A 230,686-nucleotide genomic window follows, 5' to 3' on the forward strand; every position below is an offset into this window, starting at 1 on the left:
TGCGCCGAACGCGGGCTCCCGGAAATCCTGGGCGGCGGGCGACGCCACGTCCCGGGCGGTGCGGCTGGCGGACATTGCCCTGCGTGGGGAAATGGGCATTCCCGGAGTGCTCACTGCGCCCCAATGGGGGTTTTACGACGTGCTGTTCAGCAAGACCAACAAGGACCAGGCGCTCAAACCGGAAGAGCAGCGTCGATTCTCGCTACCCCAGGCTTTCGGCAGCTACGTCATGGAAAACGTGCTGTTCAAGATTTCGTTTCCGGCGGAATTCCATGCCCAGACGGCGGCCGAGGCCGCGGTGACCTTGCACCCGCAAGTGAAAGACCGGCTCGACGACATCGACCGGGTGGTGATCACCACCCACGAATCCGCCATCCGCATCATTTCCAAGGTGGGCAAGCTGGCTAACGCCGCTGACCGGGATCACTGCCTGCAATACATGACGGCGGTGCCCCTGATATTCGGCTCCCTGACCGCCGATCACTACGAGGACGATTTCCACCAGGCCCATCCGGAGATCGATGCCCTGCGCGACAGGATGGAGGTCGTCGAGGACGAGCGCTATACGCGGGAGTATCTGGAAGCCGACAAGCGGTCCATTGCCAACGCCGTGCAGGTGTTTTTCAGGGATGGTTCAAAGACGGAACAGGTGGCGGTGGAATACCCCATCGGCCATCGCCGCCGGCGCAAGGAGGGGATGGCGCTGCTGGAGGAGAAGTTCCGCCACAATCTGGCGACCCGTTTCCCGGTGGCGCGTTGCCGGGCGATTGAATCCCTATGCCTGGATCCGCCCAAACTGGAGCAAATGGCGGTACACGAATTCATGGATCTGTTCGTGATATGAAATGTTTTGCAAGATTTTAAAAAAGAGGTGCTTGTGGCACCTCTTTTTTTATGTCCAAAAAATTTACAGCGTAGGCGTCAGTTTTTGTACGGACGTCCTTTAAAAACGATAAAAATCAGTCGGTTGATAATCCTGGTTCCCTTCTTGCTACGTGCCGCCGTGAACAATCACTAAAAACCAGTGTTGTAACAGGAGCTGTGCAATGAAAATGGAACGCATACTCGGTTTGACGGCAGGTGTCGCATTAGGCGTCGCCGGCGTTGCCTCTTCGGCCAACGCTGCGCTGATGCTGTCCGTCAGTGGTGAGGGCGAAGCGGCCGCGCAGGCGGCGGAAAGCGCCTTCTTCAGCAAACTCAAATCCGGTTATCTGACCGAAGGGTTTGAAAGCTATACGGCAGGCACGGGATCGCAGGCCAATACGATCAGTACCTCGGTGGGTGATTTCACCCAGGACGTGGCGGGCACAGGCGGGTCCTGTGATGACGGTGACTTCAGCTGCAGCGGCGGCGTGGCCATCCTGGACGCCGGTAGCACGCCATTCTTCGGTCGGTCGGCGGTGCCCACCGGCCCCGACAATGACAACTGGCTCGACAGCATGGACTCCCAGGAGATGACCTTCTCGGTTCTCGATGGGTACAACGCCGTCGGCTTCTACATCACCGACCCGAACGACGAGGGCGGCTATCTGACGGTCAGCGGCATGACCTTCAGCTACGAGGCGCTGTTTGGCAGCAGCCTTGATGACGGTCAGGTCTTCTACGTCAGCCTCATCGACACCGATGGTCTGGGCGAGATTACGTTCTACTCCAACAACGAAAGCGATGGCTACGGTATCGACAACGTGACCGTTGGCGAAGTGCCTGAGCCGGGAACCCTGGCGTTGCTGGGTCTTGGTCTGGCGGGCGTTGGTGTCATGCGTCGCCGGAAGGCCTGAATCCGGAACGACTGATGAACGCTTTGAGCGAGAACCCCGGCCTGAGTCGGGGTTTTTGTTGTCGAAAAATTTTACATAGCTCAGTCATTTGTTTTGGAATGCACACGATTGCACAGCCAGGCGAATGCAGTAGACTTCGTAGTATCTGGAGTCCGATCCACCGGCGTCAGGGAAGATTCCGGTATGCGTATCGCAAAGGAGTCGACGTGGCACACGTCAGAATTTTCAGGCATTACATTCACATTCCGTTCGCAGTTCTGGGCCTGATCGATTTTCTGGTTCTGATTGGCGCGTTCTGTATTGCCGTTTTTTTCCGCTTTTTCGGCGACCTTCAGTTCTTTAACGAATCGCTGCCTTACATCTACCCGTCGGCCATTGTCTTCGCCGGCCTGAACCTGCTGCTGATGGTCGCCATGGGGGTGCACCAGTCCCGGCTCGAAGACGGCCTGTCGGGCATGATGCTGCGCACCATCCTGGCCCTGCTGCTGAGCATCCCGTTTTCGCTCACTGCCTATATGCTGAGCGAAAACTGGCTCTGGTATCTGGGGGGAGACGGCGTGATCAGCTCCGCCTCCGTCTTCGGCTTCTTCCTGCTGGGTATCGTGCGCACGCTCTACTTCACGATCGCCGGAGATGACACCTTCAAGCGCAAGGTATTGGTGCTGGGCGCCGGCTTCCGGGCCAAACAGCTGCTTGAGGATCTGCGAACCCCGTTCAACCGCAAGGGGTTCAACCTGGTCGGCTTCGTACCCATGGACGGCGAGAAAGTGGAGGTGCCGGCCAACTATCTGGTCAATGTGCCGGTGTCGCTGCATCGCTACATCCTGGGGAATCCGGTGCGGGAGATCGTGGTGTCGGTCGACGACCGCCGCAAGGGCTTGCCCATGGAAGACCTGCTCGAGTGCAAGATGGAAGGCGTTCATATCGTCGATGGCGCCGCCTTCTATGAGCGGGAATCCCGAAAGGTTGCCATGGAAATGATCACTCGGGGCTGGTTGGTGTTTTCCGATGGGTTCACCGTCTCGTCGGTATCCGGCCTGGGCAAGCGGGCACTGGATATCCTGGCGGCCGGCACCCTGCTGATCGCGTCGTCGCCGCTGATGCTGCTGACGGTCCTGGCGATCAAGCTGGAAGACGGCTGGAAGGCGCCGGTGCTGTACAGCCAGGAACGGGTCGGGCTCAACGGCCAGGTGTTCCGGGTTCACAAGTTTCGCTCCATGCGGACCGATGCCGAGAAGAACGGCGCGGTCTGGGCGCAAAAGAACGACACGCGGGTCACCAGGGTGGGCGCCTTTATCCGCAAGGTGCGCATCGATGAGCTGCCACAGATCTTTAACGTGCTGAACGGCACCATGGCCTTTGTGGGGCCAAGACCGGAGCGGCCGATGTTCGTCGAGCAGCTGGCCGAGAAGATTCCGTTCTATAACGAACGGCACCGGGTGAAGCCGGGCATAACCGGATGGGCGCAGCTTTGCTTCGCCTACGCGGATAACGAAGAAGACACTCGCGAAAAGCTTCGCTATGACCTTTATTACATAAAGAACCAGAGTCTTCTTCTGGATTTGCTGGTCATTATTCAGACCGTCGAAGTGATCCTCTTCAAGAAAGGATCACGGTAGACGCGACCAGGCCAAGGAACAGAACAACGCATGCAGTTTTCGGGGTCGGCCACGAAGGCCGGCTGCAATTTGCTTCCAGTAAATGTCGTGAGGACACGAGATGGCAAGGATGTATGTTGCTCTGGCGGTAGTTTTCTCCCTTCTCATTGCGGGTTGCGCCTCGCAGCCGGCGTCGTCGCCGCAAATGATCCAGCAGGCGCTGAACGTCAGTCACGAGGGCGTCGACCAGTACATTCTGGGGCCCAGTGATGTGGTTCAGGTCACGGTGTGGCGTAACGAGGACTTGAGCACCAGCGTGCCCATTCGCCCGGACGGCCGCATTTCCGTGCCCCTGGTCGGTGACATCATGGCCAGTGGCCGCACGCCCGAAGACCTGGCCGATTCCATCGAAGAGGAATTGTCCAGCTTTATCCGGGAGCCACAGGTGAGCGTAGTGGTGACCGGCATGAACAGCCACGAGTTCACCGACCGCGTGCGGATTACCGGGGCCGTGCAGCAGCCCATGTCGATGCCGTTCCGGGCGGGCATGACTGTGCTCGATGTGGTGCTCTCGGCCGGCGGCGCCAATCCTTTTGCCTCCCTCAACGACACCATGCTCTATCGGCCGCTGGGGAGTGAGGTGGTGGCGATTCCGGTCAAGCTCGACGACATCCTGACCGAGGGTGATATCGCGACAAACTACAAACTGCAGCCCGGCGACATCTTGACCGTGCCGGAACGCAGTTTCTGATCGCCGTCAGGGCGCTCTGTCGGCGCGCCCGTTATGGGGCGAAGCACTTGAGGCCGGGTCTTTATCGGAACGGCTTGGCACTTGAGATGAAACAGTCAGGTTAGTGATATGGCACTCCCACTTATCAAGTTACCCAGCGAAGTGCTGCGGGAAGTCCGGGCCCGGAAGTGGCTCGTCCTGCTGGCCTTCGCCATTGTCAGCTTCGGCGTACTGGCGGCCGGCTTCCTGTGGCCCTACCGTTACTCGTCGGAAGTTGTGATCTACGTGGACGACGAGAACATCATCCGGCCGCTCATGGAAGGCAGCGCGGTGACCACCGAAATCAACGAGCGGGCCTCCGCCGCGCAGGAGTTGTTGTGGAGCCGCGGGGTCATGGAGCGGGTGGCCGAGGACGTGGACACTTTCGGCCCCGAAGCCGCCGATCTGGATCCGGAGCAACTGGAATCGCGGGTCAACCGCCTGCGCGGCAACCTGCGCGTGCGGGCTCGCGGGGACAGCTATTTCAGCATTGGTTTCGTGTCGCAATCGCCGATTGAGGCCTATCGCGTGTCCCAGCGCCTGGGCCAGGCCTTTATCGAGGAGTCCGCCAGTCGCAAGCGGGCTGAGAGCCGCAGCGCCTACGAGTTCATCGACAGTCAGGTGAAAAGCTACGAGGGGCAGTTGGCCGGGTCGGAAGCCCGACTCAAGCAATTCCTGTCGGAAAACGTCGACGGCACCGAGGGCGAGGCCAACAACAAGATGGCCAACCTGCGCGGTAACCTGGAGCAGGCCGAACTGCAGAAACAGGAAATGGAAACCCGGGTGGCTTCTCTTGAGCAACAGCTATCGAGCGTCAACGCCACGCTGCGCCAGGAACAGACCCAGGACGAATACCAGCAGCGGATTTCGGCCCTGCAGCGGCAGCTCGATGCCCTGCGCCTGAGATACCACGATTCCTATCCCGATATCGTCATCCTGCAGGAGCAGATTGCCGAGCTCCGGCGCCAGCGCAACCGCGCGATGGCCAACGCCCAGAACGACACCCGCGCACCGCGTTCCGAGCAGACGGTCAACCCGCTTTACAAGGAACTGAGCACGTCGCTGGCCCAGGCGCGCACAGAGATCGAGACGATCAATACCCGCATTCGCTCGCTCAAGGGGCTGATCGACCAGCAGGCGAACCGCATGGAGCGGATCCAGGCCAATAAGGCGGAGTACTCCAAGCTCACCCGGGACATGGACGTCAATCGTCAGATCTACAACGACCTGTTGAAACGGCGCGAGAAGGCGCGGGTGTCGATGCACCTGGATATCGAAGGGCAGGGTCTGAACTACCGCATCAACGAGACCGCCCGTTTCCCGCTTAGACCCGAGGGGCCGCAGTTCGAACAGTTTGCCATGGCCGGTCTGTTCCTGGGGTTGCTGGCACCGCTGGGGGCGATTGCCGGGCTGGTGCAGATCGACCCAAGGGTTCGTGCCAAGTCCCAGCTTGAGGACGACATCAACCTGCCGGTGCTGATCGAGATTCCGAACGTGAGAACACCGTTTGAGATGCGTCGCGACCGGCGCGTCACCGTAACCGTTATTCTTGGCTGCATCCTGATCGTCGCGGCGTACATCGGAATAGCTGTTGCTTCTGTCATGGGAGTATTTTGATGGCTGGAACGCATCAGGACCGCGAATTCGAAGCGTCCTCCGAGAAATCGGGGGAGCGCAAGACGCGGCAGGACCCACAGCAGCCGGGTGCCGATGCTTCCGGCGGCAAGGAAGGCGAGGTCGAGCAGGCCAGCGGCGTACCGTTCAGCGAGTGGGACGATTCCCGTCTGCTGGTTCCCAGCTCCCTGGAACTGGGTGTGGGCGCGGTCGACCGTTACGTCATCAGCCGCCAGATCCGGCGGATGCAGGAGCCGCGCCGGCTCACCAACGACGACCTGGACGAGCGCCGGATCGTCTACCCGGAATCGCCCAACCGGGATCTGGTCAACCGCTTCCGTAACCTGCGGACCAAGCTGCTGGAAGTCTCCGGCGGCAATAACTTTACCCTGGTGGTGTCCGGGGCGACCGAATCCGCCGGCACGTCGTTCATGGCGCTGAACCTGGCCGCGGCGTTTGCCTTCGACCAGGCCAAGACGGCGCTGCTGATCGACTGCAACCTGCGCGACCCGTCGCTGCACACCATGCTGGACATGGTCCCGGAAAGCGGCCTGACCGATTTCCTCGACGAGTCCGACTACGACATCGCCCGCATCATCTACCCGACCGGCATCCCGCGCCTGCGCCTGATACCGGCTGGAAGCCATCGCGAATCGCCGGCGGAATTCTTCACCTCGTTCCGCATGAAGCAGTTCCTGCAGGCGGTACGGCGCCGCTACCCCGACCGTTTCATCATCCTCGATACGGCGCCGGTCAGCGATTCACCGGATGCGCGGATTCTGTCGGAACTCTGTGATTTCTCGCTGCTGGTCGTCCCCCACGGCAAAGTGACGCCGGGGGCCGTCGAACAGGCGGCCGGAGCCTTCAGTCCCCAGAAATTCGCCGGAGCTGTCATCAATGGCTAGATATTCCGAATCAGGGATGATTCGAGGGCTGTTTACCGTAACGACACTGGCCCTTTACGGGGTGTGCACCATGGCCTATGCCGAACCCGCCCGAATCACCGTCGGGGCCGACAGTCGGCTGAGCGACAACGTCGAGCGCTCCGAATCCAACGAGCAGACGGATCTGGAGAACCGGGTCACCCTGGGCATTCGCCACCGGTCCGATCCCGGCCGCTGCAATTCCGACTTGGCGGCTGATCTGGCCTACGGCGTCTACCTGGACGACACCTATGACCCGGAAACCTACGCCAACATCGACTGGCTGGGCAGTTGCCAATTGATGGAGCGCCTGTTCTGGGACGCCTCCAACGAAACCCGGGACGTCATCCAGGACGACCAGGCCTCCAACACGCCCGACAACCGCACCCGGCGCAACATCTTCCGCACCGGCCCCCGCTACGTCTGGGCGGTGACGACGGTAGACACCCTGAGCTTCTCGGTGGAGTACGAGAACATCGATTACAAGGAGCCCGAGGAGCGGGACAGCGACGGTTACATCACCACCGCTTTCTGGCGCCACCTGTTCTCACAGACATTGGCCGGCGGGCTCAACCTGTCCGCGGATCGCACCGAATACGACAACGGCGAGGACGTGGACCGCTACACCGCCACGCTGTTTTTCTCGAAGGAGTTCGCCGCCACCACGATTTCCGGCTCCTTCGGCGGCACCCGCCTGGAGCGTGAATTCGGCCCCCAGGAAAGCGAATTCGATGGCTGGGTCGGGGATCTGCGGATGGAGCGCCAGATCAACGCGTCCTCGTCGGTCTACATTGCCGCGAGCCGCGAGATTACCGATGAGGCCTCCGAGTTTGATTTCGAGTTCAATGACGTGACCTACACCATCGAGGACACCAACGCCCTGGAAGTGACCGACGTGCGCGCCGGCTACAACCGGGAGAACAGCGATGGGTCCAGCTTCGAGCTGACCGGTGTCGCCAACCGATCAGACAACCTGGATACCGACTCCCGCGAAGGGCGCGTGGCGCTGGTGGTTGACTACCGCCGGCCCGTGACCGGCCAGATCGACTTCACCGCGGGCGCTGACGCGGCGCTGCTGAGCTACAAGGACGATGACACCGAAGACCATATTTTCGGCATCGACCTGGGACTGTCGACGCGCCTGCTGTCGGACCTCGACCTCAGTGGCAAGATTGGCCACAACCGGCGCACCAGCGACGTTTCCTCCCGGGAATACACCGAGAACTGGGTGTCGGTCAGCGTGGAGTATCAGTTCCGATGAATACCACCACAGGGAACAGCCGGGCGCCGTTGAACGCGCTCACCATCGATGTCGAAGATTACTTCCAGGTCGCCGCCCTGGCCGAGGCCGTATCGCGGGACGACTGGGACCGCATGGAGTATCGCGTCGAAGCCAATACCGACCGTTTGCTGGCGCGCTTTGCCGAGCACGGCATCAAGGCCACCTTCTTCACCCTGGGCTGGGTGGCGGAGCGCTCGCCCCAGCTGGTGCGGCGCATCCAGCAGGCGGGGCATGAAGTGGCCAGCCACGGCTACAGCCACCAGCTGATCTACAACCAGACGCCGGAGGTGTTCCGCGAGGAGACGCGTCGTTCCAAGCGCATCCTGGAAGACATTACCGGGGAAGCCGTCACCGGCTATCGGGCGGCCAGCTATTCGATCACCGCGCAGTCCCGCTGGGCGCTGGATATCCTGTGCGAAGAAGGGTTTACCTGGGATTCCTCGATTTTCCCGGTGCATCATGACCGCTACGGCATGCCGGGTACGCCCCGCTGGCCCCACCGCCTGACCACCGACGACGGCCACACGCTGGCGGAATTTCCCCTGAGCACGCTGCAATTTCCCGGCTACACGCTGCCCATCGCCGGCGGTGGTTACTTCCGGCTGTTCCCGTACTGGTTCAGCCAGTGGGGGTTGGGGCAGATCAACCGCCAGGGCAAGCCGTTCGTGTTCTATCTGCATCCGTGGGAAGTGGACCCCGGGCAGCCGCGGCTGGACGTCAAATGGTTCTCCCGCTTCCGGCACTACAACAACCTGGACGTTTGCGAGGCGCGGCTGGAGAAACTCCTGCGCCGCTTCCGTTTCGGGCCGATGAGTGACGTGCTGCGGGAGCAGGGCGTGCTGGAGCCCGCAGCCGCGGCGGACCCGGTTACCGGGGAAAGCCACTCAACGCCTGACGCAACGGCTTCCGCATCGCGCCTCACCGGCGCGCCCCACTAGCCGCAGGAGCCCGGAACGCCGCCATGCTCACCCTGATTTTCTGGATCTCGCTGCTGCTCCTGCTCTACATCTACCTGGGCTACCCGCTGGTGGCCTACGTGCTGGGGCGGGCGGAGCGTCGCGTGCACCGTGACGACGATTACCAGCCCAGCGTCACCATCCTGATCGCGGCCTATAACGAGGCCGGGGACATCGAGGCGACGCTGCGCAACAAGCAGGCACTGGTGTACCCCGCCGACAAACTGGAAATCCTGGTGATTTCCGACGAGTCCGACGACGGAACCGACGCCATTGTCGGCGCCCTGGCGCAGGACAGCCCGTTCAACATCCGCCTGTTCCGGCAGAGTCCCCGCCAGGGCAAGACCGCCGGGCTCAACCGTCTGGTACCGGAAGCCCGGGGCGACATCATCGCCTTCTCCGATGCCAACTCCCAGTGGGATGCCATGGCGGTGGCGCGGCTGGTTCGCAATTTCGCCGATGAGCAGGTGGGCTACGTCACCGGCAAGATGGTCTACGTCAACGAAGCCGGGCACCTGGTGGGAGACGGTTGCAGCGCCTACATGAAGTACGAGAACGCGTTGCGCGTCCAGGAGACCCGCATCGGCTCCATCGTTGGCGTGGACGGTGGCATCGACGCCATGCGCAAGTCGCTGTATCAGCCGTTACGGGCGGATCAGTTACCGGATTTCGTCCAGCCGCTCAAAGTGGTCGAGCAGGGCTACCGCGTGGTGTACGAGCCCGAAGCACTGCTCAAGGAAGAAGCCCTGGAAGACAGTGCCAGCGAGTTCAGCATGCGCGTCCGCGTGACCCTTCGCGCACTGTGGGCGCTCAAGGACATGTCGCAGCTCCTGAACCCGCTGCGCTTCGGCGTGTTTGCCTGGCAGTTGCTGTCCCACAAGTTGCTGCGCTACCTGGCTTTCGTGCCGCAGATCCTGTTGACGATCACCGCGCTGCTGCTGGCGGATCGGGGCGGTATCTATGGCCTGTGCCTGCTGGGGCTGGTGGCCGTCTACCTGTGCGCCTGGCTGGGCCGCAAGCGCGAGCGGGATGGGCGGCATCTGCCGTTTTACCTGGCCGCACCTTATTACCTGATGTTGCTCAATCTGGCGTGTTACCGGGCCACGCGATCGTTTGTCCGGGGCGAAAAGAAAGTGATCTGGAACCCAAGGAAGGGATGATTGGTGGTCACCAGGGTGTTGCATCTGATCGACAGTGGCGGTCTCTACGGAGCCGAAAAAATGCTGCTGACACTGGTACGGGAACAAATCGCCGTCGGCCTGTCGCCGCTCATACTGAGCGCTGGCGAACCGGGAATGGCGGAAAAGCCGCTGGAAACGGAAGCGCGGCGGCTGGGTTTGCCGGTCGAGAGCTGGCGCATGAAGCCCGGCTTCAATCCGTCCGAGGCGCTCAGGATCCTGCGCTGGGCGCGGGAACGGGGCTATGAACTGCTGCATTCCCACGGCTACAAGTTCAACGTGCTGATGGGCATGTGGCCGCAGTCGGTCCGGCGCCTGCCGATGGTGGCGACCTTACATGGCTACGTAAAGGCGGCGCGCTTCAGCAAGTCCTGGCTGTACGAGTCGTTGGATCGGGTGATCCTGGGGCGACTGAACCGGGTCATCGTGGTGTCCGACGCCATGATGAAGGATATCCCGGAGGGACTGTCGCGCTCGTCCCGCACATCGGTGATTCCCAACGGCCTGGATATTGACGGCTTGCGCCAGGCGGCCGGGCAGCCGCTGCCGGCCGACTTCGCTGACTTTATCGCCGCCCACTCGCCGGTGCTTCTGGGGGTGGGGCGACTGTCCCGGGAAAAGGGCTTTGAGCGCCTGGTCGCGGCGTTCGCCTCGCTGCGGGCGGACCACCCGGAGGCCGGGCTGCTGATCATCGGCGAAGGCAAGGAACGTGCGGCGCTGGCGCGTCAGGCCCAGCAGGCCGGTGTCGCGGAGGCATTGATGATGCCCGGTTACAGCGATGCCGTGCCGGCGTTGATGCAGGCCGTCGATGCGATCTGTCTGCCGTCCTACACCGAAGGTTTGCCGATCACCCTGCTGGAGGCCATGGCGCTGGACGTGCCCGTGATTGCGTCGGACGTCGGTGAAATGGCCGCGGTTTTGGGAAACGGCGAAGGTGGCTACGTGGTGCGCCTCGACCAGGGCGAGGATCTCCGGGAGGCCATCGATCAGTGCCTGGCGGCGGAGGCGGACCGTCAGGCCCGAGTCGCCTGGGCCCGGGAGCGGGTTTCCAGCGACTATTCCGGGCAGGCCATGGGGCGCCTCTACCTGTCGGCCTACGAGCAGGTGGCGTCATGAAACTCTGCATCGTCATGGATCAGTACAACCACCCGCACGCCGGCACCGAGAGCCAGGTGTTCAAGCTGGTTGAAGGCCTGAGCCGGAAAGGCTGGGAACTTCGCTTTGCGGTTTTTCGAGGCACGGATTACACCCGCAGTGGCGAATTTCCGGTCCCGGTGGAAGAGCTCGGAGTCGGGCGCGTGGCGGACCCCGGGAGCTGGCGGCGGGTGTATCGGTTTGCGCGAACTCTCAAAGCCGAGGGTTTCGGGCTGGTGCATGTGTTTTTCAACGACGCCTCGGTCATCTGTCCGCCGATGATGCGACTGGCCGGTTTGCAAACCATCATTTCGCGCCGGGACATGGGCTTCTGGTATTCGTCACTGTATCTGCGGGCGCTTCGGCTGACAGGGCTCTGGGTGTCGGCGGCCGTGTGCAACAGCGAGGCGGTGGCCACACTGACCCGTGACGCCGAACGCCTGCCGGACAACAAGGTACACGTGATTTACAACGGGTATCCGGTGGACGCGATGGAACCGACGGTCCTGTCTCCACACCGGCCGCCCGTGGTGATCGGTATTGTCGCCAACCTCCGGCCCATCAAGCGAATCGACGACCTGATTCGCTCTGTGGCGGGACTGGTTGCCGAAGGCGGTGACGTTGTCCTGCGGATCGTCGGCGGTGGCGATCCGGCGCCGTATCAGGCTCTGGCCGGGCAGTTGGGGCTGGGGGACCGGGTCCAGTTTGCCGGCAGCCAACCGGATCCCGAACGCTGGATCGAGGCGTTCGACATCGCCGTGCTGTGTTCCGAGTCGGAAGGTTTCTCCAATGCGATCATCGAGTACATGCGTTGCGGCAAGCCCGTGGTGTGCACCCGGACCGGTGGCAACCCTGAAATCGTGTCCGACGGAGAGAACGGCTTCCTGGTCGAGGTGGGGGACGTCGAGGGGATGACGCGCCGGTTGCAGCATCTGATCGAGCGGCCCGAGCTGCGCCAGGCCATGGGCCGGGAAGGGCAGCTGCGGGTTATGAGACGTTATTCCGTGCAAACCATGCTGGATCGTCACGTGGCGCTGTATCGAACATTGATGAAGGAGGAGCGCGCCGCATGATGGAGCAGCTATCGAAGCATGTGTTCTATCCGCTCTGGGACGTGAAGGATCGCAGCCAGCGTCTGGCCGAGTGGAAGGCACTCGAACGGCAACAATGGTGGCCGCGGGAGGATATTGAGACCCTGCAATGGCAGCGGTTGCAGGGCATGATCCGCCACGCCGCACGGAACAGTCCCTTCTACCGGGATCTGTTGGCCGAACACGGCGTTCAGGCAGAGTCCATTGATTCGCCGGCGGAATTCCGTCGCATACCGGTCACGACCAAGCAAAGCATCCGCAACCACCTGGATGCCTTTATCAGTGACGCGTCGTCCAGGGCCTCCCTGGTAACCGCCAAGACCGGCGGATCCACCGGCGTTTCTCTGAATCTGTATTTCGACGAGCCCTGCCAGGAGCGTCGCAACGCCGCCCAGTTGCTTGCGGATCGCTGGGCGGGCTGGGATATGGGCATGAAGCGGGCGTCCGTCTGGGGCAACCCGCCGGTGCCCCAGGGTCTGAAGCAGACCCTGCGTCACCACCTGCTGGACCGCACCATCTACCTGGACACGATGGACCTGAACCCGGAGTCGATGGGCGCCTTTGTCGAGCGTTGGCGACGGGAGATACCCGGCGCGGTGTTCGGCCATGCGCACTCCATCTACATCTTCGCGCAGTATCTGCAGGACAACGGCATCCACGATCTGCGCCCGCACGGCATCGTGGCGACCTCGATGATGCTGTTGGACCACGAGCGGCGGGTGATCGAGTCGGCGTTCGACTGCCGGGTCACCAACCGATACGGCTGCGAGGAAGTCGGGCTGATCGCCTGTGAGTGCGAACAGCACAACGGCATGCACCTGAACCTGCCCCACGTCTACGTCGAATTCCTGGATGCCAACGATGAACCGGTGGCGCCCGGAGAGCCCGGCAAGATCGTCGTGACCGACCTGAACAACTTTGCGATGCCGCTGATTCGTTACCGGGTGGAGGACGTCGGCGTGTACTCCGAACGGCGCTGCGAGTGTGGCCGGGGGCTGCCCATACTCGAACGCCTCGAAGGCCGCGTGGCGGACTTCCTCAAACTGCCGACCGGTGGCCAGGTGTCTGGCATTTCCCTGGTGGAGCGCACGCTGACGAAAGTTCCGGGTATTGAACAGATGCAGCTCGTCCAGGAAACACTCGACAACCTGACGATTAACCGCGTCAAGGGGCCCGAGTTCGACGCCGGCACCGATCCGGCGTTGCTGGCCGCGCTGCGTGAAGTGTTTGACGAACGGGTGCGCTGCACCATTCAGGACGTGGCGGCCATTCCCCAGGAGCCGTCTGGCAAGTACCGGTTTTCCATCTGTCGGGTATGAGTATGTGCAGGGGATGAGTATGAACGAACAACCGCTGGTGTCCGTGGTGATCGCCACCTACAACATGGGGCATTACCTGCCGGAAGCGATCCAGTCCGTACTGGATCAGAGCTGGCAGGCGTTGGAAGTGGTGGTCGTGGACGACGGCTCCACGGACAACACGGCAGAGGCCATGCAGGCATTTGCGACTGATGAGCGGGTCCGCTACATCCCGACCGGGAATCAGGGCCAGCCGCGCGCGAAGAACCGGGGTCTGGAAGAGGCCCGGGGGGATTTCATCGCCTTCTGCGACGCCGACGACCTCTGGTCCCGGCGCAAGCTTGAGCTGCAGATGGCGTATTTCGATGATCCCGCCGTGGGCGTGGTGTACAGCGAGGTGTCCTACATCGATCAGGAGGGCGCGCACATCAACAAGGCGCAGCCCTACGAGCGTCACAGCGGCCGCGTGACCGAGCAGCTCATCATCAAGAACTTCGTACCGTTCGGCACGGCCGTCATCCGTCGGGCCTGTGTCGAGAAAAACGGCCGTTTCGACGAGTCGCTGCCGATGGGCATCGATTGGGATCTCTGGCTGCGTTATTCCGTCGACTGGGACTTCCAGTACGTCAACGACGTGACCTACATCTACCGGATCTGGCCCGGGCAGATGTCGAAAAACTATCGGGGGCGCTATGACAACGCCTTCCTGATCCTCGAGAAGTTTCTCAGCGCAAACCCCAACGTGATTCCGGAGCGTCTGGAATCGAGGGCGTGGGCCGACATGTACATCAGCCGCGGCATGTCCATTGCCGCCGCTGAAAAGTCCTTCCTGGAGCCCTTCCTGGACGTTGGTCGCGGGCTGCTTCGGGATTGTTTCTACTGGCAGGGGTGGCGGTCCCTGGCCAAGTTGATGTTGCGGCGGGTCTGAGAGAAGGGAAGGCGTAAGAGGCAGGTATGACCGTTAACCAACTGATCTATAAGGTGAGCCGACCGATTGGAGGGCTCCGCCTGGCCCGGTTCCTGGCGCGAAAGCATCCACGCATCCTGATGTATCACCGCATCTCGCCCCATGACGAACCGGGCAAGATCCACGTCGACCAGTTCCGGGACCAGATGCGGATGATCAAGCGGGATTTTCATCCCATGAACCTGACCCAACTGATCGAGGCACACCACAGCGGCACGGTGCCGGATCACGCCGTCGTCGTGACCTTCGATGATGGCTACGCGGATTTCGCGGAGTACGCCTTTCCGGTTCTGAAGGAAGAGGGCATACCGGTGACGCTGTTTATCACCACTGGCTTCGTCAACCACGATCTCTGGTTGTGGCCAGATCAAGTGCGCTACGCCATCGATAAAACGGCACGAAAAGGCCCGGTCACCCTTACGGGGATGGACACAAGCCTGGATATCTCAAGCGATCGGAACCAGGCGTGGAATGCCATCGCCGACCACTGCCTGACGATCCCGAACGATCAGAAAGAAACCTTGATCGCGAACCTGTTTGAGCAACTCGACGTCGCCCGCCCCGCCGGACCACCGCCGGAGTACGAGGGGCTGAACTGGCTGCAGGTCAAATCGATGGTGGAAGAGGGGCTGGACATCGGCAGTCATTCCTACAGCCACCCCATACTGACCAAGCTGCGGCAGGATGCCCTGACCACCGAGCTTGAACTGTCGAGACAGCTGATTCGCGAAAAGTTGGGCGTGGATGCCCAGGTCTTCTGTTATCCCAACGGACAGCCCATCGATTTCAATTCAGAGGTGAAGTCAGCGATCCAGGCGGCAGGATACCAGGTGGCGGTGGCGGCCTTTCCCAGCCGGCATCCGTTGGCGGATCCGTGGGCGATCAACCGGTATCCGGCGAATAAGTTGTGGGATTTGTTTGAGAAGAATCTTTATGGGATGACGTATTTGAATAATAGGAATATGGCCTAGACTCAAAAGAACTACATGGAGTCGGCTATTATTAGGGTTATTTAGAAATGGCGGTTAACTAATGACAGCTCATTTAGGGATTTGGCTCTCTTGGGAGCGACATACTCGCAGCCGTTCGTTGTCGGAATGTTTAGATGTTCCTCTTCATGAAATTGTAGTTCATGGAAATAGATTGAAGCGTTACGTTGTATCTCTGATTTGTACAGTTAAAGTTGTAAAGCAATCTTCGACTCCGGTTATTTTCTTCCAAAATCCTTCGCTTGTTCTATCGGTTCTCCTTGTTTTTATGCGTCCAGTTCACAAAAAAATACTAGTAATGGATGCTCATAACGCTGGCATCCTTCCGTTAGAAGGGAGAAGCAGGTTTCTTAATTTTGTAGCGAAATGGGTGGTTGCGAATGTTGATATAACCATAGTCACTAACGGGGATTTGGCCAATAAAGTGCTGGGCATGGGTGGGAACCCTTTCGTACTTACTGATCCAATACCTACATCAATGTTTAAAGGCCAAAGCAATAAAGAAGCATCAAAAGGAAGCAGGCGTGTAATTTTTGTTTGTACATGGGCTTATGATGAGCCTTATTTAGAAGTAATTCGTGCCGCGAAATTTCTAGAGGGTAAAGGTATCTCAGTTCATGCAACAGGAAAGGTTCCTTCTCAAGTTCGTGGCATGGATAAGCCGACTAACTTTATATTAGAAGGTTTTTTGAGCTCCGATGATTATATAGAATTAATGTGTGGTTCTGACTTGGTTTTAGATTTGACAAGTCGTAATAGTTGCTTAGTGTGCGGAGCTTATGAAGCAATAGCATCAGAAACGCCTGGTGTTCTTTCAAATAATTTAGCGTCAAGAACTACTTTCAGTAAGGGGTTCATGTTCACAGAAAATAATGGTGAGCAGATTGCCGAGACGATTCAAGAAGCTCTCTACTGTGCAGATGATCTTCGCTCCGAAATTATTGATTTTAAAGCGAATTATCTCGTTGAAATAAAGAGAAGAGTAGAGAGTTTGAAGCAAGAACTAAAACCATTGATCGATCATTTTTAAATAATGAGAGCCGATAACGAGCTTTATTTTTAGATAAAAATAGTTTTTGACGACAGGTGCATAAGTGTTAGCTTGAACGAATGCTTATGAAACGTCGAAGGGCGATAATATGTTTAAGTGGACTTTGATATTCGTGCTTATGCTGGGATCCGCGTCTGTAAATGCGGCTTTAATAAGCTATGAGATTTCTAATGAGCTTACAGATTTGGATACGGGAGAAGAAAGTACTGCTGCGATGGAAGCTGTTTTTGACGATAGCAAAAATGCATTGATGTTGTTGGATATATCGTTCGGCTCTAAGGTTTGGAGATTTGAATCAGAGATCGGCCAGCACGTGACTTTTTCCACTAATGATCTAGGCGGATTATATGAAATTTTTCTTTTCTTCGATCCCGTTACATTGGTAAACGGTTCGGAAACCGCGTTATTTTCCGTTAGTGAGTGGAAAGTTGCTTCCGGTAATCCCGGTATTGAGGTTCTGCGGAATTTGGGTACTAGTGGCCCAGCTGGACTAGGAATGCTGCAGTTAGGCGGCCACCAGTACGGCGTAACATCGTACTTTGATAATTTAATAATAACTGAGGTCGTTGAACCGACCTCGTTATCGCTAACTCTAGGCGGTCTACTGTGCTGCGTCCTGGTGGCGGTGCCGATGAGACGTAAACGCGTAACAGCCCAGGCATCTGGACAGGTTTACTGAATATCGATTCGCGCAGGAGGGTTTGGGGGAGACGGACAATCATCTGCACATACGCGAACACCATTACTATTTGCGTCGCCATTTCCGTCAACCACATAAACATAGGCGCTAGATAAATCAAAGTCCCCGGGATTTATGTTAACGACGACGTTTGAATCGCTCCAATCTGTTGGGATTTGAATTATTCTGTTTTTGGCGTCAGAAAACGATGATGCATCCGACAAGTAAACACGATGGAAAGAGTCATCTACATAAATGTTGTCATAGTAAATATATAGTGTTTGATTTGCGTTGGTGCCGTTGCTGATTTGATCAAAGTACAGTTGACTGTAGCGATCAGGATAAGAGCTAGTTCTCATTCGGAAATTGCTGTCATGTACTGAGTTTCCATTTCTGATAATGTCGAAACGCCCATTCTGTTCACCGACATCACTAGCCTGGTATACTATTTCTTCCTGTGTCCATTGATCTTCCAACTGCGCCAGATCGGATCCAACCCAAGTGGCACCACCTTCAGCTGTGTATTCCGGATAAATTCGGCCCGAACTGGTTCCTTCTTTACCTTGATATCCAATGTATATATTGTTTCCAGAATCTCCCCATAATCGATTGGTTTTTAAGTTGAACCCGATAGATCCCCACGTTGAAGAATCGTCGATAGAAAAGCTATAGCGACGGTTGAAATAAACATATAACTGATCGGAATCAAATTCTATTCTCGGTATAGCGACTGCGGAGGAACTCTGTCGAATAGTAAATCGCAATACGTTTCCCGAACCAAATGGCGTTGTCTCGCTGACCAGTTCTCCGTCTGTCGACAAGCTTTCAGATGTCATTGAAAAAGAAGAGTTTTGCTCTCGGGAGTTATCTTCAAAGTCAAAATAGTAGAGTGGACGAGGGTGTGGTTTGTTGCCAAAGCCTGAGCCTGAAATGACCAGCTGAGACTCCCCACCGTCAGTCTTCTGAGTGACAGAACTGATTTGAGGCGCAGCAAACCCTTCCGCTACGAGGCAAGGGACTAAAGCTGTGCTGCATGCTATTGTCTTTAATGAGCTTTTCAGAACTGGTTTCATCACGTCCGACCTTTATGAGCCTAATAGACCACATTCAAAGAACCCGTAATGTACAAGTTTAGCGACAATTTTCGAAATGACAATGTGGTCATCTTTTAATAAGAGATTGATTTATCGAAGCAATCTTTTAAAACTGTATGCTTTAAAGGCAAGGGCGGGCACCTACTGTTTATCAAAGCATGGGTGGTTTGTTGGGGCTAGTATATGGTTATGTGAGTTTGGAAAGTCCGTGAATGTATAGTCGTTGGATTTACACCACTCTTCAAGAAACTTAGTATTAAGTTCTATCATCAGTACAGGACGATCCTTTGTTATAATGTCAGATAGAGCATCTACAATTTTTGGTTCATGGCCTTCAGCATCAATTTTTATAAAATCGATAGTGTCGCTGAACTGGAAGGAATTAGGGTGAAGAGTGATAACTTTGTTTTTGCTTGTGTTGCTGAGATGTGCTTGGTAATAGTTGTCGTTAGGAACTGTTATACCGGTTAAGCTAAAGCAATCAGAAATTGCTGCATTCACCAAAGTCACGTTGTTTAGATCTGCAACATTCCCAGCCAGGAAAGAAAACGTAACGGGGTGTGGTTCGAAGGCAAAAACTCGACCATTTTTAGCAATTTCAGAGAACTTTCTAGTGTAGTGTCCTACATTGGCGCCAATGTCGATAACCCAACTATTTTTGGTGATAAAACGTGATAGGCGTGTAAACTCAACTTCTGGTGAAATGAATTTTCCAGCGGCGATCTGCCGCCTGTAGTACATTTGTTTTAGTAAAGGGTAAATGGACTCAGGAAGAAGCTTCGCAGCGCTTCGAATCATCTGCATCTCCGCTTTCATTGCAGGGTGGTGGCGGTCGGATTAGAAATTCTAGACTAGAATATAGAAAGTATACGCCTAGAACTCGCTGGTTTTTATAATATTGTTAGATCATATCTCTGGTTTTTATAATAAAATTTTTAGAAGGTGGCTCTAGCCAGCTTCGTAAAGAGGTAACCGTGGCTAAAAAATATAGAGTCTTACTCGTTGTTAGATGGCCTGTGGGCGGCATTAGAACATTCTTAAAGTATGTTTTTCGGTTTTTTCCTGGACAGGATGTTCTATTTAGTGTGATAGCAGTTGATAGCGAAGGTGGGCGGTTGCTGAAGGAAGAGCTATATAACTCAGTTGAAGATTTTTGGCTTGTGGATGAATCAAGCAGCGTTGCTATGTTGTCTTTATCTGTAGCAAAAAAAATGAAGAATAAGCATTATGACTTGGTTCACGCTCATGGGTTTACCTCAGCTATTGCAGCGATTACTCCTTGTTTAATTTTTAGAAAGAGATTGTTGCTAACCTCTCATGACGTATTAAATTCTAAGCAATTTTGTGGTTTTTTGGGGAATATAAAGAAGTGGCTTCTAGCGCTGGTACTGAATAGCTGTTCGAAAGTGCACTCTGTGTCGTTCGATGCAGAACGTAATTTAAAAGAGATGTTGCCATTTTTTGATTTGGATCACAGTATAGTTATTTTAAACGGGGTGGATTCTGAGCAGTTCGTAAAAGCGCAGGCGAGAGATTTGAAAGCTGAACTCGGGCTATCCAACGATAAAACTGTAATTGGTTTTTTTGGCCGGTTTATGGCCCAAAAAGGATTTCGTTATCTCGTTCAGTCAGTCGAAAAGCTGAAATCAGATGCTGATCCACTGTGTTGTCACGTAATTTGCTTTGGATCAGGTGCCTATATTCGAGAGGAAAAAAGTGATATTGAAAGGCGAGGGTTAGATGATTACTTTTCTTTCGTTCCTTTTATTCCTGACGTATCTGGTGCGATGAAAGGCTGCGATGTAATCGTGATGCCGTCATTATGGGAGGCTTGCCCGCTGCAACCGATGGAAGCGCTATGTAGCGGCGTCCCTTTCGTTGGAACCAGCTGTATCGGGCTCCGTGAGGTTTTGAAGGGAACGCCAGCGGTAGTTGCCGATGTAGGTAGTGCAGATTCGCTAGCGGAGAGCATTCGCGATTGTGTTGCTAAGGGAAGGGCGCCTTTTTCCGATTATCAAGCTACTGCAGCACGTCGGTTTGAAGTACGCTCCACGGTAGATGCTATCTATAACCTTTATCTCAGGGTTCTTGAATAATAATGGATACAAGTATACAGAGAGAAGCGATCAGCGCGGAAGCGGTGGATAAAACAACGCGCCTACCTTATCGGCTATTTTTGCTTTACTTGGTCAGTTTTTTCTTGCATTTACCTGCCCGAATACCGTTGCTGGGAATCATTCGATTTGATTTTTTGCTAGTCGGAGTGATTTCGTATTTGATTTTTGGCGCGAAGGTCACGCGAGGGTCTCGCTTGGATGATGCTTCTAAGTATCTTCTTGCGATCCTAATATACGCAATCGTCACTTTGCCGCTGGTGGAATGGCCTGGATCCGTTATTAATAACGGTTTGATTGCCTTTGTAAAAGGATCAATTTTTTATTTTTTTACGGTGAACTTAGTTGTCAATCAGAGGCGGCTGATGTGGGTGGTCGGTATTTTTGTTGGCTGTAATCTGATTCGAATTCTTGAGCCGCTCGCACTCAATGTCACAACTGGCTACTTGGGATCAGCGACATATTTAGGAGACGGGGATTTTGCCGGTCGTCTGGCCGGCGCACCGTCAGACACAGTCAACCCAAACGGCCTCGCTTTCATCATCGCGACGGTCTTACCGTTTCTGCATTACGTCGTCGCTCCAATCAGCCGAAAGATGTTCGCGTTATACGTTCTTCTTTTTCCGGTTCTCTTGTACACCATGGGGCTTACGTTATCCCGCTCAGGGGTGCTGGCCATTGCTATTATTGCCTTTGGCGTTTTTCTGAAAAGTAAGAGGAAGGCGTTGCTGGCGATGATAGGGATTGCCGGTTTAACGGTGATTTTTCTGAACCTGAATGACATCCAACGTGACCGCTACCTGTCGCTCGTCAGCCACGACACTCGCCAATCGGCCTCCGCTGAAGGGCGAATCGAGGGCTGGGTGAGCGACTTCAAAGTCGCCATGAACCGCCCGATCATCGGGCACGGCCTGGGCACGTCCCGGGAGGCCAACTGGAACGTGGCCGGTAAGGATCAGATTTCCCATATCCTCTGGGCGGAAATCTGGCAGGAGATTGGCCTGATTGGTCTTATCCTGTTCATTCTCTACCTGCAGGCCATGATCCGGAACTTCCTCAAGGCCGGGCGGCTGATACGGACGATTTCCAAGGACGATTTCCTGTTCCGGGCGAACGAGGCCATGCAGGTCTGGCTGTTGATGAACCTGCTGTTCAGCCTCGCCAGCTATGGCCTGAAGAGCTATGAGTGGTACTTCTTCGGCGGGTTGTCGGTGGTGTTGCTGAATATGGTGAACCGGAAACTGGAGGAGAAGTCTGAAAGCAAGTCTTTGGTTCCTGTGTCCGGGAACACGATTGCCGATAAATATCCGCTGGCAGGCCGGGTGAACGAGTACCACCCCCGTCGCTAACGCGTTGCGGCCGTCCTGCTGCGGGAATGACTCATCCGGTCAGGACGGCCATTCCACCTTGCGTAATCCGAGGGCGGTGAGGCAAAGCTTTGTTCCCTGAAACACGTCGTGCTTGAGTTCGCGGCGACTGGTTGGCGGTAGAGTCTGTGAAAACAGGCCGAACGCTTCTCGCAGTTTCCCTTTGCGAATCAGCAGGGTCTGGAATTCCCGCTTCATATGACGTACCAGATCCGCAAGGGTGTCCTGAAGTTCCGGGGTGGTTTCCAGATGCACCAGGCTCGCCCGGCTGCGGATGAAGTTGAACATCATCCGCTCCGGATCCCCGCTCATGTTCAGGTCGTGCAGTCTTCTCTCGAATCCGACGTCCGGCACGACGACCAGAGGACCTTTCAGCGCAACCCGGTAGATCAGATGGAAATCCTCGCAAGCTCTTAGAGACACGTCGAAACCCTGTTCGGCGTCCACCACGGAGCGGCGGAACAGGGGCGATGAGGCGATCGTGAAGTTTTCGTCGATCAGGATTCGGCGGCATTCGGTGGACGGGAGTGTGATGGCCTGCTGGCCCGAGTCGGCCAGTCGCGCGGTGATCGTTGGGCAGGTGGCGAAATGGTCCACCGACGTCTCGGTATCGGTGAAATTCCGGTAGTTGCTGATGACCGCAACAGCGTCGGGGTGGTCCTGGAACTGGCGGACCTGTTGCGCGATTTTCTCCGGAAGCATGATGTCGTCCGCGTCGAAGAAGGTAACGAACTCTCCCTGCGCGTGCTTCAGGCCATTATTGCGTGGCGCGGCACAGCTCCCGCTATTGGGCTGATGGATATAGCGAACGCGTGGCGCATGGGCCTGGACGAGCTCCGCCGTGCTGTCGGTGGATCCGTCATCGACGACGATGATCTCAATATTGGCGTAAGTCTGAGCCTCTATGCTCCGCAGGGTGTCATCGAGATACTGTTCCGCGTTGAAGGCGGGAATGATGACCGTAACCAGCGGTTGTTCCGTGGAGCGTGCCATTCCAGGAGTCCATCCAATCTAGCGTTTTAGTGTTGACCCTTCTTTCTCAGGCCCGAATCCGCAGCGGACCGGTCTACAAAAGGGCTTTAAGGCGCTGCTGTGGGATCAGTTGTCTCAGTATATCTTTCTCTTCCCTCGAAAAGCTGAGCTTGACGCCGATCAGCGTGGTGGCAAAGGCGACGGCTGCCGCGTAGCTGAAGATGGTGAGGTAGCTGGTCAGATCGCCGGCCTGGCCCACGAGATAATAGGCGACGGCCAGTGTCGGCAGCATGACGGCGATCGGGCGCGCCAGGCTCGCATAGTACTCGGATGCCGGCATCCCAAGGACGCGACAGGCGAGGGCGGGAAGGAAGACGATCCGCAAGACGAGCAGGGGAATCATGGTGCCAAAGGCCACGCCCATCAGGCCGTAGAATTGAACCAGGATCACGCTCAGGATCAGGTTGCAGCCCACCTCGATGAGATCCAGCTTGGCGATGACCCGATGCCGGTTCATGGCGTACATGGCGGAGTTCAGGGGATGGTTGGCAAAGCCGATCATGCGCCCGACCAACAAGACGACCATAACCCAGTAGGCGATCTGGTAATCCGGCCCCATCCAGCGGGCGATGAAGGCCTGGCCGAAGATCACCAGTCCGCCGCCGGCCACCATCGCCAGCACCAGGTTGATGCGGGTGACGAACAGCATCTTTCTGTTCATTTCCGCCTGCTCGCCTTTGGCGTGATACCCGGTAAACACCGGCACGAACATATTGGTGGCCTGGCTCAGGAACTGCGCCAGGTAATCCACCAGGCGCACGCCGATGGCATAGGGCGTGACACTGGCGGCGGAGAGGAAGCCGGCGATGACGAAGTTGTCGACATTATTGCGGAGCTGGTAGGCAATGGCGATGACGAAGGACCAGGCGCTGTACTGAAACAATTCCTTGCCCATGGTCCGGGTAATGAATCGACGCCGGAACCGGAGTTGCGGAAAGGCGCTTTTGCAGATCAGGTAATAGAGCAAATTGGACAGGCGCGCGGTGGCAAAGGTGATCACGGCCAGGGCCACGATGCCGTAGCCGTGGCTGATGAACCAGACGTTCAGGCCGGCGCCGATCAGGGTGGTCACGATCCGGGCCAGCGCCACCTGATGGAAGCGCAACCGCGCGCCCGCAACGCCGGCAAGAGCGTTGAACGGGAATTCCAGCGCAACCGACACGCCGATGATCATCACCAACAGCTGGATGATGTCCTTGTCCGCCTCCGTGTCGAAGAACCAGCGGCTGGCGAAGCCGATGGCGACACTGGCCACGGCAATGACGGCGGCGATCACCAGATAGATGGCCAGGGCGGTGTTGACGACCCGGTTGGCTTCGTCGTGGTCGTCCAGTTTCAGGAAGCGGCTGGCGTAGCGCGTTACGGCGGTGGCCATGCCCATGTCGAACAGGTGGTAGGCCGCCGCCAGACTGCCAACGACGGTCCAGACGCCGTACCAGTGATCCCCGAGCTCGTGGATCAGGAACGGCATCATGAAGAACGCGACGGCGATCGACACGAAGGTCTGCGATACCCGGGTAACGGAACCCTTTAGAAGCGTGGTGGCGGTGGACACGTCAGTAACGGTTCTGTGGCTTGATCTTCTTGAGCCAGCGAATGGCCGGGGCCGGCAGATAGCTCAATACGATGTAAAACAGGGCGTCGTTGTTGGGCTGCACGCGCCGGGCACTGCGAAAGGCTTCCCGGGCTTTCCGCAGCTGGTACTGGGAGAAGTAGGAATAGCCCATATCGTGGTAGTAGCGAGCAATCTTGCCATCCAGCACCGCAAGCGAGCGGGCGTCGTGCTGGTGAAAGCGTTTCATCTTGGTGATGGCCTTGATGATACTGGGGGCGCGATCTTCGATGCTGCGCAGTGAGATGCTGCCGGAGCGGACGCGATACTGATGATAGATGGCCGGCAGAAAGAGCAGGTCGAACTGGCTGGCCACCGCCTGCCACATGATGAAATCGTCGGCGTTGCGGACGTCTTCATCGAACAGGCCGACCTTGTCGAACACCTCACGCCGGATGGCAACGCCCGACGTGCCCACGTAGTTGGATCGGGCCAGCCCCTCAAGTGCGGTCCGGGCTTCGATCCGCCACACGCCGTCAGCGACTTCCGTCTTGGGCAGTTGGTGCAGGGTTTCGTAGGGCGCCAGGAAATCCGGGTTGATGACCTGGCCGGCTTCGTCGATACAGGCAAACCCGGTGAACGCCATGCCGGCCGTTGGCGCGGCTTCGAACGCCTCGACGGTATGCTGGAGCTTGTCCGGCAGCATCAGGTCGTCCGAGTCGAAGATAAAAATCACGTCGCCCCGGGCTTCGCGAATGGCGCGATTGCGGGGAATCGACGGCCGGCCGCTGTTGGTCTGGTGGATGTAGCGAATGCGTGGGTCTTCGAACGTCCCGATCACCTCTGCCGTCCTGTCGGTCGATCCGTCGTCGACAATCAGCAGTTCGAAATCCTGGTAGCTCTGGTCGAGTATGGAGCGGAGGGTTTCGGCGATGTAGTCCTGGGAGTTGAAGGCCGGAATAATGATGGATACTGGAGGCATTGGCTTCCCTGCAGTCGATAAAGCGCGCCTTTAATTGTTGGGATTGAGTATAGACCAATGCCCCCGGCGTAAGAACCGTCTGGGCGGGGATTTTTCGGGCGGCGTGGGCTTTTGAAGGTGCTCCCGGCGGCGCCGTTTTGTCGACGGCGCCGCCGGGAAGAGGTTGGCCTAGAACGTCATGCCTTCGACGGATGAGGTGTAGGAGTCGCCGCTGGTGACGCCGCCGCCAATGACCAGCACCTGACCGTTCACGGTGGCCGACGCGGCGCCGTGCTTGGGCGTCGGTACCTGGGTCAGCGGACGCCAGGTGTTGGATACCGGGTCATACTCCTCATTGTTTTCGAACACGCCGGAGGGCGATTCGGGGTTGGACTCGCCGGCCATCAGCTGCGCCTTGCCATTCAGCGTGCCGATCGCCATGGCCCGGCGGCCGGTGGGCATCGGGGTCTGCAGGCTCCAGCTTGCCGATGGGCCAGTGAGCATTTCCACGGACACCAGGGTGTTGTTGGGCACGCTGCCGTCGGCGTTGCGTTCCCGCCCGCCGAACACGTAGATCTTGCCGTCCAGCAGGGCCGACGCCGCGTTGTCGCGCCGTACGTTCATCGACGGGCCGGTCTGCCAGGTGCCGGAAGACGGGTTGTAGATGTCCACGCTGTTCAGGGACGAGCCCTGGGCGTTCATGCCGCCGATCACGTAGATGAGCCCGTTCATGGCCTGGGCCGTTGCGCCGCCGCGTGCCGTCGGCATGTCGGCCAGGGAGGTCCAGCTGTTGCTGCCCGGGTTGTAGACCGCCGCGTTGTTGACGGCGCCGGAGAACGGGGCCGTGGAGCCGCCGAAAACGTAGATCTGGCCGCCGGATGCCACCACCGCCGGGTTCTCAACCCCTTCGCCCGGCAGGGATGCGCCGGTACTCCAGCTGTCGCTGCCCGGGTTGTAGATGCGCAGCGTAGTGAGGTGGCCGCTGCCGTTCTTGCCGCCCACCACATAGACCTGGTCGTTGACGGAGGCCGCAGCGGCGTCCAGCACCGGAGCCGGCAACGGGGCGAGCGTGTCCCAGCAGCCCAGGCTTTCCGGTTGCAGGACCGTGACCTTACCGCCGCCGAACTCGCCCACGAACAGCACGCCTTCCGGCGAGCGGGTCATCGGCAGTGGATCGTTGAAGCCACTGACCAGCGGCGCGCCTTCCACCGCCTGCAGGCCGTTTTCGTTCAGCAGCACGCGGTAGATGTCGTCGCCGATGGAGTAGTTGGTGACCAGCAACTGGTTGTTCAGGAACTCGCCCACGCAGCCGCTGGCGCCGTCGTACTCAATGATGGCGTTGGAGGACTTGTGGTCACCCAGGTTGAACAGCGGTTCGGTGTAGTTGGGCAGCGGCGCAACGCCCTGGTACGAGCCGTCCTTGAACACGCACTCGTCGCGGTACGGGTTGGGGTGCCCGTAGTACATGCCTTCGACGATCCGCAACAGCAGGTCCGGTTGTTCACCCGGATTGTGGCCGCCGTTCAGGTAGCTGCCGGTGCTGCCGAACCCGAGGCAGGGCGGTTCCGGTGAGGGCGGGAAGGTGCCGGTTACGCCCAGGCCGTTGTCGGTGGCGTACATGCTGCCGTTGCTGTGGAACACGAAGTCGTAGCTGTTGCGCAGGCCGGTGGCGTAGGTTTCCACGTCACACGGTGGGGGCCCGAAAATGTTGCTGGTATTCGCGCAGGTGCCGTCGAACCCGGCGGCGAAGACATCCGCCACGACAATGGCCGCGCTCAGGGGCTGCTCCTGCATGTCCCCGAACTCCGAGTTGGAGTTGTTCGGGGCGCCGGCGCCGGTATTGCCGCCGACCGCGATGTACAGGCGGTTGTCATCCCCAAAGTGAATCGAGTTGATCGAATGGTTGGCCTTGGCCCGGGGCAGGCCGGTGATGATGTTGTCGACCTGGTTGAAGCCGCTGCCGGACAACCGCGTGATCATGCCCGAGTTGGGCTCGCCGTCGTCGATCGACGGGCTGGAGTGGGCCAGCCACAGATCGACATTGCCCGCGGTCGCGTTCGGCCCCACCGTGATGCCCAGGGTCAGGCGCGGACCCAGGGCGTCTTGCAGCGAGGTGATGGTTTCGGTATCGACCAGGTTGTAGTCCTCATCGAACGTCAGCGCCTGGATACTGCCGAAGAGCTGCGACACGTACAGCCGGTCGTCCGGTCCCCAGACCATGGAGGTCGGGTAGTCCAGGTCGTAGCTGTTGCGCAGGAACTCGATGCCGGAATCCGGCGACAGGGGTGTGCCGCCCACTTCCAGCGTGAAGTCGTCGAACCGGTAGACCATCGGTGAGGACGCATAGCGATGGGTACCGAAGATGCCGGTGAAGCTGCGGGTGCCGATCTGCGGGTCAATGCCGGCCGCATCGAAGCTGAAGAACTCATCCGGCGGGGTCAGGGTGACCGCCTGGACACTGGTGCCGCCATCAAGCTGATAGCGTAACTCCACCGTCTGCGAGTAGGGATTCACGATCATGGTGAAGGTGACATCGCGCCCGGGCAGGTTGCTCACGGTGATGTTCCTCTCGGCCACGGTCTGGCCACCCACCTCCATGAAGTAGTGGATGCGTGGTCCGGCGGGATGGGACAGGGCGACCAGCTTGATGTAGTTGTCCTGGTCGTTGCCAAACCAGAGCCCCGCCTGCTCGTAGTTACCGCTGCCGGCGGGGACGTCCAGGAGTTGCGCCGTAATGCGGGTGATCTGGTTGGGCGCTGCGAAACCAACGCCCAGGGCGTTCTCCTGGTTGTTATTGCCGGCGTACTGGATGCCGGAATTGGTGGTCAGCAAAAGCACGCCCTCGAGGATGTTCATCTCCAGCTTGCCGGGCACGTAGCCGTTGCCGGAATCGGGCTGGTCGATCCAGGTAAAGCCGGTGCCCAGTCCGTTGCTGTCCATCAGGTAGCCCTGGCTTTCGGTAAAGCTGAGCTGGTAGGGCAGTTCGACACGGACGTCGGTACAGGAGATGGGGGCACAGTTACCGCTGCTGGAGAGCGACAGAGTGACCGGGATGTCCAGGTCCGGGAATCCGGAGGCCGTGATCGTCACCGTGGCGGCGTAATTGCCCGCCGCCATACCCGAGGCATCCACGCTGACCTGGATGATCTGGGGTGTGGTGCCCGACGGGGGCGACGCCGACAGCCAGGGCATGTTGGTGCTGACGGTGAAATCGTGGGTCTCGCTCATGGAGTGGGAAATGTCCACCGATTGCGAGGCGATGGGCGAGTCCGGGGAGCCGCTAAAGGTCAGGCTGGCCGGCGCCGCGACCAGACCGTCCGGATCGTCGGTGATGGTCAGCGTGTAGGTCAGGCTCGCATCGGCATAGCCATCCGCATCCGCGGTGACAGTGCCGGTGTAGGTGCCGACGCTGAGGCCAACCGGGGAAGCGGTGACGGTGACCTGGGCCGGTGTGCTGCCGGAGTTGCCGCTGGCGCTCAGCCAGGCGGCGTTGGATGACAGCGCGAAGTTGGCGCCGGAGTCGTCGCTGGCGGACAGGCTGACGGTGTGCTCCAGCACATCGTCGTTATCGATGTGCCGGGATCCGGCCAGGGTCGTGGGTGAAAAACTCAGCGCCACCGCGTCATTGAGCACCTCGAAGAAAACCGTGGTCTCGTGGAGCGTGTTGGCGTCATCCCGGACGACGGCGGTAATGGTGTGGCTGCCGTCCGCCAGGGTGGTGGTGTCGAACGGATAAGCGGTGTCATTGGGCGCCGTGCCCGCAAAATCATAAGGCGGCAGGCCTTCGGTCTGGATCGGGCTGCCGGATTTGGTGGCGTCGTCCAGATAGAACTGCACGCGGTTGATGCTGCCGTTGTCCGGAACGAACACGAAAATGTCGCCGGCCACCTGTGAGCCCTGCAGTGCGGAGGCACCGCTGCGGCTCGAATTGGTGCTGACCAGCAGGTTGTAATCGCCGCTGGGGGCGGGAGTCACTTCCAGGCTGACGTTGATCTGGTCGCTGGCGACATTGTCGCCCGAGGCGGTAATCACGGCACTGTAGGAGCCGGCGGTCAGGCCGTCCGGCGAGACGGTGACCGTCAGGTTATCCGGCGTTGTGCCGGATGTGGGGCTGACGGACAGCCAGGTGGCGTTGTCGCTGATGCTGAAATCCGCCGTCGTGCCGGCGGCGGTATCGAGCCCCACCGAGGCGGTCAGCGTGTCGCTATCTCCCTCCGCGGCGGTGAAGCTCAGGGTGTTGGTCGAGAACTCGAACGCCGGAGCGGCGTTGTCCACCACAAAGGCGGCGGACACCAGTTCCGTGACGCCACCGCTGTAGGTGACCCGTGCGTAAACGGTGTGCTGGCCATCGTTGATCGTCTGGGTGTCGAAAGGTATGGCCGAGTCGTTCGGCGCCGTGCCGTTGAAGTCATAGGGACTGACGAACTCGGTCTTGCGGGGGGATGACGGAGGTGGGTTGTCCAGATAGAAGTCCACCTTCGTGATGCCGGATTCCGTGGTCGTAAAGATATAGGTCAGCCCTGACAGCTCCGCTCCCGAGAGGCTTGCCGGCGCAGAGCGGTTGGGAAAGGAGCTGACCAACAGGGATGGGACGGCCAGAGCCTGCCCGGCCAGCGTCAGCCCGCTGACAATGAGTAGAAGCGAAACCACGATGCGGCGTAATCCGCCGGTAAACGTCAGGAAAAAAGCTGCCGAGCGTAATGCCTGGGTTGTCAGTTTCATGGGACCATAACCTCCCGCTGGATCCGAACGCGATGTCCAGTGGCATTAGCAGCATCAGGAGTGCCATAGGCGATAACGCACTTCTAGAACAATGTGATAACCTCACTCGAAACCGGTGAATTCTTACAGGAATGTAAGGTTTTTCGACAACGATTGGTCAGCCCCATGCATGAGGAAATGCCGAGGCTATGAGTCTTTTCCAGACCCGGGCATGGCAGGACGCCTGGTGGGCGATATGGGGAGAAACTCCCGGCTTCTCGAAAGTGGCTCGTCCAGCCGAGGATGGCTCCGGTCTCTATATCGACCGCTATCGTTTCAAGGGTGTGTTGCCCGTGCGCTGCCTGCAGTTCGTGGGCACGAATTATCGCCGGCTGTCGACGCCACGAACGGAATACAACGGTTTCGGTCTTGATGACACGGCAGCCGGTGACGCGCCATTGCAGGTGCTTGACCGGACCGCCTGGAGCGAGGCGGTGTTCCGTGACGTGCCCGAGGCGTCGGTGGACTTTCAGTGTCTGCAACGCCTGGCCGATGAGCGCGGCTGGCTATGTCGGGAGGTGGCCAGGGATACCGCCTACCAGATCGACACCCGCGGCCCTTTCGATGCTTACCAGACAAACCTTGGCCGCAACACACGGCTGCGCTTTTTCAATCGGCGTAAGGTGCTTGAGGGCCTTGCCGAGGTCCGGCAGACCAACGCCTTCCCGGACGACATCAACCGCTTTTTCGAGCTGCTCAACGGCTTTCATCGCGACCGGTGGGGCCAGCCGTGTTTCAGTGACGCGAGTCTGGCGTTCCACCGGCGCTTTCTGGAAAACGTGCCTCTCGAAGGCGGCCAACCGCGGCTCAGCATTCTCTGGAGCGGCCCACAACCGGTCTCCGTACTGTATAACGTCGTTTACCGGGGCTGTCTCTACAATATCCAGTCCGGCTTCCTCGAACATTTTCACCGCAAGCTGGCGCTGGGCTCGTTACACTTGGGCTATGCCATCGAGGATGCTTTCCACGATGAGGCGGTGCACCAGTTCGATTTGCTGGCCGGATCGGGCAAGAACTGTAACTATAAAAGGCCTATCGCGACGGACAGCTGCGAGTTGGTGTCCGTCATGCTGGTACGCAGTGCCTGGGCCAAAGGGCTGTACCGGCTCAAGGAACGACTCTGACGGTGGTCGGGCGCAGGGCCCGCCACCGTTTTTCCGGGACAGTCTAGGGATTTCTGTATGGCGCGCACCGATATCGGTTCACGTTTGAGTGTCTGGTCACCGATCATTTTCCTGTTGGCGTTTACCGTTGGGACCTGGCCGGCGCTGGTCGGCATCGTCGAACGCTGGACAAAATGGAACGAGGCCTATTCCCACGGCTTCCTGGTCCTGGCGGTGTGCCTTGGACTGACGTACCGCAAACTCCGCCAGGTTCGTCCCCGCACCGGTTTCTACTGGCCCTGGATTTTGCCCCTGTTGTTGAGCGTTGCGGTCTATGCCGTTGGCAGCCTGCTCCTGATCGAGGCGTTCCAGCAGGTGGCCCTGCTGCCCATCCTGTTTTCGGGCCTGCTCGTTCAGTGGGGCTGGCGCCAGACGATTCCCTTCCTGATTCCCGTCGGCCTGATCGTCTTTACAATTCCATTCCTGGATTACCTCGCCTGGCCGCTGCAACTGGTTACGGTGGCGGTGAACCAGCTCTTCTTTTCGCAGCTGGGCATCGATTTCTCGGTGGAAGGCGTTTTCGTCTATTTCCCGGGCGTAGGAGCGTTCGAGATCGCGCATGGGTGTTCCGGGCTGCGCTATCTGCTGGTGGGACTGACGCTGACGTTCCTCTACGGTGAGCTTAACCTGCGCCACCTGCAGAGCCGCGTGATCCTGGTTGCGGCCGGTGTGGCGCTGGCGCTGGCGGCGAACTGGATTCGGGTGTTCGTCATCATCTACGTGGGCTACGCCTCAGACATGACGTCGCCGCTGGTGAATCATCACGATACCTTTGGCTGGTGGGTGTTTGCCGGCACGTTGGTCCCGGTGTTCCTGATCGCGCGCTGGCTGGAACACCGTGAGGCCCGCCGGGATGAACGCACTGATGACCCGGCAAGCCGCGGTGAGCTCGGGGCAGGGCGGCTGCGGGTGTTTTCCGGGCTGTTCGCCTCTTCGGTACCGCTACTGGCGCTGGCTGCGCTTTTCCTGCCGACCAGCTTTGCCGAGGGGCATCGCCCGGTCGATCCCACGCACCGGAATATCCAGCTTGTCGATGGGGATGGCTGGATGCCGCTGTTCTCCAGCAACCTGGCCGGCTGGCAGCCCATCATCGAACAGCCGGATCGTCGCTTCGAGGCAACGTACGTCGAGCGGGACGGCATCGAGGATTCCGACGCCGCACAGCGCCCCCGCTACTTCGTGGGGCTATACAGCTACGATTTCCAGCGCCCGGGAGCCGAGGTGGTGCAGTACGGCAACCGACTGTATGACGCCGAGCATTTCATCCCGGATCGGACGTTCAGTCTGGGGGCGGCGCCGGCCGACACCCTGGCAGGGCTTTCCATCGCTGAGCGGGGGCAGGGGCAGCCGGTGTATCTGGCTTATGGCTATTACGTGGAAGGCCGCTGGGAGAGTTCTGAGCTCAAGGCCAAACTGGCCCAGCTGCCGGGCATGTTCAACCGGCGCAGCGACGCGTCGTTGTTGGTGATTGGGGTGACCTGCCAGGCTTGCGACGGGACGGAGTTGCTGGAAACGGCCGCGCCCGGGATCCAGTCCCAGGCGCGAGCCTATCTCGATCGTGTCTACGGTTCCCGTCGCCCCGGTGGCTGAGGGGCGATGGGCTAAACACTATTCGACAGTCTGAGACACCTCATCTGACTCGGGGCTTGTCAGGCCGTCACTGTCCACTGTCTGTACGGTGAAGTACCAGGTGCCGCTGTCCAGCCCTTCGAAGGTGTAGGACGTGTCCGCGGATGAGACTTCCACTGACTGATCGAGGTTACCGGAAGACTGCCCGTAGTTGATCAGGTAGTGATCGATCTCGCTGAGGTCGATCGACGAGCCGTCCAGGCGGGTCGAGGGCGCGGTCCAGGACAGGGTCACTTCGCCGGTCACATCGGTGACCGGAGGTTCCGGTTCGGTGGTTTCGCCTTCATCGCCACCGGTGTCGCCGGAAGTCGACTCCAGGGTGTAGGGATCCAGACCGCTTTCGTACGCCTGCAGGTTGGTCACGCCGCTGTCGTTGGACACGGATGTGGCGTCGTCCCGGAAAGGAGCCAGCCCGTAGGCGATCTCCCAGGCGTCAGGGATGTCGTCCTCGTCGGAGTCCAGCGTGCTGGCGCTGCCCGGCTCGGCCGTGATGACAGTTCCGAGGACGTCCACCTCGCTGTTGTCCGCCTGATCCATGATGGTGAAATGGGCCTCGGCGCTGCCGGAACCTTCGAAGTACTCCATGGTGATTGGCACGGTTTCGCCGGCGGCCAGGCTTCGGCTGTAACTGAATTCCGTGGTCGGATGTTCCGACCAGTCGTCGATCACCAACTCGCCATCCAGGTAGAGACGGACCCCGTCATTGGTGTTGGTGATGAACTCATAGTCCCGCGAGCCGCTGCCGTGAGGCGCGGTGAACTGGCCCACCCAGCGCACGCTGAACTGGTCGGACGGGGCGCCGCTGATCGGGGCGCTGCTGCCCCAGTCGAAATCGACGACGCCGTCGGTCCGGTAGCTGACGAAGTTGTCAAAGTCGGTGCCATCGAAGTACTGGCCCACGAAACCGGCAACGGTAGCCCCGGTGCCGGTGTCCGGAACGTCTTCTTCGGGCACTTCGTCGCTGCTGTTGGGGTCTGTGCCGGCCTGGTATTCCTCGAGGTTGCTGTAACCGTCGCCATCGGCATCCCTGGCCGCATCAGTGCCATCTCGCGGATCCAGGTTGTAGGCGAACTCCTGGCCGTCGGGGATGCCGTCACCGTCGGTGTCGGCGTTGTTCTCGGACGTTCCGATCAGGAACTCGTCGGCGGCGGTCAGGAAGTCGCCGTCCGGGTCGGAAGCGGCGTCGTCGGAGTTGCTGGGGTCCAGGCCGTTGACGGTTTCCCAGTTGTCGTAGATGCCATCCAGGTCGCTGTCCATGGGCGGGAAGTCCGGGGCAAAGGCCAGCCCTTGCTCGGCGTCGAAATAGCCCACCCGGTAACCCAGGGAATAGGATTCCGCGGCGCTCTGGTCATCGTAATTGCTGGATTGTCCTTCGCTGTAGAGATATTCGCTGCCGATAATCTGCTGGGAAAGGCCCGGCCCTTCCCAGGCTACCGCGAAATGGTTGCCGCCGTTGCCCTGTTTGTGCCGGATCTCGAAGTAGTAGCGTTGCCCCCCCTCCAGCGTCTGGACGCCGGACGTCTGGGAGGCGTACTTGTCGAACACCTGCGGCTGGCTGTAGTTGGGAACCGATGCAATCTGCTGGATGTTGCCCGAAGACTCGTCGGAGCTCAGCCACAGTTGCGTCTCGTCATCACCCGCGAGGTGAAAGGTGTATTCCCCGCTGCTGGGCGCTTCGATGTAGCCTTTGACCAGGCTGCCGTAGTTGGTGCCCCTGGCCCCTTCATTAACGAGGCTGGTGATCTCTTCGACGCTGTTCGGGTTGTTGGGGTAGGCCTCGATGCTGGTCAGGTCGGCGACATCGGAGCCGCTGATGCCCGTCCAGATTCTCAGTTGAACATACCCCGGCTCACTGCTGGCGGGTATGGCTGCGGTTGGCGGTAAGTCCTGAACATCGTCAGAAGGCCATAACTGACAGCCGTGCATGAAAACGAGGGTGCCACCTATTAGGAAATGTTTTCCGTTGAGCATAAGTCACCTGAAATCAGCGCAGCGAGAATAGGTTACAAGAAGTATTGTTCCCCTCACCGACGCCTGCCACGTGAATTTAGGAATCTTTTGATCTTTGGGCTGTGACGTTATTCCGATAAACCATGAGCGAGGATTGTGCAGGCGTGGCTGATCCCGGGGCCGGAACAGGCTCCGGGATCAGCTTGATGCGTGTCATGTCAGCTCCGGCGACGGCCGGCCAGGAACAGCAGCCCCAGTCCCAGTGCCAGTAATCCCAAGGTTCCGGGCTCCGGTACCGTCATGATGCGCATGATGGAAAAGTCGCTCTGGTTGGTGCAGGCGCCGATACCGCACGTATCGGAGTAGAGCGCATCGAACGTGAGTGAGCCGATCAGGGTGTTGCCAAATATCGATCCCACCGAGACCAGCCCTGGCGAGCCGGTTTCGGCGCTGGACGCGGTGATGGCGGCGGAACTGCTGCTGCCGTCGATGGTTAGCGTCAGGAACTCATCGCCGGGGCTCATGTATTCATTTTTGAGAATCGCGACGCTGGAACTGCCATCAAGGAAGTAGGCCGTGATCCGGGCAATTTCCTCGACGTCGGAAAATTCCGGTCCATCGTACAGGAACGCCAGTGTGAAGCCGCCGAGCTCGAAGCCGCTGGCGGAGCTGGCGGTCAGGCTCTCACGCAGGCCAATCTCGTTGCCGGAGGCATCCCCGGCTACGCCAACGCCGGCTGCCGTAACGCCGTATTCGGTCTTGGTGCCCAACTCGCCACCCGTGGCGGTGAAGGTCAGGCCGCCGCCGTAACCGGAAGCGATATCAACGGCGTTGATCACCGTTGCGTTGAGCGTCGGCGCCAGCAGCATCCCTGTTGTCACTGCGAGAGCCAATCCTGCGGTTCTGATACCCATGGCGGAGCCTCCTCCTGCCGGTTCGGATACCAGAAAAACTGAGCCAGTAGCGTGCCATTCGCCTGGAATGATCAAAAAATCATCAAACTAGTACGTGTGTACAAAAACGGCATTGTAAAGAATGCTGACGGCCTCGAGCCCGCTGTTACAGCCGGGAGAGAATCTTCTCAGCGTCTTCGGAGCGCCCGGTGGTGCGGTAAACCTCCGCCAGATGCTGGGCTATCTCCGGGGTGTCCGGTGACAGGGCGTAGGCTTTTTCCAGCACGGGGAGGCTTTCCGTATGGTTCCCCTGTTGGAACAGGATCCAGCCGTAGGTATCGGCGACCGCGGCGGAGTCGGGCTCGAGACTGTATGCTTTCTCGGCAAGCGCCCGGGCGTCCTGTTTCCCGGATTCATGATACAGCCACGCCAGGTTGTTGAGCGCCACGACGTTCCGTGGTGAGCCCTGGAGAATCGACTGGTAGGCGTCGATGGCTTTCTTGCTCTCACCGACGGACTGGTACGCCATCGCCAGACGCAGCTCCAGGGAGGGGTTGTCGGGGTAGCGCCCGGTCGCGTTCTCCAGGGTGTCGATCGCGCGCTGGTTCTGGCCATGTTGCTGCAGCGCGCCCACGTACAGCAAAGTCAGGCGAGGGGAGTCGTCCTTGGCCAGCGCCAGCTCGTAAAGGTCGGCCGCTTTGCCGTAGTTTTCCTGCTCCTTTTCGTAGGTCGCTTCGACCAGGTAGGGCGTCGCGGAATCCGGGTGAGCCAGTCGCGCGTCTCGGATCAGCTCCCGGGCCTTGTCCGGGTTGCCCGCGTCGAAATACGCCCTGGCGGTTTGCAGGGTGACTTTCTCGTTGTCGGGGAAAAGCACCTGGGCCCGTTGCATGATGGCCAGGGCGGCCCTGGTGTCCTCTTCCTGCAGCTTGGTCCCGGCTACGCCGCCGTAGATGTCGGCCACCGCCTGGGTGTGCGGTGACAGCTCGGTCTCGCTGACCGGTTCGAGCAGGCGCGCGGCCAGCTCGTCAGCCCGGGTGATGTTCTGGGCGCGCAGCGCCAGCTCCAGCAGCGCCAGGCGTGGTGCCACGGCGTCCGGGTGTTCCTGGGCGACCGACTCCAGATATTGGCGCAGCGCGTCCGGCGAGCTGACCTGGGCCAGCCCCTGGATGGACTGGCGGTTGTCCGGAGTCCTGGCAATTGCGGCCTTAAACTGCCTGGCCGCTTCCTCCGGGTTGCCTTCGGTGGCCGCCAGGGCCCCCAGCGCGTTATTGGCCCGTGGGTCGGTATCGGACAGTTCCAGGGCCTGCTGGTAATACTGTCGGGCCTGGTCGTTATCGCCGCCGGCGGCGGCCAGACCACCGCTGATGATCCGCGCACTGACGTTGTCCGGCTGTTCCTTGACCCAGGCGGCGGCCGATTCCTCGGCGGCCGGGATATCACCGGCCTTGGCGTAGGCGTCGACAATCAGGGCCCGGGCCTGGTCGTTGTCTGGCGCTGTATCCATCACGGCCGACGCCTGTTCGATGGCATCCGCGGTCTGGCCCTGGCCGATCAGATAGCGGGCGTAGCGCAACCGCAGGTCGGTGTTCTCGGGATTCAGCTCAAGCGACTTCTCGATGTACTCGCGGCCGGCCACGGTGTCGCCGGCGGCCAGTGACGCGATACCCATCAGCGCCAGTACGCCCGGGTCGGCCTGTTCGTCGCTCAGGTTTTCAAGCAGTTCCCGGGCCTGTTCGGGGCGTTGCAGACGCAGTTGGGCGGCCGCCAGCAGTTTGCTCGCAGCGGCGGAATCCTGGGCCTGGGCGATGGGGGCGAGCAGCTCTTCGGCTTCTTCCACCCGGCCCTGCTGGAAACGGATCATGCCCAGCATGACCGAGCTCTGGACGTGGTGGGGCACCTGCTTGAGGATCTCGTTGAGGTAGCGTGCGGCTTCCGGCAGGTTGCCCTGGTGATAGGCCTCCTGGGCGGCGGCGAAGTTGCTCTTGACGGTACCCGGTGCCGATTTGGCGAGGATTTCTTCGTAGACGAAGGCTTCCGACGATTTACCCTGTTCCCGCAGGACTTCGATCAGCGAGGAGATGGTCGTGTACTTGCGGTAGGTCATGATGTCGTACTGGCCGATATCTTCCAGCGCTCGGATGTAGGCTTCTTCGGAGGTGTTCCACTGTTTCCGCGCCTTGGCCAGTTGGGCCTTCCACAGCCACAGCTCCGGGTAGTTGGGGTCGATCTCGGTGGCCTCGGCGATGCGCTGATCGGCCTGGGCGCTGTCATCCCGGGCCTGGGCCACCTTCGACAGCCCGATCAGGGCCGGGACCGAGGAGCCGTCGGCGTCGAGGGCCGACTGATAGGCCTGTTGGGCAGAATCCAGCTGCTTTTCGTCGAGGAAAATATCGCCCCGAAGCAGGTCCGCCTGGACGGCCTGGGTGCGGTCCGGATTGTGAAGGCCCTTGAGCGCTTCGAGTGCCGCTTCGCTCTGGCGGCGCATCAGGTGAGTGCGGGAAAGGATCAACTGGATGCGGTTGTGGACGCTGTCCGGGGTGTTCTCACCGTCGAGTCGTTTGTCGATCTCCTTGACCTGGCGGGCGGCCGTCACCGCGTCTCCGGCTTCCACGAGGTTGTCGACAATGATGAAGTAGGGTTCGACCTCACCGGGATTCAGCTCGATCGCGCTGCGGGCTTCCAGGGTGCTGGCCTTGAGTTCGCCCTGGCGCTGGAAGAAACGGGCCTGATCCAGGTGGCTCAGGTACTGGATCTCCTGTTGGCTCATTTCTTCTTCGCCGTCGCTGCAGCCGGTCAGGAACAACAGCATCGCCGAAGCCAGCAGGGTAATGCGGAACAACATCTTCAGGGTCATGGAAAAGTCCTTGTCATGCACTCGCCGGAAAGTCCTTGCCCGCCCGCATCACGCGCCTGAGACGGCGGGGGAGGTCTCGATCTTGTATTTGTCGGTCAGGTTGTAGAGCGTGGGCCGGGTGATCCCCAGCAGCCGCGCCGCCTGAGCCATATTGTAGTTGCTGGTCTGGAGGGCATGGTTGATGGCGCCGCGCTCGGCCTCCTCCCGGACCTGTCGCAGGTTCAGGACGTTGCCGTCGTGGGCCACCTGTTCCGAGCGCAGTTGCAGGTCTTTGGCGGTCACGCGCTTGCCTTCGGCCATGATGGTCGCCCGCTTGATCTTGTTGATCATCTCGCGGACGTTGCCGGGCCAGCCGTAGCACTGGATGGCCTGGATGGCATCGTCGGCAAAGCCCAGTTGGGGGCGTTCCAGTTGCCGGCTGAGGGTTTTCAGCAGCGACTGCGCGATCACGATGGCGTCACCGTCGCGCTCGCGCACGGCGGGCACTTCCAGGGTGATTTCGCTGATGCGGTAGTACAGGTCTTCGCGAAACTCGCCGCTGGCCACCAGCTGTTCCACGTCCCGGTGGGTGGCGCAGACGACGCGTACGTCGACTTCCACTGGATTGACGCTCCCGACGCGGTCGATGACGCGCTCCTGCAGGAACCGCAGCAGCTTGGCCTGAAGCGGCATGGGCATGTCCCCGATTTCGTCCAGGAACAGGGTGCCGCCGTTGGCCATCTCGATCTTGCCCTTCTTGCTCTGGGTGGCGCCGGTGAAGGCGCCTTTCTCGAAGCCGAAGAGTTCGCTTTCCAGCAGATTTTCCGGAATGGCGGCGCAGTTGATGGCCGCAAAGGTGCTGCCAGCGCGATGGCTGAGGTCATGGATGGCGCGGGCCAGCAGCTCCTTGCCGGTACCGGTCTCGCCCATGATCAGGGTGGTGACGTCCGCCGGTGCGACTTTCTCGACCATGCGGCACAGGGAGATCATCTGCGGGCTGGCGGCGACAATCCCCTTGATGGAGGTGCCGTTGCGGTTGAGAACCAGCTCGCGGTTTTCTTTTTCCAGCTCCGCCAGACGGAACGCGCGGTTGACGACAAAGGTGAGGATGTCGGGATCCAGCGGCTTCTGATAGAAGTCACTGGCCCCCATGCCGATGGCCCGCACGGCGTTTTCCCGGTCTTCCCGGCCGGTAACCACCACGACCTTGGTGTTGGGCGCCAGGCGAATGATGTCTTCCAGCAGGATAAAACCTTCTCTGGCACCCCCCGGGTCGGGCGGGAGCCCCAGATCCAGGGTGACCACTTGCGGCTCGAAGCGGCGTAGCGAAGTCAATGCGGATTCCCGGTCGCTGGCCACCATGACTTCGATGCTGTCGTTGAAGCACCAGCGCATTTGGCTTTGCAGACCCGGGTCATCCTCAACAATCAGTAGACGTTTATCCACGACCGAACCAAATCCTTTTATCTGATCTGTGACGTCTGGTGCTGCAGCCCGCCTGACCTGCGTCGGCGTGGCCTGGAAGGCGATAAGCCCTGAACACCACGATACGAGTTTTTCGATTATTGATTAGATGAGTCTAGCACTGATTCTGGCTGTATTTTGACGCGAAATAAACATTGGTGTGGTTTTGTCGGAAAAAATGCCGAAAATTTGACAATTGTTTAAAATGCGTTCGAAAACCGAAGCTCAGTCGATCAGTGAATGCGTTAGCCGCTCTCCGCCAGTTTCGGTTCGGTCGGTTCGGAATCCGACGCGCGGGTGTCCGGCCGCCCCAGCGGCAGACGCACGGTGAAACACGACCCCAACCCGGGCTCGCTGGTGACGTCGATGTTGCCGCCGATCTGGCGCACGTATTCCCGGGCCTGGTAGGCGCCGATGCCCATGCCCGCCAGGCCCTTGGTGCTTTCGAACGGCTTGAACAGCTTCATCTTGATGAACTCCTCGCTCATGCCTGAGCCGGTGTCCTGGATAAAGATGACCACGTGGTCGGAACTCTGCTTGACCGTCAGGGCCACCTCGCCGGCTGGCGGTGTGGCGTCCTGGGCATTCTGGATAATGTGCCCGAGCACGCTGTGTAGCTGCTCCGGGTCGCCCTCCACCCAGATGGGCTGGTCGCCGGGCTGATAGCTCGGGTGTGGTTCGCTGCGGGCGTGATAGTGGACCAGTTCCGACAGCAGGTTGTTCAGCTCGATTGACTGTACCGGTAAGTCCTCCCGCGCCGGCCTGCGGATATGGTCGACCAGACCTGACATTTTCGTCACGGCGTGTTGGGTGGTGCTGATCATGTCGTCCACGAAGGCCGGGTTGTGGCGGTGCTTCTCGGCGTTGCGCACCATCAGCGACAGTTGGGCGATCATGGTTTTCAGGTCGTGCACCAGGAAGGCGGACGTCTTGGATACCGCCTCGAACTGCATGGCCCGCGACAGCCGGTTCTGGGCATCCGCCTGGGCCAGCACGTTACAGGTCTGGCGCGCCACCACGCGGATCAGGTCGAAGTTCTCCCAGTTCAGTTCTACCCGGGCGTAAGGGGAGCCGATCAGGCAGATGCCGTAGAGCTCCTCACCCAGGTACAGCGGGATGATCAGCCAGCCATCGGGGAAGCGCAGAACGGCGTCGGGGATTTCCAGCAGTTCGTAGCGCACCGGGTCCTGGTGGTATTCGGACAGGTCGATGATCCACTCCTTCTCCCTGAAGAAGCCGATCATGTTGGCGTCACCGTCTATCAGTGTGTGCCGGGGTGGCGTCATGTTGACGCTGGAGTAGAGCACGTAGTTGCCGTCGTTGTCCCGAACCCAGAGAGCGCCGGCGTTGCTTTCCACCAGGTCGGCCATGATCCGCACCACCCGTTCCGGGAGCGGTGGATCTTCCGTCAGGTTGGCGAAAATCTGCGTCATCTTCAGCCATTCTTCGCGGTAGTCGTACTTGTAGTCGAAGAAGTTCTGGCTGATGAAAATCATCAGGCGGGCGCGGAAACGGCTGGAACTGAGCAGGGCGGCGAACAGCACCAGGAAGATCGACAGGAACAGCACCTGCAGCGCCTCGCCCCAGGCACCGCCCAGGGCCCGCACGTAATAGCCGCCGAATGCCACGAACAGCAGGTAGCTCCCGGCGAACGCCAGGGCACCCACGTGGAACACGGCGTTGCGTGAGAGCTGGAAATCCACCGGCTGCTTGCGGGTGTTGATCACGTTGACGGCGAACAGCGGCACCAGGAAGGCGTTGACCGCGCCGCGGGCGGACCAGAAGGAGTTGGAGATCTGGCCGAAGAGCAGGGCATCGGCGTACATGAAGAAGTCGTAGGCGAAGATTCCGCCGATACCGATGCACAGGTACTTCATGCTGGAGCGGCCGAAGGTCAGGGAGTTACGCCAGATTTGTTCGATCAGGCAGATCCCCAGGAGAGAAAGGGTGATCTGGCCGACGATCTTGGTCTTGCCGTCCAGCAGTTGCCAGCCCAGGGCGTATTCGAAGAGGCCGCTGATCAGCAGTACGGCGATCAACAGGCCAATACTGGTGCCCAGCACGCGGCGCAACCGACCGGCCAGTACGCCGGAACGGCTGCCGTCCCGGATCAGGGCGAAGAGCACCGCGACCCAGGCGCCGTCGCGCACCAGTTCGAGCAGGTAGCGGATGAAGAAGGGCGGCTGGTTCCAGATCAACTGACCGACGAGGGAGGCCGCCCAGATGGTCGATACCATCGCGGCCAGCATCAGCGCGCGGTCGGTGTTGCGTCGCAGGTATTTAGAGCTGACCAGGATTGCCAGGGCTGCGAAAGCGAGAGCGGCAGCCGAGTGGCTCACCAGGCTGAAGTCGATGGTCATGGCTGCACTCGTCCCGTGAGCTCCCAAAACACAGACTGGAATCGTTTATTTTCGAATCAGTATAGAGGCAAACCATCCGGGCTTGCATGTGGTCGGGCGGCCTTGCCTCAGACCGGGTGCTTGTTCTCCCGATAATAGCGGAAGATTTCCTTCAGCGGCCGTTTCGGCTTGAAGCCAAAGGTGTCCCGGAAAGCCCGTCCGTCGATGATCACCGGATACTTGAAGAAGCTCATCAGGTACGACGGAAAGCTTTTCAGGCCCAGCAGTCGGGCGATTGTCCGCGGCAGAGACGGTGGGATCGACGGAATCGGCACCCGCCGGCACCCGCTCAGGTCCAGGGCGTGCTGGTAGGCGATCCAGTCGTCCGGCGCTACGTTGAAGACGCCGCGGTGGCTCTTGCGATAGGCCAGGACGATGGCGTCGGCCATGTCGTCGATGTGGATGAACTGCATCATCGGCGAGAATCCGGCCAGCACCGGCGCGCGACGGCTCGCCAGCAGCGTACTGATCGAGTTGCGCACGCCCGGGCCGACGATGTTGCAGGGCCGCAGCAGCGTGATGTTCAGGTCCGGGTAGCGCCAGAGGTAGATGTTGGCCAGGTTTTCCAGTTCCACCGAGTCGATCAGGTCCATGCTCAGGCCGGCGCTCTTGAGCGGAGCCTGCTCGTCGATCAGCGCGGGGTTGTAGGCCGTCGCGCCGTAGACGTGGTAGGTGGACAGGATCACCACCCGATGAATGCCGTACTTGTGCGCCAGGTCGAGCAGTTTCTGGCTGCCCAGCACGTTGGCGTTGTAGCGTCGCATCCGGGTTTCCTGGCTGGACATGATCCGTCCCAGGTGGATGATGCCCTCGAAGTCGTAGCGCCGGAACAGGTCCTCGAACACCCGTTTGTTGAAGTCGATGCAGTAGCTGGGAACGTCATCCCCCAGGTAGACCTGCTCGCGGAAGTCCACGGCCACCAGGTGAAAGTCGTCGCGCAGCCGATTGATCACCTGCTGGGCGAGCGCGCCGGCGGCACCGGTGACCAGGATTGCGGGTTTGCTTGAATTGGCCATCAGAACAACCTTTTCCTCTCGCTCAGCCCCTGGTTGATCAGCTCGCTGATCTCCGCCTTGACGACCTCGACCCGCTCGGTGACTTTTTCCTCGGGGATGTCGGCATTGTCGAAATACATGGGCTTGCCGAACTTCAGGTAGACCTTGGCGGGCAACACAAACGGCACCGCCACGGGCACATACGGCAGCCCCAGCGCCTTGGCCAGGGGGCGGAAGTTGGCCAGAGCCGGGATGGTCTCCTCGCAGCCCACCACGCCGACCGGCACGACGGTGGCGTTGTACTGCATGGCCAGACGCATGAAGCCATTGCCGAAGCGCTTGAGCTGGTAACGATCGCGATAGAGCTTGCCGGAACCGCGGATGCCTTCCGGAAAGACGATCACCGCCTCGTCGTTGGCCAGCATCTTGGCGCAGTTGACCGGATCGCCAAGCACCGCGCCAAGCTGGTTCAGCATGTTGCCGACGTAGGGCACGGTGGGAAAGAAGCGCTCGATCATGGCCCGCGGAATGCGCGGACGATCCTGCCGCGAGGCAAGGGCGAAGGCGATCAGGATGCCGTCGATCGGCAACTGGCCGCTGTGGTTGGCAATCAGCAGCACGGGCCCTTCAGCGGGCACGTTCTCGACACCTTCCGCCTCGACCCGGAAGTACTTGCTGTAGACCTTCTGGGCGACGGAAAAGCCGATCTTGAGGGTGTCGTTATGGATGCCCCAGGGGTCGTAGCCGAGGGAGCCCAGTGGCTTGCGGATCCGGTTGATCTGGTCGTCGAGGGATTGGGAGACCAGCTTGTCCTTGATAAACGATCTCAGGCTCATCGGCGCTTCCAGGTTTGCCTCGCTGTTGTGGTTGTCTGTTTTGGATCAGCCGGTTATAGGGCCGTCCGTGACGGGGGCTGACCCGTACGGTGCAGGATGCGTGCCTTCTGTGTCATTCCCGCGTCAGCACCAGTTCTGTCGTGTGCGATTGCCCTTGCATTAAACGGACGCAGTCCGGATAGGCATTGGCGGTTTCGACGCACAGCATGGTTTTCCAGGCCGCATCGGGAAAATCCGACAGCCGTTGAGCTTTCTCGGGACCCGGATTCCAGACCACGGTCGACAGACTGCCCTGGGTTTCCAGACGCGCAGTGACGCCGGGCGCCTGCACCAGGATGGGGCTGCTGCCCTGATAGATGCGATCGGTTTCACCCTCGAAACGCACCGGGCCGGATTGGGTTTTCTCGCGCCAGTCATCCAGCGTATCGGTGTAAGTGACGCCGTCGAGGCCCGCCAGTGCCGTGCTGCCGACGGCGTCGGTGGGCAGGTAGGTGTGCAACGCTTCGGTGTAGGCAATGTCGGTCTGGCCCGTGTTATGCGTGGTTAACGTCACGACGCATTGCGCCTGCGAAAAGCGGAAACGGATCTCGCCGCGCAGAGGCCAGTCGCCGTGTTCAACGGAGGCCTCTTTACCCGAGACGTCGGCCGCGTCCAGTGTCAGGGCCAGCTCGACCGAGTCTTCGGATTCGATAATGTCCTGCAGCGTCCAGGGGATGGTGCGGGCAAAACCGTGGGCCTGTGAGGATGCAATCCGGTGGGCCACCGCGGGCGGGTTCCGCGCGGGGTCGCCGAACCAGGGCCAGCACACCGGGATGCCGCCGCGAATGGCCTTGCCCGGCGTGAAGCGGGTGTCGGGGCTGAGCCAGAGCCAGTTCGATTCGCCGGTCGGGGCAAAATGGGTCAGGTGGGCACCCTGAAGAAAGACCCGAGCGCTGAATGCCGGGTGCTTGATGTCGATGGCGTCGAGATCGCCGACCGTGATCGACGTGGCAAAAATAGGCTCGGCTTTGCTTGAAGTCATCCAGATACATCCTGTGTACGCATATGCTGTCATCGGGACTGTTTGAGTCTCGGATCGATTGTGATCATAGTGGTGGCGTCCGGCACCTGGCCAGCCCTGATGGGAATTTAGGGTTACGCCAGCCCCACAGCCGGTCGTCTATACCGTGTTGGTGAAAGGAGGAGCCTGCATGAGTGTCCTGTTTCTGCTGATCAGCGCCCTGGTGCTGATTTACTTCGGGTTGGGCGGCGCCGTCGCTGCCGTGATCATGGCCGTGGCCACGCTGTTCGGCATGTACGAGGATCACTGGCACATCCTGAGCATCCTGTTCGGTGGTGCCGGCCTGGCCCTGGCCATTGTGCTGGTCATGCCCGGCAACCTGCGGCGGGACAAACTGAGCCGGCCGCTGCTGGGCTGGGTGAAGGGGCGTCTGCCAGCGCTTTCGGACACCGAGGCCGAGGCCCTCAAGTCCGGAAGTGTCGATTGGGATGGCGAGCTTTTCTCAGGTCGCCCTGACTGGTCCCGGCTGCTCAATACCACCCACGCACACCTGACCGAGAAGGAGCAGGCCTTCGTCGACGGCCCGGTCGATACCCTGTGCGGCATGCTCGACGACTGGCAGATCACCAACGAACTCTATGACCTGCCCAGGGAAGCCTGGGATTTCATCCGGCAGGAAGGCTTCTTTGGTCTGGTGATTCCCGAGGAATTCGGTGGCAAGGGGTTTTCCGCCACGGCTCACTCGGAAGTCGTGATGAAGATTTCCACGCGCAGCGTCTCTGCGGCGGTGACGGTGATGGTGCCCAACTCCCTGGGGCCCGGCGAGTTGCTGATGCATTACGGCACCGACGAACAGAAACAGCATTACCTGCCGCGCCTGGCCAAGGGTGAGGAGATCCCGTGCTTCGCTCTGACGTCGCCTGTGGCGGGTTCCGACGCCGGCGCCATCCCGGACAAGGGTATCGTCTGCCGTGGGCAGTGGAATGGCGAGGAGGTTCTGGGCCTGAAAGTGACCTGGAACAAGCGCTACATCACGCTGGCCCCGGTGGCGACGCTGATTGGGCTGGCAATCAAGGTCTATGACCCGGAAGGTCTGATGGGCGGCGATGAGGACCTGGGGGTGACCTGCGTGATGATTCCCCACGACCTGGACGGCGTCCACCACGGGGCCCGGCATCTGCCCATGAACACCGTGTTCATGAACGGGCCCACCTGGGGCGAGGATGTGTTCATCCCGTTAAGTCAGGTCATCGGCGGCGAAGGCATGGTCGGCCAGGGCTGGACGATGCTGCTGGAGTGCCTCTCCATCGGCCGTTCCATCTCGCTCCCGGCGCTGGGTACGGGGGCCGGCAAGCTCGCCAGCCTGACCACCGGCGCCTATGCCGGCATTCGCGAACAGTTTGGCCGCTCGATCAGTCATTTCGAAGGCGTGCAGGAGGCCATGGAGCCCATCGCCGGCTACACCTACATGATGGATGCGGCGCGACTGCTGACCTCCGGCATGCTGGACCGGGGCGTGCGGCCCGCGGTGCCGTCGGCGGTCCTCAAATACCGCAACACCGACCTGATGCGCAAAGTCATCAACAACGCCATGGACGTGGTGGCTGGCCGGGGCGTCATCACCGGGCCGCGCAACTTCCTGGCGCGCGCCTATCAGGCCGTGCCCATCGGCATCACGGTAGAGGGGGCCAACATTCTCACGCGCAGCCTGATGATCTTCGGGCAGGGCGCGATCCGCTGCCATCCATACATCGTTCAGGAAATCGAAGCCGCCGGCATGGACGACGAGCGGGAAGCCGTGAACGCCTTCGATGACGTGTTCTATACCCACATGGCGCACACCACCCGCAACGGCCTGCGCACCTTCGTGTTGGGGCTCAGCCAGGGCTGGCTGGAGCCGGTGCCCGGCCGGGGCGGTTTACAGCGCTACTATCGCCAGCTGGCGCGTTTTGCCTCCGCCTTTGCGGTGCTGACCGACGTCACGCTGCTCACCATCGGTGGCGGGCTCAAGGCCCGGCAGCGGCTGTCCGGCCGCATGGCCGACTGTCTGGTAGCGCTGTATTACGCGTCCGCGATCATCAAGCAGTGGCACGAGGAAGGCTATCCGGAGGACAACCGCTCGGTTGTCGAATGGGGGCTGCAGCGCTGCCTGTTCGATTTCCAGACCAGCATGAAGGCACTGGTGGAGAATTTCCCGGTCAAGGCGTTGCGCTGGCCGCTCAAGGTACTGGTGTTCCCGACCGGTGCCCGCCTGAGTCCGCCGGACGACCGGTTGGGTGAGCGCGTGGCGCTGTCCATCGTGCGCGACGGTCCCATGCGTGAGCGTATCGTGCGCGGTGTCTACCGGCCGGAGAAACAGAACGATCCGGTTGGACGCGTGCTGCACGCCTATCGTCTGGCCAACGAAACCCGCGACACCCGGGATCGCCTGAACGACGCCATCCGCAAGACCGATCCCGATGAGCTGCAGGATATCGAGATGCTCATGGCTCACCAGCGGGACGAGCTGGTGGATTGGGCAATCGACAAGAACTACGTGCGCGAAGACGAACGTGAGGCCCTGCTTGAAGCGCTGGGTGCCCTGTACGACGTCATCCGGGTCGATGCCTTCGACGGCGACGCTATCCGCTCCCTGGCGGAGTGCGCTACCGGCAAGCTTCGGGAGATCGAGCGGCCCTGATCCGTAGGCAACATTGCTTATCGGTAGGTCGGATAAAAAGCGGGCGGATCGGCGGGTTTCGTCGTAAACTCCGCCGATCTACCGTGAGGAAACTGCCATGTCCGAACTGCCGTTCGACGCCGCTGAAGCCAGGGATTTGCTGGCCGGCCGTCCACCAGCCAACCTGGATCTGTGGCTGGATGACGTGGCCGGGCAGTTGGCTGAATTCGGCTGGACGTCCCAGTCATTGCTGCCGCACCTGTCGACCGAGACCCTGTCGGCCTTGCGCCAGGAAGTGGAAACCCTCAATCGGACCGAGGCTCTCGACCGGGCTGGGGTGGGGCGGGGCAAGGATCACGCCCACGACCGTTCGGTGCGGCGCGACCGCATCGCCTGGCTCAATGGCGAGACCGTCGCCCAGGGTGACCTGTGGCGCTTGCTGAATGCGCTCCAGCAGGGGCTCAACCAGCGTCTGTTCATTGGCTTGAAGCGATTCGAATGCCATTACGCCACCTACGGGGCGGGCGATTTCTATCGTCGTCACCTGGACAGCTTCCGTGGGCGTTCGTCGCGCATCGTCAGCCTGGTGCTGTACCTCAACGACGACTGGCGGCCGGAAGACGGCGGGCTGTTGCAGATTTACAACCGGGAAAACCCCAACGAGATCTGCGGCAGTGTCTTGCCTGAAGCCGGGCGCGTGGCGCTGTTCATGAGCGAGGATATTCCTCACGAAGTGCTGACCGCCCAGCGCACGCGGTACAGCATCGCCTGCTGGTTCCGGCGTGACCCGATCCAGGGCCTGGCACTGTAGATTGGTGTCCGGTAGATCAGGGATTACGCGGCTGGGCCCGATTGCCTGAAAAAGTCGTTGATGCGCCCGAAGGGGCCTGATAACATGCGCGCCGCATCTGAGGGGAACACCCCCGGATCGATATGGTGGCTCCGCTGGTGCCTCCGCAACGATAAACCGTGAACCCGGTCAGGCCCGGAAGGGAGCAGCCGCAGCGGTGGACTTGTGTGCCGGAGTGTCGCTGGTGGAGCCACCCCCAGTTTTCCTCCCCTGTTTCTCCTATTCCTGATGTATCCAGCGTGCTTGCGATGGTCGATTCGTTGTGCCTGATCGCGCGGTTTCATGCGTGTCATCAGCGGCTTTGGCGCGCCGGCGTTCCTTCTTATCAAGGGCTGTCCATGCTATCGTTAAGCCCGATTTAAACCGGACGTGACGCATTCGATGAGCTATCAGGTTCTGGCCCGGAAATGGCGGCCAAAAACGTTTCAGGACATGGTGGGCCAGGAGCACGTGCTCAAGGCACTGGTGCACGCACTGGACCACGAACGGCTGCACCATGCCTATCTTTTCACGGGTACGCGGGGTGTGGGCAAGACCACCATCGGTCGCCTGCTGGCGCGCTGCCTGAACTGCGAAACCGGAATCACCTCATCGCCCTGTGGCGAGTGCAACACCTGCCAGGAAATCCTCGGCGGGCGCTTCGTCGACCTGATCGAGATCGACGCCGCCTCCCGTACCAAAGTGGAGGACATGCGCGAGCTGCTGGACAACGTCCAGTACGCGCCGACACGCGGCCGCTTCAAGATCTACCTGATCGACGAAGTGCACATGCTCTCCAACTCCAGTTTCAACGCGCTGCTGAAGACGCTGGAAGAGCCGCCCGATCACGTCAAGTTCCTGTTCGCCACCACCGATCCGCAGAAACTGCCGGTGACGATCCTGTCGCGCTGCCTGCAGTTCAATCTCAAGCGGATGACGCCGGAGCACATCGTCAGCCATTTGCACCACGTGCTCGAACAGGAGCAGATCCCGTTCGAGGATCCGGCCCTGTGGCTGCTGGCCCGCGCTGCGGACGGCAGCATGCGGGACGCCCTGAGTCTGACGGACCAGGCCATCGCCTTTGGCAACCAGAAGCTGGCGGCGAGCGATGTCAGTGCCATGCTGGGCACCATCGACCAGCGCGACATCCAGAAGATCGTGGGCGCCCTGGTCAAGGGTGACGGCCCGGCCATGCTCACCGAGGTGAACCGGATCGCCGAATTCTCGCCGGACTATGCGGTGATCCTCAGCGATCTCCTGTCCCTGTTCCATCGGGTGACGCTGGAGCAGGTGGTGCCGGGCAGCGCCGACAACGCCATGGGCGACGCGGACCAGGTCAAATCCATCGCCCGTGAAGTCAGCGCCGAGGATGCCCAGCTTTTCTATCAGGCCGCGCTGATCGGCCGCAAAGACCTGACCATCACGCCGGACGCCCGTATGGGCTTTGAAATGGCGCTGTTGCGGATGCTCACCTTCCGCCCCGGTAGCGAGCGGCGCGATCCGCCGACCATCCGCTCGCAGGGCCAGGGTGCCTCGGACGAGCGCAGCGGCGCCCAGGAAGACTCCGAACCCGCGCCTGCGCCGGCGGCACCAGAACCGGTACCCCAGCCCTCTGTACCCGAATCCGCTGCACCCGAGCCGGCGAGTCCGCGCCAGGAGGCCCCGGCACCACCGGCTGACAACGCGGGGGCGTCACAGCCGGAACCGGCCCCGACACCGGAGCCGCAAGCGGCAGCGCCCGCGGCCGGCGAAGGGCACTCGGCCGGTGAAGCGCCCGCAGCCGGTGAAACGCCGGCGGCCGATGAAGATGAAAAGGAGCCTGAGCGGGGCGATCCGGCTCCAACTCAGGCACAGGCGGATGCGCCTGCGCCTCAGCCGACTCCCGAGCCTCAGCCGCAGAGCGGCCCCGAGGACGTTCCGCTGAGCGCCTATGATGATCCGTCGCTGACCTCAGGCGATTACGACGAGTCGATGTCCGTGGACGCGGCGCCACCGGCGTCCAATGAATCTGAGGCGCCTCCTGAGCCTAAGGCGACCCCGATGCCGGAGCCGGGTCCCGAGCCTGCGCCAGCTGCGGCCGAACCTGCCAGGCTAACTGCGACGGCGGCCATCGAAGCTGGTGATGCCGCCGCCGCGAACGAGGAAACGCGGGCGAGCGTCGACCCGGCCGAGTTTGAATGGCAGCGGGATTTCCGGGTGCTGGGACTGTCCGGCATGGCCGGCAACCTGGCCAGTCAGGCGGCGTTCCGGCGCGAGGGCGCCAGCGTCGTGTTGACCCTGGATTCCGGTCATGCGCGTCTGCTGACTGAGCGTCATCGGGAACGCATCGGTGAGGCGCTGAACGCGTTTTTCGGCGAGTCGCTCAAGCTGACGGTCGAGGAAGGGGAGTCCGGCCCGGAAACGCCGGCGGCTTTCGCCGAGCGCGCCCGGGTGGCCCGGCAGCAGGCCGCCGAGGCGTCCATTGCCGAGGACCCGATCGTACAGAATATTGTGCAGCGCTTTGACGGCACGATTGTCGAAGGCAGCATCGAACCCGTGAAATAGGCGTGTGTCTAAGGAGCTGTACCGCGGCTCCGGGTTGAAATCGGCGCCTTCATGCCGCATTCAATCCATCAGCACCGGAAACATTCGAAGACCGAGGTATCTGTCATGATGAAAGGTATGGGCGACCTGATGAAACAGGCCCAGCAGATGCAGGAAGAGTTCAAGCGCATGCAGGAAGAGGCCGCCAAGGCCGAGGTGACCGGCGAAGCCGGCGCGGGCCTGATCAAGGTGACCATGACCGGTCGCCACGACGTGCGCAAGGTGGACATCGACCCGTCCCTGCTGTCGGAAGACAAGGAAATCCTGGAAGACCTGCTGGCGGCCGCCGTCAACGACGCGGTGCGCCGTGTCGAGGAAAGCCAGAAGGAACGCATGTCCGGCATGGCGTCGGAAATGGGCATGCCGCCCGGATTCAAGATGCCGTTCTGAGGCGCACGGACTCCATCCTGAGGAACTGTAATGGCATTTAGTCCCCTGGTTGACGAGCTGGTCGAGTCCCTGCGCTGTTTGCCCGGCGTGGGCCAGAAGACGGCTCAGCGTATGGCCTTCCATCTGCTGGAACGTGGCCGCGACGGTGGCGAGCGGCTGGCGGGCGCGCTGCAGAACGCCATGAGCGGCGTGCGCCGCTGCGAATCCTGCCAGAATTTCGCCGATACCGAGCTTTGCAACCTGTGCGCCAATGAAAAGCGCCGCACCGGCACCCTCTGCGTGGTAGAGAGCCCATCCGACCTGCTAGCCATTGAGCAGGCCGGTTACTACGAAGGCAGCTACTTCGTGCTGATGGGCCACCTGTCGCCGATCGATGGCATCGGGCCGGAAGAGATCGGCATCGAGCGCCTGCTGCGCCGCATTCGCGACGAGGGCGTCAAGGAGCTGATCCTGGCCACCAATCCCACCGTCGAGGGTGAGGCCACCGCGCACTACATCGCCGACCGGCTGGACGGCCAGGACGTGCTTATCACCCGGCTCGCCCATGGTATCCCGGTCGGTGGCGAACTGGGTTACGTCGACGGCTTCACCCTGGGTCATGCCTTCCGCGGGCGCAAACCCCTGGCGGAATGACCCCGCGGTCCTTCATGTCTTTGCCTACCCAATCCGATAAGGATGTCCCATGACCCAAGCAAGCCATGTACGCTGGATCGAATCGCCGGCGGAGCTGGACCAATGGCTGGCGGCCTCGCCGGACCAGCCGCTGTCCCTGGATACCGAATTCGAACGGGTCAGCACCTTTTTTCCCATACCCGGGCTGATCCAGGTCGGGCTTAGCGACGATCTGCGCCTGGTCGAGCCGTCGGTTGCCGAGGCGGCGTCCGGTTTCCGCGCCTGCATTGGCGATGATCAGCGCCCGAAGTTGCTTTACGCCATGAGCGAGGACCTGGAGCTGTTCCGTCACTGGCTCGACCTGGAGCCGCAGGGCGTGCTCGATCTGCAGCTGGCCTGCGCGCTTGCGGGGCTCGGTTTTTCCGTGGGCTACGCCAAGCTGGTGGAGCAGCTGTTCGATGTGGCGATCGACAAGTCCGCCACACGCTCCGACTGGCTGGCGCGCCCGCTGAGCGAGGCTCAGTGCGCCTATGCGCTGGAGGACATCCGCTACCTGGCGCCGATGTACGAACAGCTGCGCGAACGCCTGGAAGCCCGCGATCTGTATCAGGCGTGGCGGGAGGAAAGTGCCCGTTTCGCCGCCGACCTGTCCGCCCAGACCGAGCCCACCGACTACTACCTGCGCATTCGCGGTGGCTGGCACCTGAAAGCCCAACAGCAGGCCGTCCTGCGCGAGCTGGCGAACTGGCGGGAAGCGGAGTGCCGTCGCCGCGACCGTCCGCGCAACCGGGTTTTGTCCGATAACCTGCTGATTCGCGTCGCGGAGCGCATGCCCACCAGCAAGGGTGGCCTGGCGGCCGTCGAGGAAATGCCCCCGGTGGTGGTTCGCCGTTACGGCGACACCCTGCTGAACCTGGTGGAGCAGGGCAGGTCCGCCGATGCAATTGCTGATAGAATTGAACCGCCCCTGACCCGGGACGAGCAGGGCCTGCTCAAGCAGGTCAAACGCCTGATGCGGGGGGTGGCGGAGGCGCGATCCGTGCCGATTGAGCTGCTGGCGCCGCGTCGCCGTATCGAGGCCTGCATCCGCCGCTGGCACCCGGACGACGAGGCCGCCCGCTTCTTCCTGGAGGGCTGGCGCGGCGAGTTGCTGGCGCCGGTCCTGGATGAAGTTTCGACCGTACTAGAATCAAGAGCACAGGAATCATGACACGAGAGTTTGTATCGGTGTTCGCCAGCACCCGCAAGCAGGACACTTACCTGTACGTCCGGCGCGGTCAGGTCTGGGATGACTTGCCCGAACCCCTGCGGGAGATTTTTGGCGTTCCCCGGCACGCCATGGACCTGATCATGACGCCGGAGCGCAAGCTGGCCCGCACCTCCGGCGCGGAAGTACTCAAGGCCATCGAAGACAAGGATTTCTTCCTGCAGATGCCGGAAGAGCAGGACGCGTACATCGTTGAGTTCAAGCAGCAACTGAAGAAAGCGTAATGATCGCCGCGATTCCTTTCTGGCAACGTAAGCGTTTCGACGAAATGTCGCGCAACGAGTGGGAATCGCTTTGCGACGGCTGCGGCAAGTGCTGTCTGACCAAGCTGGAAGACGCCGATACCGGTGATGTCTACTATACCGATCTGGCGTGCCAGTATATGGACGGCGATACCTGTCAGTGCACCGTCTACAGTGAACGTCAGGCGAAAGAACCGGACTGCATCGTGCTGACACCGGAGTCGGTATCGTCCTTTCACTGGCTGCCGCAAACCTGCGCCTACCGCCTGCTGGCGGAAGACAAGCCACTGCCGGACTGGCACCCGCTGGTTTCCGGCGACCCGGATTCGGTACACCGGGCGCAGGTGTCGGTGCGACAGCGTACGGTTTCCAACGCAGCCGTCGATGAGGACGACTGGGAAGAACACATCATTCATTGGGTACTTTAAGTGATTGAACAACCGATCGGAGTGGATGCACAGGCCCAGGCGGCCTACGTCATTTTCTGGGCCGTGTACGCGGTCGGATTCCTGATTTTTCTCTATCTCATGGGGCGAGGCCTGAAGCGCCTGCCGGTCTATGGCGTGCGCACGCTGATCCTGGCCTGCCTGGCGGTGCTGCTGCTGACGCCGGTGCAGTCCCCGGAAGTGGTCAACTGGTGGATCCCCGCCTGGCTCCATGGCGGCTACGAGTCGATCCTGGGCAATGCCGCCGAGGCGACCCGGGCGTTCTCCAACATGACGTTGGTGGCGGCCGGCGTGTTCGTGATCTGGATTCTCGACCTGGTCCGAGTGCGCATCTGGCGGCGCGAGGCCTGATCGTTGTCCGGCCAGCGTCGTTGTGGTCTTTTCTGACGCCATGGGGATAGGCTAACCTGCGTCGATCCGTTTTCAGACACGACAGATAGCCCAATTATGACGAGTGTTTTTCGATTTCGCGCCGCTGCAATCCTGCTGGCGATCTGCCTTTGCGTCGTCGCCGGCGTAAGCCGAGCCCAGCAGGCCTCGGCCGATACACCCCAGTTGCCGCCCGCGAAGGACGTCCGGATTGTCGTCGACATCTCCGGCAGCATGAAGGACAGCGACCCGAAAAACCTTCGGCAACCCGCGGTACGTCTGCTGGCCCGGCTGCTGCCGGATGACGCCCGCAGCGGCGTGTGGACCTTCGGCCAGTACGTCAACATGCTGGTGCCGTCAGCCGAGGTGTCGCCCGATTGGCGGGATACCGCCATCGAACGGTCCAGCCGCATCAATTCCGTGGCCCTGCGCACCAACATCGGCGAAGCGCTGGAAGTGGCCAGTGACGATTTCTATGGCGACCGCCGCTTCGATAACACCCACTTTATTCTGCTGACCGATGGCCGCGTCGACATTGCCGCGGACGGCCAGGCCAACGCCCGCGAGCGACAGAGAATCCTCGACGATGTGGTCGATCGCATCCGTTCCCGGGGTGCCACCATTCACACCATCGCGCTGTCGGAAAACGCCGATACGGCGTTGCTCGAGCGGCTGGCGGTGGAAACCGGCGGTACCTTCTCCGTCGCGCCCGATGCCGATGCCCTCAACCGGGTCTTTGCCGAGACACTGAACGCCGCCGCCCCGCAGCCGGAAGTCCCGATTCGCGACAACCGCTTCACCGTCAGCGACGACGTGCAGGAGTTCACCGCCCTGATCTTTCACGAAGAGGCGGATCAGCCACTGGCGCTGGTCGCGCCGGATGGTGAACGACTGACCCGGGCCTCCGGTGCCGCCAACCTGCGGTGGTACCGGGAGTCGCAGTACGACCTGATTACCCTGACTGAGCCCGCCGCCGGCGAGTGGCGGATCGACGGGGATCTGGGCGAGCAGTCGCGGGTAACGGTCGTCAGCGACCTGCGCATGGCCGTGTCGCCGCTGCCGAGCTTCTTCTACACAGGCCAGCCGGTGGCGGTGGAAGCGGCGTTCTATGAGAAAGAGCAGCCCATCACCAATCCCGATTTCCTGGGCGTTCTCGATGTGTCATTGACCCTGGCTACCCAGGACGGCCGCTCCGGCACCAAGCCCCTGTCTGGCGAGACGCCGCCGGCCGACGGGGTCTATTCCGACAGTATCGAGAAACTAAGCCAGCCCGGAACCTACGATCTGACGCTGGTGGCCGACGGCAAGACGTTCTCGCGCCAGTTCCATACCCGGATCGCTCTGCGTCCGCCGGTGAGCGTGACCGTCGAGGGCGAAGGCCAGGGCGCGAGCAGCCGATACGAACTCACTATTCGTCCAGAGCATCCGGGCCTGGAGCCGACCAGCGCGCTGGTCGGGGTACGGGTATCGCCGCCCGGCGCTGGCGGTGATGCCGGTTTCGATACGGTGCCTTACGACGCCGAGCGAGGAATCTGGCACAAGACCATCGAAGCGACGGCCGGGGACGGGGACTACAGCGTTGACGTCCGTTTCCGGGCCGAATCCGATAATGGCCAGGACCTGAACTACGCGCCCGGCTCGTTCCAGGCGGTGTTCCCGCGTCAGGGCGACGATGAAGTGGCCTATACATCGCTCAGCGCCGAGACGGTGACGACGCCGCCCGCGCAATCCCGAGGCGCCGGAGCTCCAGCGCCGTTGCCCATCGGTGCGGATTCGGAAGCGGCCGGGACGGGTGAGCCGGAAACAGCCGGGCAATCGGCTGACCAGGCGGCCGCGGACAGCGCTTCCGGCGATCAGGTCACGGCGCCAGATCAGGCTTCGGCGCCGGACGCCGGCGACACCGCGGAGTCCCCGCCGGCCATTGACCTGCCGATCGACACCTCCCAGGTCGAAACCCCGGCGCTGGAGCCCGTCGGCGAAGCCGATGAGGAGACGGATGGCCCGGAGGCGGAGCAGGACATGACGCAGGACGAAGGCGACGAGCCGTCCATCCTCGCTGCGGTGCCTCTGTGGGCCTGGGGCACCGGCGGAGGAGTGGCCGCGCTGGCGGCCATCACCGCTCTGGTGATGCGTTCCCGTCGTCGTGCCGGCGACGAGGAACCGGAAGGCGATTCAGCGGCGGGAGACGCCGTCGCGCCGGAGAACGAGGAGATCGACGAAGACGCCGCCGTCGCGACCGATGAGGGCGACGAGGAAGAAGGCGAATCGTCCGAACCGCCGCTGATGGAGACGCCCGAGCCGGAAGAACCACAACCGGCGGAGGAAACGGCGGCGCAAGAGGTAGCGGACTCCGAAGAACCGGATGACGGCGTGCCCACGCTCGATATCGCCGAGGAGCCCGTCGAGCCGGAGGAAGTTCCCGTCGTCGATGCCGTCGAGGACAGCGACGACGCGCCTTCCGCAGAGGCGGACGAGCCGATGGACGATATCGAGCAGTTCCTGGAGGAGGCGCGCCGGGACGAGGCTGACCTGGCGGCGGGCGAGGACGACATCCTGGCCGAGGATACGGGGGAAGAGGACAGCGACGATTACACGCTGGAGGATTTCGACCTGTCGGACATCGATGATGACCTGCCCGGGGATGATGAGTCCTCCGGGGAATCCGCGTCGCCGGACGAGTCGCCCGAAGACGACCAGGATGAAAAAGACGACAACAAGAAAAACTGACAACGCCAGCCGGGCCGGATACGACAGGGCCCGGTGGTCTGACCGGATTGAAACCAGAATAACCGGATCAATAACAGCGAGAAGGACAGACACCCATGAAATTTACCGGTACCGAGAGTTACGTCGCCACCGATGATCTGCAGATGGCGGTCAATTCAGCCATCACCCTGCAGCGCCCCCTGTTGATCAAGGGGGAGCCGGGCACGGGCAAGACCATGCTCGCCGAAGAGCTGGCCGCCGGCGTCGGCGCGCGACTGATCACCTGGCACATCAAGTCCACCACCAAGGCGCAGCAGGGCCTGTACGAATATGACGCCGTCTCCCGCCTGCGCGACTCCCAGTTGGGCGATGAAAAGGTCAAGGACATCGGCAACTACATCGTCAAGGGCAAGCTGTGGGAAGCCTTCGAGGCCGAAGACCAGGTGGTGTTGCTGATCGACGAGATCGACAAAGCGGACATCGAGTTTCCCAACGATCTGCTGCTCGAGCTGGATCGCATGGAATTCTTCGTCTACGAGACCCAGCAGCAGGTCAAGGCGAAGAAGCGGCCCATCGTGGTGATCACCAGTAACAACGAGAAGGAACTGCCGGACGCGTTCCTGCGCCGCTGCTTCTTCCACTACATCAGCTTCCCGGATCACGACACCATGAAGCAGATCGTGGACGTGCATTTCCCGGACGTGCAGCAGGAAGTGGTGCGGGATGCGTTGGAAGTCTTCTTCGATGTGCGCAAAGTGCCCGGTCTGAAGAAGAAGCCCTCCACCTCCGAACTGGTGGACTGGCTCAAGCTCCTGATGGCGGACGAGTTGTCGGCGAAGATGCTGCAGGAAAAGGACACCTCGTCGGCGCTGCCGCCGCTCTACGGCGCGCTGGTCAAGAACGAACAGGACGTCCACCTGCTGCAGAAACTGGCCTTTATGGCGCGTCGCCGGGGTTAATGGCTCGGCCTCTGGAAGGAGGACACTATGCTGATTGATTTTTTCATGGAGGTGCGCCGCGCCCGGGTGCCGGCCAGTCTGCGTGAATACCTGGACCTGATCGACGCACTGCAGCATCGCCTGGCGTTTGCCGATATGGAGGAGTTCTATTACCTGGCGCGCCTGTGCCTGGTGAAGGACGAGCGCCATTACGACAAGTTCGACCGGGCCTTCGCCACCTACTTCAACGGCATCGAGAATCTCGACGACCTGATGCAGCAGCTGATTCCCGAAGACTGGCTGCGCAAGGAGTTCGAGAAACAGCTCAGCGAGGAAGAAAAGGCGAAGATAGACAGCCTCGGCGGCCTGGAAGAGCTGATCAAGGCGTTCAAGGAGCGCATGGACAACCAGAAGGAGCGCCACCAGGGCGGCAACCGCCAGATCGGCACCGGCGGGACGTCACCCTTCGGTGCCTATGGCTACAACCCGGAAGGGTTCCGCATCGGCCAGGACAAGGGGCGTCACGGCCGCGCCGTCAAGGTGTGGGAAAAACGCGGCTTCCGTGACCTGGACGACAGCATCACCCTGGGCATCCGTAACATCAAGGTGGCGCTGAGACGGTTGCGTAAATTTGCTCGACAGGGCGCCGCCGACCAGCTGGATATGGACGACACCATTCGCTCCACGGCCCGTAACGCCGGCTATCTGGACCTGAAAATGGTGCCCGAGCGTCATAACGCCGTCAAAGTACTGATCTTCTTTGATGTGGGCGGCTCCATGGATCCGCACATCCGGGTGTGTGAGGAGCTGTTCTCGGCGGCGCGCCTGGAGTTCAAGCACATGGAGTACTTCTACTTCCACAACTTCATCTATGAGAGCGTGTGGAAGAACAACGTGCGCCGTCTCAACGAGACCACGCCGACCTGGGATGTGCTCCACAAGTACACTCCGGACTACAAGGTCATCTTTGTCGGCGACGCCAGCATGGCGCCCTATGAGATCTCCCATCCCGGCGGCTCGATCGAGCACTGGAACGAGGAGGCCGGCGCGGTCTGGTTCCAGCGGGTGCAGGAGCATTTTCACAAGGTCGTCTGGCTCAATCCGCTGCCGGAGAACTACTGGGGGTCCGGCGGTTCCATCGGCATGACACGGCAGTTGGTGGGGGATCACATGTATCCGCTGACCATCGACGGCCTGGAGAATGCCATGCGCTACCTCAGCAAGTAATTCCGCAGCAAAGTCGTGCTGCAGCAAGTAGTGCCGCGTGCCCGGGCATCGGCGGCGGGCCCTCGTGCCTATCCGTCGCGGGCGCAATAACAACGGGCATAAAAAAAGCCGATGCGGTTGAGGCGCATCGGCAAAGCTCGGCATATCGAACGGTTTACCCTTCAGCGAAGAATTACACCGCACCCAGGCCAAAGCACGGCCTTTGCCAGCCTTCTATAAAATCATAAAAAACAGGTGAGTAGATAAAACCCGCCTAAGCCGCCAGGGCCCATCCACACCTTCGGCGGACGCATGTGTAAATCACGTCGACATTAGCCGCCGCCGACGGCTGTTTCACTCCGGTTCCGGATGCCGTCTGGTATCAAATTTGGTGACCGGTGCGCCTGAACGGCCGTGGAAACGACGTGATCGGGCCCGGCCGGGCAGGCTGAGGGACAACTGTCGCTGATTTTTACATTGGCTGTTCGCGGCCGTTTCCCTTGCCGGTGAGTGGCTTTCGGGACGGGCAGGCCGGTTAGCGCCGGCTAATCCGGCGCGTTGCCAATCGTGATCGTGGGGAGCTGGGGTTTGGGGAGGGCGAGCTTCTCCGTTGGCGCCACGACGCGGGCTTCGCCGACGACAACCTCCTCGTCACGCTGGTTGGTGACCCGGCAGTCGATGCGCAGACGGTTGCGGCGTTCCTTGCTGGTGACCGTCAGTTTGACGGTCAACGTATCGTCGAGCCTCACCGGGCGTTTGAAATTCAGGTTCTGTTCCAGGTAGATGGTTCCGGGCCCGGGCAGAACGGTTGCCAGGGCCGCCGAAATCAGCGAACCGCTCCACATACCGTGGGCAATACGCTCCTTGAACAGACTGTTGGCGGCAAAGATCGGATCCAGGTGAACCGGATTCACGTCACCGGAAACGGCCGCGAACAGCACCAGTTCCTCCTCGGTCAGGGAACGGGTGTAAGTGGCGGAGTCGCCCTCCTGAATCTCGTCGTAAACGATGTTTTCCAGATACTCCATGAGTGTGTCCTTTCCGGCGGTTCCTTGCTGAGCCTTTGATGAGCTCCTGAGTCTCGCCAGCTTAGCAGGGTTTCGCCCGCATCGTGAGCCGTCGCCGCTCCGCCCGATCGGTCGGCCTGGCGGGGCATGGCTTGGACGGATCCCGGCTTTTATGCTTCTTTGAATACCGGACGGTCGTCGATTGTCCCACCCCGTCGGGCGATGGATTGGCAGAGCAAGCTGGACCGGGCGATACAGTGGTCCGGCATCGCCGGATCCGATTTCCCGCCCGACGGCCGGGTGGGCCAGATGGCACTGCAGGGATGCCCGGTGCAGGCCGCGTGTCTACCTCATTCCGGGGAAAACTGGTATTCTCTCGACACTTTTTGAGACCCTTTGCTGTCGCTGGATCGGATCGCTGTCACTGTCGGCACACCAGCGGGCGGACGCGGGCACAAAGAGCACAAACAGAAAACGATAAAGCGAGAAGAAATCAGGCGTTGCCGGGCCGTTTCCTACACCGGTAGCGACAACTGATCGAGTCAGTCACTACAAACATAATTGCAATAAACAGGAGATGGTGTGATGGATTTGGAGCAGTTCTATCAGGACAAGTATCCGCCCGGCGTCACCAACCAGATCGATCTGGACAAGTACGAAAGCATGCTCGATGTGTTCGACACCGCCGTCCGGAAGTTCGCCGACCGTCCGGCCTTCAGCGCTGTTGGCGTCACCCTGAGCTATCGGGATCTCGACACCCAGTCCCGCAATTTTGCCGCCTGGCTCCAAAACAAGACGAACCTCAAGCCGGGCGACCGGATTGCGGTCCAGATGCCCAACGTGACCCAGTACCCGGTCATCGTTTTCGGTGCCATGCGTGCCGGCCTGATCGTCGTCAACACCAACCCGCTGTACACCGAGCGGGAAATGGAACACCAGTTTAACGATTCCGGCGCCAAAGCCCTGGTCGTCCTGGCCAATATGGCGGACAAGGCCGAGAAGGTTCTGCCGCACACCGGCATTGAGCATGTGATCGTGACCGAGATCGCCGACATGCACAAACCGCTCAAGCGGATGCTGATGAACGCCGCGGTCAAGCACCTGAAGAAGATGGTGCCGGAATACAATCTGCCCAACGCCCACAGCCTGCCGCGCGTCCTGTCCGCCGGTGCCAAGTGCAAACTGACGCCGGTGCAGGTCAAGAAAGACGACATCGCCGTGCTGCAGTACACCGGCGGCACCACCGGCGTCGCCAAGGGTGCGATGCTGACCCAGGGCAACCTGGTCGCCAACCTGCTGCAGACGCGGCCGATGATGGAAGACAACGTGGAAGAGGGGCAGGAGATCGTCATCGCTCCGTTGCCGCTCTACCACATTTATTCGTTTACCCTGAACTGCGGCATCATGCTGGAGTCCGGCGCCCACAGCGTGCTGATTCCCAACCCGCGTGATATCCCCGGCTTCGTCAAGGAACTGAAGAACCACAAGTTCACCTCGTTCCTGGGGCTGAACACGCTGTTCGTCGCCCTGTGCAACAACGAGGAATTCAAGGCCCTGGATTTCAGCGCCCTGAAGATGACCGCCTCCGGCGGCATGGCCCTCACCAGCAGCACCGCCAAGCTCTGGAAGCAGGTCACCGGCTGTGAGATCACCGAAGGCTACGGCATGACCGAAACCTCACCGGTGGTCACCTTCAACCCGCCCAGCGCGATCCAGCTCGGCACCATCGGCCTGCCGATCTGCGGGACGCAGATCAAGACCGTCGATGAGGAAGGCAACGAAACTCCCATCGGCGAGCCCGGTGAACTGTGCGTCAAAGGTCCGCAGGTGATGAAGGGGTACTGGCAGCGTCCGGAAGAGACCAAGAAGTCTTTCACCGACGACGGTTTTTATCGCAGCGGCGATATCGCGCTGATCCAGGAAGACGGCTACATCCGCATCGTCGACCGCAAGAAGGACATGATCATCGTCTCCGGCTTCAACGTGTTCCCGAACGAAATCGAGGACGTGGTGTCCAGCCATCCGCAAGTGGTTGAGTGTGCCGCCGTTGGTGTGGCCGACGAGAAGAGCGGCGAGGCGGTGAAGGTGTTCTTGGTGAGCAACTCGCCGGAGCTGAAGGAGTCCGAGCTCAAGGAATTCTGCCGCGAGCGGCTGACCGCCTACAAGGTGCCCAAGTTCTTCGAGTTCCGCGATGAGCTGCCGAAAACCAACGTCGGAAAAATTCTGCGCCGCGAACTGCGTGACGAAGCGACAGCCAGCTAAGTCGCTATCCGCCGTCTCTAATAACCCTGTCCCGGTGATGGCCGGTGACAGGGTTTTTTGTTGAGGGGTAAGGTGTTCCCGAGCAGCCGGGTTCGAAAGAGTCTGGTAAGGTAAACCCGTTTTCATCGAATTCAGCAGCCCACCTTTTTAATGAGCAAGACGATTTCACCCGATAACGACACAACACTGCCCCGCGGCGCCGAGCTCGACGCCCGTTTCGCCGCCATGCCCCAACGCTACGTCGCCCGCATCCGCAAGACTCTGGCGCGGTGCAAGGGCAAGCCGGGAGCCAAGGAAATCGCGCGCATCGAGCGTTGGCTTGAGGAGGGCCCCGCCGAATTCGAGCGCCGGCAGAGCTTGCGTCCGTCAATCCGCTACCCGGAGGAACTGCCGGTTTCCGAACGGGTGGACGACATCCGCGCCGCGCTGGACGAGCACCAGGTGGTCATCATTGCCGGCGAAACCGGCTCCGGTAAAACCACCCAGATTCCCAAGATTTGCCTGGACGCCGGTCGTGGCACCCGGGGCTTGATCGGCCATACCCAACCTCGCCGCATCGCGGCGCGTAGCGTCTCGTTCCGCATTGCCGAAGAAATCGGGGAAAGTGTCGGTAACCGCATTGGCTACCAGGTGCGCTTCACGGACGTGACCAGCGAGAACTCCCTGGTCAAGGTCATGACGGATGGCATCCTGCTGTCCGAGATCCAGCACGACCGCTTTCTCGACGGCTACGACACCCTGATCATCGACGAGGCCCATGAGCGTAGCCTCAACATCGATTTCCTGCTGGGCTACCTGCGCAACCTGCTGCCCAAACGGCCGGACCTGAAGGTGATCATCACCTCCGCCACCATTGAGGTGGATCGCTTCAGCGCGTTCTTCAGCGATGCGCCCGTGATTGAAGTGTCCGGCCGCACCTACCCGGTGGAGGTGCGTTATCGTCCGCTGGTCAGCGGCGACGACGACAAGGACCAGGGCTGGTCGGACGGCGTTGTGGAAGCACTGGAAGAAATCGAGGCCCACGAGCGCGAACAGGGGCAGCGACCGGGTGACGTGCTGATCTTCCTGCCCGGGGAACGGGAAATTCGCGATATGAGCAAGGCCCTGCGCCATGCGGACTTGCGGCACACCGAAGTGCTGCCGCTGTATTCGCGGCTCAGCGCGGGGGAACAGAATCGTATTTTCCAGGGGCACGCCGGGCGACGGATTGTGCTGTCCACAAACGTGGCCGAGACGTCCCTGACGGTGCCGGGCATACGCTACGTCATCGACACCGGTGTGGCCCGTATCAGCCGCTACAGCGTGCGCTCCAAGATCCAGCGTCTGCCGGTGGAACCGGTGTCCCAGGCCAGCGCCAACCAGCGCAAGGGGCGCTGTGGCCGGGTGGCGCCGGGCATCTGCTTCCGGCTGTATGACGAAGCGGATTTCCTCAGCCGACCCGAGTACACCGATCCGGAGATCCTGCGCACCAACCTGGCGTCGGTCATCCTGCAGATGGCGGTGTCCGGACTGGGCGATATCCGCAGCTTCCCGTTCCTGGAGCCGCCGGATAATCGCCTGGTCAACGACGGCTACAAGCTGCTCGAAGAGCTGGGCGCGGTCGATGGCAAGCGCAAGCTGACCTCGCTGGGTCGCACCATGGCGCGACTACCGGTCGACCCCCGCCTGGCGCGGATGCTGGTGGCCGGCTCGGAACAGGGCAGTCTGGCGGAAGTGCTGGTGATCATTGCCGGCCTGAGTGTCCAGGACCCCCGCGAACGCCCGCAGGAAAAACAGCAGGCGGCGGACCAGGCGCACGCGCCGTTCAACGACAAGGAATCCGATTTTGTCACGCTGCTCAACCTCTGGAACTTCTACGAGGAACAGCGCCAGGAACTGTCCCAGAACCAGCTTCGCCGGCTGTGTCAGAAAACCTTCCTGTCCTACATGCGGATGCGCGAGTGGCGCGACATCCATCGCCAACTGACGTTGTTGTGCCGTGAGCAGAAGCTGACACTCAACCGCAAGACCGCCAGTTACGAGGCGTTGCACAAAGCGGTCCTGTCCGGTCTGCTGGGGCAGGTGGCCACCAAGTACGAGAAGCGCGAGTACCTGGCCACGCGCAATCGAAAGGTGACTCTGTTCCCGGGGTCGAAGGTCAGCAAGTCCGCTCCCAAGTGGGTTGTGGCTGCGGAAATTGTCGAGACCAGCCGCGTGTTTGCCCGCACCCTGGCTCGCATTGAGCCGGACTGGGTGGAACCGCTGGCCACGCATGTGGTCAAGCGCCATTACTTCGAGCCGCACTGGGAGCGCAAACGGGCCCAGGTAGTGGGCTTTGAGAAGGTGAGTCTCTACGGCCTGGACATTGTGCCGCGGCGGCGCATTGGCTACGACAAGGTGGACCCGGCCGAAGCCCGTCAGCTGTTCATCCGCCGCGCGCTGGTGGAAGGGGATTACAGTACCCGCGCGCCGTTCATCACCCGCAACCAGGCCATGCTGGAGACGGTCGAGGATCTGGAACGCCGCTCCCGCCGTCGCGATCTGCTGGTGGACGAGGAAACCCTGGTGGCCTTCTACGACGAACGCCTGCCGGATACGGTGGTCAGCGGCCAGCATTTCGAAACCTGGTGGAAGGGGCTGTCCGCCGGTGAGCTGAAAGCGCTGGAACTGACCGAAGCCGATATCCTGCAGCGGGCGCCGGATGCGGGGCTGACCGACGACTACCCCGACGAGATGGAGTGGGAGGGGGTGCGCTACCCGCTCAGCTACGAGTTCGAACCCACCCGCAACGACGACGGGGTGACCCTGCAGGTGCCGCTGATGGCGCTCAAGCAGGTCCCGTCTCATCGGGTCGACTGGTTGGTCCCGGGATTGCTGCGGGAGAAGTGCATCCATCTGGTCAAGGCGTTGCCCAAGGCCATCCGCCGTAACTTTGTGCCGGTGCCGGATTTTGTCGACGCGGCCCTGGCCAACATGGCGCCGTCCAACGAGCCGCTAACCGAGAAACTGGCGGATCAACTGCGCCGCATGACCGGTGTGCGCATCGATCCCGAAGCCTGGTCGGAAGCCGAGCTGCCGTCCCATCTGCGCATGAATATCCGCGTGGTGGACGAGAAGGGCAAGGCACTGGCGGAGGGGCGTGACGTGACCGGTATCCAGTCCCGGCTGGAACGTCAGGCCGAGGAGGCGCTGTCCTCGCTGCCTGAGACGGATGACCAGCCGGAGTCGGAGCCCTCCGAACTCTGGAGCTTCGGGAGCCTGCCGGTGTCTGTCGACACCGAGCGCAGCGGGATGCAGGTGCGGGTCTACCCGGCGCTGGAGGATCTGGGGCGCGAGGTCCGCCAGACCCGCTGCCTGGATCCGCTGACCGCCGAGCGTATGACCCGGCGTGGTGTGGCCCGGCTGATCATCAACCGCTTCGGCCGCACCCTGGAAGGCATCGAACGCAAACTGCCCGAGTTCAAACAGGCGGCGCTGTTGTTTGCACCGGTGGGCAAGGCGGAGATCCTGCGCGATGACCTGTTGCTGTCGAGCGCCATTGATCACTTCCTGACCTCGACGCTGCCGCGTGACGCCGAGGCCTTCGACGCCGTGTTCGAGGCCGGGCGAGGGGATTTCATTCCCTTCCTGGAGCAGCGTACCAAGCTGATGTACGGGATTCTCAAGCAGTACAACGGTCTGATGAAGCAGCTCAAGGGCAAGATTCCGCTGGCGCTGGCCAACAGTATGGCGGATGTGAAATTTCAGCTGGCGCAATTGGTGTTCCCGGGTTTTCTGGTGGAGACGCCGGGAGTGTGGCTGCAGGAGTATCCCCGCTATCTGGAAGCGGTGGATCGCCGGCTTGAGAAGATGGCCCGGGAAATGGGGCGCGAACGGACCTTCCTGCACGAGTTCGACGGCCTCTGGTCGCGCTACGCCAAACGTCTCGAAGCCCACGACAAGCAGGGTGTCAGCGACCCGGAGCTGGAGCTGTATCGCTGGATGCTGGAGGAGTACCGGGTATCGTTTTTTGCCCAGCAGTTGGGCACGGCCGTGACGGTTTCCATCCAGCGCCTGGAACGGCAGTGGGAGAAAGTCAGCACCTGATCGGAGTCAACATCGACGGCTGATGCCGGAGAACCGGGAAGGGTGCCGTTGCCCTGCGCTGTGTTAGTATTTGGTGCAGACAACGATGCCGTGCCCGGTTGCCACCGGGCCGTGAAAAAGAACGAAACGAATTGTGGGGTTACACGTGATCAAAGCCGTCATTAGCGGAACCGGACTCTATACGCCGCCAGCGACCATCGACAACGCCGAGCTGGTCGACGCCTTCAACGCCTATGTGGAGCTGTTCAACCGGGAGCACGCTGATGAGATCGAGCGTGGCGAGTGTGAGGCTCTGCAGCCGTCGTCGCCGGAGTTCATTGAGAAGGCGTCCGGTATCAAGCGGCGCCATGTCATCGACCGGGAAGGCATCCTGGACCCGAACCGCCTGTGCCCCTCGATTCCCGACCGCAGCAACGACGAGCCCAGCGTCCAGTGCGAAATGGGCCTGGCGGCCGCTCGCGAGGCGCTGCAGCAGGCCGGCCGCGAAGCCTCCGACGTGGACGCGGTGATCGTCGCCTGTTCAAACATGCAGCGGCCGTACCCGGCCATTTCCATCGAACTGCAGGCGGCCCTGGGCATCGACGGCTTTGCCTACGACGTCAACGTCGCCTGCAGCTCCGCCACCTTCGGTTTGCAGGCCGCTGCCAACGCCGTTGAAACCGGCAGTGCCAATGCGGTGCTGGTGGTCAGTCCGGAGATCTGTTCCGGGCACCTCAACTTCCGCGACCGGGACAGCCATTTCATCTTCGGCGATGCCTGCACCGCGATCCTGGTGGAACGGTCCGATCGTGTGGCCGAAGGGCAGGGCTTTGACGTCCTCGGCACCCGTCTCAAGACACAGTTTTCCAATAATATCCGCAACAACTTTGGTTTTCTGAACCGGGCGGACGAGTCCGGAGTGGGGCAGCCGGACAAGCTGTTTATCCAGCAGGGCCGCAAGGTGTTCAAGGAGGTTTCCCCGCTGGTGGCGGAAACCATCCAGGCGCATCTGGCCGACCAGCAACTGGCGCCGGAGAACCTGACGCGGATGTGGCTGCATCAGGCCAATCTCAACATGAATCAGTTGATTGCCAAACGGGTTCTGGGCCGGGACGCGACCATCGAGGAGGCGCCGGTGATCCTGGACGAATACGCCAACACGAGTTCCGCTGGCTCCATCATCGCCTTCCATCTGCACCACGATGGACTGTCCAGCGGCGACCTGGGCGTGATCTGTTCGTTTGGCGCCGGTTATTCGATCGGCAGCGTGATCGTTCGCAAACGCTGAGCTGGACGTCAGGTAAGAAACCCGCCGATGGCGGGTTTCTTACGTTTGGCGTGAGGTGCGCCATAAAGGTTGCCGGCGTCAGGCGGATGACGCGGCGTAGCTGCGAAGCTTATCGGGCAGTGGCGCTGAGCGTCGCGTCGAATGGTCGAACCAGACGATCTTGGCGTAGCCTTCCGAGTACCGCTCCCCGGATTCGCTGTCGACCAGTTCGTACCAGGTTTCCAGGCTGGTGTTACCTGCCTTGCCGGCGTAGGTTTTGACGGTCACCGCCGCCGGGTAGGTGAGTTCCCGGAGAAAGGTGGCGCTGGTCTTGATGATGACCGGGCCGGTGCCGTCCGGCAGGTCGCGCATGCCGATCGAGCCCAGCCAGGTGATACGGGCTTCTTCAAAAAAGCGGAAATAGACCGTATTGTTGGCGTGCCCGTAGGCATCCATATCGCCCCAGCGCAGGGAGAGGTCCAGGCTATGGACCAGGTTTCCAGGTTCTGACATCGAGTCTGTCCTCAGTCGGAGCTTGTGCGTTCAATCGTGAGAAATGCGGATGACCGCTCTCGTTCAGGCGGGTTATTTTCAGCGAAACTTTTTACATGTCAAAACATCAGGAAGCTAAATGAAGATCCCGAAGCTGTTCACCCGCTCACGGAAGGCGCGCCAGGCCGCTGTGCTCCTGGCCCTGTTGGGTGCCGGTCCGCTGGCGGCGCAGGAAGGTTCCGCCAGTGCCGACGAGAGGGATCCCTGGGAAGGCTGGAACCGTGGCGTTTACGCATTCAATGAGTTCGTCGATGACTGGTTCCTGCGTCCGGTGGCCGAAGGCTATCGCTTCATAACGCCGGATTTTGTCGATGCCGGCGTCACCAACTTCTTCACCAACCTGGGTGAGCTGAACAACTTCGTCAACAGCGTACTGCAGCTGAAGGGGGAGTCCGCAGTGGTGGCGCTGGGGCGTTTCACCTACAACACCACCTTCGGGCTGGGTGGCCTGATTGACGTGGGGACGGCCTTCGGTCTGCCCGAGCGTCCGGAAGATCTGGGACAGACCCTGGGCTACTGGGGCGTGAACAGCGGGCCGTATATGGTGCTGCCGTTCCTGGGGCCGTCGAGCGCCCGCGACTTTGGCGGCCTCGCCGGCGACCTGACGGTCATGCCCAGCACCTGGGACTACATCGAGTCACCGGAGAACTACTACCTGCGCGGTGTTCAGGTGGTCGATGTGCGCGCCGACCTGATTCCGGCGGAAGGCTTTATTTCCGGTGACAGCTACACCTTTATCCGGAACGCCTACCTGCAGCGGCGTGAATTCCTGATCAATGATGGCAAGGTCGAGTCCGATCCCTTCGCCAATGATGATGAAGATCTGATGCTCGATGATTTCTAGGCCGCACTGAAACGCTCTTGTCGGAGTCGGTCGCCGCTCCGTTGCAAGGGTGCCAGGCGCGAGGGCGGACCAGGTTTCCGTTGGCCCGGATGGTGGGTGCCCGTTGGTCCGGATGGTGGGTGACAGTGATCAGACCCTGGCGGTATTATACGGGCTTGCCGGCAATATCCTGTGACCTGACTGGACTTCCATGTACTACGACTTTTTCGGCTTTCGGGAACCGCCGTTTTCGATTGCGCCCGATCCGCGCTATCTCTATCTCAGCGAGCGGCACAAGGAAGCGCTGGCCCATCTGATGTATGGGGTTCAGGGGCAGGGTGGTTTTATCGTCATCACCGGTGAAGTCGGTACGGGCAAGACCACGGTCTGCCGCTGCTTTATCGAGAACGTGCCCGAGCACGTCGACATCGCGCTGATCCTCAATCCCCGGCTCTCTGCCCGTGAACTGCTGTCCAGCATCTGCGACGAGCTGGGTATTCCGCACGCGTCGGCCTGCAGCATCAAGCGCCTCAATGATCTGATCAACCATCACCTGCTGGAGGCCCATGCCAACGGTCGCCACCAGGTGTTGATTATCGACGAGGCCCAGAATCTCTCCGCCGACGTGTTGGAGCAACTGCGCCTGCTGACCAACCTGGAGACCGCCGAAAAGAAGCTGCTGCAGATCGTGCTGCTGGGCCAGCCGGAACTGCAGGAAATGCTCGATACCCGGGAGCTGCGCCAGCTCTCGCAGCGAATCACCGCCCGCTATCACCTCGATGGTATTGGCCGTGAGGAATTGCCCGCCTACCTGCGTTATCGCCTCAGCGTAGCCGGACAGCGCAGCGAGTTCTTTACCTTGCCGCGAATGAATCAGCTGTACCGGCTCAGCGGCGGTATTCCACGGGTGATCAACCTGATCTGCGACCGGGCGTTGCTGGGGGCCTATTCCGAGGGAACCCACCACGTGGGGCGTGACCACATCGCACAGGCGGCGCGTGAGGTGTTGGGCAAGCAGCGCGGTGGCAGAACCCGGCGGCGGGTAAAGCTGGGTTATGCGGCCTTTGCCGCCATGGTCCTGATGCTGGCGATCTTTCTCGGCTGGCACCTGGTCGACCCGCTGAGCCCCGGGGCGGAACCGGTCGCCAAAAGCGGCGAGGTTCAGCGCGAGGCCGAAAATGAGCCGGAAACGCCGCCGGCCCCGGAAATCAGCCAGACCGAGCCCGGTCCGGAACCTGATGAAGCAACCACGGATATCGAACCGACCGCGGAGTCAGGCGACCAGCCCTTTGCTGCGGCGAATGAGACGGCGGTTCAGGATGACACTGTGCCTGCCAACTGGCTGTCGCTGATGGAAAACGGGGGCGCCGATCAGACTACGGCCTATCGTGAACTTTTCTCCCGTTGGGGGTTTGACTACAAATCGGCGTCCTATCCCTATGCCTGCGATTTTGCCGAAACCGTCGGCCTGCGCTGCCTGCACCGCCAGGGTAACTGGCGCAGCATCCGTCAGTTGAATCGGCCGGTTGTGTTGCGGCTGTTCGACGACAAGGGGCGCGCCCGTTTCGCCACCCTGATATCGCTGGATGGCGGGCAGGCCAGCCTGGTCATAGGTGAGGAGACGCTGCGTATGTCGTCGGAACGGGTCGACCGTTACTGGCTGGGTGATTACTCCCTGGTCTGGCGGTTGCCGCCCTACGAATCGCCTCTGGTGCCGGCTCAGGAGGCGGTCAGCCCCGAAGCCTGGTTGAGCTCAAAGCTGATGGAACTGATCAGTACCCTGGAAAGCAATGTGTCGCGCCAGGATGAGTTGATGGCCGCCAGCCTGCACGACCAGATCGTCTGGTACCAGTCGCTCAAGGGGCTGATCCCGGACGGCATCGCCGGCGCCAAGACCCTGATCCAGATGAACTCCGACCTGTATCCGTCCATCCCGCGCCTGTCGCCGGCGCGACGACAGACCGCCGAGGTGAAGTGACGCTATGTCCTATATCCTCGACGCGTTGCGCAAATCGGAGAGCGACCGACAGCAGGGGCGGGTGCCCGACCTGGCCCAGTCGGTGCAGATGATCCACAAACCCAGACGCCGCCGCATTCCGGTGGGCGTGTGGGTGGCCCTGGCCCTGCTGGTCAACGCAGCCGTACTGGCGGCGGTTTTCTGGCCGGGCAGCGGGCGCCATGCCGACCAGCCGGCGGCATCGACACCGGTGACCCAGCCCACACCGGCCGAGGTAGCGTCTGAGTCGCCACCCACGCCGTCTCCGGAAAGGACGGCGTCCGATAAGCCGGCTGAACCCGCGCCCGCGCCGGAACCGGTGGCGGAGACCGTTGCGCCGGCCGATCCCCAGCCGGGACCGGCAACGAACTACGCCGAAGACGTCTACCCCGAAGCCGATGAGGCGGTTCCGGCAACCCGCCGGGCGACGCTTATCGTGCCGAACCGGGCGGCGGTTTCCGAATCCGAAGGGGACGCCTTTGAGCAGGCCCCGACCTTTGATTTTGCCGACGGTCCGCCCGTCGAACACCTGGTGGAGAAACCCTTGTCATTCCAGCGCAAGATTCCTGACCTGCGCTTCAGCAGTCATATCTATGCTTCCGATCCGGCCGCTCGTCGGGTCATGATCAACGACAATTACCTGCGCCCCGGGGATTCCTTTTCCGGCATCCGGGTGGAGGCGATCACCTCCGACGGCGTGGTGCTCAGTGCTTACGGTGAGACCTTCCGCGTCGGCGTGGTCCGTGATTGGGTCAGTCCGCGCTGATGGCTTTATCCGACGACGTTAAACAGCGCATCCAGCAAGGTTACCGCGATCTTCTCGAAGGCAAGTCCATCAAGGCCCGTTACGGCCAGCGGCTGATGATCGCCGAAATTGCCCGTTACCTGGGGAGCATTACCGAGAACGATGGCGAACGTACCTCGCCGGCTTCTTCCTGCGTGGTGGAAGCGGGTACCGGTACCGGCAAGACCCTGGCTTACCTGCTGGCGGCCATCCCCATGGCCAAGGCCCTCGACAAGAAACTGGTGATTTCCACGGCCACCGTGGCGTTGCAGGACCAGATCGTGCAAAAGGATCTGCCGGACCTGCGCAAGCACACCAGCATTGATTTCAGCTGGAGCCTGGCCAAGGGCCGCGGTCGCTACCTGTGCATGTCGCGGCTGGAAGGTCGCCTGCACGATGAAGGCGTCAAGGACAGCGACACCATGCCGCTGTTCCTGCTGGAGCGGGAACCGGCGGACGAGCCCGGCAGCCGGGAGTTCTTCGAGGACATGCTCGGGCGCTACGCCTCCCGTGAGTGGGATGGTGACCGGGACCACTGGCCGCAGCAGATCGACGACGACCTCTGGCGCCAGGTCACCACCGATCATCGCCAGTGCACCAACCGCCACTGCAGCTACTTCGATTCCTGCGCCTTCTTCGAGGCCCGTAAGGGGATCGACGACGCCGATGTGATTGTTGCCAACCACGACCTGGTACTGGCGGACCTGGCCCTCGGGGGAGGCGCCATTCTGCCCAAACCGGAGGATGCGGTGTTCATCTTCGATGAGGCCCATCACCTGCCGGACAAGGCGCTCAATCACTTCGCCGCGTCCGTCGGACTGAACAGCACCCGCAGCTGGCTGAAGCAGCTGTCCCAGGTCATCGTGAAAATGAAGCCGCACCTGGGCGCCAACACACTCGCCTCCAAGACGTTGGACCGGATCAGTGAAGCCTCGCGGGATTACGATAACGTGCTGACCCAGGTTTATGATCTGGCCGAGAAAACCATCGACTGGACCTTCGAGGACGAGCGCAACGTGGCCCAGTGGCGCTATCCCGATGGCGAGCTGCCCGAGGATATGGCCAAGGCTGCGGTTGAGGGAGGGGCGGCGTGTGCGCTGTTGACCCGCCAGTTGGGTGTGCTGGTCGACGAGATGCAAAAGGCGTTCGACGACAAACGCGAGCACGACGTGGATCGTCAGACCGCCGAGGCCTGGTTCCCGGTGGCCGGCTCCCTGCACAGCCGCGCGGAGGATCAGCACCGGCTGTGGTCGGCCTGGCAGGCCGAGCGCCAGGAGAAGGGGCCGCCGCCGGCGCGCTGGGCCATTCGCCAGCGGTTCGAGCATTCCGAGGACATCACCTTTTACTCCAGCCCGGTGCTGGCCGACCATCTGCTCTACGGGCGCCTCTGGTCCCGTGCCCACGGTGTGATCCTGACCAGCGCGACGCTCACCGCCCTGGGCAAGTTTGACCGTCTGCGTAGCCGTGCCGGCCTGCCGGAAGCGAGCCAGTACCTGGTGGTGCCCAGTGCGTTCCGTTACGCCGACATGGCCACCGTTGAAGTACCTTCGATGAGCGCGCTGCCCACCGACGCGGATGCCTTCACCGGCGCCCTGGTGGAGCGCCTGCCCGAGCTCTGGCGGGACGGCTCTGCCACCCTGGTGCTGTTCACCTCCCGCCGTCAGATGAATGCCGTGCGGGACAAATTGTCACCGGAGTGGCCGGAACTGATCACCACCCAGGACGACATGGCCAAGGGCGAAGTGCTGCGCCACCACCGCGAGCGGATCGATGCCGGCAAGCCCAGTGTGCTGTTTGGTGTGGCCAGCTTCGCCGAAGGGATCGATCTTCCCGGCGATTACCTGCAGCACGTGGTGATCACCCGTCTGCCGTTCTCGGTACCCGATGACCCCATCGATGCCAGCCTGGCGGAGTGGGTTACCGCCCGCGGCGGCAATCCGTTCATGGAAATCACGGTGCCTGACGCCTCGATTCGCCTGGTCCAGGCGGCCGGCCGGTTATTGCGGACCGAAGCGGACAAGGGGCGCATCACCATTCTCGATCGGCGCATCGTCACCCGGCGTTACGGCCAGCTTCTGCTCGATGCATTGCCTCCGTTCCGCCGTGTTATTTCGCCCTGAAGGTGTAATTGGCCGCGGGAGCGATAAAGCGGCACAAAAAAAGGCGTTCATCCGATGTGGAGAACGCCTTCCGAAAACAGGGTCAGATGCCCCGGGGTTAAAGCAACACGAAACATGGAATCCAAAGGCCTGAAGTTTCAGATTCCGTCGTGAGGTTGCCCTCACCGACAGGGCCATTCTATGGCGGGCATGGCGTAGAGGGATCGTCCAAAGGGCGTAGTGCTGCGGATTAATGGGCGAAAACTGTGACGATGCTCACAGGATCGCAGGTTATTGCAGCAGCGCCAGTTGGCGTGCCCGGGCCAGGGCTTCGGTGCGGCTTTTCACCTGCAGCTTGCTGTAGAGATTGCGGATGTGTGCTTTCACGGTGGCATTGGCCACCTGCATCCGCTGTGCTATGTCCTTGTTGGCCAGCCCTTCGTTGATCAATCCGAGCACTTCGATCTCCCGTGAACTGAGCGGCTCCACCAGCCCGGGTTGCGGCGCCGAGCGTATGGACGGCTCTGACGCGGGCGCATCGCTCGCGTCCAGCAACGCCTGAAGCCCTGACAGGAAATTTCCTGGCATCGTGTCGGGATCCAGGGCGCGGATCATGCGACGGATGCGGGCGCTTTCTTCCACGAATAGCCGGTACAGGCCCTGGCGCGCAGCGCGGCGCAGGGCTTCGGCCAGCATCGCGCTGGCCTCCGCCATCTTGTCTTCGGCCGCCAGGGCGTCGGCATAGATCGTCAGCACCTCAATCAGGTGCTTGTGGTGCTGCCCCTGCTCGGTGGACAGGCGCAGGGGCGCGAGCAGGGGCAGGGCCTCCGCCGGGCGGCCGAGCGCGATCAGTACCCGGGCGGCGGTCATGTTGTCCTGCTCGGCATTGAGCGGGTTGCGGTAACGCCCCGCATCACGACGTTCGAGCCAGCGCTGGGCAGCGTCCAGTTCGCTCAGGCCGAGTTGCGCGCGGGCGGTCATGGCTTCGAGGTTGGGTGGTTCGAAAAGGATGCGATCGCCGCGCTGGGCCAGCATGTTCCGGGCGTCATCGAGGGCGGTGAGGGCGCCGGCAAAGTCGCCCCGGGTAAACGCCAGCCGGGCGCGGGCATACTGGATGATGATGTGCTGACCCGGTTCGGTGCCGGTCTCCAGGTGCGACAACAGCGGTTTGAGGTAGCCCTCGGCATGTTCCAGCTCGCCGCGTTCGCGATGGATCTCGATCAGTGCGCAGTTCTGCCAGCAGGAGATCAGCGTCGGCTGGCGGGGATCGGTGTAGTGCTGGTCGATCCAGCGGCGGACCGCGCGACAGCTTTCCAGCGCCAGGTCGATGTGGCCGCGATGGAAACGGATCCAGGCCAGCAGGCCGCCGCTGGAGAGGACCGTCGAAGCCTTGCGCTCTAGCTGACCATACGACACCGCCGACGCCAGCGCGTCTTCGGCCGCCGGTAGATCGCCGCGGCCGAAACAGTCCAGCCCGATGCCGTAATAGGTGACGGATTTCAGGGGAATCTGGGTATGGTCGATGTCTCGCAGGACCTGGCGGGTCAGATCGGCGGCGCTGTCGTGGTCGGCGCGTGTACGGGCCAGGTGGCCGCGGATCAGCGCAATCTCGCTGTGCAGGCCCAGGGCGCCTTCGGCATCGGGGTGGGCGTCGGCGACGCGCCGGTCGAGCCGGTTTTCCAGTTGCTCCAGGCGCGGCTCGATGGCATCGAGCCGGTTGGCGAAGAAATGCCCCCAGATCTGCAGCATTGACAGCCGCGGGTTCGCCTCGACGGCCCCGCTGGGCAGCTTGTCCAGCCATTCCAGCACCGGCAGGTGGAAGCCTCCGTGGATCAGGTGGTTGCCGTGCTCCGCCAGGACCCGTTCCAGCCAGGGCCAGTCGCGGCGCTGTACCAGTTGGGCGATGGCTTCCTGGATGTCGTCGTTGTCGAGCAGCCAGTCGATCGCCCGTGCCTGGAGGGGCTCGATTCGCTCGGGGGCGGTCTGCTGCAGGCGGGTGAACAGCGCCTCACGAAACAGGTCGTGGTAGCGGAACCACTGGTCGCGGCTGTCCAGCGGCACCAGGAACAGGTTGCTGCGGCTCAGTCGTTCCAGCAGCGATTGACTGTCCGTTGCCTGGCGTACGTGGTTACAGAGCGAGGCGTTCAGGCGCAGGCAGCAGGCGGTGTCCAGCAGGAAGTCGCGTACTTCCGCCGGCTGCTGGTTGAGGATCTCGCCAATGATGTATTCGTTCAGCTCACGGCTGGACGACGGGGGGCGGCCGATGGTTTCCCTCGGGGCCTGCGACGCTGTGCCTGCGGCGATGGCGCTGAGCTGCATGGCGGCCACCCAGCCTTCGGCGTTCTGCCAGATCCGGCGGCTCTCGGCGGGGTCGAGTTCCAGGGCCATGAACTCGCTCAGGAAGCGTCGCGCTTCATCCTCCGAGAAGGCGAGTAACTGAGGCTCGATGGTGTCGGCCCACTGGCGCACGCGCCAGCGCGCTACGGGCAGTTCAGGCTCGGAACGGGACACGATGACCAGGTCCATGCCCGGCGGCAGGTAGTCGATGAAATAGGTGAGCTGACGATGGATGACCGGCGACTGAATCTGGTGGTAGTCGTCGAGAACCAGGCTGACGCCCTCACGGGTATGGGCAACGAGGTGATTGATGAGGCCGGAGATGGCCCCCTCGAAGTCGTGGGTATCGGCCTGGCTGAACAATGACTGGCAGTCATCAAGGTCAGCCAGTCCGGCATGGCTCAGGGCCCCGGCCATATACTGCCAGAAGCGCCTGGGCTCATCGTCGTTGGCATCCAGGGAGAGCCAGCCCACCGCGCCGGTTTGTTGGGTGCACCACTGGTTCGCCAGCGTCGTCTTGCCGTAGCCGGCGGGCCCGATAATCAGGTTGAGCCGTTTGCCCGCGCGGCTCTGCAAGGTGCGCAGCAGCCGTTCCCGGGGGACGGCGTTACGGTCGCTTGCAGGGCGCAGGAATTTCGTGGTCAGCAGCATCTGGGTCGCGGGTCCGGTCCGTTCGGAATGGCTCGGGGATGGCCTGTCGATCCCCGGACTGCCTATCCGATTGTCGGTGTTACCGCTGGGAAGTCAAGGCGTTGCAATGGAGCCTGGACCGGAACGCCGAGCGGGAGCGAGGCGCGCCCGGTTATCCGGATCAGAAGAAGGTGTACTTCAGGCCGATGGCCAACAGGATGGTGGCCAGGGTGGATTGCAGCACCCGGTTCGGCAGCTTGCGGGCCAGCCGTGTGCCGAGTTGGATCGCCGGAATCGAGCCGATCAGCAGGGCGCCAAGCAGTTGCCAGTCGATGTTGCCCAGGTGCCAGTGGCCCATGCCGGCGATGAATGTCAGCGGCACGGCATAGGCCAGGTCGGTGCCGACGATACGCACGCCCGTAAGGTGCGGGTACAGCAGCATCAGAATGGCGGTGCCGAAGGCACCGGCGCCCACCGACGACAGGGTGACGGCCGCACCCAGGAAAACACCGGCGATGACCGTCAGTCCGTTGCGGTGGCGCACCAGGAAAGAGGCGTCACTATCGTCGCCACGGTGTCGCAGGATCCAGGGGCGGAAGATCAGGACCACCGATGTGAGGATCAGCATGGTGCCCAGGGTGGAGACCAGCAGGTTGCGGTATTCGTCCGGGTCGGTGAAGAAGAACGACAGCAGCACGATCGCGCCCAGCGACGCCGGCACGCAGCCCAGCAGCAGGCGGCGCACGATGGGCCATTCGATGGTTTTCTGACGATGATGGGCGAACACGCCGGTGCCCTTGGTGATCGCGGCGTAGATCAGGTCAGTGCCGATGGCGACGTGCGGCGGAAAGCCGAACATCAGCAGCAGCGGCGTCATCAGCGAGCCACCACCGACGCCGGTCAGGCCGACGGCGAGGCCGACGCCAGCACCGGCGAGAATATAGAAGACGATATCCATAAATTATGATCTACACTGAAAACCGTGGACCTTCGCAGACCGGAAGCAACAACGAAGACAAGAGCGTCCAGAACCAATTGTTCCTACAGGGTTTCCAACTGTAGACCTTTGGATCTATTCTTAAAAAGAATTTCTACTTATATTTTTATTCGAATAAGAAAGACGATGGAGCGAAAGGGTCAATGAAATTACAGCAGCTGCGCTACATCTGGGAGGTGGCGCATCACGATTTGAATGTGTCCGCGACAGCGCAGAGCCTGTTCACCTCGCAACCCGGTATTTCCAAGCAGATCCGACTGCTGGAAGACGAGCTGGGCGTCGAAGTGTTCGCCCGCAGTGGCAAACACCTCACCCGGATTACCCCCGGCGGGGAAACCATTATCCGCGAGGCCGGCGAGATCCTGCGACGGGTGGAGGGCATCAAGAAGATCGCCCAGGAATTCAGCAATCAGCGCAAGGGCGACCTGAGCATCGCCACCACCCACACCCAGGCGCGTTATGCCTTGCCACCCATTATCAGCGGGTTTATCGAGGCGTATCCTGAAGTGTCTCTGCATATGCACCAGGGCACGCCCATGCAGATCTCGGAAATGGCGGCCAACGGTGCGGTGGATTTCGCCATCGCCACGGAGGCGCTGGAGCTGTTCAACGATCTGATCATGATGCCGTGCTACCGCTGGAACCGCAGTATCATCGTGCCCCGGGATCATCCGCTGACCCGCTGCCAGCCGCTGACGCTGGAAGCGGTTGCGGAGTACCCGCTGGTGACCTACGTGTTCGGCTTCACCGGCCGCTCGCGGCTGGACGAGGCCTTCCAGGGCAAGGGCCTGACACCCAAGGTGGTGTTCACGGCGGCGGATGCGGACGTTATCAAGACTTATGTGCGCCTGGGCTTGGGTGTGGGGATCATCGCCAGCATGGCCTACGACGAGCGCACCGACAGCGACCTGGTGGCGCTGGACGCCCGGGACCTGTTCGCGCCCAGCGTGACCAAGATCGGTTTCCGCAAGGGCACCTTCCTGCGGGGCTACATGTACGAGTTCATCCAGCGATTTGCGCCGCACCTGACCCCCGAACGGGTCGATGCCGCCACGCACCAGTCAAGTCGCGCCGATATCGAGGCGCTGTTCCAGGACATCGAGCTGCCGACACACTGACGGCAAACCCAAAAAAGAAACGGGACCCTCGGGTCCCGTTTGTGTTTATGCCTTCGGCGCCCGGATTATTTGGCGCTGGCGATCAGGTTGCCGGCGTGCAGGCCGCACTCCTTGTGGGTGGCTTCCTCCCACCACCAGCGGCCCTCGCGCTCGTGCTGGCCCGGCAGGACCGGGCGGGTGCAGGGTTGGCAACCAATGCTGATAAAGCCTTTCTCATGCAGTTCGTTGTAGGGCGCCTCCGTCATGCGGATGTAGTCCCACACGTCCTTGGACGACCAGTTGGCCAGCGGATTGAACTTGATCAGCTGTTTTTCCGGCGTGGAGAAGGCATCGTCCACCTGCACGACGGGCACATCGTTGCGGGTGCCGGGACTCTGGTCCTTGCGCTGGCCGGTAATCCAGGCGTCCACGGTGGCGAGCTTGCGCCGCAGCGGATTGACCTTGCGGATGCCGCAGCATTCCTTGTGGCCATCCTCGTAGAAGCTGAACAGGCCTTTCTTCGAAACCAGCTCCTGGACTTCGGCGGCGTCCGGGAACAGGATCTCGATATCGATGTTGTAGTGCTTGCGCACCTTCTCGATGAAGGCGTAGGTTTCGGCGTGCAAACGACCGGTATCGAGGGTGAAAACCTTGAGGTTATCGGTCAGTTTGTGGGCCAGCTCGATCAGGACGACATCCTCCGCGCCGCTGAAGGATACTGCGATGGAATCGTAGCTACCCAGCGCGTGCTTGAGGATGGAACGCGGTGATTGGTCGTTCAGTCTCTCATTCAGTTCTTTTATGGATTCCATCATGTTCATCGTTTCTGAAATGGTGAACAGAAAATACCACCCGGGACCCTCAATCAAAAGTAACCAGCTTTCATAAGGTTATATCTTCGGTGCAATCAGCATCACTTTTTCATATGATAGGGCGCGCCGGTACCGCGGCGGAAGGCTGTTGTTTATGCCCCGGGCGAAGCACCGGTGATTCGAAACCATGATTCATGGCCCCCGGGCCGCCAACGTTAGGAGTGTCTTGTGGAACTTGCCTGCCTTGATCTCGAAGGGGTGCTTATTCCCGAAATCTGGATCGCCTTTGCCGAGAAAACCGGAATTGAAGAACTGAAGGCGACCACACGGGACATTCCCGACTACGACGTGCTGATGCAGCAGCGCCTGCGCCTGCTGGACGAGCACGGCTACGGCCTGCCGGAGATCCAGGCGGTGATCGATACGCTGGAGCCGCTGGAGGGCGCGCGCGAGTTCATCGACTGGCTGCGAGAGCGATTCCAGGTGGTAATCCTGTCTGACACCTTCTATGAATTCGCCATGCCGCTGATGGCCAAACTGGGGCACCCGACACTGTTGTGCCACAAGCTGGAAGTTAACGAAGACGGCCGTATCACCGATTACCTGCTGCGCCAGAAAGATCCCAAGCGCCAGTCCGTGCGGGCCTTCCAGTTGCTGAACTACCGGGTTATCGCGGCCGGCGACTCCTACAATGACACCACCATGCTCAAGCAGGCGGAGGCGGGCATCCTGTTCCACGCTCCGCAGAACGTGATCGACGAGTTTCCGCAGTTCCCGGCGGTGCACAACTACGACGACCTGCGCACCAAGTTCCTGGAGCTGAGCGAACGCCACTGAACAGCGATCGCCACTGAGAAAACAGGCGTTATAACGAGTCCAGCGTCTTCATCAGGCGCTGGACCTTGGTCACCGACTCCGCGTATTCGGCGCCCGGGTCGGAATCGGCCACGATGCCGCCACCTCCCCAACAGCGAATGCGCCCCCCGGCATCGGTCATCAGTGTACGGATGGCGATATTCGACTCCAGCACGCCCCCCGCCGACAGGGCAAAAACGCTGCCGCAGTATGGACCCCGCTCATGGGGCTCGAGTTCATCGATGATCTCCATGGCGCGACGCTTGGGCGCCCCGGTGATCGAGCCGCCCGGAAACGCCGACAGCAGGGCGTCGATCCTCAGGACATCGTCCTTCAGCTCCCCGGTCACGGTGCTCACCAGTTGATGCACGTTGCGGTAGCTCTCCACGTCGAACAGCTGCGGCACGCGCACGGAATAGGGACGGCAGAAGTGGGACAGGTCGTTGCGGATCAGGTCGACGATCATCAGGTTTTCCGCCCGGTCCTTGAGGCTGTTGACCAGCTCCTCGCGCAGACGGGTATCTTCTGCGGGATCATCGCCCCGCGCCCGGGTGCCCTTGATCGGTTTGCTTTCCACCCGCGCGCCGTCGATGCGCAGATAGCGTTCCGGCGAGATACTCAGCACCTGCCAGGGACCGGCATCGACATAGCCGGCATGGGGGACCGGAATGGCCTCGCGCAGCGACTCGAAAGCGGCGAAGGGCGCGCCCTCGTATCGCCCTTCGAACTGCTGGGACAGGTTCACCTGGTAACAGTCGCCCGCCTGGATGTAGTCCAGGATGCGGCGGACGCTGGCCATGACCGCCGGGCGGGTCTGGACAGGCTGGAAAGTCGATGTCATCCGGAAGGCGTGGCTGCCGGGCGCCTGTGGGGGCGGGCCATTGACGATGGCGTTCAGGCGCTCGGTGGTTTCCGCCGAGCAGCAGGGCAGTCTTCTCAGCAGCGCCGGTTCGCCGTCCTGCGCCGGCAGTTCCAGGGCCCAGGTGAACAGGCCGACCCAGCCGGCATCACCCGTCGATGCACCGTGGCGCGTGGCCTGAAAGCCGGGCACGGTGTGGCGGCCGGCTTCGTAATGGAGGCAGCCGATCAGACCGCCGGAGAAAACCTCACCAGTGTCGTCGCGTGAAGGATCCAGGTTGGCCGTAAGGTCGCGCTCGGCTTGGCGCAAGGCCTGGCATACCGCTTCCCAGTCTTCCGTGGCCCGTGGCAGGAACCATTGACTTTCCGGCCAGGCGGACAGGAACGCGGAGCCATCGGGGCGGGGGAGGAAGCAGAAGCCGGGTTGGGTGGAAAGATGAGTCACCCAAAGTGCCGCGTGTTTGGCAGAAATGGAAAATGCTTTTGGGGAAGATGACACGCTGAACCTGTAAAGCTTGAGTTTGCGGGGCGTCGCGAAGCGCATGATACCGCAAACGTCGTTGCAGGGTGACACTCATAACAACAACTCAGGAGTTCATCATGGCAAGGTTTCACGATCGCTGTACCGGTTTTCGCGGGTTTTTTCTGATCACCTGGATGCTGGCTTCCGGCTGGGTGGCCGCCGCTGCCGAGCCGTCGACGTTTACCGACCAGGACGTCAAGGCCTTTGCCCAGGAGCAGTTCGCCGAGATGTACCACAGGGCCATGGGCGATGCCGGGGAGCGCCTCTCGGCCGGTGAGCCGGTCAAGGCTTTCGCGGTGGTGGCGGATCGCAAGAGCGCCTACCGCACCATCCGCATATCCGGAATCGAAAAAATGCCACCCAACGTAGCGGTGGAGGTGATGCGCCGCAGCCTGCGGGTGCTGGTCAAGAAAGGCAGCATTGGTGCCACCTGCCTGGTGTACGTGGCGGAGAACCCGAACGCCGAAGGGGAGGCTGACCATGTGTTGGTGGCCGAGATGGAGCATATCTTCGGACCCACGCTGGCCCAGGTCACACCTTACACGCTGGAGTCGGGCAAGGCGCGTTTCGGTGAGCCCCTGATCGTCGAATCAGCGCCATCGATTTTCAATATCGAACTCAAGGCCAGGGACGAGGTTTCCTTCGTCGAAGGCGACTAACGTTTACCTCCTCGTTGCGTTCGTCGGCCTGTCTGCGACCTTCCCATCGCCTTCCGCGGCAGCTTTTATCACACCGGAAGAGTTACTCGAAGATAGCCACTCGAAAGGGTGCCGTAGGTCGCAGATTCCATCTCATCTAAGTGTTCGACAATATGATTATCGATCGGTGTGAAGGTGGTCACGGAATGACCAGGAGCGGGCCTCTAATCTGGGACCGTGCGGAAACAAAAGACAACAATCCGCATTGGAACAACAACAATTTTCCGTTAAGGAGAAACATATGAAAGGCCTGAAGAAACTCGCACTGGCAACCGCCGTTGCCGCCGCGCCGTTCGCCGCCCAGGCGGAGCTGAAAGCCCTGGACGACGGCGCCATGGGCAACGTCACCGGTCAGGCCGGTGTGACCATCGAGCTGGAAACCAAGGTCGATGTGGGCGCCTTCACCTACACGGATGAAGGGACCTTCGCGGTCAACGGCGTACACATCGGTGGCGGTGCCATCACCACCGACGCCAACGGCAACGTCAATGGCGTCGACGGTCTCCTTGATGACCTGAAGATCGACATCGACGTGGAAGCCGACGGCGACGCCTTTATTCATGTGGGCAGCGTCAGCGGCGATCCGATCGACTTCGCCATCGGCATCGAGTCAGCGTCACTGAACGCGGCGGCCTCCGACGCGGACCAGAACAGCACGCTGCTGGCCTCCAACATTGGCATCACCGGTCTGCTGGCACAGCTCGACCTGCGCGTCGACACGGCCACCGACACGCTGATTACCGACGTGGCGTTCAACATCACCGACATGGATATGGATGTTGACTTCCTGGGTGTGGGCATCCGTGACCTGACGGTCACTGGCGCCAACACCTTCGGTGCGACCTACGCTGACTCTCCGGGCACATCGACCAGTCCGCTGGCCGGCACCTTCGCGGTGGCCCAGATGACTGTCGGCAAGGCCACCGGCGTGGCTGGAGCGGCCAGTGGCGAGGCGCTGGAAATCGGCATTCCCGAGTTTGTGGCCGATATCAGCATCGGCGAGACCCTGATCGGTGGCACCAACATCGGGACCATCGCGATGGACAACCTGGCGGTCACCCAGACCAACATGAAGGTTTACGGTCACTGATCCGACCTTCGGTCTGAAACCGAAAACGCCCCGCATCGCGGGGCGTTTTTCGTGGGGCTATCAAACGTTGATTCAATCCATAAGGGAAGGGGATACAGCCTGGATGCTGGCGGAATGGCGCGAATGCGGGAAGAAAGGCATAAATGCGGGCACAAAAGGTTATTGCGGATCGGGCACCGCGATCGAGAGATCGAACCCTCCGCCCGGTCGTGGCGTCAGCTGAACGGGGCCTTCGTCGATGGCGTAGGGCACCTGGATCTGGTCGATACCCGGCGGATTACCAATGGAGAAATTAACGTTCTCGCCGTCGAAACCGATGCTTAACTGGTCGTTCAGGAAGGTCTGGTTGAACGGCTCGTCGGGAATCTCCACCTGCCGACCGTAGATCACCGGCGGGATGACGGGTGTGAAATGGGCCACCGGCTGGGTACGTTCGGCTTCCTCGATCGGCAACAGCAGGAACTGTCGCAACGCTTCAGACTCGGCCTGACGCAGGTTGTCCGACTGCCGGTCGTACTGCCCACGGCGCAGGATATAGGCGTAGGCCTGTTCCTCGGACTCCTCGATGACCGGCTCGCCCGGTGAAATGGTCAGCGAGCGGATAATCCGCTGCCGTTCCGCTTCGGCTTTCTGGCGGGCCCGGGGCACCACGATGATGGCGGAGTCCTCGATGTAGGTATCGACCATCTCCTGCGACGTCATGGACTCGACACCGGCCCAGGCTGGAGCGGTCATGACGGCGGCCATTGCGGCTGCCAGGCGTTGTTGTGGGGTCATCGTGTGCTCCTGTGAGGGAGAAAGAGCGTGTCCTCTGGTAAAGTATTTGAAGTCGCGAACGGGTTTTCAAGCGCGTTGTGCTGAAAATGTGACCAGCTCGTATCGATCGGGCCCTTATTTGAGACGTAAAGATTTGAGACGCAAAGGATGATCATCGGCAGATTCAGGCAACGCTGGCGGCGCTGGATCGACCGCCGCATTCCCCGCTCTGACGATCAGCAGTTCACCCAGAAGAACATCTTTATCCTGCCTTCGGGTGCCGGGGTGGTGTTCGGTATCCTGCTGGTGGTGATGCTGCTGACCGGTATCAACTATCAAAACAGCCTGATCTACCTGCTGACGTTCATTCTCGGCGCGCTGTTTGTCGCCGCCATGCATCAGACCCACAGCAACCTGTCCGGACTGCATCTCGCCCTGGTTGAGGCGGGGGAAGGATTTCCCGGCGAGCCTATCGCGTTTCGCTTGCGCGCGACGGCAAAGCAGGCGGCGTTCGCCATTCGCCTGGCACCGGAACAGCACGACGCGCACACCATCCATGTGGATGCCGGCGCCATCAGCGAGGTCGAACTGGCGACCACCGGTCTGCGCCGCGGACCGGTGCAAATGGCCGATATCCGGGTGGATACCCGTTTCCCCTTCGGTCTGCTGACGGCCTGGTCCTGGATGCGGCCGCAGGGGCAGGGGGTGGTCTATCCCAAGCCGGTCATGCCCCCTTACGAGCCCGGCGGTGATGCCGGCGGTGAGACATCCCGCCGCGATAACCAGACGACAGACATGGTCGACGCCAACATCCGCCCCTGGCGACAGGGCGATCTGAGCCAGCGGGTCCTCTGGAAGCGCTACGCTCGCACGGGTGAAATGGTCATTGCCGAGTGGGAGGGGGAGCACCGGGACCCGCAATGGCTGGACTACGACCAGTTTCCGGGCGCCGACCGCGAGCTGCGACTCAGCTACCTGGCGGCACTGGTGGAGTCCCGTTCCCATGATCGCCAGCCCTTTGGGCTGGTGCTTCCGGGACAGACCATTGAGCCGGACAGCGGACCGCTGCACCGCCAACGTTGCCTGCGCACGTTGGGGCGATTCGGATTCGACACCGCGCCGGAGGGGGCGAGCGCCGCATGAACGAGACCGCCACAACGACACTGCCGGCGCGCGCGCTGATCTGGCTGCTGGGCGCCTTCGTGGTCCTGCTGGCACCCCAGTGGGACCGGCTGCCGATCTGGCTGACGGCCGCCTGCCTGGTGCTGGCCGGTTGGCGCTGGCTGGCCCAGCAGGGGCGTGTGGCGCTGCCGGGGAAACTCTGGGGGACGGTGGTCATGCTGGGGTTGATCGGCGTCTACGTGGCGACGGTGCAGGGGCGCTTTACGGTCGAAACCGCCGCCTCGTTCTTCGTGCTTGCCGTCGGGCTGAAGTGGCTGGAAACGCGCACCGCGCGGGACTATTACGTGCTGTTCTTCATCCTGTGCTACCTGGCGGCGGTCAATTTCCTGTTCCAGCAGGGCATTCTGTGGACCCTGCTCAATCTCGCCGGCATCCTCATCCTGCTGGTTGGTCTGCAGGTGCTGAACGCGCCGGAGGCTCCCAATGCACCGGTAGCCGGATGGAAGCGCCTGGGCGGTTTGCTGCTTAAAACCCTGCCAGTGGTCGTGATCCTGTTCATCTTCTTTCCCCGGATGTCGCCCCTTTGGAGCGTGCCGCTGGTTTCGAATCAGGCGCGCACCGGCATTTCCGACACCATGGAGCCGGGTTCCATATCGGACCTGGCCCAGAGCAGCGAGCGGGCTTTCCGGGTGACGTTTGCCGATGGCCTGCCGCCGCACCGGGAGCGTTACTGGCGCGGCCTGATCCTGGACCACTTCGTCGACGGGCGCTGGGAGCCCTGGCAGGTGCAGCCGCGTCGGCGGGCGGGGCGGGTCCTGTCCGATGGCGGTGTCGGACCGCTTCAGTCCGGTCAGTACGATGTGCTGATGGAGCCCACCTACCAGCGCTGGGCCTTTGCATTGGACGACTCCCGGGCGGTGTCGACCAACATCGAGCCCACGGCTGACGGCCTGTTCCGGTTCCGTCGTCCGGCGGACACCAGTATCCGCTATCGTCTGGCCCTGGATCCCGAAGATGGTGGCGAGCTGATCCAGGCCCTCTCGCGTCGCGACGAGCAGCGTTACCTGCACCTGCCGGCCGCCGGCAATCCGAGGGCCCGCGAGCTGGCTGCGCAATTGCGAGCCGACTACGCGGACGACAGCGCGCTGATCCAGGCGATTCTCCAGCGTTTCCGGAATCAGGCTTATTTCTACACCCTGCGACCGCCGGAAATGCCGGACGATAGCGTCGATAGCCTGCTGTTTGCTGCCAAGCGAGGATTCTGCGCCCATTACGCCAGCGCCACGGCCTTCCTGTTGCGGTCAGCCGGCATTCCGGCGCGGATCGTCGTGGGATACCAGGGCGGCAGTCCGGGTGCGGACGGTGACTATCTGATCGTCCGCCAGTACGACGCCCACGCCTGGGTCGAGGCCTGGACGCCGTCGCGGGGCTGGTTTCGGGTCGATCCCACGGCCGCCATATCTCCCCAGCGCATAGAATCCGGGCTGCGGGAGGCGGTCGCCGAGGAAGGTTCGTTCCTGGAAAACGAGTGGACCAGCCCGCAACGCTACGGTGATATTGCGCTGGTGCAGTGGGTGTCATTGCGCCTGGATTTGCTCAACTACGAGTGGCAGCGCTGGGTGGTGGGCTACCAGGGCCAGACCCAGATGAACCTGATGTCGCGTCTGCCCGGCAACCTGTCGTTGAAAGACCTGGGCTACCTGACGGCGGGCCTGGTGGGAACGATTGTGCTGGCGGCGGCACTGTGGAGTCTCTGGCGCCAGCGCCGGCCCGGAGTTTATCGGCCGGAAGCTCGCCTGATGGCGCAATGGCTGCGGCAACTGCGCCGACACGGCGTCGAGGCGGATCGGTCATCGACCCCCATGGCGCTGGCGCAGGCCGCGGCGGCCAGGCATCCGGATGGCGCCCGACAGCACCTGGCTTTTGCCCGCGCCCTCAACAATCACTATTATGGCCCGGCGCCGCTGACCAGGGCGGATCGGCGCCGGCTGCGGAACCTGCTTCGGCAGCTGCGTCGCAGGACTTGAACAGGCCATCCCGGAGGTAACGTGATCACGGATATCGACAGTCTGCCGTGGCTGAGTGACAGTTGGCACCGGTTGGTGCAGCGGTGGCAGGAAGGGCGCCTGCCTCACGCCATCCTGCTGGAGGGTCGCAACGGCATTGGCAAGGACGTTTTCGCCCAGGAGCTGGCTCGGCGCCTGGTCTGCGAAGGCAGTGGTGAAGCCGCCAAGCCCTGTGGCCACTGCAAACAGTGCGAGCTGGTGGCGGCGGGCTCGCATCCGGATATCCGCACCTACCGGCCCGAGGACTCCAAGGTGATCAAGGTGGATCAGGTGCGCGCGTTGGGCGATTTCGCCGTGGCGTCGCCCCAGGTGGCGCGCAACAAGGTGATCATTCTCGACAGCGCTGACCAGTTGAACATCAACTCCGCCAATGCGCTGCTCAAGACCCTGGAAGAGCCCAATCCCGATGTGACCCTGATCCTGCTACAGCAGGCTGGAAAACCGCTGCTACCGACCATTCGCTCGCGCTGCCAGTCGACGTTGCTCGGTGGCCCGTCGATGGATGACGCCGCCGAGTGGTTGGTGCGCTCAGTCGCCGGGGATGAGGCCGTGGAAGCCGACGAGCGAGCCATGGAGCGGGCGCTGCAACTTTCCGGCGGAGCACCGCTGCTGGCGCGCCGCTACCTGGATGAGGGCTATGTGGCCGCGGTGGACCAGTGCCTGGCCGATTTTCGCCAGTTTCTCAAGCTCAAATTGGCTCCCGAAGACGCGGCCAAGCCGTTTGTAAAACTGGGTCTGGAAAACAGCCTGGACCTGATGGCCGGGTGGGCGGCCGATCTGGCGCGGATCAGCGTGGGCGGCGCGGCGACGGATGCGGCGATGGCGGACGTACTGGGCTTCCTGGCGCAACAGAATCCACCCCACCGGGCGCACGATATCCTGGCGCAACTGACCGAGAGCCGTGCCGGGCTGAGTTACAACCTCAACCCGGAACTGGAGATCGAGCGGCTGTTGCTGCAGTGGCTCGCGCTGATGCCCCGGAAACGTCGACGCGCCGGCTGACGCCTTATTTATTTCCTGAAGGCTTCGTCACAGGCTGTCAGGCTGCTAACATTGCTGTAGATTCAAGGATTGGCATCCGTGGTCGGGAACCTGTCCGGCGCAGGGCGCTTTACGGCCGCGGGTGAAAAATAACGAAAGGGTGATTTATGGGTCCAGGTTTTGGCGCGCGCAGCGGCATTCTGACATTGACGATCAAGGACAAGGCTGTGCTGTATGCCGCCTACATGCCCTATATCAAGGACGGCGGGTTATTCATTCCCACCCAGAAACAATACCAGCTGGGCGATGAAGTCTTCCTGCTGCTCAACCTGATGGACGAACCCGAGAAAATTCCCGTCGCCGGCAAGGTGGTCTGGATTACGCCCAAGGGGGCGCAGGGCAACCGCGCCGCGGGCATCGGCGTGCAGTTCAATGGCGACGACGAGAGCGCCAAGAACAAGATCGAGGCCTATCTGGCGGGTGCGCTGGGCTCTGATCGTCCGACCCACACCATGTAACGGCCAGCCAACGCCTATGAACAAGCCTGCTACCGTCGTGCCCGCCCGCGAGGGCCAGGCGGCGAATACTCCCAAGGAAACCGCCTGGCCATTGCGCCACCTGACACTGGCGGGGCTGACCTGGCACGGCAACGTCGCATTGCCGGACAGCGGAATCCCCATCCTTGGCCTGCATGGCTGGCTGGACAACGCCGCAACCTTCACCCGGGTGGCGCCAGCGCTTGGCGACATCGGCCCCTTTTACGGTATCGATCTGCCCGGCCACGGCCACTCCCAGCATCGCAGCCCCGGAGAACATTACAGTCTGCTGGACTATGCGGCGGATGTGGTGGAACTGATCGATCATCATTTCGAGCGTCCGGTGGCGATTGTCGGCCATTCCCTGGGCGGTATCATCGGTACGCTCGTGGCGGCCAGTTTCCCTGAAAAAGTCGACAAGCTGGTGATGATCGACAGTCTGGGCCCCCTGTCCCAGGCGGCCGGGGATTCTCCCGGCCAGCTCCGCAAGGCTATTCGCAAGCGCCTGCGCGGCGCCGGTGCGGCCGCGACCTACCGGACCCTGGAGGACGCCGCCAAGGTGCGGGCCGGCGGGTTGAGCCCGCTCAGCGATGAAGCCGCCCACCTGCTGGTCCCGCGCAATCTGGAAGAGGTCGATGGCGGTTTCCGCTGGCGTACGGACGCGCGACTGCGCTTTCCGTCACCCGGTCGCCTGGACGAGGCCCAGGTACACGCGTTCCTGCAAGCCATCGAGGCGCCGACGCTTTTACTCCGGGCCGAGTCCGGACTGCTGGGCGGTCGTGAAAAGTGGCAGCAGCGGTCGCAGCTGATCCGGAATCTTCAGGACGTCACCGTTCCGGGCTCACACCACTGCCACCTGGATGGCGATGTGGCTCCGGTGACCGACGCAATCAGGGCGTTTCTCAAGTCATGAGTTGTCGCGGGCTGGTTTTCCGGATTGCCATTGCGCTGCTTGGCATGGTTGCGAGTGGTCTGGCCTTGGCCGAGCGTTTGCCGCCGTTCCCGATGGCGACGGTGGAGTCGGACGTGTCCATCGAGGCGCCCAACCACCACGTGCTGCTCAGCCCGGTGCGGGAAGTGAATGACGAAATCCGCGCGGAGCGTCAGTTGCGTCTGGATGTCGAGGGCAGCGGGCGATTGTTGCAGATCGATCCGGACTCATCACTGGACCGGGTGAGCGAGTTTTATCGCGAAGTGTTGGCCCGCGAGGAAGGGCGGACGCTGTTTACCTGCTCCGGGCGCGATTGCGGACGCAGTAACGTCTGGGCCAACCGGGTTTTTCGCCAGGCGACGCTCTACGGTCGCGACGAGGATCAGGGGTACGCGGCGTATTCCTATCGTGATGACGATGGGACCCTCAGGCTGGTGCTGCTCTACAGCATTACCCGCGGTAACAAGCGGGACTATGTATGGCTGGAGGAGCTGGCGGTGCAGGAGAGCGCTGACGCGGTCTCCCTGTCGCCGGAGGCCGGGCGTATCCTCGGCCCGCTCCAGGTGCCCTGGAGCGGCAACATCACCTATCGATTCGACTGGGATCCGGACACCCGCCAGAAACTGGTGGGCTGGGCCGAGGCCCCGGGCTCGACCGTGATGATCACGAGTCATGTGGTTCTGGGCGGCGATGAAACGGTGGGCGATGCGCTCGATCGCTCATCCCGGGTGGCCGATGCCATGCAGGCGCTGCTGGAAAAAATCGGCATTCCCCGCGAGCAGCAGTTCCTGATCAATGCCGGGCCGGCCCAGTCGGCCATCCAGACCGGCCGTGGCGGCGGCAACCGGATCGAGATCGTTGTTATCAAGGAAGCGTCCGCCACAGGAGGTTGAGACCATGACCGAGCGGGAAGACACAAGCCTGCGTCAGTCCGTCGAGAACGCCGACGCCGAGCCACGCCGCCGGACCTGCGCCCTGGTGCTGGGCAGCGGTGGCGCCCGGGGTTACGCCCACATCGGCGCGGTGGAGGTGCTGGAGGAGCGCGGTTACGACATCGTAGCCATTGCCGGCTGCTCGATGGGCTCGCTGATCGGCGGCGTGTACGCCGCCGGCAAGATGCAGGATTACAAGGACTGGGTGACGGGGCTGAAGCAGCTCGATGTGCTGCGGCTGCTGGACGTTTCCCTGTCGCCGGCCGGCGCGATTCGGGGCGAGAAGGTGTTTTCCGTCGTCCGGGACATCATCGGCGATACCCTGATCGAGGATCTGCCGATGGCCTACACGGCCGTGGCGACCGACCTTCTGGCCCACAAGGAGATCTGGTTCCAGGAGGGCTCGCTGCACCAGGCCATCCGGGCATCGATCGCCATTCCCGGCGTGGTGACGCCGGTGGTGTTCAATGGGCGCGTGCTGGTGGACGGCGGGTTGCTCAATCCGCTTCCCATCATCCCCACCATCGCGGCCCATGCGGACTATATCTTTGCCGTCAACCTCGCCGGCGAAGACCGCAGCAGCTACCGCCTGCCCAAGAGTGTCTACATGGACGACCCGGAAAGCGACCTGGAAGTCTGGCTGGACCGCATGCGGACCAAGGCTGGCCGCTGGTTCGACTGGGACCTGCTGCGCTCGCTGGGCCCGAAGGGTGCGACGGATCCCGAGCCAATAGCCGAGGCGAAGGAAGATCTGGAGGAGGAGGCCGAAGGCGTGCAGGCCGGCGAGGACGGTCATGGCACCATTGCCTGGGACAAGCTGGGCATCGGCAAGTTCGACATCATGAACATGACCATCGAAACCATGCAGAACGCCTTGATCCAGTACAAGATCGCCGGATATCCGCCGGACATGCTGGTGAACGTGCCCAAGGCGTCCTGCCGTACTTACGACTATCACAAGGCGCCGGAGATGATCCAGATCGGCCGCGAGCGTATGGAATCGGCGCTGGACCGTTTCGAAAACGACCAAAATACCTCTGGCATCATGGCGCCCTGACGCCCGGAGTGCCACAAAAGGCGGCAAACCTGCGTATAATACAGGCTTTCGAAATAGTCCAAGGAATTGTTTTCGGTGCCTGTCGAACCCGTCGATGAATTACTGACCGTCCGTGACCTGCTGCGTTACGTCACAAGCCAATTCGCCCAGTCCGATATCTACTACGGCCATGGTACGGATAACGCCTGGGATGAAGCCGTCCATCTGGTGTTGCGCAGTGTGGGCCTGCCCCTGGAGAACAACACAGTGTTCCTGGACGCACGCCTGACCCGCGACGAACGGCTGCTCATTCTGGATCGCATGCAGCAGCGCATTGAGGAGCGGGTGCCCGTGGCTTACCTGCTGGGCGAAGCCTGGTTCATGGGGCTACCGTTTCAGGTGGACGCGCGGGTGCTGGTGCCTCGTTCGCCGATTGGCGAGCTGATCCAGGCCGGCTTCCAGCCCTGGCTGGGGGACAAGCCGGTCCACCGGATCCTCGACCTGTGCGCCGGCAGTGGCTGCATTGGTATCGCGGCGGCGACCGTGTTCGAGGACGCCGAAGTCGACCTGGCGGACATTTCCGACGACGCTCTGGATGTGGCCCACGGCAATATCGCCATGCACGGGCTGGGGCATCGGGTGAGAGCCCTCAAGTCCGACGTTCTCGACCAGGTGGAAGGGCGTTATGACCTGATCCTAAGCAATCCGCCCTACGTGGACGCTGAAGACATGGCCGACATGCCGGACGAGTTCCACTACGAACCGCGCCTGGGACTGGAGGCTGGTGACGATGGGCTTGATATCGCTTACCGCATTCTGGAGAAGGCCCGCGATCATCTGACCGACAACGGCCTGCTGGTGGTCGAGGTTGGCAACAGCTGGGTCGCATTGCAGGAGGCGCGGCCGGATATCCCGTTCACCTGGATTGAGTTCGAGCATGGCGGCGACGGCGTTTTCGTGCTGAGCCGTGAGGATCTGCCATCCGCCTGATACTGGCCGGGGTGGGTCGACGCCTGGAAACTATCTAAAGTAATCACTGCAAGAAGCTGATTTATGTCTGGAAACAGTTTTGGAAAGCTCTTCACCGTCACCACCTTTGGTGAAAGTCACGGCCAGGCCCTGGGGGCGATTGTCGACGGTTGCCCGCCCGGGCTACCGCTGACCGAAGCGGACTTGCAGGCGGACCTGGATCTCCGGAAGCCGGGCACGTCCCGCCACACTACCCAGCGTCGCGAGCCGGACGAGGTGCGCATCCTGTCGGGTGTGTTTGAGGGCAGAACCACGGGTACGCCCATCGGTCTGCTGATCGAGAATACCGATCAGCGTTCCAAGGACTACTCCAAAATCAAGGATCAGTTCCGCCCGGCTCACGCCGACTACACCTACATGCACAAGTACGGTGTGCGCGACTACCGCGGTGGTGGTCGTTCCTCGGCGCGGGAAACCGCCATGCGTGTGGCGGCGGGGGCCATTGCCCGCAAGTACCTGCACGAGCGTCTGGGCATTACGGTGCGGGGTTACCTGTCCCAGCTGGGGCCGATCACCATCGAACACCTGGACTGGGATCAGGTGCACGCGAATCCGTTCTTCTGCCCGGATGCTTCCAGGGTGCCCGAGCTGGAAGAGTACATGGATGCCCTGCGCAAGGAAGGCAACTCCATTGGCGCACGCATCAACGTCGTGGCCGAGAACGTGCCGCCGGGGCTGGGCGAGCCGGTATTCGATCGGCTGGACGCGGACCTGGCCCATGCCTTGATGAGCATCAATGCCGTCAAAGGCGTTGAGATTGGCGCCGGATTCGGTGCGATCACCCAGAAGGGCACCGAGCACCGCGACGAAATGACGCCCGACGGCTTCCTGTCGAACCACGCCGGCGGTGTGCTGGGGGGGATTTCGTCCGGCCAGCCGCTGCTCGCCAGCATTGCCCTCAAGCCCACATCCAGCCTGCGCCTGCCCGGGCAAAGCATCGATGTGCACGGCAACCCGGTTGAAGTGGTCACCACCGGTCGTCACGATCCCTGCGTCGGTATTCGCGCCACGCCGATCGCCGAAGCGATGACGGCACTGGTGCTGATGGACCATTACCTGCGTCATCGGGCCCAGAACGGTGACGTCAGCATCGAGACACCGGATATCGAGAAGACGGGCCGCTAAGCGCCCGTCGATGCACAACACACCGGGCCCAGCGGGAGCGACTATCTACTGGCGTCTGTCCAACCTTTATTTCTGGTTTTTCGCGTTGCTGGGCGCGATGCTGCCGTATTGGTCGCTTTACCTCGAGGACCGGGGCTTTTCCTACCTCCAGATCGCTGCGCTGATGGCGACGATCCAGCTCACCAAGATCATCGCCCCCAATGTCTGGGGCTGGCTGGGTGACCGCAGCGGTAAACGGGTTCGCCTGGTCCGTCTCGGATCGGTAATGGGCCTGGTCTGCTTTGCCGGAGTCTTCCTGGAGCCCGATTTCTACGGTCTGATGCTGGTGATGCTGGCGTTCACCTTCTTCTGGAACGCCATCCTGCCGCTTTATGAGGTCATTACCCTTCAGGGCCTGGGACGCGACCGGGCCCGTTACGGGCGAGTGCGGCTTTGGGGTAGCGTCGGGTTTATCGCGTCCGTGGCGTTGATTGGCCTGGTACTCGAATACGTGTCCCTGCGCTGGTTGCCGGCGATCCTGATGCCGCTGTTTCTGGGGATTGCCGTGGCGTCGTTCTGTGTTCCATCGACCCAGGGCGAGGTGCGCCCCGAGCGCACGCGCGGCGGGATCAGCGCGATCGTTTTCCAGGCGACTGTCGTGGCCTTCTTTGCCATGAATTTCCTGCTGCAGGTGTCCCATGGCGCCTACTACACCTTCTTCAGCATCCACCTGGAAAGTCTGGGGTACGACAAGTTCAGCGTCGGCCTGCTGTGGTCGCTGGGTGTGGCGGCGGAGATCGGGCTGTTCCTGATCATGCACCGGCTGTTTCATTGCTTCAGTATGCGCGCCATTGCGTTGGCGGCCCTTGGCCTGACCCTGCTGCGTTGGGTGCTGATTGCGGAGTATTCGGACGTGGTGCCGGTGCTGATCGTCGCCCAGTTGCTGCACGCGGCATCCTACGGCGCCCTGCATGCGGTGTCGGTGAACTACATCCACAGCTATTTCGGTCATCAGCACCACGGCCAGGGGCAGGCATTGTACAGCGGTCTGACCTACGGCGCGGGCGGTGCGGCGGGGGCCTGGATGTCGGGCTTGCTGGTCGAATGGCACGGCACCGCAGCGGCTTTCCTGGGCAGCGCGGCGGCCATCGTGCTGGCCCTGGTGATCGCTGGTGTCTGGCTGCGGTCGCCGCCGGCCGTGTCGCAAGCGGCGTCTTAATTCATTTCTTCGGCGATCGACAGCAGTGCCTCGGCCGCCGGGCTCAGGCTGCGGCCGGCCAGCCCGATGGCACCCAGCATCCGGCTTACGTCATGCGCCACAGGCAATACATGCAGTGATGCGTCCAGCATGCTCCGCGGCAGTACGCTCCAGCCCAGCCCCACGCTCGTCATCATCTTGATGGTTTCCAGGTAATTGGTGGGCATGCGTGGGCGCAGGGTGAGGTTCTCGGCCATGAACAGGCGGCTGATCACCCGATAGGTGGCCGTGCCGGTGTCCGGCAGGAGTGCGCTGTAGCCGGATAGATCCGCCAGTGCGACCGGATCGCGGAACGCCAGCGGGTGTTCGTTGCCAACGACGAAGGCCATCGGGTCCAGCCATTGGGTCTTGATGTCGAAAGGCTGGTCCATGGCGTCGCTCAGGGTGACGAAGGCCAGCTCGCAGGAGCGCCGTTTGAGCTGGTCGAAGGCGCTCTCCGAGTCCATGAACTGCAGTTCCAGCGACACATCCGGATAGTCCCTGTTAAACCGACGCAGCCAGGCCGGCAGGTGGTGCAGGCCGATGTGGTGGCTGGCGATGACGGACAGTCGCCCACCGATACGGCCGGTGGCGGCCGACAGGTCCAGCCGGGCATTATGCAGTTCGTCGAGGATGCGCCGGGCGTAGGGCAGGAGTCGGCGACCGCCTTCGGTGAGCGCGAAACTGCGCTGACCGCGCTCGATCAGGGGCATGCCGGCCTGGTTTTCCAGCGAGGCAAGCCGTTTGCTCACGGCCGGTTGCGTCAGGTGGAGTGCTTCCGCCGCTTCCGAGAAAGACTGATGGTCGACGATCGCGACGAAGGCGGCGAGGGCCTGGGTGTCCATACGGCTGGATTCCTATCTGGAATTCAAACTATAAAAAACATGAATTGAGGTTATCACAGGCGTGGGTTTATCATAAATCATCAATAACGATCATCTGATGAGGCGCGGTGGCAACGCCGCGATTGAGGGAGGCCCCATGGCTGGAAAGACCTTGTACGACAAATTGTGGGACGACCATTTGGTCAAACAGCGTGATGACGGTTCGGCGCTGATCTACATCGACCGTCAGCTCCTGCACGAAGTGACGTCTCCGCAGGCGTTCGAAGGCCTGCGCATCGCCGGTCGCCGTCCCTGGCGCCTGGACGCGAACCTGGCCACGCCCGACCACAACGTTCCCACCACGGACCGGGCGCGCGGTATCGACGGCATCGTTGACCCGGTATCCCGCACTCAGGTGGAAACCCTCGACAAGAACTGCGACGAGTTCGGCATCCTGGAATTCAAGATCAAGGATCAGCGCCAGGGCATCGTGCACGTGATCGGGCCGGAGCAGGGCGCCACCTTGCCGGGCATGACCATTGTCTGCGGTGACTCCCACACCTCCACCCACGGCGCCTTCGGCACACTGGCCCACGGCATCGGGACCTCCGAGGTGGAGCACGTACTGGCCACCCAGTGCCTGGTGCAGAAGAAGATGAAGAACATGCTGGTTAGGGTCAACGGGCGGCTCGGGCCGGGTGTGACCGGCAAGGACGTGGTGCTGGCCATCATCGGCAGGATCGGCACCGCTGGCGGTACCGGTTACGCCATCGAGTTTGGCGGCGAAGCCATCCGCAACCTGTCCATGGAAGGCCGCATGACCATCTGCAACATGTCCATCGAAGCGGGCGCACGGGTTGGCATGGTCGCGGTTGACGACACGACCATCGAGTACGTCAAGGGCCGGCCCTATGCACCCAAGGGCGAAATGTGGGACTCAGCGGTTGCCGCCTGGCGCGACCTCCACAGTGACGCCGATGCCGAGTTCGACAAGGTGATCGAGCTGGAAGGCTCCGAGATCCAGCCGCAGGTCACCTGGGGGACGTCACCGGAAATGGTCGTGGGCGTGGGCGATCAGGTGCCCGATCCCGAGCAGGAAGCCGATCCCATCAAGCGCGAGGGCATCGTGCGGGCGCTCAAGTATATGGGGCTGGCGCCGAACACGGCGATCACCGACATCAAGCTCGATCGCGTGTTCATTGGTTCCTGCACCAACTCCCGCATCGAGGATCTGCGCGAAGCTGCGGCGGTGGTCAAGGGCCGCAAAGTGTCGTCGCAGTTGAAGCAGGCGATGGTGGTGCCGGGCTCTGGCCTGGTCAAAGTGCAGGCGGAACAGGAAGGCCTGGACAGGATTTTCATCGAAGCGGGGCTGGAATGGCGCGATCCTGGCTGCTCCATGTGTCTGGCGATGAACGCCGACAAGTTGGGCCAGGGCGAGCACTGCGCCTCTACGTCCAACCGTAATTTCGAAGGGCGTCAGGGGTTCGGCGGCCGGACGCATCTGGTCAGCCCGGCCATGGCGGCCGCGGCGGCCATTGCCGGACATTTCACCGACGTTCGCGAATTCGTTCACTGAGGAGTCAACACCATGCGTGCATTCACCCGACATCAAGGCGTCGTGGCCCCGATGGATCGCTCCAACGTGGACACGGACATGATCATTCCCAAGCAGTTTCTCAAGTCGATCAAGCGCACCGGCTTCGGGCCAAACCTATTCGACGAACTGCGCTACCTCGACGAGGGCAAGCCGGACCAGGACTGCTCCCAGCGTCCGATCAATCCGGACTTTGTGCTCAATCAGCCACGCTACAAAGAGGCCAGCGTGTTGCTGGCGCGTCGCAACTTTGGTTGCGGCTCCAGTCGTGAGCACGCACCCTGGGCTCTGGACGATTATGGGTTTCGCGTGATCATTGCGCCGAGTTTTGCGGATATTTTCTTTAATAACTGCTTTAAGAATGGCCTGCTTCCGATTGTTCTTGAAGAAGAAACTGTAGACCGTCTTTTCGCGGACGTAGAGGCACAGGAAGGTTACTCCCTGGACGTTGACCTGGATAGCCAGGAAGTGGTGACACCGTCCGGAGAACGTTTCCGTTTTGATGTGGATCCGTTCCGCAAGCACTGCCTGCTGAATGGCCTGGACGACATCGGCGTTACGCTGGAAGACAGTGACACCATCCGGGAATACGAATCGGCGCGTCGCCAGGGCTCGCCCTGGCTGTTCGATTCATTCGCCAATTCATAAACCAGTTTGGGAACCAAGGATATGAGTCAGTCTGTATTGCTGCTGCCGGGGGACGGCATCGGGCCGGAAATTGTTTCTGAAGCCGAGCGTGTGCTGCACGCGGTTAACGAGCGTTTCAAGCTCGATCTGCATTTCGATACAGCGGATGTGGGCGGTGCGGCGATCGATGCCACCGGTGTGCCTCTGCCCGACAGCACGCTCGACAAGGCGCAGAAGGCCGATGCCATCCTGCTGGGTGCTGTGGGCGGCCCCAAGTGGGAAGGTCTGGAAATCGCCATTCGGCCGGAAAAAGGGCTGCTGGGCCTGCGTTCCAACCTGGAGCTGTTCGCAAACCTGCGTCCGGCCATCCTGTATCCGCAACTGGCGTCAGCGTCTTCGCTCAAGCCGGAAGTCGTCTCCGGGCTGGATATCCTGATTGTGCGCGAGCTGACCGGCGGCATCTATTTCGGACAGCCGCGCGGTGTGCGCGAGCTGGATAACGGAGAGCGCCAGGGGTACAACACCTACGTCTACAGCGAATCCGAGATCCGCCGGATTGGTCGTGTTGCCTTTGAAGCGGCCCAGCAGCGCGGAGGCAAACTGTGCTCGGTCGACAAATGTAACGTGCTCGAAGTCACCGAGCTGTGGCGCGAGGTGATGACCGACATGGCGAAGGATTATCCGGACGTCGAGTTGTCGCATATGTACGTCGATAACGCTGCCATGCAACTGGTCAAGGCGCCCAAGCAGTTCGATGTGATTGTGACCGGCAACATGTTTGGTGATATTCTTTCCGACGAAGCGGCCATGCTGACAGGTTCCATCGGCATGCTGCCGTCCGCATCTCTGAATGCGGAAAAGCAGGGTATGTACGAGCCCTGCCACGGTTCCGCCCCGGACATCGCCGGCCAGGGTATTGCCAACCCGCTGGCGACCATCCTGTCAGGCGCCATGATGCTGCGCTACAGTCTGGGGGCGGAAGAGGCCGCGCAGGCTATCGAGAGTGCTGTCAGTAAAGTGCTCGATCAGGGTTTGCGCACGGCCGATATTATGTCCGAGGGGGCCACCCGCGTCAGCACCCGTGAGATGGGTGACGCGGTTCTGGCGGCGCTCTGAGCGGACGATCATCACAGACCTGACGACGGCTGGATGTTGCCGTCGCAGGATCATTCATCCGGTCCGTTCCCTGCGAAAGGGGACGCGGGCCGGCACAGAACGAGGTTCAAAAGTCGCACATGAAGCGAGTTGGACTTATTGGTTGGCGCGGCATGGTGGGATCCGTCCTCATGCAGCGCATGCAGGAAGAAAACGATTTCGCCGACATCAACCCGGTTTTCTTCTCCACATCCCAGGCTGGCCAGGCGGCACCCGACGTGGGCAAGGCCGACGTGCCCGCCCTCAAGGACGCGTTCGACCTGGAGGCCCTGCGGGAAATGGACGTCATCCTGACCTGCCAGGGCGGGGATTACACCAGCAAGGTCTACCAGCCCCTGCGTGACTCCGGCTGGGAAGGCTACTGGATCGACGCCGCCTCCACACTGCGCATGGCGGACCATTCCATCATCGTACTCGACCCGGTTAACCGCAACGTTATCGACGATGCGCTGGCCCGTGGCGTCAAGGATTACATTGGCGGCAACTGCACCGTCAGCCTGATGATGCTGGCCCTGGGCGGTTTGCTGGAAAACGACCTGATCGAATGGATTTCCCCCATGACGTATCAGGCGGCCTCCGGCGCCGGCGCCCAGAACATGCGGGAGCTGCTGGAACAGATGGGGCAGCTGCACGGCAACGTGTCCGACCTGCTGGCGGATCCGCGCTCGGCGATTCTGGAGATCGACCGCAAGGTTACGGAAACCATGCGCTCCGGTGAGTTTCCCACCGACAACTTTGGCGTCCCGCTTGCCGGCAGCCTGATTCCCTACTGCGACAAGCAGCTGGAGAGCGGCCAGAGCAAGGAAGAGTGGAAAGCCCAGAGCGAGACCAACAAGATCCTCGGTCGCAGCGACAGCCCGATTCCCATCGATGGCATCTGTGTGCGGATCGGCGCCATGCGCAGTCACAGCCAGGCGCTGACCATCAAGCTGCGCAAGGACATCCCGGTCAGTGAGATCGAGTCGCTGTTGGCCAAGTCCAATGACTGGGTCAAGGTGGTTCCGAACGATCGTGAAGTCAGCATGGAAGAGCTGACACCGGCCAAGGTGACCGGCACGCTGAGCGTACCCATCGGTCGTATCCGCAAGCTGGCGATGGGCCCGGAGTACATTTCCGCGTTCACCGTGGGCGATCAGCTGTTGTGGGGCGCTGCGGAGCCTCTGCGTCGTATGCTGCGTATCCTGCAGGAACGCTGACAGGTGGCATTTTCACGTCGTTGACCCGGCGTGGAAATGCAAACCACGTCCTGTTTTCAGGATTTGTGTTGGGGGCGAAGGCTGCATTAGGCTTTCGCCCCTGTTATTTTCGGGCGCTCGTTTATTGAAAGTGAATCAGCGATGCGGCCGAAATGTAACAAGGGAATTTGGTAGCGGAATGTAAAGCAGGGTGTGCCGCCAGTAACAAAATTCATCAGTCGGTACAGGGTGTTCCGAACATTTGTTTAACAACAATTACAAACATTATCTCTGATTGATTGATAAAGAGGGCTTTATCAACAATACTTTCGCAAACGTTAGAATCAGATCGATGCCCAATAAAAAAGCGAAAGACGGAAGTCATCCAACCTCGTCCGAGTCTGAATTTAGACGGCAGTAACGAATAACGGAGACTGGTAAGGAAAAAGCATGAAAGTACGCAAACTTGCGGTTGCGCTGGCTCTGGTGGGAGGGCTCGGCTCAGGCGTCGCTAACGCGCTCGGGCTTGGAGAAGTGGAACTTCAGTCCTATCTCAATGAACCCCTCGACGCTCAAATCGAGCTGAGCAACAGCAGCGATCTGAGTCCCAACGAAGTCTTCGTCGACCTCGCTCCACCCCAGGTTTTTGAAAGGGTGGGTATCGATCGTGACTTTTTCCTTACCAATCTCAGTTTCAACGTGGTGACGGCTCCCAACGGCCAGCTTGTGGTCAATGTCACAAGCCGGCAGGCCGTTCGCGAGCCCTACCTCAACTTCCTGATCGAAGTGACCTGGCCCAGCGGCAAGCTCCTGCGCGAGTATTCCATGCTGCTGGATCCCCAGGTGTATGCCGATCAGGTCGGTGAAACGCCGGCGCAGACCGTGCAGGCGCCGGCATCGCAACCGACCCGGAGCACGCAGGCACAGGCCAGCCCGCGCCAGGAGTCGGCCGCAACGGTCAGCCGCAGCAGTGGCTCGTCGTCGGCCCGGACGTTTGGCCCGACCGGCCCCTCCGACACCCTGTGGGGTATTGCCCAGCAGGTTCGTCCGGATGCCAGCTACTCGCCGCAACAAGTCATGCTGGCGCTGCAGGATCTGAATCCTGATGCCTTCATCGACGGCAATATCAACCGGCTGAAGCGTGGCCAGGTGCTGCGTATTCCCTCGGCGGATCAGATCGAGGTGCGCAGTAACAGCCAGGCTGTCCAGGAAGTCATTGCGCAGAATAACGCATTCAAGCAGCCGCAACAGAGCGTCGACGCGACCGGTCAGCAGCCGGGAGCCGTGGCCTCCACGCCAGCGGACAGCGGTGACGAACTGCGTCTTGTAGCGGATAACGATGCCGTCAGCCCTGAAGAAGGCGCGGCCTCCGGCGGTGCTGACGGCGTCGCCGGCGGTGCCGAAGGTAGCACCGAAGTGGTGATGGAGCAGCTCGACAAGGCGCAGCGCGAGAACGCGGATCTCAATTCCCGGGTTGAAGACCTCCAGTCCCAGCTTGAAACCATGCAGCGGCTGGTTGAACTGAAAAACGCCCAGTTGGCCGAGCTCCAGGCGCAAGCGGGTGACCAGCCGGCGAATGTGGGTGCAGGCCAGGACGGCGCCGCCCCGGCGGGCGATGCGGCTGCCGCAGCAGACGAGTCCGGTGAGATGCCGGAAGCAGACCCGCTTGCTGCCGGCGAAACAGCTCCGGCAGGTGAAGAGACTGCGGGCGACATGGCTGCCGAAGGCGAAACGGAGGCCATGCCGACGGCCACCGGTGACGACGCGGCGACGACCGCGGAGTCGTCCTCCGACACCATGGCGGCCGACGATGAGATGACGGGTGATGCCCAGTCGAGTGAGCCTGCGGCACCGGTCGCCTCTGAACCGTCTGCGGCTGAGCCACAGGACGAAGAGCTAGCCCAGCAGCCAGCTGCAGCCGAGCCGGTCACTGAAGATGAAGGCTTCGTGGCGAGCCTCATGGACCAGTTCATGAACAACCGTCAGTACCAGATGGTCGGCGGTGGCGTGGCCATCCTGGCGCTGCTGCTGGTTGCCATGGCAGCCCGCCGGCGCTCCAGAGAGGAGCCGTCGCTGGAAGATGAACTGGACGCCGGGCACGGCGACGATGACACCCTGGATCTTGGCGGTGCCGCTGACCATGCCGACGAGGAGCGGGATGCACTGGCCGAAGCCGATGCCTATATGGCGTACGGGCGCACTGACCAGGCGTCCGAGGTGCTGGAGTCCGCCATTTCGCGCGAACCGAGCCGCAGCGACCTGCGACTGAAGCTGCTCGCCGTTTACGCTGAATCCGAGAATCGGGACGCGTTCGAGAAGCAGTTTGCCGAACTGGAGGCCCTGGACGACGAGTCGGCGATGGCCGAGGCGCAGGCGCTTCGCGGCAAGCTGGAAGAGGCTGAGGCCACGCCCAGCATCGACGATCTGGAATCCCAGCTGCGGTCCGGAAGTGCCGCTGAAGACAAGGACGAGGAAGATATTTTCGCTGGCTTCGAGTCGGATGATTCGACAGAAGCCGGTGAAGCCCGGACGGAGGACGAGTTCAGCGAAAGCGCGGATGATTTCTCCTTTGACACCCTGGACCTGGAAGAGGAACCGGTTGAGGAGAGCAAAGCGGCGGAATCCACGCCTGAAGAAGCAGGCGATGACGCCGCATCGGATTTCGATCTGACCGATCTGGGTCTGGACGATGATGAAGTGGCAGAGCCGACGACCGGCGAATCCCGGCCGGAGAGCGCGTCCGAGGATGATCTCGACTTCAACTTCAGCCTGGATGACGATCTGACTGAAGACGAGAAGAGCGTCGCCGACGCTGAAGAATCCCTTTCGGAAGACGATTTCGGCTCGCTTGAGCTGGACGATTCCCTGCTGGAAGGTGATCTCGACGATAAAGCCGAGGCGTCGACTTCCGACCGGGCCACCAGCGACGATGAGGCGCCGGCACTGGAAGAGGAGCCGGAGCTGGCCTCGGATGAGGACGGCGAGCTGGATGAGTCGTTCCTGGATGACCTCGACGCCGAACTTGAAAAGGTGGCCGGTGAAGAAGAGCTTGGCGAGAAAGCCGGCCAGGACGATGGCGACTCGGAAGATACGCTCGATGAGCTTGAGCTGGATGTTTCCGACGAGGATCTCGCCTTGATGGAAGAAGTGGCGGAATCGCCGGAGGAAGGTTCTGACGACGAACTCGGCGACTTGGAGATTCCGGAATTGGATGAGTCACTGGAGACCCGCGAAGACGATGAGTCGATCCCGACAGCCGAGGAATCCGTCGAGGAAACCGACGCTGAGGAGATTCCAGAGCTGAGCGAGGCGGATGCGGGAAGCTCGGAGGCGTCCGACGAGAAGCGTTCATCCACCTCAATGGATTTTGATGAAGCGGCCCTGGACGACGAGGACGATTTCGATTTTCTTGCTGGAACCGATGAAGCGGCCACCAAGCTGGATCTGGCGCGCGCTTATATCGAGATGGGTGACGCCGACGGCGCCCGGGACATTCTGGAAGAGGTTTCCATTGAAGGGAGCGACGACCAGAAGACGGAAGCCAAGGATCTGCTCAAAAATCTGTCCTGATCCGTTATACTGGGCGCATTGCTAAACCAGCGCCTGATTGAGAGCGCCGGAAGTGGTTTCACTTCCGGCGTTTTCGTTTCCGGATCAGCATCAAGCGGAAGAGTCCACCTTGCATCCCTCGTTCACAACCTTTGATCAGGCAGCGCCGATCGGCGATGGTCGCGTTGCTCTGCTGTTTGAATACGACGGTGCCGCCTTTCACGGCTGGCAATACCAGAAAAGCGGCGTTCCATCGGTTCAGGGGCACCTCCAGGAGGCGGTGTCCAGGGTGGCCAATCATCCGGTCGACCTGATCTGTGCCGGACGCACCGACGCCGGCGTCCATGCCACCGCCCAGGTGGTGCATTTCGAAACGCCGTCGGTGCGCACCTTCCGTTCCTGGATCATGGGCATCAATACGGCGTTGCCGGGCGACATTGCGGTGCGCTGGGCCGGGAAGATGGCCGACGATTTTCACGCGCGCTTCAGCGCCGTCAGCCGACGCTATCGCTACGTCATTCACAATCACCCCGTTCGCCCCGGGCTGCTGCGCAAACACGTCAGCTGGACGTTTCGCCCGCTGGATGCGGAGCGCATGCACGAGGCTGCGCAGGCGCTGGTCGGCGAGCAAGACTTCAGTTCGTTTCGGGCGGCAGGGTGTCAATCGCGTACGCCGCACCGGAACCTGCATTTCATCCGGGTCAGCCGTCACGGCGACTATGTGGTGATCGACATCCAGGCCAACGCGTTCCTGCATCATATGGTCCGAAACATCGCCGGTGCGTTGATGGCGGTGGGCAACGGCAAGCAGCGACCGGAATGGATTCGTGAGATACTGGCGCGGAAGGACAGGCGACAGGCGGATATTACCGCGCCGGCTTATGGGCTGTATCTGGTGAACGTCGGTTATCCGGCGGACGCCGGTATCCCGTCCGAGGCGCCGGGGCCAGACTTCATGCAGCCCTGGTTCTCCGACGAACAGCAGGCCCTGGTTGAAGGACCCGAATTCCAGCGACATCAGAGCGAGGTGTCATGAGGACCCGCATTAAAATCTGTGGACTGACCCGGCCGGATCAGGCGGCTAGCGCCGTTGAAGCCGGTGCCGACGCGATTGGTGTGGTGTTCTATCCGCCCAGTCCGCGTTCGGTGGATATCGGGCAGGCGCGGGAGCTTTTGGCGGCGTTGCCGCCGTTTGTAGAGACCGTGGGGCTGTTTGTGAATCCGGAAGCGGACTGGGTGCGCCGGGTGTTGGACGAGACCGGTATCAGCCTGTTGCAGTTTCACGGCGATGAAACCCCGGCTTTCTGTCAGCAGTTCGGTCGTCGCTGGATCAAGGCGGTTCGGGTGCAGACTCGTGAAGATATCGAGTCCGCCTACGAACGTTTTTCCGAGGCATCGGGATTGCTCGTCGATGCGTATGATCCCAACAGGTATGGCGGGACAGGGCAGACCTTTGACTGGACGCTGATCCCTGAAAACCGCCCCAAACCCTTGATATTGGCCGGTGGTCTGAACTCTGCTAACGTAACGGCCGCGGTAGCGGCGGTACGGCCCTGGGCTGTGGACGTCAGTGGTGGGGTCGAGAGCGACAAGGGCATCAAGGACCCGGCCCGCGTGATTGAATTTATCAGAGAGGTGAATCGTGTCGGTAAAGCTGACTGAAGACATGCTCCGAGACCTCCCGGACACCCGGGGGCATTTTGGCGCGTACGGTGGCCGTTTCGTGTCCGAAACCCTGATGGACTCGCTGATGCAGCTGGAGACCGAGTACCTCAAGCTGCGCAACGATCCGGACTTCATCGCCAAGTTTGACAAGGACCTGGCGGACTATGTTGGCCGCCCAAGCCCGCTATATTTCGCCGAACGGCTCACCCGTGAGGCCGGTGGCGCCCAGATCTGGCTCAAGCGCGAGGACCTTAATCATACCGGCGCCCACAAGGTGAACAACACGATCGGGCAGGCGCTGCTGGCCAGTTTTCTGGGTAAGAAGCGGGTGATTGCCGAGACCGGCGCAGGCCAGCATGGCGTGGCCACGGCCACCGTCTGCGCCCGCCTGGGCCTGGAATGTCACGTTTTCATGGGTGAGGAGGACGTGCGTCGCCAGGCGTTGAACGTCTACCGCATGAAGTTGCTGGGCGCTGAAGTGCACGCCGTCTCCAGCGGCACCAAGACCCTCAAGGACGCCATGAACGAAGCCATGCGCGACTGGGTCACCAACGTCGATGATACCTTCTACATCATTGGGACGGTGGCCGGTCCGCACCCGTACCCGATGCTGGTACGCGACTTCCAGTCGGTTATCGGGCGCGAAACCCGCCGCCAGTCCATGGACCAGGCCGGTCGTTTGCCGGATGCGCTGGTCGCGTGTGTCGGCGGTGGTTCGAATGCCATTGGTCTGTTCCATCCCTTCCTGCTGGATGAGTCCGTTGCCATGTACGGCGTCGAGGCCGGCGGCCTGGGGCTGGATTCCGGTCAGCACGCCGCGCCTTTGACCAGTGGCCGTCCGGGTGTTCTGCATGGCAACCGCACTTACCTGATGGAAGACGAGAATGGGCAGATTGCCGGTACCCATTCGGTCAGCGCCGGGCTGGACTATCCGGGCGTGGGTCCGGAGCACAGCTGGCTCAAGGACGTGGGTCGTGCACAGTACGTCGCGGTCACCGATGACGAAGCCCTGGACGGGTTCCGCAAACTGACCCGGGTGGAAGGCATTATGCCGGCCCTGGAAAGCGCCCACGCCGTGGCCTACGGTGTGAAGCTGGCGGCTTCCATGGACAAGGATCAGATGATTGTCATTAACGTATCCGGTCGTGGCGACAAGGATATCCATACCATCGCCGAGCTGGACGGAATCGAGATTTAAGGGAGTCGGTAAGCCGCATGAGTCGTATTGAGACAGTCCTGCAGAAACTCAAGGGCCAGGGCCGCAAGGCGCTGATTCCGTACATTACCGCCGGGGATCCGCATCCCGACCACACCGTGGAGCTGATGCACGCCCTGGTTGCCGCCGGAGCCGATATTATCGAGCTGGGCGTTCCTTTCTCAGACCCCATGGCCGACGGCCCAGTCATCCAGCTGGCGTGCGAGCGAGCCCTGGTCCACGGCACCTCGCTGCGTCAGGTCATTGGCATGGTGAAGACCTTCCGCGAGCAGGACCCGGACACCCCGGTCGTGTTGATGGGTTATCTCAACCCGGTGGAAGCCATGGGCTACGATGCGTTCACCGAGGCCGCACGGGATGCCGGCGTGGATGGTGTGCTGACGGTCGACCTGCCGCCGGAAGAGGCGGATGATGTGGCACCGCTGTTCGCCAGGGCCGGGCTTGATCCGATCTTCCTGCTGGCGCCGACCACCACCGAAGATCGTATCCGCGCCATCAGTGAGCACAGTTCCGGCTATGTCTACTATGTTTCCTTTAAGGGCGTAACGGGCGCGTCACGTATCGACGTGGCCGACGTGGCCGAGAAGGTCAATCGTATCCATTCGCTGACGGCGGTGCCGGTTGGCGTTGGCTTCGGTATTCGCGACGCACAGACGGCCGCGGCTGTGGGGCGGGTATCCGATGGTGTAATTGTGGGAAGCGTCCTGGTGGATACAATTGCCAAAAATCAGGAAGACATCGACGCCCTCAAGGCGGCGTTGACGCAACTTCTGAAACCGATGCGTGAAGCGCTGGACGAGCTGGCCTCCTGAAGCTGCAAAAACCGGCCGCGCTCGCAGAACAGGACAGACTAACAGGAAGACATCATGAGTAACTGGCTGGACAAGATCATGCCGAGCATGATTCGCTCGGACTCCAAGCAGCGGACGAGCGTTCCCGAAGGCCTCTGGAAAAAATGCCCCAAGTGCGGCGCTTTCCTCTACAAGCCAGAACTCGACAAGAACCTGGATGTCTGCCCGAAGTGCGAACACCACCTGAGGGTGTCCGCACGTCGCCGGCTGGACATCTTCCTGGATCCCGATGGGCGCGACGAGATCGGCGCTGATCTGGAACCCTGGGATCGCCTGAAGTTCAAGGACAGCAAACGCTACAAGGACCGTCTGGCCCAGGCGCAGAAGGGCACCAGGGAGAACGATGCGCTTGTCGCCATGCGTGGTCGCACGCTGGGTCTGCCGGTGGTCGCCTGCGCCTTCGAATTCAACTTCATGGGCGGCTCCATGGGGCAGGTGGTGGGCGAAAAGTTCGTCCAGGCCGTGAATGTGTCCCTGGAGGAGCGTATTCCTCTGGTGTGTTTCTCCGCCAGTGGTGGCGCCCGTATGCAGGAAGCCATCCTGTCGCTGATGCAGATGGCGAAAACCGCCGCGGCCCTGGAGCGCCTGAAGCAGGAAGGTATTCCCTTTATTTCCGTGCTCACCGACCCGGTTTTCGGTGGCGTGTCCGCCAGTCTGGCCATGCTGGGCGACCTGAATGTGGCCGAGCCTTACGCCCTGATCGGCTTCGCCGGCCCGCGGGTAATCGAGCAGACCGTGCGTGAAAAGCTTCCGGAAGGCTTCCAGCGCAGTGAGTTCCTGCTTGAACACGGGGCCATCGACATGATCGTTGGGCGCCACGATATGCGTTACCGCCTGGCCAGCGTGCTGGCCAAGTTCACGGGCCAGGAGGCGCCGCAGCCTGATCCGGAGCGCGAGCCAGAGCCGGGTGAAGAGACTGAAATCCCCGATGCCCCGAGCGCCTGAATCCGGAGCCACTGTCAACGAGTGGCTCGCCTACCTCGAAGCACTGCATCCCAAGGACATCGATCTGGGGCTGGACCGGGTACTCCTGGTCCTGCGCCGGCTCTTTCCGCGTCACCCCGGTGCAAGGATCGTTACGATCGGCGGAACCAACGGCAAGGGCACGACGGTCGCAGCACTGGAGCGCCTTTTACTGTCCCGCGGGCGCTCTGTGGGTGCCTACACATCGCCGCATCTGCAGGTCTATAACGAACGCGTCCGGCTCAACGGTCTGGACATCGATGACGCCTCCCTGGTGGACGCCTTCGAGCGTGTGGAGGCGGCCCGCCGGGGCGTCTCGCTGACTTATTTCGAGTTCGGCACCCTGGCGGCGTTCGTTGCCTTCGGAAAGGCAGGCGTCGAGGACTGGCTGCTGGAAGTCGGTCTGGGCGGGCGCCTGGACGCCGTCAATGTGCTGGATGCCGACCTGGCCATCATCACCTCCGTCGACCTGGATCACACCGCCTGGCTGGGCGACGACCGCGAGCAGATCGGCTTCGAGAAAGCGGGCATCCTGCGATTTGGTCAGGATGCGATCTACGCCGAGTCTAATCCGCCGCGCTCTGTGCTGCAGCAGGCAGCGGCGCAGAAGGTCAGGTTTCGCCGCCTGGGCGAAGACTACCGGATTGATCGCAACACCGATGGCAGGGCCTGCGTGGTCACCGATGACTGGCGCGTGACGCTGCCGGAGGGTGGCTTGCCGGTAGGGAGTCTGGCGGCGGCGGTCCAGGGGTTCCGGATACTCGAGCCGGACGTTGCTGAAGAAGCGATTGCCCAGGCGCTGGAACAGGTAGCCGTGCCGGGCCGTTTTGAGACATTGCAATCGTCACCGAGGGTGATCGTGGATGTTGGTCACAACCCCCATGCCGCACGCTGGCTCCGGGAGCAGATCGCGAAACTGGGTGTCTCGGGTCAGGTGAGGGCGGTGTATGCCTGCCTGGAAGACAAGGATTCCGCTGGCGTGGTGTCCGCCGTCTCATCCGTTATCGGCACCTGGTATCTGGCCCCACTGACGGTTCCCCGAGGATTGGATCTGCCAGGGCTTGAGCGCCGCCTTGAGGCGGTTCTGGCCGGACACGACCGGGTTCGTGGTTGCCCGTCGGTCAGTGCCGCCATCGACGCCGCCATCGCTGACGCCGATCCGGCGGACGTTGTCGTCGTCTTCGGCTCTTTCTTTACCGTTGCCGAGGCGCGACAGCACCTGGGCTGAGCGGATCTGTCCTGAAGGTGTACCCATTCCTTAAAGTTACTTCATGCTCCCGGCAGCCCTTTGTGTTCGGTCGCCGCGGGCGTTAGTATCCGGTCAGACTCTTGGCGAATACAGAGGATCGCTTCCTGTGGATGGACTCAAACAGCGTATCGTTGGCGCACTGGTATTGATTTCCCTGGCTGTTATCTTTGTCCCGATGCTGTTCGACGAGCCGCATACAGAGCGAACCACCCGAACCATCGACCTGCCGGAAGAACCGGCCTTTCCTGCCGTTGAAATGAACGATGCCCAGGGCGATGCCGAGCCCTCCGGCACCGGTGGAGCCATCGCCAATGGCGGCTCCGATTCCGGTAACTCGCAAGGTTACACCATCGAAGAGTCGGCGCCGGTGGTTGAGTCGCCCCAATCCCCGTCGGAGGAACCCGCTTCCGGAACCGCCGAGAGCGTTGCAGCGGCACCGGAACCGGAACCTGCTCCCGAACCGGAGCCAGTGGAGCGCCAGGAGGAGGCGCCGGCTGCCGCGGCGGCCAGCCAGGCCGAGCCAGCCGAGCCGGAACCGGCCGACAAAGCCAATTATCAGCAGGTGCTGAAAGGCGCCTGGCTGGTCCAGTTGGGTAGCTTTGGCAATGAGAAAAATGCCTTGCGTCTGCGCGACAAGGTCCGGGAGCAGGGCTACGCGGCCTACACCCAGAGCGTTGAGCGCGGTGACCTGACGTTGACCCGGGTGTTTTCCGGCCCCTTCGTGAGCGAAGACGAAGCCCGTTCCGCCAAACAGCGCCTGGACAAGACGTTTGCCCTTAACAGTCTGGTGATGTCGGGCGATAAGTAGCGCTGGAACGCGCTTCGGACGCACATTCCGGCGACGGCTTCAAGGTTTGGTGTGACCCGGTTTCCTGTTAGAATCCGCGCTTCTGAAATTCGTTAGTGGGTCGACCATGGACGCGCTGATCTGGATAGACTGGGTCATCATCACAATCATCACGGTTTCGACCCTGATCAGCCTCAAGCGCGGTTTTGTCAGGGAGGCGCTGTCCCTGGTCACCTGGGTATGCGCCTTTATCATCGCGCGCACCTTTCACCCGCAGATGCAGTCGCTGCTGGAGAGCACCGTCGAGACCCCGCTGGTCCGGCTGATTGCCGCGTTTGCCATCCTGTTTTTTGGTACCCTGATCGTGGGTGCCGTGATCAATAACCTGATCGGACAACTTGTCCGCGCCACCGGTCTTTCCGCTACCGATCGTGTACTGGGAATGGGATTTGGCCTGTTGCGTGGCGTTCTGGTCGTAATTGTCGCCATTGCCTTCGTGCGTTATACGCCATTGTCCCAGGATACCTGGTGGAGAGAGTCGATCATGATTGACCGGCTGGCCCTGGTGGAACAGTGGTCCCGGCGCATGCTGGGCGATGAGTTTGAACGATGGCTCGGACCGGCCGGGGAACCCGCTTCCACGGTTCAGGCACAACCGGGCAACGAAGCCATGATTTCTGTACTGGAGAAGTAAACACCCATGTGTGGCATTGTCGGTATCGTAAGTACCTCTAACGTCAACCAGACGCTGTACGACGCGTTGACGGTTCTTCAGCACCGGGGGCAGGATGCGGCCGGCATCGTAACCTTCCAGGACGAGCGCTTTTATCTGCGCAAGGACAACGGCCTGGTGCGGGACGTGTTCCGCACCCGCCATATGCGCCGCCTGGTGGGCAACGTGGGTATTGGTCACGTGCGCTATCCCACGGCGGGCAGTTCCAGTTCGGCCGAGGCCCAGCCTTTCTATGTGAACAGCCCTTATGGCATTACCCTGGCTCATAACGGCAACCTGACCAACGCCGACGAGCTGAGCCAGGATCTGTTCCGCACCGACCTGCGCCACATCAATACCAATTCCGATTCCGAAGTCCTGCTCAACGTGTTCGCCCACGAGCTGCAGAAGCAGGGCAAGCTGGTGCCGACCAAGGACGAAATCTTTGCCGCGGTCAGCGCCGTCCACGAGCGTTGTCGTGGTGCTTACGCGGTGATTGCCATGATTACCGGCTACGGCATCGTCGGGTTCCGCGATCCCAAGGGGATCCGCCCAGCCTGTTTCGGCGTGCGCGAGACCGAAGCCGGCAAGGAATACATGATTGCCTCCGAAAGCGTGGCCCTGAACGCCGCCGGCTTCAAACTGGTTCGCGACATCGAGCCGGGCGAAGCGGTCTACATCGAGACCGACGGCACGCTCTACAACCAGCAGTGCGCCAAGGACCCGCATCTGATCCCGTGTATCTTCGAGCACGTCTATTTTGCCCGTCCGGATACCATTCTCGACAAGGTGTCGGTCTACAAGGCGCGCCTGCGCATGGGGGAAACCCTGGCGGACAAGGTTCTGCGCGAGCGTCCCGATCATGATATCGACGTGGTGATGCCGATCCCCGACACAAGCCGGACCTCGGCCATCCAGATGGCGCACCGCCTTGGGGTCAAGTTCCGCGAAGGCTTCATCAAGAATCGCTACATCGGCCGGACGTTCATCATGCCCGGCCAGAAGATGCGCAAGAAGTCCGTGCGCCAGAAGCTGAACCCCATTGATCTGGAGTTCAAGGACAAGAACGTGCTGTTGGTGGACGACTCCATTGTGCGCGGCACCACCTGTGAAGAAATCGTGCAGATGGCCCGCGACGCCGGAGCGCGCAAGGTGTACTTCGCGTCCGCAGCGCCCCCGGTGCGTTATCCGAACGTCTACGGCATCGATATGCCGGCGGCCAGCGAGCTGATCGCGCACGATCGTTCGATCGAGGAAATCCAGGACATGATCGGTGCCGACTGGCTGGTGTACCAGGACCTGGACGACCTGATCACCTGCGTCAATGACGTCAATCCCGAGATCGAAGCCTGGGAGTGCTCCGTTTTCGATGGCAAGTACGTCACCGGCGACATCGACGCGGCCTATCTCGCCAACCTGGAAAGCCAGCGCAGTGAAAGCTCCAGGGCGAAGAAAAGCACTGCGATGAGCACCGAAAACGGCATTATCGACCTGCACAACGACGAAGACTGAGCTTGAGGAAAGGCACCGATGACCAAGATCCGTGAGGAGCATAACCTGATCCCGGAAACCGACCTTGAGGGCGTGTCCGTCGACACGTTGGCGGTGAGGGCAGGGCAGATGCGGACCGCCCAGCTTGAGCACAGCGATGCCATTTTTCCCACCTCCAGCTTCGTCTATGGCAGCGCGGCCCAGGCCGCGGCGCGCTTTGGTGGCGAGGAGCCGGGCAACATCTACTCCCGCTTCACCAACCCCACGGTCCAGTCCTTCGAGGCGCGTATTGCGGCGATGGAAGGGGGCGAGCGGGCCGTGGGCACGGCATCCGGCATGGCCGCGATTCTCAGTACCTGCATGGCGCTGCTGCAGGCGGGAGATCATGTGGTGTGCTCGCGCGGCGTTTTCGGTACCACCAATGTGCTGTTCCAGAAGTACCTGGCCCGTTTCGGCGTCGACACCACGTTCGTCAGCCTGACGGATATGGAAGGCTGGCGTGCGGCAATCCGCCCCGAAACGAAAATGCTGTTCCTGGAAACGCCGTCCAACCCGTTGTGTGAAGTGGCGGACCTGCAGGAGCTGTCGGCGCTGGCCAAGAGCCACGACGCGTTGCTGGTGGTCGATAACTGCTTCTGCACGCCGATCCTGCAGCGGCCGTTCGAATACGGTGCCGATATTGTGATTCACTCGGCCACCAAGTACCTCGATGGCCAGGGGCGCTGTATCGGCGGTGTGGTCATCGGTTCCAACGCGCTGATGGAAGAAGTCTACGGCTTCATGCGCTCGGCCGGTCCCAGCCTGAGTCCATTCAACGCCTGGGTCTTCCTTAAAGGTCTGGAAACGTTACCGATTCGTATGCGCGCCCACTGTGCCAGTGCGTTAGAGTTGGCCCAGTGGCTGGAACAGCACCCGGCGGTGGAGCGCGTGTTCTACGCGGGCCTGGAGTCCCATCCCCAGCATGAACTGGCCCGCCGGCAGCAGAAAGGCTTCGGTGGCGTCCTGTCATTTCGGGTGAAGGGCGCTCGCGAGGAGGCCTGGCAGGTCATCGACTCGACGCAGGTGATGTCCATCACCGGTAACCTGGGGGATACCCGCACCACCGTGACTCATCCGGCCACCACCACTCACGGCCGCCTGTCCGCCGAAGACAAGGCTGAGGCGGGGATCACGGAAAACCTGATCCGGATATCGGTCGGGCTGGAAGATATTGACGACCTGAAGGCCGATCTGGCCCGCGGGTTGGACGCATTGACGCGCTAATAACAGAAGGAAGCCTGCTCTGAATGAGCCGTAGTCAGTCCATGTCAGAACGGAAAAAAGCGAGCGAAGAGACTCAGCTGACGGAAAAGCAGCAGCGCTTTCGCAAACTGCTGGCGCAGGGTGGTCGCGAAGGGGCGCTGATTGCCCTCGTGGCCCTGTGCATTTACCTGCTGATGGCGCTGGTCAGTTTCAGTCCGAAAGACCCTGGCTGGGCCAGTATCGGGCACGACGTCACGGTGGTGAATTACGCCGGGCGCACCGGTGCCTGGATCGCCAGTCTGCTGATCGATTTCTTCGGGCAGGTGGGCTTCCTGTTTCCGGCGATGGTGGCTTTCTATGCCTTCCTGCTGGTCAAGCATCGCAACGATCCGCTGGAGCTGCATTGGCCCCTGCTGGCGCTGCGCTTTGGCGGTTTTGTGCTTATTGTCCTGAGCGCCACGAGCCTGCTGTCGATGTACTCCATCATGGGGCTGGACGCCAGCGCCGGTGGCGTCATCGGCGTCGAGGTTTCGGAAACCATGGTGGGGGCCTTTAACCTGCCGGCGGCGACCCTCCTCCTGGTGGCGATCTTCCTGTTTGCCCTGACCGTGTTTACCGGGCTGTCCTGGTTCCAGTTAATGGACCAGTTGGGCGACTATACGCTGAAGTCGGTGGAGTGGGTCCGCACCCAGTTTGATACCTCCGGCGATGACGACGATGACTTGCCCGAACCCGAGCCGAAGCGCCGGGAACCGCCGCTGATTAACGACCGCGTCGCCGAGGAAGACGACAGGCCTTCCCTGTTCGAGCGTCTGCGTAACCTGTTCCGCCGCTCCGAACCCGACGATCCCTTCGAGGAAACCCAGCCTCAGCGAATCGAGCCCAGTGTGGATGGTTTGGCGGCCACGCCGGCCGACGATACGCCCGTCGACAGCGGCTTTTCCGCACGCGAAGAGACGCCGGCGCCACCGGTCGCCAAGGCCAAGCCTCCCGCTCAAAAAACGCCGGCCCAGCCGGAATCCCGCTCGGTGAAGATTTCGCCGTTCCAGCGAAAGGACGAAGGGTCAGCCAACAAGAAGGAATCCGGGCGTCAGCCGTCGCTGTTCGACAACATCGACAGTCCGCTGCCGCCGCTGACCCTGCTTGATCCGCCGGATACCAACAAGAAGAAGGGGTATTCCGAGGAGTCGCTGGAGCATATGTCGCGGCTGCTGGAAGAGAAGCTGTCCGATTTTGGCGTCAAGGTGGAAGTGGTCGAGGTCAATCCCGGGCCGGTCATCACCCGGTTCGAGATCAAGCCGGCGCCTGGCGTGAAAGTCAGCCGGATTTCCAACCTGGCCAAGGACCTGGCCCGCTCGCTGGCGGTGCTCAGTGTGCGGGTGGTGGAAGTCATTCCCGGCAAGTCCGTGGTGGGTATTGAGATTCCCAACGAAGAGCGGGAAATGGTGCGGCTGCGCGAGGTGCTGTCGTCCAAGGCCTATGAGGATCCGTCCTCGCCGCTGACTCTGGCGCTGGGCAACGACATCGGCGGTAATCCGATGACCGCCAACCTGGGCAAGATGCCGCATCTGCTGGTGGCCGGTACCACCGGCTCCGGTAAGTCCGTCGGGGTCAACGCCATGATTCTCAGCATGCTGCTGAAGGCGACGCCGGACGAGGTCCGCTTCATCATGGTGGACCCGAAGATGCTGGAACTGAGCATCTACGACGGCATTCCGCACCTGTTGGCGCCGGTCGTTACCGATATGAAAGAGGCAGCCAACGGCCTGCGCTGGTGCGTGGCGGAAATGGAGCGTCGCTACCGGCTGATGGCTGCCCTCGGGGTGCGCAACCTGGCCGGTTTCAACCGCAAGGTGAAAGACGCCATCGAAGCCGGCGAGCCGATCCCGGATCCGCTCTGGACGCCGGACGAGCACCTGGATAACGCCGAGGAAGCCCGCCCGGCCCTGGAGCCGTTGCCGTTCATCGTCGTGGTGATCGACGAGTTCGCCGACATGATGATGATCGTCGGCAAGAAGGTCGAAGAGCTCATCGCGCGGATTGCCCAGAAAGCACGGGCCGCCGGTATCCACCTGATCCTGGCAACCCAGCGCCCGTCGGTGGATGTCATCACCGGCCTGATCAAGGCCAACATCCCGACGCGGATCTCCTTCTCGGTCCAGTCCAAGATCGATTCGCGCACCGTCCTGGACCAGGGTGGGGCGGAGCAGCTGCTCGGCCACGGGGACATGCTCTACCTGCCGCCCGGCTCCGGCCTGCCGGTGCGGGTGCACGGCGCGTTCGTCGACGACGACGAAGTTCACCGCATCGTCAATGCCTGGAAGGAACGTGGCGAGCCGGTGTACGTGGACGATGTACTTAATGGCGCCGAAGGCGAGAGCCTGCCCGGTGTGCCGACCCTGTCGGAAGGGGGCGGTGACAGCGAAGGCGACTCATTGTATGACGAGGCCGTGGCTTTCGTCACCGAGGGCCGTCGTGTCTCCATCTCTTCGGTGCAACGCAAGTTCAAGATCGGCTACAACCGGGCGGCCAACCTGGTGGAGGCCATGGAAGCCTCCGGCGTGGTCAGTCCTGCCGGTCACAACGGCGCCCGAGAGGTTCTGGCGCCGCCACCCCCGCGAGACTAGACGTCGTATCGCATGAGGAGTTTTACTGCATGAAAAGCATTTGCGGCCGCATTCTGGCCATGGCCACTGTCCTGTTTGCCCTGGCATCTCCGACCTGGGCCGATTCCCAGGCGGCGCAAGCCCTGGCCGGCAAGCTGGCCAGCTACCGGACTTACCAGGCCGACTTCATCCAGGTGGTCGTCGATGGCACCGGTACCCAGGTTCAGGAGTCCCACGGCAATCTGAAAGCCAAGCGTCCGGGACTGTTCTTCTGGGAAGCGGAAACCCCGTTTGCCCAGACCATCGTGGCCGATGGGAAGCAGGTGGAGGTCTACGATCCGGACCTGGAGCAGGTGACCATCAAGGATATGGACCAGCAAATGACCTCGACGCCGGCGCTGCTGCTGAGTGGTGAAGTCGACAACCTGGAAGAGGCCTACCGCGTAACGCGGCCGGACGACACGCCCGGCGTGGACGATTACGTGCTTGAGCCACGCAACGCCGATTCCCTGTTCCTGTCCCTGCGCCTGCGCTTCCGGGACGATGTGCTCTCGGAAATGCGCCTGCAGGATTCCCTGGACCAGGTAAGCATCCTCCGTTTTGAGAACGTCCAGGTGAACGAGCCGGTGGCCGACGCCGCCTTTACGCTCGATTACCCGGATTCGGTCGACGTCATCAAGAGCGCCCAGTAATGCAGGGCGGGCTGTTTGCCGAGGAAAAGGGGTTCCAGCCCCTGGCCGCTCGCATGCGGCCTCACTCGCTGGCGGAATACGCCGGTCAGCAGCACCTGGTGGGGCCGGGCAAACCTTTGCGGCGCGCCGTGGAAGACGGGCAGCTCCATTCGATGATTCTCTGGGGCCCGCCCGGCGTGGGCAAGACCACTTTCGCCAAGCTCCTGGCGGACACCGCGGACATCGCCTTCGAGAGCCTCTCGGCGGTGCTCAGTGGCGTCAAGGACATCCGCGATGCGGTGGAGCGAGCCCGCAACCGCAAGCAGGTGGAAGGTCGCGATACGCTGTTGTTCGTGGACGAGGTGCACCGCTTCAACAAGAGTCAGCAGGATGCCTTCCTGCCGCACATCGAGGATGGCACCGTGATCTTCGTCGGCGCGACGACGGAGAACCCGTCCTTCGAGCTCAACAGCGCCCTGCTGTCGCGCACCCGGGTCTATGTGCTCAAGAACCTGGCAGCGGACGACCTGAAGGCGTTGTTGCGCCGGGCGCTGGACAGCGAGACCGGGCTGAACGGGCGCCTGGCGGTGCCGGAAGCCCTGCTGGACGTCATCGCCACCGCCGCCGACGGCGATGCCCGACGCGGACTGAACATTCTGGAGGTGGCGTCCGACCTGGCCCAGGACAACGGCGAGGGCGTCGCCGAGCTGACCGAGACGGATCTGGAACAGGTGATGCAGTCCAGCCTGCGTCGCTTCGACAAGGGTGGTGACGTCTTCTACGACCAGATCTCGGCCATGCACAAATCCGTGCGCGGCTCCGATCCCGACGGCGCGCTGTACTGGATGTGCCGGATGCTGGATGGCGGTGCCGATCCGCTCTACATCGCCCGCCGCCTGGTGCGGATTGCCATCGAGGACATCGGCAATGCCGATCCCCGGGCATTGCGGTTGAGTCTGGATGCCTGGGACACCCAGGAGCGGCTGGGATCGCCCGAGGGCGAGCTGGGGCTGGCCCAGGCGGCGACGTACCTGTCACTGGCGCCCAAGAGCAATGCCGTCGAGCTGGCCTATAACCAGTGTATGGCGGACATCCGCCAGCAACCGGACTACGAGGTGCCGGTTCACCTGCGCAATGCGCCCACCTCGCTGCTCAAATCCATGGGGCACGGTGCCGAATACCGCTACGCGCACGACGAGCCGGATGCGTTTGCCGCCGGGGAAGCGTATTTACCCGAAGCCCTGCATGGGGTACGTTATTACCAGCCGGCGCCCCGCGGCCTGGAAATCAAACTCCGGGAAAAACGGGAAAGGCTGGACGCTCGCAACGAGGCGAGCCCGCAGCAGCGCTATCCCGCCGGCAAACACCCGTCCTGATTGCCATTCCGGTCAACTGTGCGACCCATCGCGGTGGTACAGGAAATTCCTGAAGGTATACTATGCGCAACGTCAGCGCCGGCGTCGGCCAGCCGATGGCGGTGCGTTCTATTCACTCGAAGTTAACAGGACGATCATGCTCGATCCCAAACTCGTTCGCAGCCAGACTGAAGACATTGCCCGCCGGCTCGCCGTGCGCAACTACACCTTCGATATCGAGGCGTTCCAGTCGCTGGAATCCCGTCGCCGGTCCCTGCAGGTCCGCACCGAAGAGCTTCAGAGTGAGCAGAACAAGCGATCGAAAGCGATCGGCAAGGCCAAGGCAGCCGGTGAGGATATCCAGCCGCTGCTCGATGCGGTCGAGGACCTAAAGCAACAGCGTGGCGAAGCGGAAGACGAGCTGCGCGGACTCCAGGCGGAACTGAACGAGTTCCTGTCCGGCATTCCCAATGTCCCGGATGACACCGTACCCGCCGGCAAGGACGAGGACGACAACGTCGAACTGCGTCAGTGGGGCACGCTGCCGGCGTTCGATTTCGAACCGAAAGATCACGTCGACCTCGGCCAGGCGCTGGGCGGCCTTGATTTTGATGCGGCGGCCCGTCTTGCCCAGTCGCGCTTTGCGGTCATGCGTGGGGGCGTGGCCCGTCTTCACCGGGCGTTGGCGCAGTTCATGCTCAATACCCATACCGACGAGCACGGCTACACGGAGACCTATCTACCGTATCTGGTCAACGCCAACACGCTGTTCGGTACCGGCCAGTTGCCCAAGTTCGAGGAAGACCTGTTCAAGATGGAGGGGGAGCATCCGCTCTACCTGATTCCGACCGCCGAGGTGCCCGCCACCAACCTGGCCGGGGACAACATCCTCAAGGCGGATGAGCTGCCTCTGCGGATGGTGTGCCACACGCCGTGTTTCCGGAGCGAGGCGGGATCCTACGGCCGGGACGTGCGCGGCATGATTCGCCAGCACCAGTTTGACAAGGTGGAGCTGATCCACATTGTACGGCCGGAGGATTCCGAGCAGGCGCTGGAAATCCTGACCGGTCATGCCGAAACCATCCTGCAGAAGCTGGAGTTGCCATACCGGGTGGTCGAGCTCTGTGGCGGCGATATCGGCTTCTCCGCAGCCCGCACCTACGACCTGGAAGTCTGGCTGCCGGGGCAGGGCAAGTACCGGGAGATTTCGTCCTGCAGCAACACCCGGGATTTCCAGGCCCGCCGCATGCAGGCGCGTTGGCGCAACCCGGAAACCAACAAGCCGGAGCTGGTGCATACGCTGAACGGTTCGGGTCTGGCGGTGGGCCGCACCCTGATCGCGATCCTGGAGAACTATCAGCAGGCCGACGGCAGCGTACGCGTGCCCGAGGTTCTCAAGCCCTACATGGGCGGCCTGGACGTACTGAAGCCCTGACGACACCGCACCAGGCGGACCGGTCGGGGCTAATCGTGGAAGAAGGAGAGCAAGCAGTTGAGTCTTACGGTTTCGCTTCGCATCGATCTCGCCGTGGTGGCCTGCATTGGCAAGGGGCCGCGTTTGCTGGCCAAGGCGCGTCAATGTGCCGATCAGGGGGCGCGGGTGGTCTGGATCGATCACTCGGCGCTGCCGGACGAAGCCCCGGCAGGTAGCGAATGTCTCCCCGACTGGCCGGCGGATGCGGCCCTGACCGGTGACGACTACGGCCTGGTATTGATCGATACCGGGGCCGCGGACGAGGACCGCCAGTGGCTCGACCGGGTGGATCGGCTGGTGCCGGTCTGGATGCCGGGGCAGGAGCCGCGGGCGCAAGTCCAGTTTCCGGCGGCGATCCAACGTGGTCCTTTGCGGATCACGGTCGACACCGGTGGGCGCTGGCCCACAGTCGCCAACTGGTTGCGTCAGCGGCTGGACACCCTGTTGCCGGAGGGGCTGGCCAACGTCCTGCAAGGCATGACGGGCAAGGGCGAACTGTCGTCGCTCCTGGCCACGCCTCACCAACGCCGTCATTTCTGGTATCGCCTGCTGGAAGGACCGCTGGTCAACCGGGCTCATCAGATGCCGGAGGCGGAACTGCAAGCTGCACTGGATCAGAGCCTGGAGCGTGCGTCCGCCGAGAGCGGTCAGGGTGAGGTCTATCTGGTGGGAGCCGGACCGGGGGATCCCGATCTGCTCACCCTGAAAGCCCTGCGCATCATCGCCCAGGCGGACGTCGTGCTCTACGACCGGCTGGTGTCCCGGGAAATCCTCAACCGGGTGCGGGCGGACGCCGAGATGATCCACGTCGGCAAGGAACGTTCCAGGCACACCCTGCCACAGGATCAGATCAACCAGCGACTGGTGGAGTTGGCCCGCGATGGACGCACGGTGGTACGGCTCAAGGGCGGAGACCCGTTTATCTTTGGTCGCGGCGGCGAGGAAATTGAGACCCTGGCCGAGGCCGGCGTCTCCTTCCAGGTGGTGCCGGGTATAACCGCGGCTTCCGGATGCGCGGCTTACGCCGGTATTCCGCTCACCCACCGGGACCACGCGCAGTCGGTACGTTTCGTGACCGGTCACCTCAAGAACGACAGCTGCAACTTGCCATGGCGGGATTTCGTCCAGACCAATCAGACGCTGGTGTTCTACATGGGACTGGTGGGGCTGCCGATCATCACGCGTGAGCTCAAAGCGCACGGCATGGCGGGTACGACGCCGGTAGCCCTGGTGTCAAAAGGCACCACGCCCGAGCAGGCGGTGCTCACCGGCACGCTGGACACTATTTCTGAACGGGTGGAGGAGAGTACCGTCAGACCACCCACGCTGATCATCATTGGCGATGTGGTGCAGCTGCGTGATCGACTGAGCTGGATGGGCTAGCCGGATATCGGGCAAGCAGGACAAGTGAGGAGTGAGGCGGCCGGCCCCGTGAGGGACCGGCCGTTCTTCGTTTTACTGGGTGCGCTTGGGCAGCACGTCCTTGAGCTTGGCGTGCATGTCGCGCAGTGATTTTTCGGTGGTTTCCCAGTCGATGCAGGCGTCGGTAATGGAGACACCATACTTCAGGTCTTCCAGCTTTTCCGGAATCGACTGGCTGCCCCAGTTAAGGTGACTTTCCACCATCAGAGCCTGGATCGACTGGTTGCCTTCGATGATCTGGTGCGTCACATCCTGCATGACCAGCGGCTGGATGGCCGGATCCTTATTGGAGTTGGCGTGGCTGCAGTCGACCATTAGGGACTTGCGCAGGCCGGCTTTTTCCAGTTCCTGCTCACACAGGGCGACGTTGACCGAGTCGTAGTTGGGCTTGCCGCCACCACCGCGCAGCACCACGTGGCCATAGGCATTGCCCTTGGTGCGTACGATCGAGACCTTGCCTTGCTGGTCAATGCCCAGGAAGTTGTGCGGGTGGGAGACCGATTTCATGGCGTTGATCGCCACGTCCAGGCTGCCATCGGTGCCGTTCTTGAAGCCGATGGCCATGGAAAGGCCCGAGCTCATCTCACGGTGCGTCTGGGATTCGGTGGTGCGGGCGCCGATGGCGGACCAGGAAATGGTGTCCTGCAGGTACTGGGGTGAAATCGGATCCAGCGCCTCAGTCGCGGTCGGCAGACCCAGCTCGGCGATATCCAGCAGCAGACGGCGCCCGATATGCAGACCCTGCTCGATGTCGAAGGAGTCGTCCAGGTGCGGGTCGTTGATCAGACCTTTCCAGCCGATCGTGGTGCGGGGCTTCTCGAAATAGACCCGCATGACGATGTACAGGGTATCGCTCAACTCTTCGCTCAGGGTTTTGAGCTTTTCCGCGTACTCGCGGGCCGCCTTGACGTCATGGATCGAACAGGGGCCCACCACCACGAACAGGCGATGATCCTTGCGGTCCAGGATGTTGTTGATTGTAGCGCGACCGTTCGCCACGGTTTCCGCGGCGCGGTCGGACAGGGGCATTTCCTGTTTCAGCGCTTCGGGGGTAATCAACGGGTCGTTGCTGGCCACGTTGATGTTTTCAATCTGCTTGTCAGACATGTCGTTGTCGTCTCCCGATTCGGCAGCCGTTAACGCAACTCTGCGTTCACGAAGGAAATGTTCCGTGAGAGTGTGGCAGGAGGTGGACCGCCGTCCACCGCGAGGCCGCTTGCTCACGGGCCGCCGGCGATTATTATCGTTAGGTGGTTCCGCCGGACCTCCAGGCTCAGGGGAGGGCCTTGGTCGTAACCGGGCGGAGACACCTTGAAAAGGGCGTTTATGTTGCGATATTAGTCACTCCAATGCAATTGAAAACCGTGCTATTTCAGTGTATCGCGCCGTTAGGGATGACCTATACTGACGCGTTTGTCATGGCTTCCTCGCTCGTTATGCGACGGCTTTGGCACAGTCGTCCCCGGTGAGCGGTGGACTCCTTTGCCAAGCCATGCTGCAATACGCCCTCTTGCACACCGTTTCCTGCCCATGCCTGATTCAGGCAACGGAGGGTCGGCATTCTCGCCGGGCCGGGGCATTACAGGATATCTGATCTTCATGGTTCGACCCCCATCCCGCCAGGCCGGCGGCGCACAGCAGCCTAATCCGGATCTGATCCAGGCGATCCTCAAGGGTATCCGTGTGCCGGATCTGCCTTATCCGTTGACGCGGGAAGAGCCGGTGCCTGACTGGCTGCCGGTGCTGGCCGATTGCTGGCGGGAGCAACAGGACCGTCGCGTGATTGAAGTGCTGCAGGCGATCGATATGAGCTGGTCGGTGCGCCAGGTCAACGCCGCCTACCTGGCCGATCGCATGATGGATGTGTTCCTCGCCAAATCCGGTCTGCATCCCACACTGGTGCGCCGGGTGGCAAGGCTGCGTTTCCTGGTGGCCTGGCAGATCGCCGAGCAGGGGGCGGCCGCCATCGGACCAAACTGTCCGGTCCACGACTGGGTGGACAGCCTTCACACGCTGCGTGGCTGGAGCGACTCCGGCGGTCGGGCGGCGCGCCAGGTGCTGACCTGGCTCGACCAGTTGCAGTCCGCCGTCGACCAGAGCTTCCAGGCACAGTCGCTGGCGCCCTTTGAAGCCTTCACGGCCGACTGGCGCAAGGAACAATCCGGCAAGGACGGTCGCATCGATCGTCTGAGCCAGCGGCTACTGGAAACGGAGCAGGGGGCTTCCCGGCAGCGCGCCGCGGAACAGGTGGCCCGTGCCCTGGTTGGCCGTGCGATCGCCCGCCGGGCACTGCCCGCGGTGGTCACCGAATTCATTACCCACTACTGGCTTCCACTGCTGCGCCAGGTCGCCTGGCAGGACGGTGTCGGCAGCGAGAACGCCCGACATGCCGCCAAGTTGCTTGAATGGCTGGTCTGGGTCGCCGACCCCAACCTGTCCGATCGCGACCGTGACAAGCTGTATCACGTGGGCGAACAGCTTGGCGACAAGATCGGCGAAGTCTGGAATCGTGTACAGAACGAGCCGCTGCCTGCCGGCGCACTGCAAGGCGTCGAGGAATTGATGGTGGCTCGTTTGCGCGGTTCCCCGGTGGAGCTGGAAGCGGTTGGAAACTTTACTTTCGAGCCGCGCTGGCTGAATCCGCCCACCATCGAACGCGCCGAGACGGCCGAGGTGGAAGGCCGCTGGTTTGTCGAGGGCGAAGGCGAGGCCGAACAGCGCATGCATTGTTTCGCCTTTCTCGAGGATTCCCAGGAAATTCTCTGGACCAACGGCGAGGGTGTCAAACTCGGCCTGATGACGTGGCAGGCTTTCCAGGACGACCTGGCGGCGGGTCGCCTGCGTCCTTTGCCGGCCATCTACCCGTTTGCCGAGGTGGTTAGCGAGACGCTGGACAAGCTGGAGCAGGTGCTGCGCAGCCAGGTCGAAAAGCGTCGCGAGGCCCGGGCGAAGGCCGAAGCCCAGGCCGAGAAGGTGCGTCGCGAGCGCGCCGAGGCCGAGAAACGGCGCCAGGAAGAGGCGGAACGTGTCGCCCGGGAGCAGCAACAGGCCCGGGAACGTGAGGAAGCCGCAGCGCGGGAGAAGCAGGCGGCCGAGGAGGAAAAGCGCAACGCCGAGCGATTGGCGACCGTTCGGGAGCAGGTGGATTCCCTCAAACTGGGTAACTGGATTACCCTGGCGCCGGATCCGGACTCGCCCAGCGATGAACCGCGCAAGCTGAAACTGGCTGTCCGGCTCAACGCCACTGGCAAGCTGATCTTCGTCGACCGGTTGGGTCTGAACCGGACGGAAATGACCACCGATACCCTGGTCAAGTGTATTCTGAGCAACCAGGCACGCCTGATGAGCAGTGAGGCGGATTTCGAGGATACCTTGTCCCGGGTCGTGGGAAGAATCAGGGTGGGGCGATAATGGCGATCGGAGACTATGAATTCGGCCACTACGAATTCGGCGATGGTCCGGAAACCGACCACGAGCAGCGCCGCGAGTTTCGCCTCAGTGGCCGGGTCAGCGTTCACCTGGAGCTGGAATCGGCGGGGCCGACAGACGCCACGGACGCGCCACGGGCACTGTCCTGCTATACCGTGGATCTGTCCGCCCGGGGTATCCGTGTCGCGGCCTCGGAGCCGGTCCCGGAAGGGGCCATTCTTCCCGCGGTGGTGACGCTGAAGCGCGCCGCTGACGAAGCCGTCTATCGGTTAATGGTCGAGGTGGTTTGGTGTCGTCGCGAAGACGAGCGCGGCTGGACAGTCGGGCTGGAAGTGCTGGAGTCGGACGATACCGAAATTCTGGAGTGGCTGGAAACCATTGTCCGGGCGCTGGACGACGATTAGCGCGGTAGCGCCGCCGGAAAGAACGGATACCGGGGCCATCGGACGATGGACCCCGGCGCACAGCAGGGCGGTTATTCTTCCAGCGCGCCCATGCCGGTGATGTTGAAGCCGGCGTCCACGTAGACGATTTCCCCGGTGATGCCGCTGGCCATGTTCGAACACAGGAAAGCGGCGGTGTTGCCCACTTCCTCGGTCGTGACGTTACGCTTGAGCGGCGCGCGGTTGGCGTTTTCCTGCAGCATACGGCGGAAACTCTTGATGCCGGAAGCCGCCAGGGTCTTGATCGGACCGGCGGAAATGCCGTTCACGCGGACGCCGTCGGCACCCAGACTGGCCGCCATGTAGCGCACGTTCGCTTCCAGCGACGCCTTGGCCAGACCCATCACGTTGTAGTTCGGCAGAACGCGTTCGGCGCCCAGGTAGCTCAGTGTCAGCAGCGCGCCGTCGTCGCTGAGCATGCCGCGCGCAGCCTTGGCCAGGGCGACAAAGCTGTAGGAGCTGATGTCGTGGGCGATCTTGAAGCCTTCGCGGGTGGTGACGTCCACATAGTTACCGTGCAGCTCGTTTTGCGGCGCGAAGCCGACCGCGTGGATGATGATGTCCACCTTGTCCCAGTGCTTGCCCAGCTCGGTGAATACCGCTTCGATTTCCTGGTCGTTGGCCACATCACAGGGGAAGGTGAGCTCACTGCCCCATTCCTTGGCGAAACCCTCGACGCGGGACTGGAGCTTTTCATTCTGGTAAGTGAATGCCAGTTCTGCGCCTTGCTGGTGGAAGCTCTCGGCGATGCCGTGGGCGATTGAATGCTTGCTGGCCACGCCGACGATGAGGGCGCGCTTACCTTTAAGGATTCCCATGAATGATCTCCTGATTCGTTGATTGGGGCATTGTCTCCGATTGCCCCGCAGCGTTTAAGTCGCTATTCGTCTAAGGTCCGAGTTCAGCGGGCCCCGGTATGGATGTCGTCGGGCGCTTCGGCGTGATAGAAGAAGGCCGCTTCCAGCAAATTACGCGTGTACTCCGCCTGCGGCGTTTCCATGACTTGCCTGGCGTCGCCGTACTCCACCACTTCTCCGCCTTTGAGCACCAGGACCTGGTGGCTCAGGGCCCGTACCACGGCAAGGTCGTGGCTGATGAACAGGTAGCTGAGTCTGTAGCGCTGCTGCAATGAGCGTAGCAGCTCGATCACCTGCTTCTGCACCGTTCGGTCCAGCGCCGACGTGGGCTCGTCCAGGACGATGAGGGACGGTTGCAGCACCAGCGCCCGGGCGATCGCGATACGCTGGCGCTGGCCTCCCGAGAACTCGTGGGGGTAGCGGTGCCGCGATGCCGGATCCAGTCCGACATCCTGGAGGGCCTGGACGATCATGTCCTCGTGCTCGGCTTGCCGGTCCGGAGCGTGCACCATCAGGCCTTCGCCGACGATCTCGCTCACCGACATCCGCGGACTCAGGCTGCCGTAGGGGTCCTGGAACACGATCTGAATATCCTTGCGCAGCGGTTTGAACTGCTTCTGGTTCAGGTTGTTGATCGGCTTGCCCCGGTAGAGGATCTTGCCATCGCTCCGTACCAGCTTGATCAGGGCCATGCCCAGGGTGGTCTTGCCGCTGCCGCTTTCGCCAACGATACCCAGGGTTTCGCCTTCACGCAGTTCGATATGGACGTCGCGGACCGCGTGCAACCAGGCTTTGGGTTTACCGAAGAAGCCTCTGCGCAGCGGGAACCGTACCCCGACGCCATCCATGCTCAGCAATGTCCTCGACGTTGTCGAAGGGCTTGAGGGGGCCTTCCCGGGATCGGCGCTGAGAAGCTGTCGCGTGTAAGCGTCGCGGGGGGATTCGAAGATGGTTTCGGTCGGGCCGGCCTCCACCTGATGCCCATGCTGCATCACCACCACCTCGTCGGCATAACGCCGCACGATCGACAGGTCGTGGGTGATCAGCAGCACGGCCATGCCCAGGCGTTCCTGTAACGAGCGCAGCAGTTCCAGCACCTGGCGCTGAACCGTGACGTCGAGGGCTGTGGTGGGTTCGTCAGCGATCAACAGGTCCGGCGCATTGGCCAGGGCCATCGCGATCATCACCCGCTGCTTTTGCCCGCCGGAGAGCTGGTGCGGGTAGTACGCCAGACGTTCGCGCGGATCGGGAATGCCCACCAGTTCGAGCAGTTCCAGCGTCCGTGCGTGTGCCTGGTTGGGGCGCATGCCCTGATGGATCGCCAGGGTTTCGCCGATCTGCTTTTCCACCGTGTGCAGCGGGTTCAGCGACGTCATCGGTTCCTGGAAGATCATGCTCACGCGGCGACCGCGGATCTGGCGCATGCGTTTGTCGGGTGCGGCCAGCAGATTTTCACCGTCGAGCAGGATCTCGCCACTGGGGTAGGTGGCGTGACGTTCGTCCAGCAGCCGCAACACCGACAGCGCCGATACGGACTTTCCGGAGCCGCTCTCGCCCACCAGGGCGACGGTCCTGCCGGCCGGCACCCGGAACGACAGATCGTGCACCACCGCTTTGCCGTCAAAGGCGATGGACAGGTTGCGTACGTCGAGGAAGTCGGTCATATCAGTTCTTCCGCGGATCGAAGGCGTCGCGCACCGCTTCGCCGATGAACACGAGCAGGGTCAGCATGACGGACAGCGTGATGAAGGCCGACAGCCCCAGCCAGGGTGCCTGCAGGTTGTCCTTGCCCTGAGCGATCAGCTCGCCCAGCGAGGGCGAGCCGGGCGGCAGACCGAAGCCCAGGAAATCCAGCGATGTCAGGCCGGTGATGGCTCCGGTCAGGATGAAGGGCACAAACGTGATGGTGGCCACCATGGCATTGGGCAGCATGTGCCGGAACATGATCGTGCGGTTGCTCAGACCCAGGGCCCGGGCCGCACGGACGTATTCGAAGTTGCGGGCGCGCAGGAATTCGGCGCGCACCACGTCCACCAGCCCCATCCAGGAAAACAGCAGCATGATGCCCAGCAGCCACCAGAAGTTGGGCTGCACGATGCTGGAGAGAATGATCAGCAGATACAGCACCGGCAGGCCCGACCAGACCTCCACGAATCGCTGGCCCAGCAGGTCCACCTTGCCGCCGTAGAAACCCTGCACGGCTCCGACGATGACCCCGACGAGGCAACTGAACAGGGTGAGGGTGAGGGCGAACAGCACGGAAATGCGGAAGCCGTAGATCAGGCGCGCCACGACGTCGCGCCCCTGGTCGTCGGTGCCCAGCCAGTTCTCGGCCGAAGGCGGCGCCGGCGAGGGGACCTTCAGGTTGTAGTTGATGGTGTCGTAGCTGAAGCGGACCGGTGGCCACAGCATCCAGCCTTTCGAGTTGATCTCGTCGGCAATGAAGTCGTCGCGATAGTCCGCTTCGGTGGGTAGAAAGCCGCCAAAGGTTTCCTCGTTAATGGTCTGAACCACGGGGAAATAGACGTCACCGTCATACGTCACGACCAGAGGCTTGTCGTTGGCCACCAGTTCCGCGAAAAGGGTGATGGTGAACAACAACAGGAACAGCCAGAGCGACATATAGCCGCGCCGGTTGTTGCGGAAATTCTGCAGGCGACGGCGCTGGATGGGGGAGAGCTGAAATGCCACGGTTAGCCCTCCCGGCTTTCAAAGTCGATGCGCGGGTCAACCAGCACATAGGTCAGATCACTGATGAGTTTCAGGATCAGGCCCATCAGGGTCATGATGTAGAGCGTACCGAAGATCACCGGGTAGTCCCGGTTCAGGGCCGCCTCAAAGCCCAGCAGGCCGAGGCCGTCGAGCGAGAAAATCACCTCGATCAATAGCGAACCGGTGAAGAACAGTCCCAGCAGCAGCCCGGGCAGGCTGGCAATCACGATCAGCATGGCGTTGCGGAACACGTGGCCGTAGAGCACGCGACGTTCTTCCAGGCCCTTGGCGCGCGCGGTGACCACATACTGTTTGCCGATTTCGTCGAGGAAGGAATTCTTCGTCAGCAGCGTCAGGGTGGCGAAACCGCCGATGGCGTTGGCGGTGACTGGCAGTGCCAGGTGCCAGAAGTAGTCACCGATTTTCTGGTACCAGGTCATCTCGTCGAAGTTGGTCGAGGTGAGGCCGCGCAGCGGAAAGACGTCCCAGTAGCTGCCGCCGGCGAACAGGACGATCAGCAGGATGGCGAACAGGAACCCCGGAATGGCGTAACCGATGATGATGGTGGAGCTGGTCCAGACGTCGAAGCGGGTGCCGTCCATCACCGCCTTGCGGATGCCCAGGGGGATCGATATCAGGTAGATGATCAGGGTCGACCAGAGTCCCAGCGAGATCGACACCGGAAGTTTGTCGATGATCAGCTCGATCACGCTGCGATCGCGGAAGAAACTGTCCCCGAAGTTGAAGGTGGCGTAATCTCCGAGCATCTTGAAGAAGCGCTCTGCCGGCGGCTTGTCGAACCCGTACAGCGTCTCCATCTCGGCGATGAGCTCGGGCGGGATGCCCCTGGTGCCACGGGACTGGCCGTTGCTCCCGCTGTCACTGACTTCGCTGCCACCGCCGCCGCCGGCCCGGGCCAGGGCGCCGGAGTCCATGCCTTCCATCTGGGCGATGAACTGTTCGATGGGGCCGCCGGGGGCGGCTTGTACGATGACGAAGTTGAGCAACATGATGCCGATCAGCGTGGGAATGATCAGCAACAGCCGTCGCAGGATGTAGACACCCATCGGTCAGGGAGCTTCCTCGTGGTTGCGAAAGGTTGTCAGGGTTTGATCCACCAGCGCGACACATCGACGCCGGCCTTGGGTGTGTTGGCCGGGCGTGCCAGTTTGTTCCAGTAGGCCACGCGATCGACGTCCAGGTACCATTGGGGAATCACGTAAAAGCCCCACAACAGCACGCGGTCCAGCGCCCGGGTCCGGGTGACCAGCGATTGCCGGTCGGTGGCCTGGATCAGCTTGTTGACCAGGGCGTCAACCACCGGATCTTTCACGCCCATGTAGTTGCGCGAGCCGGCCTGATCGGCGTTGCCGGAATACCAGTAGTCGCGCTGTTCGTTGCCCGGTGAGTCAGACTGGCCCAGAGTCTGAACGATCATATCGAAATCGAAGTCACGGACGCGGCGGATGTACTGGCTGGTGTCCACCAGGCGCACTTCCACATCGATGCCCAACTTGGCCAGGTTTTGCTTGAACGGCAGTACCACCCGCTCGAAGGACTGGCTCCAGAGCAGAATCTGGAAGCGCAGGGGCTTGCCGGATGAGGTTTCGACCATCTTGCCATCACGGATCTCGAAGCCGGCTTCCTGCAGGAGCTTCATGGCCGTGCGCAGGTTGTCCCGGAGAGTGTGATCGCCGGCGGTGGAGGGCGGTTCGTAGGTTTCGGTGAAGACTTCCGGCGGTAACTGGTCCCGGTAGGGTTCCAGCAGCGCCAGTTCGTCACCGGTCGGGAGTCCGGTCGAGGCCAGCTCACTGTTCTCGAAATAGCTCTCGGTGCGGGAATACTGATCGTAGAACAGGTTGGTGTTGGCCCATTGGAAGTCGAAGCCATAAGCCAGCGCCTGACGAACCTTGCGGTTGTTGAACGGGAAGCGGCGGGTGTTCATGGCGAAACCCTGCATGCCCGCCGGACGGCCGTGGTGGATGGCTTCCTTGCTGATGCGTCCGGAAGCCAGCGCATCGCCCTCGTAAGCGGTGGCCCAGTTCTTGGCGGAGGATTCCACCCGGAAGTCGAAGTTACCAGCCTTGAAGGCCTCCAGGGCAACGGTGTCGTCGGAGTAATAGTCGTAATGGATGCGGTCGAAGTTGTTGTAGCCGACATTCACCGGCAGATCGTCGGCCCAGTAATCCTTATTGCGAACGTAGGTTACGGACCGTCCGGGCTCGTACTTGCCGATGGTGTAGGGGCCGCTGGAGACCGGGATGGTCAGGTCGGCGGACTCGAAATCATGTTTTTCCCAGTAGTGCCTGGGCAGGATCGGCATCTGCCCGAGAATCAGTGGCAGCTCGTGGTTGCTGGTGTCGCCGAAATCGAAGCGCACGCTCAGCTTGTCCAGCACCTCGACAGAGCTGACTTCCGCGTAGTAGTTGCGAAAGAAGGGGTGGCCGTGTTCGGTCAGCAGTTGGTAGCTATAGGCCACATCCTCGGCGGTAATCGGCTGGCCGTCCGAGAAACGGGCCTGCGGGCGGATGTGGAAGATGACGTAGGATCGATCCTCCGGTGTTTCCAGCGATTCGGCGATCAGGCCGTACATGGTGAACGGCTCGTCGGCCGAGGCCTTGAGAAGGGTGTCATAGGCGTAGGTTTGCAGCCCAGCGGCGCCAACGCCCTTAAGCACGAACGGGTTGAAGGAGTCGTAGCCGTTGGAGACCACCCCAAGGCGCAAGGTGCCGCCTTTCGGCGCATCGGGGTTAACGTAATCGAAGTGCTTGAAATCCGCCCCGTACTTGGGCTTTCCATGCATCGCCAGGCCATGGACGGGGTCGGCGGCGTAGGTGGCCGGAAGGAAGGCAAGGCTGAGAAACAGGGCGATGACGGTCTGGCTAAATCGGATCATGAATTCCGCTCTTCTTTTCAGTGGGCCTGACCGTCATCACATCAATGTGCTTGTCGATCAGGGACTTCGGCGAATATCGACGTAGAGTACCAGACTTTGACCTGGCTGCAGATAATTGTTGATGTCCAGGCTGTTCCAGCTCGCAATGTCTTTCACGTTAACGTTGAAACGGCTGGCGATGCGGGCGAGCGAGTCGCCTTTACGCACCCGGTAGCCCACCTTGCGCACCATGTCGGCGTTTTTCCGGCTGCCGGCCATGGCGTAAAGCTGCGATCCCGGCTTGTCGGACCAGATCACCAGTCGTTGCCCCGGCTTCAGCGGATCGCCCGGCGCCATGCTGTTCCACTTGGTGACCTGGCGTACGCTGACGCCATGCTCCCGCGCAATATCCCAGAAGGTGTCGCCCCTTTTGACCACGTAATTGATTCGAGTTCCGCTGGTGCGCTGGCCAATCGCCGACTGCTTGTCCTTCAGGCGCTCGGCGGCGCTGAGGGCGTAGGCGTCGTTGCCCTTGGTGGACGTGGGGATCAGCAGGCGCTGGTCGACCCGAATGAGGTTGGAACTCATGTGGTTGACCTGCTTGATGACGTCGGGGGTGGTGCCGAACTGGTGCGCAATCTTGATCAGGCTGTCACCGCTCTGCACCCGGTAGTTTTTCCAGGAAACGCGTTGGGACGGATCCAGTTGCGCCAGACCCTGACGGAACTGTTCGGCGTGATCCTTGGGCACCAGGAGGCGATGCGGCCCCTCCGGTGATGTGGCCCAGCGATTATAGGCGGGATTGAGCAGGTAGATTTCCTCGATATCGACGCCAGCCAGCGTCGCAGCCTGGGCCAGGTCGATCTGGGAGCCGGTGTCCACCACCTCGAAATAGGGCTCGTCGGCAATCGGCGGCAGGGTAATGCCGTAGGACTCCGGATCGTCGATGATCTTGGCGATCGCGATCAGCTTGGGCACGTAGGCGCGGGTTTCCCGGGGCAGGCTCAATGCCCAGTAATCGGTGGCGCGGCCCGCTGCCTTGTTGCGGCGGATCGCCCGGTTTACGGTGCCGGCGCCGCTGTTGTAGGAGGCCAGCGCGAGCAGATAGTCGCCGTCGAAGCGATTGGCGAGGGCGTCCAGGTATTCCAGGGCACCGTTGGTCGCTGACAGGACGTCGCGGCGCTGGTCGTGCCACCAGCTCTGGTTCAGGCCGTAAACCCGGCCGGTGGACGGGATAAACTGCCACAGGCCGGCAGCCCGGCCGTGGGAATACGCGAACGGATCAAAGGCGGATTCGACCACCGGCAGCAGGGCATACTCACCGGGCAGATTGCGTTCCTCCGCCTGTTCCAGGATGTAATAAAGATAGCGCTGGGCCCGTTTGGCAACCCGGTCAATGTACTGGGGGTGCCGGGCGTACCAGCTCAACTGCTGTTCGATGCGATCGTTGTCGAGCGTCAGGTCGAGTCCGAACTGGTCGCGCAGGCGGCTCCACAGGTCATGCTCGACGCTATCGGCGGCCACTTTCTTGCCGGTGGGCTCTTCCAGGCGCTCGCGGGCCTTGGCGGCCTGGGACTTGAGTGACGGCTCGATGGAGTCATCCAACTGGGTGGTGTCGCCGTCGGCTTGTCCCTCCACGGAGGCCTGCAGCTCGTCATCGCCGGCGGGGACCGAGACGTGTTCGGATTCGAGCAGCTCGCCTTCACTGAGATCCTGGTCGGCCTTGCCGGTAAAGGTCTGGCATCCGGTAATGAGCAAGGCGATCAGGAAAGGAGAGGTCAGTCTGGCGAAGGTCATAATGCGTCCAATAGTGTGGTGCCCGTCGGCATCGCAGGGTTGCGCGGCTGCCGGGAGCGGCAGCAAAACTTCGCAGGATTCTATGGGAACCGATTTCAGGGGGTCAAGAAAGCGCTTATTACGTCCGCGTCAGATCATGTAACGACGATCAGCCCCTGAACGTGTCCTTGGCCTTCCGCACCTGGGCAAATACGCGATCAGCGCCTTGCAGTTCCCCGTCGACGGGAATGTCCCGGGCACTGACGGCTGTCGCCACGGCATCGTCGTCCCAGCGCAGGAACGGGTTAAGGCTGGCCTCGTCTTTCAGTGTAGTCGGTAACGTGGGTTCACCGCGGTCTCGTTTCTGTTTGCAGGCGATTTCAAAGTGCTGGAGCCCTTCGTCGTCCGGCAGCAGGTCACGGGAAAAGCGCAGGTTTGCGAGCGTGTACTCGTGGGCGCAGTAGACCCGGGTCGAAGCGGGCAGGCGACGCAGCTTGTCCAGCGACTCGCGCATCTGTGCCGGATGCCCCTCGAAAAGGCGGCCGCAACCGCAGGCGAACAGCGTATCTCCGCAGAAGAGCGCCGGCGCATTGCCGATGTCGGTCTGTCTGGTGTGGTAGGCGATGTGGTCGAGTGTATGGCCGGGCACGGTGTACACATCAAAGGTCAGGCCCTGCCAGGAAACCTGGTCACCCTCGGTCAGTGTGACGCTGCAGCCCTGGAACGGGGAGTCGGCCGGGCCATAAATGGCCTGGGGCTGGAACGTTTCCTCAAGCTCGGCGACGCCCCCGACGTGATCCGGATGATGGTGGGTGATCAGGATGCTGTCGAGCGTCAGATCATTGGCCCGCAAGTAGTCGGCGACCGGCGCGGCCTGGCCGGGGTCGACGACCAGGGCTTTACCGCTGTTCCGGTCGGTCACGCACCAGATGTAGTTGTCGCTGAAAGCGGGGATGGGGACGATCGAAAGCATGGATGTGCCTCTGTTGGTCGTTTGCAGGGCCGCCCCGACGCAATCTAGCCGGGTGACCCGCGCGATGTTCTTTGTAACGAACCGGGTGGCCGTCGGGCTTATCCACCGGTAGAAGACACTGTTATCATAAAGGATCGACCCGGAGCGCCCAAATTGGGTTTTTCTCGCTGGATGGGGGAGAATGCCTGACAACGAGCCGACGTGGTCGCTAATGAGGTGTTGTCGGTCTTGAAAGGCGCGACCGGCATAACCCCACAGCCCTGACCGGAACACAGCCATGGCCCGAGATACAGCCGTCGATTACACAGCCCAGCGGGACGCTTTCGAAGCCTGGTTCCAGAGCCCGCTCGGGCGTGTGTTGCTGGCGGACCAGAGGCGTCACCTGGACAATGCCGTCGCAGCAATGGCCGGTGCGCACCAATTGCTGGTCGCTGTCAGTCATCGATTGCCCCTGGCCAGTTCGAGCGATTTCAGCAAACGTGTTCTGACCACGCCGTACTGGTGTCGGGAGCTGGGCGAAGGTGTGGTGGTTTGCGATGCAGACGAGCTGCCGTTTCCCAGTGATTCGATGGATCTGGTGATCCTGCACCACAGCCTGGATTTTTCCGATCAACCGCATCAGGTGGTACGCGAGGCCGCTCGTGTGCTGCGCAGTTCGGGAAGCCTTGTGGTGATCGGCTTTAATCCATTCAGCATCTGGGGTGCCCGCAAGCTGGTGTCACGGCGTCGCCAGGCACCCTGGAGCGGTCGATTCATCTCTGCGAATCGGCTGGAGGACTGGCTCAGCCTGTTGCAGTTTTCGGTTGAAAGTACCGACACGCACTTTTTCAGACCACCACTGGCCGGCGCTGGCGCGCTGCACAGGCTGGCGGGTCTCGATCGGCTGGGAGAACGTTTGCACCTTCCGGCGGGGGCCTATTACTGTATTCGCGCCGAGAAACGGATGCCGGCGGCCCGCGTCCGACGCCTCCGTTGGCGCCAGCCGAAACCCGTGGTTCTTCCGGTCGCCGGAGCAATGGGCTCCACGGGGCTTTCCCGGCGCGATCGTCAGGCATCGCGCAAGCATACCCCTTGCCAGGACACGCATTCTCGATATCAGGAACAGTAGTTATGACAAAACGCGTAGTGCTCTATACCGACGGAGCCTGTAAAGGAAACCCCGGGCCCGGTGGATGGGGCGCGGTACTGAGTTACGGGGATGCCGAGCGCGAGCTGCACGGTGGTGAGGCCAATACCACCAACAACCGCATGGAGCTGATGGCCGCGATCGAAGGGTTGCGGGCGCTCAAGCGGGCCTGTGCAGTCGACCTCTATACCGATTCCCAGTACGTTCGCAAAGGCATCACCGAATGGATGGCCAACTGGAAGAAGAACGGCTGGAAGACCGCGGCAAAAAAGCCGGTCAAGAATGCCGATCTATGGAAGGCACTTGATGGCGAGGTACAGCGCCACGACGTCAACTGGCACTGGGTGAAGGGGCACGCCGGGATTCCCGGCAACGAGCGGGCCGACGGCCTGGCTAATAAAGGCGTTGAAGAACTCGCGGCAGTCAATTGATTCAATAGGATTATCTGGAAACGAAATGCGTCAGATTGTACTGGATACGGAAACCACGGGTATCGACCCGGAACAGGGGCACCGGATCATCGAAATCGGGTGTGTCGAAATGGTTGAGCGCAAGCTGACCGGTCGCCACTATCACGTTTACATCAATCCGGAGCGGGAAGTGGAGGCCGAGGCGATGGCCATCCACGGGATTACCAACGAATACCTCGCCGACAAGCCGCTATTCCGGGATGTGGCGACCGAGTTCTTCGAATTCATCAAGGGCGCTGAGCTGGTCATCCACAATGCGGCGTTCGACGTTGGCTTCATCAATCACGAGTTCCGCCAACTGGGCACGGGCTGGAAGGTCGAGGATCACTGCGGCGTGGTGGACTCCCTGGCCGTTGCCCGGGAGCGGCACCCGGGCCAGAAGAATAACCTGGATGCACTCTGTAAGCGTTACGGCGTGGACAACAGCAACCGCGAACTGCACGGGGCCCTGCTGGATGCCGAGATCCTGGCTGACGTCTTTCTGCTCCTCACCGGCGGGCAAACCGCGTTTTCGCTGGATGCCGGTAATGGCGAGGACGGTGAGGAAGCGGCTGGCGGTATACGCCGACTGTCCGCGGAGCGGCGCAAGACCCGCGTGATTCGGGCCAGTGACGACGAAATGACGGCTCACAGCGGCCTGCTGGACGTGGTGGCCAAGGCCGGCGGTGAGGCCATCTGGAACCGGTTCGACGGCGAAGTCGAGTCCGTGGGCTAGGCCGAGGGCCGGAAAGAGTCAATGCCAACCGTGTAAAAGCCAGAAAAATAAGTACACAGAGCCTTTCTTGAGGTGCTTGAGATTTGTGTTATAAGTAAACGTTAGTTCGAATATTTTCAGCTCTGTACGGTCGATAAAGAGGCCAATAACGGGTTTGCCGCAGAGCTGGATTCAGGCGTATCGACAGGCCGGGGACCAAGCCAGACCCGCCGTTGCACGCACGCCGAACAAGAATAGCCACAGGTGGTGCCGGATTCCGGACAGAGTCGTCACCTGAATGATTCGGCAGGGGAAGCGGTGCTCTCCGCATTATCTATGGGAAGCGTTATTTTATGGTGCAATCGTCTCTGGCGACGAAGTCTCAGTCGTTTGATCTGGTCAAGGAAGAAATCGAGCAGACCATCAAACAGGCTGAGGGGAGCCTGGAACGCTTTCAGGAAAACAGGGAAAGTGGCGAAGACCTGCAGAACTGCGTCGATTTTCTGAATCAGCTGCGTGGCATTTTTGTTCTCGTTGAATTGCGTGGCGGGACGCTGCTCTGCCAGGAAGCGGTGGCGGTTGCCAATGATGTCCCGGTGGGTGCCAGCGACGACAAGAACAGTCTGCTGGCGGCCCTGAGCAGTGCTCTGTTTATCCTGAGGCGGTATGTTGAGTATTACCACCAGGAGAGGGCGGACCATCCTGAGCTGCTGCTGCCGATCACCAACGATCTCCGAATTGCCCGGGGCGAGAAACCCTACCCGGAATCCTGCTTCTTCGACATCGACGCGCGCAAACGACCTGATTTCTGCGCGAGTCTGACACTCGCTCCGCTGTCAGACAGTGACGACGATTTCGACATTCACGCCCGCCGTATGCGTCTGATGTTCCAGATCGGCTTGCTCGGTGTGATCAAGGAACGCAACCTGCGCATTAGCCAGAAGCTGCTTGCCCGTTCGGCGAAGGGCTTTGCCCGGCTCAGCGACGGCGCCCCCATGGGTCAGCTCTGGTGTCTGCTTGCTGTCGTGGTGGAGACCATGCAGGACCGTGCCATGGAATACGGGAAGTCTCGTAAGCGCCTGCTCATGCGGATCGAGAAGTACACCCGTGAAATCGTCTACATCGGCAAGGTGGCCATCAACAAGGATGCGCCGGATTCCCTGTTCAAGGACCTGGTCTACATCCTGTTCCGCAGTGGCTCGGTTAACCCCGAAGTCTCCCAGATCCTTGACAGCTACAAGGTTGCGCCCACCGATCTCCCCGAGCATATCCTGGAATCCCATCGCAAGCGCCTTTACGGTCCGGGTACCGATGTGCTGCGCTCCCTGTCCAACGCGCTGCGCGAAGAGCTCAATCAGCTCAAGGACAAGGTTGATATCATCGAGCGGGGTATCGAGCCGGATCTGAACGAACTGGCAGCCATAGCCGGATCCCTGGAGCAGCTGGCGAACACGCTGTCGGTTCTGGATCTCAGCAAACTGGCGGACCTGGCACGCAAGGAAGCGGCGCAATTGCGCAGCTGGCATGCCGACAACCGTCTGCCGGGTGACGACGAACTCTACAACCTGGCCAATGCGGTGCTCAGCATCGAGGACGCGGCGATGCAGATGGTCACCCGCGGCATCACCAGCGAGACCGATGCCCTGGCGATCGTCAAGGCCAGTCGCGAAGAGTCGACCTACCTGAGTGAGGCCTACATCGTGGTGGCCGATGAGGCGAGGGCAGCGCTCACGCTGGCCAAACGTGCGATCACGGCCTTTATCGAATCGGATTACGATAAGCTGCACCTGGCCAACCTGCCGGCAACGCTGCGCAGTATCTGGGGTGGTTTCATGATGCTGGAAGACCGTGACGGCGCCGCCGTGCTGGCCCGGATTGCCGACTCGATCCAGACCCGGCTGCTGGATGCCAAGGAAGCACCGGTGCCAACTGTGCTGGAAGCACTGGCCGACGCCCTGACATCTCTGGAATACTATATCGAAAGCATTGGCACCCGCGAGGAGCGCAACCAGGATTTGCTGAGGCTGGCGGAAACGTCCCTGGCTGACGTGGGTCTGTAATGACGAGTCTTCCTTCGGGCCGACACGATCGTCGGTCCGATTGCCTCGTCGCGGGGCGATAAAGGAAGAGAAGCGTCTATGCCCCAGGATTTTTCCCTGCTCACCCTGGCCGCCGTTGGCGGCCTTCTTGCCCTTATTGGTCTCGCCTTCTTCATTCGCCCCCGCTGGTTTTTCAGCTGGCTCAAGGGAACGTTTGCCATCTTCCTGATTGCGGCCGGCGCCTATATTGGCCTGCTGGCCCTGGATCTACGTCATTATCAGTCGCTGGAAAGTCTCGAGACCATTGCCACCATCGGCGTCTCCAAGACCGGGCCGCAAACCTGGCGGGTTCGGCTCGAGCGTAACGAGCGGCCGCCGATGGAAGTGGTCATACGCGGTGATCAATGGCAGGTGGATGCCCGTATTCTGCGGCTGGAAGGTCCACTGGCGTGGCTCGGCGTCAAGCCGGCTTATCGCCTGGACCGGCTGAGCGGTCGTTATGTCAGCCTGGAACAGGAACGCACGGGCGAGCGCACGGTCTATTCGCTTGGCGAGCCGTCGTGGTTCGACAGCTGGCTGCTGGATCAGGATGTCGGGTTGCCCTTCGTCAAGGCCGTTTATGGTAACGCGACGTTTATGCCGCTGCGTGATGGGGCGGTGTTCGATGTCCGCTTGTCCAGCACTGGCCTGGTTGCGCTTCCGGGCAATGACGCGGCGCGGACGGCGATGGACGAATGGTTTCCGAAAGCGGGGACTTGATTAAGGTTTGCTTGAGGCCGGGAGCTGGTTAGCAGGCACGGGCAGCAAATAAAACGGAGGAGAGGCATCGGGCCGTTCGCTGAGAGCGTACGGCCCGAATCGTCAGTCAGGGCGACGACTTACATCTTGAACAGTTCACCCAGCTTCGTGGCGAGCATCATATCGCCCTCAGCGCGCAGCTGACCGGACATGAAGGCCTGCATGCCGTCGGTTTCACCGGACACGATGCCCTGGAGGGTTTCTGCATTCATGATCAGGGTGACGGACGGATCGTCGTGATCGCCTTCCTGGAGCTGGCAGGTGCCGTCGTTGATGATCAGGTGATAGTTCTGGTCGTCTTCGATGTTGAACTGGAAAACCAGATCGAGGCCGGCAGCCGCGTCCGCGTTGAAGTTCTGTTCCAGCTTCTGGAAAACCTGAGCTACAGACATTGTTTTACCCTTTTCGTGTGCGTCTAAAAGCGAGGAGCCGGGGCTGCGGGGCAGGTTATCCGGCGAAACCAGTTCGACTTTAGGGACCGCTGCAGAGGCTGTCAAGCTCGATCGAACGCTTGTTTGAATTTTCGTTCACAGGGGCCTCGTTTGACCGGTGGCAGGTCGGTTACAATCGCTGACCGTTTGATGAAAATCTGCCAGTATGACTGGCATTTATCATACTATTTACCGTGTTTCTTACCGTATTTCGGCTGATGGAGAACCGATTTGGAATTTCTGACCGATTATGGGCTGTTCCTGGCCAAGACCGTGACCTTTGTGGTGGCGGTTCTGGCCATCGTGACAGTGATTGTATCCGCCGCTCATCGTAAACAGGATAGCGACGATCCGGACGGCGAGTTGCATCTCAAGCGTCTCAACGAGGGATACAAACGACTCAAGGAGAACCTGCAGCAGAAGCTGATGGGTGAGTCGGACCGCAAGGCCTGGCTCAAGGGGCGCAAGAAAGCAAAGAAGGCCGAAGCCAAGGCAAAGAAGAAAGCCGCGAAAGACGGCGAGACAGGGAACGAACCCGAGTCACCCCGGGTATTCGTGATCGATTTCAATGGCGATATCAAGGCCAGCGACAACGATTCCCTGCGTAAGGCCGTTACCGCCGTGCTGAGCGTGGCTGAGCCGGAGCGCGACGAAGTGGTGATTCGACTGGAAAGTGGCGGTGGCCTCGTCCACGCATACGGCCTGGCGGCAGCGCAGTTGGATCGTATCCGTGCGAAGAAGATCCCGCTCACGGCCTGCGTTGACAAAGTGGCGGCCAGCGGCGGCTATATGATGGCTTGCGTTGCCGACCGCATCATTGCCTCGCCGTTTGCCGTGCTTGGCTCGATCGGCGTCGTGGCCCAGCTACCCAACTTCCATCGTCTTCTGAAGAAGAACGATGTAGATTTTGAGGTTCTGACGGCCGGTGAGCACAAGCGCACGCTGACGGTATTCGGCGAAAACACCGACAAGGGCCGGCAGAAGTTCCTCGAAGACCTGGAAGATACGCATGTGCTGTTCAAGGACTACGTCAGTGAACGGCGTCCGTCCGTGGACATCCAGGCCGTTGCCAATGGCGATATCTGGTTTGGCCGGCGTGCGCTGGACGTTCACCTGATCGATGAGGTGAAAACCTCTGACGAATATCTCATTGAAGCCTGTGATCGCGCCGAAGTAGTCTCGGTAAGTTTCCGCCGCAAGCGTACGCTGCCGGAGAAACTCGGACTGGCGGCCAGTGCGGCAATCGAGCACAGTGTCTGGAAGCTCCTGAGCACGTTGCGTCATCGCAACATCCAGTAATGACACATTCACTCAGTCAACAATAAGGATCTGAGATGAGCACCTTTCAAGCCTGGCGAGTACACGAACAAGACGGCCAATACGTCGGCGATATCGAGAGCCTGGACACCGGTGAGCTCCCGGAAGGGGAGGTGCTGATCCGCGTGTCGCACTCCGCCCTGAACTACAAGGATGCCCTGTCTGCTTCGGGTAACAAGGGCGTTACCCGAGAGTTTCCGCACACGCCCGGCATCGATGCGGCCGGCGAGGTCGTGGAAAGCTCGCTGAGTAAACCGGCTGTTGGCGACAAGGTGATTGTCACCGGTTACGACCTGGGCATGAATACAGACGGCGGTTTTGGGGAGTATATCCGCGTGCCGGCCGCCTGGGTGGTGCCGATGCCGGCGAACTGGGACGAGCGCAAAGCCATGATATACGGCACGGCGGGGCTGACCGCCGGCCTCTGTGTCGATAAGCTTCTGCGCATGGGGGCGCAGCCCGACCAGGGCGTCGTCGCCGTAACCGGTGCCAGCGGCGCGGTGGGGTCGGTGGCGGTTGAGTTGCTGTCACGTCTGGGTTTCAGTGTCACCGCCATCAGCGGCAAAAGTGAACACGCTGAGCACCTGACCCGGTTGGGCGCCGCCGAAGTGGTGGGGCGTGATGCGCTCGCCGCAGAAAAGAAGCCGATGCTCAAGCCGCGCTTTGCCCATGCGGTGGATACCGTCGGCGGCGGGCCGCTGGCGGAGCTGCTCAAACAGGTCTTTCCCGGCGGCTCCGTAGCCTGTTGCGGCCTGGTGGCCGGTCCGCAATTGGAAACCACCGTGCTGCCTTTCATTTTGCGCGGGATTAACCTGTTGGGAGTGGACTCGGTGGAGATTCCGTTGGCCTCAAAACAGGCGATCTGGTCGCGTTTTGCCAGCGAGTGGACTTGTCCCGAAACAGAGGCGTCGGCGAAGGATCTTGGCAAGGCGGACCTGAAAGGGGCACTGGATGCGTTCCTGAACGGCGCCTCTTCCGGCAGCCTGGTGCTGGATCACGCTCTCTAGTGATCCCTGTTCAGAGCGGAACAAAAGACGAAAAAAAGACGGCCCGCGGGCCGTCTTTTTTGTGTGCTACCGGATTCAGGAAGCGCGCCGCCGGAACAGTGGCTGCTCTGTATCGACAGCGGCCTGATAGGCGTTGCTGAAGACATTGAGGCAGTATTCAGCGTGGGCGCTGTCCTTGTCTTCACGCAGCGCGTAGGCGTTGAAGCCGCAGCGCTTCATGTAGAACAGCTGGTCCAGCAGGACGTCACCCACCGCACGCAGTTCGCCTTCGTACCCATAGCGTTCGCGCAGCAGTCGGGCGATGCTGTAGCCGCGACCATCGGTAAACTTCGGAAAGTTCACAGCGATCACCGGCAGATCACCGATCATGTCTGCGTACACCTCCGGCTCCTCGTGGCTGTCGAACCAGATGCCGATGTCGTTGCGCCCGGCGAAGCGGTCCATGTTCTCTTTCCAGACGGCCGCCGGCAGCAGGGCAGGGCCATCCGGCAGGCTAAGGTCCTGGCCTTCCTCAGGCTTGGATACGAGCGTCCACTCATCGTTGTGGATGCCATCGTGGCGAATCAGCTCAGGCATAGACGCGCTCCTTGAAGGGATCAATACCAATCCGGCGATAGGTGTCGAGGAACGATTCTTCCTCGGTCCGGTTGTCGACGTAGACGTTGATGATCTTTTCGATCACTTCCGGCATTTCTTCACGGGCAAAGGACGGGCCCAGGATTTTGCCCAGGGACGCGTCGCGCTGGGACGAGCCGCCCAGGGAAATCTGATAGAACTCCTGGCCTTTCTTGTCGACACCCAGAACGCCAATGTTGCCCACGTGGTGGTGACCGCATGCGTTCATGCAACCGGAGATGTTCAGGTCGATGTCGCCCAGGTCGTAGACGTAGTCCATATCGTCAAAGCGACGCTGGATCGCCTCGGCCACCGGGATCGACTTGGCGTTGGCCAGCGCGCAGTAGTCGCCGCCGGGGCAGCAGATGATGTCGGTCAGAGTGCCCAGGTTGGCCGTCGCAAAGCCCATTGGGCGGATGGCCCGCCACAGCTCGAACAGTTGATCCTGGCGCACGTCGGCCAACACCACGTTCTGCTGGTGCGTCACCCGCGCTTCACCGAAGCTGTACTGGTCGGCCAGGTCGGCGATCTGTTCCAGCTGGCGATCACTGGCGTCGCCCGGCGGCACGCCGGTTTTCTTCATGGTCAGCGTGACAATGCTGTAGCCCGGCTTCTTGTGCGCGTCGACGTTGCGCTTGACCCAGGCGTCGAACGCCTTGTTTTCCTCGCGCGGGGCCTTCAGGGCATCCGGATTATCGTCCAGTGACGCGTAATCCGGCTCCGTAAAGAAGGCCTTGACCCGCTCAATGGCTTCCGGTGTCAGCTGTGACGGGGTGTCCTTGATGTGCTCCCATTCCGCTTCGACCTTTTCCGCAAAGGCTTCCGGCGTCATTGCCTTGACCAGGATCTTGATGCGGGCCTTGAACTTGTTGTCGCGGCGACCGTAGCGGTTGTAGACGCGCAGTACGGCTTCCAGATAGGTCAGCAGATCCATTTCCGGCAGGAATTCGCGGATGACCGGGCTGACAACCGGTGTGCGGCCCAGTCCGCCACCGACATAGACGCGGAAGCCCAGCTCGCCGGCGTCATTACGTGTGAACTCGAGGCCAATGTCGTGCACCTGTACGGCCGCGCGGTCATGGTCGTCGGACGCGTTGACGGCAATCTTGAACTTGCGCGGCAGGAAAGCGAATTCCGGGTGGTAGGTGGACCACTGGCGAATCAGCTCGCAATAGGGGCGCGGATCAACCATCTCGTCCGCCTGGACGCCAGCGAACTGGTCGGTCGTGGTGTTGCGGATACAGTTGCCACTGGTCTGGTTGGCGTGCATCTCAACCTCGGCCAGCTCGGCAAGGATGTCGGGCACATCTTCCAGGGCCGGCCAGTTCAGCTGCACATTCTGACGGGTCGTGAAGTGCGCGTAGCCCTTGTCATAATCACGGCTGATGCGGGCCAGGCGGCGCAGCTGGTCGGAGCGCAGCATGCCGTAGGGAACCGCAATCCGCAGCATCGGGGCGAGGCGCTGGACATACAGACCATTCTGGAGACGCAGTGGCAGGAATTCCTCTTCGCTGAGTTCTCCGGCCAGGGCGCGATCGGTTTGATTCCGGAACTGAGCAACGCGCTCTGTCAGGATCTGCCGATCATATTCGTCATAAACGTACATAAACCTGTTCCTGGGGACACTGATTCCAATTTGGCGGCTAAGATAGCAGCTTTGCCTTATGCACTAAATGATTATTTAACAATATGCTAATAGCGCAACGGACTTAAAACCCGGTGGAAGGAAGTCCCGTTCAAACATAGGCTTAACGTGAGTTCACCATGGTTGCGCAGGCTTCCGGAGGCGCCGGGTATGTCCGGCGTAAAGCAGCTATGGTAAAGGCGCCCGTTAACAAGCAGGCGCCGAACACATCACCCATGATAACAACAAAACGGATGCGGCGAGGAGTGCCATCATGAGCAAGAAATCGACGCGAACAGACAGCCAGGTCGACGCGGTTGCGGCGGTTGCCCTGATTCTATTGGCCGTGGCGTTTGCGGTGCTCTGGGTGAGCGGCCAGTAACCGGCTATCGGTCCGGGTGTCAGGCCTGGGTGCTGAGCACCCAGCGCACGATCAGCGCCACGCCGATCACAAAGATCAGGGTAAACAGGATGCCGCCGACAAGGTAGGGCAGCGGGCTGCCGCTGCCGAAATCCTCTTCGCGCCGACGGTTACTCTGCACACCGAAAGCGCCCGCGAGAATACTCTGCATCACCTTCAGAACGCCGGGTCGTCTGTTGGGGCGTTCCGATTGATTGTCCCGATTACCGTCCGATTGCGCCATGCGTCCCTCAACTGATCACTTTCGTGCGATGGGCGGGCCGTGAGATTGGGCGGGCGCGTCCGACGGTACTTATTCCGCCGGGTCGTAGGCCAGACTTGGCGCCAGCCAGCGCTCGGCCTCCGCCTTGCTTACACCCTTGCGATGAGCGTAGTCCTCAACCTGGTCACGGCCAATCTTGCCGACGGCAAAGTATTTCGACTCCGGATGCGCAAAGTACCAGCCGGAGACGGCCGCTGCCGGCAACATCGCGAAATGCTCGGTGAGGTGCATGTCGGCGTTGGCCGGTGCTTCCAGTAGTTCGAACAGGGTAGCCTTTTCCGTGTGATCCGGACAGGCCGGGTAGCCCGGCGCCGGGCGGATGCCACGATAGCGCTCGCGGATCAGGGCGTCGTTATCGAGGGATTCGTCTTGCGCATAGCCCCAGAACTCCTTGCGCACGCGCTCGTGCATGCGCTCGGCGAAGGCTTCGGCCAGACGGTCCGCCAATGCCTTGACCATGATGGCGTTGTAGTCGTCGTTGGCTGCCTTGTACTCGTCCGCCAGCTCTTCGGCACCGATGCCCGCTGTCACCGCGAAGCCGCCGACGTAATCGCAGCGCTCGCTGTCTTCCGGCAGCAGGTAGTCCGACAGCGCCAGCATGGGTTTGCCCGGCGCCTTCTCGTCCTGCTGGCGCAGGTGGTGCAGGGTAGTGAGCTCTTCGCTGCGGGATTCGTCGGCGTAGACGACGATGTCGTCACCGCGGCGGTTGGCCGGCCAGAAGCCGATCACCGCCTTGGCTGTGAGGCGCTTTTCATTGAGGATCCGCTTGAGGATGACCTGGGCATCGTCAAAGAGAGTGCGGGCGGCTTCCCCGCGCTTGGGATCGTCAAAGATTTGCGGATACTTGCCGGACATGTCCCAGGAAATAAAGAAGGGCGTCCAGTCGATGTAGTCGACCAGCTCGTCCAGGTCGTAGCTCTCGAAGGTGCGCAGGCCGGTAAAGCTCGGCTGCACTGGCGTGTAGCCCTCGAAGGAGATGCCGGTATCCCGTTGGCGTGCGGCGGACAGGTCGATCAGTTTGGTGCGCTCGCCGCGGTTCTTGCGACGCTCGCGAATGGTGTCGTATTCCTCGCGGGTCGCTTCGCTCAGGGTCGGTTTCTGGGTCTGACTGAGCAGTTGAGAGGCGACGTTCACGCAGCGTGAGGCGTCGGACACGTAGAGCGCGAGGTCGTTCTTGTACTGGGGCTCGATTTTAACCGCCGTGTGAGCCTTGGAGGTGGTTGCGCCGCCGATCATCAGCGGAATCTGGAAGTCCAGACGCTGCATCTCGCGGGCAACGTGCACCATTTCGTCAAGCGACGGGGTGATCAGCCCGCTCAGGCCGATGATGTCCACGTTTTCGGCCTTGGCCGTTTCCAGGATTTTCTCACAGGGCACCATTACGCCCAGGTCGATGACCTCGTAGTTGTTGCACTGCAGCACCACGCCGACGATGTTCTTGCCGATATCGTGGACGTCGCCCTTGACCGTGGCCATCAGGATCTTGCCCTTGGCCTGCTGGCCTTCGGATTTCTCGGCCTCGATATAGGGGATCAGGTGCGCCACCGCCTGCTTCATCACCCGGGCGCTCTTGACCACCTGGGGCAGGAACATCTTGCCGTCACCGAACAGATCGCCAACCACGTTCATGCCGTCCATCAGCGGGCCCTCGATAACCTCGATCGGGCGGTCGGCGTTCTGGCGGCAGGCCTCGGTGTCGTCGATGATGTAGTTGGTGATGCCCTTGACCAGCGCATGCTCCAGTCGCTTCTCGACCGGCCATTCGCGCCAGGCCAGATCTTCCTCGCGCGCCTTGCCTACCACGCCCTTGTAGCGCTCGGCCGCATCCAGCAGCCGGTCGGTGGCATCGTCCCGGCGGTTGAGTACCACGTCGGTGACCAGCTCGCGCAGTTCGTCGTCAATCTCATCGTAAACCACCAGCTGACCGGGGTTGACGATGCCCATGTTCATGCCCGCCTTGATGGCGTGGTACAGGAACACCGAGTGGATGGCTTCGCGCACCACGTCATTGCCGCGGAACGAGAAGGAGACGTTACTGACCCCGCCGGAAATGGACGCGTGGGGCAGGTTTGCGCGGATCCACTGGGTGGCTTCGATAAAGTCCACCGCGTAATTGTTATGCTCCTCGATGCCGGTGGCAATGGCAAAGATGTTCGGATCGAAGATGATGTCCGCCGGATTGAAGCCGATGCCGGTCAACACCTCGTAGGAGCGCTTGCAGATCTCGGTCTTGCGCTCGAAGGTGTCGGCCTGGCCGTCCTCGTCGAACGCCATGACCACCACGGCGGCGCCATAGCGCAGGCAGGAGCGCGCCTTGGCGATGAATTCCTCTTCGCCTTCCTTGAGGCTGATGGAGTTGACCACCGCCTTGCCCTGGATGCAGCGCAGCCCCGCCTCGATGACTTCCCACTTGGAGGAGTCGATCATGATGGGCACCTTGGCGATGTCCGGCTCCGACGCCACCAGTTTGAGGAAATCGACCATCACGTCGCGGGAATCCAGCATCCCCTCATCCATATTGATGTCGATGATCTGGGCGCCGTTTTCGACCTGGTCGCGGGCGACGCTGAGCGCTTCCTCGAACTGCTCCTCCTTGATCAGGCGCAGGAAGCGCTTGGAGCCGGTGACGTTGGTACGCTCGCCGACGTTGATGAACAGTGTGTTCTCGTCGCCGGTGAAGGGCTCGAGACCGGACAGGCGCAGCGCCGGCTTGATCTCCGGGATCCGGCGCGGCGGGTATTTGGCCACCGCATCGGCAATGGCTTCGATATGATCCGGCCGCGACCCGCAGCAGCCGCCGATGATGTTGAGGAAGCCGTCCCGGGCAAAGCCTTCGATGATCTCGGCCATTTCCTCGGGCGTCTGGTCGTACTCGCCGAACTCATTGGGCAGGCCCGCGTTCGGATGCGCGCTGACGTAGGCGTCGGCACGGTTGGACAGCTCTTCCACGTACGGACGCAGGGCATCGGCGCCGAGCGCGCAGTTCAGGCCAACCGAAAGCGGCTTGGCGTGGGCGATGGAGTTCCAGAAGGCCTCGGTGGTCTGGCCGGAGAGCGTGCGGCCTGAGGCGTCGGTGATGGTGCCGGAGATCATGATCGGCAGTTCGATACCGCTGTCTTCGAAATACTGCTGCGTGGCGTAGATCGCCGCCTTGGCGTTCAGGGTGTCGAAGATGGTTTCAATCAGGATCAGGTCGGAGCCGCCTTCCACCAGACCTTTGACGGCTTCGTAGTAATTCTCATGCAACGTCTGGAAATCGATGTTGCGGTAGCCCGGGTTGTTGACGTCGGGCGAGATGGACGCCGTGCGCGAAGTGGGGCCAACGGCGCCGGCGACAAAGCGCGGCTTGTGCGGCTCTTTGGCCGTGAATTCGTCGGCGATCTGCCGTGCCAGCTGCGCACCGGCGACGTTCAGTTCGTAGGCCAGATCCTCCAGCCCATAATCGCTCTGGGACAGGCGCGTGGAGTTGAACGTGTTGGTCTCGATGATGTCGGCGCCCGCTGCCAGGTAATCGGCGTGGATATTGCGCAGCAGCGCCGGCTGGGTCAGGTTCAGCAGATCGTTGTTGCCCTGGACATCCTGATCGTAGTCGGCGAAGCGTTCTGCGCGAAAAGCGGCTTCCTCGAGTTTCAGGTTCTGGATCATGGTGCCCATGCCACCGTCCAGAACGACGATTCGTTCCTGCAGGGCGTTGTGGAGTTGTTTCAGTCGGGTCTCACGATCACTCATCAGGGTATGTCCGGGTTGTGTTGACGTATTCAGGGCGCGAAAGGATAGCAAAATTGCGCTGGCGCGTCCCGGCATCGGTTGCAATTCAGTTAATTGGCAGCATATCCATACCCAATGACTATTGAGGCACGCAAATCTGAGTAAAACACTAGGTCTTTTATGTTTTTCCGGCGTGCCTTAAAATGAAATCAAATTCTCAAGCAGGTTAAAGAGATGGCATTGGTTACCGTTACCGATTCTGCGCGGGATTACCTGGCGCAATTGATCGAGAAACAGGATGTCGAAGGCATGGGCGTTCGTATCTTCGTGACCCAACCGGGCACGAAGCATGCTGAAACCTGCCTGGCGTACTGCCCGCCAAACGAGGTGGTGCCCACGGACGAGCAGGTCGACCTGGAAAAGTTCACCCTGTACCTGGATCACACTTCGGTGCCGTTCCTTGAGGAAGCCTTTGTGGATTATGCCACTGACCGCATGGGCGGGCAGCTGACCATCAAGGCTCCCAATGCCAAGGTGCCGAACGTCGACGAGAACGCGCCGCTGCCGGACCGGATCAACTACATCCTGGCTTCGGAGATCAACCCGGGCCTGGCGTCCCACGGCGGCGAAGTGTCACTGGTGGAGATCGAGGACGGCTCGATTGCCGTTTTGCGTTTCGGGGGTGGTTGCCAGGGTTGCAGCGCCGTCAGTCTGACGCTGAAGCAGGGCGTGGAAAGCACGCTGGTGGAGCGCGTTCCAGAGCTTACGGCGGTTCGCGACGTGACCGACCACAGCTACACCGAAAACGCCTACTACCAGTAACCCCGGTGGCGCGAGGGCGAGAATCGCCCTTGCGTCGCCAGCCTACCAGCGTCCGCTGGGAGTCACGTCCCGCTGTTCCCGGCGGGACGGCCAATGCAGTTCCTGATCGCATCGAGCATGATCGACTCCAGAGTGAGGGTCCGAACGCAGCGCCAGTGCCTGCGTCGTTGTCCTCGCAGGGGAGCTACAGGCGATTGCCTGGCTGAATGGAGAAACGGACTGGGGAGCCCATGATCAGCGACAATGCGCTATGGACCATTCCGCTGATGGCGGCCTTCGTCGGATGGGTGACCAACTGGCTGGCGATCCAGATGTCGTTCTACCCGGTGCAGTATATGGGCATCGGCCGCTGGTTCGGTTGGCAGGGTGTTATTCCCCGTAAGGCCGAGAAAATGGCCCATATCTGTGTCGACCGCACCCTGCAGCAGTTCGGCGATCTGTCGCTGGTCTATGACAAGCTCGATCCCCAGCGCATCGTGGAACAGGTGGTGTCGCAGGTCACCCCGCGGCTGGACGAGTACATCGACGAGATTATGTACGATGTGCAGCCGATTCTCTGGGACAACCTGCCCAACTTCGTGCGTAACCGCATCTACCAGTGGGCCCGCGAGCAACTGCCCGGGCGCATCGAGTCGCTGGTTGAGGATTTCGGCGACGACCTGAGTGAGATCGTCGATCTGAAGGCGCTGCTCAGTCGCGAGCTCAAGCGGCATCCCGACCTCATGAACCGGATCTTCCAGCAGGCCGGCGCCGTCGAACTTCGCTCCGTCATCAACAAAGGGGCGCTGGTTGGCGGGCTGCTGGGCGCGGCCATTCTGCCGGCCTGGCTGTCCTTTCCCTATCCCTGGCTGCTGCCACTCGCCGGTTTCGGCGTTGGCTTCCTGACCAACTGGATTGCCATCAACCTGATCTTCCGTCCCCTCAAGCCGTTACGTGTGTTTGGCTGGCAGGTTCAGGGGCTGTTCCTGCGCCGTCAGGACGAGATCAGCGAGGTGTGGAGCCAATTGGTGGCCGAAGAGCTGCTGACGGTGGAAAAAGTCGCGGACGCCATGATCCACGGCCGGGAAGGTGGCCGGACTCGCGCTATTATCCAGAAGCACCTGCGTCCGCTGCTCGATCAATCGCTGTTGATGAAGCTGGGGGCTCAGCTCAGCGTAGGGATGACCGGCTACACCGAGCTGAAGAAGGCCATGAATGACAAGGCGGTGCTGGCGACCGGACATGTGTTCTGCGATCCGGCATTCAACCGCGAGCGTGCGCCGATCGTGGCCGGTGTGCTGGCCCGACAGATGAAATCCCTGGCGCCGGCTGAATTCCAGGACATCCTTCGGCCGGCGTTCAAGGAGGAAGAACTGTACCTGATGTTGGTTGGTGGGTTGCTCGGTGCGGTGGCCGGTATCGTGCAGTTGGGCTTCCTGTACTACTGGCCGGGCTGACCCGACCGCGGCCGCGTGCGCCCCTGAAACCGTATACGCGAAGGAGAAACGACGATGCCGATCTGGCAGGAAATCCTATTGCAGGTGGTTGTCACCGGGTTAACGGTCCTGCTCGTACTGGCCGGCTTTTACCGCTGGGTGTTGCGCCCCTATCTGGATCGCAAGGTGGAGGAGCTGAAGGAGGTCGGTCAGGGGGTTGAAAACCGCGTTCGGGAAGGCGTTCGCGACGGTGTGCGGGAAGGCGTTATGGATCTGCCGGAGAGCACGCTCAAGGAATCGACCCGTTTTGGCTCCGGCCTGGTGGAAAACGGGCTCAGCAGTTTCCTTGGTTCCGTCGACGCGCAGGGGCGAGAGGGCAGCGGCCCCGCCCGCCCGGGCAAGTCGGCTTCAGGCGAATAACGACGCGAACCATTTCAAGATCCACTTCACGGCAGGCTGTTCGGCTTGCCTCATGGCTTTATCGCGACCAGCCGCCCGGGCACTGTTGTCCAGGCGCGCCCGATACAGCGACTCGGAAGCCGTTATCCATCGTCAAAGGCAGTTGGTCGGGCGCGGCAGGCCGGCAATCCGGCTGGCCACCTTGACGGCGCTGGTGCCCGGGAACAGCTGCATCAGGTAGATGCTGTTGCCTTTCTCTTCGCCGAAGTGCTGTTTGACGGCTTTGACGAAGAACCGGGCTGCTGGCGGCGCCATTTCATGCTCCGCATAAAAATCCCGCAGCATATTGATGATTTCCCAGTGGGAATCGGTCAGCGCAATGTCCGATTCGGCGGCGATTCTTTCCGCCACCGGCGGCGTCCAGAGAGAAGGGTCTTCCAGAAAACCTTCGTTGTTACGGGCGGGCATTACAAACGACATTACCAGCACACTACCTTTTCAAAGCTGAGGGTCAAAGGAACGAAATCGCTGAATTCGATGGCGGCGACGTTGGGCTTTACCGACGCCGTTTCCAGGCCGCGCGCAGCGAGATCCGGCGCGAGTGCCTTGATGTTCGCATCGGCGGGCGTTTGCAGCGCCTCGTCGAGCAGGCCTAGTACGCCGTTTTCGGTGAACAGCAGTGTATCACCCTGGCGCAGGGCGTCGATGCAGGCGGAGAAGCGCGGGTGGTCAGGATCCTTGTTGAGAATATGAAGCGTCGGCATCACAGGCGTACCACGTCGGAGAATTGATGCGCCAACTCGGTCATGCTGGCGACGGGCGTAATTTCAAGCCCGGAATCGAACGCGGTACCCAACCGGTCAAACGCCGCCTTCGGCACGTACAGCGCCTCGATACCGAACAGGCTGGCCGCGGCAAGGTTGCGCGATCCGGTCTTTTGCTCGATACCTTGCGGCGCCTGCTCTGCGCGCAGCCAGTGCACCCCCTGGCCCGAGAAGGCGAGGGAAACGGGTTGATCGAAAGCGGCGGCGGAGAGTGCCATATCGAGCGTTTCCCGGCCGCTCCAGTCCCCGTAGGGCGCGCGATCGATGATGAACAGGTAGCGGCGCTCCATCAGTGACTCCCGTTGAAATAGAGGGTTCTGTCGGCCTGGCTCGTGGCTTCGAGCCAGTCCCCCAGACCGGCGACCACAAACGGCGCCGCGACGTTCGCGGCGGGTTTTTCGTAGCGCCTGGCTTCGCCTTCGTCCAATAGCCCGCGCCGCAGGGCGGAAGCAATGCAGCAGGTGGCCGGTACGGCGTGGGTTTTCAGGAACGACTGCCACTGGGCGGGCCAGTCGGCTTCATCGCTGGGTGGGCAGGTCAGGGTAGAGGCCAGATGAACGCCGTCACCGTAAAGGAAAACCCGGTCGATCGTATGGCCCTGGGCAACGGCGGCGCGGGCAAACTGCAAGGCCGTTTGCGGGGCCTGGCTGGTGTAGGGCGCCCCCGTGATGACCAGGGCGAAGCGGGCGGCTTCGGGCGCGGGCATGGTGATATCCTCAAATAGCTGGCCAGGACGAAAAAACCCCGGCAGAACCGGGGTTTTGTCAGACGATCCGGCGGACGGATCAGTCGTCGTTGAAAGCACCGATGATGTGCAGCAGGCTGACGAACAGGTTGTAGATGTTCAGGTACAGCCCGGTGGTGGCGATGATGTAGTTGGTCTCGCCGCCGTTCACGATGCGGCTGGTGTCGTACAGGATAAACCCGGACATCAGCAGCACAATCGCCGCACTGATCGCGAGGCTGAAGGCGCCCACGTCAACGCCGAACATGCCGGCCACCATCGAGCCGATGGCCGCGACCACAACCACGACCAGACCCGCCATCAGCATACCGCCCATGAAGCTGAAGTCTTTCTTGGTGGTCAGGACATAGGCGGACAGGGTCATGAACACCACAGCGGTGCCGCCCAGCGCCTGCATAATGATGGCGCCGCCATTGGACAGAGCCAGGTAATGGTTCAGAACAGGGCCGAGGCCGAGGCCGAGCAGACCGGTGAACGCGAAGACCACGCCGATGCCCGCTGAGCTGTTTGCCGTGCGCGGCAGCACCAGCCAGACCAGAGCCAGAGCGCCCAGACTGCATACGAGGCTGGCGCCACGGCCCAGACCGATGGCCATGGAAACGCCGGCCATGACGGCGCTGAACAGCAGGGTCATTGCCAGCAGGGAGTAGGTGTTGCGTAATACCTTCTGGGCATCCGCATCAATCTGGGTAGCGCGCCCCGCTTGGCTGGGCGCGTAAGCACTCCCTTGGCCATTACGAACTTGGAAGCGTCTGTCGTCCATCATTATCTCCAGTCAGATGGTGGAACGGTTAGATAGAACCTACATTCATGATAAAGGCAAAACCGCACATTTCAATGTCTTAAATCGGCAATTGATCGTGTTTCTGTGGGCTTTTTGACCAGCGTTCGACGAAATGGTTCAGCGCTGATACCACTTTGCGATGAATCGATGACAAGGCGTTGACAGCTAAAACGATTCCGGTATCATGCTCCCCGCTGTCGCAAGGCAGTGTCGCCAAGGCGCAGCGGTGGGCTGGCAGAGTGGCTGAATGCAGCGGTCTTGAAAACCGCCGAGGGTTAATAGCCCTCCCGGGGTTCGAATCCCTGGCCCACCGCCACTTTTCTCCTTTCCTTATCTTTTATCTTCCCGGTTTATACCTTCTAACGTTTTCTGGCTTGACCATCCTCGGCCAAGTGATCAGCAGGTCCTGGTTGCCCGCGGGTTTCGCGTTAACGATATTGCGGGTTTCACGGCGTCAAACCGTGCACCCCATCAGTAGCACGAGTTCGGACAGCGCCACGCAAGCACCCAGCGCGTCGCCCGTGTATCCACCCAGCTGTGATTTCAGGTACAGGCCCCAGAGCATGGCCACGCCGAGTGTGGCTGTGAGGCCCGTCATCACGATGCCCGGCATCCAGGGCGTTGCCGTCAGCGCAATCAGCGCGGCGATGCCTGTGGCGACCGCCAGTCGCGTGCCGGGAAAGCCGCTGGCCACCGGTTTGGTTTTGCTTTGCTCCGACAGCGTCACATAGGGCAGCGCGCGCATCAGCAGCAGGGGAGTCAGCCTTGAGATCGCCGGGGCGACCAGCAGGGCCATGGGGATTGAGCGGGCATCCAGCAGCAGCGCGGCCTTCAGGCCCAGCGCCATAACCAGAGCGGCCGCGCCGTAGGTGCCGATGCGGCTGTCCTTCATGATGCGCAGGCGATCTTCAAGCGTATAGCCGCCGCCCAGGGCGTCCACCGTGTCCGCCAACCCATCCTCATGGAAAGCGCCGGTCAGCCAGAGGTGCAGGATCATCACCAGCAATACGCAAACCAGCGGGCTGAATAGCGCGCCCAGCGCCAGGTACACTCCGGCATAGATGGCCCCGAGCATGAGCCCCACCAGCGGGAAGTACATGCTGCTGTTGTTCATGCGCTGCTGCGAGTAATCAATGCGAATCGGCAGCGGAATGCGGGTCAGGAAGCTCACGGCCAGCCAGAAGGTCTGCCATTCCTGGTCGAGTCGGGACGGGGATGCGCTCACGGGGACCTCGGTTAACGGATGAATCCGGCATTCTAAAGGGAAAGTCGGGAATTGACAGGTCGGAGGGTCTGCCTCGTGGTAATCTGGGCGCCTGCCGACAGGGCGGTCGCAGCGGCCGTTCATCCACGCGAAAGTCCAGGAATCAACATGCCAGAGAGAGTTTTGGTTGTCGGAGGCATCCGCTCCGGCAAGACCGCCATGGCGGAAAATATCGCCGGGAAATCCGGCGCGCCCGTGATCTACGTGGCCACGGCGACCGCGGGCGATGGCGAGATGGCGCAACGGATCGAGCGTCACCGGGCGATCCGGCCCAGTCACTGGGGCTTGATCGAGGAGCCGGTCCGTCTCGGACGCGTGTTGCGCGAACAGTCCCAGCCGGAGCCGTCGTGCCTGTTGGTGGACTGCATGAGCCTGTGGCTCAGCAACCTGCTGTACCAGGGGGATGACGTGTTGGTGGCTGAGCGGGAAGCGTTCGTTGGTGCACTCGCCGAGCATCCCGGCGACATCGTGATCGTCAGCAACGAAGTGGGCCTGGGCACCATCGGGATGGATCCGCTGACCCGCCGTTTTTGCGACGAACTGGGGCTGCTGAACCAGGCTCTGGGGCAGGCCTGTGACCGGGTCGTCATGAGCGTGGCGGGGCTCCCTCTCACCCTGAAGGCGCCGGGTTAGCGTCCCTTAATGCCAGCCCCGCGCAATGCTGATGCTGCCGGCTAGCTCAGTCCTGGACCGCCGGCGTATGGCTCAGCAGGGCGCTGAATTCGCCGTGCTCGCTGCGGTCCACACGGATGCGGCTGCGGCAGGCGTAGGGCACAGCAAAGCCGGAGAACGATTGCTCCAGCGGTATTCCGAGCACCCGTGCCAGCAGCATGCGAATCACGCCGCCGTGGCAAACCAGCAGCACCCGTTTCCCTCGTTGATCGTCCAGCAACTGGCGCCAGCCTGCGCCCACCCGGTCGTAGAACGCCGGTAGCGCCTCGCCGCCACCCGGGGTGTTGGCCACCGGGTTCGCCCAGAAGCGCTTCAGATGATCGCCGAAGGCCGATTCGATCTGGGCCGCCGTCAGGCCTTCCCAATCACCGAAGTGAACTTCCTGAAGCTGCGGTTCAGTCACCAGTGGAATCCGGCGCTCACCGGCCACTTGCTTGGCGAATTCGCAGCAGCGCCGGAGTGGAGAGGTCACGACCACGTCCCAGGTTTCACCCTCTGGCACCGCGCCCTTCATCTGTTCCCAGCCCAGCTCGCTCAGCGGGTCATCCTTGCTGCCACGAAACATGGGGCCGCCCTGGGGCTCGCCGTGGCGGATCAGGTCGATAAACGTGGTGTCGTTCACTGGTCACTCCCGTCGCTGACGCCTGCGTCGGCGAAGCTGGCCATCTGGTTGTGCAGGGCGCAGGCCGAACGCAGCAGTGTGACCGCTGTCGCCGCACCGCTGCCTTCCCCGAGCCGCATACCCAGATCCAGCAAAGGATGGGCTTCCAGGGCGTCCAGTACCTTTTGATGACCCTGTTCGGCGGAGCGATGACCGTAGTGGAGCCAGGCGCGCAGGCCCGGCTGTTGGCGCAGGGCAACCAGAGCCGCCACCGATGCGATAAAACCGTCCACCAGTACCGGGATGCCGCGCGCGGCGGCGCCCAGGTAGCTGCCGGCGATGGCGGCAATCTCGAATCCGCCCAGGGACTGCAGCAGGGCCAGGGGATCCCGGTCCTGGCCGTGGCGCGCCAGGGCCAGCTCAACGACATCCGCCTTGTGGCGCACGCCGTCCGGTGCGAGCCCGGTGCCGGCACCGACCAGCACGCGCGCTGGCTGCTCAAGAATGGCGCAGGCGAGCGCGGCTGCGGTGGTGGTGTTGCCAATGCCCATATCACCGGCGATAAACAGCTGCGCACCGGATTGAGCGGCTCGTTCGGCGGCCTGGTCGCCAGCCTGCAGGGCGGCGGCGATCTGATGGTCGTCCATGGCGGGTTCGCGGGCAATATTCCCCGTCGCTGGCGCGATGGGAGCGTGGATGATGTTCGGTACATCGGCCCGCACCTCGCCCACGGTTCCCAGATTCACCACCTCCAGCGCCGCGCCAAGCTGCCGCGCCAGCACGCTGATGGCGGCACCGCCGGTGGCGAAGTTCGCGATCATCTGCGCCGTGACGGCCTGGGGAAAGGCGGAGATGCCCTCATCGCAGACGCCGTGGTCGCCGGCGAACACCGCGATGTGGACGCGATCGACGGCCGGGTCCAGGCGCCGTTGCTGGCCGCACAGGGCAATGGCGGCGCCCTCCAGGCGTCCCAGCGAACCCGGCGGTTTGGTCAGCGAGAGCTGATGTTCCTGTGCGCGACGGGTGAGCGTCTGATCGGGTGCGTGGGGCGCGGTAATCCAGGGGGCGGGTAGGGTCATGGTGATTCCTGCGAGATTCAAAGGCGACCGATGGTCTAACGGCCCCGAAGTGGTGTCAAGGCGGTCCCGGTCGAGTAGACTGTGCGCCCTGTCAGATTACTTGTCCTGGGTCATTAGCCCGGGAAATCGCTTCGCTGAGGTTTATCGGAATTGATCGCGTCCGCCGGTGTCATTGTCGTCGCCCTGCTGTTGGATCACTGGCTGGGAGAGCCCCGGCGAGGGCATCCCGTTGTCCTGTTCGGCGGGCTGGCGGCCCGCGTTGAGGCAAGCTGGAACCGTGAACCCCGATCCGTCGCGCGCGGTGCTATCGCCGCCTGCCTGCTGCTGGTGCCTGTTACCCTCCTGGCCTGGGCCGTCAGCGCCTCACTCTCGGGTAGCCTGCTGCTGGCCGTTGAAGCCGTCGCGCTCTGGCTTTGCCTGTCCCTGCGCGGCTTGGCGGAGCACGGGCGAGCCGTGCGGGCCCCGCTCGAACGCCAGGACATCGAAGGCGCGCGCAAGGCCGTCGGCCGAATCGTCAGTCGCGACACGAGGGCGCTGGATGAGACCGGTGTGGCCACCGCCGCCACTGAATCCATGCTGGAGAACGGCGCCGACGCGGTCTTCGCCAGCCTGTTCTGGTATCTGCTGGCCGGTCTGCCCGGTGTGCTGCTGCATCGTATGGTCAACACGCTTGACGCCATGTGGGGCTACCGCAACGAACGCTTCAACCGGTTTGGCCGGTTTGCCGCCCGTCTCGACGATGCCATGAATTACCTACCGGCACGACTGACGGCCCTGACCTATGCCCTGGTCGGGCGCACGGCGGACGGCTGGCGCTGCTGGCGGGAGCAGGGCAAGACCTGGGAAAGCCCCAATGCGGGACCGGTCATGGCGGCCGGCGCGGGTGCGCTGCACGTGAATCTGGGTGGGCCGGCGCCGTACAGCGAGGGGATGCGGGCGCGTCCCCGCCTGGGTGTCGGCCCGGTCGCCAGCGCGGCCACGATCGGCGCGGCGATTGGGCTTGTCTATCGTGGTGTCGTCCTGTGGGTCGGGGCGGTGTTGCTGATGGCGGCGGCGGGCTGACCCTATGGCCATGTCCGGAAAGCCCAGCCTGGAGCACGGTGGCCGGCTCAACGCCGCGGCTCGTCAATGGAACATTCCCCGGGAACAGTGGCTCGACCTGTCCACGGGGATCAACCCGGTCAGTTGGCCGGTGCCGGCTTTGCCGGAGACGGTCTGGCAGCGGCTTCCCGAGGACGACGACGGCCTGGAGGATGCGGTGCGTCTCTGGGCTGGCGCTCCCGATAACGCCGGGTGTCTTCCCATCCCCGGGTCCCAGGCCGCTATCCAGCGGTTGCCGAGGCTGCGGCCGTCCTGTCGCGTCGGTGTTCCGGTCCCGGGCTACGAGGAGCACGCCCGCTGCTGGGCCCAGGCCGGCCACACGGTTGTCCCGTTGGCTCAGGATGACGGGGGTGCCGATGACTGGCTCGACGAGCTGGACGTGGTTGTCTGGATCAATCCCAACAACCCCAGCGGCGAGCGAATCGAGCGGCAACGGCTCCTGCACTGGCACGAACGTCTGCAATCCCGCGGTGGATGGCTGGTGGTGGACGAGGCGTTCCTGCTCCCGGACGAACCGGGCGAAAGCCTGGCGCCGGTGGCCGATCGTCCGGGGCTGGTGATTCTCAAATCCCTGGGTAAGTTCTTTGGCCTGGCGGGGATCCGGGCCGGTGCCGCATTGGGCGACGCGGACATAGTGTCGGCGCTGGCAACCGATCTTGGGCCCTGGGCGCTCAGCACGCCGGCCCGCTTTATCATGGCCCGGGCACTTGCCGATGCGGCCTGGCAAACCCAGACCATTGAACGCCTGCGCGCGGACAGTCGCCGGCTGGCCGCCTTGTTGACGCAGAATGGCTTCCCTGTCGTACAGGGAACGGCGTTGTTCCAGTACGCGCCAGCGATTTCGGCCGACGCCTGGGCGGATGCGCTTGCACAGCGAGGCGTTTACGTACGCCGGTTCGCCGAGCCGGCCGCACTGCGTTTTGGCCTGCCTGCAACCGAATCCGACTGGCGCCGGCTGCAGCAGGCGCTGCAGGAAATCCAATCCGAAAGAGTCAGGAACACGGCACGATGACCACATTGATGGTGCAGGGCACCACGTCCGACGCCGGCAAGAGCACGGTTGTGGCGGCGCTTTGCCGCTGGCTGGCGCGGCAGGGCGTCTCGGTCGCCCCGTTCAAGCCCCAGAACATGGCCCTCAACAGCGCGGTGACCCGGGACGGCGGCGAAATCGGCCGCTCCACCGCATTGCAGGCCCTGGCCTGTGGCCTGGAGCCTCACAGCGACATGAACCCGGTCCTGCTCAAACCGCAGACCGACTGCGGAGCCCAGGTGATCCTGCGCGGCCAGGTTCATGGCAACATGGATGCTTTGGATTACCACGCTTACAAGGCCGAAGCGGCCAAGTCAGTGATGGCAGCCTGGCGTGACCTGTCCGCGCGCTACGATGTGATCATCGCCGAAGGCGCCGGCAGCCCGGCGGAAATCAACCTGCGCGCCAACGACATCGCCAATATGGGGTTTGCCGAAGCGGCGGATTGCCCGGTCCTCCTGGTGGGGGACATCGAGCGCGGCGGCGTATTCGCGCAGTTGGTGGGCACGCTGGAGTTGGTGTCTGAGAGCGAACGAGACCGCATAGCGGGATTCGTGATCAACCGGTTCCGGGGCGATCCGGGCCTGCTCACGTCCGGCCTGGAGTGGCTCGAAGAGCGGACCGGCAAGCCGGTGGTGGGCGTGCTGTCGCACCTGAGCGGTCTGCTGCTGGACGCCGAGGACAGCGTTAACCTGACCTCCGTCGCCGGCACGGGACAGCTCAGGGTGGTGATTCCACGTCTGCCGCGCATGAGCAACCACAACGATTTCGACCCGCTGCGCCTGCACCCGGGCGTCGACCTGAGCTTCGTCGGGGAGGGCGAAGCCATCCCGCCGGCGGACGTGATCATTCTGCCCGGCAGCAAAAGCACGCGCTCCGACCTGGCCTGGCTGAAAGCACGGGGCTGGCCCGAGGCGATCCGCCGGCATCTGCGCTACGGCGGGCATGTGTTCGGCATCTGCGGCGGCTTCCAGATGCTGGGCGAGTGGGTTGCCGATCCCGACGGCCTGGAGGGGGAGCCGGGCAACAGCGAAGGGCTGGGCCTGCTGCCGCTGAACACCCGGATGGTGGCCGGCAAACAGCTGCGCGAGGTGTCGGGCGAGCTGCGGCTGCCGGACGGGGACGATATGGCCCCGCTGAGCGGCTATGAAATGCACAACGGCGTGACCACCGGCGCCGCGCTGGAGCGCCCGATTCTCAACCTGGACGGTCGCCCCGACGGCGCCGTCAGCGACGATGGCCAGATCATGGGCACCTACGTGCACGGGCTGTTCGACCGGCCTGAGGCCTGCGATGCCCTGCTGGCCGCCTGGGGGCTGCGTGGTGAGGCCGCGGCGGTGGATTACCAGCAGCACCGGCTTGCCCAGCTCGATCGCCTCGCCGACCATCTCGACCAGCAACTGGACACTGACAGACTCCGGCACTGGCTGGGTCTGCCCAAGGAAACTGAATGACCGATTCCGCCAACGACTTCACCGACGCCGAGCGCCAGGGGCTGTATCGCGCCATTTTTGAGCGCCGCGATGTGCGCTCCCAGTTTCTACCCGATCCGATACCGCCCGGGGTGCTGGGGCGGCTCATTGAAGCGGCCCACCACGCGCCGTCAGTGGGCTTTATGCAGCCCTGGGATTTCCTGGTGATCGAAAGCGCCGAGGTACGTCGCCGGGTGCTGGAGAACTTCGAGCAGGAGAACCAGCGGGCCGCTGACAATTACGAGGGCGAACGCCAGGGCACCTACCGCAGCCTCAAACTGCAGGGCATCCTCGACAGCCCGCTCAACCTCTGCATCACCTGCGATCGCAGCCGCGGCGGCCCCAAGGTGCTGGGGCGCAACAGTATCGTCGAAACCGACCTGTTCAGCACCTGCCTGGCGGTGCAGAACCTGTGGCTGGCGGCCCGCGCCGAAGGCATCGGCGTCGGCTGGGTCAGCATCCTCGACCAGGAGCGGTTGGCCGAGGTGCTGGCGTTGCCGGAGAACGTCTATCCGCTGGCGTATCTGTGTGTGGGGTATGTGAGCGAGTTTCTCGAGCAGCCCGAGCTGCAGGCCAGGGGCTGGCGTTCGCGTCTGCCTCTGGAGCAGCTGGTGCATCACGACGGCTGGCAAAAAGCGTTGCCGGATGGCCACCCGTTGGCCGACTGGCTGACCCACAGAACACCCCGAAAATAGGGCGGCCGGGCGCTCCCACATTGCGCCCGCCGGGGCGTTGAATTACGATATCCACCTCGAAGACGGGTGCCCCTGCCACAGGGGATAATCGGGAAGTATGGTGCGGCCTCAGGCCCATTCCATCGCTGCCCCCGCATCGGTAATAAACGCGTAGTCTGCAACAAACCACTGGCCAACGCCGGGAAGGTGCAGATGATGGCGCTCGGAAAGGCGCCCCGTTTTAAGCCCGAAGACCGGCCTGTCATTCCTGCGATCCACCAGTGGTGCGGCGGGCACCAAGGAGTTGATATGTCTGCGTTTTCCTCTTCCTCCAGCGAATCGGTTTCCGGTTCCCGGGTTTCATCGGCCGTCCAGCAGGGCGCTGTTGCGGTCTTCGGCGCGTTGATCCTTTACGCCGTTGGCTTCCTGCCGATGAGCGCGGCCCACAACGCCGCGCACGATACCCGGCACACGTTCGTTTTCCCCTGCCACTGAGCGCTGTCCGATCGTAGGCTATCCGTTCATGGATAGTCTTCCGCAGCGCCCGGCGTTGGCACAACGACCGTTCTATTTCCTGCTGGAGGGAAATCCATGTTCCGCTCATTGATACTCAGCGCCTGCGCTATTGGCGTTGTCGCCGGTCTGGCCATGACCGCGTTTCAATCCTTTGGCGTCACACCGATCATTCTCGCGGCCGAACAGTACGAGGTCAGCGAACCGGCCGAGCCGGAAAGCGCCCATCCGCATGAGGCGGCCGGCCATACTCACGAGCACGGCCAAGCGGGCGGCCATCACCACCACGGCGGTGACGAGTGGGCCCCGGCCGACGGCTTCGAGCGCACATTCTACTCGGCGGTTTCCAACATCTGCGCCGGTATCGGTTTCGCCGCGCTGCTGCTGGTGGTCATGAATCAGCTGCGTGAACGCGGCCGCATGACGCCCAACGCCAGTCGCGGGCTCCTGCTGGGGGCGCTCGGCTTTGTCGCAGTGTTCATGGCGCCGTCGCTTGGGCTGCCGCCGGAAGTGCCGGGTGCCCGTGCCGCCGCCCTGGAATCGCGCCAGCTTTGGTGGGTTGCCACGGTACTGCTGACCGTCGCCGGGCTCGGTATCCTCTTCCTGGCCGGCGGCTGGCAGCGCATCCTGGGTGTGCCGCTGTTGCTGGTGACGCACTTTTTCGTGCCCACCCACGAGGGCCCGATGTTCTCGCATCCCGATCCGGACGCCGTCACAGCGTTGAACGAGCTCCACCATCAATTCATCTGGGCAACCGGCCTCTCCAATCTGGCGTTCTGGCTCCTGATTGGCGTGCTGTGCGCGGTTACCCTCAATTACCTGTCACGGACAGGTCGCATCCATCATGAACAAGTTCCTGCCTGAGTTTCCGTTCTCGGCCGTTGTCGGCCAGGACGATCTCAAGACAGCGTTGCTGCTGAACGCCATCAACCCACGGGTCGGTGGCGTTTTGATCAGCGGTCCCCGAGGCAGCGCCAAATCGACCCTGGCCCGGGCCCTGGCCGACATCCTGCCGCCATCGAGCGAAGGGGCTCGTCCGCCATTCGTGAACATGCCTCTGGGCACCAGCGAGGATCGCCTGATCGGCAGCCTCGACCTCAAACGCGTGCTGGCGGATCAGGACGTGGCTTTCGAACCGGGCTTGCTGGCCCGGGCGGACGGCGGCGTGCTGTACGTCGACGAAGTGAACCTGCTGCCGGATGCCCTGGTGGACCTGCTACTGGATGCGGCGGCACGCGGCATCAACGTGGTGGAGCGCGACGGCATCAGCCACAGCCATGCGGCCCGGTTCGCCCTGATCGGCACCATGAACCCGGACGAGGGCGAATTGCGCCCGCAACTGCTCGACCGATTCGGACTGTGCGTCGAGATGCAAGGCACCATCCCGGTGACCGACCGCATCGCCATCGTTCAGCAGCGCGAGGCGTTCGAGCGGGATCCGGACGCCTTCTGTGCCGAATTCCGGTCGCAGCAGGCCCAGCTCGGCGATCGCCTGGCCGCGGCCCAGGAGCGGTTGCCGTCCGTGTCGCTCGATCATGCCGCGTATGAGCACATCGCCCAGCGCTGCGAGGCGGCCGGCGTGGAAGGCCTGCGCGCGGATGTGACCTGGCATCGCGCCGCCGAGGCCCATGCCGCCTGGCGGGGTATGGATCGGGTGGAACGCGAGGATCTCGATGCGGTGGAACCCTGGGTCCTGGCGCACCGACGCACCACACCGCCGGACGAGCCGCCGACGCCACCGTCCGGCAATCGCTCGTCCGGCCCGGATACCGAAGGCGGACAGGGCAGTGCCGGTTCCGGCGAGAACCGGGGGCAGGGGCAGTGGGGCGCCATGCCGCCCCAGGCGCAGCAAACTGTTGCGACGGAGTGGGCCGCGCCAGAGATCCCGGGCGCACCGCGAGCGAAAGGGGCGACCTCAAGCCAGGCATCCCGCGACCACAGCGGCGAGCAGGCGGGGCAGCAACGCGCCCGTCGGGAAACAAGGCGCCCGGACTGGTTCGCCACCCTGGTTGCCAACCGAGGCCGCATGCCCTGGCACGATCTCAAGTTCCGCCGCGCCCGCACCGGTCAGCCGCGCCTGCACCTGGTGCTGCTCGACACATCGGCCTCCACGCTGGGCCGTGGCGCCCTGGGACGCGCCAAGGGCGTCGTCGAATCCCTGGCGCAGAAGGCCTACGCCGCGCGCGAGCAGGTGGCCGTGATGGGGTTCGGCAGTAACGGCGTAACCCCGATCCTGCCGCGTCGCCGCGCGCCCAAGCGGATGCTGGCGCAGCTGGATGCCACCGGTGGTGGTGGCGGTACGCCCATCCGCGAAGCCATTGCCCGGGCTGCCCGCCTGATCGGCCAATGGCAGCGCCGCGAGCCGGGTTTGCATATCCGCACCTACCTGATTACCGATGGGCGCACGCGCCAGCCGCTCGATGATCTCCCCACGCTGGGGGATTGCGTGGTGGTGGATACCGAACAGGCGGCCGTCAAACGCGGTCGCGGCGAACGCATTGCAGAACAACTGGGCGCGGTCTACCAGACGCTGCCCCTGATGGAGGCCTCATGACCGACAACACCCACGCCACACGCATGCAGAAAAAGAAGGACGTGGTGGACGGCCGCATCGCCAAGGCGACCGAAGAACGCGGCGTGCTGATCCTGCTCAAGGGCAATGGCAAGGGCAAAAGCAGCTCCGCCTTTGGCACGCTGGCCCGCTCCCTCGGCCACGGGCAGCAGGGCGCGGTCATCCAGTTCATCAAGGGCCGCCGCGAAACCGGTGAATACCTGTTTTTCCGCGACCACCCGAGGCTGGACTGGCACGTGATGGGCCATGGTTTCACCTGGGAAACCCAGGATCGCGAGCGCGACATTGAAGCCGCCCAGGCCGCCTGGAAAGTCGCCGAAGGTCTGCTGCAGGATCCGGCCTACCACATCATCGTCTTCGACGAGATGAGCTACATGCTGAAGTACGGCTATCTGGAGCCCGAGCCCATCGTCGAGGCCCTGCGCAACCGGCCGCGTCACCAGAGTGTGATCATCACCGGGCGCACCATGGCCCAGCCGCTACAGGACATCGCCGATACCATCAGCACCGTGCAGGACGAGCGCCATGCGTTCCGGCTCGGCGTGAAGGCCCAGGCCGGGATCGAATTCTGATGAGCCGACCGGAACCCCGCACCCAAGCTGCCTGCCCGGCGGTGTTTGTTGCCGCGCCGGCGTCCGGGCAGGGCAAGACCACCGTCACCTCGGCCCTGGCGCGGATGCTGCGCAACCAGGGCAAGGTGGTGCGCGTGTTCAAGACCGGCCCGGATTATCTGGATCCCCAGGTGCTGGCCCAGGCCTCCGGCCAGCCGGTGGAGCCGCTGGATCTGTGGATGGCCGGCGAGAACGACTGTCGCCAGCGCCTGTTCGAGGCGGCCTGTGAGGCGGACCTGATCCTGATCGAAGGGGCCATGGGCCTGTTCGATGGCGAACCGTCCAGCGCCGACCTGGCCGCCCGCTTCGGGGTGCCGATGGTCATTGTCATGGACGTGAAGGGCATGGCGCAGACCGCGGCGGCTCTGGTATCCGGTATCGCCGGTTTCCGCGACGACGTGACCATTGCCGGCCTGATCGCCAACGCCTGCGGTTCCCAGCGTCACCGGGAACTGATCGAGGCGGCGCTGCCCGAGGCCGTGCCGCTGCTGGCCGCTGTACCCCGCAACGCCGACATGGCGCTGCCGGAGCGCCACCTGGGGCTGGTCCAGGCCGACGAAATCCGCGACGACCTGGAAAACCGATTCGAGGCTGGCGCCCAGGCACTCATGGCCGAAGGCCTGGCAGACAAACTGCTGGCCCTGCCGCCGGTGACGTTCGAGGTTTGTCGGACCCCCGAGGCGGAACCGCCGCGCAGCCTGGAAGGGCAGGTCATCGGCGTGGCCCGGGATGCCGCCTTCAGTTTTATCTACGAGGCCAACCTCGACGTGCTGAAGCGTATGGGCGCAGACATCCGCTTTTTCTCACCGGTCCATGACTGCGAGCTGCCCGATTGCGACGCGCTCTGGCTGCCGGGCGGCTACCCGGAACTCTACGGCCCGCAGCTGTCGGCGAACGAACCCATGAAGGCGGCCATCCGGGCTTTCTTCGAGGCGGACAAGCCGATCCTCGCCGAGTGCGGCGGCCTGCTGTACTGCCTGGAAACGCTGACCGACTACGACGACGCCACCCACACCATGCTGGGCCTGCTGCCGGGTTCCGGCTGGATGCGCGGCCGCCGTGGCTGCCAGGGCATGCAAACCGCCGAGCTGCCGGAAGGCCCGGTGCGCGGCCACGCCCATCACCGCTCGGTATCCGAGGGTACGCCGGAGCCCATTGCCCACGGCCGGCGTCAGCGGCACCCGGCGCCGGGCGAGGCCATTTATCGCCAGCGCCGCCTGACCGCCACTTATCTGCATCTGTTTTTCCCGAACAATCCCGAGGCGATTGCCCGGCTGCTGGGTCCGGTCCGACCGGAGCCGAGCGAGGCGGCGCCCAACCTGGAGTCTGAATCATGCAACTGAACAAGATCCCCGCCACCGTCGTCACCGGTTTTCTCGGCAGCGGCAAGACCACGCTGCTGGCCAGCATCCTGCGCCAGGTCACCGGTAAGCGCATCGCCGTGATCGTCAACGAATTCGGTGAACAGGACATCGACTCCAACCTGCTGCGCAGCTGCGCCCTGGACTGCGAAGACGCCCAGCCCGTGGAAGGCGACGACAGCGGCATCTACGAGCTGGCCAACGGCTGCATTTGCTGCACCGTGGAGGAGGAATTCCTGCCGGTGATGAAGAAACTGGTCGAGCGCCGCGACGACATCGACCACATCCTGATCGAGACCAGTGGCCTGGCACTGCCCAAGCCGCTGGTGCAGGCCTTCAACTGGCCGGAAGTGCGTCAGCACTGCACGGTGGACGCGATCATCACGGTGGTCGATGGTCCTGCGGTCGCCGCCGGCCGTTACGCCAGCGACGAAGACAAAGTCGAGGCCCAGCGCCGCGCCGACGAGAATCTGGATCACGACCCCAGCCTGCGCGAGCTGCTGGACGACCAGCTGGGCGCTGCGGACCTGGTGCTGGTCAGCAAGACCGACCTGCTGGACGGCGCCGACCGGGAGCGCGTCGAAAGTCTGATCGCACAGCAAGTGCCGGAGGCGGTGAAGACCCTGTTCATCGACCAGGCCTCCCTGGCGCAGGACGCCGCCCAACTGGAAGCCCTGATGGGCATCGGTGCCGCCAGCGAGGCGTCCATCGACGAGATCGACAATCATCACGATCGCTACCATGCCGAAGGCGCCCACCACGATCACGCCCACGACCACTTCGACTCCTGCGTGATCACGCTCGGCGAGGTGAACCCCGAGGCCCTGGACACCGCGCTCCAGCAGATCCTGCGTGAGTATCCGATCTATCGCGCCAAGGGCTTCGCGGCCATCCCGGGTAAGCCGATGCGGCAGGTGGTGCAGGCGGTCGGCAAGCGCCTGGACAGCCATTTCGACCGGCTCTGGGCCCAGGATGAAACCCGTCAGACACAGCTGGTCATCATTGGCAAACACCTGGACCGGGATGCCCTGCAGCGCACCCTGGCCGGTGCCGAGAACGCCGCGACCGCCTGATGCACCTGTTCGCCGCCAAACCCGGAGGCTTTGTCGACGACGAGGGCATCGTCGATCTGGAGCAGAGCCCCGCGGACATCGTTATCCTCTCCGCCGCCGACAGCAGCCTGTCGGCGCTGGCGCAGGCGGTCGATCGCCTGGGCGACGGCTATCCGTCGGTGCGGTTGGCGAACTGGATGAACCTGGCCAAGCCGGCGGCCTACGACCTGTATGAAGACCGGGTGCTGGAACAGGCACGCGTGGTGGTGGTGTCGCTGCTCGGTGGCAGCGGCTACTGGCAGTATGGGTTTGAACGATTGCAGGCCTGGGCGGTGGCCCAGCCGGGGCGCCACCTGATCGTGGTGCCCGGTTGCGATGCGCCGGACGATGCCTTGCTGGAGGCATCCACCGTCGCTTTCGACGACGCCCACCGTATCTGGCGTTTTCTGCGTGAGGGCGGAGTCGATAACGCCGAGCAGTTACTGCGTTTCGTGGGCGCCCACTGTTTTGCTCTGGCGCTGGAATGGCGCGAACCGAGGGCCATTCCCCACGCGCTGCTCTACGCCCCGGGCGGCCAGGGCCAGGAAGCGACCCTCAGTGAATGGCGGGCACAGCATCGCGATCAGCGACCGGTCTGCCTGCTGGTGTTCTACCGGAGTCACCTGCAGGGCGCGAACACTCAGGTCATTGACGGCCTGATCCGGGCGCTGGCCGACGCGGGCCTGGACCCGTTGCCAGTTGCGGTGGCCTCGCTCAAGGAAGACACCTGTGTCGCCTTCGTCAATCACCTGATCGGGCAGACCGGCGCCGGCCTGGTGGTGAACACCACCGGCTTTTCCGTGAACCGCAGCCCGGACGACACCGACGCCCTGAGCAACCTTGACGCCGGCAGTTTGTTCGAGGGACGGCCCGTGGTGCTGCAGGCCATGCTCTCCAGCAGCACCGAGGAGGACTGGCTGGCGCAGAGCGGCGGCCTGCGCAGCCGCGACGTGGCGATGCAGGTGGTGCTGCCGGAAATGGACGGCCGCGTGATTACCCGGGCCATCGGCTTCAAGGCCGAGGCCCACTACAGCGATCGCTGCCAGATGTCGGTGGTACGTCATGTGCTGCACCCGGAACGCGCCCGGTTCGTGGCGGCGCTGGCGTATCGTTTCTGTCACCTGCGGCGGACGCCGAATGCCGACAAGCGCCTGGCGCTGGTGCTGGCCAATTACCCTAATCGCGACGGTCGCATCGGGAACGGCGTGGGGCTCGATACCCCCGCCTCGACGGTGCAGATCCTGCGCGCGCTGGCCTCCGCCGGTTATCCGGTCGACGGGATTCCCGACAACGGCGACGCGCTGATCGAGGCGCTCCAGGGCGCAGTCACCAACAACCGCGACGCCCTGGATCAGCGCCCCTGCTGGCAGAGCATTGGCATCGACGAGTACCTGGCCTGGTTCCGGACCTTGCCAGAGACCCTGCAAAGCTCGATCTGGCAACGCTGGGGCGCGCCCGAGTCCGATCCCAAATGCCGCCAGGGCCGACTGATGATTGCCGGCATCCGCCTGGGCGACACGTTTGTCGGTATTCAGCCGGAACGGGATTTTATCGACGACCTGACCCAGACCTATCACGACACCGACCTGGTGCCGCCGCACAGCTACCTGGCGTTCTATTGCTGGCTGCGCGAGCACTATCAGGTCGATGCGGTGATCCACGTCGGCAAGCACGGCAACCTGGAGTGGCTGCCGGGCAAGAGCACCGCGCTGTCCGCCGACTGCTGGCCGGATGTGGCGCTGGGGCCGATGCCGCATTTCTACCCGTTCATCGTCAATGATCCGGGCGAGGGCGCCCAGGCCAAACGCCGCTCCCAGGCGGTGATCATCGACCACCTGATGCCGCCGCTGGCGCGGGCTGAACTCTACGGCGCCATGGCTGAACTGGAAGGGCTGACCGACGAGTACTACCAGGCCCTGGGCATGGACCCGCGCCGGGAGGACCTGCTGCGCCGCGAGATCGTGGGGCACCTGCGGGCCACGGGCATCGACCGCGAGCTGGCGCAGGACATCGACACCCAGTGCGACGACGCCCTGCTCAACGAGCTGGACACCTACCTGTGCGACATCAAGGAAGCGCAGATCCGCCACGGCCTGCACGTTCTGGGCACGCTGCCCGGTCCCGACAAGCTGGCGGGTACGCTGCTGGCCATCCTGCGTCTGCCACGGGGCGAGACGCCCGCGTATCGCGGCTTCCTGCACAACCTGGTGGCGGATCTCGGGCTGTCGACGGGCGACAGTCCGTTCGATCCGCTGGCCGCCGACGCCTCGCCCTGGACGGGGCCGCGTCCTGACATCCTGGCGGATCTGGATGCGTCCCCGTGGCGCACCGGGGCCGATACCCGCGAACGCCTGGAATGGCTCGGGGAACGATTGATCGCCGATTACGTGCTGGAGCCCGGCCCGCTGGAGGCACTGGCCCGCGACCTGCCGGACACCGCCGAGCAATGCCGTTACGCTCGCGACACGGTCTGGCAGGCGATCCAGCGCAGTGCGGAACTGGAAATCCAGTCGCTGCTGGACGGCCTGTCCGGCGTTTTCGTGCCGCCGGGCCCGAGTGGCGCGCCCAGTCGCGGCCGGCTCGACACGCTGCCCACCGGGCGCAATTTCTTCACGGTCGACAATCGCTCGATCCCGTCACCGGCGGCCTGGCGGCTGGGTGAGAAGTCCGCCCAGGCGTTCGTCGAGCGCTACCTGCAGGACAACGGCGACTTTCCGCGCCGCCTGGGGCTGTCGATCTGGGGCACGGCCACCATGCGCACCGGCGGCGACGACATCGCCCAGGCCCTGGCGCTGATGGGCGTACGGCCGGTCTGGTCGCTGGGCTCCCAGCGGGTGATCGATGTGGAAGTGATCCCCACCATGCTGTTGCAGCGCCCCCGGGTGGACGTGACGCTGCGGGTGTCCGGTTTCTTCCGCGACGCCTTTCCCAACGTCATTCGCCTGTTCGACGCCGCCGTGCGCGCCGTGGCCGACTACGAGGAGCCGGGAGAGGACAACACTGTGCGCCGGGCCATACAGGACCGGCAAGTCGAACTCCAGGGCCAGGGCATGGCCCCGGACGAGGCGTTCCGCCAGGCCAGCTACCGCGTGTTCGGCAGCAGGCCGGGCGACTACGGCACCGGCCTCAACCGCCTGATCGACGGTCGTCAGTGGGACAGCGCCGACGATCTGGCCGAGGCCTACGTCAAGGCCGGCGCCTACGCCTACGGCCAGTCCGACGAAGCCGGCGTCGCCGCGCGGGACGCCTTCGAGCACCAGCTCGGTGGCTTGCAGGCGGTGATGCAGAACCAGGACAACCGCGAGCACGACATTCTCGACTCGAATACCTATTACGCTTTCCAGGGCGGCATGGCCAACGCCAGTCGCGCCCTGGGCGGCGAGGCGCCCGCGATCTACCACGCCGACCACGCCAACCCGGCGAACCCGCGCATCCGCACATTGAACGAAGAACTCAACCGGGTGATCCGTTCGCGGGTGCTCAATCCCAAGTGGATCAACGCCATGCGCGAACACGGCTACAAGGGTGCGTTCGAAATGGCGGCAACGGTGGATTACCTGTTCGCCTACGACGCCACCACCGATCTGGTGGCCGATTACCAGTATGCCCAGGTCACCGATGCGCTGGTGCTGGACCCGGACAACCAGCGCTTCCTGCGCGATCACAATGCATCGGCGCTGGAGGAAATGGCCGAACGGCTGCTGGAAGCCACGCAGCGTGGTTTGTGGCAAGAGCCGGGGGAGCACGCCGAGAGACTGCAGGATCTGCTGCTGGAAATCGACGAATCCAAGGAAGGTGCCACAGCACCGGAGGCCGCGGGTCATGGTGGCTGAGGCACGCATCAAGGGCTGGTGCCCGGGGGGCTGGCGGCCGATGGCGTCCGGCGATGGCCTGCTGGTGCGAGTGCGGCCCTTCCACGGCCGGCTGACCCGAGACCAGGCGTTGGCGCTGTGTGACGCGGCGGACACCTACGGCTCCGGCCAGATCCAGTTGACCAATCGCGCCAACCTGCAGCTGCGCGGCGTGTCCGAGTCGGACTGGCCGGCCTTGCTGGAGGCGCTGGCCGGGCATGAGCTGGTCGATCCGGATCAAGAGGCCGAGAGCCGCCGCAACCTGATCCTGGCGCCGGACTGGGAACCCGGCGACGACACGGATCGCGCCGGTGATGCGTTCATTGAACAGATGGCGAAGTTACCGGCGCTGCCCGATAAGGTAGGATTCGCGCTCGATGCGGGACCCGCCCCCATTCTGGCAGACACTTCGGCCGACTTTCGCCTGGAGCGTACGGCCGAAGGCGCACTGATGGTGCGGGCGGACGGTTACGCACGGGGCCTGCCAGTCCCGGACGTGACCGAAGCCGTCACACAGCTGATCGCGCTGGCCCAGTGGTTCGTGGACAGCGGTGGCGCGGCTGCGGGGCGCATGTGCCGTCATCGGGCGCCGTTGCCGGACTGGGCGCGCCCGACGGTCAGCCCGGCGCCGGCTCGAACGCCGCTGGCGCTGGGAGCGTATCCCGCTGGGCAGGTTTACGGACTGCCGTTTGGACGAACCCAGACCACTGAGCTGCGCGCAGCCCTGGCTCCGGCGTCGGTCACCGGCGTGCGGGTGACGCCCTGGCGCCGACTGCTGGTGGAAGGCGTCGAGCCGGGACTCATTCCGGGGCTGCTGAGCGATCACCGCGACCCGCGCCTGAGCGTGGACGCCTGCCCCGGCGCCCCGGCCTGCGAACAGGCCCACGTGGCCACTGAAGCGCTCGCGGAGCGCCTGAGCGGGCGTGTCCGGGGCAACCTGCACGTCTCCGGCTGCGACAAGGGCTGCGCCCGCCGCCAACCGGCGGAGGTCTGCCTGCGTGGGCGGGAAGGGCGCTTTGATGTGATTTTGAACGGTCGGGCCGACGGCGAACCCGCTGCGGTCGGCCTGAGCGAAGACGACGTTATTGAATATCTGGAGAACAGGAATGCCTCACGTCTATGAGACAGACGGCCCGGCCATCTACCGGGAGTCCTTTTCCATCATCCGGCGGGAGGCCGACCTGGAGCGGTTTTCGGAGGACGAAGAAACGGTGGCGGTGCGGATGATCCACGCCGCCGGCCTGGTGGAGCTCGCGCCCCACGTCCATTTCCGGGGCGACGCCGTCCAGCGTGCCCGGACCGCGCTGGAGCAGGGCGCGCCGATCCTGTGCGATGCTCGCATGGTGTCCGAGGGCATTACCCGCAAGCGTCTGCCGGCGGACAACGACGTTATCTGCACCCTGCACGATGAACGGGTGCCGGGGCTAGCCAGGGAGATGCAGAACACCCGGTCGGCGGCGGCGCTGGAACTATGGCGTTCGTACCTTGAAGGCGCTGTGGTGGCCATCGGTAATGCGCCGACCGCGCTGTTTCACCTGCTCAACATGCTGGAAGACCCGGACTGCCCGAGGCCGGCGGCGATCATCGGTTGCCCGGTGGGATTTGTGGGCGCTGCGGAGTCCAAGGAGGCCCTGTGGGAAAGCGACGTCGTACCCTGTTGCATCGTCCGTGGTCGCCTGGGCGGCAGCGCCGTCACCGTGGCTGCCATTAACGCCATCGCCAACCGAACGGAATGACCATGGGAACCATCTACGGCGTAGGATTGGGCCCGGGTGCCCAGGACCTGATGAGCGTGCGGTCGGATCGCCTGATCCGGCAGGCCTCCCATGTGGCGTATTTCCGCAAGAAGGGCCGCACCGGCCACGCGCGCAGCATCGTCGAGGGCATGCTGAGCGCCGACGCCGTCGAGCTGCCGATGGAATACCCGGTCACCACCGAGATTCCGTTCGACGACCCACGCTACAACGAGCTGTTGTCGAACTTCTACGAGGGCAGCGTCGCCCAGTTGATCGAAATTGCCCGGGCCGGACACGACGTGGTGGTCCTGTGCGAGGGCGACCCGTTTTTCTACGGCTCGTTCATGCACCTCTACACCCGTTTGCGGGACGTCGTACCGGTATCGGTGGTGCCCGGAATCACCGGCATGTCCGCCGCCTGGACCGCCACCGGGCAGCCGATCACCTGGGGCGATGACGTTTTGACCGTCGCCATGGGAACGCTGCCGGAGGACACCCTGGCCGAGCGCATCGCCCGGACCGACGCGCTGGTGGTGATGAAGATCGGTCGCAACCTGGCCAAGGTCCGGCGGGCGCTGGCCCAGGCGGGCCGCGAGGCGGACGCCTGGCTGATTGAGTACGCGGCCATGTCGAAGGAACGGGTGATCCCGTTCGCGGAGGCGGGCGACAGCGCGCCGTATTTCTCCATCCTGGTGATTCACGGCAACGGGAGACGGCCATGAGCGGTTCGCTGGTCATCGCCGGGCTGGGGCCAGGCGCCGAGGCGTTGGTGACGCCGGAAGTGTCGGCCGCGCTTGCCGAGGCCACGGATGTGGTCGGGTACGTGCCGTACGTGGAGCGTGTCGCGTCGCGCCCGGGGCTGGTGCGTCACGGTTCCGACAATCGTGAGGAAATCCGCCGCGCCGAACACGCCCTGCAGATGGCCACCGACGGTCACCGCGTGGTGGTGGTGTCGTCCGGCGACCCCGGCGTCTTTGCCATGGCCGCGGCCCTTTTCGAGGCGGTGGAGCAGGGCGATGCCGCCTGGCGCGACCTGGATATCCGGGTGCTGCCGGGGGTTTCCGCCATGCTGGCCGCCAGTGCCCGCGCCGGTGCGCCCCTGGGCCACGATTTTTGCTGCATCAACCTGTCGGACAACCTCAAGCCCTGGTCACTGATCGAAAAGCGGCTGCGCCTGGCCGCCGAAGCGGATTTCGCCATGGCGTTCTATAACCCGCGATCGAAATCGCGCCCGGAAGGCTTCGTGCGGACGCTGGAGATTCTGCGCCAGAGCTGCGAGCCGGAGCGACTGATCGTGTTCGCCCGGGCCGTCTCGACGCCGGACGAGCACATCCGGGTGACCACGCTCGCCGAGGCCACGCCGGAGATGGCGGACATGCGCACGTTGGTGATCGTGGGGTCCAGTCAGACCCGGCGGATCGAGCGCGACGGCGCGGCGCTGGTCTACACGCCGAGGTCGGTGTCGTGAGCCAGCCAGTCCAGCACGGCGTCGATACGGTGGGCTTCGCGGCGGGCCGGCAGCTCTGGGCGGTCGATCATCAGCACCGGGATACCGAGCTCGCGGGCAGCGACGATCTTGGAAGCCGCGCCGCTGCCACCGGCGTTCTTGCACACAACGCGCTCGATACGGTGATCACGCAGCAGCACCCGGTCATTTGCGACGGTGAACGGTCCGCGGTCCACGGTGACTGTGTGACGGGGCAGCGGCGGTTGCGCGTCCGGCTGGTCCACCAGTCGCAGCAGGTAATGGTGCTGGGGCTGACCGAGGAAAGCGTCGAGGTGCATACGGCCAATCGCCAGCATGACGCGTTGCGCCGGCCCGGCCAGGGCCTCGACGGCCGCCGGGATATCGGCCGCGTGCGCCCAGTTGTCACCGGGCTCCGGCGTCCAGGGCGGACGTGTGAGGGCGATCAGATGGACTCCACTGTCGCGAGCTGCCGCAACGGCGTTGAGGCTCATCTGCCGGGCGAAAGGATGGGTTGCGTCCACCAGGTGAGAAAAGCCACCCGCGCGCAGGTAGCGCGCCAGGCCGGCGGCACCGCCGATGCCGCCCACGCGGGTGGGGATCGGCTGTTCGCGGGGCGCGGCCACCCGGCCGGCGTAGCTGAATTCAGCAGGAATGGAACGCTCGGCAAGGGCACTCGCCAGGGCGCTGGCTTCGGTGGTGCCTCCCAGAATCAGGACTTTCATGATGGCTGACGTGAACGCTCCGTGGCTGACAGTCGTGGGCTGGGGCGAGAGTGGCACAAGCGGACTCTCAGCGGCAAGTCGCAACGCGCTGGAAGACGCCGACGTCGTGTTCGGCGCCAAGCGCCACCTGCGGCTACTGCCCGAATTGAAAGCGAGCGTGCGGGAGTGGCCGGTCCCGTTTGCCGACGGGATTCCGCAACTGCTGGCCGAGCGGGGCGGGCGAGTCGTCATGCTGGTGTCGGGCGATCCGTTCTGGTTTGGCGCCGGCACCACGCTGTCGAAGCACCTGGACCCGGCGGAATGGCGCGCCGAGCCGGCCCCGTCGACGTTCAGTCTGGCGGCGTCGCGTCTGGGCTGGGCGCTGGAAACCTGCCAGTGCCTGGGGCTGCACGCGAGGCCGCTGACGCGCATTCGCCCGTATCTGCAGCCCGGTCGTCGGCTGATCGTCCTGCTGCGTGATGGCGAGGCGGTGGCGGAACTGGCGAGACTTTTGGAACGGTACGGCTTCGCCGGGTCGACGCTGGCTGTCCTGGAAGCCCTGGGGGGTGATCAGGAACGCCATCGCACGCTGGCCGGTGCCGGGAGTCTACCCGACGACATCCGCCACCCGGTTGCGGTGGGCGTGGATGTGGCGGGCGAGGGGCCCGCATTGCCGCTGGTGCCGGGCCTGGCGGACGACTTCTTCGAGCACGATGGCCAGATCACCAAACAGGCGGTGCGCGCGGTGACCCTGTCGGCACTGGCGCCCCGGGCCGGTGAGCGGCTCTGGGACATCGGCACCGGCTCCGGCTCCATCGCCATCGAATGGCTGCTGGCGCATCCCGCCAACCAGGCGGTGGGCTTCGAGCGGTCGCCGGAACGGGCGGAGCGGGCCCGGCTTAACGCCCGGAACCTGGGCGTCGACTGGCTCGACGTTGCGCAAGGCGCCGCGCCCGAAGTACTGGTGGACCGTCCCGCGCCGGACGCCGTGTTTATTGGCGGTGGTCTGTCCCAAGAGCTGCTCGATACCCTGTGGCGGGTGTTGCCGACCGGTGTGCGTGTGGTCGCCAACGCGGTGACCCTGGAATCCGAAGCCCTGCTGGCTCAGTGGCAGCAAGAGCAGGGCGGCGAGCTGCTGCGGCTGGGATTGGCCGCCGCCGCGCCCATCGGCGGCCGACGGGGCTGGAAAGCCAGTTACCCCATCGTCCAGTGGCGCACCGTTCGATGAACGTGGCGGGCTTCGGTTTTCGTCGCGCTGCCCCGATGGAGTCACTGGCCGAGGCCCTGGCGCAAGTTCGTCAACGGCATGGCCCGGTTGACTGTCTGGCCGCGGCAGAGTCCATGTTGGCGGCGGTGCAGGGGCTGGCCGAGTCCGAAGGGCTGCGGGTGATCGCCGTGCCGGATGCGATGCTGGCGGATGCGACTACCCTGACCCAATCGCCCCGCAGCCTGGAAACACGTGGCACCGGCAGTGTCGCCGAAGCGGTCGCCCTGCTGGCCGCCGGGCAGAACGCCAAATTACTGGGTCCCCGGGTGATCTCGGAGGACCGGCAAGCCACCTGCGCGGTGGCCCAAGGAGACACTCCATGACCGTACATTTTATTGGCGCCGGCCCCGGCGCGCCGGATCTGCTAACCCTGCGCGGCCGCGACCTGATCGCCGCCTGCCCGGTGTGCCTCTACGCCGGGTCGCTGGTGCCCGAAGACATCCTGGCGCATTGCCCGGCGGACGCCCGGATCATCAATACCGCGCCCCTGTCGCTGGACGAGATCATCGACGAGATTCGCTGCGCCCACGACGCGGGGCAGGATGTGGCACGACTGCACTCCGGCGACCTGTCGGTCTGGTCCGCCCTGGGCGAACAGTTGCGTCGCCTGCGGGCACTCGACATTCCCTACGTCGTGACGCCGGGTGTGCCGTCCTTTGCCGCGGCGGCGGCCACGCTGGGCCAGGAGCTGACGCTGCCCGGCGTGGCCCAGTCCGTGGTGCTGACCCGTACACCAGGCCGAGCCAGCGCCATGCCGATGGGCGAGACCCTGGCCAACTTCGCCCGTACCGGCGCCACCCTGGCGATTCACCTGTCCATCCATAATCTGGAGCAGGTGGTGGCCGACCTCGCTCCGCATTACGGTGTCCAGTGTCCTGTGGCGATTGTCTGGCGCGCGAGCTGGCCGGACGAGCAGGTGGTGCGTTCCACGCTCTGCGAAGTGGCCGGGGCTTGGGATGCCGGTATGAACCGCACCGCGCTGATTCTGGTCGGACCGGCCCTGGCCGCGGACGATTTTGTGGAGAGCGCCCTGTATTCCGCCGGCTATGACCGTCGCTTCCGTCCGCAATCTTCGGACTCGCCGTTTGCCGGCACTGGTGCGGGCGGCGCCAACCCGCCAGAGGGCTCCGCATGATCCAGCTGTCCCTGATCGGCATCGGCACCGGCAACCCGGATCACGTCACACTGGCGGCGGTAAAAGCCCTGAATCGGGCCGACCTGATCCTCCTGCCGCGCAAAGGGGAAGCCAAGTCGGATCTGGTGGATCTGCGGCGCCTGCTGTGCGATCAGTTGCTGGAAGCTTCTTCAGAGACGCGCATCGTCGAGTTCGACCTGCCCAGGCGTGACGGCGAGCGCGATTACCTGAGCGCCGTCGACGACTGGCATGCGGCCATCGCGGCTGTCTGGGGCCGTCTCATCGAACAGCACCTGCCGGACGGCGGTCGGGTGGGGATGCTGATCTGGGGCGATCCGTCCCTTTACGACAGCAGCCTGCGCATCGCCGATCGCCTGCAATCAGGGCATGGAACGGTGGACGTGGAGGTGGTGCCGGGGATTACCAGTCTGCAGGTGCTGACCGCCGAACACCGCATCCCGCTCAACACCCTGGCGGAGCCGGTGCAGATTACGACTGGCCGACGTCTGCGGGAACGGGGCTGGCCGACGGATGCAGCGTCGGTAGCCGTGATGCTGGACAGCGGCGGGGCGTTCGAGTCCCTGCTTCCAGGAGAGGACCTGCACATCTGGTGGGGCGCCTACCTGGGGATGGACAAGCAGTGCCTGATCGACGGGCCCCTGGCCGACGTCAGCGACGCTATCCTGACCCGCCGTGCCGCGTTACGCGAGCAGCACGGCTGGATCATGGACATCTATCTGCTGGTGCGTCGTCCCGGCTGACCGGAGCCTATTCGGTGACCCGGAAGTAGCCGATACCCAGCACCTCGCCGCTGTCGGTCACCGTTTCCACGTGCCAGTCGCCCAGCATCTGGCGATTGATGCGTTTGCTGCTGGAGGCGCGCATGCTGTCCAGGAACGCATCGATCTCCACCCGCGCCATGCGCTCGTCGCCGCGGTACCAGTCGTGATACACCGTCCTGCCTTTCAGGCCCCGCCACTCGTTGAAGTAGTAGACCCGAATCAGGTCCTCCGAGCCCATCCGGACCGTCATGGGCATCACATCGGTGGGTTCGCGACCGTCAAGCGCCGATGTGAGCTGGGCCCGTGCCAAGTGATCGGAGGCGATCTCCACGTAGCTGTTGCCGTCGGCAGCCACTGACGCCGTATCCGTATCATCCACGGACTCCGAATCGGCCGCGGCCGTTGACTCGGGCGTGGCCTGCGGCTCCGGGGCAGCAGGTGCGTCATCGGATGGCGCCGTCGCGGCCGGATCGTCGATCACGTTCTTCGGCGGTAACGTCTCGCCAATGTCCGGCTGGGCTTCGGTACCGTCGTCGTTGGTGCTGACGCTATCGGAGCCGCTGGCCGCAGCAACATCCGGGGCTGAGCTTTGCTCGGGCGACCTGGCGCTTTCGCTTACAGGATCCACGTCGCGAACGTCAGGTGTTGCCTCCGCCGGGACCTCTGCGGGCATCTCGACCGGCTCCGGCTTAAAGTAGAACTTGGGGCCGTCGGACTCAGGCGGCGACGCTTCGGAGGCGCTCTGGCTATCCGGCTGCTCCCGTTCCTGCACCTGCCCGGCGGCCACCAGGCGCTCCTGGATGGGATCATCCCCGCCACTGCCGAGCCAGGACCAGAGGTAGAGCCCCAGTCCCACCAGGACCACGGCGGCAATCACCAGGAAGACCAGGATTCGGCCCCAATGGTAGACCACCACCTCCTGGGCGGGATTGCTCCGGTCGCGGGCTACCGCCCGAATGCGCAAGTTGTCGCTCTTTTCTTTCATGCCGCGTTTTTCGTCCGTTGGTTAGCTGCCGCTGGTCTTTAAGGGGTCTAATAGTAGAGCGCAGTTGGAGCCTTGGATAGAGCGCGGCCTGCGATAGTCGCCGCGAAATGCCCTTGAGCCCGCGCCATACGGGGCCCGGTCACTGGATTGCGATACTGAAAGGATTGGATGGGGCGGAAAGGAACAGGGCGCCACCGGTTAGAACCCGACGGATATCAGGGCGCCCCAGGAACCGAGGCGCCGCTACGTGGGCTCGGGCAGTGCCACGACGAACTCCAGAATGGCGTTAGCCACCGCCTCCGGTGCGGAAGCCTGGGGGAAGTGCCCGGTGTCCAGTGTGACTCGTCGTGCCCCGGGTACGCGTGCCTGCATCTCCCGCTGCACTTCGAGTATCACCGAACGGTCCTGCGCCGCCTCGATGTAGAGTCGCGGCAGACGGCCGAAGCGATCGGCGCTCCAGGTCGGCACCATGGCGCGGCCGGACTCCGGCTGGGGCGTCAGTCGCGCTGCCAGCGTTGAGGCGTCTTCAACCGGTAAATCCTGCAGAAAAATGTCCAGGGCTGCCGCTTCCGGGACCGCGCTGACGGTTCCCTCTTCGGACCAGTCGAGGTGAGGGCCGATGCCGGCGGCGTGGGGAAGGCGTTGCTGGACCGGCTTGACCAGATCAGCAAAACCGGTGCCGCTGGGCAGCATCATCCCGGTGATAAAGACCACGCCATACACCTGATCGACTAGGGCTTCCGCCACCTGGGTGGCGACGACACCGCCGCCGGAGTGACCGACCAGCACCACCTTGGCCGACCCAATCGCCGTGCTCACGACATCGACGAAGTTCTCCAGGGTGGCCGGACCCGGTGTCTGGCCATTGCCCGGCAAATCGACGGCGAGGGTGGGGTAGCCGGCGGCGTTCAGCAAGGGCTCGACCCGGCTCCAGCCCCAACTGCCGGCCCAGGCACCATGAATCAGCACCATCGTCGGTTTTGAGGGCATCTCAGGCATAGGTTCTCCGGTACATCTCGCGCATGTGATTGGCCACGGTGGTGGGCGGGTATTTGGGCGATTCGCCCTGGTCGAGGCAATTTTCCAGGCAACGCACTTCGTGCCCCAATCGACCGCTGTAGAAGAAAGGCACCGAGTAGCGCTCGCGGCCGGACGTATTGACGACGCGATGCAGTGTCGAGCGGTAACGGTCATTGGTCCAGCGCGCCACCATATCGCCCAGGTTGACGACGAAGGTTCCGGGGATCGGGTCCACCGGCAGCCAGCGCTCGTTGCGGATGTCCCAGACCTGCAGGCCGGGGTTGTCATCAAGCAGCAGGATCGTAATGCCGCCGAAGTCGGTGTGCGCGCCGCAGCCTTTTTCGCCCGGCTCCGGCTTCTCCGGTTGCTGCGGATAGTGCAACAGGCGCAGCGTGGCCAGCGGTTCCCGGCAGAAATCGTCGAAATAGGTCTCCGGCAGCTCCAGCGACAGGGCCAGCCCGCGCATGATGCGCTCGCTCAGTACGGTCAGGGCCTCGAAGTATTCGGTCATGGCCGCACGGAAGTCCGGCACATCCTCCGGCCACAGGTTCGGCCCGATGTTGAATTCGCCGTTCAGGGCGCGCGGGTCATCGGCAGGCACGTCCTCACCGATATAAAAGCCCTCCTTCAGGTCCGGCGGAGTGCCGGGTTCCAGAGTTTGCCCACGCAGTGGCTCGTAACCACGGTTTGCCGGCGATTGGGCCTTGTCCACCTGATTCTTGATATCGAGCGGCTGATCGAAGAAAGCCCGGGAGGCGGCGAAGACCCGCTCGATCAGCGCCGGGTTTATGCCGTGGTTGGACACATAGAAGAAGCCGGTCTCCAGGCAGGCCTCGCGTAGGGAAGTCGCTAGGTGGCTTGCCTGTTCCGGCGACAGATCAATGATCGGTACAGCACTGGCCGGGCCGCCTGTGTTTTCGGGACTAACGTTCATAACGCCTCCGGTAATTTCCTGAACAAATAGTCAGGAAAGCCATACATGAAGCGTGCCATTCCTGACCGAATGGACAACTTGGCGAACACTCGATTCTTGCAAACCGGCCGGTGAGGCGATCAGTGCACCTGGAACCCATAGGGTGCAATCGACTTTCAGAATGTCTCATTTCGGTGCGTTTTGGTCATCTACCAGTGCGGAAAAGGCGGTGGTGCGGTCCATTGGAACTGGCACCTCGATTGCATTCGAAAAATGCTGAATAGCTGGTCAGGTTATTTTTAAGCCTGCCTATGGCTTCGAAATACCAGGCCTCAAATAGCGACGTAAAGTTGGCCAAACGGGCAAGTGAGTAAAGACCGGTGCCCGTTGCAGAGGCCAGCGAACCAGCGTCGTAACCGTATTGGATGAGAGCTATGCCAGGATCACGCCATTCGGCGAATAAGCAGCAGGGGCATGCCGTCTACCGTTGGGGGATCGGCTATGCCTTGCTGGCTTTTGCGGCGCTGGGGTGGGGCTGCAACTTTCCGGTGCTTAAGCTCGGGCTGGCCCAGAGCCCTCCGTTGATTTACACCGTGCTGCGTATGTCCCTGGGCTTTTCGACGATGCTGCTGATCGCGTTCCTTTCCGGGAATCTGCGCATGCCGCATCGACGTGACTGGCCGGTGGTGCTGTCAGTGGGTGTGCTCCAGAACATGGGCTTTATCACGCTGGTGACCCTGGGGCTGCAGTACCTACCGGCCGGGCGGGCTGTGATCCTGGCGTACACCACGCCCATCTGGGTCGTGCCCGCCGCCGCGCTGTTCCTGGGTGAGCGCCTGTCGCTGCCAAAGGCGCTTGGCGTTGGTCTGGGGCTGGCGGGTCTGCTGACCATCGTCAATCCGCTGGCCATTGCCCTGATTGACGCCGAAACGCTGAAAGGCATCGGGCTGATTGTCGCCGGGACCATCGTCTGGACGGCGGGGCTGGTGCACGTCCGGCGCCATCACTGGCACGGCGATGTGGTGTCCCTGATTCCCTGGCAGATCGGCTTGTCGCTGCTGTCGCTCACGCCGCTGGCACTCGCCCTGGAAGACCTGTCCGACGTTCAATGGAGCGCCGCTTTCGGCTGGAATGTCCTGTTCAGCGGCGCCATCGCCTCGGGACTGTGCGTGGCTGCGCAGGTCGGCGCAATGCGTTCCCTGCCGGCGGTGACCCTGTCCCTCAATTCAGCGGCGGTGCCCGCGGTTGGCATCGTCGCCTCTTTCTTCCTGCTCGGCGAATCGCCGTCGTTCACCGATCTCACCGGTTTCCTGCTGATCGCATCCGGCATTGTCCTGGTTGGACTGGCGGATCGTCGGCAGGCCTTGCGAGGGCGTGCCCGTCTGGCCGCGCCCGAACGATCCATAACGACATCAACAAACAAAGCAACAACGCAATCAACGACCAAAGCAACCTAGACCCTGACTGGAGCCTGGACATGATGATGAAGAGTTCCCGAATGCTGGTGTTGGCCGCCGCCCTGAGCGGCAGTGGGATGGCCGCCGCGGCGGACAAAGTGGTGTTTCAGCTGGACTGGCTGCCGGGTGGTGACAAGGCGCCCGTGTACGTCGGTATCCAGGAAGGCTACTTCGCCGACGAAGACCTGGAGGTGAGCATTGCCAGTGGCCGCGGGTCCACCGACGCGGTGACCAAGATGGCGACCGGCCAATCGGACATCGGCAGCGCGGATATCGGCGCCCTGATGGCGGCAAAAGCCCAGGATGACGTGCCCGTCAGCGCGGTCTATCCGCTGTTCACGCAGGCACCGCACGCCTTTTTTGTGCTGGACGACAGCGGCATCCAGTCCATCACCGATATCAAAGGCAAGAAGGTCGCCACATCGCCGTTCACGTCTTCCAATGCCTTTCTGCCCATCGTGCTGGAAGAAAACGGCATGGCGCCCGATGCGGTGACGTTGACCAAGACGGATCCCGGCGCGCTGGGCCCCATGCTGATGACGGGCAACACCGACGCCATCATCGCCTGGGTCACCAATGTGGCGCTGTTCCAGAGCCAGGCCACCGACGCCGGCAAGGCCATCCGCGTGCTGCCCTGGTCGGAAGCTGGCCTGGAACTCTACAGCTCGGCCATCCTGGCCAGCGACCGTTTCCTCGAAGAGCGACCGGACGTGGCCAAGCGTTTCCTGAAGGCGTTCGCCAAATCCGTCGCCTTCACCCGGGATAACCCGGAGCAGGCGGGCGAGGACCTTCACGCCATGGTTGCCGAAGTCGACCCGGCGGTCGCGGCCGGCCAGATCCGCGACACCATGAAGCTGGTCTTCAACGACGCCACCGAGCAGGACGGCGTGGGCGTGTTCGCGCCGGAACGTATCGCGGCGACCTGGAGTTATGTGGCCGAGGCCAACGATCTGGCGGAATCCTCCCTGGACCCGGAAACCACCGTCAACCGCGGCTTTGCCCCGGAGCCGAAGTAACATGACCCAGCAACATGAACGCGCCTTCGTGAAGATGGATGGGGTCGGGCATCGCTACGACCCCAGCCCGGACGCACCCATGGCGGTACGTGACATCAACCTGGAAATCCACCGTCACGAATTCGTGGCGGTGGTGGGGCCCTCCGGCTGCGGCAAGTCGACGCTGCTGCGCATGGTATCGGGCCTGCTGATCCCCAGCGACGGGGAGGTCAGCGTGTTCGGCAAAACCGTGAACGGCCCCCGTGATGACGTCGGCATCGTGTTCCAGAAGCCGACGCTGCTGCCGTGGCTCACGGTGCGCAAGAACATCCTGTTCCCGCTCAAGCACAAGTACGGCAGTTACAGCCGCATCGACGAGAAGCGTGCCGAAGAACTGCTGGCGATCGCCGGGCTCGAGGCCTTCGCCGACAAGATGCCGGACGAGCTGTCCGGCGGCATGCAGCAGCGAGTGGGGATCGTGCGGGCGTTACTGCTCAATCCCGACATCCTGCTGATGGACGAGCCTTTCTCGGCCCTGGATGCCATGACTCGCGAACAGATCGGCTTCGACCTGCTCAAGATCTGGAGCGAGCAGCCCAAAACCGTGCTGTTCATCACGCACTCCATCTCCGAGGCGGTGCTGCTGGCGGACCGGGTGCTGGTCATGAGCAAACGCCCAGGCTCCGTGCTTGATCTGATCGACGTTGACCTGCCGCGCCCGCGCAGCGCGGACACCATCAGGGAACCCCGTTTCAGCGACCTGACCGACCGCATAAGGAAGCATATCTATGAACCCGAAGCAGCCGTCTGACATGAGGTTTCGCCAGCCGCTGATGCGGGTTGCTCCCGGTCTCTTCTTCGTCGGCCTGATCCTGGCCTGGGAACTGGTCTGCCGTCTGGCGCAACTGCCGGCGTTTGTCCTGCCGGCGCCGTCGGCGATCTTCCAGGCCTTTCTGGACGTGGACTTCAGCCGCTGGATGACCCACCTGTGGGCCACCTTGCGGGTGGCGCTGATGGGCTTCGCCATCTCAATCGCCATCAGCATTCCGATCGCCATCGCCATGATGCGCTCGGAGCTGTTGTCCCGGACGCTGTACCCACTGCTGGTGGTGATCCAGTCCACGCCGGTGGTGGCGGTGGCGCCGCTGATCATCGTGCTGATGGGCTCCGACGACCCGTCGCGGGTGCTGATCACCTGTCTGCTGACGTTCTTCCCGCTGGTGGTGTCCACCGCAACCGGGATCAACGAGACGCCGGCGGAACTGATCGAGCTGAGCCGGTCGCTGGATGCGCCGATCCGCCGGGAGACCTGGCAGATCCGCATTCCCTACGCCATCCCTCACATCTTTGCCGGTCTGAAAGTCGCCATCACCCTGGCGATTATCGGTGCCGTCGTGGCGGAGTTTGTCGCGGCGGAAGAGGGGCTGGGCTATTTCATCCAGTTCTCCACGTCCTTCTTCAAGATTCCCCAGGCGTTTGCCGGCCTGTTCTTCCTGGCGATTGTCAGTCTGCTGCTTTTCAAATCCGTGCAGTGGGTGCAGCAGGCCTTCTTTGGCTGGAGCCTTCCCAAAAAGAAGTAGTGTCTTGTTAAAACGTTTATAAACAGATTTCTATAGGATTTTATTAAAGTGAGTTATACAGAAACCGATCTGGAATTTCTTCGATCTGCCATCCGCTTGTCGGAGTCGATTGCCGAGCAGGGCATCCATCCCTTCACCGCGCTGCTGGTGGACGCCGACGGCCAGGTACTGATGGAGCAGGTGAACGCCTACCTGCCGGACCAGGACATGACCGGCCACGCCGAACGCGTGCTGATGACCCGGGCCAGCAAGGCGTATCGCCCGGATTTCCTGGCCCAATGCACCATGTACGTGTCCGCCGAACCCTGCGCCATGTGTGCCGGCGCCGCCTATTGGGCGGGACTGGGGCGCGTCGTGTATGGCGTGAGCGAGAAGCGACTGAAGGCGATCACCGGTAATCATCCGGAAAATCCCACCCTCGATCTGCCGTGCCGCCAGGTGTTCGAATCGGGACAGCGTCCGGTCGATGTGATTGGGCCGCTGCTTGAGGACGAGGCCGCCAGGGTGCACGAGAGCTTCTGGGCGAAGCACGGCTAGCGAGGGCAGGAGAGCTGGCGGATAACCGGGGCCGCCGGGACAGCGGCCCCGAAATCAGAACAGGCCGGACTGCTGGAACACCATGTAGCAGGCGGTCCCGGCAATAATCGACAGCAACGCGTTGCGGCGCCACAGGTGCAGGGCCACCACGACCAGGCTCGGCACCAGCGCATCCAGCCCCAGCATCGGCGCCGACCAGTGGCCCGAGCGCAGCAGGAAGATCACCACCAGAAGCGACATGACCGCGGCGGGAAGGTACCGGCCCAAATGCTGGATCAACGGGTGTTCGCTGTGCCGGGAGAAGAAGGCGAACGGAATCACCCGCGTGGCAAACGTGGCCGCCGTGCCCACGGCGATAAAGGCCAGCAGGTACGCCGTGCTGTCGGCGCTCAACACGCTATCCATGGCTGTGTCCTCCATTCCGGTGCGCATCGTTCGCGGCTGTCCGCCGCTGATTCAGGCGGTAATGCCCAAGTAGCGTCAGCGTAGCGACCACCACGGCGCCGATGAGTTGCTGGTCGGCCGGCAGCACGGCCAGGCAGAGCCCGGCAGACGCCGCGCCGATCCACACCGGCAGGCTCTCGCCCAGCCCCTTGTATTGCTCGATGGTGAGGACGATGAACAGTGCCACCAGAGCAAACTCGATGCCGGTGCTGTCGAATTCCACCGCGCGGCCGAGCAGGGCGCCGAGGGTGCTGCCCAGGATCCAGTAGCACTGGTTGTAGAAGGTGATGAGTGCGTCCTTGCGCTGCTCGTCCGAGCCGTTGTCGTGGCGCTTCCGGCTGGTGAGCAGGGAATAGGTTTCGTCGGTCAGCCCGAAGATCAGGTAGGCCTTGCGCCAGCCGGCGCCGCGAAAGCGCCCCAGCAGGGACAGGCCGTAAAACAGGTGACGGGCGTTGAGCACAAACAGGGCGACGAAGACCTCGAGTAATCCGGCGTGGGCGGCCAAAAGGCTTATCGCCAGGATCTGCCCGGCCCCGGCGTATATGGCCACCGACATGAGGGTCGCGCCCCACCAGGGGTAGTCGAGCTGGGTCACGAACAGAACGCCGAAGGCCATGCCCAGGGGCACATAGCCAAAAAGCACCGGCAGGGTAAGCTGGAAGACGGAACGATTGAACACGATCAAACACACTGTGATACAAAGGGGTGAGGCATCATAGACCATGCTCTTCGATCTGGTAAGGTACAGCACACCGCGAATCTGTACCGCATGCTGCGCGCCCCTCTGGCGTCAGTGGCGACAATGGGGAGCCCGATGACAGACGATACCGAACAGCAGCCGCAGTCCGATCCCCGCGAAGAACCGTTCGTGGTGGATACGAACCTGCTCACCGAAGATCAGCTCGAAGGTCTGGTGGAGGAGTATTGCACACGCTATCACGGCATCAATGACGTCGAATCACCGTTCAACGAGAAGCAGCAGGTGATGACCGCGGTCAAGAAAGGGGAGCTGGTGGTGTGGTTCAATCCGGTGGAAAATACCGCGGGACTGGGGCCGCGCCAGTGAGTGCCGTCACGTGCAGGTGGTTGGAAATAGTCGATTCGACGGCTATCCCCGGCCCCTTGAAGACGCTACAATTCTTACTGATTTCGATTTGGTTTTCGCTTTGTCGCCGGCGGACGGACAACGCCGGTGAGCTTGCACCTGCCAGGCAGGGCGATGGCTCGGGGTCGCGAATCTCGTGTTGCGAACATCATTGAACGTGCAGTGTTCGCTGCGCCGCTGTCTACGGGGCGGTGATATAAAGAATAGCCAAACAGACCAGCTAAAAAACGTGCGGGGTGGGTTTTGATCAGGGTCCTGGTTGTAGATGACCACGAACTGGTCCGGTCAGGCATCACGCGGATGCTCGCGGACAACACCGACATCGAGGTTATCGGACAGGCACCGTCGGGTGAGGACGCGGTGGACTTTGTCCGATCCGACGTGCCGGACATCGTCCTCATGGACATTCGCATGCCCGGCATCGGCGGCCTCGAAGCGACCCGTCGAATCCTGCGTATCGACGATTCCGTTCGCGTCATCGTCGTGACCGCCTGCGCCGACGATCCGTATCCCACCCGTGTCATGCAGGCCGGGGCGTCGGCCTACATCACCAAGAGCGCGGACATCAAGGAGATGGTGCGCGCCATTCGCATGGCTCACACCGGCCAGCGTTACATCAGCCCGGAAATCGCCCAGAAGATGGCCCTCAAGCAACTGGGCGGCGACGCGACCGATGACGATAAGCTGTCGATTTTCGACAAGCTGTCCGAGCGCGAACTCCAGATCGCCATGATGGTGGTCGACTGCCAGAAAGTGCAGGACATTTCCGACAAGCTCTGCCTGAGCCCGAAAACGGTCAACAGCTACCGTTACCGCATCTTCGAGAAACTGGATATTTCCAGCGACGTGGAGCTTGCCCTGATGGCGGTCCGACTCGGGTTACTCGATGCCGACAAAGTCTGAGCAGCCCGCTGGCTTCGACAGCAAGACCTTCCTCAAACGCCTTACTGAACGCCCTGGAGTCTACCGGATGCTGGACGCGTCCGGTGAGGTGCTTTACGTCGGCAAGGCGCGGAACCTCAAGAATCGCGTCAGCAGCTATTTCCGCAAGAGCGGCCTGTCCACCAAGACCGAGGCCCTGGTCGCGCGCATCGAACAGGTGGAAGTCACGGTAACCGGCAGCGAGACCGAAGCGCTTCTGCTGGAACAGAACCTGATCAAGTCCCTGCGCCCGCCTTACAACATCCTGCTGCGGGACGACAAATCCTACCCGTACATCTATCTGTCGTCCCACGAAAGATACCCGTCACTGACCTTTCGGCGGGGCCGTACCAAGCGCGGCAAAGGGACCTGGTTCGGCCCCTATCCGAGCTCCGGTGCGGTGCGGGAAAGCCTGAACGTCCTGCAGAAGATCTTCCGCATCCGTAACTGCAGCGACAGCTACTTCAACAACCGCTCGCGCCCCTGCCTGCAGTACCAGATCAATCGCTGCACCGCGCCCTGCGTGGGCTTCGTGACGCCGGAAGAGTACGCCGACGACATCCGCCACGCGGCGATGTTCCTGGAGGGCAAGAACCCGGCGATCATCGATGATCTGATGCGTTCCATGGAGGAAGCGAGTCAGTCGCTGGCGTTCGAGAAGGCAGCGGCGTACCGCGACCAGATCAACCACCTGCGGCACGTGCAGGAACAGCAGTCCATCGAGGCCAGCGGCGGGGACGCGGACGTGCTGGCGATCTCCCAGGACGCCGGGATCGTCTGCGTAGTGGTGATCGTCGTGCGCGGTGGCCGTGTGCTGGGCACCAAGGACTATTTCCCGCGCTTCTCGCTGGAGCAGTCCGAGAGCGAATTGCTGAGCGCCTTCCTCGGCCAGTTCTATTTCGGCGGCGATGCACAGCGGGAATTCCCCCGTGAAGTACTGGTGCCGGTGGAAATCGACGAACAGGACGTCCTGTCCCAGGCCCTGAGCGAAGCCGCCGGCCGCGAGGTGAAAATCCGCCGCAACGTGCGCGGGGAGCGTCGTCGCTGGCTGGATCTGGCGGCCACCAACGCTCAGCAGACGTTGATGACGCATCTGGCGAGCAAGGAAACCGTGTACCGCCGGCTGCTGGCTTTGCGTGACTTGCTGGAGCTCAAGGAAACGCCGACGCGCATGGAATGCTTTGATATCAGCCACAGTCACGGCGAGAATACCGTCGCATCCTGTGTCGTTTTTGACGAGAATGGTCCGCTGAAAAGCGATTACCGCCTCTATAACATCGAGGACGTGACGGCGGGGGACGATTACGGCGCCATGCGCCAGGTGCTGACGCGCCGCTACAGCAAGATGAAAGCCAGCGACGGCAAACGCCCTGACCTGGTGTTTATCGACGGCGGCAAGGGGCAGCTCAACGTGGCGCGGGATGTGTTCGACAGCCTGGGCATCGCGGATATCACCTTGATCGGTGTCGCCAAGGGCGTGACCCGGAAAGCGGGCATGGAGCAGCTGATCGACGCGCTGACCGACGCCGTGTTCCGCGTGCCCGCGGATTCGCCGGCCCTGCATCTGATCCAGCACATTCGCGACGAATCGCACCGGTTTGCCATCACCGGCCACCGGGCCAGGCGCGACAAGAAGCGTCGCCAGTCCACGCTTGAGGGCATTGAAGGGGTGGGCGCCAAGCGCCGCCGCGAGCTGATCCGCTATTTTGGCGGCATCCAGGAAATCAGGAAGGCCAGCATCACCGAAATCGCCAAGGTAAAAGGCGTCAGTCGCAACCTGGCCGAAACGATCTACGCAGCATTGCACAACGAGTAGGGCAGCATGAACTTACCCAACGTACTGACGATGTCCCGGATCGTCATGATTCCGGTTTTCGTCATTGTTTTTTACCTGCCGTTCGACTGGCGGTTCATGGTCAGCGCCGCGATTTTTGCCCTGGCGGGCGCGACCGACTGGCTCGATGGCTACCTCGCCCGCAAACTGAACCAGAGCACGCCGTTTGGCGCGTTTCTCGACCCCGTGGCCGACAAGCTGATGGTGGCGGTTGCGCTGACGCTGCTGGTGGAAGAGCACCACAGCATCAGCCTGACGCTGCCGGCGATGATCATTATCGGCCGGGAAATCGTCATCTCCGCCCTGCGGGAGTGGATGGCCGAGATGGGCAAGCGCGCCAGCGTGGCGGTGTCCTATATCGGCAAGATCAAGACGACCGCGCAGATGGTGTCGATCATCATGCTGCTGGCGTTCCCCCTGGGCACCATCGGTGCGCAGTTCGGCAAGCTGCTGCTCTACATCGCGGCGATCCTGACGCTCTGGTCCATGATCCTGTACCTCAAGGCCGCGTGGGAGCAGATGTTTCCGGAGGAAGGCTCGAAATGAGCCTTGTTTAAAGAATAATCAACCAGTTAGGCGCGAACATTAATTTAAAAAAGGGGTTGACTCCCCGCCGAGATCCATTAATATATGCGCCACTTCAACGGCGACGGGCACAGCGCCCCAGACGTTGAATCCCTGATAAGCCTCAGCGCTGCACAGGGTTATCAGAAACCTGATTTCAGGTTTCTCGAGAAGCGGGAATAGCTCAGTTGGTAGAGCACAACCTTGCCAAGGTTGGGGTCGCGAGTTCGAATCTCGTTTCCCGCTCCAATTTCCCTCCGGTGCCATCGGTTGGAAATCACAATCCAAGTCTCTCAATGCCTCCTGAGAGCAAAAGCCCGTTTCCAAGGCTTTCCCCGGCGCGGTGGCAGAGTGGTTATGCAGCGGACTGCAACTCCGTGTACGCCGGTTCGATTCCGACCCGCGCCTCCATTATTTCCCTTTTAAATCCAGAACTTTGCGGCGTTGATCGTCTGCGAGCGATCGGACGTCGACATCATGTCGACATCATGTCGACATCCTTTCACTGTTTTCGCTTGGCAGCTTCGATCGATTTCAGCGTCGACCTGCTCCGTTCCGGCGGCGTGATAAGCCGGTAGTGCCGGCGCATCGCCTCGGTCTGGTGGCCACCTTTGTTGTTCTCGCCCTGGGAAACGAATTCGTCGGTCAGTCCTTTCTTTCGGAGATCCCGCAGCTGGTACTGGCCACCGTAGCCGGCATCTTTGCAGGCCTGTGCCCACGACAGTTGCATGAAGCGGTGCTTCACTGGCTGGTGGCGGCTGCGCTTGTCGAAGTAGGAGGGGTACACCATCAGGTAAGGGGAGATGATGCCCTGCTGGCGCTTGAAGGTGCGGAACCAGTCCACCAGGTGGCGCAGGTCTTCGTTCATCTCCAGGATGATGGCCACGCCGGTTTTGTGTCTGGCGAAGTGGATCTCGCCCATCGGGCCCTGGTCATCGTGAATCTGTTCTTCCCGCAGGCCGAACACATCGATGGGCTGCTGGCTCATCATGTAGATCATGTCGCAGATCTTGGCCCGCCAGGTGCCGTCGTGGGTTTGTCGGTGCAGCTTGTGCTCGAGGAGCTGGGCGGATATCTCGGCGTAGGCATCGTCGGGGATGAGTACTTCCCGCTTTGGCTCTGTCGCCTTCTTCACATCGGGTATCGGGTTTCGGTCGATCAAACCGTCCTCGACTGCATGGCTGAACACCCGGGAAAGCGTATTTCTCAGGCCGTTGTAGTGCACCGGCTTGGTGTTCCAGGAAGACAGCAGGCGCCGGACCTTCCGCAGCAAGGCCGGGTCGGTGAGCGTGAAGTTGGAGTGGTCGCTCGCCTCCAGCTGCTGCGCATCGTTGGCGTAGTCGCGCCGGGTTGGCTCGGCGATCGGGCGGCCACGGTTGCGACCGCGCTCACTGAGGACATGGCACTCGGCCCATTCCACGCGGCCATCGATTACACGGTGGCCGAGTACTTCTGTTCGCCAGCGCTTCAGGTACTGCCGCAGGGTGGTGCGGCCTGCTGACTGGGCCGGGCGGGCCGCGGCCATTGTGCCGGCCATTCGTTGCACGTCGAACTCAGTCGAGGATTGCTCCCATACCTGCTGGAGCATGGCCCAGCGGCGGATAGCGGTTTGCCTGTCTTTGGTCTGAAGGCTGCCCTGTTTGCGGGTAACCGGATGGCGCACGTGGAAGACGCCATCGCGGGAATTAATGTAAAGGCCAGGGTAGCGGGCAAGCCACTCCTGGCCAAGTTTTCTGCGTGGTGGGGCCATGTTATTGCAACTGTTCTGCCAGATCCTGAATCAATCCTAGCTCCTGGGGGCTTTCCGGCATACCCCTGATTCGCCGTTCCATGGTCTCGAAGTAGGTATCCAGATCGATGCGCCAGCGCCGGCCATCGCGGAACGCGCCCGGGATTTCCGGGCAGCGCCGGCGGATGGTGGCCAGCGAGGGCGGCTCATTGTCGTCGCAATAAACCACCTCGATGAAGGTCTGAATGGAGACCGGTCTCACTGGGTAGTCACCTCCCGCCGGCCCTGCCGGCTTTTCCAGCGTTGAAAGTGAGCCTTGATCTGCCGGAACTTGGTGGCCGCCTGGACGTTGTGGTCCAGCTCGGCCCGGCTGCCGATCTTGCAGGCCGTCAGGATCAGGTCCCGGGCGTCTTCCTCCGAGTGGGTACCATCCGGAATGTAAACGCCGCCTTTGTGGCTCTGGGCTCTGTCCAGGTAGCGGCGGAACTCCGGATCCTGGCAGAGCATGGCTGCGGATCTGGCCACGTGTCCGCCTTTCAATTCATTACCGGACATAACGACCCTCCAAGTTATTGCCTTTCGGTGGTGTGATCTCGTAGCCAAGTGATTCGAGAAACCTGATAGAACGCTCTATCTGGGCTGACCGTTCGTTGACTTTTCGTATCCGCATTGGCTGTCCTTCATCTTTTAGGCGCTCGATTCGTCCGTTCGAGATATCCCAGCTCAAAAGCGCAATCACTCGTTTCTGGGGGATTCCGGTCAGCGCCTCCAGCTCAGCAGATGATCGGGGTTTGCCATCATTGAGAACTCGTCTGAGCCTCTCGGTTTTCGATAGCAACACTGGAGGCTCTCTTGGCTCGGGATCCAAAGCGCCTAAACTCCGGGCTCGCTCCAAATATTTCCTGTTCATCACTCGCCGTCCTTCAGCTGGTTGGCGCAATCCTCATGTATCAAGGCAATGGCGCCACCGGCCGTTCCGATATCGACCAGTTCACCTCTCATGATCGGTTGGTCGCAGAGAGGGCAGAGTGGAATCTCCTCTGGATCAATAGCTTTGCTGATATCTATCACTGGTCACCTCCATCTACCGGCTTGAATTCGACCACCCATACCCAAGGATTTACCTGCCATGAGTCCGGCCCGTTGATTGATTCCCAGAGCCTCATGAATTGGTCCCGGGCGAACTGCCTCGTCACCACGCCGTAGGCTCTCGGCGAGCCGATCGGATCGGTTACACCCTCGGCAGCGCTGTCTTCACCGCTGATATCCTGCAGACGCTCTACCCGAACATCGGTGATCTCGAGCGTGATTCTGCTGGCCCAACGAGGCATGTGGATGGATGGGTGCCAGCGGCCTTCGGCCCCGGATATCAGATCCTCCGACCACACAGCAAAGGTGTAGGGCTTTACTCGCTCGTCGTCGTAGTTGAACGCCCCGTCCTCGTCTTGAAAACTGGGCTCCGCCATAAGGTCGCGGATATCGTCGTCGGCGCGATAGGCTATGCCGGGAGCGCCCTGCAGGTTTACATCGCTCCAGGTCTCCCTCACCCACAGCCGGTCTCCTGGCCTGCCATACGGGCAAGAGACACCTACAAAAATGCTGATGTCCCGCAGATCGATGTGGTTGGAGGCGTAAGCGCCGAATTTCGAGTTGGGCTTGTGGCCATCCCAGCGAAACCAACCATTGGAGTCGATCACCGGCTGCGGTTTCATGATTCTGCGAGTCTGAGTCTTTCGGCCCTCCAGAATGGCGCGGACCATTTCGCCGTTGAGAAGAATCGGTCTTTGCGTGCTCACAGTGCCTCCTCGTCTTCATCCGCGTCATTGAAAAGACACTCGCCACAGAAGTATTCATCGCTGTCCGGATCCGCGGGGTTCTTGGGAGACATTGGACCTTCGCGGCATTCCGGACACGTTGGGCCATACTCTTTCAATTGTTCTTCACCGTCGGCCTGCTCTTTCAATGCCTTCTCCCGTCTCCGATCGATGAACTCCTGGCGCCAGTCCAGCGCCTTTTCGCAGGCCTGCTCGTAGCTCTCGGCATAGATCCACTTCATGCTGTAGTAGCCCCAGGACAGGCGGTGGGAATCAGCCGTGATGTCCTGCGGTACCGGCGTGGCGAACTTGACCAGGTAGCCAAATTTCCGGTTGTCCGTCAGGTGCTCGAAGATCAGGCCTTCGTCGTCCAGGTCGTAGGGCGGCTCGATGCCGATCTCTTCCCAGATCCGGTCTGGCTCGTCCTCCATGAATGCTTCCCGGGCAATGTCCGGCCAGGCATCCTGCGCCAGCATGGTGGGGATGTGGATGATGGCTTCTGCCCGGATGTTGTTTTCAAACATCATGTCGATCATTGCTTCTTTCACGCTGCGTTCTCCTGTTCCAAAACCCGATTTCTGTCTTCCAGGTATTCCCGGTTAACCTGCTGCCAGCGGTCGTACCGCTCCTGGCTGAAGCCGGGTCCGGCCATACGGGTGATGATTTTCTCGTTGTCGGTGACCTGCCGGATGATTTCCGCCGGCGCGTATTGGTAGTGCCAGAGCTCCAGCGGATCCTCGGGTTTCTTCCCGTGCCAGGTCTGGCAGATCCAGCCCATGTCATACACCTGGTCGGTGCGCTGGGCATTGAGAGCGTCGGCCCGGAGCTCGTGGTACAGGTCTTCTACCTGCTGGATGTTGTAGCTGGGCAGATCGAAAAGCCGGCTTTCCATCCAGCTCTTGCCGTCCGGCGCGCGGCACAGGGCACGAACTCCGACGAACCAGTTACGGGGGCGATTCACCAGCTGGTGGGCGAGGTATTCGCCCATGGTGATCCACCCGAACGGGGACCAGCGCTCAGCGGTGGTGTATTGTTTGCCATCCACCGGGCTGATCAGGCCCTCCCAGGTCCACACCCGGGAGTTGGCGAACAGGCGCTGGTCTCTGGCGATGGCGCTGTGCTGCTTTCTGCGGTTTCGCTTCTTACCCATCGCTTGGTACCTCCACCAGGTTCTTGATGGCGGCACGCGCTGCCCTGGCCATAGCCTGCCGGTGGCTTTTCTTCTCGATGCCTTCCTTGTTCATGATGGTCAACACCATAGCGACATCCACCAGCAGACAGGCCGGGCGGCTCTCTGCCTGGTTGATGAGTGTGGTGCTGGCGTCGTCAACGGAAGTGCCGAGCAGACGGGTTGCCAACGTGGTGGCTTCGTCCAGGGCTTTCTGTTCCTGGTCTTTAACGTTATCGCTGCTCATGCCGCACCTGCCTTCGCCGTCAGGGTTTGGTAATCCGGCTGGCTGATGGAGCGCATCCCCCCCATCATGGCCACGCCCCATTTCTGGCGGTTGGCCGGGATGAAGCTGAGGTCGTCCAGGTGATCGGTGAAAGCCACAGGCTGGGTAAACCGCTGAATGTTGGTGAGCTGCAGGGCACTGACCGGGATCCCTTCTAGGAAGATCGGGCAGCTGGCTGACAACCGCCGGTTCCATTGCAGAACTTCTGCGACCTGGGCGCTCGCGATGACCTGGCGAGCATCAGAACACTGGCCCGCGGTGTAGATCAGTACCGAGTTACCCGGCTGCACCATCAGGCGACAGCGAGTTTTCTCGAACAGCGGCCAGAAACCCCATTCCAGCAGGGCGCTGGAAGCGTCCGTGGCGGACAGGATCCGCCCGGTGGTGGTCTCTGAAGGGTGTTTGATCAGGATGAAATGGGAGCGCTTCACGATTCACCCCCGTTGCTCTTTTCAAGTTTCCGTCCGCAGAATGGGCAAAAGTTACACAGAATAGAGACCGAGTCCTTGGTGAAGTTCTTTGCGTGACCACCGCCCTTTTTCGGCTTGCGGTACTCAACCTCTACTCTCGGATTAACAGGAGCAAAATCTCCTCCAGATGGGAAAAAAGCCAGGTTCTGCCAGGAGACATCTATATCGGCTGAGCCCTCGGGAATAGCCTTCTCGATTTGCGGTTTAACCTTCTCAAGCATCTCTGAAAAACATTTGCACTTGCTCATGCCGCCGTCTCCTTCAGCTCAACTTCAATTGGCTTGTTCAGGGCAATCAGGTGGTCCAGGTAACGGATGAACTGTTCCAGTCTGGCCATGCGGGCCAGGTACTCATCGTTCATCTCTCTCTTGTTGAGCCAGTCATAGAACGTGAGCCTGATATCGATCTCGGCGAGACGATCCGGCAGCTCTACGCCGTCGCTCCATTCAGTGTTGGCTGGCATGATGCGGATGTCGGTGCTGTGCGTGTGGCCGTGGATGTTCAGGTGCGCCTGCACGATGCGCCGGCGGTTGAGCACCATGCACTGGAGCAGGACTTCCTCCGTGGCCAGGTGCAGGTTTTCGATCATTTCTTCTTCGGTTAGCGTCAGCATTTCCATTATTTCTCCTCGGCCTTTCCGGCCTGTCTTTATCGGTAGTTCCGTGTTCGCACTTCCAGCAGCTCCTGGCAGTCCACGCACGTGGGGCAACCGGGCAGCGCTTCACGGCGTTTGGCCGGGATTTCCGCGCCGCATTCTTCGCAGTACGGGTCGCTGCTGGTAGCCCTCGGCTGGTTTCGCTGGTTGGCCAGTGCCAGTTCCAGGGACTGCTCGATGTAGTCGCCGGCGATGTCGGCTTTATCCGCCATGGCGCATGGCCTCCGTGGCGTCTGGGTTCAGGTCTGTGGATGGGATCAGGCGCAGGGTTCCCGCCTTCACGCAGGCCTGGGCCTGCTCTGGCGAGTCGAATACCACCACCATGGCCACGCGGTGGTGGCAGCGGCCGTGGTCTTCATTGATGACGGTGAGCTCGCCAACGTCGTGTACACGGCCGGCGGGCTGCTGTTCAGATGGGTTGGTCATGGTTGCTTCCTCTTTTGGCGTCAGCCGGTACCGGATCAGTTCCAGTCCCCGGGCGGTGATCAGGGTTTTGGTGTAGGGCGTTTTGCCCCGGGTGGGGTGTTCGTAGGTGCCAGTCTTCACGACGAAGATTCCCTGGCCCCGGTACCGGCCGGCGGGCATGTTGTGCTGGTCCAGCATCTTCAGCCGGCGGAGCTCTCGGGCCAGTGTGTTCCTGCCGGTGTCCAGCAGAGCGGCGGCTTGGTCGAAGGTGTATTCCACGGTGGCTTCCTCCTTACACTTCTTTCTCGAAGATCCAGCACCGAACCGACGTGCTGGCAGATGAGTTCAAGCTCTCCCGGATGACCGAGCGCACGGTGCGGCTGCTCTCGACGAACTTCCGGCTGCGGCTGGTCTTCAGGTGGCGCTTGAGTTCCGATATCGGGGGGATGCGCAGCTTGGCTTCCGCGCACACCTGCTCGAAATGCTTCAGGTTCACGGCGATCATCTTTTCGTGTTCGCCGTAGTGGTTGAGGGTGGGGGTGCCGTTCAGGCCCTCGATGAAGTCGTAGGCCTCCCAGAATTCCTGCACCATCGGGTGGTCTGCGTTCACGGCGCTCTGGCGTTCCTTGGCCATGTCCATGATCATTTCCCGGGCCGGCTCCAGGTAGGATTCCGGCAGCAGCTTCAGGCCTTCACCACCCAGGCAGTCGATCAGGGCCATCATCTGGCCGTGGTTCTTGGCAATCCGGTGGATCCGGATCTCCGGCAATTCGGCCAGTGATTTCTCGTACTGGGGCGAGCGATCGCACACCAGCTTCATGATCTGGGATTCCGCTGTGGTGGCATGCAGCGCAAAGCCAGACACCTGGTCCATCGGTGTGCGTTCCAGCTTCTCGGCCAGGGCCTTGGTGGTCTCGCTGTGGCCGTCCCGGGTTACGTGCAGGTGCACAATCCGCTGCAGCACGGCATCGCTGGCGTTCACCTGGGCGTTCTGGCTGATCACGATGGCGCCACGGAAGGGCGGCTCGTAGGTGTCGTTGCCGCCGTTCTTCTGGCCACGGCTGCGCACGCTGCGGCCGTTGTAGGCGGTTTTCAGCTCGTCCCAGTCGAACTGCTTCTGTTTGGCGCCGGCTTCCTGGTCCCGGTCGGACTCAATCAGCACCACCGGCAGGTTGCTCACCTGGGCAAAGTTCCGGGCGCGGGCAGCCAGGGTGGCCTTGCTGGGGTCGAAGCCTTCGTAATCCTGCCGGCCTACCAGCTTCCAGAGGAACTCAATCAGGGTGGACTTACCGGAGCCGGCCTCGCCCACAATCTCAATGAACGGGAAGCTCTTGTGCTGCTTCCGGATCTGCTCGGCGAACAAACTGCCCAGCCAGTAGGCCAGGGCGATCACACCCTTCGGGCCAAAACACTCGGCCAGATCGCGGGCCCAGCCGCGCTGGTAATCGCTGCGGTCTTTGTTGATGGACAGCGCGACGGACTCGGAGAGCGTCTTCACGCTCATGCGGCCGATGTCGTAGTAGTCCTCGTTGTTGAGCTCGTGAATCTGGCCCGCGTGCACGGCCAGCTCCGGGAACACCCAGGTTTCGTGTTCTTTGCTGTAGCCGATGAAATCAATGGTCTCGACGGTTTTGATGCCGCTTATCTGCTGTTTCAGCAGGCGGTCCAGCTGCTGGCTGGATCCAGTCCAAACGGCACCGGGTGCAATGCCCAGCAGGCGCTTCTTGAACTCGCTGGCGCTGGCGAGTTGACCGCCGCTGAAGGTGTTCTTCACGGGCCGGCCGTCGTGGGGAAAGTCGACGCGGTAGTAGTACCAGCTTTCGTCTGTGACCTTGTTGGCCAGGTAATACAGGGCGGTGGGGTAGCAGTTGGCGATTTCCACCACGGCGTTGCATTGCTCGAGGGCCCGGTCGACCATCTGGCGGTCGGTCAGCGGCTCGTCGCTGTCCTCCAGGTCACGCATGGCCTTGTGGTATTCCTCCATGTTCAACTTGAACCAGAACAGCCGGTTGTTGAAGCCGAAAGGAAACTCATTGCGCCCGGTGTGGCTGTAAATCCGGTTGGCCTTCTCCTGGGCGCTGCGCGCGATAACCAGGTCACCCTGGTACAGGAATTCCTTGGTGGTGGGCTCGCCGTCTTCGTTGATCAGCTCACCGCGCTGCCAGGCGTCGTTCCAGTCGCGCTTGTGCTTGCCTTCCTGTGGGATGACAGCGGCGCCTACCTTCCAGCCCTGAGACCGGGCGATGTTGGCGAACTTGCGGATGTAGCGAACGCCGGCTTCATCGCCGTCCATCGCCCAGATCAGGCGGGGCAGTTCCTCGCCGGCTTCCTCACGGGCTTTTTGAAGCTCAGCCAGGAAGGTGTCCGGGTAGTTGTTGCAGCTGAAGGCGGCCACGGCTGCGATGCCGGCGTGGTAAAGGGCGATGGCGTCGAAGATACCTTCCACGAGCCACAGCTCTTTGCCCTGGGCCAGATTTAGACCGGGCGGTACCCAGGCCAGGCCCTTGGTCCTGCTGCCGTAGTTGAAATGGGCTTTCTTCTTGCCGAAGCGGTGCGGCTTGTCGATCAGCCGCTCCCAGTAGTCGCCACGGTCGTTGATCTTGAAGCGCACGGTGGCGGAACCGATGTTCCGGTCGCGGTCCCAGTATTGCTCCTGGGTGTACCAGCCTCGGACTTTGGCCAGATCGAAGCCACGGCCATGCACCATGTAGGCATCGGCCACTTCGGTACCGGTTTCTTTCTCGCCGGCCTTGCGATCCTTACGCCCGTAGCGCTCCGTCCAGCTGTCGAACAGGTCGGGGAACAGCTCCTTAACGTGGTGGGAATCACCGCACTTGCTTTCGCGCCCGCAGCGGATCATCCAGGGAGCGTCCAGCGATATGAACGCCTCCTTTTTGTCGCAACTGGGGCAGCGCAGCCGGCGCATGTAACGTGCGTCGGTCGATTCCTTGCCACCAAAGTCACTCTTCAAACGGAACAGGATGTCCGCCCGTAGTTGGTCTTGCATCTGGAGCGCTCTCGATCAGGCGGGAATTTGGATGGCGGCGGCCTGGTCCCGAAGCTTCAGCAGCTCCTGAACCGAAAAGATGCTGGTGCGGCCGGACTGGTCGTGGATCACAACCGTGTTACCGGTGGTCAGGCTTACATCCACATAGGCGTTGGGCTGTTTGGCGCCTTCCAGGTCGTGCCAGGCACGGATGGCCAGCAGGGATGCCCGGCGGCGCGAGCACTGGAACTCCTCCATCAGACTGTCCACGGTCAGTTCGATGCATTCCCGGGCATCGGTACTGCCTTTGCGAAGGGCCAGCAGTTGGGAATAGGCGGCGTCTGTCATGCATTGGGCTACTGCGTTCATCGGGTTGCGTCCTTCTTCTTGGGTGAGAACTTTTCGTAGGCCAGCTCCATTTCCTGCTGGCACTGCTCGCGGACTTCCGGAGCAAGAGGGATCTGCCGAACGTTGCCGTCCGGGTCGAGCGAGAGTCGGTCGGTATGGGTGAGGAACACCACGCCCTTGTAACCGCAGTGGTCTGCGTCCTGGCAGAACACGTAAAGCTGCCGCTGTGCCGAGATCATCTGCACGCTGGTGCGAACACGGCACACGCCGGCGCAGTGGGGGCACAGGATGCGGAGGAAGTTATTCCGGACTCCGGACTGCAGGCGCTGCTGATGTTCAGCATCTGGGGTGCCCGGGTTCTTGGCCTGCAGCACCGGGCCATAGGAGACCTCCACGGAGCCTCGGTAGCCGCATTCGATGTTCCGGCACTGTACAAAGGCGTCTTTGCCTCTCTGCTGGATGGCCCGGCTGGACTGGATCGAGCAGGCCTCGCCGCAAGCAGGGCAGCCGATCGTCAGGTAGTTGCGGGTGATCTGGTTGAGCTTCACTTTCTGGGGCCTCCTACGGCATGAAGCGCCCGGTTACGGCCGGTCAGCTTCAGGCTGGCTCCGCGCATGCGTTGTTTGATCAGCCACTCGGCGGCCTGATCCATGGTTTCCAGTCCTTGCTGCCTGCGGATGGTGTCCAGCAGGTCTGCCTGTTGGTCCGTCAGTTCCAGGGTGATTTCCGGCATCTTTTGAGGACCTCAAATGCTGCGAATGTGGGCCTCGGAATGTGGCGCACCACCGGCCATGCTGGGAGGTGTGGGCAACAACGCGGCCTCTGCCTGGGCGATCAGCATCTGGCGCAGCAGGCTGGCCCGGTCGGTACCGGTGTAATCCACCAGTGCGTTGATCACGGCGGCCTCGTAGTCGTCCAGGTTGAGGCTCACACGGTTTTTGCGGATGCGTTTTGGGTCCTGATACATCGGGCTACTCCTTCAGGGCGTCAGGCAGAGCGGTTGCGCTGGTACTCGTTAAGGCCTTGCAGAAAGAAGATGCGGGCCTGGGATGCCAGGGAACGGCCTTCCGCAAGGGCGGCCTGCTCCAGGGCGGAACGTTCTTCCGTGAGAAGTCGAAGCGCGATGGGCTTCGCAGTAAGAACACCGACGGGTGCGCGGTGGCTGGGGTTGGGTTTTTTTGCACCTTGCATGGTGTATCCTCTGTGTAACGCTGAATTACACAGAATGATAGACCCCAATACGCAAGTAAGTAAACAAAACGGGAATTAAAATTTCCTATTGGTATCCGATATGAATGACAAACTTTTAAATAGTGAACAGATGATTCACAGAATGAGAGATGCGATTGGGGCGCGCAACGACGGGGCTGTGGGTGAATTTGTCGGGGCTTCAAAACAGGCCGTTTATAACTGGAAAAATCGCGGATCTATTCCAATTGAGTACTGCGTCAAGTTTTGCGTGAAGACGGGTAAGAGCTTGGACTGGCTGATCTTTGGTTCGGAATATGGACTTTCGGTGGGAGAAGCAGCCGCTCGGTATGGTGTTGAGCTTGATGAGGATTACAGGGAGATCCCCGTCTATGACATCGAGGCCAGCGCTGGGGCCGGCTCGCTGTTCGACCAGGAGCTGGTGAGTACCTTTCTGAAATTCAGGAAGGACTGGCTGACCCGGGAGGGCTTACACGTTCACAATCTGGTGGCCATTCGTGTATCCGGAGACTCGATGGACGGCACGCTTGCCGACGGCGACACAGTGCTGATCGATCGTTCAAAGCGAAAGCCTGACGGTGTTTTCGCCATTCGAATTGGGGACACGCTGAGAATTAAGCGCCTGCAGATGATGACTGACGGCTCTATCCGTCTTTCCAGTGACAATCCGGTTTACCAGCCAGAGGTGATCCATCCGGAGAACCTGAACCAGGTAGAGATTGTGGGGCAGTGCTACTGGCGTGGTGGCCGGGTGTTCTAAAGATAGTGTTGGCATGGAGGTTGTAACTCATGGACTTGATTGTGATTCTGATGCTCCTGGCTTACGTGGTTTTCGGCTGGCGACTGATCTGCCGGTTCACGATTGCAAAAGGAGGGAAGCGCTGGGTAGGTCATGGACTTGGGGCGATATTCGCGCCTCTTGTGGGCATACTGGCAGCGATACCGGTGATACCAGGGAAGGATATTCCCACCACTACTACCCATGTCATCACTGGCGCGGTTATTCTGGCGTTCTTCATCCTTGCCGAGATCCGAACTCGTAAAACATGGCAAGCTTCTCCAAAGCCAAGGAATGCGCGTGAAGCTTCCAAGGCTGAGGCCACTAAACTCTCCAGCCCATCCAGGGCGCCAGATAGTAGTGAGACCCCAGCTGAGGGCCTGAAGTTTTCTCTGCGCGATACTGCTGAGATCATCCTGGCCGATGACGTTGTAGACCAGCGAGAGGCTGAGCTGCTGCTTCGTTTGCTGGACGGCCAAGACATCCTGAAGTTCGATCCCGCGTGCCGGGAATTACACCAGGTTTTGATTGCCAGCCTCGATGACGGGGTGTTGGATAGCGACGAGGCCGAGGAGATCAAAGCGCTTCTGAGCGAGATCTGCGACCGGCCAATCGAGCGGCCCGCCAAACCTGAGTCGAAGAAGAGGGCGGCATCGAAGAAGCCAGCGGCCACGACGACTGCCAAACCTAAGCGCTCAAAGTCAGATCCCCGTAAGTCAGCCTCTACCCAGCGCAAACCAGAGGTGGGCGATATTCTGGCATTCGCGTACACCGATTCGAAAGGCGACACCTCCGATCGAGAGGTGGAGTACCGGGCCATGACGAAAAAGAATGGTGTCGCCTATCTGAAGGGAATATGCCAGTCGCGGCGGGCGTTCCGGACCTTCCGGTCTGACCGGATGGATTTCGTTTGTTTTGCCGATACCGGTGAGACTGCTGAGAGTTTTCGTTAAATCAGGGCGTGCAAAGAAAGGAGTAGTAACCATGGCCATGACCAGCTGTAAAGAGTGCAAGGCGCAGGTGTCAAGGAAGGCGAAGAAATGCCCGCAGTGCGGTGTCGATAACCCAGGGGTCACTGCGAAGGATTATATTATCGGTAGCGTGGCCGTAGTGATAGTGCTTACTGCCCTAGTTTCCTTTTTCTCTGACGGTGATCCAGAGGAAAGAGCAGGGGGCACCGTAAAAGCGGTTACGGATCTTGATCAGGCAGAGGCTCAAAGGGCCAAAGAGGAGGCCTGCAATACGGACCTTCAGTGCTGGGGCGAGGAAAACTGGTCAGCTGCCACCAACCGGTGTACGAAAGCAATTGAGCGTTTGGCGGAATATGAGGTTAAGTGGACAGACTCCTACCCTGACACCAAGTTGAGCCGCCGTGACTGGCTGAATGAAGAAGAGGGTACCCTCAGCTACTACGGTGACCGGGTGCAATTCTCGAACGGCTACGGGGCGTTCCAGAACTACGTATACCGGTGCGATTACGATCCCAAGACCCAGTCAGTGCTTAACCTTGAGCTAGAGCCCGGAAGGATTTAGGCCTGCAGTGTTTCAGCCTCCAAGCTTGTCACCAGGCCAGAATCACTCAAACTGTGACTGGCCCTGGTTACCACCCATTCCCGCCCGTTGATCTGCCGCTTGAATCCCTCCGTGCGTAGCTGCCATTCCGGACCAACGTCCGGGCGGCCGGTGGCCAGCGTGATCGACAGTTCAGCCTCCCCACGGTTCAGCCGGCGCAGCTCTGCCTGTGCCGCGGCCTTTGCCTCGCTCTCATTGGCGTAGGTACCCCGCAGCCGCTTTACCCGTTCGTCCGTGCCCACCTGGATCTGAACCTGCTGACCAGCGTCGACATCGTCCCAGAAGGCGATGACGCCGGTGTAGCCGTCGCGATCGGTTTCTCGGTAGGTGCCGTTGTCACTGCTGCGGGGATTGATGGTGATGGAGGGCAGGGCGGTACCGCCGGCGGTGGCCGCTTCTCCTCGAGGAGTGAATAGAAGCCTGCCCGCTTTTACGGTGGCGATGGCGTCGTGGCGTTCGCCCAGCCGAGTGAGGAGGTTCAGATCGGATTCGTCGGTCTGGTCCAGGTGCTCGATGCTGATCGTTGCCAGGTTACCGCCGATGACTGGCTCCAGTTCATTTTCCCGGGCGATGGTGGTTACCAGATCGCTGAGTGTTACCTGGTCCCAGCTTCGGGTTCGTCGTGTGGGCAGGCCGTTGCGCATGTCGGCACTGCGGGCGGTAATGTTCAGTACGTTCGGTGCCCAGCTGTAGGAGGCCTCGTCGACGATGAACAGGCCCTTATCGAACAGCGCCTGGCCTTTCCATCCGATGGCCAGCTGGATCTCGGCTCCCTTGGGTGGGATTTCCAGGGCGTTGTCGTGGTCGCTGAGCGTGAGGGACAGGGTGTCTGCTTCATCGCCTGGTGTTTCGTCCAGGGTGAGGTCGATCAGCCTGCCGTTGACGGTTGGCGTGATGTTGCGGCCGTTCACCACGAGACGGTAATCAGGGGCGCGGTGCTGCATTACGCCACGCTCCCGTTATTCCGGCGCGGCTGGTACAGGCCCAGCCCGATTGCGACGTCTCGGCTCGTGGCTGCGCGGTCTCGGAATGCCTGGAAGTCGTCTTCATCCAGGCGCACCAGGTTGATGGTGAACTCGATTTTGCGGGGCACGCCATCGGAGAAGAACGCGGTGCTGGTCTCGCTCACGCTGGTGACGCCCCAGAACCCGTAGACCCTGCCGGAACCCTCGATAAGCGGCCATGCCTTGCCTTCATCGGCCATGATGCGCACGTCGTCCAGGGTGACCCGGCCACCGGTGAGCTCGGGGTACAGGGTGCCCGTGAGAGTGATCGTGTCCTCCCCCGGGCCCGTGTACTGATATGCAGGCCGCTGGCCAACTCGGTTCTGGCTGGGGTGGCGCCACTGGGTGCTGCGCTGCAGCTGCTGGTAAGGCAGGGACTGCACCTCGAAGACGAACATGCCGAGGGTCATCATCATGGCGGGTTACTCCCTGTCGTACAGTGCGCTGCGGGCACGGGTGGCTTTGCGGCGATCGCGCTCCTGGAGAATCCGCTCCACCTGAGCCGCGATTTCACGCTCGTTCTGGCCCGGTGCTGCATAGACGTTGATCGTTACGCTGTCTCCGGCGGTCGCTGCCGCAGGCGTTCCGGTGGCGATCGGCGGCCGGTTGTCGAACTGAACACCCGCTGCTGCGGGCAGGGCGGATGCACCAATGGCGATGCCGGCACCGACGCTGCGCACCCGCTTGCCAAACCCGCTGACCTGCTTCAGCGCTGCCGGCTCCTGCTTCTGAATGCCTTTGCGGTATCCCTCGAGGGTGTCTTGCCCGGCGCTCATGAATACCCGGGACGGTGACTTGATGCCCAGAACGCCCTTGAACCAGCCGATGGTTTTCTGGCCGGCGTTGACGATGGTGTCTTTCACCTTGTCCAGGCCGCCCAGCAGGCCACCGACCAGACCATCAATGATCATGGAGCCGAAGCCGGAGAACTTGGCAGGCAGGCTCTTGAAGAAGTCCATAATGGCGCCCCAGTTTTTGTATATCAGGTAACCGGCGCCGGCGATCGCGGCGATGATCAAGCCGATGGGGTTAGCGGTGAGCGCCACGCCGATGGCTTTGATACCGGCTGCAACGGCCGGCAAACCGCCGGCCAGGCCGACCACTGCCCCGGTGGCCATGAAGATGGCCTTGCTAAAGGCGAGTATGGCCATGATCGGCTTCATGGCCAGAACCACGGCGAGAATCATGCCCAGGTTATCGAACCCTCCCACCAATGTGGCCAGATTGGTGGCGATCAGGCCCAGCGTTTTAGCGGTCGAGGCGGCACCGACGGCGATGTCACGCAGCACCGGGATGGCGTTCTTGAGTTTCGTGCCGAAGTTGGAGGCGAACGCGCTGACCTGGTCCCGGTTCTCTCGCATCCAGGCAGACAGATCGCCCATCATGTCGGTGATGGCGGGCATCAGCTCTGCACCGATGGTGTTCTTCATGCCGGCCATGCCCAGTTGGGCGTCCAGCATGGCATCCTTGAAGGCCTCCGCGTCTCGTGCGGCCTTTTCGCTGAGCACGTAGCCGGTGGCCCGGGCATCCTTTCTCAACGCCTGCAGCCCTGCGCTGCCGTCCTTCATCATGTTGACCATGGCCACGCCTTCACGGCCGAACAGCTGCGCGGCGATCGCTACCCGCTGGGACTGGTTTTCGACGGATGACAGGCGGTCTGCGACCACTTCCAGGCTCTTCTCCGGCGTCAGTTTTGCCAGATCTTCGGCAGACAGCCCCAATTCCTCGTAGGCCTTGCGGGCGGCGCCGGTGCCTTGCGTTGCTTCGCCCATTCGTTTGACGAACCGCTCCAGGCTGGAATCGAATTTCTCGGTAGACACGCCAGAGCGCTCAGCCGCGTATCGGAGTTCCTGGAACGGGCCAAGGGCAATGCCGATCTTGTCGCCTGTTTTCGCTACCTGGTCGCCCAGGGTGGCGGTGGAATTGGCGATACCGAAGATGCCGGCGGCAGCGCCAGCACCCACCAGAGCCGTGCGGCGACCGAACCGGCCTACCTCGCCGGTCATGTTGCTGAACTTGCCGGAGATATCGGCCTTGCCCAGCTGGTCTAGGTATTTCCGCTGGCGTTGGATTCGGTGGTTTGTGGCCTGCATCTGATCGGCCAGGCGCCTTTCCTCGCCGGAGAGGTTGCGCACATCGACACCGGCATCATTCAGCCGCTTACGGACTTTGCCCAGCTCCTTGCGCTGATCCTGGCCCTTACGGGTGAACTTCTCTACCTCCTCCCGGGCCTTGTTGTACTCGCTCCTCAGCTTGGATGTTGGCTTGCTGGTGGTGCGCAGCTCATGGCCCAGGCGGCGTACTCGCTCCTGGGATTCAGCCAGGGCCTTGGCGTTCTTGCCCAGGGCATCGTCCATCCGGCGGAAGGATGAGATATCACGCTGGGAGCTCTGCAACTGCTTGGTTTCCGCCTGGGCCTGTTTCAGCGCCCGGGCGGTACCGGTGGTGGTTGCGTCGATCTTCTTGAGGGGTTTGGTGAGCTTGTCTCGGGCGGCGAGTACCACCTGCAGGTCGAGGTTCTTGGCCATTACTCCTCCGTCGAGCTGCGCCTGCGGGCGTGTTCCCGCCACTCCATGAGTTCTGAAAGGGGCATGTCGTTCATGTCTGACGGCCGCCAATGGAAGATGGCGGCGATGTCAGCCATGGCGTCGTCTACGCGGTGTGGAATTACCCCTTCAACCGCTTCGGCAGCAAAAAACCGGCGATCTCGGTACCGCAGGCAGCCAGATCGGCCGGGTCCATCTCCCGCACTTCCTGTTCGGTGAGGCTTGGGTTGCTGATACGCGGTAGTACCTTGGTCATGCTGTCCACGTCCATGTTGATCAGATCTGCCAGGGACAGGCCCCGCAGTTCGCCGGAGGCCGGCTTGCGCAGTGTGAGCTTGGCCACCTCCTCCTGGTTACGCTTGATCGGGGTGTCCAGCTCGACGGTTGCAGTTACGGGCTTACTCATGAATCAGGGTCCTTACAGGCCAATGTTGCGGCGGTGTTCGGCCAGGCGGTCCTGGCCACGGATGCGCTCCACCATGCCGGGCACGTCGATCTCGACCACTTCCTCACCGCCGATGGTGAGCTTGTAGTAGCTGATGGAGGTGGTGACGGACAGAGTGTTGTCGCTGCCGGATTCGGCATCACCCATTGCGATCTCGCGGTGACGGCCACGAACCACGATTTCCACGGGCAGGGTCTCGCCGGTGTCGTCGCGCTGGTAGCTGCCGGAGAAGCGCAGCAGGTCGGCGTCCAGCTGGCTGGTACCGAAGTTGTCGAACAGGGCGGGGATGATTCCCGCGGGTGTCCACTGGAACTCCATCTTCTCCATGCCCTGGTCGATATCCACCGGGGCATTCATGCCACCGCCGCGGAACTCCTCCATCTGGCGGACCATGGGCGGCAGGGTGAGGGAGGCGATCTGGCCCTGCCAGTTATCGCCGTTGCCGAACAGGTTGAAGTGCTTCAGCTTCTTGGGAAGTGCCATGGTTCAGCTCCTTATGCGTTCACACGGGCGGCGAAGTCGGCCAGGTACCGGTCGGTGATCCGCTGACGGAACAGCAGGTTCTCCAGCGGCGGTACCGGGGTGTAGTCGTAGTCGATGTACAGCTTGCCGGCCTTCAGGGTGTCTTCGGTGTTGATTTCCGGATCCAACCAGGCGTTGGCATCCACGATCAGGCCCAGGAGTTTGAGCTCGCGGAACTTGGCGTTGATCCCTTCCAGGATGTCCTTGGCCAGTGACGGGTGCATGGGCTTGTCCACGGCCCACATGTGCGCCTCTGCGATGGTGTCAGCCAGGATCTGGGCGGTGCGAGTGTAGTTCTCGAACGCGAACAGCGGATCCGAGCTGCAGGTTCGGGAGCCCCAGAAGCGGAAGCCGTCACGCTGGATCAGGGTGGTGACTTCGTTGGCGTTGAGCAGGCCGGCGTCGGTGTTCGGGTCTTGCAGATCCCAGTGCACGTCCTTGTCGATGCCGGTGACGCCGTTCACCGCCACGTTGGACAGTGTCTTGTGCCAGCCCACCTGCTGGTCGATCTTCGCGCGCAGCCCCATGGCGCGGGCCACGGCGGCGGCCTGTTCCACGGTTGCGGTGTTGACGTTAAACGCGGTGAAGTCCGGCCAGATCAGCATCAGTTCCCGGGCGCCAAAGCCGTTGCGGTAGAGGATGGCCTCGGAGATGGTTTGGCAGTTGTTCGCGTAGGCATAGGCGAATGCCCGGAGCTTCTGGGCGATAGTGACCAGCTCGGCGGTGACGTTCTCAGTATCGAGACCAGGAACACCCAGAATGCGGGGTTTGACGCCCAGGTTCTGCTCGGCGGCCAATAGTGCCTTCATTCCGGTTTTCTTGCCCTGGGCGTTGGTGGTGCCGATCAGGTTGGCTTCCGTGGCGGCTTCGTCAGCGCCTTCTTCCACCCGAACCACCACCATGACCGGTGAGGTTTGGTCGCCGATTGCGTCCAGGGCCTTGGGCAGGGTGCCTGTGGTACCGGCGTTGCCGATTGCCTCGTCAATGCGAGTGACCAGCACCGGAGTATCCAGCGGGAAGGGCTCGTTCTCGCCACCGGCCAGGGTGGTGAAGTCCACGGCGTTGACCAGGCCAGAGCCATCATTGCCGGCATCGTTGGCAGCGGTGACCAGGGCAGAGGCCTCGGCGCTGCCGTTGATGGCGGTAACCACCTGGTTGGCGGTGCTGGTGATCTCGCCGGAGGCGTCGGTAGCCAGGGTGACGGTGATGTCGTTGCCACTGACGCTCACAGCCAGCGCTTCGGAATTGGCCGCCGGATCCACATACTGAACTCGGATCTGGTTGCCGGCAGTACCGACGGCCGCAGCGGTGATGAGCACATCCGCGTTAGCAGCAATGGCCGGAACAACGGCTTCAGCCGCCACGCCGGGCAGGGCATCAGGGGCTGTCGCCACCAGACCGATAACGGCGGTGGAAACAGTGCGAATGGTACGGGTGCCTTCGTTAACCTCAAGCACCCGGACGCCGTGGTGGTATTGGTCGGGCATGACGCCTCCTGGTCATCTCAATGGCGGTGTTTTAACTGCCATGATGAACGCTGAAGGCTGAGAGGCTAGGGTGTGGATTTGTGGCAGTGAGGCATACAAAAAAGGGCAAGTTCAGCCCGTAGGAACGAGCATCGGAGACAGCAGAAGGTCCCTCGGGGTTATTCTGTGACTTCTGTCGCCACGAAGCAACGGGCAGCCCGCCTGCTCGAATGCCCAGGCGATCAGCTCAGAACAGAACCAGGCATCCTGTTCCTGCCAGTTACGGCGAAAACCCCAGCCGAGAATACCCGCCCAGTCGTAGGGCCGTCCGATCTGGCTGCGAGCGGCCTCGATCGCCTCCACGGACCCCGGCACCTGGAATTGTGCGCAGGCCAGGGTGGGTTCGGGATTCCGGATGGAGACGCCGTAGCGGGCTGTAGCTCCCAGCAACCGCCCATCAGCCAGCACCAGATCCACGTGGCTATACGGTGACCAGGTGGCCCATCGGATCACCTGGCTGCCGATGCCTTTGGTGGTGGAGAATTGCAGGGTGATCATTCCGGGCCCAAGGCGTCCAGCTGGTCCACGTGACCCTGCGCGACAGCCTCGGCGTCTGAATCAGCGGCTGCATCAACTGCCGCTTTTCCCTGCAGGCGAATGCTGCGCACCTGGGACAAGACGCCACGCCAGGAATGCCCGGTCTGGATTATGTCCTGGGCTGCGGCGCTGGCACTCATGCCTGCCGCGTCCGCCCAGACCTGCACCTCCGAAGGGACAGCGTCAGACGGCTCGCCAGCATCCTGCCACTGTTGCGCGGCGCGCTCCGCCTCGCGGTACTCCTGTTCCACTAGGTCGCCAGGACTCACAAAACGCGCACGCGCTCGGCCAGCTGCGCGGTCAATATCTGCCTTCAGCAGTTCCCGGCTGCGCGGCTCTGGTGGAGCCGGAGGGCTGAATACTTCGCCATCCCAATTCCACCCTTCGCTCACATCAGAACTGCAGGGTTCCCAATGCAACGCAGGATGATAGCGTCCCACTGGGTCCATGTCCGTGATTTCGGCCACGGTGCCATTTTGGATAAGTGCCCACATAACTATCACCACTCAATGAATACTGCACCGGCCGCGCCATTGCCGCCGCCGCCTTGTGTTGTGCCACCACCGCCACCGCCACCTGACAGTGTCGCATTCGGGCCGCCCGCCCCATCAACTCCTGCTCCCGAAGCTAAAGCGCCAGGCCCGCCACCTTCGCCTGGGTTGCCATCCGTAACGCTTCCATCTCTCACGTATGTGCCGCACCCGCCTGGCCCGAGACCTGTGTTTATGTCACCCCCTTGACCGGTGCCGCTTGAGCCGCCCAGCCAATTATTCGCACCTAAACCTCCAGTAGCAGAGCAGAACGCACCGAAAGACGAAGTCCCACCTGCAAGGCCATTGGCATTTGACGTGCTGGCCGGCGCACCTGCACCGCCGGAGCCAACCGTAATTTCAACAGACCCAACCCCAGTCAAATCGACCAGCTTCTGAGAAAAACCGCCACCGCCACCGCCACCGCCACCAGTGGAGCTGTGGTTGCCACCGCCACCACCGCCACCAATTACAGTCACCCATGCACGAGAGACACCGGGCGGCACAGTCCAGGTATAAGATCCAGCAGTGTCGTAAACCTGCACCCCACGCAGCGGCATATCGCGCGTGGTAACACTGGCAGGGTCCAGCCACTCGGAACCGAGACTTGCCAGGACGCGCCGCTGGCCGGCTCCGATCGCCAACGACGCGCCACCTTCGATGGTATCGGGCGCCGTGCCGTCCGGGCTCACCGTGACGGTGTTGGCGCTGTCATCCATGCGCAGAACGGTGTACCGCACCCCGCCGTTGGAGGCCGCAACGGGCAGGTTTAGCGTTACATCCCCGGCGATCGCATCCACAAGCACCAGACCCGCTTCAGCCACTGTCAACGCCTTCGGTGATTCAGCGGATGTCACAACCGTGACGGCCGCACCCAGCAGCCCAGAATCTCTCAGCGCAGCAGCGGTAACCGGATCAGCTGCGTTGTACTGCTTCACCCGTTCCGCAGTCGCTAGACGCAGCATGCCCTGGGCCGACGTGGTACCGGCCGGATGGTTTCGGCCTGCCTCGTGGGTGTCCATCAGGCTATCGGCATAACCGCGCGTAGCCAGTACCACCGATGGATCCACCTTCAGCGTGATCGCCTGGGTATCCGACACCTCCATCACGAACCGGATGGTCTGCGTACGGCTGGAGCCTTCGGCCAGAACCGGCTTGTAAGTCTCGGGGTAGTTGCCGTAGCCGATCAGATCGCCGTCGATATCGAACACGCCGATCTCGCGGATGGTCCAGCCGCCCACGTCCGGCGGCAGCACTTGCTCAACCACAACCCAGTTCGGGTTCTGGTCATCCACTTCGCTCAGGTTGATCGGCGCCCGGCGCACTTCGTTGACCAGGGCCGTGCGCGAAGTCTCTGGGGTAGGCAGGGCGCCGTTGCCGTCACCTACTGCCAGATCGGTGATTTCAATGGTCTGGCCCAGGGCGATGGCGTTGGCGAGTTTGGCCTGACCTACGTCGGTGAGGATGGTGTAGAAGCTTGGCATGCGCTCTCCTATTGCGGATAAACCGTTGCTGAATCGTTGCTGTCAGTGGCCATGCCGACGAAGAAAGGACCGTTCACAGCGACGGTGCCCGGCTGATACGGCAGGACCGCTGTGGCATCGCCATCGTAAGTTGCCGCGCCGGCATAGAAGATTCCGGATGTCTCGCCGGCAAGATCCAGCCCGGTGATGTGGCGGCTGGCCGGCTTTGCATCGTCGATCAGCCGCTCCAGTTCCTGGTACATGGCATCGGTGATGCCGGTGTTCAGTACGCCAATGCGCAGGGCGAAGGTGCCCGGCGTGCCCATGGGCGTGGTTTCCCACCACTCGGTTACTTCCAGCAGGTAGCCCAACGGCTCTACCACCCGGCGTAGTGCACTGATGGTTCCCTTTTTCTTGTGGACGTAGAAGCTGGTGGCGATCACGTCGCGCTTGGCCGCTTCTGTCCAGGTCGGGTCCCATCGGTCGACGCTGAAGGCCCATGCCAGGTATGGCAGCAACTGGGCCGGGCACGTTTGAGGGTTCCATAAGGTCCGGAGCGGTATCGGTACCCGCTGGATCTCGGCCAGAGCCTCAGCAGCGGCGCGTTCCAGCGGTGTGGCGTTACTGGGCAGGAGCGGGGTGCGGTCTTCACTCATCGGAGCCTCCGATCACCACGCTGGTGCTTGTGCAGTACGCCGCCTCGGTTTCATCCAGCACCACATCCGCCGCAGGCTGGGCCAGTTCCACCCGCTGGACACCTTCGACGTGCAGGGCCGCATGCAGGGCAGAGATCCGGATATCACGCCCGATACGTCGCTGGTCGCTGAGGTACTTGTTCAGCGCGGCCTGGGCTGCTTCCAAAATGGGCTCCTGCTCTGGGCCGGGGTACACGTACAGGGTGGCGTCTACCTGGTAATTGACGATGGTGGCCGACTGAACCGTCAGGCGATCGCCCACCGGGCGAATATCTTCGGCAGAGAGAGCCGCGTCGACAATGTCGATGATCTCCTGGCTGGCTGTGCCGTCGCCCTCGGTAGACAGCAAGGTCACTTCCACATACGCCGGCGTCGGGCTAATGGCGCGTGCATCCGAAACCCGCCCGTCAGCTGACAGGGCATGGAACTCGTAGGCCTTGGTGGGCCCGGCCACGCTCAAACCTTCCCAGGACTGCTGGGAGCGCAGCCGCAGGCTCTCGTTGGATTCGTAGGTGGGCGGTACCGGAGGGATGGCGTTCGGATCGCCCGGATCCACCATCAGGCGTTCTGTGTCGAAGTTGGCCACGAGGTTGTCCAGGTCTTCATCGCTCGCAAAGGCCAGCATGTTGGCCACCGCTGCTTCGTTCACCCGTTTGCGCCACACCAGCTCCCGGTAGGCGTTCTCCTGGAGCTGGATGGTGAGCGGTTCAGATTCGAGGGCGAGGGTTTCCTCCACCTCCTGGCGACGATCTTCCGGCACCAGGGAAAGCAGTTTCTGTTTTCGCTCCTCGAGAATCGTCTCGTAGTCCAGCGCCTCGATGACGGTCGGTTGTGGCAGCCGGGAAAGGTCAATCGGCCCGCTCACTGGGCACCTCCTACGGCGACCTGAAGGCGCTCAGTTTGGCCGTTGTCGATTTGGGTTACGGAAATCTCTAGGGTAAATTTGCCGTCTTCACCCATGGTGCGGTTCACGCTGCCCACTCTAACCCGGGGCTCCCACTGCTGAATGGCAACCACGGCGGCACTGTAAAGACGCAACACCGTAGCCCGGTTCAGAGGCTGGTCGATCAGCTCGGGGATCACAGAGCCGAACTCCCTACGCATAACGCGGGATCCCAGCGGCGTGGCCAGGATGGTCGCGATGCTCTGGCTGATGTGTGATTTTCCGGTGAGGTATCGACCGGTGGCTGCGTTCATGCCCATCATTCGACCTTGTAGGTGCCAGCGCTTGAGCCGCCAGTTACCGGCACCTGCGCGTTCGCTTTAATCTCATCCACCACGGCGTTGGAAATCGCTTCTGCCATGCGTTCCACCCAGCTGTACTGGCCTGTTTCCTTGGCACCCTGGGCTTTCATCTCGTTGACGATCCGTGTTTTCAGTTGGGTTTTGCTCAGGGCCATGACTATTTCCCCGCGGTAACCGTGCTGGAGCCATCACCGTGCGGCAGACCGGTGAAGTGGCACACATGGCCAGTGGTAACAACCGGGTTTCCGTCGTTGTGGTGGATCATCTCAGCGTTAACCTTGCAGATCCCGGCTACGGCGGTCGTGGCGTTGCCACCCACATTGATGGTGGCGTTGCCAGTGATGTTCACGTTCACCTTGCCCGGGAAACTCGCCACCAGTTCCTTTTTCACGTGGTCGTAGGTGATGCTGGCGCCGTCCGGATACACGCGCTTGTGTTCATCGGCGCTTTGAGAGGGCGCGTTCTGGCGATAGAGGCCTGTCACGATGATGGCCTGGGCCAGGTCGCCGGCAGGGGATAACAGAACCACCTGTTCTCCAACGGTAGGCGGATCCCACTCGAGACTGGTACCGGTTCTTGCCGACACCCAGGGTTGCCAGCCCGTCAGGTTGTCGCCTGCCTGTACTCGAGCTCGCGCGCGCGAGACATCGACCTCGGCCACTTGGCCGATTCGGACAATGTTGTTGATCAGGCGGAAGGCTTCAGCGAGTGTGTTCATGGGGCCAGTTTGTATTCTGGGCCTCCACAATAAGAAGGGCTTGAGGTTGTGTCAGGGGTCTGAACAAAACCCGGGATCAGAGCTGAATGTGCTCGAGCACTCTGTCGGCGATGAGTTCCAGGTCTCCACGGCCGAAGCCGATCAGGGGGCGTGCCGGGTAGTCGTAGACTGGCCCGTTTTTGTCGACCTTCGCGCGTAATCCGTAGTGGTGGATGGCGGCAATCCGGGCGGATACACCGGTGAACGCCAGGCCGGCCGAGTCCGGGCTGGTCCGGATCTTCAGGTATTTGGCGGTGCGCAGCTTGGTGAACATGGCTTTTTTCCGGATCTGGCCACGCTTGCCCCGGAGTTTCCGTTTCTTCCTGGGCTCCCAGCTCTGACCGTCCGGACCCTGCTGGGCCTTGATTCGCTCCTGGTTCTCTTTCCGCAGATCCCTGGAGATGGTCTTCATCAGCTTCCTGCGTTCAGCAGGTTCCATCTTGCGCAGCAGCGGCTCCACCCAGCCGGCCAGGGCGTCGACGTCATCAGTCATCGGATTCTACCGGTTCATTGAAGCCATGCAGATCGACGATGATCTGCCACTCGGCATCCGGGTTCATGGCAATTTCCGGCTCGGGCAGCACGTGTTCTGTCTGGAAACCAGTCTCCAGCGCGGTCACGATCACCCGCTCGGTTACGTTCACGGTGATGCTGATGTCGTAGCTGTTGTTGTTCAGCAGCTCGGCCTCAAAGCTGATAGAGCGCTGCGGATCTAAGCCGGGCTCCCGGTAGGCCAGCCATGACAGGATAGGCAATACGAGCTCGTCCATGTCGCCGCTGTAGTCGGTTACGATGATCCGGATCGGCAGGGTGTACATGTGGCTGAGGTTAGGGCCCTGCCAGAATTCGATGTTGCCGTCCTCGATGAAACTCAGGAGCTTGTCCGGGTTTCGCTTTAGGTCCGGAACGTTGGCCAGGATGTGGTTTCGGAGATCGGCGAGCTTTTTCATGAGGACTCCTCGGAATTCATCTTCCTGGCTTTCTGTTCGCAACTATCGACCTCGGCCTGGATCTCAGCCATGCGGTCATTCTGGATGGTGAGCTTCGTGCTGTACCGGTCAATCAGATCCAGCAGGTCGCCGTTTTGATTCATCCATTGCCGGCCCGGGTGTCGCTCCTGCGCCGCCAGTGCCTTTACGTTCCCGCACACCAGGTATTCCGTTGTCTGGATGTACTGGACCTTTCCGGAGCAGGCGGACAACAACATCAGGCAGCTCAGTGCGAGCCCAGTTGCGATAGACTTCATTTTCTTTCTCCAGTTGTGCCCGGGCGGCCCGCTCAGATTCCAGGGCAGCCTCCAGGTTGGATTCGTTCGAACGGATCCGCTCAAGGCGTCCGGCCAGGCGATCGCGGGCCTGTGTCATTTCGGTGAGGCGGGCTTTCGTCTCGGTCGCTTCCTGCTCCTGCAGGCTCAGCGCCTCGGCGGTGGAGGCCAGCTTTGCGCTGGTCTCAATGTTTCGCTCGATGCTGTACCAGAGCGCCCCACAGAGTGCGAGAACGACCAAGCCGATAACCAGGTAAACCTTCATTCCTGCCGCCTCCCACTGTTGACGTAAAAACCGAACCAGGCTGCGGCGCCGGTCCAGATCACGCTGGCGTATAGCTGCTGTGGCGTGGTTGGATCAGCCAGCGCGGTGTACCACTGGTGGGTGTCGAAGCAAAGCCAGCCATAGAGAAGCACCAGCACACGAGGCACCACCCGCCAGGCGTCGAGCTGCTCCGGTGTCAGCTTCATGAGATCCGACCCACTTCGCGGAAGCGGTCGTAGGCCGCGGCCATGCGGGTGTCATATTGATTTCTGGCATATGCAGGCCCGTTATAGCGTTCAGCGAACTCTGGCCAGTCTCTGGCCTTCAATGCCTGGTGCAATGCCGGGTCTTTTTTGATGAACCTGACGAAGGCCTCCAGCTGCTCGCCTTCGCTGCGGTGCATGGCCTCTGAAAACACAGCAGCCGAGGCGTAGCCCAATTGCTGCCAGTGGAAGCCCATGATCTGGAACAGGCCCCAGCTGGCCGACTCGATGCCGGCAGTGCGATTAAGGGCACAGGCCCGGGTTAAACGGCGCCACTCGGATTCGCCGCCGATGTAGCCGCCGGGCTTCTGGTTCACCAGTTCAGGGTGGACACTGGCCAGCTGATCGCGATCACGCTTTGGCAACCGTCGATACATGATGTGCCGCTCAAACAGAATCACCGGGCGACCGGAAGGCAGGAAACCAGCCTCCTTGCTCTCTACCTCAGTGACGGCCTTGAGCGCTGCCAGCTGGACGCCCAGCCGGCGAGCTGCATATTTGAGGTCTTCTTCAGCCAGGAGCTTTTCCGCGCTGACGGTGCTGGCTGGATCCAGGCGGGCGAGGGTGGCCGGGCCAGCGATGCCGTCGACCATGAGACCGTGCTGGCGCTGGAATCGGATAACGGCCTTTTCGGTTTCATCACCGAACCAGCCGTCTGGCTCGACCGTGTAACCGGCACTTGCCAGGCGGGCCTGCAAACTGGCGACTTCCGAACCGACATCTCCGTGCTTCAAGATCATCTTTATCCTCCAATTGCCAATGCCACCAGCCGCAGAACTTCGGTGCGGAACATCACGATCAGCCCTCCGATGCCGAGCACCATCCAGATGGCTCCAGCGGCAAAGGCGACCTTTCGAGCCAGGTTCTCGACCTTCTCCGTCAGGCTGGTGATCGCTTTGGTGGTGGCGTTGGCCGTGTCATTCAGTGCGTTGACGGTGTCCCGGTTGTCGTGGTCCATTCGGCGGCGGAAGGCATTCAGGGCCGCGTGAGTTTCGCGGTGAGCTTCCTGCTGCTCAGACCTTGCCTCCCGGAAGTCGTACCGGATCTCCGTAACGGCCTGTTCCAGTGCGTTCACCCGCGGGTGCAGCTTCTCCAGGTCCCGAAGCCGGGCGGCCAGATCCTGCGCCACAATTCGATACAGCTTTTCCTCAGAGGTTTGGGTTTGCGGGCCTGCCACGGTCACTCCCAGAGTTGAACGGTGGATTTGGTGGGTTGGGCCGCTACGGCCGGCATCCGGATCACCGTTCCTGTTGGCAGGATGGGGCCCAGATCAGAAAGGCCGGGATTTGCGGCAAGAATGTCTTCGGTGACGCCGGCGGTGTATCCGTAGTAGCGAAAGCAGACCCGATCGACGGTGTCGCCCTGAATGGTTCGAACCTCGTCCATCAGATCAGCTCCACGGTGGTGCGATTGGCGCCCCGGATATCGGATAGCGCCCACGCAGCATCACGCCGGAGATCATTACCGGTGATATCCATGGCATCCGCCTGGTCATGACCATTACCCGTGGCGTCGTAATCCCGGTACCGCTCGATGAGGTTGGCTTTTGCCAGGCACCAGACAGCGCGAAGGTACAACCGAACGTTGGTCCCCAATGGCTGCCAGTCGGCGTCCGGTACGTCCTCCAAAGCATCGAACCCCAGATCCCTCTGGGATTGCATGTACTCGGCCAGCGACCGGTTGGCATCGAACATCGCTGCCTCGAGGGCATGCTGCGCTCGCTCATCGGTGACAGTGCCGTCCAGACGCATCGAGTCCCGGAACTCCTGGAGGTTCAGGTCGGGGAAAAACGCTGCGTTGGTGATGATGATGGGCTCGGTGGTGCCACCGGCTGCGATCAGGCTCATACTGCCTCCGGGTGAAGGCGGTGGACGGGGCCGTAGAGCTTCCGGCGTGGCCTTGGCTCAGGGCCCCGTGCCGCCTGGCGTCGGGGTGCCGACTCGGGTCCGGTTATTGGCCGGAATTCTTAAGTTCCTTTTTCAGGCGCTCGATGTCCTTCTTCACGCCTATCTTGTCGTTCAGCTTCAGGGCCCGCTCGTAGCAGGCGAGCGCGCCGGATGGACCGCCGATGTTATCCAGAATGGAACCTTCAGCCTTGAAAAGCTTCGCCTTTACCTGGTCGTGCATGTCCGCATTCTCGAACAGTGCACGGCAGCGCTGAACCTGTGCCAGAACCGCTTCCTGGTTCTCGGCTTCCTTGTCCATTTTCAATGCGAAGTCGGCGACCTCCTCGGCGACGAGTGTCGCGGTGGTCCGCTGGTACCGGTCCGGCGTTTCCAATCCGTGGTTTGCAGCGTACTCGGCGATATCCATGGCTGTTTCCAGCTCACCTACATCCAGGTACCAGACCATCAGGGTCATCAGCACATCGTCCTGCTGGCCTTTGCCACCTTCCAGAACGCCCTGAACGTAGCTTTCATAGTTCGGCAGCAGTTCCCGCTTGGCTTCGATCTTGCGCTCGATGCTCTGGATATCAGACAGGCGCCGGACGTCCTCGATGATGGCTGCCTTGTGGAGCTCGTAGGCGTCACCCTGGGGCCGGGCCGGTGTGGACTGTGAGGCCTCAGCCTTCGCCCGGGCACGGTCGAAGTGCTTTCGGGCAGGGCTGGGTCGGGGTTTGCCCCCTTCGCCACGGTTGTAGGGGTTGAGCCGCTCCTTGGCCGGGGCTTCTGCCCGTTCCTGGTCTTTGGCCTCGGCCTCCTGCTGGGCCTTTTTCAGATTCTCGGCCGCAGCCGCCTCACGGGCGGCGCGGATCTGTTCATAGCGCTTCTTCGCTGGGCTGACCATCAGTCCCCCTTACACCTGCGTGATGTTTTCAACGACTGCGCCGGCACCGAAATCCTCGATCACGTAGGCATCGTTGGAAGACTCGAAGTTCTCGATGCGGTTACGGCGCGGGTTGTCGATGATGTGACGGCGGCGTCCACCCTGCTGCCAGTAAATGGAAAGGTTCTCCAGGGTGGTGATCATCAGGGTGCCATCCGGAATGTAAGGCACCTGAATGCCCTGCAGGCCGCCGATGCGCTTCTGGCTCACCAGCAGATCCAGTGCCTGCTGCTCAGTCGGGGCGTTGGACTGGTTGATCAGCGGGAAGTACTTGTCGGACATCAGGGTGCGGCCGACCAGAACCACCATGTCCGGGCTCTCGCGGTACCAGGGATCGACCATGCTGTTCAGCACGTCGAACACCAGGGCGTCCAGGTTCTTGTAGTCTCCTGTGTCGCCGATGGTTACCTGGCCAGAGGCGGCGGCCACTTCAGTCAGGACGCGCTCCGGTGACTGCTCGCGATAGTGCTGCAGCCAGCCTTTGTTCACGTCCTGCAGGAGCGGGTTTGTAACTCGATCAGTAGCAGCTGCAGCGCTGGTACCGTTCCAACCGATCATGATGCGGTCGAGGGCCTGCTGGCGAACGATGGCATCGCGCAGCATGGCCTGGAAGTTCGGGAACTTCGCCCAGGCATCGATTTTGGAGTAGGGCACGGCGGTGTCGAATTCGGTCAGGAAACACTCGTAGCCATTGCCAGTGGTGTCGCTGACGTCGGACGGGGTCCGATCGTTGGCGCTGACGTCGGTACGGCCGGCGATGGTGGAGCCCACGCCCAGGCCAACCTTCTCGCCTTTGATTTCATCCACACCGATCATGTTGATCCGGCTCAGGAAGTCGCTGGACTCCTGCATGCGACGTTCCAGCGTTTGCTGGACGGTGGGAGTGACCGCGAAGGTCTCGGCGGCGGATTCGACGCCGTTCAGCTCCGCAATCCGACGACGGAGCTGGTTGAACTGTACTCGGGATTCATTGCGCATAGTCTGACTTCCTTCAGCAGTCGGTGAGGATTGCGTTTTCGCCACCGGTGGCGGGCGGACGCTGGCTGTGGTTGTGGGGTGACTTCTCCAGCTGGGTTTTCAGTTCGTTGAACTGCTGTTCCAGTGCTTCATGGTCCTTCTTCAGCTGGGTGTAATTGCCCTGAGTTTTCTCCAGTTCGCCCCGCAGCTCCTGTGCTTCGGTTACGAACAGGCCCAGGGTGCTTTCCAGGTCCTTCTTGAAGTCGGCGAACTTGGCGGCGCCGGCTTCCCGGTGTTTGGTGAACAGGGCCTTCACCTTGTCGAAAAGGCTGGACTCCTCCGGATCGCTTCCGGATTCGCCAGATGCTTCCTCGCTGAAATCGAACTCGGTTTCCAGGGCCGCGGTGAACAGGTTTTCAGGGCGCTGCTTCCGGGCGTTGAGCGGGTTGGCCTTGGCTGTGGCGCTGAACTGCAGCATTTCGGTACCGAGAGAAGCGGGGGAATCGGTAACGGCCAGGCCAACCAGGTAGGCTTCGCCGGTGTCGGAGAACTCCGGATCCACCTCGATGGAGGTGTAGATCTTCTGGCGATCCTTGTTCATGGTGATCAGGTCCTGGGTGGGCTCGATCTCGGCGTAGAGCTCCAGCTTTCCATCGGCGTTTTCTTCCGTGCGAACGGCATGAACATCACCCAGGGCTTTGAACGGGCCATCGGCGAACATTCCGCGCATGTGCTCCAGCCAAACCCGGGCACCGTACTTCTGCGGGTTGAAGTTCTTGGCCATCTGCTCGATCCACGCCCGGCTGATAGCCCGGCCATCGGTAGTGGCGCCTTCGGTGGCCACTCGGAACCATTTTTTCATGTTGCCTCTCCAGTGCCTGTTGGGCGATGCTTACTCAGTTGTCGTGCAAGTGCCCTCAGATTCGTGGGAAGGGCATTCAATGCCAACCTGCCGCCTTTGTATCGCCACACTTCACAAAACACCGCACGCTGAACCCTCGCGCGCAGCCTTTACGCTGGCTGCATGGATAAAGTCGTCGAATCGGAATACAGAGAACAGTTCGTCTCCGCCCGCACTCTGCTGTGGATGGGGTGGCGACCTTCGCGCATCGCGGAGCACCTGGATGTCAGCCCGCAGCTGATCAACGCCTGGCGAAAGCGGTTCAAGTGGGACGACGCGCCACCGATGGAGCGGGTGGAGAGCTCGCTGGAATCGCGCATGATCCAGTTGATTTTCAAGGACCCGAAGGAAGGGAAGGATTACAAGGAAATCGACCTTCTGGGGCGCCAGTTTGAGCGCCTGGCCAGGGTGCACAAGTACGAGGAGACAGGGCGGGAATCGGATCTGAACCCGAAGATCCAGGAGCGGAACCGGGCACCCAGGAAGGCGAAGAACGATATCGGCGAGGAAGGTCTGGAACTCATAGAGAAGGCCTTCGATGAGTCGCTTTTCGACTATCAGCACAAGTGGAAAGTGGCGGGCCTTACCCAGCGGATACGGAACATTCTGAAGTCACGGCAGATCGGTGCAACCTGGTACTTTGCCCGGGAAGCGATCGTGGATGCGTTCCACACGGGCAAGAACAAGATCTTCCTCAGTGCCTCGAAGGCCCAGGCTCATGTTTTCCGGCAGTACATCGTCCAGTTCATCAAGGACACTTGCGGGGTTGAGCTCCGGGGCGATCCGCTGGTGCTGCCCAATGGCGCGACCCTTTATTTTCTCGGTACCAACGTCCGGACCGCCCAGAGTTACCACGGCGATCTGTACATGGATGAGTACTTCTGGATCCAGAACTTCCAGGAGTTCCGGAAGGTGGCCTCCGGCATGGCCATGCACAAGAAGTGGAGCCAGACCTACTTTTCCACACCGTCTGCAATCACCCACGATGCCTATCCGTTCTGGACCGGCGAGCTGTTCAACAAGCGCCGCGCCAAGGATAAGCGGGTGAGCATCGATACTTCCCACGCTGCGCTGGCCAACGGCATGGCCTGCGGCGATGGCCAATGGCGCCAGATCGTCACGGTGGAAGACGCCATGGCCGGTGGGTGCGACCTGTTCGATATCGACCAGCTGCGCCTCGAGTACTCCGATGATGAATACGCGAACCTGCTGATGTGCCAGTTTGTGGACGACACCCATGCCGTGTTCCCGCTCGCCAAGCTGCAGCGCTGCATGGTGGACAGCTGGGTTGAGTGGCGGGACCTGAAACCATACACCGATCGGCCACTCGGAGATGGTGCGGTCTGGATCGGTTACGACCCAGCAGGCGGTAGCGAGGATGGCGACGGAGCCGGGGTTGCCGTGGTGTCTCCATCGAGATCCAACCTCAAGCCTCACCGTGTGATCGAGAAGCAGCGTTTCCGGGGCCTGGACTATGAGCAGCAGGCTGAGGAGATCCGCAAGCTCACCCATCGCTACAACGTGGCCTACATCGGGATCGATACGACCGGCCTGGGTGAAGCGGTCGCCGAATTGGTGGAGAAGTTCTTCCCAGCCGTAACCCGGTTCAACTACAGCCCGGATGTGAAGGCCCGCCTGGTAATCAAAACCCAGAACATCATCGACCGCGGCCGGCTCCAGTTCGATGCCGGCTGGAGCGATATGGCCCAGAGCTTCATGGCGATCCGCCGCGGGATGACAGATTCCCAACGCCACATCACCTACAAATCCGGCCGTCGTGAAGATACTGGCCACGCCGATCTGGCGTGGGCGGTTATGCACGCATTGGCAAACGAACCCCTCGAAGGGCCAACCGAGAAAGGTGGCAGCATGATGGAGATTTATTGATGAGCAAACCCCACGTTGAAGCTTTCACCTTCGGTGACCCGGTACCGGTGATGGACCGGTACGACATGCTCTACACCGGCTGCTGGATGGCTGGCATGGACTACTACGAACCGCCGGTGGATCAGTCGGCGCTGGCCAAGTCCTACCGGGCAACCGCTCACCATGGCAGTGCTCTCCAGGTGAAACGGAACATCCTGGTGAAATCGTTCCAGCCGACGGAATATCTCAGCCGGCAGGACTTCTCCCGCATGGCGCTGGATTACCTGGTGTTCGGCAACCTCTACGGTGAACAGATCGAGAACCGGCTCGGCAACTTGGTGCGGATCCGGCCCGCACTTGCCAAGTATTGCCGCCGTGGCGTTGAGGAGGATCAGTACTGGTGGGTGCACGATTGGGAGCAGAAGCAGGAGTTTCCTCGAGGGAGCATTGTTCACCTGATGGAGCCCGACATTGACCAGGAGCTCTATGGCGTTCCGGATTACATCGGATCCCTACAATCGGCCTGGTTGAACGAGAGCGCCACGCTGTTTCGCCGGAAGTACTACCAGAATGGCAGCCACGCCGGGTTCATCATGTACATGACCGATCCGGCTCAGAAGCAAGAAGACATCGATGCCCTTCGCAAGGCCCTGCGGGAAAGCAAGGGGCCGGGCAACTTCAAGAACCTGTTCATGTATGCCCCGAACGGGAAGAAAGACGGCATGCAGGTGATCCCGGTCAGTGAAGTCGCGGCCAAGGATGAGTTCTGGAACATCAAGAACGCCACCCGTGACGACCAGTTGGCCGGCCATCGTGTGCCGCCTCAGCTTATGGGCATCATTCCGACCAACACCAGCGGCTTCGGTGATTCGGAAAAGGCCGCCCGAGTGTTCGCAGCTAACGAACTGGAGCCACTGCAGGAGCGGCTGCTGGAAATGAACGACATCGTGGGCAGGGAAGTGATCCGCTTCCGGCCCTACAGCCTGGGCGAACCCAGCGCCTGAACCTCTTTCGACGACTGCGTCAGCGTTTGGCCACCTTCGGGTGGTCTTTTTTTGTGCCCGAGATCTGCCACCCCCCCGGTAGGGGTGCTCACACCCGAAGCTCGCGGTCACCCCGCCCCGCCTGCGCGCTCTTGGTACCGAGGTTTTTCAACGGCCAGGAATTTCAAACGCGGCATGACTTCTAAGTCATTGATTAGTGGTATACCAGATGCTGAGAAGTAGGGGGGGCTTCGGAAAAGTGTAACAACGTAACAAGGCCTAAAAACGGCTTATAGGTGACTGAAATTATTAGGTAAAACCTGTTACACCCAAAGTGCAACAAAACGTAACGCAAATGCTACATTGTTGATTTTATTAGGGTAGGGAGTCGCAACTTGTTACGTTCAGTAAGTGTAACAACGTTACGTTTTCACCTTCAAAAGTGTAACAAGTAATTATCAATAAAATCAGATAGCTATAAGCAAATATTACACTTATTACAGTTGTTACACTTTTCCGAAGCACTCCTACATTCTGATCCAGCCTGCCCAACGCGCATGCACACACGCGCGTATATCACTCAAAATATCCGCGCTCTTATAAACGGAAATGCTGAGATCCTGGCTGCGTGAAAGTGAGAGGTGAGCGGGGCAGTCGTTGCCGGTCCAGGGACTCCGTGACCGCCGGTACAACGTCGACAACGCTATCGTATGTTATTGATAACTGGGGATCTGAATGTGCGCTTGTGAGCGCTAAGAAACGGAGGGGGAAAGCCGTAACGTACTGTTTTGAAATGAATAACGTGAATCAGCCGTGGGGCGCTGCAACTCCGTGTACGCCGGTTCGATTCCGACCCGCGCCTCCAATTTTTATTGAAATCTGAAGCAATAGCTTACCTCTTGAATCTTCGAAACGGCCTAGTGGTGGCGGTTGCATTCGTCACGTCAAGGGCGAGGTCTCCAGCCATCGCTAAAGAAACCTTCAGTAGCACCAAGAACGAGATCCGACTAGAGTCAGCTCCAGCGTTGGATATGAGGTGAATCCAAAAACCACCTCCAAGCATGAACCCGCGCGATACTCCCCATTTTTATTCCCACGCCATTGAGCTCATGTTATCGCTGCACAGGAATTGCTTTCTGGTCACACGTAAATTCTGGTAAAAAGTCGTCCCTTAGAATTCTAGAGAGTTTGGTTTACCTTTACTGTGAGCTTCAGGGTCTTGAAGTTAAAAGCTAAAAATAAGTTGCTAACGCGACTAGTGGGTCTGGGTTGTAAACCGGCCTCGAAGCTCAGGCAGATAGAATGTGGTAGCCGGAAACAGTAGTCGACCAGTAAACACCGTTTGCCGTTGGCTAGACAGCCCATATTGCGGCCAGAGTAGATAGCCAGGAAATACCGTTACCGCACGGTGAATTGATTGCGAGCTCAGCGCTCCTGAACAAGAATTTGGCTTTCCGGCTGAGGTAGGGCGTGAAACCTAGTCAGGGCGGGGGATTCTGAGCACTCGACATTTCTCGCTTCGACCAACACGTTGAAATGCGCTTCATCCACCGGAATGGGCTAAATGATTTACATTGCCCGTGTGGAAAAACGCAAAGGTTAGGGCTAGCCAATAAGCCTGAATGCTTCAAAATTTTCACCAATCCGCGAAATAGAGCATGTGACAATGCTTGCTGAGCGTGTTTTAGCCTGAATCAGCGCCGGGCATTGCTTTCCGCCGAAACTAATTAAAGAGAAGCCGTAAACAGGGAACCGAATGGACCATAGCGTACACAATAAACTCGTTTCATTTATCTGGAATATCGCCGACGACTGCCTGCGCGACGTGTATGTGCGAGGAAAGTACCGTGACGTCATACTGCCGATGGTGGTATTGCGTCGCCTGGATACCTTGCTGGAGCCCACCAAAAAAGCCGTTCTGGACGAGGTCCGATACCAGAAGGAGGAGATGGAATCCACTGAGTTGGACGAAGAACCACTCAAAGAAGCTTCCGGCTATGTGTTCTACAACGTCTCCAAGTGGACGCTCACCAGCCTGTACAACACCGCCACCAATAATCGGCAGATCCTGCTGGCAAACTTCGAGGAATACCTCAACGGTTTCAGCCCCAACGTCCATGAAATCATCGAGCGGTTCGAGCTGAAGAGTAAAATCCAGCACATGGCCCACAAGGACGTGCTGTTGGATGTGGTGGAGAAGTTCGTCTCGCCGAAAATCAACCTCACCCCCAACGACACCGTGGACCCGGATGGCTACAAACTACCTGCGCTATCCAACCTGGGCATGGGTTATGTGTTTGAAGAGCTGATTCGCAAGTTCAATGAGGAAAATAACGAAGAGGCCGGGGAACACTTCACTCCGCGGGAAGTGATCGAGCTGATGACCCACCTGGTGTTTGATCCCATCAAGAATGACTTGCCGCTCACTCTCACTGTGTACGACCCGGCCTGTGGCAGCGGTGGCATGCTCACCGAATCGCAAAACTTCATTGAAGAGAAATATCCCTCCGACAACAGGGATATTTACCTCTACGGCAAGGAAATCAACGACGAAACCTACGCCATCTGTAAATCCGACATGATGATCAAGGGCAACAACCCGGAAAACATCAAGGTCGGCTCCACCCTGTCCACCGATGAGTTCGCCTCCAGCCGTTTCGACTTCATGCTCTCCAACCCGCCCTACGGCAAAAGCTGGGCCTCGGAACAGAAGCACATCAAGGATGGCGGCGACGTGATCGACCCGCGCTTCAAGATCAAGCTCCGGGACTACTGGGGCAATGAAGAAGACTGCGACGCCACCCCGCGCTCCAGCGATGGCCAACTGCTGTTCCTCATGGAAATGGTCAGCAAGATGAAGGACCCGGCCAGTGGCTCCAAGGGCAGTCGTATCGCCTCGGTCCACAACGGCTCCAGCCTGTTCACCGGCGATGCCGGCGGCGGCGAAAGCAACATCCGCCGCTACCTGATCGAGAACGACTGGCTGGAAGCCATCGTCCAGTTGCCCAACAACCTGTTCTACAACACCGGCATAACCACCTATATCTGGGTGTTGAACAACAACAAGCCGGAACCGCGCCGTGGCAAGGTGCAGTTGATCGATGCCAGCCTGCTGTACCGCAAGCTGCGCAAGAACCTGGGCAACAAGAACTGCGAATTCGCCCCGGAGCATATCGAGGCAATCACCCGCACCTACCTGGACTGCGCCGCCATCGAGCGGGAGTCGGATGACAACAACGATCCCGTCGACATCGCCAGCCAGGTATTCCGCAACGAAGACTTCGGTTACCACAAGGTCACCATCGAACGCCCGGACCGCCGCAAGGCCCAGTTCTCCGAAGAGCGCATTGCCGGTCTGCGCTTCGACAAGCAGATCAGCGAAGTCATGGAGTACCTCTATGCCGAACACGGCGACAAGGTCTACGACAAGAGCGGTCACGGCAAGGACAATAAACAAAGCTTCCTGAAAAGTATCGAAAAGCCGGTCATGGCCTGGTGTGAAGACAACGACATCAGCCTCAACACCAAGGCCAAAACAAAGCTGCTGGACGTTAAACGCTGGGACAGCCTCAAGGCTCTGGTGGAAACCGCCCGTGAACTCATGGCCGCCATTGGTGAGGGCGAGTTCAACGACTTCAACCAGTTCAAGCAGCAGGTAGACGTCGAACTTGAGGCCAGAAAGATCAAGCTCTCCGCCACCGAGAAGAACGCCATTCTCAATGCTGTGAGCTGGTACGACGAAACCGCCGAAAAGGTGGTCAAGAAAGTCGTCAAAATCAATGGTGACAAGCTGGATGAACTGCTGCACCGGTACGACTGCACCCAGGATCAACTACCGGACTACGGCCTGTATCCCACCGGTAAAGCCAATGAATACCTCACCTACGAGCCGTGCTCGGACCTGCGCGACAGCGAATCCATCCCCCTGCTCAAGGACGGCGACAAGCAAGCCATCCACAACTATTTCCAGGAAGAAGTGAAGCCCCATGTGGAAGAATCCTGGATCAACCTGGATTCCACCAAGATCGGCTACGAAATCAGCTTCAACAAATACTTCTACCGCCACAAACCGCTTCGTTCACT

At 61.8% G+C, this 230,686-nt stretch carries 213 protein-coding genes, 3 tRNA genes, 1 other RNA gene, 2 pseudogenes and 1 riboswitch (2 of these 220 only partly in view); of the genes and pseudogenes, 126 read left to right on the plus strand and 93 right to left on the minus strand.

Annotated features, from left to right (window positions below; genetic code table 11):
* From prpD to DKK67_RS21575, 16 genes are all read left to right on the plus strand, one after another.
* On the plus strand, positions 1-844 hold the 3' portion of the coding sequence (gene prpD, locus DKK67_RS08685; RefSeq protein WP_111495970.1) for a 2-methylcitrate dehydratase. Its footprint begins 641 nt before the window's first position; only the last 844 of its 1,485 coding nucleotides appear in the window; its start codon lies beyond the left edge, outside the window; its stop codon occupies positions 842-844.
* 202 nt (positions 845-1,046) lie between these two features.
* Complete coding sequence (locus tag DKK67_RS08690) at positions 1,047-1,778, plus strand: PEP-CTERM sorting domain-containing protein (protein ID WP_111495971.1); 732 nt, start codon at positions 1,047-1,049, stop codon at positions 1,776-1,778.
* A 206-nt stretch (positions 1,779-1,984) separates the two neighbouring features.
* Complete coding sequence (locus DKK67_RS08695; protein WP_111495972.1) at positions 1,985-3,397, plus strand: TIGR03013 family XrtA/PEP-CTERM system glycosyltransferase; 1,413 nt, start codon at positions 1,985-1,987, stop codon at positions 3,395-3,397.
* A gap of 100 nt (positions 3,398-3,497) precedes the next feature.
* Positions 3,498-4,127: an XrtA/PEP-CTERM system exopolysaccharide export protein gene (locus DKK67_RS08700; RefSeq protein ID WP_111495973.1), complete on the plus strand. Its 630-nt coding sequence runs from the start codon at positions 3,498-3,500 to the stop codon at positions 4,125-4,127.
* A 108-nt stretch (positions 4,128-4,235) separates the two neighbouring features.
* A complete protein-coding gene (locus DKK67_RS08705; RefSeq protein ID WP_111495974.1) occupies positions 4,236-5,762 on the plus strand; it encodes an XrtA system polysaccharide chain length determinant in 1,527 nt (508 codons plus the stop codon).
* On the plus strand, positions 5,762-6,664 hold the full coding sequence (locus tag DKK67_RS08710; protein WP_228160551.1) for a P-loop NTPase family protein: 903 nt from the start codon (positions 5,762-5,764) through the stop codon (positions 6,662-6,664). Before DKK67_RS08705 ends, DKK67_RS08710 begins: the two co-directional genes overlap by 1 nt.
* Positions 6,657-7,943: a porin family protein gene (locus tag DKK67_RS08715; protein WP_162628787.1), complete on the plus strand. Its 1,287-nt coding sequence runs from the start codon at positions 6,657-6,659 to the stop codon at positions 7,941-7,943. Before DKK67_RS08710 ends, DKK67_RS08715 begins: the two co-directional genes overlap by 8 nt.
* Positions 7,940-8,902 (plus strand): XrtA system polysaccharide deacetylase, encoded by a 963-nt coding sequence (locus tag DKK67_RS08720; protein WP_111495976.1) that lies wholly within the window; start codon positions 7,940-7,942, stop codon positions 8,900-8,902. The genes DKK67_RS08715 and DKK67_RS08720 overlap by 4 nt, the downstream gene beginning before the upstream one ends.
* 23 nt (positions 8,903-8,925) lie before the next feature.
* Entirely contained in the window at positions 8,926-10,080 is a 1,155-nt protein-coding gene (locus DKK67_RS08725; protein WP_111495977.1) for a glycosyltransferase family 2 protein, read from the plus strand.
* A gap of 60 nt (positions 10,081-10,140) precedes the next feature.
* Positions 10,141-11,214 (plus strand): glycosyltransferase, encoded by a 1,074-nt coding sequence (locus DKK67_RS08730; protein WP_162628788.1) that lies wholly within the window; start codon positions 10,141-10,143, stop codon positions 11,212-11,214.
* Positions 11,211-12,305 (plus strand): glycosyltransferase family 4 protein, encoded by a 1,095-nt coding sequence (locus DKK67_RS08735; protein WP_111495979.1) that lies wholly within the window; start codon positions 11,211-11,213, stop codon positions 12,303-12,305. Before DKK67_RS08730 ends, DKK67_RS08735 begins: the two co-directional genes overlap by 4 nt.
* Positions 12,302-13,642, plus strand: coding sequence for a phenylacetate--CoA ligase family protein (locus DKK67_RS08740; protein ID WP_111495980.1), 1,341 nt, complete (start codon positions 12,302-12,304; stop codon positions 13,640-13,642). Before DKK67_RS08735 ends, DKK67_RS08740 begins: the two co-directional genes overlap by 4 nt.
* A gap of 19 nt (positions 13,643-13,661) precedes the next feature.
* Positions 13,662-14,549, plus strand: coding sequence for a glycosyltransferase family 2 protein (locus tag DKK67_RS08745; RefSeq protein ID WP_162628789.1), 888 nt, complete (start codon positions 13,662-13,664; stop codon positions 14,547-14,549).
* Between the two features lie 26 nt (positions 14,550-14,575).
* Positions 14,576-15,559 (plus strand): polysaccharide deacetylase family protein, encoded by a 984-nt coding sequence (locus DKK67_RS08750; protein WP_111495982.1) that lies wholly within the window; start codon positions 14,576-14,578, stop codon positions 15,557-15,559.
* 61 nt (positions 15,560-15,620) lie between these two features.
* The gene (locus DKK67_RS21570; RefSeq protein WP_162628790.1) at positions 15,621-16,607 is read left to right on the plus strand and encodes a glycosyltransferase family protein; all 987 of its coding nucleotides are present in this window, start codon (positions 15,621-15,623) and stop codon (positions 16,605-16,607) included.
* Positions 16,608-16,716: 109 nt separating this feature from the next.
* Positions 16,717-17,307, plus strand: coding sequence for a hypothetical protein (locus DKK67_RS21575; RefSeq protein WP_162628791.1), 591 nt, complete (start codon positions 16,717-16,719; stop codon positions 17,305-17,307).
* Here DKK67_RS21575 and DKK67_RS21580 read toward each other — a convergent pair.
* Together DKK67_RS21580 and DKK67_RS08755 are read right to left on the minus strand one after the other, a co-directional pair.
* Positions 17,301-18,380, minus strand: coding sequence for a hypothetical protein (locus tag DKK67_RS21580; RefSeq protein ID WP_162628792.1), 1,080 nt, complete (start codon positions 18,378-18,380; stop codon positions 17,301-17,303). The two genes, DKK67_RS21575 and DKK67_RS21580, sit on opposite strands and share 7 nt — an antisense overlap.
* 162 nt (positions 18,381-18,542) lie before the next feature.
* Positions 18,543-19,199, minus strand: a complete 657-nt coding sequence (locus DKK67_RS08755) for an FkbM family methyltransferase (protein WP_162628793.1) — start codon at positions 19,197-19,199, stop codon at positions 18,543-18,545.
* 176 nt (positions 19,200-19,375) lie between these two features.
* On the opposite strand from DKK67_RS08755, the gene DKK67_RS08760 reads away from it, so the two are divergent.
* Complete coding sequence (locus DKK67_RS08760; RefSeq protein ID WP_111495984.1) at positions 19,376-20,497, plus strand: glycosyltransferase family 4 protein; 1,122 nt, start codon at positions 19,376-19,378, stop codon at positions 20,495-20,497.
* Positions 20,498-20,499: 2 nt separating this feature from the next.
* Positions 20,500-21,864: an O-antigen ligase family protein gene (locus DKK67_RS08765; RefSeq protein ID WP_111495985.1), complete on the plus strand. Its 1,365-nt coding sequence runs from the start codon at positions 20,500-20,502 to the stop codon at positions 21,862-21,864.
* 39 nt (positions 21,865-21,903) lie between these two features.
* Here DKK67_RS08765 and DKK67_RS08770 read toward each other — a convergent pair whose 3' ends face one another.
* The 4 genes from DKK67_RS08770 to DKK67_RS08785 form a co-directional block, all read right to left on the minus strand.
* On the minus strand, positions 21,904-22,875 hold the full coding sequence (locus DKK67_RS08770) for a glycosyltransferase family 2 protein (protein ID WP_111495986.1): 972 nt from the start codon (positions 22,873-22,875) through the stop codon (positions 21,904-21,906).
* Between the two features lie 73 nt (positions 22,876-22,948).
* Positions 22,949-24,469, minus strand: a complete 1,521-nt coding sequence (locus DKK67_RS08775; RefSeq protein WP_111495987.1) for a lipopolysaccharide biosynthesis protein — start codon at positions 24,467-24,469, stop codon at positions 22,949-22,951.
* Position 24,470: 1 nt separating this feature from the next.
* Positions 24,471-25,448 carry a glycosyltransferase family 2 protein gene (locus DKK67_RS08780; protein WP_111495988.1) on the minus strand — a complete coding sequence of 326 codons (978 nt, stop codon included), beginning with the start codon at positions 25,446-25,448 and terminating at the stop codon, positions 24,471-24,473.
* Positions 25,449-25,616: 168 nt separating this feature from the next.
* Positions 25,617-30,149 (minus strand): Kelch repeat-containing protein, encoded by a 4,533-nt coding sequence (locus DKK67_RS08785; RefSeq protein WP_111495989.1) that lies wholly within the window; start codon positions 30,147-30,149, stop codon positions 25,617-25,619.
* Positions 30,150-30,337: 188 nt separating this feature from the next.
* Here DKK67_RS08785 and DKK67_RS08790 point away from each other — a divergent pair, with 188 nt between their 5' ends.
* Together DKK67_RS08790 and xrt are read left to right on the plus strand one after the other, a co-directional pair.
* Positions 30,338-31,312 carry a GNAT family N-acetyltransferase gene (locus DKK67_RS08790; RefSeq protein WP_111495990.1) on the plus strand — a complete coding sequence of 325 codons (975 nt, stop codon included), beginning with the start codon at positions 30,338-30,340 and terminating at the stop codon, positions 31,310-31,312.
* A gap of 57 nt (positions 31,313-31,369) precedes the next feature.
* Complete coding sequence (gene xrt, locus DKK67_RS08795) at positions 31,370-32,941, plus strand: exosortase (protein WP_111495991.1); 1,572 nt, start codon at positions 31,370-31,372, stop codon at positions 32,939-32,941.
* 18 nt (positions 32,942-32,959) lie between these two features.
* Here the strand turns inward: xrt and DKK67_RS08800 are convergent, their stop codons facing one another.
* The 8 genes from DKK67_RS08800 to DKK67_RS08835 all read right to left on the minus strand — a co-directional run bounded on the left by DKK67_RS08800 (position 32,960) and on the right by DKK67_RS08835 (position 45,371).
* Positions 32,960-34,951 (minus strand): PA14 domain-containing protein, encoded by a 1,992-nt coding sequence (locus tag DKK67_RS08800; protein WP_111495992.1) that lies wholly within the window; start codon positions 34,949-34,951, stop codon positions 32,960-32,962.
* A gap of 197 nt (positions 34,952-35,148) precedes the next feature.
* Positions 35,149-35,811: a PEP-CTERM sorting domain-containing protein gene (locus DKK67_RS08805; protein ID WP_162628794.1), complete on the minus strand. Its 663-nt coding sequence runs from the start codon at positions 35,809-35,811 to the stop codon at positions 35,149-35,151.
* A gap of 178 nt (positions 35,812-35,989) precedes the next feature.
* Entirely contained in the window at positions 35,990-38,677 is a 2,688-nt protein-coding gene (locus tag DKK67_RS08810) for a tetratricopeptide repeat protein (RefSeq protein ID WP_111495994.1), read from the minus strand.
* A gap of 48 nt (positions 38,678-38,725) precedes the next feature.
* Positions 38,726-40,102, minus strand: coding sequence for a PEP-CTERM-box response regulator transcription factor (gene prsR, locus DKK67_RS08815; protein WP_111495995.1), 1,377 nt, complete (start codon positions 40,100-40,102; stop codon positions 38,726-38,728).
* Positions 40,103-40,365: 263 nt separating this feature from the next.
* The gene (prsK, locus tag DKK67_RS08820; RefSeq protein WP_111495996.1) at positions 40,366-42,480 is read right to left on the minus strand and encodes an XrtA/PEP-CTERM system histidine kinase PrsK; all 2,115 of its coding nucleotides are present in this window, start codon (positions 42,478-42,480) and stop codon (positions 40,366-40,368) included.
* Positions 42,481-42,587: 107 nt separating this feature from the next.
* Positions 42,588-43,535 (minus strand): SDR family oxidoreductase, encoded by a 948-nt coding sequence (locus tag DKK67_RS08825; protein ID WP_111495997.1) that lies wholly within the window; start codon positions 43,533-43,535, stop codon positions 42,588-42,590.
* Positions 43,535-44,350 (minus strand): lysophospholipid acyltransferase family protein, encoded by an 816-nt coding sequence (locus DKK67_RS08830; protein WP_111495998.1) that lies wholly within the window; start codon positions 44,348-44,350, stop codon positions 43,535-43,537. The genes DKK67_RS08825 and DKK67_RS08830 overlap by 1 nt, the downstream gene beginning before the upstream one ends.
* 112 nt (positions 44,351-44,462) lie before the next feature.
* Positions 44,463-45,371, minus strand: a complete 909-nt coding sequence (locus DKK67_RS08835; protein WP_228160552.1) for a D-hexose-6-phosphate mutarotase — start codon at positions 45,369-45,371, stop codon at positions 44,463-44,465.
* Between the two features lie 169 nt (positions 45,372-45,540).
* Here DKK67_RS08835 and DKK67_RS08840 point away from each other — a divergent pair, with 169 nt between their 5' ends.
* From DKK67_RS08840 to DKK67_RS08900, 13 genes are all read left to right on the plus strand, one after another.
* On the plus strand, positions 45,541-48,030 hold the full coding sequence (locus DKK67_RS08840; protein WP_111495999.1) for an acyl-CoA dehydrogenase: 2,490 nt from the start codon (positions 45,541-45,543) through the stop codon (positions 48,028-48,030).
* Positions 48,031-48,127: 97 nt separating this feature from the next.
* Positions 48,128-48,820 (plus strand): 2OG-Fe(II) oxygenase, encoded by a 693-nt coding sequence (locus tag DKK67_RS08845; RefSeq protein WP_111496000.1) that lies wholly within the window; start codon positions 48,128-48,130, stop codon positions 48,818-48,820.
* A gap of 132 nt (positions 48,821-48,952) precedes the next feature.
* An RNA gene (gene ffs / locus DKK67_RS08850) (signal recognition particle sRNA small type) lies at positions 48,953-49,049 on the plus strand.
* Positions 49,050-49,240: 191 nt separating this feature from the next.
* Positions 49,241-51,382 (plus strand): DNA polymerase III subunit gamma/tau, encoded by a 2,142-nt coding sequence (gene dnaX / locus DKK67_RS08855; RefSeq protein ID WP_111496001.1) that lies wholly within the window; start codon positions 49,241-49,243, stop codon positions 51,380-51,382.
* Positions 51,383-51,487: 105 nt separating this feature from the next.
* Positions 51,488-51,811 (plus strand): YbaB/EbfC family nucleoid-associated protein, encoded by a 324-nt coding sequence (locus DKK67_RS08860; protein ID WP_111496002.1) that lies wholly within the window; start codon positions 51,488-51,490, stop codon positions 51,809-51,811.
* A 30-nt stretch (positions 51,812-51,841) separates the two neighbouring features.
* Positions 51,842-52,444, plus strand: coding sequence for a recombination mediator RecR (recR, locus tag DKK67_RS08865; RefSeq protein WP_111496003.1), 603 nt, complete (start codon positions 51,842-51,844; stop codon positions 52,442-52,444).
* Positions 52,445-52,493: 49 nt separating this feature from the next.
* Entirely contained in the window at positions 52,494-53,633 is a 1,140-nt protein-coding gene (gene rnd / locus DKK67_RS08870; protein WP_111496004.1) for a ribonuclease D, read from the plus strand.
* Positions 53,627-53,914 (plus strand): YcgL domain-containing protein, encoded by a 288-nt coding sequence (locus DKK67_RS08875; RefSeq protein ID WP_111496005.1) that lies wholly within the window; start codon positions 53,627-53,629, stop codon positions 53,912-53,914. Before rnd ends, DKK67_RS08875 begins: the two co-directional genes overlap by 7 nt.
* Positions 53,914-54,360, plus strand: a complete 447-nt coding sequence (locus DKK67_RS08880) for a YcgN family cysteine cluster protein (protein WP_111496006.1) — start codon at positions 53,914-53,916, stop codon at positions 54,358-54,360. Before DKK67_RS08875 ends, DKK67_RS08880 begins: the two co-directional genes overlap by 1 nt.
* Positions 54,361-54,729, plus strand: coding sequence for a hypothetical protein (locus DKK67_RS08885; protein WP_204355752.1), 369 nt, complete (start codon positions 54,361-54,363; stop codon positions 54,727-54,729).
* 96 nt (positions 54,730-54,825) lie between these two features.
* Positions 54,826-57,474, plus strand: a complete 2,649-nt coding sequence (locus DKK67_RS08890) for a VWA domain-containing protein (protein WP_111496007.1) — start codon at positions 54,826-54,828, stop codon at positions 57,472-57,474.
* A gap of 95 nt (positions 57,475-57,569) precedes the next feature.
* Positions 57,570-58,412, plus strand: coding sequence for an AAA family ATPase (locus tag DKK67_RS08895; protein ID WP_111496008.1), 843 nt, complete (start codon positions 57,570-57,572; stop codon positions 58,410-58,412).
* Between the two features lie 27 nt (positions 58,413-58,439).
* Positions 58,440-59,618, plus strand: a complete 1,179-nt coding sequence (locus DKK67_RS08900) for a vWA domain-containing protein (RefSeq protein WP_111496009.1) — start codon at positions 58,440-58,442, stop codon at positions 59,616-59,618.
* 524 nt (positions 59,619-60,142) lie between these two features.
* Here DKK67_RS08900 and DKK67_RS08905 read toward each other — a convergent pair.
* A complete protein-coding gene (locus DKK67_RS08905; protein ID WP_111496010.1) occupies positions 60,143-60,625 on the minus strand; it encodes a MaoC/PaaZ C-terminal domain-containing protein in 483 nt (160 codons plus the stop codon).
* A gap of 564 nt (positions 60,626-61,189) precedes the next feature.
* Between DKK67_RS08905 and DKK67_RS08910 the strand changes: the two genes are divergently transcribed.
* From DKK67_RS08910 to DKK67_RS08920, 3 genes are all read left to right on the plus strand, one after another.
* A complete protein-coding gene (locus DKK67_RS08910) occupies positions 61,190-62,866 on the plus strand; it encodes an AMP-binding protein (protein WP_111496011.1) in 1,677 nt (558 codons plus the stop codon).
* Positions 62,867-63,091: 225 nt separating this feature from the next.
* Positions 63,092-66,931: an ATP-dependent RNA helicase HrpA gene (gene hrpA, locus DKK67_RS08915; RefSeq protein WP_111496827.1), complete on the plus strand. Its 3,840-nt coding sequence runs from the start codon at positions 63,092-63,094 to the stop codon at positions 66,929-66,931.
* 145 nt (positions 66,932-67,076) lie between these two features.
* A complete protein-coding gene (locus tag DKK67_RS08920; protein WP_111496012.1) occupies positions 67,077-68,198 on the plus strand; it encodes a beta-ketoacyl-ACP synthase III in 1,122 nt (373 codons plus the stop codon).
* Positions 68,199-68,276: 78 nt separating this feature from the next.
* On the opposite strand, the gene DKK67_RS08925 is transcribed toward DKK67_RS08920, so the two are convergent.
* On the minus strand, positions 68,277-68,690 hold the full coding sequence (locus tag DKK67_RS08925) for an acyl-CoA thioesterase (protein WP_111496013.1): 414 nt from the start codon (positions 68,688-68,690) through the stop codon (positions 68,277-68,279).
* Positions 68,691-68,808: 118 nt separating this feature from the next.
* Here DKK67_RS08925 and DKK67_RS08930 point away from each other — a divergent pair, with 118 nt between their 5' ends.
* From DKK67_RS08930 to dinG, 4 genes are all read left to right on the plus strand, one after another.
* Positions 68,809-69,573, plus strand: coding sequence for an MlaA family lipoprotein (locus DKK67_RS08930; RefSeq protein ID WP_111496014.1), 765 nt, complete (start codon positions 68,809-68,811; stop codon positions 69,571-69,573).
* A gap of 190 nt (positions 69,574-69,763) precedes the next feature.
* On the plus strand, positions 69,764-71,530 hold the full coding sequence (locus DKK67_RS08935) for an ExeA family protein (RefSeq protein ID WP_111496015.1): 1,767 nt from the start codon (positions 69,764-69,766) through the stop codon (positions 71,528-71,530).
* Positions 71,531-71,534: 4 nt separating this feature from the next.
* Positions 71,535-72,314, plus strand: a complete 780-nt coding sequence (locus tag DKK67_RS08940; RefSeq protein WP_111496016.1) for a general secretion pathway protein GspB — start codon at positions 71,535-71,537, stop codon at positions 72,312-72,314.
* Complete coding sequence (gene dinG / locus DKK67_RS08945; protein WP_111496828.1) at positions 72,314-74,452, plus strand: ATP-dependent DNA helicase DinG; 2,139 nt, start codon at positions 72,314-72,316, stop codon at positions 74,450-74,452. Before DKK67_RS08940 ends, dinG begins: the two co-directional genes overlap by 1 nt.
* A 270-nt stretch (positions 74,453-74,722) precedes the next feature.
* Here the strand turns inward: dinG and DKK67_RS08950 are convergent, their stop codons facing one another.
* On the minus strand, positions 74,723-77,419 hold the full coding sequence (locus DKK67_RS08950; RefSeq protein WP_111496017.1) for a LuxR C-terminal-related transcriptional regulator: 2,697 nt from the start codon (positions 77,417-77,419) through the stop codon (positions 74,723-74,725).
* 160 nt (positions 77,420-77,579) lie between these two features.
* Positions 77,580-78,356, minus strand: coding sequence for a sulfite exporter TauE/SafE family protein (locus DKK67_RS08955; RefSeq protein ID WP_111496018.1), 777 nt, complete (start codon positions 78,354-78,356; stop codon positions 77,580-77,582).
* A 182-nt stretch (positions 78,357-78,538) separates the two neighbouring features.
* Here DKK67_RS08955 and cysB point away from each other — a divergent pair, with 182 nt between their 5' ends.
* Positions 78,539-79,513 carry an HTH-type transcriptional regulator CysB gene (cysB, locus tag DKK67_RS08960; RefSeq protein ID WP_111496019.1) on the plus strand — a complete coding sequence of 325 codons (975 nt, stop codon included), beginning with the start codon at positions 78,539-78,541 and terminating at the stop codon, positions 79,511-79,513.
* 65 nt (positions 79,514-79,578) lie between these two features.
* Here cysB and DKK67_RS08965 read toward each other — a convergent pair whose 3' ends face one another.
* Positions 79,579-80,307 carry a phosphoadenylyl-sulfate reductase gene (locus DKK67_RS08965; protein WP_265735505.1) on the minus strand — a complete coding sequence of 243 codons (729 nt, stop codon included), beginning with the start codon at positions 80,305-80,307 and terminating at the stop codon, positions 79,579-79,581.
* A 225-nt stretch (positions 80,308-80,532) separates the two neighbouring features.
* Between DKK67_RS08965 and thrH the strand changes: the two genes are divergently transcribed.
* Positions 80,533-81,141: a bifunctional phosphoserine phosphatase/homoserine phosphotransferase ThrH gene (gene thrH, locus DKK67_RS08970; RefSeq protein WP_111496021.1), complete on the plus strand. Its 609-nt coding sequence runs from the start codon at positions 80,533-80,535 to the stop codon at positions 81,139-81,141.
* A 28-nt stretch (positions 81,142-81,169) separates the two neighbouring features.
* Here thrH and pabB read toward each other — a convergent pair whose 3' ends face one another.
* On the minus strand, positions 81,170-82,462 hold the full coding sequence (gene pabB, locus DKK67_RS08975; RefSeq protein ID WP_162628795.1) for an aminodeoxychorismate synthase component I: 1,293 nt from the start codon (positions 82,460-82,462) through the stop codon (positions 81,170-81,172).
* A 155-nt stretch (positions 82,463-82,617) separates the two neighbouring features.
* On the opposite strand from pabB, the gene DKK67_RS08980 reads away from it, so the two are divergent.
* Positions 82,618-83,199: a hypothetical protein gene (locus tag DKK67_RS08980; RefSeq protein WP_228160553.1), complete on the plus strand. Its 582-nt coding sequence runs from the start codon at positions 82,618-82,620 to the stop codon at positions 83,197-83,199.
* A 280-nt stretch (positions 83,200-83,479) separates the two neighbouring features.
* On the plus strand, positions 83,480-84,328 hold the full coding sequence (locus DKK67_RS08985) for a DUF6160 family protein (RefSeq protein ID WP_111496023.1): 849 nt from the start codon (positions 83,480-83,482) through the stop codon (positions 84,326-84,328).
* 159 nt (positions 84,329-84,487) lie between these two features.
* Here the strand turns inward: DKK67_RS08985 and DKK67_RS08990 are convergent, their stop codons facing one another.
* The gene (locus DKK67_RS08990) at positions 84,488-85,105 is read right to left on the minus strand and encodes a hypothetical protein (RefSeq protein ID WP_111496024.1); all 618 of its coding nucleotides are present in this window, start codon (positions 85,103-85,105) and stop codon (positions 84,488-84,490) included.
* Between the two features lie 147 nt (positions 85,106-85,252).
* Here DKK67_RS08990 and DKK67_RS08995 point away from each other — a divergent pair, with 147 nt between their 5' ends.
* The 10 genes from DKK67_RS08995 (at position 85,253) to DKK67_RS09040 (ending at position 96,040) form a co-directional block, all read left to right on the plus strand.
* Complete coding sequence (locus DKK67_RS08995; protein WP_111496025.1) at positions 85,253-86,227, plus strand: DUF58 domain-containing protein; 975 nt, start codon at positions 85,253-85,255, stop codon at positions 86,225-86,227.
* Positions 86,224-88,233, plus strand: a complete 2,010-nt coding sequence (locus tag DKK67_RS09000; RefSeq protein WP_111496026.1) for a transglutaminase family protein — start codon at positions 86,224-86,226, stop codon at positions 88,231-88,233. The genes DKK67_RS08995 and DKK67_RS09000 overlap by 4 nt, the downstream gene beginning before the upstream one ends.
* A 21-nt stretch (positions 88,234-88,254) precedes the next feature.
* The gene (gene holB, locus DKK67_RS09005) at positions 88,255-89,274 is read left to right on the plus strand and encodes a DNA polymerase III subunit delta' (protein ID WP_322873906.1); all 1,020 of its coding nucleotides are present in this window, start codon (positions 88,255-88,257) and stop codon (positions 89,272-89,274) included.
* Positions 89,275-89,420: 146 nt separating this feature from the next.
* Positions 89,421-89,771: a PilZ domain-containing protein gene (locus DKK67_RS09010; protein ID WP_111496027.1), complete on the plus strand. Its 351-nt coding sequence runs from the start codon at positions 89,421-89,423 to the stop codon at positions 89,769-89,771.
* Positions 89,772-89,787: 16 nt separating this feature from the next.
* The gene (locus DKK67_RS09015) at positions 89,788-90,702 is read left to right on the plus strand and encodes an alpha/beta fold hydrolase (RefSeq protein ID WP_111496028.1); all 915 of its coding nucleotides are present in this window, start codon (positions 89,788-89,790) and stop codon (positions 90,700-90,702) included.
* On the plus strand, positions 90,699-91,613 hold the full coding sequence (locus DKK67_RS09020) for a DUF4892 domain-containing protein (RefSeq protein WP_111496029.1): 915 nt from the start codon (positions 90,699-90,701) through the stop codon (positions 91,611-91,613). Before DKK67_RS09015 ends, DKK67_RS09020 begins: the two co-directional genes overlap by 4 nt.
* Positions 91,614-91,617: 4 nt before the next feature.
* Complete coding sequence (locus DKK67_RS09025) at positions 91,618-92,709, plus strand: patatin-like phospholipase family protein (protein ID WP_204355754.1); 1,092 nt, start codon at positions 91,618-91,620, stop codon at positions 92,707-92,709.
* A gap of 75 nt (positions 92,710-92,784) precedes the next feature.
* Positions 92,785-93,678, plus strand: coding sequence for a 50S ribosomal protein L3 N(5)-glutamine methyltransferase (gene prmB, locus DKK67_RS09030; RefSeq protein ID WP_111496031.1), 894 nt, complete (start codon positions 92,785-92,787; stop codon positions 93,676-93,678).
* 63 nt (positions 93,679-93,741) lie between these two features.
* Positions 93,742-94,842, plus strand: a complete 1,101-nt coding sequence (gene aroC, locus DKK67_RS09035) for a chorismate synthase (protein ID WP_111496032.1) — start codon at positions 93,742-93,744, stop codon at positions 94,840-94,842.
* A 10-nt stretch (positions 94,843-94,852) separates the two neighbouring features.
* Complete coding sequence (locus tag DKK67_RS09040) at positions 94,853-96,040, plus strand: MFS transporter (RefSeq protein ID WP_111496033.1); 1,188 nt, start codon at positions 94,853-94,855, stop codon at positions 96,038-96,040.
* Here the strand turns inward: DKK67_RS09040 and DKK67_RS09045 are convergent.
* Positions 96,037-96,903: a LysR family transcriptional regulator gene (locus tag DKK67_RS09045; RefSeq protein WP_111496034.1), complete on the minus strand. Its 867-nt coding sequence runs from the start codon at positions 96,901-96,903 to the stop codon at positions 96,037-96,039. The genes DKK67_RS09040 and DKK67_RS09045 overlap by 4 nt on opposite strands.
* A gap of 136 nt (positions 96,904-97,039) precedes the next feature.
* Between DKK67_RS09045 and leuC the strand changes: the two genes are divergently transcribed.
* From leuC to cysG, 20 genes are all read left to right on the plus strand, one after another.
* The gene (leuC, locus tag DKK67_RS09050; protein ID WP_111496035.1) at positions 97,040-98,458 is read left to right on the plus strand and encodes a 3-isopropylmalate dehydratase large subunit; all 1,419 of its coding nucleotides are present in this window, start codon (positions 97,040-97,042) and stop codon (positions 98,456-98,458) included.
* A gap of 12 nt (positions 98,459-98,470) precedes the next feature.
* The gene (leuD, locus tag DKK67_RS09055; RefSeq protein WP_111496036.1) at positions 98,471-99,124 is read left to right on the plus strand and encodes a 3-isopropylmalate dehydratase small subunit; all 654 of its coding nucleotides are present in this window, start codon (positions 98,471-98,473) and stop codon (positions 99,122-99,124) included.
* Positions 99,125-99,145: 21 nt separating this feature from the next.
* Positions 99,146-100,219 carry a 3-isopropylmalate dehydrogenase gene (leuB, locus tag DKK67_RS09060; RefSeq protein WP_111496037.1) on the plus strand — a complete coding sequence of 358 codons (1,074 nt, stop codon included), beginning with the start codon at positions 99,146-99,148 and terminating at the stop codon, positions 100,217-100,219.
* Positions 100,220-100,338: 119 nt separating this feature from the next.
* Positions 100,339-101,454, plus strand: coding sequence for an aspartate-semialdehyde dehydrogenase (gene asd / locus DKK67_RS09065; RefSeq protein WP_111496038.1), 1,116 nt, complete (start codon positions 100,339-100,341; stop codon positions 101,452-101,454).
* 429 nt (positions 101,455-101,883) lie between these two features.
* Positions 101,884-105,003: a FimV/HubP family polar landmark protein gene (locus DKK67_RS09070; RefSeq protein WP_111496039.1), complete on the plus strand. Its 3,120-nt coding sequence runs from the start codon at positions 101,884-101,886 to the stop codon at positions 105,001-105,003.
* A 109-nt stretch (positions 105,004-105,112) separates the two neighbouring features.
* Positions 105,113-106,018 (plus strand): tRNA pseudouridine(38-40) synthase TruA, encoded by a 906-nt coding sequence (truA, locus tag DKK67_RS09075; protein WP_111496831.1) that lies wholly within the window; start codon positions 105,113-105,115, stop codon positions 106,016-106,018.
* A complete protein-coding gene (locus DKK67_RS09080; protein ID WP_111496040.1) occupies positions 106,015-106,644 on the plus strand; it encodes a phosphoribosylanthranilate isomerase in 630 nt (209 codons plus the stop codon). Before truA ends, DKK67_RS09080 begins: the two co-directional genes overlap by 4 nt.
* On the plus strand, positions 106,637-107,845 hold the full coding sequence (gene trpB, locus DKK67_RS09085; protein ID WP_265735510.1) for a tryptophan synthase subunit beta: 1,209 nt from the start codon (positions 106,637-106,639) through the stop codon (positions 107,843-107,845). The genes DKK67_RS09080 and trpB overlap by 8 nt, the downstream gene beginning before the upstream one ends.
* A 17-nt stretch (positions 107,846-107,862) precedes the next feature.
* Entirely contained in the window at positions 107,863-108,675 is an 813-nt protein-coding gene (gene trpA / locus DKK67_RS09090; RefSeq protein WP_111496042.1) for a tryptophan synthase subunit alpha, read from the plus strand.
* Positions 108,676-108,729: 54 nt separating this feature from the next.
* On the plus strand, positions 108,730-109,659 hold the full coding sequence (gene accD, locus DKK67_RS09095; RefSeq protein WP_111496043.1) for an acetyl-CoA carboxylase, carboxyltransferase subunit beta: 930 nt from the start codon (positions 108,730-108,732) through the stop codon (positions 109,657-109,659).
* Entirely contained in the window at positions 109,643-110,905 is a 1,263-nt protein-coding gene (gene folC, locus DKK67_RS09100) for a bifunctional tetrahydrofolate synthase/dihydrofolate synthase (RefSeq protein WP_111496044.1), read from the plus strand. The genes accD and folC overlap by 17 nt, the downstream gene beginning before the upstream one ends.
* A gap of 127 nt (positions 110,906-111,032) precedes the next feature.
* Positions 111,033-111,734, plus strand: coding sequence for an SPOR domain-containing protein (locus DKK67_RS09105; RefSeq protein ID WP_111496045.1), 702 nt, complete (start codon positions 111,033-111,035; stop codon positions 111,732-111,734).
* Between the two features lie 106 nt (positions 111,735-111,840).
* Complete coding sequence (locus tag DKK67_RS09110) at positions 111,841-112,407, plus strand: CvpA family protein (RefSeq protein WP_111496046.1); 567 nt, start codon at positions 111,841-111,843, stop codon at positions 112,405-112,407.
* Between the two features lie 6 nt (positions 112,408-112,413).
* A complete protein-coding gene (gene purF / locus DKK67_RS09115; RefSeq protein ID WP_111496047.1) occupies positions 112,414-113,937 on the plus strand; it encodes an amidophosphoribosyltransferase in 1,524 nt (507 codons plus the stop codon).
* A gap of 18 nt (positions 113,938-113,955) precedes the next feature.
* Positions 113,956-115,179: an O-succinylhomoserine sulfhydrylase gene (locus DKK67_RS09120; protein WP_111496048.1), complete on the plus strand. Its 1,224-nt coding sequence runs from the start codon at positions 113,956-113,958 to the stop codon at positions 115,177-115,179.
* 41 nt (positions 115,180-115,220) lie between these two features.
* Entirely contained in the window at positions 115,221-117,785 is a 2,565-nt protein-coding gene (locus tag DKK67_RS09125) for a DNA translocase FtsK (RefSeq protein ID WP_111496049.1), read from the plus strand.
* 29 nt (positions 117,786-117,814) lie between these two features.
* Complete coding sequence (gene lolA, locus DKK67_RS09130) at positions 117,815-118,456, plus strand: outer membrane lipoprotein chaperone LolA (RefSeq protein WP_111496050.1); 642 nt, start codon at positions 117,815-117,817, stop codon at positions 118,454-118,456.
* Positions 118,456-119,811 (plus strand): replication-associated recombination protein A, encoded by a 1,356-nt coding sequence (locus DKK67_RS09135; protein ID WP_111496051.1) that lies wholly within the window; start codon positions 118,456-118,458, stop codon positions 119,809-119,811. The genes lolA and DKK67_RS09135 overlap by 1 nt, the downstream gene beginning before the upstream one ends.
* 136 nt (positions 119,812-119,947) lie before the next feature.
* Positions 119,948-121,225, plus strand: coding sequence for a serine--tRNA ligase (serS, locus tag DKK67_RS09140; RefSeq protein ID WP_111496052.1), 1,278 nt, complete (start codon positions 119,948-119,950; stop codon positions 121,223-121,225).
* Positions 121,226-121,282: 57 nt separating this feature from the next.
* Positions 121,283-122,647, plus strand: a complete 1,365-nt coding sequence (gene cysG / locus DKK67_RS09145; RefSeq protein WP_111496053.1) for a siroheme synthase CysG — start codon at positions 121,283-121,285, stop codon at positions 122,645-122,647.
* Positions 122,648-122,719: 72 nt separating this feature from the next.
* On the opposite strand, the gene DKK67_RS09150 is transcribed toward cysG, so the two are convergent.
* Positions 122,720-123,793 (minus strand): 3-deoxy-7-phosphoheptulonate synthase, encoded by a 1,074-nt coding sequence (locus tag DKK67_RS09150; protein ID WP_111496054.1) that lies wholly within the window; start codon positions 123,791-123,793, stop codon positions 122,720-122,722.
* Between the two features lie 492 nt (positions 123,794-124,285).
* Between DKK67_RS09150 and DKK67_RS09155 the strand changes: the two genes are divergently transcribed.
* Together DKK67_RS09155 and DKK67_RS09160 are read left to right on the plus strand one after the other, a co-directional pair.
* Entirely contained in the window at positions 124,286-126,097 is a 1,812-nt protein-coding gene (locus DKK67_RS09155) for a DUF1631 family protein (RefSeq protein WP_111496055.1), read from the plus strand.
* Positions 126,097-126,519 (plus strand): PilZ domain-containing protein, encoded by a 423-nt coding sequence (locus DKK67_RS09160; RefSeq protein ID WP_111496056.1) that lies wholly within the window; start codon positions 126,097-126,099, stop codon positions 126,517-126,519. Before DKK67_RS09155 ends, DKK67_RS09160 begins: the two co-directional genes overlap by 1 nt.
* A 71-nt stretch (positions 126,520-126,590) precedes the next feature.
* Here the strand turns inward: DKK67_RS09160 and DKK67_RS09165 are convergent, their stop codons facing one another.
* From DKK67_RS09165 to gloB, 7 genes are all read right to left on the minus strand, one after another.
* Complete coding sequence (locus DKK67_RS09165) at positions 126,591-127,376, minus strand: enoyl-ACP reductase FabI (protein WP_111496057.1); 786 nt, start codon at positions 127,374-127,376, stop codon at positions 126,591-126,593.
* An 83-nt stretch (positions 127,377-127,459) separates the two neighbouring features.
* On the minus strand, positions 127,460-129,079 hold the full coding sequence (locus tag DKK67_RS09170) for an ABC transporter ATP-binding protein (RefSeq protein ID WP_111496058.1): 1,620 nt from the start codon (positions 129,077-129,079) through the stop codon (positions 127,460-127,462).
* A gap of 1 nt (position 129,080) precedes the next feature.
* Complete coding sequence (locus tag DKK67_RS09175) at positions 129,081-130,106, minus strand: ABC transporter permease (protein ID WP_111496059.1); 1,026 nt, start codon at positions 130,104-130,106, stop codon at positions 129,081-129,083.
* Between the two features lie 2 nt (positions 130,107-130,108).
* On the minus strand, positions 130,109-131,194 hold the full coding sequence (locus DKK67_RS09180) for a microcin C ABC transporter permease YejB (RefSeq protein WP_111496060.1): 1,086 nt from the start codon (positions 131,192-131,194) through the stop codon (positions 130,109-130,111).
* Between the two features lie 35 nt (positions 131,195-131,229).
* A complete protein-coding gene (locus tag DKK67_RS09185; protein ID WP_111496061.1) occupies positions 131,230-133,023 on the minus strand; it encodes an extracellular solute-binding protein in 1,794 nt (597 codons plus the stop codon).
* A gap of 57 nt (positions 133,024-133,080) precedes the next feature.
* Positions 133,081-134,799 (minus strand): LysM peptidoglycan-binding domain-containing protein, encoded by a 1,719-nt coding sequence (locus DKK67_RS09190; protein WP_111496062.1) that lies wholly within the window; start codon positions 134,797-134,799, stop codon positions 133,081-133,083.
* A gap of 148 nt (positions 134,800-134,947) precedes the next feature.
* Positions 134,948-135,751 (minus strand): hydroxyacylglutathione hydrolase, encoded by an 804-nt coding sequence (gloB, locus tag DKK67_RS09195; RefSeq protein WP_111496063.1) that lies wholly within the window; start codon positions 135,749-135,751, stop codon positions 134,948-134,950.
* 277 nt (positions 135,752-136,028) lie between these two features.
* Between gloB and DKK67_RS09200 the strand changes: the two genes are divergently transcribed.
* From DKK67_RS09200 to DKK67_RS09220, 5 genes are all read left to right on the plus strand, one after another.
* A complete protein-coding gene (locus tag DKK67_RS09200) occupies positions 136,029-136,859 on the plus strand; it encodes a class I SAM-dependent methyltransferase (protein ID WP_111496064.1) in 831 nt (276 codons plus the stop codon).
* Between the two features lie 2 nt (positions 136,860-136,861).
* Positions 136,862-137,308 (plus strand): ribonuclease HI, encoded by a 447-nt coding sequence (gene rnhA / locus DKK67_RS09205; protein WP_111496065.1) that lies wholly within the window; start codon positions 136,862-136,864, stop codon positions 137,306-137,308.
* A gap of 25 nt (positions 137,309-137,333) precedes the next feature.
* On the plus strand, positions 137,334-138,062 hold the full coding sequence (dnaQ, locus tag DKK67_RS09210; protein WP_111496066.1) for a DNA polymerase III subunit epsilon: 729 nt from the start codon (positions 137,334-137,336) through the stop codon (positions 138,060-138,062).
* Positions 138,063-138,394: 332 nt separating this feature from the next.
* Complete coding sequence (locus DKK67_RS09215; protein WP_111496067.1) at positions 138,395-140,101, plus strand: chemotaxis protein; 1,707 nt, start codon at positions 138,395-138,397, stop codon at positions 140,099-140,101.
* Positions 140,102-140,179: 78 nt separating this feature from the next.
* Positions 140,180-140,839: a multidrug transporter gene (locus DKK67_RS09220; RefSeq protein WP_111496068.1), complete on the plus strand. Its 660-nt coding sequence runs from the start codon at positions 140,180-140,182 to the stop codon at positions 140,837-140,839.
* 119 nt (positions 140,840-140,958) lie between these two features.
* Here the strand turns inward: DKK67_RS09220 and DKK67_RS09225 are convergent, their stop codons facing one another.
* The gene (locus DKK67_RS09225; protein WP_111496069.1) at positions 140,959-141,270 is read right to left on the minus strand and encodes an SCP2 sterol-binding domain-containing protein; all 312 of its coding nucleotides are present in this window, start codon (positions 141,268-141,270) and stop codon (positions 140,959-140,961) included.
* 270 nt (positions 141,271-141,540) lie between these two features.
* Between DKK67_RS09225 and sohB the strand changes: the two genes are divergently transcribed.
* Both sohB and DKK67_RS09235 read left to right on the plus strand, forming a co-directional pair.
* The gene (gene sohB / locus DKK67_RS09230; RefSeq protein WP_111496070.1) at positions 141,541-142,608 is read left to right on the plus strand and encodes a protease SohB; all 1,068 of its coding nucleotides are present in this window, start codon (positions 141,541-141,543) and stop codon (positions 142,606-142,608) included.
* A 35-nt stretch (positions 142,609-142,643) separates the two neighbouring features.
* Positions 142,644-143,633 carry a YhdH/YhfP family quinone oxidoreductase gene (locus DKK67_RS09235; RefSeq protein ID WP_111496071.1) on the plus strand — a complete coding sequence of 330 codons (990 nt, stop codon included), beginning with the start codon at positions 142,644-142,646 and terminating at the stop codon, positions 143,631-143,633.
* Positions 143,634-143,708: 75 nt separating this feature from the next.
* Here the strand turns inward: DKK67_RS09235 and DKK67_RS09240 are convergent, their stop codons facing one another.
* The 4 genes from DKK67_RS09240 to metH all read right to left on the minus strand — a co-directional run bounded on the left by DKK67_RS09240 (position 143,709) and on the right by metH (position 150,284).
* Positions 143,709-144,209: a DUF934 domain-containing protein gene (locus DKK67_RS09240; protein WP_111496072.1), complete on the minus strand. Its 501-nt coding sequence runs from the start codon at positions 144,207-144,209 to the stop codon at positions 143,709-143,711.
* On the minus strand, positions 144,202-145,854 hold the full coding sequence (locus tag DKK67_RS09245) for a nitrite/sulfite reductase (protein ID WP_111496073.1): 1,653 nt from the start codon (positions 145,852-145,854) through the stop codon (positions 144,202-144,204). Before DKK67_RS09245 ends, DKK67_RS09240 begins: the two co-directional genes overlap by 8 nt.
* A 419-nt stretch (positions 145,855-146,273) precedes the next feature.
* The gene (locus tag DKK67_RS09250) at positions 146,274-146,516 is read right to left on the minus strand and encodes a DUF2970 domain-containing protein (protein ID WP_111496074.1); all 243 of its coding nucleotides are present in this window, start codon (positions 146,514-146,516) and stop codon (positions 146,274-146,276) included.
* A 69-nt stretch (positions 146,517-146,585) separates the two neighbouring features.
* Positions 146,586-150,284: a methionine synthase gene (gene metH, locus DKK67_RS09255; RefSeq protein WP_111496075.1), complete on the minus strand. Its 3,699-nt coding sequence runs from the start codon at positions 150,282-150,284 to the stop codon at positions 146,586-146,588.
* 213 nt (positions 150,285-150,497) lie between these two features.
* Between metH and nfuA the strand changes: the two genes are divergently transcribed.
* From nfuA to DKK67_RS09270, 3 genes are all read left to right on the plus strand, one after another.
* The gene (gene nfuA, locus DKK67_RS09260) at positions 150,498-151,085 is read left to right on the plus strand and encodes a Fe-S biogenesis protein NfuA (protein ID WP_111496076.1); all 588 of its coding nucleotides are present in this window, start codon (positions 150,498-150,500) and stop codon (positions 151,083-151,085) included.
* Between the two features lie 230 nt (positions 151,086-151,315).
* Entirely contained in the window at positions 151,316-152,521 is a 1,206-nt protein-coding gene (locus tag DKK67_RS09265; RefSeq protein ID WP_111496077.1) for a DUF445 family protein, read from the plus strand.
* Between the two features lie 54 nt (positions 152,522-152,575).
* Positions 152,576-152,920: a hypothetical protein gene (locus tag DKK67_RS09270; protein ID WP_111496078.1), complete on the plus strand. Its 345-nt coding sequence runs from the start codon at positions 152,576-152,578 to the stop codon at positions 152,918-152,920.
* 132 nt (positions 152,921-153,052) lie between these two features.
* On the opposite strand, the gene DKK67_RS09275 is transcribed toward DKK67_RS09270, so the two are convergent.
* The 5 genes from DKK67_RS09275 to DKK67_RS09295 all read right to left on the minus strand — a co-directional run bounded on the left by DKK67_RS09275 (position 153,053) and on the right by DKK67_RS09295 (position 155,231).
* Positions 153,053-153,379: a TusE/DsrC/DsvC family sulfur relay protein gene (locus DKK67_RS09275; RefSeq protein WP_111496079.1), complete on the minus strand. Its 327-nt coding sequence runs from the start codon at positions 153,377-153,379 to the stop codon at positions 153,053-153,055.
* Entirely contained in the window at positions 153,379-153,663 is a 285-nt protein-coding gene (tusB, locus tag DKK67_RS09280; RefSeq protein ID WP_111496080.1) for a sulfurtransferase complex subunit TusB, read from the minus strand. Before tusB ends, DKK67_RS09275 begins: the two co-directional genes overlap by 1 nt.
* Positions 153,663-154,013, minus strand: coding sequence for a DsrE family protein (locus DKK67_RS09285; RefSeq protein ID WP_111496081.1), 351 nt, complete (start codon positions 154,011-154,013; stop codon positions 153,663-153,665). The genes tusB and DKK67_RS09285 overlap by 1 nt, the downstream gene beginning before the upstream one ends.
* Positions 154,013-154,429, minus strand: coding sequence for a sulfurtransferase complex subunit TusD (gene tusD / locus DKK67_RS09290; protein WP_111496082.1), 417 nt, complete (start codon positions 154,427-154,429; stop codon positions 154,013-154,015). Before tusD ends, DKK67_RS09285 begins: the two co-directional genes overlap by 1 nt.
* Positions 154,430-154,508: 79 nt before the next feature.
* Complete coding sequence (locus DKK67_RS09295) at positions 154,509-155,231, minus strand: Bax inhibitor-1/YccA family protein (RefSeq protein ID WP_111496083.1); 723 nt, start codon at positions 155,229-155,231, stop codon at positions 154,509-154,511.
* 246 nt (positions 155,232-155,477) lie between these two features.
* Here DKK67_RS09295 and DKK67_RS09300 point away from each other — a divergent pair.
* Positions 155,478-155,568 (plus strand) — tRNA-Ser (locus tag DKK67_RS09300).
* A 138-nt stretch (positions 155,569-155,706) separates the two neighbouring features.
* Here the strand turns inward: DKK67_RS09300 and cobS are convergent.
* Positions 155,707-156,477, minus strand: coding sequence for an adenosylcobinamide-GDP ribazoletransferase (cobS, locus tag DKK67_RS09305; protein WP_228160554.1), 771 nt, complete (start codon positions 156,475-156,477; stop codon positions 155,707-155,709).
* A 147-nt stretch (positions 156,478-156,624) separates the two neighbouring features.
* Here cobS and cobU point away from each other — a divergent pair, with 147 nt between their 5' ends.
* Positions 156,625-157,149 (plus strand): bifunctional adenosylcobinamide kinase/adenosylcobinamide-phosphate guanylyltransferase, encoded by a 525-nt coding sequence (gene cobU, locus DKK67_RS09310; protein WP_111496085.1) that lies wholly within the window; start codon positions 156,625-156,627, stop codon positions 157,147-157,149.
* A 46-nt stretch (positions 157,150-157,195) separates the two neighbouring features.
* On the opposite strand, the gene DKK67_RS09315 is transcribed toward cobU, so the two are convergent.
* A complete protein-coding gene (locus tag DKK67_RS09315) occupies positions 157,196-157,810 on the minus strand; it encodes a histidine phosphatase family protein (RefSeq protein WP_228160555.1) in 615 nt (204 codons plus the stop codon).
* Complete coding sequence (cobT, locus tag DKK67_RS09320; RefSeq protein WP_111496086.1) at positions 157,807-158,868, minus strand: nicotinate-nucleotide--dimethylbenzimidazole phosphoribosyltransferase; 1,062 nt, start codon at positions 158,866-158,868, stop codon at positions 157,807-157,809. Before cobT ends, DKK67_RS09315 begins: the two co-directional genes overlap by 4 nt.
* 150 nt (positions 158,869-159,018) lie before the next feature.
* Between cobT and cbiB the strand changes: the two genes are divergently transcribed.
* From cbiB to cobJ, 16 genes and pseudogenes are all read left to right on the plus strand, one after another.
* Complete coding sequence (cbiB, locus tag DKK67_RS09325) at positions 159,019-159,930, plus strand: adenosylcobinamide-phosphate synthase CbiB (protein WP_111496087.1); 912 nt, start codon at positions 159,019-159,021, stop codon at positions 159,928-159,930.
* Between the two features lie 10 nt (positions 159,931-159,940).
* Positions 159,941-160,981, plus strand: coding sequence for a threonine-phosphate decarboxylase CobD (gene cobD / locus DKK67_RS09330; RefSeq protein WP_111496833.1), 1,041 nt, complete (start codon positions 159,941-159,943; stop codon positions 160,979-160,981).
* The gene (locus DKK67_RS09335) at positions 160,978-162,453 is read left to right on the plus strand and encodes a cobyric acid synthase (RefSeq protein WP_111496088.1); all 1,476 of its coding nucleotides are present in this window, start codon (positions 160,978-160,980) and stop codon (positions 162,451-162,453) included. Before cobD ends, DKK67_RS09335 begins: the two co-directional genes overlap by 4 nt.
* On the plus strand, positions 162,450-163,166 hold the full coding sequence (gene bluB, locus DKK67_RS09340) for a 5,6-dimethylbenzimidazole synthase (protein ID WP_111496089.1): 717 nt from the start codon (positions 162,450-162,452) through the stop codon (positions 163,164-163,166). The genes DKK67_RS09335 and bluB overlap by 4 nt, the downstream gene beginning before the upstream one ends.
* 47 nt (positions 163,167-163,213) lie before the next feature.
* A riboswitch (cobalamin riboswitch) is annotated at positions 163,214-163,422 on the plus strand.
* Positions 163,423-163,454: 32 nt separating this feature from the next.
* Positions 163,455-163,640 carry a CbtB domain-containing protein gene (locus DKK67_RS09345; RefSeq protein ID WP_111496090.1) on the plus strand — a complete coding sequence of 62 codons (186 nt, stop codon included), beginning with the start codon at positions 163,455-163,457 and terminating at the stop codon, positions 163,638-163,640.
* A 96-nt stretch (positions 163,641-163,736) separates the two neighbouring features.
* Positions 163,737-164,522: a CbtA family protein gene (locus DKK67_RS09350; RefSeq protein WP_111496091.1), complete on the plus strand. Its 786-nt coding sequence runs from the start codon at positions 163,737-163,739 to the stop codon at positions 164,520-164,522.
* A pseudogene (locus DKK67_RS21805) lies at positions 164,503-165,501 on the plus strand (ATP-binding protein); the annotation flags it as partial. The gene DKK67_RS09350 and the pseudogene DKK67_RS21805, both read left to right, overlap by 20 nt.
* Positions 165,490-166,212, plus strand: coding sequence for a vWA domain-containing protein (locus tag DKK67_RS21810; RefSeq protein ID WP_228160620.1), 723 nt, complete (start codon positions 165,490-165,492; stop codon positions 166,210-166,212). The pseudogene DKK67_RS21805 and the gene DKK67_RS21810, both read left to right, overlap by 12 nt.
* Positions 166,209-166,802 (plus strand): cob(I)yrinic acid a,c-diamide adenosyltransferase, encoded by a 594-nt coding sequence (cobO, locus tag DKK67_RS09360; RefSeq protein WP_111496093.1) that lies wholly within the window; start codon positions 166,209-166,211, stop codon positions 166,800-166,802. Before DKK67_RS21810 ends, cobO begins: the two co-directional genes overlap by 4 nt.
* The gene (locus tag DKK67_RS09365; RefSeq protein ID WP_111496094.1) at positions 166,802-168,184 is read left to right on the plus strand and encodes a cobyrinate a,c-diamide synthase; all 1,383 of its coding nucleotides are present in this window, start codon (positions 166,802-166,804) and stop codon (positions 168,182-168,184) included. Before cobO ends, DKK67_RS09365 begins: the two co-directional genes overlap by 1 nt.
* The gene (cobW, locus tag DKK67_RS09370) at positions 168,172-169,275 is read left to right on the plus strand and encodes a cobalamin biosynthesis protein CobW (RefSeq protein ID WP_204355811.1); all 1,104 of its coding nucleotides are present in this window, start codon (positions 168,172-168,174) and stop codon (positions 169,273-169,275) included. The genes DKK67_RS09365 and cobW overlap by 13 nt, the downstream gene beginning before the upstream one ends.
* A complete protein-coding gene (gene cobN / locus DKK67_RS09375; RefSeq protein ID WP_111496096.1) occupies positions 169,275-173,126 on the plus strand; it encodes a cobaltochelatase subunit CobN in 3,852 nt (1,283 codons plus the stop codon). Before cobW ends, cobN begins: the two co-directional genes overlap by 1 nt.
* Positions 173,116-174,267 carry a cobalamin biosynthesis protein CobG gene (locus DKK67_RS09380; RefSeq protein ID WP_111496097.1) on the plus strand — a complete coding sequence of 384 codons (1,152 nt, stop codon included), beginning with the start codon at positions 173,116-173,118 and terminating at the stop codon, positions 174,265-174,267. Before cobN ends, DKK67_RS09380 begins: the two co-directional genes overlap by 11 nt.
* Entirely contained in the window at positions 174,251-174,880 is a 630-nt protein-coding gene (locus DKK67_RS09385; protein WP_111496098.1) for a precorrin-8X methylmutase, read from the plus strand. Before DKK67_RS09380 ends, DKK67_RS09385 begins: the two co-directional genes overlap by 17 nt.
* A gap of 2 nt (positions 174,881-174,882) precedes the next feature.
* Complete coding sequence (cobI, locus tag DKK67_RS09390) at positions 174,883-175,602, plus strand: precorrin-2 C(20)-methyltransferase (protein ID WP_228160556.1); 720 nt, start codon at positions 174,883-174,885, stop codon at positions 175,600-175,602.
* On the plus strand, positions 175,599-176,348 hold the full coding sequence (cobJ, locus tag DKK67_RS09395) for a precorrin-3B C(17)-methyltransferase (protein ID WP_111496100.1): 750 nt from the start codon (positions 175,599-175,601) through the stop codon (positions 176,346-176,348). Before cobI ends, cobJ begins: the two co-directional genes overlap by 4 nt.
* Here the strand turns inward: cobJ and DKK67_RS09400 are convergent.
* Positions 176,324-177,070 (minus strand): cobalt-precorrin-6A reductase, encoded by a 747-nt coding sequence (locus DKK67_RS09400; protein WP_204355757.1) that lies wholly within the window; start codon positions 177,068-177,070, stop codon positions 176,324-176,326. The two genes, cobJ and DKK67_RS09400, sit on opposite strands and share 25 nt — an antisense overlap.
* 1 nt (position 177,071) lies before the next feature.
* Here DKK67_RS09400 and cbiE point away from each other — a divergent pair, with 1 nt between their 5' ends.
* Genes cbiE through cobF form a run of 4 tightly spaced genes read left to right on the plus strand, consistent with a single transcriptional unit; the run spans position 177,072 to position 180,212 of the window.
* Complete coding sequence (gene cbiE, locus DKK67_RS09405; protein ID WP_111496101.1) at positions 177,072-178,277, plus strand: precorrin-6y C5,15-methyltransferase (decarboxylating) subunit CbiE; 1,206 nt, start codon at positions 177,072-177,074, stop codon at positions 178,275-178,277.
* On the plus strand, positions 178,274-178,639 hold the full coding sequence (locus tag DKK67_RS09410) for a cobalamin biosynthesis protein (RefSeq protein ID WP_111496102.1): 366 nt from the start codon (positions 178,274-178,276) through the stop codon (positions 178,637-178,639). The genes cbiE and DKK67_RS09410 overlap by 4 nt, the downstream gene beginning before the upstream one ends.
* Entirely contained in the window at positions 178,636-179,451 is an 816-nt protein-coding gene (gene cobM, locus DKK67_RS09415) for a precorrin-4 C(11)-methyltransferase (RefSeq protein ID WP_111496103.1), read from the plus strand. Before DKK67_RS09410 ends, cobM begins: the two co-directional genes overlap by 4 nt.
* Positions 179,448-180,212 (plus strand): precorrin-6A synthase (deacetylating), encoded by a 765-nt coding sequence (gene cobF / locus DKK67_RS09420; protein ID WP_111496104.1) that lies wholly within the window; start codon positions 179,448-179,450, stop codon positions 180,210-180,212. Before cobM ends, cobF begins: the two co-directional genes overlap by 4 nt.
* A 7-nt stretch (positions 180,213-180,219) precedes the next feature.
* On the opposite strand, the gene DKK67_RS09425 is transcribed toward cobF, so the two are convergent.
* The 3 genes from DKK67_RS09425 to DKK67_RS09435 form a co-directional block, all read right to left on the minus strand.
* Complete coding sequence (locus tag DKK67_RS09425) at positions 180,220-181,218, minus strand: DUF2914 domain-containing protein (protein WP_111496105.1); 999 nt, start codon at positions 181,216-181,218, stop codon at positions 180,220-180,222.
* Between the two features lie 243 nt (positions 181,219-181,461).
* On the minus strand, positions 181,462-182,217 hold the full coding sequence (locus DKK67_RS09430; RefSeq protein ID WP_228160557.1) for an alpha/beta fold hydrolase: 756 nt from the start codon (positions 182,215-182,217) through the stop codon (positions 181,462-181,464).
* Positions 182,210-183,172, minus strand: coding sequence for an isopenicillin N synthase family dioxygenase (locus DKK67_RS09435; protein WP_111496107.1), 963 nt, complete (start codon positions 183,170-183,172; stop codon positions 182,210-182,212). The genes DKK67_RS09430 and DKK67_RS09435 overlap by 8 nt, the downstream gene beginning before the upstream one ends.
* A gap of 413 nt (positions 183,173-183,585) precedes the next feature.
* Here DKK67_RS09435 and DKK67_RS09440 point away from each other — a divergent pair, with 413 nt between their 5' ends.
* From DKK67_RS09440 to DKK67_RS09460, 5 genes are all read left to right on the plus strand, one after another.
* On the plus strand, positions 183,586-184,608 hold the full coding sequence (locus tag DKK67_RS09440) for a DMT family transporter (protein ID WP_162628796.1): 1,023 nt from the start codon (positions 183,586-183,588) through the stop codon (positions 184,606-184,608).
* 26 nt (positions 184,609-184,634) lie between these two features.
* The gene (locus DKK67_RS09445; protein ID WP_111496835.1) at positions 184,635-185,624 is read left to right on the plus strand and encodes an ABC transporter substrate-binding protein; all 990 of its coding nucleotides are present in this window, start codon (positions 184,635-184,637) and stop codon (positions 185,622-185,624) included.
* A 34-nt stretch (positions 185,625-185,658) separates the two neighbouring features.
* Positions 185,659-186,414 carry an ABC transporter ATP-binding protein gene (locus tag DKK67_RS09450; protein ID WP_407657835.1) on the plus strand — a complete coding sequence of 252 codons (756 nt, stop codon included), beginning with the start codon at positions 185,659-185,661 and terminating at the stop codon, positions 186,412-186,414.
* Positions 186,392-187,183, plus strand: a complete 792-nt coding sequence (locus DKK67_RS09455) for an ABC transporter permease (RefSeq protein WP_111496110.1) — start codon at positions 186,392-186,394, stop codon at positions 187,181-187,183. The genes DKK67_RS09450 and DKK67_RS09455 overlap by 23 nt, the downstream gene beginning before the upstream one ends.
* Positions 187,184-187,252: 69 nt before the next feature.
* Positions 187,253-187,720 (plus strand): nucleoside deaminase, encoded by a 468-nt coding sequence (locus DKK67_RS09460; RefSeq protein WP_228160621.1) that lies wholly within the window; start codon positions 187,253-187,255, stop codon positions 187,718-187,720.
* Between the two features lie 54 nt (positions 187,721-187,774).
* On the opposite strand, the gene DKK67_RS09465 is transcribed toward DKK67_RS09460, so the two are convergent.
* Both DKK67_RS09465 and DKK67_RS09470 read right to left on the minus strand, forming a co-directional pair.
* Positions 187,775-188,125, minus strand: a complete 351-nt coding sequence (locus tag DKK67_RS09465) for a branched-chain amino acid transporter permease (RefSeq protein ID WP_111496112.1) — start codon at positions 188,123-188,125, stop codon at positions 187,775-187,777.
* Entirely contained in the window at positions 188,118-188,888 is a 771-nt protein-coding gene (locus tag DKK67_RS09470) for an AzlC family ABC transporter permease (protein WP_111496113.1), read from the minus strand. The genes DKK67_RS09465 and DKK67_RS09470 overlap by 8 nt, the downstream gene beginning before the upstream one ends.
* A gap of 90 nt (positions 188,889-188,978) precedes the next feature.
* Here DKK67_RS09470 and DKK67_RS09475 point away from each other — a divergent pair, with 90 nt between their 5' ends.
* The 6 genes from DKK67_RS09475 (at position 188,979) to DKK67_RS09500 (ending at position 192,999) form a co-directional block, all read left to right on the plus strand.
* A complete protein-coding gene (locus DKK67_RS09475; RefSeq protein ID WP_111496114.1) occupies positions 188,979-189,230 on the plus strand; it encodes a YheU family protein in 252 nt (83 codons plus the stop codon).
* Between the two features lie 282 nt (positions 189,231-189,512).
* Positions 189,513-190,172: a UvrY/SirA/GacA family response regulator transcription factor gene (gene uvrY / locus DKK67_RS09480; RefSeq protein ID WP_111496115.1), complete on the plus strand. Its 660-nt coding sequence runs from the start codon at positions 189,513-189,515 to the stop codon at positions 190,170-190,172.
* Complete coding sequence (gene uvrC, locus DKK67_RS09485) at positions 190,156-192,006, plus strand: excinuclease ABC subunit UvrC (protein ID WP_111496116.1); 1,851 nt, start codon at positions 190,156-190,158, stop codon at positions 192,004-192,006. The genes uvrY and uvrC overlap by 17 nt, the downstream gene beginning before the upstream one ends.
* 6 nt (positions 192,007-192,012) lie before the next feature.
* Entirely contained in the window at positions 192,013-192,570 is a 558-nt protein-coding gene (pgsA, locus tag DKK67_RS09490) for a CDP-diacylglycerol--glycerol-3-phosphate 3-phosphatidyltransferase (protein WP_111496117.1), read from the plus strand.
* Between the two features lie 191 nt (positions 192,571-192,761).
* Positions 192,762-192,837 (plus strand) — tRNA-Gly (locus DKK67_RS09495).
* A gap of 88 nt (positions 192,838-192,925) precedes the next feature.
* Positions 192,926-192,999: transfer RNA gene (locus tag DKK67_RS09500), tRNA-Cys, on the plus strand.
* Positions 193,000-193,090: 91 nt separating this feature from the next.
* Here the strand turns inward: DKK67_RS09500 and DKK67_RS09505 are convergent.
* Genes DKK67_RS09505 through DKK67_RS09515 form a run of 3 tightly spaced genes read right to left on the minus strand, consistent with a single transcriptional unit; the run spans position 193,091 to position 194,842 of the window.
* Positions 193,091-194,338 carry a site-specific integrase gene (locus tag DKK67_RS09505; protein WP_228160559.1) on the minus strand — a complete coding sequence of 416 codons (1,248 nt, stop codon included), beginning with the start codon at positions 194,336-194,338 and terminating at the stop codon, positions 193,091-193,093.
* A 1-nt stretch (position 194,339) separates the two neighbouring features.
* Positions 194,340-194,579: a hypothetical protein gene (locus DKK67_RS09510; RefSeq protein WP_111496118.1), complete on the minus strand. Its 240-nt coding sequence runs from the start codon at positions 194,577-194,579 to the stop codon at positions 194,340-194,342.
* Complete coding sequence (locus DKK67_RS09515; RefSeq protein WP_162628797.1) at positions 194,576-194,842, minus strand: hypothetical protein; 267 nt, start codon at positions 194,840-194,842, stop codon at positions 194,576-194,578. Before DKK67_RS09515 ends, DKK67_RS09510 begins: the two co-directional genes overlap by 4 nt.
* Before the next feature lie 370 nt (positions 194,843-195,212).
* On the opposite strand from DKK67_RS09515, the pseudogene DKK67_RS22020 reads away from it, so the two are divergent.
* Positions 195,213-195,278, plus strand: a pseudogene (locus DKK67_RS22020) (hypothetical protein); the annotation flags it as partial.
* 106 nt (positions 195,279-195,384) lie between these two features.
* Here DKK67_RS22020 and DKK67_RS09520 read toward each other — a convergent pair.
* Genes DKK67_RS09520 through DKK67_RS09590 form a run of 15 tightly spaced genes read right to left on the minus strand, consistent with a single transcriptional unit; the run spans position 195,385 to position 203,640 of the window.
* The gene (locus DKK67_RS09520; RefSeq protein WP_228160560.1) at positions 195,385-196,113 is read right to left on the minus strand and encodes a hypothetical protein; all 729 of its coding nucleotides are present in this window, start codon (positions 196,111-196,113) and stop codon (positions 195,385-195,387) included.
* Positions 196,110-196,679: a hypothetical protein gene (locus DKK67_RS09525; RefSeq protein WP_162628798.1), complete on the minus strand. Its 570-nt coding sequence runs from the start codon at positions 196,677-196,679 to the stop codon at positions 196,110-196,112. The genes DKK67_RS09520 and DKK67_RS09525 overlap by 4 nt, the downstream gene beginning before the upstream one ends.
* On the minus strand, positions 196,676-197,281 hold the full coding sequence (locus DKK67_RS09530) for a hypothetical protein (RefSeq protein WP_111496121.1): 606 nt from the start codon (positions 197,279-197,281) through the stop codon (positions 196,676-196,678). Before DKK67_RS09530 ends, DKK67_RS09525 begins: the two co-directional genes overlap by 4 nt.
* Positions 197,274-197,546 (minus strand): hypothetical protein, encoded by a 273-nt coding sequence (locus DKK67_RS09535; RefSeq protein WP_111496122.1) that lies wholly within the window; start codon positions 197,544-197,546, stop codon positions 197,274-197,276. The genes DKK67_RS09530 and DKK67_RS09535 overlap by 8 nt, the downstream gene beginning before the upstream one ends.
* Complete coding sequence (locus DKK67_RS09540) at positions 197,543-198,016, minus strand: EVE domain-containing protein (RefSeq protein WP_111496123.1); 474 nt, start codon at positions 198,014-198,016, stop codon at positions 197,543-197,545. Before DKK67_RS09540 ends, DKK67_RS09535 begins: the two co-directional genes overlap by 4 nt.
* Entirely contained in the window at positions 198,013-198,303 is a 291-nt protein-coding gene (locus DKK67_RS09545) for a hypothetical protein (protein ID WP_111496124.1), read from the minus strand. Before DKK67_RS09545 ends, DKK67_RS09540 begins: the two co-directional genes overlap by 4 nt.
* Positions 198,300-198,668 (minus strand): hypothetical protein, encoded by a 369-nt coding sequence (locus DKK67_RS09550; protein WP_162628799.1) that lies wholly within the window; start codon positions 198,666-198,668, stop codon positions 198,300-198,302. Before DKK67_RS09550 ends, DKK67_RS09545 begins: the two co-directional genes overlap by 4 nt.
* Before the next feature lie 35 nt (positions 198,669-198,703).
* Positions 198,704-198,922, minus strand: a complete 219-nt coding sequence (locus DKK67_RS09555; protein ID WP_111496126.1) for a TraR/DksA family transcriptional regulator — start codon at positions 198,920-198,922, stop codon at positions 198,704-198,706.
* On the minus strand, positions 198,912-199,394 hold the full coding sequence (locus DKK67_RS09560; RefSeq protein WP_162628800.1) for a phage antirepressor KilAC domain-containing protein: 483 nt from the start codon (positions 199,392-199,394) through the stop codon (positions 198,912-198,914). Before DKK67_RS09560 ends, DKK67_RS09555 begins: the two co-directional genes overlap by 11 nt.
* Positions 199,395-199,407: 13 nt before the next feature.
* On the minus strand, positions 199,408-202,122 hold the full coding sequence (locus DKK67_RS09565; protein ID WP_111496128.1) for a toprim domain-containing protein: 2,715 nt from the start codon (positions 202,120-202,122) through the stop codon (positions 199,408-199,410).
* Between the two features lie 15 nt (positions 202,123-202,137).
* On the minus strand, positions 202,138-202,470 hold the full coding sequence (locus DKK67_RS09570; RefSeq protein WP_162628801.1) for a hypothetical protein: 333 nt from the start codon (positions 202,468-202,470) through the stop codon (positions 202,138-202,140).
* Positions 202,467-202,997: an ogr/Delta-like zinc finger family protein gene (locus tag DKK67_RS09575; protein WP_111496130.1), complete on the minus strand. Its 531-nt coding sequence runs from the start codon at positions 202,995-202,997 to the stop codon at positions 202,467-202,469. The genes DKK67_RS09570 and DKK67_RS09575 overlap by 4 nt, the downstream gene beginning before the upstream one ends.
* The gene (locus tag DKK67_RS09580; protein ID WP_111496131.1) at positions 202,994-203,182 is read right to left on the minus strand and encodes a hypothetical protein; all 189 of its coding nucleotides are present in this window, start codon (positions 203,180-203,182) and stop codon (positions 202,994-202,996) included. Before DKK67_RS09580 ends, DKK67_RS09575 begins: the two co-directional genes overlap by 4 nt.
* Before the next feature lie 12 nt (positions 203,183-203,194).
* The gene (locus DKK67_RS09585; RefSeq protein WP_111496132.1) at positions 203,195-203,416 is read right to left on the minus strand and encodes a hypothetical protein; all 222 of its coding nucleotides are present in this window, start codon (positions 203,414-203,416) and stop codon (positions 203,195-203,197) included.
* 20 nt (positions 203,417-203,436) lie between these two features.
* A complete protein-coding gene (locus DKK67_RS09590) occupies positions 203,437-203,640 on the minus strand; it encodes a hypothetical protein (protein ID WP_111496133.1) in 204 nt (67 codons plus the stop codon).
* 100 nt (positions 203,641-203,740) lie between these two features.
* Between DKK67_RS09590 and DKK67_RS09595 the strand changes: the two genes are divergently transcribed.
* From DKK67_RS09595 to DKK67_RS09605, 3 genes are read left to right on the plus strand one after another with little or no spacing between them, the layout of a single operon-like run.
* The gene (locus DKK67_RS09595; protein ID WP_111496134.1) at positions 203,741-204,418 is read left to right on the plus strand and encodes a LexA family transcriptional regulator; all 678 of its coding nucleotides are present in this window, start codon (positions 203,741-203,743) and stop codon (positions 204,416-204,418) included.
* 29 nt (positions 204,419-204,447) lie between these two features.
* Positions 204,448-205,389 (plus strand): WYL domain-containing protein, encoded by a 942-nt coding sequence (locus DKK67_RS09600; RefSeq protein WP_111496135.1) that lies wholly within the window; start codon positions 204,448-204,450, stop codon positions 205,387-205,389.
* A 31-nt stretch (positions 205,390-205,420) separates the two neighbouring features.
* Positions 205,421-205,969, plus strand: coding sequence for a hypothetical protein (locus DKK67_RS09605; RefSeq protein ID WP_111496136.1), 549 nt, complete (start codon positions 205,421-205,423; stop codon positions 205,967-205,969).
* On the opposite strand, the gene DKK67_RS09610 is transcribed toward DKK67_RS09605, so the two are convergent.
* The 26 genes from DKK67_RS09610 to DKK67_RS09740 all read right to left on the minus strand — a co-directional run bounded on the left by DKK67_RS09610 (position 205,966) and on the right by DKK67_RS09740 (position 223,715).
* Positions 205,966-206,952, minus strand: coding sequence for a contractile injection system protein, VgrG/Pvc8 family (locus tag DKK67_RS09610; RefSeq protein ID WP_111496137.1), 987 nt, complete (start codon positions 206,950-206,952; stop codon positions 205,966-205,968). The genes DKK67_RS09605 and DKK67_RS09610 overlap by 4 nt on opposite strands.
* Positions 206,952-207,428, minus strand: coding sequence for a phage tail protein (locus DKK67_RS09615; protein ID WP_111496138.1), 477 nt, complete (start codon positions 207,426-207,428; stop codon positions 206,952-206,954). Before DKK67_RS09615 ends, DKK67_RS09610 begins: the two co-directional genes overlap by 1 nt.
* A gap of 6 nt (positions 207,429-207,434) precedes the next feature.
* On the minus strand, positions 207,435-209,540 hold the full coding sequence (locus DKK67_RS09620) for a phage tail tape measure protein (protein ID WP_111496139.1): 2,106 nt from the start codon (positions 209,538-209,540) through the stop codon (positions 207,435-207,437).
* The gene (locus DKK67_RS09625; protein WP_108019142.1) at positions 209,540-209,656 is read right to left on the minus strand and encodes a GpE family phage tail protein; all 117 of its coding nucleotides are present in this window, start codon (positions 209,654-209,656) and stop codon (positions 209,540-209,542) included. The genes DKK67_RS09620 and DKK67_RS09625 overlap by 1 nt, the downstream gene beginning before the upstream one ends.
* A 23-nt stretch (positions 209,657-209,679) precedes the next feature.
* Complete coding sequence (locus DKK67_RS09630) at positions 209,680-209,964, minus strand: phage tail assembly protein (RefSeq protein ID WP_111496140.1); 285 nt, start codon at positions 209,962-209,964, stop codon at positions 209,680-209,682.
* A gap of 12 nt (positions 209,965-209,976) precedes the next feature.
* Positions 209,977-210,486 carry a phage major tail tube protein gene (locus DKK67_RS09635; protein WP_111496141.1) on the minus strand — a complete coding sequence of 170 codons (510 nt, stop codon included), beginning with the start codon at positions 210,484-210,486 and terminating at the stop codon, positions 209,977-209,979.
* 11 nt (positions 210,487-210,497) lie between these two features.
* Positions 210,498-212,012: a phage tail sheath protein gene (locus tag DKK67_RS09640; RefSeq protein WP_228160561.1), complete on the minus strand. Its 1,515-nt coding sequence runs from the start codon at positions 212,010-212,012 to the stop codon at positions 210,498-210,500.
* Positions 212,013-212,123: 111 nt separating this feature from the next.
* A complete protein-coding gene (locus DKK67_RS09650) occupies positions 212,124-212,549 on the minus strand; it encodes a C40 family peptidase (RefSeq protein WP_111496142.1) in 426 nt (141 codons plus the stop codon).
* Positions 212,546-213,082, minus strand: coding sequence for a hypothetical protein (locus tag DKK67_RS21585; RefSeq protein WP_162628802.1), 537 nt, complete (start codon positions 213,080-213,082; stop codon positions 212,546-212,548). Before DKK67_RS21585 ends, DKK67_RS09650 begins: the two co-directional genes overlap by 4 nt.
* 5 nt (positions 213,083-213,087) lie before the next feature.
* Complete coding sequence (locus DKK67_RS09660) at positions 213,088-214,602, minus strand: phage tail protein (protein WP_111496144.1); 1,515 nt, start codon at positions 214,600-214,602, stop codon at positions 213,088-213,090.
* An 8-nt stretch (positions 214,603-214,610) separates the two neighbouring features.
* A complete protein-coding gene (locus DKK67_RS09665) occupies positions 214,611-215,237 on the minus strand; it encodes a phage tail protein I (RefSeq protein ID WP_111496145.1) in 627 nt (208 codons plus the stop codon).
* On the minus strand, positions 215,230-216,141 hold the full coding sequence (locus tag DKK67_RS09670; RefSeq protein WP_111496146.1) for a baseplate assembly protein: 912 nt from the start codon (positions 216,139-216,141) through the stop codon (positions 215,230-215,232). The genes DKK67_RS09665 and DKK67_RS09670 overlap by 8 nt, the downstream gene beginning before the upstream one ends.
* Positions 216,138-216,473, minus strand: a complete 336-nt coding sequence (locus tag DKK67_RS09675; protein ID WP_204355760.1) for a GPW/gp25 family protein — start codon at positions 216,471-216,473, stop codon at positions 216,138-216,140. Before DKK67_RS09675 ends, DKK67_RS09670 begins: the two co-directional genes overlap by 4 nt.
* A gap of 5 nt (positions 216,474-216,478) precedes the next feature.
* A complete protein-coding gene (locus tag DKK67_RS09680) occupies positions 216,479-216,676 on the minus strand; it encodes a hypothetical protein (protein ID WP_111496148.1) in 198 nt (65 codons plus the stop codon).
* A gap of 2 nt (positions 216,677-216,678) precedes the next feature.
* Entirely contained in the window at positions 216,679-217,239 is a 561-nt protein-coding gene (locus DKK67_RS09685) for a phage baseplate assembly protein V (protein ID WP_111496149.1), read from the minus strand.
* 76 nt (positions 217,240-217,315) lie between these two features.
* Complete coding sequence (locus DKK67_RS09690) at positions 217,316-217,771, minus strand: phage virion morphogenesis protein (protein ID WP_111496150.1); 456 nt, start codon at positions 217,769-217,771, stop codon at positions 217,316-217,318.
* The gene (locus DKK67_RS09695) at positions 217,764-218,228 is read right to left on the minus strand and encodes a phage tail protein (RefSeq protein ID WP_111496151.1); all 465 of its coding nucleotides are present in this window, start codon (positions 218,226-218,228) and stop codon (positions 217,764-217,766) included. Before DKK67_RS09695 ends, DKK67_RS09690 begins: the two co-directional genes overlap by 8 nt.
* 108 nt (positions 218,229-218,336) lie before the next feature.
* A complete protein-coding gene (locus DKK67_RS21590; RefSeq protein WP_162628803.1) occupies positions 218,337-218,807 on the minus strand; it encodes a hypothetical protein in 471 nt (156 codons plus the stop codon).
* Positions 218,804-219,013, minus strand: a complete 210-nt coding sequence (locus DKK67_RS09705) for a hypothetical protein (protein WP_111496153.1) — start codon at positions 219,011-219,013, stop codon at positions 218,804-218,806. Before DKK67_RS09705 ends, DKK67_RS21590 begins: the two co-directional genes overlap by 4 nt.
* Complete coding sequence (locus DKK67_RS09710) at positions 219,010-219,810, minus strand: N-acetylmuramidase domain-containing protein (RefSeq protein ID WP_111496154.1); 801 nt, start codon at positions 219,808-219,810, stop codon at positions 219,010-219,012. The genes DKK67_RS09705 and DKK67_RS09710 overlap by 4 nt, the downstream gene beginning before the upstream one ends.
* Before the next feature lie 2 nt (positions 219,811-219,812).
* The gene (locus DKK67_RS09715) at positions 219,813-220,247 is read right to left on the minus strand and encodes a hypothetical protein (protein WP_162628804.1); all 435 of its coding nucleotides are present in this window, start codon (positions 220,245-220,247) and stop codon (positions 219,813-219,815) included.
* Between the two features lie 2 nt (positions 220,248-220,249).
* Positions 220,250-220,456: a tail protein X gene (locus DKK67_RS09720; RefSeq protein ID WP_111496156.1), complete on the minus strand. Its 207-nt coding sequence runs from the start codon at positions 220,454-220,456 to the stop codon at positions 220,250-220,252.
* Positions 220,456-220,917 (minus strand): head completion/stabilization protein, encoded by a 462-nt coding sequence (locus DKK67_RS09725; protein ID WP_111496157.1) that lies wholly within the window; start codon positions 220,915-220,917, stop codon positions 220,456-220,458. Before DKK67_RS09725 ends, DKK67_RS09720 begins: the two co-directional genes overlap by 1 nt.
* 103 nt (positions 220,918-221,020) lie before the next feature.
* The gene (gene gpM / locus DKK67_RS09730; protein ID WP_111496158.1) at positions 221,021-221,857 is read right to left on the minus strand and encodes a phage terminase small subunit; all 837 of its coding nucleotides are present in this window, start codon (positions 221,855-221,857) and stop codon (positions 221,021-221,023) included.
* 9 nt (positions 221,858-221,866) lie between these two features.
* Complete coding sequence (locus DKK67_RS09735) at positions 221,867-222,874, minus strand: phage major capsid protein, P2 family (protein WP_111496159.1); 1,008 nt, start codon at positions 222,872-222,874, stop codon at positions 221,867-221,869.
* Positions 222,875-222,887: 13 nt separating this feature from the next.
* The gene (locus DKK67_RS09740; protein ID WP_111496160.1) at positions 222,888-223,715 is read right to left on the minus strand and encodes a GPO family capsid scaffolding protein; all 828 of its coding nucleotides are present in this window, start codon (positions 223,713-223,715) and stop codon (positions 222,888-222,890) included.
* Positions 223,716-223,877: 162 nt separating this feature from the next.
* Between DKK67_RS09740 and DKK67_RS09745 the strand changes: the two genes are divergently transcribed.
* The 3 genes from DKK67_RS09745 to DKK67_RS09755 form a co-directional block, all read left to right on the plus strand.
* Positions 223,878-225,641, plus strand: a complete 1,764-nt coding sequence (locus DKK67_RS09745; protein ID WP_111496161.1) for a terminase large subunit domain-containing protein — start codon at positions 223,878-223,880, stop codon at positions 225,639-225,641.
* A complete protein-coding gene (locus DKK67_RS09750) occupies positions 225,641-226,624 on the plus strand; it encodes a phage portal protein (RefSeq protein ID WP_111496162.1) in 984 nt (327 codons plus the stop codon). Before DKK67_RS09745 ends, DKK67_RS09750 begins: the two co-directional genes overlap by 1 nt.
* 1,735 nt (positions 226,625-228,359) lie before the next feature.
* On the plus strand, positions 228,360-230,686 hold the 5' portion of the coding sequence (locus DKK67_RS09755) for a type I restriction-modification system subunit M (protein ID WP_111496163.1). The gene runs 97 nt beyond the window's last position; 2,327 of the gene's 2,424 nt are visible here — the first part of the coding sequence; it begins with the start codon at positions 228,360-228,362; its stop codon lies off the right edge, out of view.

This window comes from Marinobacter bohaiensis, from assembly GCF_003258515.1.
Lineage (GTDB): Bacteria > Pseudomonadota > Gammaproteobacteria > Pseudomonadales > Oleiphilaceae > Marinobacter_A > Marinobacter_A bohaiensis.

Coding starts and splice junctions, on each gene's coding strand:
- DKK67_RS08690 (WP_111495971.1), top strand. CDS start 1,047: ATGAAAATGGAACGCATACTCGGTTTGACGGCAGGTGTCGCATTAGGC.
- DKK67_RS08700 (WP_111495973.1), top strand. CDS start 3,498: ATGGCAAGGATGTATGTTGCTCTGGCGGTAGTTTTCTCCCTTCTCATT.
- DKK67_RS08705 (WP_111495974.1), top strand. CDS start 4,236: ATGGCACTCCCACTTATCAAGTTACCCAGCGAAGTGCTGCGGGAAGTC.
- DKK67_RS08710 (WP_228160551.1), top strand. CDS start 5,762: ATGGCTGGAACGCATCAGGACCGCGAATTCGAAGCGTCCTCCGAGAAA.
- DKK67_RS08715 (WP_162628787.1), top strand. CDS start 6,657: ATGGCTAGATATTCCGAATCAGGGATGATTCGAGGGCTGTTTACCGTA.
- DKK67_RS08720 (WP_111495976.1), top strand. CDS start 7,940: ATGAATACCACCACAGGGAACAGCCGGGCGCCGTTGAACGCGCTCACC.
- DKK67_RS08725 (WP_111495977.1), top strand. CDS start 8,926: ATGCTCACCCTGATTTTCTGGATCTCGCTGCTGCTCCTGCTCTACATC.
- DKK67_RS08730 (WP_162628788.1), top strand. CDS start 10,141: ATGCTGCTGACACTGGTACGGGAACAAATCGCCGTCGGCCTGTCGCCG.
- DKK67_RS08735 (WP_111495979.1), top strand. CDS start 11,211: ATGAAACTCTGCATCGTCATGGATCAGTACAACCACCCGCACGCCGGC.
- DKK67_RS08740 (WP_111495980.1), top strand. CDS start 12,302: ATGATGGAGCAGCTATCGAAGCATGTGTTCTATCCGCTCTGGGACGTG.
- DKK67_RS08745 (WP_162628789.1), top strand. CDS start 13,662: ATGAACGAACAACCGCTGGTGTCCGTGGTGATCGCCACCTACAACATG.
- DKK67_RS08750 (WP_111495982.1), top strand. CDS start 14,576: ATGACCGTTAACCAACTGATCTATAAGGTGAGCCGACCGATTGGAGGG.
- DKK67_RS21570 (WP_162628790.1), top strand. CDS start 15,621: ATGACAGCTCATTTAGGGATTTGGCTCTCTTGGGAGCGACATACTCGC.
- DKK67_RS21575 (WP_162628791.1), top strand. CDS start 16,717: ATGTTTAAGTGGACTTTGATATTCGTGCTTATGCTGGGATCCGCGTCT.
- DKK67_RS21580 (WP_162628792.1), bottom strand. CDS start 18,380: ATGAAACCAGTTCTGAAAAGCTCATTAAAGACAATAGCATGCAGCACA.
- DKK67_RS08755 (WP_162628793.1), bottom strand. CDS start 19,199: ATGATTCGAAGCGCTGCGAAGCTTCTTCCTGAGTCCATTTACCCTTTA.
- DKK67_RS08765 (WP_111495985.1), top strand. CDS start 20,500: ATGGATACAAGTATACAGAGAGAAGCGATCAGCGCGGAAGCGGTGGAT.
- DKK67_RS08770 (WP_111495986.1), bottom strand. CDS start 22,875: ATGGCACGCTCCACGGAACAACCGCTGGTTACGGTCATCATTCCCGCC.
- DKK67_RS08780 (WP_111495988.1), bottom strand. CDS start 25,448: ATGCCTCCAGTATCCATCATTATTCCGGCCTTCAACTCCCAGGACTAC.
- DKK67_RS08785 (WP_111495989.1), bottom strand. CDS start 30,149: ATGAAACTGACAACCCAGGCATTACGCTCGGCAGCTTTTTTCCTGACG.
- DKK67_RS08790 (WP_111495990.1), top strand. CDS start 30,338: ATGAGTCTTTTCCAGACCCGGGCATGGCAGGACGCCTGGTGGGCGATA.
- xrt (WP_111495991.1), top strand. CDS start 31,370: ATGGCGCGCACCGATATCGGTTCACGTTTGAGTGTCTGGTCACCGATC.
- DKK67_RS08800 (WP_111495992.1), bottom strand. CDS start 34,951: ATGCTCAACGGAAAACATTTCCTAATAGGTGGCACCCTCGTTTTCATG.
- DKK67_RS08810 (WP_111495994.1), bottom strand. CDS start 38,677: ATGACCCTGAAGATGTTGTTCCGCATTACCCTGCTGGCTTCGGCGATG.
- prsK (WP_111495996.1), bottom strand. CDS start 42,480: ATGACCATCGACTTCAGCCTGGTGAGCCACTCGGCTGCCGCTCTCGCT.
- DKK67_RS08825 (WP_111495997.1), bottom strand. CDS start 43,535: ATGGCCAATTCAAGCAAACCCGCAATCCTGGTCACCGGTGCCGCCGGC.
- DKK67_RS08830 (WP_111495998.1), bottom strand. CDS start 44,350: ATGAGCCTGAGATCGTTTATCAAGGACAAGCTGGTCTCCCAATCCCTC.
- DKK67_RS08835 (WP_228160552.1), bottom strand. CDS start 45,371: ATGACTTCAAGCAAAGCCGAGCCTATTTTTGCCACGTCGATCACGGTC.
- DKK67_RS08840 (WP_111495999.1), top strand. CDS start 45,541: ATGAGTGTCCTGTTTCTGCTGATCAGCGCCCTGGTGCTGATTTACTTC.
- DKK67_RS08845 (WP_111496000.1), top strand. CDS start 48,128: ATGTCCGAACTGCCGTTCGACGCCGCTGAAGCCAGGGATTTGCTGGCC.
- dnaX (WP_111496001.1), top strand. CDS start 49,241: ATGAGCTATCAGGTTCTGGCCCGGAAATGGCGGCCAAAAACGTTTCAG.
- DKK67_RS08860 (WP_111496002.1), top strand. CDS start 51,488: ATGATGAAAGGTATGGGCGACCTGATGAAACAGGCCCAGCAGATGCAG.
- recR (WP_111496003.1), top strand. CDS start 51,842: ATGGCATTTAGTCCCCTGGTTGACGAGCTGGTCGAGTCCCTGCGCTGT.
- rnd (WP_111496004.1), top strand. CDS start 52,494: ATGACCCAAGCAAGCCATGTACGCTGGATCGAATCGCCGGCGGAGCTG.
- DKK67_RS08880 (WP_111496006.1), top strand. CDS start 53,914: ATGATCGCCGCGATTCCTTTCTGGCAACGTAAGCGTTTCGACGAAATG.
- DKK67_RS08890 (WP_111496007.1), top strand. CDS start 54,826: ATGACGAGTGTTTTTCGATTTCGCGCCGCTGCAATCCTGCTGGCGATC.
- DKK67_RS08895 (WP_111496008.1), top strand. CDS start 57,570: ATGAAATTTACCGGTACCGAGAGTTACGTCGCCACCGATGATCTGCAG.
- DKK67_RS08900 (WP_111496009.1), top strand. CDS start 58,440: ATGCTGATTGATTTTTTCATGGAGGTGCGCCGCGCCCGGGTGCCGGCC.
- DKK67_RS08905 (WP_111496010.1), bottom strand. CDS start 60,625: ATGGAGTATCTGGAAAACATCGTTTACGACGAGATTCAGGAGGGCGAC.
- DKK67_RS08910 (WP_111496011.1), top strand. CDS start 61,190: ATGGATTTGGAGCAGTTCTATCAGGACAAGTATCCGCCCGGCGTCACC.
- hrpA (WP_111496827.1), top strand. CDS start 63,092: ATGCCCCAACGCTACGTCGCCCGCATCCGCAAGACTCTGGCGCGGTGC.
- DKK67_RS08925 (WP_111496013.1), bottom strand. CDS start 68,690: ATGTCAGAACCTGGAAACCTGGTCCATAGCCTGGACCTCTCCCTGCGC.
- DKK67_RS08930 (WP_111496014.1), top strand. CDS start 68,809: ATGAAGATCCCGAAGCTGTTCACCCGCTCACGGAAGGCGCGCCAGGCC.
- DKK67_RS08935 (WP_111496015.1), top strand. CDS start 69,764: ATGTACTACGACTTTTTCGGCTTTCGGGAACCGCCGTTTTCGATTGCG.
- DKK67_RS08940 (WP_111496016.1), top strand. CDS start 71,535: ATGTCCTATATCCTCGACGCGTTGCGCAAATCGGAGAGCGACCGACAG.
- dinG (WP_111496828.1), top strand. CDS start 72,314: ATGGCTTTATCCGACGACGTTAAACAGCGCATCCAGCAAGGTTACCGC.
- DKK67_RS08950 (WP_111496017.1), bottom strand. CDS start 77,419: ATGCTGCTGACCACGAAATTCCTGCGCCCTGCAAGCGACCGTAACGCC.
- DKK67_RS08955 (WP_111496018.1), bottom strand. CDS start 78,356: ATGGATATCGTCTTCTATATTCTCGCCGGTGCTGGCGTCGGCCTCGCC.
- cysB (WP_111496019.1), top strand. CDS start 78,539: ATGAAATTACAGCAGCTGCGCTACATCTGGGAGGTGGCGCATCACGAT.
- DKK67_RS08965 (WP_265735505.1), bottom strand. CDS start 80,307: ATGATGGAATCCATAAAAGAACTGAATGAGAGACTGAACGACCAATCA.
- DKK67_RS08980 (WP_228160553.1), top strand. CDS start 82,618: ATGGCAAGGTTTCACGATCGCTGTACCGGTTTTCGCGGGTTTTTTCTG.
- DKK67_RS08985 (WP_111496023.1), top strand. CDS start 83,480: ATGAAAGGCCTGAAGAAACTCGCACTGGCAACCGCCGTTGCCGCCGCG.
- DKK67_RS08990 (WP_111496024.1), bottom strand. CDS start 85,105: ATGACCCCACAACAACGCCTGGCAGCCGCAATGGCCGCCGTCATGACC.
- DKK67_RS08995 (WP_111496025.1), top strand. CDS start 85,253: ATGATCATCGGCAGATTCAGGCAACGCTGGCGGCGCTGGATCGACCGC.
- DKK67_RS09000 (WP_111496026.1), top strand. CDS start 86,224: ATGAACGAGACCGCCACAACGACACTGCCGGCGCGCGCGCTGATCTGG.
- DKK67_RS09010 (WP_111496027.1), top strand. CDS start 89,421: ATGGGTCCAGGTTTTGGCGCGCGCAGCGGCATTCTGACATTGACGATC.
- DKK67_RS09015 (WP_111496028.1), top strand. CDS start 89,788: ATGAACAAGCCTGCTACCGTCGTGCCCGCCCGCGAGGGCCAGGCGGCG.
- DKK67_RS09020 (WP_111496029.1), top strand. CDS start 90,699: ATGAGTTGTCGCGGGCTGGTTTTCCGGATTGCCATTGCGCTGCTTGGC.
- DKK67_RS09025 (WP_204355754.1), top strand. CDS start 91,618: ATGACCGAGCGGGAAGACACAAGCCTGCGTCAGTCCGTCGAGAACGCC.
- aroC (WP_111496032.1), top strand. CDS start 93,742: ATGTCTGGAAACAGTTTTGGAAAGCTCTTCACCGTCACCACCTTTGGT.
- DKK67_RS09040 (WP_111496033.1), top strand. CDS start 94,853: ATGCACAACACACCGGGCCCAGCGGGAGCGACTATCTACTGGCGTCTG.
- DKK67_RS09045 (WP_111496034.1), bottom strand. CDS start 96,903: ATGGACACCCAGGCCCTCGCCGCCTTCGTCGCGATCGTCGACCATCAG.
- leuC (WP_111496035.1), top strand. CDS start 97,040: ATGGCTGGAAAGACCTTGTACGACAAATTGTGGGACGACCATTTGGTC.
- leuD (WP_111496036.1), top strand. CDS start 98,471: ATGCGTGCATTCACCCGACATCAAGGCGTCGTGGCCCCGATGGATCGC.
- leuB (WP_111496037.1), top strand. CDS start 99,146: ATGAGTCAGTCTGTATTGCTGCTGCCGGGGGACGGCATCGGGCCGGAA.
- asd (WP_111496038.1), top strand. CDS start 100,339: ATGAAGCGAGTTGGACTTATTGGTTGGCGCGGCATGGTGGGATCCGTC.
- DKK67_RS09070 (WP_111496039.1), top strand. CDS start 101,884: ATGAAAGTACGCAAACTTGCGGTTGCGCTGGCTCTGGTGGGAGGGCTC.
- DKK67_RS09080 (WP_111496040.1), top strand. CDS start 106,015: ATGAGGACCCGCATTAAAATCTGTGGACTGACCCGGCCGGATCAGGCG.
- trpA (WP_111496042.1), top strand. CDS start 107,863: ATGAGTCGTATTGAGACAGTCCTGCAGAAACTCAAGGGCCAGGGCCGC.
- accD (WP_111496043.1), top strand. CDS start 108,730: ATGAGTAACTGGCTGGACAAGATCATGCCGAGCATGATTCGCTCGGAC.
- folC (WP_111496044.1), top strand. CDS start 109,643: ATGCCCCGAGCGCCTGAATCCGGAGCCACTGTCAACGAGTGGCTCGCC.
- DKK67_RS09110 (WP_111496046.1), top strand. CDS start 111,841: ATGGACGCGCTGATCTGGATAGACTGGGTCATCATCACAATCATCACG.
- purF (WP_111496047.1), top strand. CDS start 112,414: ATGTGTGGCATTGTCGGTATCGTAAGTACCTCTAACGTCAACCAGACG.
- DKK67_RS09120 (WP_111496048.1), top strand. CDS start 113,956: ATGACCAAGATCCGTGAGGAGCATAACCTGATCCCGGAAACCGACCTT.
- DKK67_RS09125 (WP_111496049.1), top strand. CDS start 115,221: ATGTCAGAACGGAAAAAAGCGAGCGAAGAGACTCAGCTGACGGAAAAG.
- lolA (WP_111496050.1), top strand. CDS start 117,815: ATGAAAAGCATTTGCGGCCGCATTCTGGCCATGGCCACTGTCCTGTTT.
- DKK67_RS09135 (WP_111496051.1), top strand. CDS start 118,456: ATGCAGGGCGGGCTGTTTGCCGAGGAAAAGGGGTTCCAGCCCCTGGCC.
- serS (WP_111496052.1), top strand. CDS start 119,948: ATGCTCGATCCCAAACTCGTTCGCAGCCAGACTGAAGACATTGCCCGC.
- DKK67_RS09150 (WP_111496054.1), bottom strand. CDS start 123,793: ATGTCTGACAAGCAGATTGAAAACATCAACGTGGCCAGCAACGACCCG.
- DKK67_RS09155 (WP_111496055.1), top strand. CDS start 124,286: ATGGTTCGACCCCCATCCCGCCAGGCCGGCGGCGCACAGCAGCCTAAT.
- DKK67_RS09160 (WP_111496056.1), top strand. CDS start 126,097: ATGGCGATCGGAGACTATGAATTCGGCCACTACGAATTCGGCGATGGT.
- DKK67_RS09165 (WP_111496057.1), bottom strand. CDS start 127,376: ATGGGAATCCTTAAAGGTAAGCGCGCCCTCATCGTCGGCGTGGCCAGC.
- DKK67_RS09170 (WP_111496058.1), bottom strand. CDS start 129,079: ATGACCGACTTCCTCGACGTACGCAACCTGTCCATCGCCTTTGACGGC.
- DKK67_RS09180 (WP_111496060.1), bottom strand. CDS start 131,194: ATGGGTGTCTACATCCTGCGACGGCTGTTGCTGATCATTCCCACGCTG.
- DKK67_RS09185 (WP_111496061.1), bottom strand. CDS start 133,023: ATGATCCGATTTAGCCAGACCGTCATCGCCCTGTTTCTCAGCCTTGCC.
- DKK67_RS09190 (WP_111496062.1), bottom strand. CDS start 134,799: ATGACCTTCGCCAGACTGACCTCTCCTTTCCTGATCGCCTTGCTCATT.
- gloB (WP_111496063.1), bottom strand. CDS start 135,751: ATGCTTTCGATCGTCCCCATCCCCGCTTTCAGCGACAACTACATCTGG.
- DKK67_RS09200 (WP_111496064.1), top strand. CDS start 136,029: ATGGCCCGAGATACAGCCGTCGATTACACAGCCCAGCGGGACGCTTTC.
- rnhA (WP_111496065.1), top strand. CDS start 136,862: ATGACAAAACGCGTAGTGCTCTATACCGACGGAGCCTGTAAAGGAAAC.
- dnaQ (WP_111496066.1), top strand. CDS start 137,334: ATGCGTCAGATTGTACTGGATACGGAAACCACGGGTATCGACCCGGAA.
- DKK67_RS09215 (WP_111496067.1), top strand. CDS start 138,395: ATGGTGCAATCGTCTCTGGCGACGAAGTCTCAGTCGTTTGATCTGGTC.
- DKK67_RS09220 (WP_111496068.1), top strand. CDS start 140,180: ATGCCCCAGGATTTTTCCCTGCTCACCCTGGCCGCCGTTGGCGGCCTT.
- DKK67_RS09225 (WP_111496069.1), bottom strand. CDS start 141,270: ATGTCTGTAGCTCAGGTTTTCCAGAAGCTGGAACAGAACTTCAACGCG.
- DKK67_RS09235 (WP_111496071.1), top strand. CDS start 142,644: ATGAGCACCTTTCAAGCCTGGCGAGTACACGAACAAGACGGCCAATAC.
- DKK67_RS09240 (WP_111496072.1), bottom strand. CDS start 144,209: ATGCCTGAGCTGATTCGCCACGATGGCATCCACAACGATGAGTGGACG.
- DKK67_RS09245 (WP_111496073.1), bottom strand. CDS start 145,854: ATGTACGTTTATGACGAATATGATCGGCAGATCCTGACAGAGCGCGTT.
- DKK67_RS09250 (WP_111496074.1), bottom strand. CDS start 146,516: ATGGCGCAATCGGACGGTAATCGGGACAATCAATCGGAACGCCCCAAC.
- metH (WP_111496075.1), bottom strand. CDS start 150,284: ATGAGTGATCGTGAGACCCGACTGAAACAACTCCACAACGCCCTGCAG.
- nfuA (WP_111496076.1), top strand. CDS start 150,498: ATGGCATTGGTTACCGTTACCGATTCTGCGCGGGATTACCTGGCGCAA.
- DKK67_RS09265 (WP_111496077.1), top strand. CDS start 151,316: ATGATCAGCGACAATGCGCTATGGACCATTCCGCTGATGGCGGCCTTC.
- DKK67_RS09270 (WP_111496078.1), top strand. CDS start 152,576: ATGCCGATCTGGCAGGAAATCCTATTGCAGGTGGTTGTCACCGGGTTA.
- DKK67_RS09275 (WP_111496079.1), bottom strand. CDS start 153,379: ATGTCGTTTGTAATGCCCGCCCGTAACAACGAAGGTTTTCTGGAAGAC.
- tusB (WP_111496080.1), bottom strand. CDS start 153,663: ATGCCGACGCTTCATATTCTCAACAAGGATCCTGACCACCCGCGCTTC.
- DKK67_RS09285 (WP_111496081.1), bottom strand. CDS start 154,013: ATGGAGCGCCGCTACCTGTTCATCATCGATCGCGCGCCCTACGGGGAC.
- tusD (WP_111496082.1), bottom strand. CDS start 154,429: ATGCCCGCGCCCGAAGCCGCCCGCTTCGCCCTGGTCATCACGGGGGCG.
- DKK67_RS09295 (WP_111496083.1), bottom strand. CDS start 155,231: ATGGACGACAGACGCTTCCAAGTTCGTAATGGCCAAGGGAGTGCTTAC.
- cobU (WP_111496085.1), top strand. CDS start 156,625: ATGCCAGAGAGAGTTTTGGTTGTCGGAGGCATCCGCTCCGGCAAGACC.
- cobT (WP_111496086.1), bottom strand. CDS start 158,868: ATGACCCTACCCGCCCCCTGGATTACCGCGCCCCACGCACCCGATCAG.
- cobD (WP_111496833.1), top strand. CDS start 159,941: ATGTCCGGAAAGCCCAGCCTGGAGCACGGTGGCCGGCTCAACGCCGCG.
- DKK67_RS09335 (WP_111496088.1), top strand. CDS start 160,978: ATGACCACATTGATGGTGCAGGGCACCACGTCCGACGCCGGCAAGAGC.
- bluB (WP_111496089.1), top strand. CDS start 162,450: ATGACCGATTCCGCCAACGACTTCACCGACGCCGAGCGCCAGGGGCTG.
- DKK67_RS09345 (WP_111496090.1), top strand. CDS start 163,455: ATGTCTGCGTTTTCCTCTTCCTCCAGCGAATCGGTTTCCGGTTCCCGG.
- DKK67_RS09350 (WP_111496091.1), top strand. CDS start 163,737: ATGTTCCGCTCATTGATACTCAGCGCCTGCGCTATTGGCGTTGTCGCC.
- DKK67_RS21810 (WP_228160620.1), top strand. CDS start 165,490: ATGCCGCCCCAGGCGCAGCAAACTGTTGCGACGGAGTGGGCCGCGCCA.
- cobO (WP_111496093.1), top strand. CDS start 166,209: ATGACCGACAACACCCACGCCACACGCATGCAGAAAAAGAAGGACGTG.
- DKK67_RS09365 (WP_111496094.1), top strand. CDS start 166,802: ATGAGCCGACCGGAACCCCGCACCCAAGCTGCCTGCCCGGCGGTGTTT.
- cobN (WP_111496096.1), top strand. CDS start 169,275: ATGCACCTGTTCGCCGCCAAACCCGGAGGCTTTGTCGACGACGAGGGC.
- DKK67_RS09380 (WP_111496097.1), top strand. CDS start 173,116: ATGGTGGCTGAGGCACGCATCAAGGGCTGGTGCCCGGGGGGCTGGCGG.
- DKK67_RS09385 (WP_111496098.1), top strand. CDS start 174,251: ATGCCTCACGTCTATGAGACAGACGGCCCGGCCATCTACCGGGAGTCC.
- cobI (WP_228160556.1), top strand. CDS start 174,883: ATGGGAACCATCTACGGCGTAGGATTGGGCCCGGGTGCCCAGGACCTG.
- cobJ (WP_111496100.1), top strand. CDS start 175,599: ATGAGCGGTTCGCTGGTCATCGCCGGGCTGGGGCCAGGCGCCGAGGCG.
- DKK67_RS09400 (WP_204355757.1), bottom strand. CDS start 177,070: ATGAAAGTCCTGATTCTGGGAGGCACCACCGAAGCCAGCGCCCTGGCG.
- cbiE (WP_111496101.1), top strand. CDS start 177,072: ATGGCTGACGTGAACGCTCCGTGGCTGACAGTCGTGGGCTGGGGCGAG.
- DKK67_RS09410 (WP_111496102.1), top strand. CDS start 178,274: ATGAACGTGGCGGGCTTCGGTTTTCGTCGCGCTGCCCCGATGGAGTCA.
- cobM (WP_111496103.1), top strand. CDS start 178,636: ATGACCGTACATTTTATTGGCGCCGGCCCCGGCGCGCCGGATCTGCTA.
- cobF (WP_111496104.1), top strand. CDS start 179,448: ATGATCCAGCTGTCCCTGATCGGCATCGGCACCGGCAACCCGGATCAC.
- DKK67_RS09425 (WP_111496105.1), bottom strand. CDS start 181,218: ATGAAAGAAAAGAGCGACAACTTGCGCATTCGGGCGGTAGCCCGCGAC.
- DKK67_RS09430 (WP_228160557.1), bottom strand. CDS start 182,217: ATGCCTGAGATGCCCTCAAAACCGACGATGGTGCTGATTCATGGTGCC.
- DKK67_RS09435 (WP_111496107.1), bottom strand. CDS start 183,172: ATGAACGTTAGTCCCGAAAACACAGGCGGCCCGGCCAGTGCTGTACCG.
- DKK67_RS09440 (WP_162628796.1), top strand. CDS start 183,586: ATGCCAGGATCACGCCATTCGGCGAATAAGCAGCAGGGGCATGCCGTC.
- DKK67_RS09445 (WP_111496835.1), top strand. CDS start 184,635: ATGAAGAGTTCCCGAATGCTGGTGTTGGCCGCCGCCCTGAGCGGCAGT.
- DKK67_RS09450 (WP_407657835.1), top strand. CDS start 185,659: ATGGATGGGGTCGGGCATCGCTACGACCCCAGCCCGGACGCACCCATG.
- DKK67_RS09455 (WP_111496110.1), top strand. CDS start 186,392: ATGAACCCGAAGCAGCCGTCTGACATGAGGTTTCGCCAGCCGCTGATG.
- DKK67_RS09465 (WP_111496112.1), bottom strand. CDS start 188,125: ATGGATAGCGTGTTGAGCGCCGACAGCACGGCGTACCTGCTGGCCTTT.
- DKK67_RS09470 (WP_111496113.1), bottom strand. CDS start 188,888: ATGGTCTATGATGCCTCACCCCTTTGTATCACAGTGTGTTTGATCGTG.
- DKK67_RS09475 (WP_111496114.1), top strand. CDS start 188,979: ATGACAGACGATACCGAACAGCAGCCGCAGTCCGATCCCCGCGAAGAA.
- uvrC (WP_111496116.1), top strand. CDS start 190,156: ATGCCGACAAAGTCTGAGCAGCCCGCTGGCTTCGACAGCAAGACCTTC.
- pgsA (WP_111496117.1), top strand. CDS start 192,013: ATGAACTTACCCAACGTACTGACGATGTCCCGGATCGTCATGATTCCG.
- DKK67_RS09505 (WP_228160559.1), bottom strand. CDS start 194,338: ATGGCCCCACCACGCAGAAAACTTGGCCAGGAGTGGCTTGCCCGCTAC.
- DKK67_RS09530 (WP_111496121.1), bottom strand. CDS start 197,281: ATGGGTAAGAAGCGAAACCGCAGAAAGCAGCACAGCGCCATCGCCAGA.
- DKK67_RS09535 (WP_111496122.1), bottom strand. CDS start 197,546: ATGAGCAGCGATAACGTTAAAGACCAGGAACAGAAAGCCCTGGACGAA.
- DKK67_RS09545 (WP_111496124.1), bottom strand. CDS start 198,303: ATGAGCAAGTGCAAATGTTTTTCAGAGATGCTTGAGAAGGTTAAACCG.
- DKK67_RS09550 (WP_162628799.1), bottom strand. CDS start 198,668: ATGCTGACGCTAACCGAAGAAGAAATGATCGAAAACCTGCACCTGGCC.
- DKK67_RS09555 (WP_111496126.1), bottom strand. CDS start 198,922: ATGGCGGATAAAGCCGACATCGCCGGCGACTACATCGAGCAGTCCCTG.
- DKK67_RS09565 (WP_111496128.1), bottom strand. CDS start 202,122: ATGCAAGACCAACTACGGGCGGACATCCTGTTCCGTTTGAAGAGTGAC.
- DKK67_RS09570 (WP_162628801.1), bottom strand. CDS start 202,470: ATGAACGCAGTAGCCCAATGCATGACAGACGCCGCCTATTCCCAACTG.
- DKK67_RS09580 (WP_111496131.1), bottom strand. CDS start 203,182: ATGCCGGAAATCACCCTGGAACTGACGGACCAACAGGCAGACCTGCTG.
- DKK67_RS09585 (WP_111496132.1), bottom strand. CDS start 203,416: ATGTATCAGGACCCAAAACGCATCCGCAAAAACCGTGTGAGCCTCAAC.
- DKK67_RS09590 (WP_111496133.1), bottom strand. CDS start 203,640: ATGCAAGGTGCAAAAAAACCCAACCCCAGCCACCGCGCACCCGTCGGT.
- DKK67_RS09595 (WP_111496134.1), top strand. CDS start 203,741: ATGAATGACAAACTTTTAAATAGTGAACAGATGATTCACAGAATGAGA.
- DKK67_RS09600 (WP_111496135.1), top strand. CDS start 204,448: ATGGACTTGATTGTGATTCTGATGCTCCTGGCTTACGTGGTTTTCGGC.
- DKK67_RS09605 (WP_111496136.1), top strand. CDS start 205,421: ATGGCCATGACCAGCTGTAAAGAGTGCAAGGCGCAGGTGTCAAGGAAG.
- DKK67_RS09610 (WP_111496137.1), bottom strand. CDS start 206,952: ATGCAGCACCGCGCCCCTGATTACCGTCTCGTGGTGAACGGCCGCAAC.
- DKK67_RS09615 (WP_111496138.1), bottom strand. CDS start 207,428: ATGATGATGACCCTCGGCATGTTCGTCTTCGAGGTGCAGTCCCTGCCT.
- DKK67_RS09620 (WP_111496139.1), bottom strand. CDS start 209,540: ATGGCCAAGAACCTCGACCTGCAGGTGGTACTCGCCGCCCGAGACAAG.
- DKK67_RS09625 (WP_108019142.1), bottom strand. CDS start 209,656: ATGGCTGACATCGCCGCCATCTTCCATTGGCGGCCGTCAGACATGAAC.
- DKK67_RS09630 (WP_111496140.1), bottom strand. CDS start 209,964: ATGAGTAAGCCCGTAACTGCAACCGTCGAGCTGGACACCCCGATCAAG.
- DKK67_RS09635 (WP_111496141.1), bottom strand. CDS start 210,486: ATGGCACTTCCCAAGAAGCTGAAGCACTTCAACCTGTTCGGCAACGGC.
- DKK67_RS09640 (WP_228160561.1), bottom strand. CDS start 212,012: ATGCCCGACCAATACCACCACGGCGTCCGGGTGCTTGAGGTTAACGAA.
- DKK67_RS09650 (WP_111496142.1), bottom strand. CDS start 212,549: ATGATCACCCTGCAATTCTCCACCACCAAAGGCATCGGCAGCCAGGTG.
- DKK67_RS21585 (WP_162628802.1), bottom strand. CDS start 213,082: ATGTGGGCACTTATCCAAAATGGCACCGTGGCCGAAATCACGGACATG.
- DKK67_RS09660 (WP_111496144.1), bottom strand. CDS start 214,602: ATGCCAAGCTTCTACACCATCCTCACCGACGTAGGTCAGGCCAAACTC.
- DKK67_RS09665 (WP_111496145.1), bottom strand. CDS start 215,237: ATGAGTGAAGACCGCACCCCGCTCCTGCCCAGTAACGCCACACCGCTG.
- DKK67_RS09675 (WP_204355760.1), bottom strand. CDS start 216,473: ATGAACGCAGCCACCGGTCGATACCTCACCGGAAAATCACACATCAGC.
- DKK67_RS09680 (WP_111496148.1), bottom strand. CDS start 216,676: ATGGCCCTGAGCAAAACCCAACTGAAAACACGGATCGTCAACGAGATG.
- DKK67_RS09685 (WP_111496149.1), bottom strand. CDS start 217,239: ATGAACACACTCGCTGAAGCCTTCCGCCTGATCAACAACATTGTCCGA.
- DKK67_RS09690 (WP_111496150.1), bottom strand. CDS start 217,771: ATGACTGATGACGTCGACGCCCTGGCCGGCTGGGTGGAGCCGCTGCTG.
- DKK67_RS09695 (WP_111496151.1), bottom strand. CDS start 218,228: ATGAAAAAGCTCGCCGATCTCCGAAACCACATCCTGGCCAACGTTCCG.
- DKK67_RS21590 (WP_162628803.1), bottom strand. CDS start 218,807: ATGAAGGTTTACCTGGTTATCGGCTTGGTCGTTCTCGCACTCTGTGGG.
- DKK67_RS09705 (WP_111496153.1), bottom strand. CDS start 219,013: ATGAAGCTGACACCGGAGCAGCTCGACGCCTGGCGGGTGGTGCCTCGT.
- DKK67_RS09710 (WP_111496154.1), bottom strand. CDS start 219,810: ATGATCTTGAAGCACGGAGATGTCGGTTCGGAAGTCGCCAGTTTGCAG.
- DKK67_RS09720 (WP_111496156.1), bottom strand. CDS start 220,456: ATGGACGAGGTTCGAACCATTCAGGGCGACACCGTCGATCGGGTCTGC.
- DKK67_RS09725 (WP_111496157.1), bottom strand. CDS start 220,917: ATGAGCCTGATCGCAGCCGGTGGCACCACCGAGCCCATCATCATCACC.
- gpM (WP_111496158.1), bottom strand. CDS start 221,857: ATGGTCAGCCCAGCGAAGAAGCGCTATGAACAGATCCGCGCCGCCCGT.
- DKK67_RS09735 (WP_111496159.1), bottom strand. CDS start 222,874: ATGCGCAATGAATCCCGAGTACAGTTCAACCAGCTCCGTCGTCGGATT.
- DKK67_RS09740 (WP_111496160.1), bottom strand. CDS start 223,715: ATGAAAAAATGGTTCCGAGTGGCCACCGAAGGCGCCACTACCGATGGC.
- DKK67_RS09745 (WP_111496161.1), top strand. CDS start 223,878: ATGGATAAAGTCGTCGAATCGGAATACAGAGAACAGTTCGTCTCCGCC.
- DKK67_RS09750 (WP_111496162.1), top strand. CDS start 225,641: ATGAGCAAACCCCACGTTGAAGCTTTCACCTTCGGTGACCCGGTACCG.